Annotated in this window: 206 protein-coding genes, 3 tRNA genes, 11 pseudogenes and 1 riboswitch (1 of these 221 running past the window's edge); of the genes and pseudogenes, 91 read left to right on the forward strand and 129 right to left on the reverse strand. The window is 55.9% G+C overall.

Annotation, left to right across the window (positions count from 1 at the left end):
- From EL257_RS12025 to EL257_RS12045, 5 genes are all read right to left on the reverse strand, one after another.
- Nucleotides 1-217, reverse strand: partial view of an ABC transporter permease gene (locus EL257_RS12025; RefSeq protein WP_126362815.1) — the 5' end (the start) only. Its footprint begins 806 nt before the window's first position; only the first 217 of its 1,023 coding nucleotides appear in the window; its start codon is at nucleotides 215-217; the stop codon falls past the left edge of the window.
- Nucleotides 217-1,278 (reverse strand): microcin C ABC transporter permease YejB, encoded by a 1,062-nt coding sequence (locus tag EL257_RS12030; RefSeq protein ID WP_126362817.1) that lies wholly within the window; start codon nucleotides 1,276-1,278, stop codon nucleotides 217-219. Before EL257_RS12030 ends, EL257_RS12025 begins: the two co-directional genes overlap by 1 nt.
- A complete protein-coding gene (locus tag EL257_RS12035; protein ID WP_126362819.1) occupies nucleotides 1,278-3,146 on the reverse strand; it encodes an extracellular solute-binding protein in 1,869 nt (622 codons plus the stop codon). Before EL257_RS12035 ends, EL257_RS12030 begins: the two co-directional genes overlap by 1 nt.
- 133 nt (nucleotides 3,147-3,279) lie before the next feature.
- A complete protein-coding gene (locus EL257_RS12040) occupies nucleotides 3,280-3,561 on the reverse strand; it encodes a peptidylprolyl isomerase (protein ID WP_007912303.1) in 282 nt (93 codons plus the stop codon).
- Nucleotides 3,562-3,657: 96 nt separating this feature from the next.
- Nucleotides 3,658-4,527: an esterase/lipase family protein gene (locus tag EL257_RS12045; RefSeq protein ID WP_126362821.1), complete on the reverse strand. Its 870-nt coding sequence runs from the start codon at nucleotides 4,525-4,527 to the stop codon at nucleotides 3,658-3,660.
- Between the two features lie 334 nt (nucleotides 4,528-4,861).
- On the opposite strand from EL257_RS12045, the gene EL257_RS12050 reads away from it, so the two are divergent.
- Nucleotides 4,862-5,941, forward strand: a complete 1,080-nt coding sequence (locus EL257_RS12050) for a hypothetical protein (RefSeq protein WP_126362823.1) — start codon at nucleotides 4,862-4,864, stop codon at nucleotides 5,939-5,941.
- Nucleotides 5,942-5,999: 58 nt separating this feature from the next.
- Here the strand turns inward: EL257_RS12050 and EL257_RS12055 are convergent, their stop codons facing one another.
- Nucleotides 6,000-7,076 (reverse strand): 3-deoxy-7-phosphoheptulonate synthase, encoded by a 1,077-nt coding sequence (locus EL257_RS12055; RefSeq protein ID WP_126362825.1) that lies wholly within the window; start codon nucleotides 7,074-7,076, stop codon nucleotides 6,000-6,002.
- A gap of 633 nt (nucleotides 7,077-7,709) precedes the next feature.
- Between EL257_RS12055 and EL257_RS12060 the strand changes: the two genes are divergently transcribed.
- From EL257_RS12060 to EL257_RS12085, 6 genes are all read left to right on the forward strand, one after another.
- Nucleotides 7,710-8,153: a GNAT family N-acetyltransferase gene (locus tag EL257_RS12060; protein ID WP_126362827.1), complete on the forward strand. Its 444-nt coding sequence runs from the start codon at nucleotides 7,710-7,712 to the stop codon at nucleotides 8,151-8,153.
- A 127-nt stretch (nucleotides 8,154-8,280) separates the two neighbouring features.
- The gene (uvrY, locus tag EL257_RS12065; protein ID WP_024012761.1) at nucleotides 8,281-8,922 is read left to right on the forward strand and encodes a UvrY/SirA/GacA family response regulator transcription factor; all 642 of its coding nucleotides are present in this window, start codon (nucleotides 8,281-8,283) and stop codon (nucleotides 8,920-8,922) included.
- A 2-nt stretch (nucleotides 8,923-8,924) separates the two neighbouring features.
- Entirely contained in the window at nucleotides 8,925-10,748 is a 1,824-nt protein-coding gene (uvrC, locus tag EL257_RS12070) for an excinuclease ABC subunit UvrC (protein WP_126362829.1), read from the forward strand.
- A 32-nt stretch (nucleotides 10,749-10,780) separates the two neighbouring features.
- Nucleotides 10,781-11,341 (forward strand): CDP-diacylglycerol--glycerol-3-phosphate 3-phosphatidyltransferase, encoded by a 561-nt coding sequence (gene pgsA, locus EL257_RS12075; protein ID WP_126362831.1) that lies wholly within the window; start codon nucleotides 10,781-10,783, stop codon nucleotides 11,339-11,341.
- Between the two features lie 60 nt (nucleotides 11,342-11,401).
- Nucleotides 11,402-11,477, forward strand: a tRNA-Gly gene (locus EL257_RS12080).
- Nucleotides 11,478-11,521: 44 nt separating this feature from the next.
- Nucleotides 11,522-11,595: transfer RNA gene (locus tag EL257_RS12085), tRNA-Cys, on the forward strand.
- 619 nt (nucleotides 11,596-12,214) lie between these two features.
- On the opposite strand, the gene EL257_RS12090 is transcribed toward EL257_RS12085, so the two are convergent.
- Nucleotides 12,215-12,418: a helix-turn-helix domain-containing protein gene (locus EL257_RS12090; RefSeq protein WP_126362833.1), complete on the reverse strand. Its 204-nt coding sequence runs from the start codon at nucleotides 12,416-12,418 to the stop codon at nucleotides 12,215-12,217.
- Nucleotides 12,419-14,399: 1,981 nt separating this feature from the next.
- Between EL257_RS12090 and EL257_RS27950 the strand changes: the two genes are divergently transcribed.
- A complete protein-coding gene (locus EL257_RS27950; RefSeq protein ID WP_232013102.1) occupies nucleotides 14,400-14,513 on the forward strand; it encodes a hypothetical protein in 114 nt (37 codons plus the stop codon).
- A gap of 74 nt (nucleotides 14,514-14,587) precedes the next feature.
- Here EL257_RS27950 and EL257_RS12100 read toward each other — a convergent pair whose 3' ends face one another.
- Nucleotides 14,588-15,058, reverse strand: coding sequence for a helix-turn-helix domain-containing protein (locus tag EL257_RS12100; RefSeq protein WP_126362835.1), 471 nt, complete (start codon nucleotides 15,056-15,058; stop codon nucleotides 14,588-14,590).
- A 235-nt stretch (nucleotides 15,059-15,293) separates the two neighbouring features.
- Between EL257_RS12100 and EL257_RS12105 the strand changes: the two genes are divergently transcribed.
- The 5 genes from EL257_RS12105 (at nucleotide 15,294) to EL257_RS12120 (ending at nucleotide 17,571) form a co-directional block, all read left to right on the forward strand.
- Nucleotides 15,294-15,674 (forward strand): hypothetical protein, encoded by a 381-nt coding sequence (locus EL257_RS12105; RefSeq protein ID WP_126362837.1) that lies wholly within the window; start codon nucleotides 15,294-15,296, stop codon nucleotides 15,672-15,674.
- A gap of 22 nt (nucleotides 15,675-15,696) precedes the next feature.
- On the forward strand, nucleotides 15,697-16,101 hold the full coding sequence (locus EL257_RS12110; protein ID WP_126362839.1) for a DUF6957 family protein: 405 nt from the start codon (nucleotides 15,697-15,699) through the stop codon (nucleotides 16,099-16,101).
- Nucleotides 16,102-16,254: 153 nt separating this feature from the next.
- On the forward strand, nucleotides 16,255-16,743 hold the full coding sequence (locus EL257_RS12115; protein WP_232013076.1) for a hypothetical protein: 489 nt from the start codon (nucleotides 16,255-16,257) through the stop codon (nucleotides 16,741-16,743).
- Nucleotides 16,744-16,880: 137 nt separating this feature from the next.
- Nucleotides 16,881-17,003, forward strand: coding sequence for a hypothetical protein (locus EL257_RS28380; protein ID WP_419866620.1), 123 nt, complete (start codon nucleotides 16,881-16,883; stop codon nucleotides 17,001-17,003).
- Nucleotides 17,004-17,037: 34 nt separating this feature from the next.
- Nucleotides 17,038-17,571 (forward strand): HAD domain-containing protein, encoded by a 534-nt coding sequence (locus EL257_RS12120; RefSeq protein ID WP_126362843.1) that lies wholly within the window; start codon nucleotides 17,038-17,040, stop codon nucleotides 17,569-17,571.
- A gap of 51 nt (nucleotides 17,572-17,622) precedes the next feature.
- Here EL257_RS12120 and EL257_RS12125 read toward each other — a convergent pair whose 3' ends face one another.
- Nucleotides 17,623-17,922, reverse strand: a complete 300-nt coding sequence (locus tag EL257_RS12125) for a hypothetical protein (protein ID WP_126362845.1) — start codon at nucleotides 17,920-17,922, stop codon at nucleotides 17,623-17,625.
- 153 nt (nucleotides 17,923-18,075) lie between these two features.
- Here EL257_RS12125 and EL257_RS12130 point away from each other — a divergent pair, with 153 nt between their 5' ends.
- Complete coding sequence (locus EL257_RS12130; protein ID WP_126362847.1) at nucleotides 18,076-18,375, forward strand: hypothetical protein; 300 nt, start codon at nucleotides 18,076-18,078, stop codon at nucleotides 18,373-18,375.
- An 869-nt stretch (nucleotides 18,376-19,244) separates the two neighbouring features.
- Here EL257_RS12130 and EL257_RS12135 read toward each other — a convergent pair.
- From EL257_RS12135 to EL257_RS12140, 3 genes and pseudogenes are all read right to left on the reverse strand, one after another.
- Nucleotides 19,245-19,412: pseudogene (locus EL257_RS12135) on the reverse strand (DUF4113 domain-containing protein); the annotation flags it as partial.
- A 125-nt stretch (nucleotides 19,413-19,537) separates the two neighbouring features.
- Nucleotides 19,538-19,753, reverse strand: a complete 216-nt coding sequence (locus tag EL257_RS27840) for a hypothetical protein (RefSeq protein WP_197722579.1) — start codon at nucleotides 19,751-19,753, stop codon at nucleotides 19,538-19,540.
- A 37-nt stretch (nucleotides 19,754-19,790) separates the two neighbouring features.
- Complete coding sequence (locus EL257_RS12140) at nucleotides 19,791-20,612, reverse strand: flavodoxin family protein (RefSeq protein ID WP_197722580.1); 822 nt, start codon at nucleotides 20,610-20,612, stop codon at nucleotides 19,791-19,793.
- 508 nt (nucleotides 20,613-21,120) lie between these two features.
- On the opposite strand from EL257_RS12140, the gene ligD reads away from it, so the two are divergent.
- Together ligD and EL257_RS12150 are read left to right on the forward strand one after the other, a co-directional pair.
- Complete coding sequence (gene ligD, locus EL257_RS12145; protein WP_232013103.1) at nucleotides 21,121-23,658, forward strand: DNA ligase D; 2,538 nt, start codon at nucleotides 21,121-21,123, stop codon at nucleotides 23,656-23,658.
- A 10-nt stretch (nucleotides 23,659-23,668) separates the two neighbouring features.
- Nucleotides 23,669-23,836, forward strand: a pseudogene (locus EL257_RS12150) (DUF2188 domain-containing protein); the annotation flags it as partial.
- Nucleotides 23,837-24,333: 497 nt separating this feature from the next.
- Here EL257_RS12150 and EL257_RS12160 read toward each other — a convergent pair.
- Complete coding sequence (locus EL257_RS12160; RefSeq protein WP_126362853.1) at nucleotides 24,334-25,233, reverse strand: SDR family oxidoreductase; 900 nt, start codon at nucleotides 25,231-25,233, stop codon at nucleotides 24,334-24,336.
- 258 nt (nucleotides 25,234-25,491) lie between these two features.
- Between EL257_RS12160 and EL257_RS27750 the strand changes: the two genes are divergently transcribed.
- Nucleotides 25,492-25,668: a hypothetical protein gene (locus EL257_RS27750; protein WP_172604475.1), complete on the forward strand. Its 177-nt coding sequence runs from the start codon at nucleotides 25,492-25,494 to the stop codon at nucleotides 25,666-25,668.
- 20 nt (nucleotides 25,669-25,688) lie between these two features.
- Nucleotides 25,689-25,811: a hypothetical protein gene (locus tag EL257_RS28385; protein WP_419866597.1), complete on the forward strand. Its 123-nt coding sequence runs from the start codon at nucleotides 25,689-25,691 to the stop codon at nucleotides 25,809-25,811.
- A 302-nt stretch (nucleotides 25,812-26,113) separates the two neighbouring features.
- On the opposite strand, the pseudogene EL257_RS28390 reads toward EL257_RS28385, so the two are convergent.
- Nucleotides 26,114-26,689 (reverse strand): annotated as a pseudogene (locus tag EL257_RS28390) (SDR family NAD(P)-dependent oxidoreductase); the annotation flags it as partial.
- A 209-nt stretch (nucleotides 26,690-26,898) separates the two neighbouring features.
- On the opposite strand from EL257_RS28390, the gene EL257_RS12175 reads away from it, so the two are divergent.
- The 6 genes from EL257_RS12175 (at nucleotide 26,899) to EL257_RS12205 (ending at nucleotide 33,928) form a co-directional block, all read left to right on the forward strand.
- Complete coding sequence (locus EL257_RS12175; RefSeq protein ID WP_232013077.1) at nucleotides 26,899-27,336, forward strand: termination factor Rho; 438 nt, start codon at nucleotides 26,899-26,901, stop codon at nucleotides 27,334-27,336.
- 25 nt (nucleotides 27,337-27,361) lie between these two features.
- Nucleotides 27,362-29,764 carry a membrane-bound PQQ-dependent dehydrogenase, glucose/quinate/shikimate family gene (locus tag EL257_RS12180; RefSeq protein ID WP_126362855.1) on the forward strand — a complete coding sequence of 801 codons (2,403 nt, stop codon included), beginning with the start codon at nucleotides 27,362-27,364 and terminating at the stop codon, nucleotides 29,762-29,764.
- A 96-nt stretch (nucleotides 29,765-29,860) separates the two neighbouring features.
- Nucleotides 29,861-30,769 carry an alpha/beta fold hydrolase gene (locus EL257_RS12185; RefSeq protein WP_126362857.1) on the forward strand — a complete coding sequence of 303 codons (909 nt, stop codon included), beginning with the start codon at nucleotides 29,861-29,863 and terminating at the stop codon, nucleotides 30,767-30,769.
- On the forward strand, nucleotides 30,766-32,169 hold the full coding sequence (locus EL257_RS12190) for a hypothetical protein (protein ID WP_126362859.1): 1,404 nt from the start codon (nucleotides 30,766-30,768) through the stop codon (nucleotides 32,167-32,169). The genes EL257_RS12185 and EL257_RS12190 overlap by 4 nt, the downstream gene beginning before the upstream one ends.
- Before the next feature lie 8 nt (nucleotides 32,170-32,177).
- Nucleotides 32,178-32,984, forward strand: a complete 807-nt coding sequence (locus EL257_RS12195) for an alpha/beta hydrolase (protein WP_197722581.1) — start codon at nucleotides 32,178-32,180, stop codon at nucleotides 32,982-32,984.
- A gap of 320 nt (nucleotides 32,985-33,304) precedes the next feature.
- On the forward strand, nucleotides 33,305-33,928 hold the full coding sequence (locus EL257_RS12205) for a cyclodeaminase/cyclohydrolase family protein (protein WP_126362861.1): 624 nt from the start codon (nucleotides 33,305-33,307) through the stop codon (nucleotides 33,926-33,928).
- Between the two features lie 35 nt (nucleotides 33,929-33,963).
- Here the strand turns inward: EL257_RS12205 and EL257_RS12210 are convergent, their stop codons facing one another.
- Nucleotides 33,964-34,338: an NUDIX domain-containing protein gene (locus EL257_RS12210; protein ID WP_126362863.1), complete on the reverse strand. Its 375-nt coding sequence runs from the start codon at nucleotides 34,336-34,338 to the stop codon at nucleotides 33,964-33,966.
- A 228-nt stretch (nucleotides 34,339-34,566) separates the two neighbouring features.
- A complete protein-coding gene (locus tag EL257_RS12215; RefSeq protein ID WP_419866598.1) occupies nucleotides 34,567-34,848 on the reverse strand; it encodes a hypothetical protein in 282 nt (93 codons plus the stop codon).
- A gap of 503 nt (nucleotides 34,849-35,351) precedes the next feature.
- Between EL257_RS12215 and EL257_RS12220 the strand changes: the two genes are divergently transcribed.
- Nucleotides 35,352-35,648 carry a hypothetical protein gene (locus EL257_RS12220; protein ID WP_126362865.1) on the forward strand — a complete coding sequence of 99 codons (297 nt, stop codon included), beginning with the start codon at nucleotides 35,352-35,354 and terminating at the stop codon, nucleotides 35,646-35,648.
- Between the two features lie 167 nt (nucleotides 35,649-35,815).
- Nucleotides 35,816-36,181 carry a histone-like nucleoid-structuring protein, MvaT/MvaU family gene (locus EL257_RS12225; RefSeq protein ID WP_126362867.1) on the forward strand — a complete coding sequence of 122 codons (366 nt, stop codon included), beginning with the start codon at nucleotides 35,816-35,818 and terminating at the stop codon, nucleotides 36,179-36,181.
- A 950-nt stretch (nucleotides 36,182-37,131) separates the two neighbouring features.
- Here EL257_RS12225 and EL257_RS12230 read toward each other — a convergent pair.
- Nucleotides 37,132-37,800, reverse strand: coding sequence for an isochorismatase family protein (locus EL257_RS12230; protein WP_126362869.1), 669 nt, complete (start codon nucleotides 37,798-37,800; stop codon nucleotides 37,132-37,134).
- A 1,003-nt stretch (nucleotides 37,801-38,803) separates the two neighbouring features.
- Here EL257_RS12230 and EL257_RS12235 point away from each other — a divergent pair.
- A complete protein-coding gene (locus tag EL257_RS12235) occupies nucleotides 38,804-39,229 on the forward strand; it encodes a VOC family protein (protein WP_232013078.1) in 426 nt (141 codons plus the stop codon).
- A gap of 214 nt (nucleotides 39,230-39,443) precedes the next feature.
- Nucleotides 39,444-39,848: a DUF3597 domain-containing protein gene (locus EL257_RS12240; protein ID WP_126362871.1), complete on the forward strand. Its 405-nt coding sequence runs from the start codon at nucleotides 39,444-39,446 to the stop codon at nucleotides 39,846-39,848.
- Nucleotides 39,849-39,996: 148 nt separating this feature from the next.
- Here EL257_RS12240 and EL257_RS12245 read toward each other — a convergent pair whose 3' ends face one another.
- From EL257_RS12245 to EL257_RS12255, 3 genes are all read right to left on the reverse strand, one after another.
- On the reverse strand, nucleotides 39,997-40,254 hold the full coding sequence (locus EL257_RS12245) for a hypothetical protein (protein ID WP_126362873.1): 258 nt from the start codon (nucleotides 40,252-40,254) through the stop codon (nucleotides 39,997-39,999).
- 619 nt (nucleotides 40,255-40,873) lie between these two features.
- A complete protein-coding gene (locus tag EL257_RS28395) occupies nucleotides 40,874-41,056 on the reverse strand; it encodes an SDR family NAD(P)-dependent oxidoreductase (protein WP_126362875.1) in 183 nt (60 codons plus the stop codon).
- Between the two features lie 70 nt (nucleotides 41,057-41,126).
- Nucleotides 41,127-41,363, reverse strand: coding sequence for a hypothetical protein (locus EL257_RS12255; protein WP_197722582.1), 237 nt, complete (start codon nucleotides 41,361-41,363; stop codon nucleotides 41,127-41,129).
- A gap of 107 nt (nucleotides 41,364-41,470) precedes the next feature.
- Here EL257_RS12255 and EL257_RS12260 point away from each other — a divergent pair, with 107 nt between their 5' ends.
- The gene (locus tag EL257_RS12260) at nucleotides 41,471-41,707 is read left to right on the forward strand and encodes a hypothetical protein (RefSeq protein ID WP_126362877.1); all 237 of its coding nucleotides are present in this window, start codon (nucleotides 41,471-41,473) and stop codon (nucleotides 41,705-41,707) included.
- A gap of 127 nt (nucleotides 41,708-41,834) precedes the next feature.
- On the opposite strand, the gene EL257_RS12265 is transcribed toward EL257_RS12260, so the two are convergent.
- The 4 genes from EL257_RS12265 to EL257_RS12280 all read right to left on the reverse strand — a co-directional run bounded on the left by EL257_RS12265 (nucleotide 41,835) and on the right by EL257_RS12280 (nucleotide 48,121).
- The gene (locus EL257_RS12265; RefSeq protein ID WP_126362879.1) at nucleotides 41,835-42,107 is read right to left on the reverse strand and encodes a hypothetical protein; all 273 of its coding nucleotides are present in this window, start codon (nucleotides 42,105-42,107) and stop codon (nucleotides 41,835-41,837) included.
- A gap of 101 nt (nucleotides 42,108-42,208) precedes the next feature.
- Complete coding sequence (locus EL257_RS27965; RefSeq protein ID WP_126362882.1) at nucleotides 42,209-42,430, reverse strand: hypothetical protein; 222 nt, start codon at nucleotides 42,428-42,430, stop codon at nucleotides 42,209-42,211.
- A gap of 86 nt (nucleotides 42,431-42,516) precedes the next feature.
- Nucleotides 42,517-46,653 carry a CheR family methyltransferase gene (locus EL257_RS12275; RefSeq protein WP_419866621.1) on the reverse strand — a complete coding sequence of 1,379 codons (4,137 nt, stop codon included), beginning with the start codon at nucleotides 46,651-46,653 and terminating at the stop codon, nucleotides 42,517-42,519.
- 1,018 nt (nucleotides 46,654-47,671) lie between these two features.
- On the reverse strand, nucleotides 47,672-48,121 hold the full coding sequence (locus tag EL257_RS12280) for a low affinity iron permease family protein (RefSeq protein ID WP_232013079.1): 450 nt from the start codon (nucleotides 48,119-48,121) through the stop codon (nucleotides 47,672-47,674).
- A 242-nt stretch (nucleotides 48,122-48,363) separates the two neighbouring features.
- Between EL257_RS12280 and EL257_RS12285 the strand changes: the two genes are divergently transcribed.
- The 5 genes and pseudogenes from EL257_RS12285 (at nucleotide 48,364) to EL257_RS27970 (ending at nucleotide 51,616) form a co-directional block, all read left to right on the forward strand.
- Complete coding sequence (locus EL257_RS12285; RefSeq protein ID WP_126362886.1) at nucleotides 48,364-49,014, forward strand: hypothetical protein; 651 nt, start codon at nucleotides 48,364-48,366, stop codon at nucleotides 49,012-49,014.
- A complete protein-coding gene (locus EL257_RS12290; protein WP_126362888.1) occupies nucleotides 49,014-49,442 on the forward strand; it encodes a phage holin family protein in 429 nt (142 codons plus the stop codon). The genes EL257_RS12285 and EL257_RS12290 overlap by 1 nt, the downstream gene beginning before the upstream one ends.
- Nucleotides 49,439-50,194, forward strand: coding sequence for a DUF3618 domain-containing protein (locus EL257_RS12295; RefSeq protein WP_232013080.1), 756 nt, complete (start codon nucleotides 49,439-49,441; stop codon nucleotides 50,192-50,194). The genes EL257_RS12290 and EL257_RS12295 overlap by 4 nt, the downstream gene beginning before the upstream one ends.
- Nucleotides 50,195-50,486: 292 nt before the next feature.
- Nucleotides 50,487-50,983, forward strand: a pseudogene (locus EL257_RS12300) (ferritin-like domain-containing protein).
- 93 nt (nucleotides 50,984-51,076) lie between these two features.
- Nucleotides 51,077-51,616, forward strand: coding sequence for a hypothetical protein (locus EL257_RS27970; protein ID WP_126362890.1), 540 nt, complete (start codon nucleotides 51,077-51,079; stop codon nucleotides 51,614-51,616).
- 35 nt (nucleotides 51,617-51,651) lie between these two features.
- Here EL257_RS27970 and EL257_RS12310 read toward each other — a convergent pair whose 3' ends face one another.
- The 6 genes and pseudogenes from EL257_RS12310 to EL257_RS12340 form a co-directional block, all read right to left on the reverse strand.
- Nucleotides 51,652-51,900 (reverse strand): hypothetical protein, encoded by a 249-nt coding sequence (locus tag EL257_RS12310; RefSeq protein WP_232013082.1) that lies wholly within the window; start codon nucleotides 51,898-51,900, stop codon nucleotides 51,652-51,654.
- 977 nt (nucleotides 51,901-52,877) lie between these two features.
- Nucleotides 52,878-53,114 (reverse strand): hypothetical protein, encoded by a 237-nt coding sequence (locus EL257_RS12320; RefSeq protein WP_126362893.1) that lies wholly within the window; start codon nucleotides 53,112-53,114, stop codon nucleotides 52,878-52,880.
- Between the two features lie 272 nt (nucleotides 53,115-53,386).
- Nucleotides 53,387-53,512, reverse strand: a complete 126-nt coding sequence (locus tag EL257_RS28400) for a low affinity iron permease family protein (protein WP_419866599.1) — start codon at nucleotides 53,510-53,512, stop codon at nucleotides 53,387-53,389.
- 376 nt (nucleotides 53,513-53,888) lie between these two features.
- Nucleotides 53,889-54,292, reverse strand: a pseudogene (locus EL257_RS12330) (anti-sigma regulatory factor).
- On the reverse strand, nucleotides 54,289-54,651 hold the full coding sequence (locus EL257_RS12335) for an STAS domain-containing protein (protein ID WP_126362895.1): 363 nt from the start codon (nucleotides 54,649-54,651) through the stop codon (nucleotides 54,289-54,291). Before EL257_RS12335 ends, EL257_RS12330 begins: the two are co-directional and overlap by 4 nt.
- A 3-nt stretch (nucleotides 54,652-54,654) precedes the next feature.
- Nucleotides 54,655-55,509, reverse strand: a complete 855-nt coding sequence (locus EL257_RS12340; RefSeq protein WP_126362897.1) for an STAS domain-containing protein — start codon at nucleotides 55,507-55,509, stop codon at nucleotides 54,655-54,657.
- Between the two features lie 1,052 nt (nucleotides 55,510-56,561).
- Here EL257_RS12340 and EL257_RS12345 point away from each other — a divergent pair.
- Entirely contained in the window at nucleotides 56,562-57,590 is a 1,029-nt protein-coding gene (locus EL257_RS12345; protein ID WP_232013083.1) for a chemotaxis protein CheB, read from the forward strand.
- A 122-nt stretch (nucleotides 57,591-57,712) separates the two neighbouring features.
- On the opposite strand, the gene EL257_RS12350 is transcribed toward EL257_RS12345, so the two are convergent.
- Nucleotides 57,713-58,003, reverse strand: coding sequence for a hypothetical protein (locus tag EL257_RS12350; protein ID WP_126362901.1), 291 nt, complete (start codon nucleotides 58,001-58,003; stop codon nucleotides 57,713-57,715).
- Nucleotides 58,004-58,738: 735 nt separating this feature from the next.
- Here EL257_RS12350 and EL257_RS12355 point away from each other — a divergent pair.
- The gene (locus EL257_RS12355) at nucleotides 58,739-59,605 is read left to right on the forward strand and encodes an alpha/beta fold hydrolase (RefSeq protein ID WP_126362903.1); all 867 of its coding nucleotides are present in this window, start codon (nucleotides 58,739-58,741) and stop codon (nucleotides 59,603-59,605) included.
- A 777-nt stretch (nucleotides 59,606-60,382) separates the two neighbouring features.
- Here the strand turns inward: EL257_RS12355 and EL257_RS27980 are convergent.
- From EL257_RS27980 to EL257_RS12375, 4 genes and pseudogenes are all read right to left on the reverse strand, one after another.
- A pseudogene (locus EL257_RS27980) lies at nucleotides 60,383-60,658 on the reverse strand (TonB-dependent receptor); the annotation flags it as partial.
- Between the two features lie 102 nt (nucleotides 60,659-60,760).
- Nucleotides 60,761-60,965: riboswitch (cobalamin riboswitch) on the reverse strand.
- 74 nt (nucleotides 60,966-61,039) lie between these two features.
- Nucleotides 61,040-61,732 carry a DUF421 domain-containing protein gene (locus EL257_RS12365; RefSeq protein ID WP_126368076.1) on the reverse strand — a complete coding sequence of 231 codons (693 nt, stop codon included), beginning with the start codon at nucleotides 61,730-61,732 and terminating at the stop codon, nucleotides 61,040-61,042.
- 167 nt (nucleotides 61,733-61,899) lie between these two features.
- On the reverse strand, nucleotides 61,900-62,121 hold the full coding sequence (locus tag EL257_RS12370) for a DUF6555 family protein (RefSeq protein ID WP_126362905.1): 222 nt from the start codon (nucleotides 62,119-62,121) through the stop codon (nucleotides 61,900-61,902).
- 375 nt (nucleotides 62,122-62,496) lie between these two features.
- A complete protein-coding gene (locus tag EL257_RS12375; RefSeq protein ID WP_126362907.1) occupies nucleotides 62,497-62,907 on the reverse strand; it encodes a response regulator in 411 nt (136 codons plus the stop codon).
- A gap of 414 nt (nucleotides 62,908-63,321) precedes the next feature.
- Between EL257_RS12375 and EL257_RS12380 the strand changes: the two genes are divergently transcribed.
- On the forward strand, nucleotides 63,322-64,335 hold the full coding sequence (locus tag EL257_RS12380; RefSeq protein WP_126362909.1) for a chemotaxis protein CheB: 1,014 nt from the start codon (nucleotides 63,322-63,324) through the stop codon (nucleotides 64,333-64,335).
- 103 nt (nucleotides 64,336-64,438) lie between these two features.
- On the opposite strand, the gene EL257_RS28405 is transcribed toward EL257_RS12380, so the two are convergent.
- From EL257_RS28405 to EL257_RS27990, 3 genes are all read right to left on the reverse strand, one after another.
- Nucleotides 64,439-65,011, reverse strand: coding sequence for a DUF7673 family protein (locus EL257_RS28405; protein ID WP_419866600.1), 573 nt, complete (start codon nucleotides 65,009-65,011; stop codon nucleotides 64,439-64,441).
- Between the two features lie 117 nt (nucleotides 65,012-65,128).
- Entirely contained in the window at nucleotides 65,129-65,371 is a 243-nt protein-coding gene (locus EL257_RS27755; protein ID WP_172604476.1) for a hypothetical protein, read from the reverse strand.
- Nucleotides 65,372-65,535: 164 nt separating this feature from the next.
- Entirely contained in the window at nucleotides 65,536-65,766 is a 231-nt protein-coding gene (locus EL257_RS27990; RefSeq protein ID WP_126368078.1) for a hypothetical protein, read from the reverse strand.
- Nucleotides 65,767-66,828: 1,062 nt separating this feature from the next.
- Here EL257_RS27990 and EL257_RS12400 point away from each other — a divergent pair.
- The 3 genes from EL257_RS12400 to EL257_RS12410 all read left to right on the forward strand — a co-directional run bounded on the left by EL257_RS12400 (nucleotide 66,829) and on the right by EL257_RS12410 (nucleotide 70,332).
- Nucleotides 66,829-67,968 (forward strand): glutathione-independent formaldehyde dehydrogenase, encoded by a 1,140-nt coding sequence (locus EL257_RS12400; protein ID WP_126362911.1) that lies wholly within the window; start codon nucleotides 66,829-66,831, stop codon nucleotides 67,966-67,968.
- A 95-nt stretch (nucleotides 67,969-68,063) separates the two neighbouring features.
- A complete protein-coding gene (locus EL257_RS12405) occupies nucleotides 68,064-69,158 on the forward strand; it encodes an alpha/beta hydrolase (RefSeq protein ID WP_126362913.1) in 1,095 nt (364 codons plus the stop codon).
- A gap of 76 nt (nucleotides 69,159-69,234) precedes the next feature.
- On the forward strand, nucleotides 69,235-70,332 hold the full coding sequence (locus EL257_RS12410; RefSeq protein ID WP_126362915.1) for a catalase family protein: 1,098 nt from the start codon (nucleotides 69,235-69,237) through the stop codon (nucleotides 70,330-70,332).
- 443 nt (nucleotides 70,333-70,775) lie between these two features.
- Here EL257_RS12410 and EL257_RS12420 read toward each other — a convergent pair whose 3' ends face one another.
- Nucleotides 70,776-71,015 carry a hypothetical protein gene (locus EL257_RS12420; protein ID WP_126362917.1) on the reverse strand — a complete coding sequence of 80 codons (240 nt, stop codon included), beginning with the start codon at nucleotides 71,013-71,015 and terminating at the stop codon, nucleotides 70,776-70,778.
- 386 nt (nucleotides 71,016-71,401) lie between these two features.
- Here EL257_RS12420 and EL257_RS12425 point away from each other — a divergent pair, with 386 nt between their 5' ends.
- Nucleotides 71,402-71,728 carry a hypothetical protein gene (locus EL257_RS12425; protein ID WP_126362919.1) on the forward strand — a complete coding sequence of 109 codons (327 nt, stop codon included), beginning with the start codon at nucleotides 71,402-71,404 and terminating at the stop codon, nucleotides 71,726-71,728.
- 495 nt (nucleotides 71,729-72,223) lie between these two features.
- Here the strand turns inward: EL257_RS12425 and EL257_RS28410 are convergent.
- A pseudogene (locus EL257_RS28410) lies at nucleotides 72,224-72,622 on the reverse strand (DUF7693 family protein).
- 79 nt (nucleotides 72,623-72,701) lie between these two features.
- Here EL257_RS28410 and EL257_RS12435 point away from each other — a divergent pair.
- A complete protein-coding gene (locus EL257_RS12435) occupies nucleotides 72,702-73,187 on the forward strand; it encodes a 3'-5' exoribonuclease (protein ID WP_126362921.1) in 486 nt (161 codons plus the stop codon).
- Between the two features lie 523 nt (nucleotides 73,188-73,710).
- On the opposite strand, the gene EL257_RS12440 is transcribed toward EL257_RS12435, so the two are convergent.
- The 12 genes from EL257_RS12440 to EL257_RS12495 all read right to left on the reverse strand — a co-directional run bounded on the left by EL257_RS12440 (nucleotide 73,711) and on the right by EL257_RS12495 (nucleotide 88,301).
- Nucleotides 73,711-74,340, reverse strand: a complete 630-nt coding sequence (locus EL257_RS12440; RefSeq protein WP_126368080.1) for a histidine phosphatase family protein — start codon at nucleotides 74,338-74,340, stop codon at nucleotides 73,711-73,713.
- Nucleotides 74,341-74,809: 469 nt separating this feature from the next.
- Entirely contained in the window at nucleotides 74,810-75,427 is a 618-nt protein-coding gene (locus EL257_RS12445; RefSeq protein ID WP_126362923.1) for a 3'-5' exonuclease, read from the reverse strand.
- 230 nt (nucleotides 75,428-75,657) lie between these two features.
- Entirely contained in the window at nucleotides 75,658-76,569 is a 912-nt protein-coding gene (locus tag EL257_RS12450) for a viroplasmin family protein (protein ID WP_232013085.1), read from the reverse strand.
- A gap of 251 nt (nucleotides 76,570-76,820) precedes the next feature.
- Nucleotides 76,821-79,064, reverse strand: coding sequence for a DEAD/DEAH box helicase (locus tag EL257_RS12455; protein WP_126362925.1), 2,244 nt, complete (start codon nucleotides 79,062-79,064; stop codon nucleotides 76,821-76,823).
- Nucleotides 79,039-80,334, reverse strand: coding sequence for an ATP-binding protein (locus tag EL257_RS12460; protein WP_126362927.1), 1,296 nt, complete (start codon nucleotides 80,332-80,334; stop codon nucleotides 79,039-79,041). The genes EL257_RS12455 and EL257_RS12460 overlap by 26 nt, the downstream gene beginning before the upstream one ends.
- Nucleotides 80,331-82,748: a TerB N-terminal domain-containing protein gene (locus tag EL257_RS12465; protein WP_126362929.1), complete on the reverse strand. Its 2,418-nt coding sequence runs from the start codon at nucleotides 82,746-82,748 to the stop codon at nucleotides 80,331-80,333. The genes EL257_RS12460 and EL257_RS12465 overlap by 4 nt, the downstream gene beginning before the upstream one ends.
- A gap of 590 nt (nucleotides 82,749-83,338) precedes the next feature.
- Nucleotides 83,339-83,572 carry a hypothetical protein gene (locus EL257_RS28000; RefSeq protein ID WP_232013086.1) on the reverse strand — a complete coding sequence of 78 codons (234 nt, stop codon included), beginning with the start codon at nucleotides 83,570-83,572 and terminating at the stop codon, nucleotides 83,339-83,341.
- A gap of 302 nt (nucleotides 83,573-83,874) precedes the next feature.
- The gene (locus EL257_RS12475; RefSeq protein ID WP_126362931.1) at nucleotides 83,875-84,156 is read right to left on the reverse strand and encodes a hypothetical protein; all 282 of its coding nucleotides are present in this window, start codon (nucleotides 84,154-84,156) and stop codon (nucleotides 83,875-83,877) included.
- A gap of 116 nt (nucleotides 84,157-84,272) precedes the next feature.
- Nucleotides 84,273-85,139: a hypothetical protein gene (locus EL257_RS12480; RefSeq protein ID WP_126362933.1), complete on the reverse strand. Its 867-nt coding sequence runs from the start codon at nucleotides 85,137-85,139 to the stop codon at nucleotides 84,273-84,275.
- Between the two features lie 394 nt (nucleotides 85,140-85,533).
- A complete protein-coding gene (locus EL257_RS12485) occupies nucleotides 85,534-86,394 on the reverse strand; it encodes a viroplasmin family protein (RefSeq protein WP_232013087.1) in 861 nt (286 codons plus the stop codon).
- 266 nt (nucleotides 86,395-86,660) lie between these two features.
- Entirely contained in the window at nucleotides 86,661-87,290 is a 630-nt protein-coding gene (locus tag EL257_RS12490; RefSeq protein ID WP_126362935.1) for a DUF4760 domain-containing protein, read from the reverse strand.
- Nucleotides 87,291-87,686: 396 nt separating this feature from the next.
- Nucleotides 87,687-88,301, reverse strand: a complete 615-nt coding sequence (locus EL257_RS12495) for a 3'-5' exonuclease (RefSeq protein ID WP_126362937.1) — start codon at nucleotides 88,299-88,301, stop codon at nucleotides 87,687-87,689.
- A 545-nt stretch (nucleotides 88,302-88,846) separates the two neighbouring features.
- Here EL257_RS12495 and EL257_RS12500 point away from each other — a divergent pair.
- Nucleotides 88,847-89,359, forward strand: coding sequence for a hypothetical protein (locus tag EL257_RS12500; RefSeq protein WP_126362939.1), 513 nt, complete (start codon nucleotides 88,847-88,849; stop codon nucleotides 89,357-89,359).
- A gap of 423 nt (nucleotides 89,360-89,782) precedes the next feature.
- On the opposite strand, the gene EL257_RS12505 is transcribed toward EL257_RS12500, so the two are convergent.
- The 5 genes and pseudogenes from EL257_RS12505 to EL257_RS12525 form a co-directional block, all read right to left on the reverse strand.
- A complete protein-coding gene (locus EL257_RS12505; protein WP_126362941.1) occupies nucleotides 89,783-90,064 on the reverse strand; it encodes a hypothetical protein in 282 nt (93 codons plus the stop codon).
- Nucleotides 90,065-90,323: 259 nt separating this feature from the next.
- Nucleotides 90,324-90,599 carry a DUF7693 family protein gene (locus tag EL257_RS12510; RefSeq protein WP_419866601.1) on the reverse strand — a complete coding sequence of 92 codons (276 nt, stop codon included), beginning with the start codon at nucleotides 90,597-90,599 and terminating at the stop codon, nucleotides 90,324-90,326.
- Nucleotides 90,600-90,741: 142 nt separating this feature from the next.
- Nucleotides 90,742-91,359: a 3'-5' exonuclease gene (locus EL257_RS12515; protein WP_126362943.1), complete on the reverse strand. Its 618-nt coding sequence runs from the start codon at nucleotides 91,357-91,359 to the stop codon at nucleotides 90,742-90,744.
- Nucleotides 91,356-92,033, reverse strand: a pseudogene (locus EL257_RS12520) (histidine phosphatase family protein). The gene EL257_RS12515 and the pseudogene EL257_RS12520 overlap by 4 nt, the downstream one beginning before the upstream one ends.
- 933 nt (nucleotides 92,034-92,966) lie before the next feature.
- A complete protein-coding gene (locus EL257_RS12525) occupies nucleotides 92,967-94,364 on the reverse strand; it encodes a hypothetical protein (protein ID WP_126362945.1) in 1,398 nt (465 codons plus the stop codon).
- Between the two features lie 262 nt (nucleotides 94,365-94,626).
- Here EL257_RS12525 and EL257_RS12530 point away from each other — a divergent pair, with 262 nt between their 5' ends.
- Nucleotides 94,627-97,245, forward strand: coding sequence for a UvrD-helicase domain-containing protein (locus tag EL257_RS12530; protein WP_126362947.1), 2,619 nt, complete (start codon nucleotides 94,627-94,629; stop codon nucleotides 97,243-97,245).
- Between the two features lie 75 nt (nucleotides 97,246-97,320).
- On the opposite strand, the gene EL257_RS12535 is transcribed toward EL257_RS12530, so the two are convergent.
- From EL257_RS12535 to EL257_RS12560, 6 genes are all read right to left on the reverse strand, one after another.
- Entirely contained in the window at nucleotides 97,321-98,685 is a 1,365-nt protein-coding gene (locus EL257_RS12535; RefSeq protein WP_126362949.1) for a reverse transcriptase domain-containing protein, read from the reverse strand.
- Entirely contained in the window at nucleotides 98,682-99,248 is a 567-nt protein-coding gene (locus EL257_RS12540; protein ID WP_126362951.1) for an SLATT domain-containing protein, read from the reverse strand. Before EL257_RS12540 ends, EL257_RS12535 begins: the two co-directional genes overlap by 4 nt.
- A gap of 412 nt (nucleotides 99,249-99,660) precedes the next feature.
- Nucleotides 99,661-101,883: a hypothetical protein gene (locus EL257_RS12545; RefSeq protein WP_126362953.1), complete on the reverse strand. Its 2,223-nt coding sequence runs from the start codon at nucleotides 101,881-101,883 to the stop codon at nucleotides 99,661-99,663.
- Nucleotide 101,884: 1 nt separating this feature from the next.
- A complete protein-coding gene (locus EL257_RS12550; protein ID WP_126362955.1) occupies nucleotides 101,885-103,042 on the reverse strand; it encodes an ATP-binding protein in 1,158 nt (385 codons plus the stop codon).
- A 493-nt stretch (nucleotides 103,043-103,535) separates the two neighbouring features.
- The gene (locus EL257_RS12555; protein WP_126362957.1) at nucleotides 103,536-104,738 is read right to left on the reverse strand and encodes an XRE family transcriptional regulator; all 1,203 of its coding nucleotides are present in this window, start codon (nucleotides 104,736-104,738) and stop codon (nucleotides 103,536-103,538) included.
- A complete protein-coding gene (locus EL257_RS12560; RefSeq protein ID WP_126362959.1) occupies nucleotides 104,735-105,373 on the reverse strand; it encodes a hypothetical protein in 639 nt (212 codons plus the stop codon). Before EL257_RS12560 ends, EL257_RS12555 begins: the two co-directional genes overlap by 4 nt.
- Before the next feature lie 204 nt (nucleotides 105,374-105,577).
- On the opposite strand from EL257_RS12560, the gene EL257_RS12565 reads away from it, so the two are divergent.
- Entirely contained in the window at nucleotides 105,578-106,615 is a 1,038-nt protein-coding gene (locus tag EL257_RS12565) for a hypothetical protein (RefSeq protein ID WP_126362961.1), read from the forward strand.
- Nucleotides 106,616-107,004: 389 nt separating this feature from the next.
- Here the strand turns inward: EL257_RS12565 and EL257_RS12570 are convergent, their stop codons facing one another.
- The 5 genes and pseudogenes from EL257_RS12570 to EL257_RS12585 all read right to left on the reverse strand — a co-directional run bounded on the left by EL257_RS12570 (nucleotide 107,005) and on the right by EL257_RS12585 (nucleotide 112,054).
- Nucleotides 107,005-108,063, reverse strand: a complete 1,059-nt coding sequence (locus EL257_RS12570; RefSeq protein WP_126362963.1) for an RNA-directed DNA polymerase — start codon at nucleotides 108,061-108,063, stop codon at nucleotides 107,005-107,007.
- 570 nt (nucleotides 108,064-108,633) lie between these two features.
- Entirely contained in the window at nucleotides 108,634-111,288 is a 2,655-nt protein-coding gene (locus EL257_RS12575) for a TrlF family AAA-like ATPase (protein WP_126362965.1), read from the reverse strand.
- Between the two features lie 26 nt (nucleotides 111,289-111,314).
- Nucleotides 111,315-111,418 (reverse strand): annotated as a pseudogene (locus tag EL257_RS28005) (AbrB/MazE/SpoVT family DNA-binding domain-containing protein); the annotation flags it as partial.
- A 108-nt stretch (nucleotides 111,419-111,526) separates the two neighbouring features.
- Nucleotides 111,527-111,598: pseudogene (locus EL257_RS28415) on the reverse strand (hypothetical protein); the annotation flags it as partial.
- Nucleotides 111,599-111,763: 165 nt separating this feature from the next.
- The gene (locus tag EL257_RS12585; RefSeq protein WP_126362967.1) at nucleotides 111,764-112,054 is read right to left on the reverse strand and encodes a hypothetical protein; all 291 of its coding nucleotides are present in this window, start codon (nucleotides 112,052-112,054) and stop codon (nucleotides 111,764-111,766) included.
- Between the two features lie 528 nt (nucleotides 112,055-112,582).
- Here EL257_RS12585 and EL257_RS12590 point away from each other — a divergent pair.
- Nucleotides 112,583-112,951 (forward strand): hypothetical protein, encoded by a 369-nt coding sequence (locus tag EL257_RS12590; protein WP_126362969.1) that lies wholly within the window; start codon nucleotides 112,583-112,585, stop codon nucleotides 112,949-112,951.
- A complete protein-coding gene (locus EL257_RS12595) occupies nucleotides 112,941-114,206 on the forward strand; it encodes a relaxase/mobilization nuclease domain-containing protein (protein WP_172604478.1) in 1,266 nt (421 codons plus the stop codon). The genes EL257_RS12590 and EL257_RS12595 overlap by 11 nt, the downstream gene beginning before the upstream one ends.
- 416 nt (nucleotides 114,207-114,622) lie before the next feature.
- On the opposite strand, the gene EL257_RS12600 is transcribed toward EL257_RS12595, so the two are convergent.
- A complete protein-coding gene (locus tag EL257_RS12600) occupies nucleotides 114,623-115,996 on the reverse strand; it encodes a tyrosine-type recombinase/integrase (protein ID WP_126362972.1) in 1,374 nt (457 codons plus the stop codon).
- Between the two features lie 78 nt (nucleotides 115,997-116,074).
- Between EL257_RS12600 and EL257_RS12605 the strand changes: the two genes are divergently transcribed.
- Nucleotides 116,075-116,159, forward strand: a tRNA-Leu gene (locus EL257_RS12605).
- A gap of 946 nt (nucleotides 116,160-117,105) precedes the next feature.
- Here EL257_RS12605 and EL257_RS12615 read toward each other — a convergent pair.
- Nucleotides 117,106-117,636, reverse strand: a complete 531-nt coding sequence (locus EL257_RS12615; protein WP_172604479.1) for an SOS response-associated peptidase family protein — start codon at nucleotides 117,634-117,636, stop codon at nucleotides 117,106-117,108.
- Between the two features lie 412 nt (nucleotides 117,637-118,048).
- Between EL257_RS12615 and EL257_RS12620 the strand changes: the two genes are divergently transcribed.
- On the forward strand, nucleotides 118,049-119,062 hold the full coding sequence (locus EL257_RS12620; RefSeq protein ID WP_126362976.1) for an NAD(P)/FAD-dependent oxidoreductase: 1,014 nt from the start codon (nucleotides 118,049-118,051) through the stop codon (nucleotides 119,060-119,062).
- Between the two features lie 77 nt (nucleotides 119,063-119,139).
- Here EL257_RS12620 and galE read toward each other — a convergent pair whose 3' ends face one another.
- Nucleotides 119,140-120,165: a UDP-glucose 4-epimerase GalE gene (gene galE / locus EL257_RS12625; protein WP_126362977.1), complete on the reverse strand. Its 1,026-nt coding sequence runs from the start codon at nucleotides 120,163-120,165 to the stop codon at nucleotides 119,140-119,142.
- Between the two features lie 297 nt (nucleotides 120,166-120,462).
- Here galE and EL257_RS12630 point away from each other — a divergent pair, with 297 nt between their 5' ends.
- The 9 genes from EL257_RS12630 (at nucleotide 120,463) to EL257_RS12665 (ending at nucleotide 127,713) form a co-directional block, all read left to right on the forward strand.
- Nucleotides 120,463-121,632 (forward strand): glycosyltransferase family 1 protein, encoded by a 1,170-nt coding sequence (locus tag EL257_RS12630; protein ID WP_126362979.1) that lies wholly within the window; start codon nucleotides 120,463-120,465, stop codon nucleotides 121,630-121,632.
- Complete coding sequence (gene glf, locus EL257_RS12635) at nucleotides 121,620-122,813, forward strand: UDP-galactopyranose mutase (RefSeq protein WP_126362981.1); 1,194 nt, start codon at nucleotides 121,620-121,622, stop codon at nucleotides 122,811-122,813. Before EL257_RS12630 ends, glf begins: the two co-directional genes overlap by 13 nt.
- Nucleotides 122,810-124,012 (forward strand): beta-glucosidase, encoded by a 1,203-nt coding sequence (locus tag EL257_RS12640; RefSeq protein WP_126362983.1) that lies wholly within the window; start codon nucleotides 122,810-122,812, stop codon nucleotides 124,010-124,012. Before glf ends, EL257_RS12640 begins: the two co-directional genes overlap by 4 nt.
- Nucleotides 124,009-125,769 (forward strand): ABC transporter ATP-binding protein, encoded by a 1,761-nt coding sequence (locus tag EL257_RS12645; protein ID WP_126362985.1) that lies wholly within the window; start codon nucleotides 124,009-124,011, stop codon nucleotides 125,767-125,769. Before EL257_RS12640 ends, EL257_RS12645 begins: the two co-directional genes overlap by 4 nt.
- A 141-nt stretch (nucleotides 125,770-125,910) precedes the next feature.
- Nucleotides 125,911-126,093, forward strand: coding sequence for a hypothetical protein (locus EL257_RS12650; RefSeq protein ID WP_419866602.1), 183 nt, complete (start codon nucleotides 125,911-125,913; stop codon nucleotides 126,091-126,093).
- Entirely contained in the window at nucleotides 126,047-126,439 is a 393-nt protein-coding gene (locus tag EL257_RS12655; protein WP_126362987.1) for a hypothetical protein, read from the forward strand. Before EL257_RS12650 ends, EL257_RS12655 begins: the two co-directional genes overlap by 47 nt.
- Nucleotides 126,387-126,680: a hypothetical protein gene (locus EL257_RS12660; RefSeq protein ID WP_126362989.1), complete on the forward strand. Its 294-nt coding sequence runs from the start codon at nucleotides 126,387-126,389 to the stop codon at nucleotides 126,678-126,680. The genes EL257_RS12655 and EL257_RS12660 overlap by 53 nt, the downstream gene beginning before the upstream one ends.
- Nucleotides 126,681-126,706: 26 nt before the next feature.
- On the forward strand, nucleotides 126,707-126,865 hold the full coding sequence (locus tag EL257_RS27760) for a hypothetical protein (protein WP_172604435.1): 159 nt from the start codon (nucleotides 126,707-126,709) through the stop codon (nucleotides 126,863-126,865).
- A gap of 8 nt (nucleotides 126,866-126,873) precedes the next feature.
- On the forward strand, nucleotides 126,874-127,713 hold the full coding sequence (locus EL257_RS12665) for an MBL fold metallo-hydrolase (protein WP_126368084.1): 840 nt from the start codon (nucleotides 126,874-126,876) through the stop codon (nucleotides 127,711-127,713).
- 190 nt (nucleotides 127,714-127,903) lie between these two features.
- On the opposite strand, the gene EL257_RS12670 is transcribed toward EL257_RS12665, so the two are convergent.
- From EL257_RS12670 to EL257_RS12680, 3 genes are all read right to left on the reverse strand, one after another.
- Entirely contained in the window at nucleotides 127,904-129,037 is a 1,134-nt protein-coding gene (locus EL257_RS12670; protein WP_126362991.1) for a P1 family peptidase, read from the reverse strand.
- A 65-nt stretch (nucleotides 129,038-129,102) separates the two neighbouring features.
- On the reverse strand, nucleotides 129,103-130,212 hold the full coding sequence (locus EL257_RS12675; RefSeq protein WP_126368086.1) for a polyamine ABC transporter substrate-binding protein: 1,110 nt from the start codon (nucleotides 130,210-130,212) through the stop codon (nucleotides 129,103-129,105).
- 119 nt (nucleotides 130,213-130,331) lie between these two features.
- Complete coding sequence (locus EL257_RS12680; RefSeq protein WP_126362993.1) at nucleotides 130,332-131,165, reverse strand: carbon-nitrogen hydrolase family protein; 834 nt, start codon at nucleotides 131,163-131,165, stop codon at nucleotides 130,332-130,334.
- Nucleotides 131,166-131,298: 133 nt separating this feature from the next.
- Between EL257_RS12680 and EL257_RS12685 the strand changes: the two genes are divergently transcribed.
- On the forward strand, nucleotides 131,299-132,084 hold the full coding sequence (locus tag EL257_RS12685) for a helix-turn-helix transcriptional regulator (protein WP_126362995.1): 786 nt from the start codon (nucleotides 131,299-131,301) through the stop codon (nucleotides 132,082-132,084).
- A gap of 179 nt (nucleotides 132,085-132,263) precedes the next feature.
- On the opposite strand, the gene EL257_RS12690 is transcribed toward EL257_RS12685, so the two are convergent.
- The 5 genes from EL257_RS12690 to EL257_RS12710 form a co-directional block, all read right to left on the reverse strand.
- The gene (locus tag EL257_RS12690; RefSeq protein WP_126362997.1) at nucleotides 132,264-133,211 is read right to left on the reverse strand and encodes an EamA family transporter; all 948 of its coding nucleotides are present in this window, start codon (nucleotides 133,209-133,211) and stop codon (nucleotides 132,264-132,266) included.
- 245 nt (nucleotides 133,212-133,456) lie between these two features.
- Nucleotides 133,457-134,569 (reverse strand): alkene reductase, encoded by a 1,113-nt coding sequence (locus EL257_RS12695; protein ID WP_126362999.1) that lies wholly within the window; start codon nucleotides 134,567-134,569, stop codon nucleotides 133,457-133,459.
- A gap of 170 nt (nucleotides 134,570-134,739) precedes the next feature.
- A complete protein-coding gene (locus EL257_RS12700) occupies nucleotides 134,740-136,974 on the reverse strand; it encodes a xanthine dehydrogenase family protein molybdopterin-binding subunit (RefSeq protein ID WP_126363000.1) in 2,235 nt (744 codons plus the stop codon).
- On the reverse strand, nucleotides 136,971-137,444 hold the full coding sequence (locus EL257_RS12705) for a (2Fe-2S)-binding protein (protein ID WP_126363002.1): 474 nt from the start codon (nucleotides 137,442-137,444) through the stop codon (nucleotides 136,971-136,973). Before EL257_RS12705 ends, EL257_RS12700 begins: the two co-directional genes overlap by 4 nt.
- Nucleotides 137,441-138,919, reverse strand: coding sequence for a c-type cytochrome (locus tag EL257_RS12710; RefSeq protein ID WP_419866603.1), 1,479 nt, complete (start codon nucleotides 138,917-138,919; stop codon nucleotides 137,441-137,443). The genes EL257_RS12705 and EL257_RS12710 overlap by 4 nt, the downstream gene beginning before the upstream one ends.
- Nucleotides 138,920-139,006: 87 nt before the next feature.
- Between EL257_RS12710 and EL257_RS12715 the strand changes: the two genes are divergently transcribed.
- Together EL257_RS12715 and EL257_RS12720 are read left to right on the forward strand one after the other, a co-directional pair.
- Nucleotides 139,007-140,209: an MFS transporter gene (locus EL257_RS12715; RefSeq protein WP_126363004.1), complete on the forward strand. Its 1,203-nt coding sequence runs from the start codon at nucleotides 139,007-139,009 to the stop codon at nucleotides 140,207-140,209.
- Nucleotides 140,210-140,448: 239 nt separating this feature from the next.
- Entirely contained in the window at nucleotides 140,449-141,396 is a 948-nt protein-coding gene (locus EL257_RS12720) for a LysR family transcriptional regulator (RefSeq protein WP_126368090.1), read from the forward strand.
- 36 nt (nucleotides 141,397-141,432) lie between these two features.
- Here the strand turns inward: EL257_RS12720 and EL257_RS12725 are convergent, their stop codons facing one another.
- From EL257_RS12725 to EL257_RS12755, 7 genes are all read right to left on the reverse strand, one after another.
- Nucleotides 141,433-141,663, reverse strand: coding sequence for a hypothetical protein (locus EL257_RS12725; RefSeq protein WP_126363007.1), 231 nt, complete (start codon nucleotides 141,661-141,663; stop codon nucleotides 141,433-141,435).
- A 120-nt stretch (nucleotides 141,664-141,783) separates the two neighbouring features.
- On the reverse strand, nucleotides 141,784-142,014 hold the full coding sequence (locus EL257_RS12730) for a hypothetical protein (protein WP_126363009.1): 231 nt from the start codon (nucleotides 142,012-142,014) through the stop codon (nucleotides 141,784-141,786).
- Nucleotides 142,015-142,134: 120 nt separating this feature from the next.
- Nucleotides 142,135-143,193, reverse strand: a complete 1,059-nt coding sequence (locus EL257_RS12735; RefSeq protein WP_126363011.1) for a DNA topoisomerase IB — start codon at nucleotides 143,191-143,193, stop codon at nucleotides 142,135-142,137.
- A 72-nt stretch (nucleotides 143,194-143,265) separates the two neighbouring features.
- Nucleotides 143,266-144,345: a molybdenum ABC transporter ATP-binding protein gene (modC, locus tag EL257_RS12740; protein WP_126363012.1), complete on the reverse strand. Its 1,080-nt coding sequence runs from the start codon at nucleotides 144,343-144,345 to the stop codon at nucleotides 143,266-143,268.
- Between the two features lie 3 nt (nucleotides 144,346-144,348).
- Nucleotides 144,349-145,029, reverse strand: coding sequence for a molybdate ABC transporter permease subunit (modB, locus tag EL257_RS12745; RefSeq protein ID WP_126363014.1), 681 nt, complete (start codon nucleotides 145,027-145,029; stop codon nucleotides 144,349-144,351).
- Nucleotides 145,030-145,797, reverse strand: a complete 768-nt coding sequence (modA, locus tag EL257_RS12750) for a molybdate ABC transporter substrate-binding protein (protein ID WP_126363016.1) — start codon at nucleotides 145,795-145,797, stop codon at nucleotides 145,030-145,032.
- Between the two features lie 156 nt (nucleotides 145,798-145,953).
- Nucleotides 145,954-147,018 carry an NAD(P)H-dependent flavin oxidoreductase gene (locus EL257_RS12755; RefSeq protein ID WP_126363018.1) on the reverse strand — a complete coding sequence of 355 codons (1,065 nt, stop codon included), beginning with the start codon at nucleotides 147,016-147,018 and terminating at the stop codon, nucleotides 145,954-145,956.
- Nucleotides 147,019-147,239: 221 nt separating this feature from the next.
- On the opposite strand from EL257_RS12755, the gene EL257_RS12760 reads away from it, so the two are divergent.
- Nucleotides 147,240-148,223: an MDR family oxidoreductase gene (locus EL257_RS12760; RefSeq protein ID WP_126363020.1), complete on the forward strand. Its 984-nt coding sequence runs from the start codon at nucleotides 147,240-147,242 to the stop codon at nucleotides 148,221-148,223.
- On the opposite strand, the gene ada is transcribed toward EL257_RS12760, so the two are convergent.
- The 4 genes from ada to EL257_RS12775 form a co-directional block, all read right to left on the reverse strand.
- Nucleotides 148,213-149,274: a bifunctional DNA-binding transcriptional regulator/O6-methylguanine-DNA methyltransferase Ada gene (ada, locus tag EL257_RS12765; RefSeq protein ID WP_126363022.1), complete on the reverse strand. Its 1,062-nt coding sequence runs from the start codon at nucleotides 149,272-149,274 to the stop codon at nucleotides 148,213-148,215. The two genes, EL257_RS12760 and ada, sit on opposite strands and share 11 nt — an antisense overlap.
- Before the next feature lie 72 nt (nucleotides 149,275-149,346).
- Nucleotides 149,347-150,027, reverse strand: coding sequence for a DNA oxidative demethylase AlkB (gene alkB, locus EL257_RS12770; protein WP_126363024.1), 681 nt, complete (start codon nucleotides 150,025-150,027; stop codon nucleotides 149,347-149,349).
- 8 nt (nucleotides 150,028-150,035) lie between these two features.
- Entirely contained in the window at nucleotides 150,036-150,206 is a 171-nt protein-coding gene (locus EL257_RS27765; RefSeq protein WP_172604480.1) for a hypothetical protein, read from the reverse strand.
- A 27-nt stretch (nucleotides 150,207-150,233) separates the two neighbouring features.
- Nucleotides 150,234-150,536 (reverse strand): DUF1883 domain-containing protein, encoded by a 303-nt coding sequence (locus tag EL257_RS12775; protein ID WP_007912251.1) that lies wholly within the window; start codon nucleotides 150,534-150,536, stop codon nucleotides 150,234-150,236.
- A gap of 212 nt (nucleotides 150,537-150,748) precedes the next feature.
- Between EL257_RS12775 and EL257_RS12785 the strand changes: the two genes are divergently transcribed.
- Together EL257_RS12785 and EL257_RS12790 are read left to right on the forward strand one after the other, a co-directional pair.
- Nucleotides 150,749-151,105 (forward strand): hypothetical protein, encoded by a 357-nt coding sequence (locus EL257_RS12785; RefSeq protein WP_126363028.1) that lies wholly within the window; start codon nucleotides 150,749-150,751, stop codon nucleotides 151,103-151,105.
- Nucleotides 151,106-151,176: 71 nt separating this feature from the next.
- Nucleotides 151,177-151,407 carry a hypothetical protein gene (locus EL257_RS12790; protein WP_008082673.1) on the forward strand — a complete coding sequence of 77 codons (231 nt, stop codon included), beginning with the start codon at nucleotides 151,177-151,179 and terminating at the stop codon, nucleotides 151,405-151,407.
- A 3-nt stretch (nucleotides 151,408-151,410) separates the two neighbouring features.
- On the opposite strand, the gene EL257_RS12795 is transcribed toward EL257_RS12790, so the two are convergent.
- Both EL257_RS12795 and EL257_RS12800 read right to left on the reverse strand, forming a co-directional pair.
- On the reverse strand, nucleotides 151,411-151,692 hold the full coding sequence (locus EL257_RS12795) for a hypothetical protein (protein ID WP_172604552.1): 282 nt from the start codon (nucleotides 151,690-151,692) through the stop codon (nucleotides 151,411-151,413).
- 146 nt (nucleotides 151,693-151,838) lie between these two features.
- Nucleotides 151,839-152,024 carry a hypothetical protein gene (locus tag EL257_RS12800; protein ID WP_007912238.1) on the reverse strand — a complete coding sequence of 62 codons (186 nt, stop codon included), beginning with the start codon at nucleotides 152,022-152,024 and terminating at the stop codon, nucleotides 151,839-151,841.
- A gap of 258 nt (nucleotides 152,025-152,282) precedes the next feature.
- Here EL257_RS12800 and galU point away from each other — a divergent pair, with 258 nt between their 5' ends.
- Complete coding sequence (galU, locus tag EL257_RS12805) at nucleotides 152,283-153,122, forward strand: UTP--glucose-1-phosphate uridylyltransferase GalU (protein WP_003182953.1); 840 nt, start codon at nucleotides 152,283-152,285, stop codon at nucleotides 153,120-153,122.
- A 129-nt stretch (nucleotides 153,123-153,251) separates the two neighbouring features.
- Nucleotides 153,252-154,610, forward strand: a complete 1,359-nt coding sequence (gene gorA, locus EL257_RS12810; protein ID WP_126363032.1) for a glutathione-disulfide reductase — start codon at nucleotides 153,252-153,254, stop codon at nucleotides 154,608-154,610.
- Here the strand turns inward: gorA and EL257_RS12815 are convergent.
- Entirely contained in the window at nucleotides 154,607-155,623 is a 1,017-nt protein-coding gene (locus EL257_RS12815) for a DNA-binding protein (RefSeq protein ID WP_126363034.1), read from the reverse strand. The genes gorA and EL257_RS12815 overlap by 4 nt on opposite strands.
- A 176-nt stretch (nucleotides 155,624-155,799) precedes the next feature.
- On the opposite strand from EL257_RS12815, the gene EL257_RS12820 reads away from it, so the two are divergent.
- From EL257_RS12820 to ahpF, 3 genes are all read left to right on the forward strand, one after another.
- Nucleotides 155,800-156,738, forward strand: coding sequence for a site-specific integrase (locus EL257_RS12820; protein ID WP_126363036.1), 939 nt, complete (start codon nucleotides 155,800-155,802; stop codon nucleotides 156,736-156,738).
- Between the two features lie 137 nt (nucleotides 156,739-156,875).
- Nucleotides 156,876-157,439, forward strand: a complete 564-nt coding sequence (gene ahpC, locus EL257_RS12825; protein ID WP_126363038.1) for an alkyl hydroperoxide reductase subunit C — start codon at nucleotides 156,876-156,878, stop codon at nucleotides 157,437-157,439.
- A gap of 124 nt (nucleotides 157,440-157,563) precedes the next feature.
- The gene (gene ahpF / locus EL257_RS12830; RefSeq protein ID WP_126363040.1) at nucleotides 157,564-159,126 is read left to right on the forward strand and encodes an alkyl hydroperoxide reductase subunit F; all 1,563 of its coding nucleotides are present in this window, start codon (nucleotides 157,564-157,566) and stop codon (nucleotides 159,124-159,126) included.
- 115 nt (nucleotides 159,127-159,241) lie between these two features.
- Here ahpF and gloA read toward each other — a convergent pair whose 3' ends face one another.
- The gene (gene gloA / locus EL257_RS12835; RefSeq protein WP_126363042.1) at nucleotides 159,242-159,763 is read right to left on the reverse strand and encodes a lactoylglutathione lyase; all 522 of its coding nucleotides are present in this window, start codon (nucleotides 159,761-159,763) and stop codon (nucleotides 159,242-159,244) included.
- Nucleotides 159,764-159,900: 137 nt separating this feature from the next.
- Between gloA and EL257_RS12840 the strand changes: the two genes are divergently transcribed.
- On the forward strand, nucleotides 159,901-160,419 hold the full coding sequence (locus EL257_RS12840) for a DUF4946 domain-containing protein (protein ID WP_126368092.1): 519 nt from the start codon (nucleotides 159,901-159,903) through the stop codon (nucleotides 160,417-160,419).
- Between the two features lie 218 nt (nucleotides 160,420-160,637).
- On the opposite strand, the gene EL257_RS12845 is transcribed toward EL257_RS12840, so the two are convergent.
- Both EL257_RS12845 and EL257_RS12850 read right to left on the reverse strand, forming a co-directional pair.
- Nucleotides 160,638-161,003, reverse strand: coding sequence for a histone-like nucleoid-structuring protein, MvaT/MvaU family (locus EL257_RS12845; RefSeq protein ID WP_126368094.1), 366 nt, complete (start codon nucleotides 161,001-161,003; stop codon nucleotides 160,638-160,640).
- Nucleotides 161,004-161,237: 234 nt separating this feature from the next.
- Complete coding sequence (locus EL257_RS12850) at nucleotides 161,238-162,773, reverse strand: EAL domain-containing protein (protein WP_126363044.1); 1,536 nt, start codon at nucleotides 162,771-162,773, stop codon at nucleotides 161,238-161,240.
- Nucleotides 162,774-163,192: 419 nt separating this feature from the next.
- Here EL257_RS12850 and hppD point away from each other — a divergent pair, with 419 nt between their 5' ends.
- The gene (gene hppD / locus EL257_RS12855; RefSeq protein WP_126363046.1) at nucleotides 163,193-164,269 is read left to right on the forward strand and encodes a 4-hydroxyphenylpyruvate dioxygenase; all 1,077 of its coding nucleotides are present in this window, start codon (nucleotides 163,193-163,195) and stop codon (nucleotides 164,267-164,269) included.
- 146 nt (nucleotides 164,270-164,415) lie between these two features.
- Here the strand turns inward: hppD and rarD are convergent, their stop codons facing one another.
- From rarD to EL257_RS12875, 4 genes are all read right to left on the reverse strand, one after another.
- On the reverse strand, nucleotides 164,416-165,297 hold the full coding sequence (gene rarD / locus EL257_RS12860) for an EamA family transporter RarD (protein WP_126363047.1): 882 nt from the start codon (nucleotides 165,295-165,297) through the stop codon (nucleotides 164,416-164,418).
- Between the two features lie 154 nt (nucleotides 165,298-165,451).
- Nucleotides 165,452-167,572 (reverse strand): acyltransferase family protein, encoded by a 2,121-nt coding sequence (locus tag EL257_RS12865; protein WP_126363049.1) that lies wholly within the window; start codon nucleotides 167,570-167,572, stop codon nucleotides 165,452-165,454.
- Nucleotides 167,573-167,680: 108 nt separating this feature from the next.
- On the reverse strand, nucleotides 167,681-168,694 hold the full coding sequence (locus EL257_RS12870) for an aldo/keto reductase (protein ID WP_126363051.1): 1,014 nt from the start codon (nucleotides 168,692-168,694) through the stop codon (nucleotides 167,681-167,683).
- Nucleotides 168,695-168,872: 178 nt separating this feature from the next.
- Nucleotides 168,873-170,183 (reverse strand): MFS transporter, encoded by a 1,311-nt coding sequence (locus EL257_RS12875; protein ID WP_126363053.1) that lies wholly within the window; start codon nucleotides 170,181-170,183, stop codon nucleotides 168,873-168,875.
- 171 nt (nucleotides 170,184-170,354) lie between these two features.
- On the opposite strand from EL257_RS12875, the gene EL257_RS12880 reads away from it, so the two are divergent.
- The 4 genes from EL257_RS12880 to EL257_RS12895 all read left to right on the forward strand — a co-directional run bounded on the left by EL257_RS12880 (nucleotide 170,355) and on the right by EL257_RS12895 (nucleotide 175,970).
- Nucleotides 170,355-171,473: a sugar diacid recognition domain-containing protein gene (locus EL257_RS12880; RefSeq protein WP_126363055.1), complete on the forward strand. Its 1,119-nt coding sequence runs from the start codon at nucleotides 170,355-170,357 to the stop codon at nucleotides 171,471-171,473.
- Nucleotides 171,474-171,689: 216 nt separating this feature from the next.
- Nucleotides 171,690-172,823 (forward strand): glycerate kinase, encoded by a 1,134-nt coding sequence (locus EL257_RS12885; RefSeq protein WP_126363057.1) that lies wholly within the window; start codon nucleotides 171,690-171,692, stop codon nucleotides 172,821-172,823.
- Between the two features lie 292 nt (nucleotides 172,824-173,115).
- Nucleotides 173,116-174,741 (forward strand): methyl-accepting chemotaxis protein, encoded by a 1,626-nt coding sequence (locus EL257_RS12890; protein ID WP_126363059.1) that lies wholly within the window; start codon nucleotides 173,116-173,118, stop codon nucleotides 174,739-174,741.
- Nucleotides 174,742-174,782: 41 nt separating this feature from the next.
- A complete protein-coding gene (locus tag EL257_RS12895) occupies nucleotides 174,783-175,970 on the forward strand; it encodes a pyridoxal phosphate-dependent aminotransferase (RefSeq protein ID WP_126363061.1) in 1,188 nt (395 codons plus the stop codon).
- A gap of 111 nt (nucleotides 175,971-176,081) precedes the next feature.
- Here the strand turns inward: EL257_RS12895 and EL257_RS12900 are convergent, their stop codons facing one another.
- From EL257_RS12900 to EL257_RS12920, 5 genes are all read right to left on the reverse strand, one after another.
- Nucleotides 176,082-177,047 (reverse strand): 2-hydroxyacid dehydrogenase, encoded by a 966-nt coding sequence (locus tag EL257_RS12900; protein WP_126363063.1) that lies wholly within the window; start codon nucleotides 177,045-177,047, stop codon nucleotides 176,082-176,084.
- Nucleotides 177,048-177,061: 14 nt separating this feature from the next.
- Nucleotides 177,062-178,360 carry an MFS transporter gene (locus EL257_RS12905; RefSeq protein ID WP_126363065.1) on the reverse strand — a complete coding sequence of 433 codons (1,299 nt, stop codon included), beginning with the start codon at nucleotides 178,358-178,360 and terminating at the stop codon, nucleotides 177,062-177,064.
- 60 nt (nucleotides 178,361-178,420) lie between these two features.
- Nucleotides 178,421-179,464, reverse strand: coding sequence for a sugar kinase (locus EL257_RS12910; RefSeq protein ID WP_126363067.1), 1,044 nt, complete (start codon nucleotides 179,462-179,464; stop codon nucleotides 178,421-178,423).
- Nucleotides 179,457-180,239, reverse strand: a complete 783-nt coding sequence (locus EL257_RS12915; RefSeq protein WP_126363070.1) for a sugar phosphate isomerase/epimerase family protein — start codon at nucleotides 180,237-180,239, stop codon at nucleotides 179,457-179,459. Before EL257_RS12915 ends, EL257_RS12910 begins: the two co-directional genes overlap by 8 nt.
- 175 nt (nucleotides 180,240-180,414) lie before the next feature.
- On the reverse strand, nucleotides 180,415-181,443 hold the full coding sequence (locus tag EL257_RS12920; RefSeq protein WP_126363072.1) for a LacI family DNA-binding transcriptional regulator: 1,029 nt from the start codon (nucleotides 181,441-181,443) through the stop codon (nucleotides 180,415-180,417).
- Between the two features lie 234 nt (nucleotides 181,444-181,677).
- Between EL257_RS12920 and EL257_RS12925 the strand changes: the two genes are divergently transcribed.
- Both EL257_RS12925 and EL257_RS12930 read left to right on the forward strand, forming a co-directional pair.
- A complete protein-coding gene (locus tag EL257_RS12925) occupies nucleotides 181,678-184,767 on the forward strand; it encodes a hypothetical protein (protein WP_126363073.1) in 3,090 nt (1,029 codons plus the stop codon).
- A gap of 250 nt (nucleotides 184,768-185,017) precedes the next feature.
- Entirely contained in the window at nucleotides 185,018-187,465 is a 2,448-nt protein-coding gene (locus EL257_RS12930; protein WP_126363075.1) for an autotransporter outer membrane beta-barrel domain-containing protein, read from the forward strand.
- A 46-nt stretch (nucleotides 187,466-187,511) separates the two neighbouring features.
- Here EL257_RS12930 and EL257_RS12935 read toward each other — a convergent pair whose 3' ends face one another.
- The 4 genes from EL257_RS12935 to EL257_RS12950 form a co-directional block, all read right to left on the reverse strand.
- On the reverse strand, nucleotides 187,512-187,970 hold the full coding sequence (locus EL257_RS12935) for a hypothetical protein (RefSeq protein ID WP_126363077.1): 459 nt from the start codon (nucleotides 187,968-187,970) through the stop codon (nucleotides 187,512-187,514).
- Nucleotides 187,971-188,164: 194 nt separating this feature from the next.
- Nucleotides 188,165-188,806 carry a DUF1345 domain-containing protein gene (locus tag EL257_RS12940; RefSeq protein WP_126363079.1) on the reverse strand — a complete coding sequence of 214 codons (642 nt, stop codon included), beginning with the start codon at nucleotides 188,804-188,806 and terminating at the stop codon, nucleotides 188,165-188,167.
- Nucleotides 188,807-188,962: 156 nt separating this feature from the next.
- Nucleotides 188,963-192,061, reverse strand: a complete 3,099-nt coding sequence (locus EL257_RS12945) for an efflux RND transporter permease subunit (protein WP_126363081.1) — start codon at nucleotides 192,059-192,061, stop codon at nucleotides 188,963-188,965.
- A gap of 15 nt (nucleotides 192,062-192,076) precedes the next feature.
- Nucleotides 192,077-193,234 carry an efflux RND transporter periplasmic adaptor subunit gene (locus tag EL257_RS12950; RefSeq protein WP_126363083.1) on the reverse strand — a complete coding sequence of 386 codons (1,158 nt, stop codon included), beginning with the start codon at nucleotides 193,232-193,234 and terminating at the stop codon, nucleotides 192,077-192,079.
- A gap of 257 nt (nucleotides 193,235-193,491) precedes the next feature.
- Here EL257_RS12950 and EL257_RS12955 point away from each other — a divergent pair, with 257 nt between their 5' ends.
- Together EL257_RS12955 and EL257_RS12960 are read left to right on the forward strand one after the other, a co-directional pair.
- Nucleotides 193,492-194,193, forward strand: coding sequence for a response regulator transcription factor (locus EL257_RS12955; RefSeq protein WP_126363085.1), 702 nt, complete (start codon nucleotides 193,492-193,494; stop codon nucleotides 194,191-194,193).
- Between the two features lie 4 nt (nucleotides 194,194-194,197).
- Entirely contained in the window at nucleotides 194,198-195,499 is a 1,302-nt protein-coding gene (locus EL257_RS12960; protein WP_126363087.1) for an ATP-binding protein, read from the forward strand.
- A gap of 114 nt (nucleotides 195,500-195,613) precedes the next feature.
- Here EL257_RS12960 and pncA read toward each other — a convergent pair whose 3' ends face one another.
- The 4 genes from pncA to EL257_RS12985 all read right to left on the reverse strand — a co-directional run bounded on the left by pncA (nucleotide 195,614) and on the right by EL257_RS12985 (nucleotide 198,133).
- On the reverse strand, nucleotides 195,614-196,240 hold the full coding sequence (gene pncA / locus EL257_RS12970; protein WP_126363089.1) for a bifunctional nicotinamidase/pyrazinamidase: 627 nt from the start codon (nucleotides 196,238-196,240) through the stop codon (nucleotides 195,614-195,616).
- A 52-nt stretch (nucleotides 196,241-196,292) separates the two neighbouring features.
- The gene (locus EL257_RS12975; protein ID WP_126363091.1) at nucleotides 196,293-197,051 is read right to left on the reverse strand and encodes an anti-sigma factor family protein; all 759 of its coding nucleotides are present in this window, start codon (nucleotides 197,049-197,051) and stop codon (nucleotides 196,293-196,295) included.
- Nucleotides 197,048-197,533, reverse strand: coding sequence for an RNA polymerase sigma factor (locus EL257_RS12980; RefSeq protein WP_419866622.1), 486 nt, complete (start codon nucleotides 197,531-197,533; stop codon nucleotides 197,048-197,050). Before EL257_RS12980 ends, EL257_RS12975 begins: the two co-directional genes overlap by 4 nt.
- A gap of 66 nt (nucleotides 197,534-197,599) precedes the next feature.
- On the reverse strand, nucleotides 197,600-198,133 hold the full coding sequence (locus EL257_RS12985; RefSeq protein ID WP_126363095.1) for a tetratricopeptide repeat protein: 534 nt from the start codon (nucleotides 198,131-198,133) through the stop codon (nucleotides 197,600-197,602).
- 133 nt (nucleotides 198,134-198,266) lie between these two features.
- Between EL257_RS12985 and EL257_RS12990 the strand changes: the two are divergent.
- The 3 genes and pseudogenes from EL257_RS12990 to nudC all read left to right on the forward strand — a co-directional run.
- Nucleotides 198,267-198,464 (forward strand): annotated as a pseudogene (locus EL257_RS12990) (SAM-dependent methyltransferase); the annotation flags it as partial.
- A gap of 194 nt (nucleotides 198,465-198,658) precedes the next feature.
- A complete protein-coding gene (locus EL257_RS12995) occupies nucleotides 198,659-199,471 on the forward strand; it encodes a crotonase/enoyl-CoA hydratase family protein (protein ID WP_126363097.1) in 813 nt (270 codons plus the stop codon).
- Nucleotides 199,472-199,477: 6 nt separating this feature from the next.
- Nucleotides 199,478-200,308: an NAD(+) diphosphatase gene (gene nudC / locus EL257_RS13000; protein ID WP_126363099.1), complete on the forward strand. Its 831-nt coding sequence runs from the start codon at nucleotides 199,478-199,480 to the stop codon at nucleotides 200,306-200,308.
- On the opposite strand, the gene EL257_RS13005 is transcribed toward nudC, so the two are convergent.
- The 3 genes from EL257_RS13005 to EL257_RS13015 form a co-directional block, all read right to left on the reverse strand.
- Entirely contained in the window at nucleotides 200,276-201,055 is a 780-nt protein-coding gene (locus tag EL257_RS13005) for a TSUP family transporter (protein ID WP_053120291.1), read from the reverse strand. The two genes, nudC and EL257_RS13005, sit on opposite strands and share 33 nt — an antisense overlap.
- A 220-nt stretch (nucleotides 201,056-201,275) precedes the next feature.
- On the reverse strand, nucleotides 201,276-201,755 hold the full coding sequence (locus EL257_RS13010; RefSeq protein WP_126363101.1) for a DUF1348 family protein: 480 nt from the start codon (nucleotides 201,753-201,755) through the stop codon (nucleotides 201,276-201,278).
- A 54-nt stretch (nucleotides 201,756-201,809) separates the two neighbouring features.
- Nucleotides 201,810-202,373, reverse strand: coding sequence for a TetR/AcrR family transcriptional regulator (locus EL257_RS13015; RefSeq protein ID WP_126363103.1), 564 nt, complete (start codon nucleotides 202,371-202,373; stop codon nucleotides 201,810-201,812).
- 215 nt (nucleotides 202,374-202,588) lie between these two features.
- Between EL257_RS13015 and pssA the strand changes: the two genes are divergently transcribed.
- Nucleotides 202,589-203,932 (forward strand): CDP-diacylglycerol--serine O-phosphatidyltransferase, encoded by a 1,344-nt coding sequence (gene pssA, locus EL257_RS13020; protein WP_126363105.1) that lies wholly within the window; start codon nucleotides 202,589-202,591, stop codon nucleotides 203,930-203,932.
- Between the two features lie 92 nt (nucleotides 203,933-204,024).
- On the opposite strand, the gene efeO (EL257_RS13025) is transcribed toward pssA, so the two are convergent.
- Genes efeO (EL257_RS13025) through efeU form a run of 4 tightly spaced genes read right to left on the reverse strand, consistent with a single transcriptional unit; the run spans nucleotide 204,025 to nucleotide 208,238 of the window.
- The gene (gene efeO / locus EL257_RS13025) at nucleotides 204,025-204,849 is read right to left on the reverse strand and encodes an iron uptake system protein EfeO (protein WP_126363107.1); all 825 of its coding nucleotides are present in this window, start codon (nucleotides 204,847-204,849) and stop codon (nucleotides 204,025-204,027) included.
- 26 nt (nucleotides 204,850-204,875) lie between these two features.
- Nucleotides 204,876-206,174: an iron uptake transporter deferrochelatase/peroxidase subunit gene (gene efeB / locus EL257_RS13030; RefSeq protein ID WP_126363109.1), complete on the reverse strand. Its 1,299-nt coding sequence runs from the start codon at nucleotides 206,172-206,174 to the stop codon at nucleotides 204,876-204,878.
- Between the two features lie 16 nt (nucleotides 206,175-206,190).
- On the reverse strand, nucleotides 206,191-207,390 hold the full coding sequence (gene efeO / locus EL257_RS13035) for an iron uptake system protein EfeO (protein ID WP_126363111.1): 1,200 nt from the start codon (nucleotides 207,388-207,390) through the stop codon (nucleotides 206,191-206,193).
- 8 nt (nucleotides 207,391-207,398) lie between these two features.
- Entirely contained in the window at nucleotides 207,399-208,238 is an 840-nt protein-coding gene (efeU, locus tag EL257_RS13040) for an iron uptake transporter permease EfeU (protein WP_126363113.1), read from the reverse strand.
- 266 nt (nucleotides 208,239-208,504) lie between these two features.
- Between efeU and EL257_RS13045 the strand changes: the two genes are divergently transcribed.
- The 6 genes from EL257_RS13045 to EL257_RS13070 all read left to right on the forward strand — a co-directional run bounded on the left by EL257_RS13045 (nucleotide 208,505) and on the right by EL257_RS13070 (nucleotide 215,678).
- Entirely contained in the window at nucleotides 208,505-209,521 is a 1,017-nt protein-coding gene (locus EL257_RS13045; protein ID WP_126363115.1) for an AraC family transcriptional regulator, read from the forward strand.
- Nucleotides 209,522-209,777: 256 nt separating this feature from the next.
- Nucleotides 209,778-211,442: an AMP-binding protein gene (locus EL257_RS13050; RefSeq protein WP_126363117.1), complete on the forward strand. Its 1,665-nt coding sequence runs from the start codon at nucleotides 209,778-209,780 to the stop codon at nucleotides 211,440-211,442.
- Between the two features lie 16 nt (nucleotides 211,443-211,458).
- Nucleotides 211,459-212,220: an SDR family NAD(P)-dependent oxidoreductase gene (locus tag EL257_RS13055; RefSeq protein WP_126363119.1), complete on the forward strand. Its 762-nt coding sequence runs from the start codon at nucleotides 211,459-211,461 to the stop codon at nucleotides 212,218-212,220.
- Nucleotides 212,221-212,232: 12 nt separating this feature from the next.
- Nucleotides 212,233-213,426: an acetyl-CoA C-acyltransferase gene (locus EL257_RS13060; protein WP_126363121.1), complete on the forward strand. Its 1,194-nt coding sequence runs from the start codon at nucleotides 212,233-212,235 to the stop codon at nucleotides 213,424-213,426.
- A 215-nt stretch (nucleotides 213,427-213,641) separates the two neighbouring features.
- On the forward strand, nucleotides 213,642-214,769 hold the full coding sequence (locus EL257_RS13065) for an acyl-CoA dehydrogenase (RefSeq protein ID WP_126363123.1): 1,128 nt from the start codon (nucleotides 213,642-213,644) through the stop codon (nucleotides 214,767-214,769).
- A gap of 135 nt (nucleotides 214,770-214,904) precedes the next feature.
- Nucleotides 214,905-215,678, forward strand: coding sequence for an enoyl-CoA hydratase (locus EL257_RS13070; RefSeq protein ID WP_126363125.1), 774 nt, complete (start codon nucleotides 214,905-214,907; stop codon nucleotides 215,676-215,678).
- A 236-nt stretch (nucleotides 215,679-215,914) separates the two neighbouring features.
- Here the strand turns inward: EL257_RS13070 and EL257_RS13075 are convergent, their stop codons facing one another.
- The 4 genes from EL257_RS13075 to EL257_RS13090 all read right to left on the reverse strand — a co-directional run bounded on the left by EL257_RS13075 (nucleotide 215,915) and on the right by EL257_RS13090 (nucleotide 220,967).
- Nucleotides 215,915-217,066 (reverse strand): acyl-CoA dehydrogenase family protein, encoded by a 1,152-nt coding sequence (locus EL257_RS13075; protein WP_126363128.1) that lies wholly within the window; start codon nucleotides 217,064-217,066, stop codon nucleotides 215,915-215,917.
- A 3-nt stretch (nucleotides 217,067-217,069) separates the two neighbouring features.
- Nucleotides 217,070-218,176: an enoyl-CoA hydratase/isomerase family protein gene (locus EL257_RS13080; RefSeq protein WP_126363130.1), complete on the reverse strand. Its 1,107-nt coding sequence runs from the start codon at nucleotides 218,174-218,176 to the stop codon at nucleotides 217,070-217,072.
- Nucleotides 218,177-218,942: 766 nt separating this feature from the next.
- Nucleotides 218,943-219,632, reverse strand: coding sequence for an HPP family protein (locus EL257_RS13085; RefSeq protein WP_126363132.1), 690 nt, complete (start codon nucleotides 219,630-219,632; stop codon nucleotides 218,943-218,945).
- 156 nt (nucleotides 219,633-219,788) lie between these two features.
- Nucleotides 219,789-220,967, reverse strand: coding sequence for an MFS transporter (locus EL257_RS13090; RefSeq protein WP_126363134.1), 1,179 nt, complete (start codon nucleotides 220,965-220,967; stop codon nucleotides 219,789-219,791).
- Between the two features lie 471 nt (nucleotides 220,968-221,438).
- Between EL257_RS13090 and EL257_RS13095 the strand changes: the two genes are divergently transcribed.
- Nucleotides 221,439-222,284 carry a site-specific integrase gene (locus tag EL257_RS13095; protein ID WP_232013108.1) on the forward strand — a complete coding sequence of 282 codons (846 nt, stop codon included), beginning with the start codon at nucleotides 221,439-221,441 and terminating at the stop codon, nucleotides 222,282-222,284.
- A gap of 6 nt (nucleotides 222,285-222,290) precedes the next feature.
- On the opposite strand, the gene EL257_RS13100 is transcribed toward EL257_RS13095, so the two are convergent.
- From EL257_RS13100 to EL257_RS13125, 5 genes are all read right to left on the reverse strand, one after another.
- Nucleotides 222,291-222,845, reverse strand: a complete 555-nt coding sequence (locus EL257_RS13100; protein ID WP_126363136.1) for a PqiC family protein — start codon at nucleotides 222,843-222,845, stop codon at nucleotides 222,291-222,293.
- Between the two features lie 17 nt (nucleotides 222,846-222,862).
- A complete protein-coding gene (locus EL257_RS13105) occupies nucleotides 222,863-224,518 on the reverse strand; it encodes an intermembrane transport protein PqiB (protein WP_126363138.1) in 1,656 nt (551 codons plus the stop codon).
- A 209-nt stretch (nucleotides 224,519-224,727) separates the two neighbouring features.
- Nucleotides 224,728-226,029 carry an NAD(P)/FAD-dependent oxidoreductase gene (locus tag EL257_RS13110; RefSeq protein WP_126363140.1) on the reverse strand — a complete coding sequence of 434 codons (1,302 nt, stop codon included), beginning with the start codon at nucleotides 226,027-226,029 and terminating at the stop codon, nucleotides 224,728-224,730.
- Nucleotides 226,026-227,114, reverse strand: a complete 1,089-nt coding sequence (locus EL257_RS13115) for a polyamine ABC transporter substrate-binding protein (protein WP_126363142.1) — start codon at nucleotides 227,112-227,114, stop codon at nucleotides 226,026-226,028. The genes EL257_RS13110 and EL257_RS13115 overlap by 4 nt, the downstream gene beginning before the upstream one ends.
- 155 nt (nucleotides 227,115-227,269) lie before the next feature.
- Nucleotides 227,270-228,628 (reverse strand): glutamine synthetase family protein, encoded by a 1,359-nt coding sequence (locus EL257_RS13125; RefSeq protein WP_126363144.1) that lies wholly within the window; start codon nucleotides 228,626-228,628, stop codon nucleotides 227,270-227,272.
- 162 nt (nucleotides 228,629-228,790) lie between these two features.
- Between EL257_RS13125 and EL257_RS13130 the strand changes: the two genes are divergently transcribed.
- Nucleotides 228,791-229,687 carry a helix-turn-helix domain-containing protein gene (locus tag EL257_RS13130; RefSeq protein WP_126363146.1) on the forward strand — a complete coding sequence of 299 codons (897 nt, stop codon included), beginning with the start codon at nucleotides 228,791-228,793 and terminating at the stop codon, nucleotides 229,685-229,687.
- Nucleotides 229,688-230,686: the final 999 nt, after the last annotated feature.

Here is a 230,686-nt window from a genome sequence, read left to right on the forward strand (position 1 = left end):
GCAGTTGCCCGCCAAATTCCTGCTCGGTGTGGCGCTTGAATACGGGGAAGTACCATTGGCCCTGGTAACTGACCATCAGCGGCTTGTCATTGGCAATCAACTCGCCGCCCAGCGTCAGCATGAACAGACCGATGAACAGCCACAGCGACCACCAGCCCCGACGGTTTTTCCTGAAACGTTCAAAGCGGCGACGGCCCAAAGGCGAGAGCTTGAACATCAGGCATTCCTCGCGGCGAAGTCGATGCGCGGATCGACCAGCGTGTAGCACAGGTCACCGATGAGTTTTATCAGGAGTCCGAACAAGGTGAAGATGAACAGCGAACCGAAAACCACCGGGTAATCTCTGGAAACAGCCGCTTCGTAACTCATGCGTCCGAGACCGTCGAGGGAGAAAATCACCTCGATCAGTAATGAACCGGCAAAAAATACGCTGATAAACGCTTGGGGAATGCCCGATACCACCAGCAGCATCGCGTTGCGGAACACGTGGCCGTACAACACGCGACGTTCGCTCAGACCTTTCGCCCGAGCGGTGACCACATACTGTCGGGTGATTTCATTGAGAAACGAGTTTTTCGTCAGAATCGTCAGCGTCGCGAAGCCGCCAATCACCAGTGCGGTAACAGGCAATACCAAGTGCCAGAAATAATCGGCGATCTTGCCCAGCGTCGACAGCGATTCGAAGTTGTCCGACACCAGGCCCCGCACCGGGAACCAGTTCAATGAGGTGCCGCCGGCAAACACGACGATCAGGAACATCGCAAAGAGGAAGGCCGGCATGGCATAACCGATGATGATTGCAGTGCTGCTCCAAATATCGAAATGACTCCCATGGTGAACGGCTTTGCGGATGCCCAGCGGAATCGATACCAGATACGTGATCAGCGTCGCCCACAAGCCGAGGGAAATCGTCACCGGCATTTTGTCCAGGATCAGATTGGTGACCGTGGCGCCGCGAAAGAAACTCTTGCCGAAATCCAGCTGCGCGTAGTTCTTGAGCATCAGCCATAGGCGCTCATGGGCGGGCTTGTCGAAACCGTATTGTTTTTCGATGTCCTTGATCAATTGCGGATCTAGGCCACGGCTGGCGCGCGAGGCGTTGCCGGATGTCTCGCTGGCGCCGCCGCCGACACCGGCCCCGCCGATACCTTGCAGGTGAGCAATGGCCTGCTCGACCGGGCCGCCGGGCGCGGCCTGAATGATCACGAAATTGACCAGCAGAATGATCACCAGCGTCGGGATGATCAGTAACAGACGCCGCAATATGTAAGCCCACATCAGTGCGGCCCTCCGGGTCTGCCACGGCTTATTTTTTCGGCCGTCATCTGCTGGTTGGTCAGCGCTGTGCTGCTGATTTCCCACCAGCTTTCGATGGCTTCGTCATTGCTCGCTTGAACCGACGGTATGCCGAACCGATTCCACCACACAGTGGAGGTGCCCGGCGGGTAGTAGTTGGGAATCCAGTAATAATTCCATTGCAGCACCCGATCAAGTGCATGGGCGTAGCGCAGCATGTCCGATTGCGTGGAAGCGCGAATCAGGCCGTTGATCAAGGTGTCGACGGCCGGATTTTTCAGCACCATATAGTTGTTGGCGCCAGGGTCGTTGGCGGACGCGGAGCCGAAGTAATTCAACAATTCGCCACCCGGAGACGTGGTGACCGGGTAGCCAGTGACGATCATGTCGTAGTCGCGGCTCATCAGGCGATTGACGTATTGCGAGGAATCGATGCGGCGGATATTAAGCTCAATACCGATCTGCTTCAGCGTGCGTTTATATGGCAACAGCAGGCGATCCATGCCGTTCTGGCTGACCAGGAAAGTGAAGCTCAGCGGCTCACCGTCAGCATTCACCAATTGATCGCCATCAGGTTTCCAGCCGGCCTGCTCGAGCAATTCGAGGGCTTGCAGCTGCTTGTCACGGATGATCCCGCTGCCATCGGTTTTGGGCGCTTCGAAGACTTTGCTGAAGACTTCCTCAGGTATTTGCCCGCGCAGCGGTTCGAGGATCTTCAGCTCTTGCGCATCAGGCAACTGACGGGCGGCGAGCTCAGTGTTGGAGAAGTAGCTCTGCTGGCGGATGTACAAGTTGCGCATCATCTGCCGGTTGCTCCATTCGAAATCCCAGAGCATGGCCAGGGCCTGCCGTACGCGACGGTCATGGAACATCGGCTTTTGCAGGTTGAACACAAAACCCTGCGCCGACTGCGGGGCTTCGGTTGCCAGATGAGCCTTTTGCAGGCGGCCGTCAGCGAGGGCAGGGCTGTCGTAGCCAATGGAATAACCGGTGGCGGAAAACTCGCGGTTGTAGTCATAGGCACCGCCGCGCAGCACCTGACGCGCCACATCGGTATCGCCGAAGTATTCGATGCTGAAATGATCGAAATTGTACAGCCCGCGACTCACCGGCAAGTCTTTGCCCCACCAATCAGCGTTGCGTTCGAACGTGATGCTGCGCCCCGAGTCGACTTTGCCGACGCGGTACGGGCCGCTTCCGAGTGGCGGTTCGTAACCGCCGCCGCCAGCGAAGTCACGGCTCTTCCACCAGTGCTCGGGAAACACCGGAAGGGTCGCGATGTCCAGCGGCAGCGTGCGGTTCTCGTTGCTCTTGAAGTCGAAACGTACGGTCAGCGGCGCTTCAACCTCAACGCCTTTGACGTCGGCAAACTGGCTGCGATAACGCAGACTGCCTTGGGTCATCAGCAAATCGTAGGTGTAACGAACGTCTTCGGCGGTGATGGGCTTGCCGTCGGCGAAGCGTGCCTTGGGATTGATAAAAAAGCGCAGGGACAAACCGTCAGCGGAGCGCTCCATTTTTTCAGCTACCAGGCCGTAGACGGTGTAGGGCTCATCGAGCGAGCGCTGGGCCAGCGGCGAATACAGCAGACCGTCGATCTGCGTGACCCCGATGCCTTTGTCTATATAAGGAAGAATGTGGTCGAAGTGGCCGATTTCGATGGCCGAGCGGCGCATCGTTCCGCCCTTCGGTGCCTGCGCATTGGTGTAGTCGAAGTGGCTGAAGCCGGCCGCATATTTCGCGGGCTCGCCGTAGACGGTCAACGCATGTTGCGGTGCAGCGCTCACGCTGGCGGCGCCCGAAAGCAACGCAAGGGCGGTGATTAGCAATGTGGGGAAAGCCAGTCGCATTGTCAGCCTTGGAACCGGAAAATCGATAAGCGCAATTTGTACGCGAGAGGCGCGTCAGCCGCCAGCCGTATATGTAACTGAAACACAACGGCCCACCATAAGGCGGGCCGTTGATGAGCGATCAGGCGACGAATCAGTCCTGACGGCTGGTGACTTCCAGCAGGTGATAACCGAACTGAGTCTTCACCGGGCCTTGCACGACATTGATCGGCGCGCTGAACACTACGGTGTCGAATTCCTTGACCATCTGGCCAGGACCAAACGAGCCCAGATCGCCGCCCTGACGGCTGGATGGGCAAGTGGAGTTGGCCTTGGCGACTTCGGCGAAATCAGCGCCGCCTTCAATTTGGGCCTTGAGTTCGTTGCACTTGTCTTCGCTCGAAACCAGGATGTGGCGGGCAGTGGCTTTAGCCATGGGGAAAATCTCCGATCTATTTCAATAAAGTGTGGAGCGTACCGGAATCAGTGGGCGAATTCTCGGCAAAGTTCCATCGGGGGATGTCCGCGTCTGTTAGAGACCGGCCGCCTGCAACCGCAGCGCATGTTCAACGTAGAGTTGAATCGGATCATTTTCCGAAGGCTTGCCGATTGGGCTGCGACGCAGACTGCCGAGGTGGTCCAAGGGGTAATCGGAGCGAATCACCTGGCCAAGATGCGAGCTGAAGCGGCCAACAAAACCGTCGCTCTGTTGCGCTTCCGTCGTGAAGTAACTGGCCATTTCCTGACAAATCCTATGAGCAGGATCGAGTCCCAGAGGGTTGCTTGGCGAAACGATGCCGCTCCAGGAGTAATAATGAACATCGTTTTCTTGCGCCGGACCTTGACCGCCCCAGGTCTGAGGCAGCCCTTGCGGATACTTGTCGTTGAAATCCCCAACACTTTCGGTTGTCAGCGCGTTGAGCGCCGCGACTGCATGTTGCGGCAGCGAAGGGCTGCCGCTGAGCAAGGACAGCCAATCGGCAAACAAGGTCGCTACGCGCTGCGCGACGTGTTCTGGAAGACGACCGGGAATCAGCGCCTTGCGCAGATGATCCGCCAGTTCCGATCCATGGTTCGGACCGCTGACGGAAGTGACCGACGCAATGGTGTGTGGCGCTGATGCGGCAGCATAACGTGCCGCCAATGCGCCTTGGCTGTGACCAATCAGGTTGACCTTGCGCGCACCGGTCCCTTGCAGAACGCGGTCAATCTGAGCCAGCAATTGTTCACCTCGAGCCTCGTTGTCATGGATAGCGCTGAGATGCGGGACAAACACTCGGTTGTCAGCCGCTTTCAAAGCCTCTCTAACCTCGTGAAATAGCTCGACCTGGCCAATACGCTCAAATCCAAACAAGCCGTGTACCAACAGGATGGGATAACGAGTTGTAGCATTCCGTTGCATGTTCAGACCTTTTCGCAGAAGTTCAGTGGGTGATTCCAGGGCTCACTCTAAAACACTCATTCTGTTGAAGAAGTACGAATAGGCATCAATTGGCCGCCGAATCTGGACCAAGGCGCGTACGAAATTTCAGATTTAACTGAGCTATATATCGGAAGTTCTGGCCGTCTCCCGCCCACAAAGGAGCGATCCAGCGATGCTCTCCTACTCGCTTGGTGGTCTTTGCTCCATGCTCGTGGCGGATTGAGCTGACATCCAAATACAGGCGAATCGCTTTCAATATCGGTTGTCGACGTCGTCAATGAAGACGGCGCTTAATCCACGGAAGGGGCCGAGCATGACCACTCAAGAAGTCGAGTTTTATTACCGGGTTCGCCAGCCGATCAATGCTTGCGCGAAAGCAGCAGTGTTGCCGGCAGTGACGATTAATACGTTAACGGATGATGTGCTGGATCCGTCGCTTGCCAAGGTTGTCGTGAAGGTTGCGGCTTACGCCGACATGACATGTGGCGATCAAGTGGTGTTGCGCTGGGACGGCCTGGATGTCGAAGGCTTTGTCTATCAGCACGAGATGGTCCGATTTGTCAGCGACGCTCAGGTTGGCAAAGAGCTCATCTTTGTCGTCAAAGGCATGCACTTGGCGGCGCTGGATGGCGGTTCGCTGCAAGTTTATTGGACGCTATTGAAGGGCAACCAGCCTCATCCGGTCGAGTCCGAGCGCCTGCAATTGTCGGTCGGCGATGTGCGAACGAACTTGCTCGCGCCGCAAGTCGAAAGCGCGGTCGGAGGTGCGCTTGATCCTGAGCGGGTACCGGAAGGCGTTCTTGTCTCGCTGCAACCTTACGCGAGGATGTGCGCTGGTGATCGGGTTGTCTTGTCGTGGGCGGGCGATCCGCCGGTGCAGGCTTTCAACGATTCGTTAAAAGTTGAAGGCTTTGCTGTCGCCGAGCCATTGTCATTCTGGATTCCACCAGAACACGTTGCTGCTTATCTTGGCGCTGAAGTCACCGTGACCTACCGGGTCGAACGCACGGGCGGGGGCAGTGAAGCATCGGATCCGACCGTAATCCACATTGGTCCGCTGATTCGCGGTGAGCTGGCGGCACCGGATGTGCTGGAGGCGCTTGGCGGAGTGCTGTCGGCGGCTGATTCGACTGCGGGCGTTACCGTCGTGATAGCTGATGCAAAAATGCAGGATGCAGAGGTGGTTTATCTCAAATGCGACGGCGAGTATTTCAGCCATCGTGATGAGCGTGAAATCACTCCGGAGACGGCGGGGCGGCCGCTGATGTTCATCGTGCCTCATTCTTTCTGGCGTGAGCACGAGGGCGCAATCGTTAGCGTCGCATATTCGGTGGAGCGTCTGGACGATGTCAGTCAGCAATCCCCAGTGACGCGCATTCGAATCGAGGCCTGACCCGCTTATCTTCCAGCCCTCCGGCTCGCGTGAAACAGAGGGCTGGATTCGTGGACGGTTAGCCGCGGTGTGGCACAGACAGGCGCCGCGCTGCCTCAAGCAGCAACTGCTCCGTCGCACTGAAGCCAAGGCAACCGTCAGTCACAGAAACACCGTAGCGCAGCGATGCGCTCAGCGGCTGGCAACCTTCGAACAAATGGGATTCAAGCATCATGCCGATCAGCGAAAGATCACCTTGCAGCCGTTGCTCAAGCACATCATTGAATACAAATGGCTGACGCAACGGGTCTTTGCCACTGTTGGCATGACTGCAATCAACCATTATCCGGCTTGGAATGTTCAAGCGGTTGAGCTCCGACTTGATCTGGCTCACGCTTTCGCGGTCATGGTTTGGCCCAGGATGGCCGCCGCGTAAAACCACGTGAGTGTCGGGGTTGCCGGCGGTCTGGATTATGGCCGGATGGCCTTGGCTATCCACGCCGAAATGCCGGTGCGGATGAGCTGCCGAACGCATGGCATCGACCGCGACAGTCACGCCACCGTCGGTGCCGTTTTTGAATCCGACCGGCATGTTCAGCCCGCTGGCCATTTCGCGATGGATCTGGGATTCGGTGGTGCGCGCACCGATCGCCACCCAGCTCAGCAGGTCATCGAAGTAACCGGCAGCCATGGGCTGTAGCAATTCGGTGGCCACGGGCAGGCCGAGGCGGATCATTTCCAGCATCAGTTCGCGGGACAGGGTCAGGCCGCCAGCCATGTCGTCACTACCATCCAGATGTGGATCGTAGGCAAGGCCTTTCCAGCCAACGGTTGTGCGGGGTTTTTCGACGTAGGCACGCATTACCAGCAACATCGTGTCACTGACTTCAGCGGCGAGTCGAGCGAGTTTTTCAGCGTATTCGAGAGCCGATTGCGGGTCGTGGATCGAGCACGGGCCGACAATCACCAACAGGCGAGGGTCTTCAGCGTTGAGAATGGCGCGTATCGCATCGCGATGCGCGGCGACCTGCTGGCTCAACGCCGGGGTCAAAGGCAGTTGCTGTTTGAGTTGCAACGAGCTGGGCAGGCGCACGGTAAGCGCTTCGTTGGCGCAATCGAGGCTGGACAGTGGCAAGGCAGAAATGGACGAGTTCATATTCGGGTTCCTGGGCTGGCGGCGGGATTTCCCGCTCGCTCGGCCCTATTGGGGTGTTCGACAGTTGGCCGTATTGGCGCCATGTGTGTGCTTGCCACCTGTGGGTGACCGATCGGAGGCGGCAGGCTGTCCCGAGCGGAGGCTGGTAAATCGCCAGGCGTAAAAGCTGTCGTAACGGTAATAAGTGGCGTAGTTCATGGGTGATTCCTCAAAGTGTCTGATGTGTCGCATGAAATATTCAGGGGCAGAAAAAACAAAACCCCCGGTCGGGAGGCCGACCGGGGGTTGAGAATTCTCTGGTAGGCGACCCGTTGTTATGGGCGCCGTGTGGGTATCAGGCGCGCCAGTGGCTAAACCAATACCCAAAATACAAGCTGACTGGAGCACAAACGTCATTCACCCGGACAGCCGCAACCGAGCGCGGGGCGCTGACGGTGGTTGGCTTCGAAAGGGTGTTGAGCATGGTCTGTCTCCGATGGATGCGCCGAGCTTACAAGAGGCCGATACGCCTCGGCAATCGGAAAATGCTGTGGCTTGCGTAACGGAAACCTTATCGCTTGAGCGTCCCGGCCGGTATGAGACACTCAGTGCTTCGCTCGAAAACAGAGGTAGCACCATGATCGGGGTGATCTCATGAGTTTCGTGATCCGTGCTGCGACGGTGGCAGATTTGCCGTTTGCGCGCAGGCTGACGTGTCAAAACATGCTGCGCTATTACATCCAGCACGATTTATTGTGGCAGGACGAAGCCTTCGATGTGGCCTGGGCGGAGCGCGAAAGCTGGCTGATAGTGCAAAGCGATACCCCGGTAGGGTTTTTAAGTCTCAGTCGCGACGGGCGCGCACTCTATATTCGTGAGTTGCAGATCGCCGACGCGTTTCAGCGCCGGGGTGCGGGTGCCTGGGCAATTGATCAGATCATCAACATGGCGAAAGCGGAAAAGCGTCCGGCGGTACGTCTCACGGTGTTCGAAAATAATCCGGCAAGAAACTTGTATGAAAGAAAAGGCCTACGTGTTCAGGGCAATGACGAGTGTTTCTTGAGGATGCAGCTCGATATCGGTACGGCTGTGCTCTGAAACCCACGGCCCGCATGCGTTCGATGATGAATTGAAACTTTTTAAATGCGGCTTGCCGCTAGGTCTGTCAGGTACTTTTTGCTAAGGTGTCGGGCATCCCAATAAGACCATATCGCGAGGTGTCTGCTTGATTAGGGTGCTAGTGGTCGACGACCATGATCTCGTTCGTACAGGCATTACCCGGATGCTGGCCGATATCGATGGCTTGCAGGTGGTCGGTCAGGCCGAGTCAGGCGAGGAATCCCTGATCAAGGCCCGAGAGCTGAAACCCGACGTGGTCCTGATGGACGTCAAGATGCCTGGCATCGGCGGCTTGGAGGCCACGCGCAAACTGTTGCGCAGTCACCCGGATATCAAGGTGGTCGCCGTCACCGTGTGTGAAGAAGACCCATTCCCTACGCGCTTGCTGCAAGCAGGGGCCGCGGGTTATCTGACCAAGGGCGCGGGACTGCCGGAAATGGTTCAGGCCATCCGCCTGGTCTTCGCCGGTCAGCGCTATATCAGCCCGCAAATCGCTCAACAATTGGCCATCAAGTCGTTTCAACCGACTAACGACTCTCCGTTTGATGCTCTGTCGGAGCGCGAGATCCAGATTGCGCTGATGATCGTCGGCTGCCAGAAGGTGCAGATCATTTCCGACAAGTTATGCCTCTCGCCAAAAACCGTGAATACCTACCGTTACCGTATCTTCGAAAAGCTTTCGATCAGCAGCGATGTTGAGTTGACACTGCTGGCGGTCCGTCACGGTATGGTTGATGCCAGCGCTTGACCATGACTGAAACTTTCGACTCCAGCGCATTTCTGTCAACCGTCAGCGGACGCCCAGGCGTTTATCGCATGTTCGACAGCGAGGCGCGTCTGCTCTACGTCGGCAAGGCCAAGAACCTCAAAAAACGCTTGGCGAGTTATTTTCGCAAGACCGGTCTGGCGCCAAAGACGGCGGCATTGGTTGGGCGCATCGCGCAGGTCGAGACGACCATCACCGCCAATGAAACCGAAGCCCTGCTGCTGGAACAGACGCTGATCAAGGAATGGCGGCCCCCGTACAACATCCTGTTACGCGACGATAAATCCTACCCCTATGTGTTTTTGTCGGATGGCCAGTTCCCGCGTCTGAGCATCCACCGGGGGGCAAAAAAAGCCAAAGGTAAATACTTTGGTCCTTATCCGAGCGCGGGGGCTATTCGCGAAAGCCTGAGTCTGTTGCAGAAGACTTTTTTCGTCCGTCAATGTGAAGACAGCTATTACAAGAACCGCGCGCGACCATGCCTGCAATATCAGATCAAACGCTGCAAGGCGCCCTGTGTAGGTTTGGTAGAACCCGATGTGTACGCCGAGGATGTACGCCACTCGGTGATGTTCCTGGAAGGTCGCAGTCATGCGCTGACCAACGAATTATCCACGGCGATGGAGGAGGCCGCGATCAATCTCGAGTTCGAGCGCGCCGCCGAGCTGCGTGACCAGATTGCCTTGCTGCGTCGGGTTCAGGATCAGCAAAGCATGGAGGGCGGCACAGGTGATATCGATGTCATCGCCGCGTTCGTCAACCCGGGCGGTGCTTGCGTGCATTTGATCAGCGTGCGCGGCGGGCGAGTGCTGGGCAGCAAGAATTTTTTCCCGCAGGTCGGCATCGAAGAAGACGTTTCGGAAGTCATGGCAGCGTTTCTCGGCCAATACTTCATCAGCAGTCCCGAGCGCGATTTGCCGAGCGAGTTGATCGTCAACGTCGTTCACGAAGATTTTCCAGCACTGATCGAGGCCATTCACTCGTTGCGTGGCCGAGAGTTGGCCATCAGTCATCGGGTCCGTGGCACGCGTGCGCGCTGGCAGCAACTGGCGGTGACCAACGCCGAGCAAGCACTCGGCGCGCGTCTTGCCAACCGTCAACATACCGCAGCGCGCTTCGAAGCATTGGCTGAGGTGTTGAATCTGGAAGAGCCGCCACAGCGTCTTGAGTGCTACGACATCAGCCATTCCAGCGGTGAAGCGACAGTAGCGTCTTGCGTGGTGTTCGGGCCCGAGGGTGCGATCAAGTCGGATTATCGTCGTTACAACATTGAAGGCGTGACGGCGGGGGACGACTACGCAGCGATGCATCAAGCCTTGACCCGGCGTTTCAGCAGACTGAAGGAAGGCGAGGGCAAGTTGCCCGACATTCTCTTGGTCGATGGCGGCAAGGGTCAGTTGTCGATGGCTCGTGACGTGCTCAACGAACTCGCCGTGCCGGATCTGATTTTGCTCGGCGTCGCCAAGGGCGCAACGCGCAAGGCCGGTTTCGAAACTCTGTATCTGAATGATGCAGCGCACGAGTTCACCTTGCGCGGCGACTCGCCAGCCCTGCATCTTATCCAGCAGATTCGCGACGAGGCGCACAGGTTTGCCATTACAGGCCACCGTGCGCGTCGCGGCAAAACCCGTCGGACGTCAACGCTGGAAGGCGTTGCAGGCGTCGGGCCGACCCGCCGTCGCGACTTGTTGAAACATTTTGGTGGATTGCAGGAGCTGTCTCGTGCCAGCATCGAAGAGATCGCCAAAGCCCCGGGGATCAGTAAAAAGCTCGCAGAGTCGATTTATGCGAACCTGCATAGCGAGTAGAATGCCCCCTCACCTCGTAGCCAGTTGTGCCGATGAATATCCCTAATCTGATTACCGTTCTCCGCGTCCTGCTCATCCCGATCTTCATTTTGCTGTTCTATCTGCCTTACGAATGGAGCTACATGGCCTCCGCCTCGGTGTTCGCCTTCGCGGCAGCCACGGACTGGCTGGATGGCTATCTGGCGCGCCGCCTGGAACAGAGCACCCCGTTTGGTGCGTTCCTCGACCCGGTCGCCGACAAACTCATGGTTGCGGTCGCGCTGGTGCTGCTGGTACAAGAACACGGCAATCTTTGGCTCACGTTGCCCGCTGCGGTCATCATCGGCCGCGAGATTGTGGTCTCGGCGTTACGTGAGTGGATGGCCGAACTCGGTGCCCGCGCCCATGTTGCCGTATCCAATCTGGGCAAATGGAAAACCGCTGCACAAATGCTCGCGTTGGTGATCCTGCTGGCCAATCCGAAGGATTTCAGCTTCTGGGTTGTACTCGGTTACGCCTTGCTGATGGTCTCCGCCGGCCTGACTCTTTGGTCGATGGTTCAGTACCTTCGCGCAGCCTGGCCGCATCTGAAGACGGATGTTGAAAAGAAATAAAACTTTTTTGAATCAAGGGGTTGACCTACCTTTTTAATTCTATAGAATGCGCATCACCAAGCGGGAATAGCTCAGTTGGTAGAGCACGACCTTGCCAAGGTCGGGGTCGCGAGTTCGAGTCTCGTTTCCCGCTCCAATTGTACGTGTTTGTTGTTGTGCTACTGACAGCAAATGCTTTGAGGCCGAGTAGCAAAATGGTTATGCAGTGGATTGCAAATCCACCTACGCCGGTTCGATTCCGACCTCGGCCTCCACTATAAACAAGCTCCGTAGATCAATGATTTACGGAGCTTTTTTATTTGCAGTCTGCAGCAAGATTTAGTCTTGAAAACGGTAACTGCGAAACTTGCGTCACCGGGAAGTGATGTATATATTTCCCGCTCGGCTGTTCGGCCCGCACCCTGTCAGGATCGCGAGTTGGAAGTAGCTGAAAGCTACACCGCGCTACCGCCCGAATGGCGAAACTGGTAGACGCATGGGACTTAAAATCCCCCGGGGGTCAACCCCCATCTTCCCTCTGCGTTACCAAAATCAAGAAAAACATCAATGAAATCAGCCTTTTGAAGCGATTTCCTCTCTGTAAAAAAATCTTCCACGTCCATACAGGTCAGCGCTTGGGAGCTATTTGGGAGCTGCAGCGCTCAAAAGTCCAATCTCCAGCAAGCTACGCACCGACCACCTAAGCTCCCGCCAGCCACAGATGCTCCTGACTGATCGCCACTCTCTATTGGCAAGCGAGCAGCTCCCAAGCAGCTTCCAAGTGGATATTTGGTGATGATATGGGAGAGGTGATGGCGCAAAAGAAAAGGCGCACCGTCTCAGCCGAAGACGTGGCGCCTTATTTTCTGCCGCGAGTAAAACACCAAGCTGGTGTCAGGTGGCGGTCATGCTCATTTCGGAAAATCGCTCTACATCAGCTTTTTTGTAAAAGATCTGCCGGCTGATGTGCATAAACGGTGGCAGCATGTCTTTGTACTTGCCGGTGTACCGCCAAAAGCGAAGGGTCTCAGGAGAAAGGCCGAGAATTGCGGCAGCTTCTTTAGACGGGACGTAATCGCTATTTTGTGGCAAACGCATAAAAATACCCTTTAAAATCAATAGGTTTAACCATTCGCACGTCCTGGGGCTGTCTGGTGTCAATACATGCTCATTGTTTTCTGCGGTAAGGTCAACGACCGTTCGTCGTAAAAAATCAAATAATCTATTGACAGATTGTCAATTTATTGAGTGAGTATAGGAAGAGTATACTGTTAAGGTTCGACGGTAACTTGCGGCGGGCGCCTTTAATAGCGGGAATTGCTACGGCGGTTGACATTGCCTACCTTGCTCCGATTGTAAATGCCCAGCGACACACCTTCAGAGCTCCTGAACGACAGGGCGACTCTGTCTTTCAAATTTTTAGCGGACGCGATCACCTATCTCTCTAGGATTTCCATACGCCAATGAAGGTCTGTTCCTACCCTTCCAGGCCTGGCTCGTGTAGGAGCGCCTGCTGCCCGGAGCCACGCTTTCCGATCGGCCTCAACCATGGCATCAGCACCAACTCGATGCGAAAATGCCTTTCAATCAAAAAGGTGTGTTGAGCAGACGCTACGTTTCACGAGCTAGTAGTCATTTAAAAGCTCATCGCAATACTCGGGCAGGCGGAGGGGGTGGGATCGAATGTTGTACCAACTCGTAAACCGAAGACCCTTGAGGGATCCAACCACACTCGACCAGCCGGTGTTTATCAAGAAGACACGCTTAAGCCTAATCTTGAGCGCCCTGGCGAGGAATAAGCGGGAGAGGGGGGTTGTCACCTCGGGAGTTCTGATAGGTCTTCATAGCTGACCTACAAAGTTGCCGATCCGCCTAAAGAGGGAGTCGAATCCGTCCAAACTCTCTCGTAGAAGTTTTTTCAGTCCGGCTACTTTGTGTTTATTTTGCCTGCAGGGCGGCTCCTAAATTTGGACGTAGTTATCCCCAAAATTTAGCCGCCTGGTTTGGGCTCAAAAGACAAGCTAGCCGTCCTGCGGCCGGATAAACGACTTTGCAAGCTGACCGGCCTCCTAATGCTCTCGGAACAATTGAATAGAGTTCCTCTACAGATTATCAATTGGCCAGTAAATTGAAGCTCAGAAGCGTTAGGCAAAGGTCAGTTGAGCGTTGCTTGAAGGGATGAGTATTGATTGAGGCCTTCGGGGAAAGCTTTTTTTGAATTCAATATCTATACACTCCGTCTCAAAAAAAAAATTCAAGGGGGCGCTTAAAGATATATTTTTGTTGACTTTCTGGGATTGCTGTAAATATTGGGGTTTTCGTCGGTTGTGGCTAAATGATGGCTGCCGCGAAATCGAACAGTCGTCCTGCTTTGTGTCATTTTGACACCATCACTTGAGGGGAGGGCGCTGATCAATACCATCCTGATTCCCTCTCAATCACTCGTGAGTTTCTTGCGCAATGTGTAGGCTCTACTGCCCTGGACGTTGTCCGTTACCTAAACCCATACCTGGTCTGGGGCTGCCCATTGCTCACGTTCGAACGTCCAAGTGCCTACGACCGGATCAGATTATTGGGTAGTCATATGCGGTTACACGCCTCCGGGCCACTAAGAATCGTGCATGCGAGTTTCCCGACACGCACGGCTCCGTCAGTGGCGGGCCAGAGAGGATCTGCTGCGCACGCTAAATAAAGAGTTGGGTAGTGAAAACGAGTGGCAGACTTACGTGATGAGGCTTTGCTGCTGTCAGTTTAAGGATGCTGCCCCCTATGTAGGTTAGGAAGCGCGCCTTATGCATTTCGGTTAGCTTGATCTGTCCTCGATCTTGCGCAATCATTTGCCTGGCCTACCGCAACAGCCTCGGACGCATTAGCGCCACAGTTGGTGTCTGTGCCGTCAGGGGCGGATATCCACATCGACCAGAAAGCGTCCCCCCGATCCCGATTGTGAAGTTCAGGAGCTGTCTGGCCAAGCTGATACGGCTCACATCGCAAATGGGCTCTAGGTGCTAAAGCTCCATCTACTATCGAATTTCACCGTTCGGTACACATTACTAAAGACCTAGCCAACTTCTTGAGCTTGACTTATGGCGAGGTGAAGAAGAATAAAAAGGTCAGATTCTCTAAGCATTTTTGGCCGTACGATCCCTTCTTGGCTCAGGCTACTACACGAGCAAAGCCGAAACGGACTTAGAACTAGTTTGAATAATTTTCAAGCATTGTTCAGCGAGGCCGAGCTTGTAGGTGGCCATTCACCAAGTTCATCACTCATCCCTTTGTCCAGTACCGATGAACAGTAGTAGCAGGCAGGCCAAGATCGCGGGCAGCTTCCTTCTGTGTCTTACCTAGTTCCTTGAGCTTCAGCACAGCCTGAACGTTTTCTAGGTTAGCTTTCGTGCCTCGGGCGCGTTTCTTCAGCTCACCATCCTGCTTCTGATGCTCCATCGTTTGAAGCCCGCCAGCATCCCGAAAACGTCGTACATCCTCCAAGGCTTTCTGTAGTTCATGTTCCGGTGTGTCTTGAGTACGCTGTGCGAGTGCAAGAGCGAGCAGTGACAGAATATGCATGTCTAAGCATTCAGCTACTTTTAGCAACGTCGAGAGGGTCGCTAAGGTTTTTCCTTGCTCAATCATACTGAGATTATTCTGGCTGATAGCTCCAGCGAGTGCGTCAGGGCGCACGCCTTTCAACTCTCGAACGGCTCGCAGGGTGATGGCGATCTCTTCCTTCACGATCATGGCTCTCAAAAGGCAGGATAAAGCCACAGCCAGTCAATTCCACCAAACCATGTATGTTGTTAATGCCGGAATTTAGGGATATGATGGGTGAGTCGTGAGGGGAGCCGGCACACTAATCGGTAATGCGATTTCGGCGTGCCAATTGAGCGAGTAGTAGGAGAAAAGGTCGGTTGTCGTAATGCCCGCTGCGTGGGCTGATCTCCGATGCTGTCACGTATGGATCGAGGAATTTGTCGTGTTTGTGACGTACAGCAGCAATCTTCAGGGCCGCTTCAGCGGATTTGATAGCACGCGATTGCTTTGGAGTTCGATAGAGCTCAATCCAGCCGAATACTATTTTCTAGTTGAGGGGTGTGGTTTGGTTGATGGTTGTTTCGGCCCATGGGTACGGCTGTTGTCGACTGTGAAAGAACTGGATTCTCTATGTAACGGTAAGAGTGTTGAAGCACACAGCATCACTCAAGTTCAGTTGCTCGCACCTGGTGTTATGACGAATCGTTCTGGACTATCGGTGGAGCTACTTTCGGAGATTCGAGTTCAGCCTGGGACGGAGGAAAACCCGGTCTACGAGTTCATAACCGGCACGGGCCATATCTACACCAGTTCACGTAAATGATGGTTCCAGCACCGGAGACGCCATGTCAGTAACCCTTGATGAAGTCGCTCAGTTTTTTTATGGAGGTGGTGAGGTCGTTCCTGGTTGGCATTCCACGCAGGAAGAACTAATAGGGCTCGCCGAAAAAACTTTTCCGGGAAAGCCTTTCTGCCTAGTGAAGCAGTGGATCATCGCTGACCTCCAGCTCACACAGGCGGAGCAAGATCGTCTCGCATCAATGAGGCTGCTACCCAAAGCTGTCTACTCCCATGAGGTCGTCCTGGATAGCCGCCGACGTTTTTCTCCCGGCCACTTTGTGCGCACAAATTTTGGAGTTTCGCATGACCACCCGTGCATGTTTGAAACCAAAAGCACCGTCTACCTATTGCTTGGTGATGGTGTGAGAAAGCCCGCAGCACTGAGTACCGTTTTCTCGTTTAGAGCGTAACTGAACTAACAGTTTTACCCACGCTGCCATTCAGGCAGTGCGATCGGCTACGCCTTTAAAAAATTGCAGGAGCACGTTTTGATTCGATTTGATTGCCGGCAGGTCACTGGAGTGATCGAGAAGCCACGAGTAATTGCCGCCCAGGAGGGAACTGTGAACGCGCGCATCGTTATCGATGGGCAGGTGTTGCCGAATGTATTGCTGCCAGGAAAGATATTTGAAGAGATCGAGGCGGGGGAGCGAGTGACCCTGTACGGCATCTTCACGAAGAAAAAAGACAAGACGGAGAACAAAGCCATCATCTACGCCGTGAAGGGCTCCAATGGGAAACTCGTGGCGGCTAGGCAGCTCCAGATCAAAGTCCCAATCCTGATCGTTGCTGCTGCAGTTCCCCTGATGGTTGCTGTGGCTGTTGCGGGCTGCTTTCTTTCTCCCTATCCGATTCATCTAGTTTCTGGAAGCATTGACCCTGATTACCTAGTTCGGACAACTTTCGTTTGGGCGTTCTGGGAAGGGATCTTGGCCGGGTTGGTCATGGTGGGACTTGCGATCAACTGGATCAGGATGAGCATTGATCCGGAGAGCTGGGCGGTGATCGATGCTGCGACGCTGTCTCAACGCTTCAGTAAGGCGTTTAAGTAAGTACTTCATACCACGCTTCCCCTTTGGTGGAGGCTTTCTAAGCGAAGGGGAGGTGGCACGTGCAGACCGATGATCTCGAGCGCGAACGACGTCGCAAAGCAGTGGCTGAGGTTATTGGTTGTCAGGTACTCGAAGGTGTGAGGCCTTCCTCTACGCACCTTGCTGAGATGCAGCGATATGCGGATGGCCTAGTCAGTCTTGACGAGCTACTGGAGGAGTTGATTGAGTGCATGCGGCAGCACTCTCCGGCAAGCAGATAACTTCCAGAAAGGCCGGCTTTGAGAGTTCTTTACCATGTTTGATTCGAATCTCCTGGTACCTAGCCGGCTAAAGCCGAATGACCGAGTTCTATTCCTCGATTTTGATGGGGTGCTGCATCCCGACGACGTCTACCGTATCCGGAGTGGTTTGGTGTTGCGTGCACCCGGGCACCTTATGATGCATGCCGGAATTCTTGTCGAGATATTGAGGGAGTTTCCTCAAGTCAAAATCAGCTTGTCCACAAGTTGGGTGCGCATCCTCGGTTACCGCCGTGCACGCGCTGCCTTGCCGCCCGAGTTGCAGGATCTCACCGTGAGCAGTACATGGCATTCAAGAATGCCCAAGGCGCCTTTTGAGGGCTATGACATGTACAGCCGCTATCAGCAGATCCGTGCTGCAGTAACCAGGGCGGGCCTGATAAATTGGATCGCCCTAGATGATGATCCTTTTGAAAGTTGGCCAGATCACGATCGACGTTTGATTCGGACTGATCCTGACTTGGGCCTTAGCTCAGTACCGACCCAGGAGGAGCTACGGCTCAAGCTGAGAGCCCTGATGGGGACGTAAAAACATTCCCCGAGACGCTTTGAAATTGCTGCTGAGGCATGATTTTTTTCTTCAGTAGCCGTATTCGTTTAGCAATTTGCGCAGAAAATCACGCCGCCTTTGAGCGATGCACAGAATTAGGTAATCACGCTCATAGTCCTTGGTCGAGAGGTGTCCGGCATCTACAAGACCATGGATGTAGCCTTCCGCTTTGCCTCTTGCTTCGAGCAATGCCTCTATCGTGGTGCTTTGGTAAATGTCTTCAGCCAGCAGTCGCCACCGTTTCTTTTGGTGCTGCCCGACTGGGTCGTCCGAAAACTTTGGGGCGTTGATTAGGGTATTGAAATCGGCACATGCGTCAGGTGTGTTCAAAGCGGGTTCTCAGAACATTGATATCTGTACCGAGGTTATCATGCGCACACTTAATGGCATGCTGTGGGCTGGCTTACGTAGGCGCTGTCGCGAAGGAACGATTTTAATGATGGCGCAGGCTTTCGATGGCGGCTGTGAAACCTGGAGTTCGATATGGGGCACCTTAGCCTTGAGGATGTCTACCCCGACGACGTAGAAAAATACGGCCATATGCGGGTAGGAATGACCGATCTCTATGTAAAAGACAATCACGCCACTTATGGTGTGGTTACGCGTGGAGAATACCGCGAACTGACCAGCAGATTAATGCGTGACGAGTCGGTACAAATGATCATCAGCGCCAAGCTCGCCGCGCTACCCCAGGACTACGATCCGTGGATCTGGAGGATCGAACGCAATCGTGCGTTACACGCTAGGTATGGGGACAAATTCGATCCTTGGGGAGACAACTGAAAGCACCCATGTCCCGCTGATGGGATTACCGCATCCCATTTCCCGATTGAACGCATTGCGGAGTAAAGGCTACACATCCGGCAAACTCGCCTATTCGCCTCATCCTTTAGAGACTGCCCTGGAGAAACAAATTCTCCCCAGGCGAGAGCAGCTAATCGGCAAGCTGAGGCGCACCTCTTCCACCGAGGTATTGATCTGAAACGAGCTCCAGCATCTCATACCCAATTACACACCCATTTACACCCATTTAACGAAAGCGTCCGGCAGATGCACCCTATGTCAATGCAGCCACCTCATCCCATCAACGGATCTAACAGTGCGCCAGCCACCAGTCCAGCAGTGCTGCAGTCGCTTCTTCGCGCAAGCGCCTACTCTCGCAGTTGCTGCAACGTCGCATCGCACAAGGTTGAATCATGAATGATCCTCGTATCCCCAACATCAAGTCCGCGCACCACGTTCGGAAGACCTCGCCAGCGAATGAACCGATGGAAGGCCATCTATCCGTATCCCGTACTCTCGGGCTTCTCGCGGCTGACTTGAACACGTATCCAGAGCGAATGCTGCCTGTGGATACGCGTCTGGTCGCTCGAATTTTTGCGTTAGTCGGTCAGGCAGATGTTGACCACAATTCATCGCTCTCGGCGGAAGACGAGTAAATCAGGGCCTTGAACCCAGCGCCAGGTGCGGTACGGCCGAGGTATCATCGAGAGCGGCTCCAGCGAGTCGGAGCATGTTGTTCATCGTCGCCTAGCAAGATTGGGAATTTTCGGATTCTTCCAGCAGCTTGGTTAAGCCATCCGGCTTTTTTGAGTCACGACCGCTAAGCTGAACGACACTACTTGAACGCTTTAAATACGTAGCTGTCGGGTTTACACGGTTGTCGTATAGCTCTGACTCATCATCTCTCGACGCATCGCCCAACCAAGCGCGGCAGGCCCGCTGGCTAAACGCAGCACTCCCTTTCCACCACGGCTATTGATCTCATCCAGCACGCTCATCACCTTGTCCGACATCACAGGCTGCGAATGAGCGAATAACCGTACACGTTTAGCAGTTTCTGCAAATCTCACCTCGAAGTTGGACGATGCACCAGAGAGAGTTAACTAGCCTGAGCCGTCATCCAGACGGCCCGTATGTCGGAGAGCTTCGGGTTCCTAAATCGCTACTTCGGACGCGGATCTTGCAATGGCCTATCGGGTTGTGAAAGCCCTTTGGTGCGTATTTCTAGAACTGCGTTGGCGACTGCGCGGGCAACGTTGCGAACTTCTTCCTGCACGTCCAGATCGGCGTCGAGTTCATCATGGCTAGTTGCGTATGGACGGTAGTAGCCTATGTAGCGGTCAAGGCTTGCAGCTTTTCCTGCGTCAATGAGGCCCATCCAATTCAACCAGTCGGACAGGCCATGGCGAACACCTTCAATCCCAGCCACGTCGCCATGTACTACGAGCCCATAAGCGCGGCCCAGCAAGGTGCTTCGGAAATGACCAGCCATTGAGTTCTATTTCTTTCGCCCGTTCAGCATCCTTCCCCTGAGTGCTAGTCGGGTCAGGATTACCACCGTCGGCACATACTAGTCGGTCGATCATCAGCTTCAAGGGGCTTGGCGCCTGATACCAGTAAACAGGTGTAATCAGAATGATCCCATCTGCCGCTATCCACCGAGGGTAGATATCGTTCATCACATCCCCGATCTGATCCAGCGAGTGATTGGGGTAGCAGCTGCAAGGCCAATGACAGAGCGGCATTGCTGTAGAAACGCAGGCCTTGCAAGGAAAGATCCGACGACCATACTCGGATGTCAGTAAGCTCAGATCCAGCAAATCTGTTTCCACGCCAGCTTTCGACAATTCCTCTTCGGCCATACCAGCCATACGCCAACTTTTTGAAAGCTCTCCAGGGCAACTCCCATCATTTCTTGACGACCCCGTGACCAGTAGCACACGCGATTGCGTCCCTCTTTGGTCGCGCGCCTGTCCCGCAGCCTTGATAGATTGCTGCGCTTGAATCCACTCCACTGCCAGTTCGTATTCAGGATCGGCGAAACCCACGCCAGCGGCTTGCTTTAACGGTGCTTTTCGGCCCTCGCTGTAGGCCTGCCAAGCGATCTCTTCGAGGCGCTGAATGGCGTCTTCTTCCACTCGAAATGCGGGGTCAACGAACTTCTCCCGAAAGCGTTGGGAAAATGCCTGACGGTCTATCTTCTGCGGTGCCTCACCGTGTCGCGGCTTGATGCTCATACGAAACCTCCGGTCGGACGAACGGATTAGAAGGTTGGTGCGCCAATCATGTTTGGCATCAAGCAGGCGAGGCCGCACTCGGCGCGTGCCGTCCAATTTCGGCAATTGCACCAGGAAAATCGTTCCTTAAATCGCAAACGCGCCGTTTCCCTGAATGTCATCTGCTCCGCTCAAAGCTTGGAACTCATCGTCCGTCAGCGCCTCAACTGTTCATGAACCGCATTGGAGCGCGGAGATGAACGACGAGACGTGGGCGATTTGTATCTTCCTGAGCACCCAGCCAGATGTGTTGAAAACGGTCAGGTCTTTGACTGAAAACGATGCGGTAGAAGCCGGAGCATCGTTGGAAGACCTTCGGCATACGCTCTGTATCCAAGCCATGCAGATTCAGGCTGACGAACAAAACCTGCCGCTGGATGACTTGATCCGTTCATTGGCACGACCGACCGAAATAAATGGCGTTGACTCTGAGTCTAAAGGGCAAACGGAGCTCGAAAAATACAATCGCATGCGAGACTTCGATGCGAGCCCTGAACCGACCGGCGTAGCCAAGCCAAAAACGGGCAAAGGCCGGGCAAAACGAGAAGCCCAAGCGCTGCAATATTGTGTGCAAAAACACGATGCAACCCGGCTTCATTACGACTTCAGGCTTGAACTCGAAGGTACGCTGAAGAGCTGGGCGATTCCGAAAGGGCCTTGCCTTGATCCGAAGGTAAAACGGCTGGCAGTTCACGTCGAAGACCATCCACTTGATTACGCAACGTTCGAGGGGACGATTCCGGAAGGGCATTATGGCGCGGGTGAAGTCATCGTCTGGGATCGTGGTATCTGGACGCCTACCGGCGACCCGATTGAGAGCTATCGAAAAGGACGTCTTAAGTTCGAGCTTCAGGGTGAGAAACTCGCCGGGCAATGGAACCTTGTAAGAACTCACATACCCGGCAAGCAGGAACAATGGTTCTTGATCAAACATCAAGACTCGAGTGCCCGGCCGGAGACCGAATACGATATTGTTAAGGAACTACCAAATAGTGTGCTGAGTGATCGAACGATCATTCCGAAGCTGAGAGGAAAGGGGAAAGCGAAAAAGCCTGGCGAGTCGCCTACGCCGGTGTCGCATGCGTCTCGGACGGCACAGCAAGGACATCGTGCTGCGCTGTTCGAGAAGCTTTCTCCGGAGCTTGCAACGCTAGTTGAAACATCTCCTAAAAGCGACGATTGGCGTTACGAAATCAAGTTTGACGGGTATCGCATGCTCGCCAGGATCGATCATGGCACGGTAAAGCTCTTGACCCGCAACGGGCATGACTGGACAGCCAAGCTTCCTCATCAAGCAAAAGCACTTTCAAAGTTGGGATTGGAGACGGCTTGGCTGGATGGCGAGATCGTCATACCTGACGATAACGGAGTGCCTGACTTCCAGCTTCTGCAGAACGCATTCGATGCAGGGAAAAGCGCTGGCATCGTTTATTACCTTTTTGACCTGCCGTACCTTAACGGCTTCGATTTGCGCGAGGTTCCGGTTGAAACCCGCCGCGATGCGCTTCGTCAGTTGCTGGCGGAGAACACTGACTCCATGCTGCGTTTCTCGGACGACTTTGAAGAGTCTCCCGACGCCTTATTGAATAGCGCATGCTCAATGCAGATGGAGGGATTGATTGGCAAGAGGTCGGGCAGCCCCTACGTCTCGCGCCGCAGCGATGACTGGATCAAACTCAAGTGTTCGAAGCGACATGAGTTTGTGGTTGTGGGGTACAGCGACCCTAAAGGCAGCCGGAATGGGTTTGGGGCCTTGCTCCTTGGTCTGAATAAGGAAGACGGCAACGAGCTGAGATTCGCAGGAAAGGTCGGCACTGGTTTCACCGAATCCACTCTGAAGACCATCCTTGCCCAACTGCGCCCTTTGGTGACCGATGCGTGTCCTGTTGAAAATCCACCGACCGGCTCCGATGCGCGGGGCATTCACTGGCTTGAGCCGAACCTGCTTGCCGAAGTTTCATACGCAGAGATGACGAAGGATGGGGTAGTGCGGCACGCGGTTTTTCGGGGGCTACGCGCAGATAAGCCACCCAAGGAAATCACTGAAGAAAAAGCCCAACCGGCGCCCGAAACGCATACTGGAAAGTCATCCTCAAGCAATAGGGCGCCAAAGAAGGCGGCTGATCAGAGTCGCATCCGCATTACTCATCCTGATCGAATCATTGATACATCGAGCGGTACCACGAAGATGCAACTCGCGCAGTACTACGCGGAAGTATCCCCTTGGTTACTCCCTCATCTCGTAGATCGTCCAGTAGCGCTGGTTCGTGCACCCGAAGGTATTGGTGGCGAACTTTTCTTTCAGAAGAACGCCGAGAAGCTTTCTATTCCGGGGATCACAGCGATACCGAAAGCAGAAGCGGGCAAAGCGGCAATGGTGATCAACAATGCCGAAGCGTTGGTCGGTGCTGTGCAGATGAGCACGATTGAGCTCCACTCCTGGAACGCCACAACGGCCGACCTGAATCTCCCAGACAGGTTTGTCCTCGACCTTGACCCGGATCCTGCGCTGCCTTGGAAAAGCATGGTCGAAGCAACTCAACTAACGCTAACCGTACTCGATGAGTTAGGGCTTAGGGCATTTCTGAAAACCAGCGGAGGCAAGGGAATACATCTGGTCGTCCCGCTGACGCCTGGCGATTCCTGGCACGACGTTAAAGATTTCAGCCAAGGAATTGTCAAATACATGGCCAAGCTTATCCCAGAAAAGTTCGTAGCGATTCTAGGGCCCAAGAACCGGGTAGGCAGGATCTTCATTGATTATTTACGAAACAGTAAGGGTGCCACGACCGTCAATGCTTATGCAGCCAGAGCGCGGCCAGGCTTGGCGGTTTCGGTGCCGATTTATCGAGATGAAATCTTGGAGCTTAAGGGCGCCAATGTTTGGAACATCCATAACCTGCACGAGCGACTTACCGAGTTAGGAACTGACGATCCGTGGGCCGACTTCCCGGTGACTGCACAGCGGATAACCCAAGAAATGCGCGAAATGCTTGGAATACGTTAGGAGACAGATCTTGGAAAACTTTCACATCACACCTACAGACAGCGGATGGGAACTGAAAAAAGAAGGCGCGACTCGAGCGTAAAAAACTGCTTCTACCAAGGATGCAATCATGGATCTGGCCAAGGCCTTTCTCGAAGGTGAAACCGCGTCGCTGAAGTTCCACAAAACCGACGTGACAGCTAGGCTCGATGGGTTGTCTTTCCGCGGGGCGCGAATATCTGCACCGGGCCTCATAGGGGCGGATGACACATTCGGCCAATGTTGCATCGCGCAACAACTGCTAGCGCGTGAAGTGCCTTGCAGCGTGCCAACCTATACCGCCAATATTACCTTGGTCTAATCTTCGCGCTGTAATCCAGGCGGCCATGCTGCCATGCACGAGAACTTTCATCCGGTTGGCGGGACGTCTGACAAGGAAATAAGCGCAGTGCGGCCTCGCGGAACCGAATACGGCGATCACCTCCGCCGAGGAAGTTTTAAAACCGAGCGCATTCCGTCGGTACCGTGGCCAGCCAAGTCCATCGATACGGGTCGTCTTGCGACGCGCTCGTATGTATTTGCGTACAATCGATGGAACCATCGCCCGCTGAGAGGGCGACGTAGCGCCCCTCAAGGCGATGTATAGAGCCAGCGTGACAAAGCCGTCGGTGCGCACGGATGCAGCGCTTTGGCTACTTACGGCAGCGGATTTCCCCCAGTAACGCCGAAAACTTCGCCGGTGATGTAGCTCGACTCTTGATTAGCCAGCAGTACGTAGATCGGCGCGCATTCCGCTGGCTGACCAGGACGGCCCATTGGAGTCTCCGAACCAAACTCCGGGATCTTCTCCTGGGGCTGGCCGCCGCTCGGCTGGAGCGGCGTCCAGAAAGGGCCAGGCGCCACGGCATTGACCCGAATGCCTTTGCTGATCACCTGCTTGGCCAAGGCCTTCGTGAAAGCAACGATGGCGGATTTGGTAGGGGCGTAATCAAGCAACGTTTCAGAAGGCTGGTACGCCTGGATCGAAGCTGTGTTGATGATCGTAGCACCTGGACTTAAGTGCGGCAGAGCGGCCTTACATACCCAGAAAAGCGCGTAGACATTGGTTTTAAATGTCGCGTCGAACTGCTCGGTCGTGAGATCGGCGATGTCCTTTTGGGCGGTCTGCTTACCAGCAACATTCACCAACACATCAAGCCCACCCAAATTTTCTACTGCCTGGCTGACCAATTGTTTGCAGAACGATTCGCTTGTCAAATCGCCGGGAATGCAGACTGCCTTGCGACCCTCGGCTTCGATCAGCGCAACCACTTCCTTGGCGTCGGCTTCCTCTTCTGGTAGGTAATTCAGCGCGATGTCTGCGCCTTCTCTTGCGTAAGCAATGGCGGCAGCGCGACCAATCCCGGAATCAGCACCGGTAATCAGGGCCTTGCGCCCCGCCAGTCTGCCGAAACCTTTATAGCTGGTCTCGCCATGGTCTGCAGCGGGCTGAAGTTTATGCACGGTGCCCGGCGGCGTTTGCGGCTGCTTTGGAAATTCCGGCTGCGGGTACTGAGTCAGTGGGTTCTGCATCGAGTATTGGTTTTCAGTCGCCATGGTGAACTCTCCTGCGAGACGTCTTAACCAGTTGACGGCATTTGCGCCAACAGGATTCCTAACGTCGGAGGGTGTTTGAAAACAAAACGTTCAGTCTTTTGAAGCCAGCGGAGCGTCCAGCTATCGCTTACTCCCATCCTCCAGTCTGTGAGCGCAACCACGTAAACTTTGAGGATTATCCCGGTCAATAAAGGGGCTGCTAAAGGGGCGCGCGGCGCACTGACGAGAGTACTAAGTGAATCAAGCAGGAGAATCCTGATGATCGGTAAGAAAGCGCTATGTCATCTGAGCTTTGCCACGTTGTGCGGGTTGACCAGCTTCAGCCAGGCCAGTGAACAGCCGAGCGTGACAATGGAAAGGCCTGGTGCCGGCGTCGAGGAAATCAAGGAAGGTGACAACGCTCCGATCAATACCAGCGCGAATCGCTGGCTATAAAGAACTGGGAAAAACACCACTTGAGTGCGCCTGGGAAGAACCAGCAATGGGTAGAAATCAAGGACAAATATGCGCTGATCGGTATCCCTACAGAGACGATCAAAAAAATGGTCGGTAGAAATAACCCCATTCTCGACGGCTGACTCGCCTGTAAAAAGCGCATACCGGGTAAGAGGCAGTTAAGTCCGGTTTAAACCCATACGGAGGGAGCAATGACTCTGGAGTAACTGGATTTGCTTGAGCGTTTGCTTATGGTACATGGGCCCGGCGGTCAGGAGGATGAGGTTAGAAGCATCTGTCGCGTTGAACTTGAGCCTCATTGCGACAAGGTCGATGTCGACAGGGCAGGGAATGTGATCGGGGTTATACGGTCGCAGCACCCCAGTGATCTACATGGCCACGCACACTAACGAAATGCACCACAACACAATCCACCGAGCACCATGAAATAGGGCAGGGCCACATAGGCGCCACGCAGATTGCCCACAAAGTCTGGCTGGAACTTGCTCGTGAGCTTCAAGGGGCGTGTTCTCAAAGCTTCCGACGGCGCCGAAACCTGCGTTGTTGATCCAGATATCGATGCGACCGTTCCAGAACTCTGCGGCGCGCTCTGCGAGATTTTTCATTTGCTGGCTGATAGTTACATCGGTGGTCACTGCGACAGCGGCCGTGCCGCAATCTGTGCACTCACCCTAAACCTCGTACAGCGCTTCCTCGTCCCTGGCTGTAATACTCGTCGCGCGCCTTCATGCGAAAGCTTTGGCCGTAGCCCGGCCAAACCGCTAGATGCCTCAGCAATGACTACCCACTTTCCACTCAACTTCCCGCTGTCCTGTTGCTTCGGCTCATTTGAAGCTGCAAAGGCTCCGGCGGAGCCGGTGAATCCATTTGCAGCAGCGAGCTGAAGAGTTTTCCCGCGTACCAGCGTCAGGGTGAGGTCGGAGATCGTCCCCGCAAGACGGTCTGGACTAGGCTTTCCGGTCGAGTCCAAATCATCGTAGAAAAATTCTCGACCTTCCAGGCAGGGGATCATTAATCAGTTCCACTGAGCACTGAATGGGCGGAACATTTCGCGTTTGTCCTTCATTTCAAAATTAGATGTGACGGATCATTTTTGACGCGAGTGTGTGCCTCCTCAAATGAAATCAAGTGAACTTTCCCTAATAAACTCGCTTCCTTATCGAATAGGATGAGGGCAGGTTCGCGCCTTCCTACACAGAGGGACTCGCCATGGCACGTGGAAGCAAAGACGGGTACACCGACGAGCAAAAGCGCAAAGCTGAGCACATTGAAGAGAGCTACGAGCGGAAGGGTACGCCGAAAGACGAAGCGGAAGCGCGCGCTTGGGCAACCGTAAACAAACAGTCAGGAGGGGGTGAAAAGGCTGGTGGCTCGGGTAGAAAAACGTCGCACGCTACGAAAGAACAGACCAAATCTGATACGGGCAAAAGAGCGGCGCAAACACGCAGGGGCCGTGGCGGTGATTCTAAAGCTTCACTTGAGATGCAGAGCAAGGAAAGCCTGATGAGTGATGCCCGTAGTCAAAATATTTCTGAACGTTCGAAGATGGCCGAAGCTGAGTTGATCGAGCGCTCAAAAGAAGTGATTCAAACCAACCTGACTGTGGAGCGGAGTGATGCATACAGACTCCCCTTGGTCATGATCTGAGTTTTCTAGAGCCGGTGGAGGTCAGATGAATCTGTTCCAGCGCAATACCCCTGTGTTTACCGGCGCACTGGTGGCGCTCGTTGGACTATTGCTGTTTGGCGGCGGTATCTGGCTGGTAATGCTGCACGGGTCACCCTATTACTTGCTGGCAGGGTTAGCTCTGCTGATAACCGGTGTCGGTTTGATCAGGGGCCGATGGTGGTCGCTCTGGGTTTACGGTCTGGCCTGGTTGGGGACGGTTGCGTGGGCCTTATGGGAAAGCGGCTTGGATGCTTGGGCCCTGGAGCCAAGGCTTCTCGTTCCGACCTTGCTGGGTCTCTACTTGCTGCTTCCTCGCATTCGTCGGCGGCTGCATCCAGGTAAGAGCATCTCATCTGCAGGCAACGTGATTTTCCCTCTGGTTGGAGTGCTGCTCGTTGGTCTGCTTTTCTTCGCTCATCCCTATCCCAAAGATCCGCCAGAACAGGCACAAGCACAGCTGACGCAGGCTTCATCTTCGCCTCAAGATGTCGACAATGACTGGCGTTACTACGGTCGCACGCCTCGCGGTGAGCGTTGGTCTCCGCTCACGCAGATTGATCAGCAAAACGTCGACCAACTTCAGCCTGCCTGGGAATACAGAACGGGCGATGTTGCGAGATCCGGAGAAAACAAGGATGGCTACGAATTCAATTTCGAAGTCACTCCCATCAAGGTGGGCGACACACTTTACATCTGCACGCCGCACAGCCAGGTCATCGCACTGGATGCCGTATCCGGTGCTGAACGCTGGCGTTTCGATCCCAAACCAGAAACAGGGAACAATGCTTATCTGGCCTGTCGTGGCGTAGCTTATTACGAGGCCCCGGCAGGTACTGACTGCCCGCAACGGATTATTTCTCCAGTCGCCGATGCCCGCTTGGTTGCGCTGGACGCAAACACGGGTAAGCCATGCGCGAGCTTTGGAGATCATGGCTTCGTTTCTTTGAAACAGCATCTGGGTGATGTGCCCAAAGGTTTTCATTTCGTGACGTCGCCGCCATTGGTCGTCCGTGATCGAGTGGTACTTGGTGGGTGGATATATGATGGCCAGAAAACCAACGAGCCCTCGGGTGCGGTGCGTGCGTTTGACCCAATCACAGGTCAAATTGCCTGGGCATGGGACGTGGGTCGTCCCGAAAGCGTCATCAGCCACCCCGGGCCCGATGAGAATTTCACTGTAGGCACCCCCAATGCTTGGGGTGTATACACCGCCGACGTCAAGCGCGGCTTGGTGTATCTGCCAACTGGCAATGCAGTGCCGGACTACTACGGTGCTAAACGCCGGCCATTCGATGAAAAGTACTCTAGCTCCGTGGTTGCGCTCGATATCGAAACAGGTGCGCCTCGGTGGTCTTTCCAAACCTTGCACCATGACCTTTGGGACATGGATGTGCCCATCGGCCCGACGCTGGTAGATCTGCAGGACACCAACGGCAAAACTGTTCCCGCTCTGGTGCAAACCACTAAACGCGGTGAGTTGTTTGTCCTTAATCGCGAAACTGGGGAGCCTGTTGCCCAGATTGCAGAGAAGCCCGCACCTCAAGGTGGCTTGCCTGGTGAACCTGTGTCCGCAACGCAACCTTACTCAGTGGGCATGCCTTCGTTTGCACCACCTCAAATAGAGGAGAAGGATACTTGGGGCGTAACTCCTATCGACCAGATGCTATGCCGAATAGAGTTCCGGCGCCTAGATTACAAAGGCGCGTTTACGCCGTTCGCCCTGGATAAAAAAACGTTGGTGTATCCAGCATTCGATGGCGTCATCGACTGGCATGGAGCATCAGTTGATCCTGAGCGCAAACGCTTGTATGCCAACCTGAGCTACATCCCGTTTGTTGCGCAGACTCTTGAAAGGTCTGAGGCGGAGAAAATAGGTCTGGTAGAGCCATGGGATGGCAAGGGACAGCCTCCAAGGCCTAAGAAGTTCGCCATCAATCCTCAGTACGGCACACCTTATGTGGTCAAGGTCGATCCGTGGCTTGGGTTGTTGGGCGCACCTTGCAAAGCTCCACCGTGGGGGCAATTGGCAGCAGTCGATCTGCGCACTCGTTCCGTCGTCTGGAAACATGATGTAGGCACAACCCGTGACATGGGGCCCATGGGGCTACATATCAACCTGCCTTTCCCAACAGGGATCTTCAATATCGGCGGCAACGTCACTACTCGATCCGGGCTCATATTTATGGGAGCAACTGCGGATGACTATCTGCGCGCATTTGATGCGCAGAACGGCAAAGAACTCTGGAAGGCTCGGCTGCCTGCCGGAGGGCAGGCAACGCCAATGACATACATGGGCAAGGACGGCAGGCAGTACGTAGTAATTGCGGCTGGTGGTCACGGTGGTTTACAGACTCGGTCGGGCGACTACGTCGAGGCATATGCATTGCCGAAAAGAGGGGAGCCATGAGTACAAACATCAGCGCTGCGGGCTTGAATACCCATTTCGGAAACGGCGATGAGCAGTGCGCTCGAGCGCTTCGTTCCACTCCGCGAGTGAAAAGCGATGAAGCGATCTTCCCGTAATAATCTAACCTGGGTTTTGGCAGGCTCCGCAAGCCTGTGTGCAGTGGCCGGCTGTCGCATCTATCGCCGTTTGGTTCGCACGCCAGCGCTGAGCGAAAAAAGCCTGCAACTCGGCATTAAGGGCGAGTACATACAGGCCGGGCCTTGGCATATGTTTACCCGGAGCGTTGGCGAGGTAAATGCGCCAGTGGTGGTGCTGGTTCATGGCTTGGTCATTTCCAGTCGCTATATGGAGCCCTTGGCGTTGGCATTGGCGGCGAACGGGTATCACGTGCTGGCCCCGGATTTGCCCGGCTATGGCGAGAGTGTCATCGGTTCGCCGCGCAGCTCCCTGAGTATCCAAAGCCTAAGCGACGCTCTGTTTTTGTGGCTGGGCGCAATGAATGTTGGGAAGGCTTCATTTATCGGTAATTCCTTCGGTTGCCAAGTGTTGACTATGCTAGCGGTGCGCCATCCTGCAGTCGTCGACCGTCTTGTATTGCAGGGGCTGACTGTCGATCCGGATGCGCGAAATCTCTTCACTCAGATAAGCCGCGCCTTTCTCAACGGACGTCGCGAGCGCCGGAGATCGAGTGCTGACATCGGCCGGGTCGACTATGCCAAAGCCGGCCCTTGGCGCGCTTTGAGCAGCATGTACAGACTGATTCGGGACAGAGTCGAAACCCGTCTGCCCTTAATCCAATCCCCGTGTCTGATCCTGCAAGGTACACGCGATCCGGTAGTTCCGACGCCGTGGGCGCAACGAGCATGCGACTTGTTGCCAAACGGCCAATTTCGGCTGGTTGAGGGTGCCACTCATACCATGAACTACGTGTACCCCTTCAGTTTCGCCTTAGCAGTGGCAGATTTTTTGGACGGAAACAATCATGCCGGAAGAATCGATAAATGAGTCGGGCCCCACGTGGTATCGCCCGTTTTGATTCCGCTGCGGCGATGGTTCAGGCGTTGGCGGCTGCGCTGCATGATAAGGCCTTTACCAGCCCGAGCCAGTCAGCTGTTATGGACAAGTTGATGCTTGTCCTTAATGCCTTGCCAAGCAAATCCCGAGAATTGATTTACGCTTTCGGTGGAATGGCTGAAGGCATAGGTAAAGGACAGGCGCGACGATTGGATCTCGAGGCCATCAGTGAGTGGTTAGCCGGGCAATACCCTGATCGACGGTACCCTGCTGCATTCATTGGTTCTTCGAACGGTGCCATGATTCATCTGGCAGCTGCAATGAAAGTCCCTTGGCTGCCGCAGACCTTCTTATGTCCCGTACGTGCACTCGGGAACGATCCAGACGACGCCCAGCGTGCTTTTCAGGAAGGACTGGGCACCGTCACCAACTTACTTGAGGCCGATGAGCGAATTGCAGTGCATCACATGCATGATCCGAATCAGGATCGTTTGATGCTCCAACAAATGACGTACTTTCGGCTCAAGTTACAGCGTTTACCGCTTGCTTACCGGGAGTTCCTTTTGCGCAACTTACCGCGTGGCGGCACGCTCTATGTGAACCGTTGCGATCGACAATGGCCCGTCACGCGTACTGGCGCACGCTCAATCTTCCAGTTTGGGGCCACAGGCGGCGCGATAGAGGCGGAGTACTTTCATGGCTCACCGCGCGTCGCTGAATATTTGAGGCGGTACGATATTCCTCGCACACATTGGGAACCACCGACAACGACCGAACTTACGCCCGAGGCAGAGTGGGGGTTCGACCCTGCATTGCTCCAAGATCTGAAAGAGTTGGCTGAGCAACGTCAATGGCGTGTTATCGAAATCAGCTATGTAGAACCTGAAGCATTAAGCGTTCCCACCGCCGAAATTTATCGGCAATGGTATGACGATCAAGGCGTTGAGGCCAAGCGTCTATTGGTCGGCAGCTTTTTGCTATGCGACCCTCATACGACCTTGAGTCTCAGAGCCATCCCTCTATGGCTGCTTTTCGGCGTAGAACCTTCCGCTGAGCTTCTGGAGCGGTTCCTTGCGCAGGCAGCAGGCCCGGAGCAGGTCGATCTGATGTTGTTTTCTCATGGCACGGAAGGGGTGGGTTTAGCCACCATGCAACGCTGGTGGCGGGCGCTAAGCCGAGCAAAAGGGCAGACTCAATTTATAGGAGTTGACCCTCAACGCTATCCTCGGGATTTCGCCACCTTCACTCGTTTCGCAAAGGATCTTCAACGGCTAACGCCCCGCTTTGATCCGCTTCCACCGATGAAACTCGATTTCTTCGAACAGGCACTGCAGCGTCACGGGGAGGCCAGGGAGATCAAAGTTCAGACGCTTCGTGAGAATGAACCGTGAACTCGATAGTGTACCTGCTCACCTTTGCAGGCGCCGCGATGCTGCTCCTGTACCTTTCCGGCCTCATGGCAATTTATTGGTTGCAAGGACGTCTGATTTACCCTGGTGAAAGAACCACTCGGGCCCATCCGCTGGATTTTGATCCACGCTTTGTCTGGACGTCTGTGGTGACGGCAGACGGTCTTGGACTTGCGTGCAGGTATTGTCCTCCTGTAGCCGGTTCGCCGCTGTGTATTTTGCTGCTACATGGCAATGGAGAGGATTTGCGTAGGCGGTCAGCAATCGCGGAACGGCTGGTCGACGAAGGCTACGGGGTTCTGCAGGTTGAATACCGTGGATTCGCAGGTAACCCCGGTCGACCGAGTGAGCAGGGCCTTTACTCCGACGGCAGAGCAGCATTGAAGTTACTGGAAAGCACAGGACGGGCAGTGGTGATCCATGGCTATTCCCTCGGTAGCGGAGTGGCGGTGCAGCTGGCCACTGAAACACGATGCGCAGGCCTGATCCTGGAAGCACCGTTTACTTCCGTGGTAGCTGTTGCCAAAGCACGACTTTTCTGGCTGCCCATAGAGCGGCTCACCCGGGATCGCTACGATAACCTGTCGAAGATTGGTCGAGTTTGTGCACCGTTATTGATTTACGGCGGAGATAAAGATCTGGTGATTCCGACCGCTCATTTCGAGCAACTTCATGCGGCGGCAAATAAACCTTCTCAGTTCATACTGATTCGAGGTGCAGGGCACGTCGACGTATGGGAGAGCGGGGGTGAGCGTTACGTACTGGAGTTTCTGCGTACCGTCGCCGACCAGTGCTAACGCGCTGGATCTAAAAAACGTTGAGGATGATCTGCCAGCAGCGTTCTACTGCAGTCATATCTCCCGAACAATTTGTAGCGGTTCAGCGCAATCCGTCGTAACTCAGTCACGGGATACGCCTGGCACGAATCGAGCCACGCTTAGCTTGCCGATCCCAGCCAGATTTTCATCAAACTCTTGAGTGACTTGGAGCGCCGAAGGTCAGTTGGCCAACCCGGCGGTACAATACCAGGAGCCGAGCCAATGTTGCAGCGACTCAAACCGCGATACCTCTGAGAGCACTCGTCTAACTCCGCAGCATAACCGCTGAGGATTACCACATGAGCGTATGGTCATGCACTCTGGATTCGTTTTGCGAACAAGTCGCCTCACCGGCGCCTGTACCAAGCTGCGGTGCCACTGCGTGCGTCACTGCAGGTTTGGCGCTAGCGCTTCTGCAAATGGCGATTCGCAAATCTTGCGATCAGGAACTGGGAAATAATGCGCTAGGTATTGCCGCCGAAGTAGAGCAGTTGCTTGGTGTGATGAAAGCGCATGCTGACAACGACATGCGAACTTTCGGTGCCTTTATTGAGAATGGTGCTACAGGATCTTCTCGTCACAGTCGGCAGCATGCGCTTGACATAACCTTAGGTTCATTAGCCGCTGCCCGGTCGTGCTATGAGGGTATCGCGCTTGCGCAAAGCGCTATAGCAAAAGTAAAAAAAGCGCTGCATTGCGACGTGGTCTCGTCTGCATTGATGATGTACGCAAGCCTATCTGCGCTTCTCATTAACGTTGATACTGATGCCGCCAACCTTACTCCTTCTACCCACACAGAAGAGCTGACTCGAACCCGTGCCGAACTACAATCACAGGCCGATGAATTACTGGCACGTCTACGGAGAATATCGCCTGCGGCCATTGTGTCGGACGCCGTCGAACTCGGCCCTTTGGGTGCATGACGCCCTGTGGAATGAAGGAGCTTATTCCAGGTTCCTTATAAAAATAGCCCGTGCAATTTCAGTAGCTCAACGTTGTGGGGCTTCACCGATACAGATTTCAACTCAGTGTGAGTGAACCACCGGCACTCGACGATTTCTGCGCCTGGACGCGGTTGGTCAGCATCCCGGACAGTTAATCGATAAAGATGGTGTTCTTCTAGATCAAAAACATGATGTCCCAGAAATTCGGCGTCTTCGAACGCTAAGCCCGTCTCCTCCTTCAGTTCTCGACGTGCGCCTTCAACTGGTGGTTCGCTCGCTTCAACTTTTCCACCGGGGAGCGACCATTCAGGTTTCTCCTTACGGACGAACAGGATTTTCTCCGCGAATTGGCAGATGACCGTGCCATGTAATTCTCTTGAACCGCTCATGATTTCCACCTCTCGTTTAAGAGTAGGGGTTGCAGTAACGACAAAGTTCAATGGTTCCATGTCATGCAGGAGACTGGGACGGTGATTAGACGCTTGTCGAAACATGATCTTCCGCTTCGGCCCGAGTAAATCACTGAGCTGCAATTGGGACGTTGCATGCCCATAGGGCTTGGGAGGAAGCGTTACCTAGATACCGTCTCCCTTGGCTTGCGTTCAGGGCAATGAGGATCAATGGATCCGCTGCTGCCCAAACCGCGACATATTGGCAGACTGAGCGTACACCCAGACAGTATTGATTTGGGTCTTGAGTGATTTGCCTTCCTGCCGAGTCGACTTAACTTGGCAATCCTGTCCCTCGGTGTATACCGCGCCCCAGCCTCCTAGATCCAAGCAGGTGACGTATCTAGGCTGAATGTAGGGGGGCGGATCAATAGCTGAAATCTCCACGGCGATGTGCGGGACGGCTTCGTCATCATCACCGCAAGCGATGAGGGCGTGGTGGATATCCATGACTGAGACCCGCTGGTTGCACCTGATCACGCTCGCAAATGGATCCAGCCTGAAACTTCAGGTAATCGAGCGAGGAAAATCGTGATGGAACACTGTCGACAAGTTATCGACTTTCATTGGTACAGGCGTCGCAAGGATGTAGCCAACGTTCGTAATCAAGGCCCGCATTTATTCCAGACCCTCTCACTGGTCGATGATGTCGATGACTGATTTCAGCCGCAGTATGAGAGCCGGCGTATCGGCAGCTGCACACCAGCGAACTGGAAGTAGTGGGATGAGAAGGGGAGGAAGGTTTTCCCAGCGCGGCCATCTGCATGTAAAACCAGCCGGATTAGTCATGGAATTCCCTTCGTCTATTCGTACTTTCCGGCTTCAACCGGCGATCGTCCGAGCTCAATCCGAAAAGTATTTACACCATCGGGCCGGGTGAGCTGCCGGCGTATGGAACGTCCTACTGTTCCCATAAGTCTACCTGTATCTGCTTATTGGTAAGGTTCAGAAGAATGGATAAGACAATCAGCGTCGATCAACTGGCAACCACCGACCTAAGATCAATCAACGAAATATGGCTTGGCGAGACTCATCGGCTATGCCTATGGCGTGGCGAACAAGTCTTCACACACGAGATGATGAGCGAGGGCACCCACGATCAGAATGTCCGACGCCTGTGCTTGCAATTAGTCAACCCTGACGACCAAGCCGCAGTTGTCAGCGTAGAGTTGATGGTGCGCGAACAGCTAAAAAGGATGGGGAAGGAGGGCGAGTTTTATCCGGCTGAGGAGGCGGATACTCATCAATAAGAAAAGGAGCATCGTCCGTTCATAGGAATCAATCCAAGATCTTTTGTCGCTCGGCAAGAGATATTAATATGCGTTGGCCGGGTGAAAGACCTTAGACGCAACTTCTTGTAAGTGCAGGCCGTGATTTATCGTGTAACCTTCTGATATTACTCATCGAGAATTTTCTTATGTCCAAACTCGCCGAATTCCGTCAACTTGAAAAACACCTCGCCGAGCAGCTCCAGGCTCTTGAAGCCCTCAAGGGCGACGCTGGCCTCAAGAAAGAAATAGAATTCGAAACGAAGCTGCGTGATTTGCTTGCGAAATACGGGTACAGCCTTAAGGACGTGATCAATCTGCTTGATCCGCAAGCAGGCCGTCGCGCTTCGGTCGCCGAGTCCAAGACCAGAAGTCGCAAGCCTCGCGAGTTGAAGGTGTATAAAAATCCGCACACCGGCGAAGTCGTAGAAACCAAGGGTGGTAATCACAAGACATTGAAATATTGGAAAGCTGAACACGGCTCCGCGACGCTCGAGTCCTGGCTTACCAAGTGATTTTGGTTTGACTACAAAAAGGGCCTAATAGGGCCCTTTTTTGTTATCGTGTTTTAGTCAACTTCAGGGTGACTCCATAGCTTTATTCAGACGGTGGCCCTCTTACCCCTTGCGTTTGGCACGATACGTGAGCTTTAGTCATACGCGAATTTCCATTGGATGAGAGTGAGGCCGCTTGGCTTCCAGCCCGGTGATTGGCTCTCGCAACCTCAAGCAGTTGAACGTGAAGACCTTGCGCTTGAGACTTCGCTGCGCCGCGTCGATCCCGGCCCGATGCGTTTTCCTATGAGTTTAATGGGGCTGAACCCGGGCCTATGATTTTCCCGACATTCAGCCGTCAGGGCTTAAGACGGGTTGGGCCGTCGCACTTCCTCTTGCGAGGATGATTGTTATGAATTCGTCACACAAGTTCTTGTTTTGTGTTTTGCCCCTCTGTTCTGCGCTCGGTAGCGTGCCCGCGCATGCCAGTGCGCCGGATTTATTGCTGTCTATTTCCGCGCACCCGATGCAGTAGAAAAGGGGAGCCAAGCTCATGGTTACAGCTCGGCTGTCTCGGCTTACGACTGGTTATGCGTTGTTGCGCATCGAAAGAGTGGTTCATGACTACACCACCGTACCTTCGCGTGAACCGATATCAGTTATCGCGCAGATCTGTACCAGACCGGCTGGGCCACTTCGCTGGCTTCAGCGTCCGCCAAGTACATGCCCGACTACTGCTCATTCGAAATCACGACTGTACGGTAACCTTTGTTTTCGAATACCGGCAAACCGTGGTCTCAGAGAGCTCGAGCCTGTCCGCGATCTGAATAACGGACACCCATTCCTGTCTCAATCGAGCAGCCTCATGTGCTGCTGCATTAGTTTTCACATGCTCAGCAAAGACGCCGAAGCGCCCTTATGATCACCTTGTGAACGTTCAGGGCTAATGCATTCAGCATGACCGATTGCTATTACTGGTATTTATCCAGATGAGTTTCTGGCCCGTCCTTCGCAACTGCTTGGGCTTTGCCAAAGCTCTCCATCAGGCATTTGTATTCTGGGCAGACATGATCAGCAAGTATTTCAGCGAAGCGGGAACCTTCAGGACGGTTCCAGGTTTGCACGAGCTCGGCAACGATAGCGAACGTATCAGTCGGAATAGCTCCAGCTTGGGCTACCCGGGCAATAGTGATGTCCGTCGCGATCTTGCTCCAGTTTCCTGAGGCATCGACAACGCAATACGCCTTGTATCCGGCCTGCACTGCGCTGACTGCGGGAAACGCCATGCATACGCTGGTAAGAGTGCCAGCTATGATTAGGGTTTTTCGGCCAGTTTTCTCGATTTCCTTCACGAATAAAGGATTGTCCCAAGTGTTGATCTGGCCGGTGCGTGGCACAAACACCGCGTGCGGAGCGTGCTGATGGATTTCTGGAATTAACGGGCCGTTTGGCCCATCCGGCACCGACGCCGTAGTGATGACAGGGATGTTCAGCAACGTCGCGGTCTTCGCGATGGCAATTACATAGTTGCGAAGATCGGGGATGGGGACATCCCGAACGGTGTTGAAGAGTCCGCTTTGGTGGTCGATTAGCAAAATGACGGCGTCGTCAGGATCTAGCATCCCATTTGGGACAGTCATGATGGTACCTCTCATGTTCAATGTGGTGTCAAACGTGCCCCATGAACAATGGGACACATTAACCTTAGACCAGAAAGTAGAAGTAGCTGATGCTATTTTTAGCTTCGGTCGCACCGTGCTCCCCGAAATTTTTCGTTCATAAGGTGCAAAGTGCTCAGGCACAGTTGTCACCTACATAACGCATGACTCATTTATTCGCACAACTGGTCGAACATTTCGTGGCTGATCATGCGCTCGACCAGTAGTGCGGTGAAGTAACCGGTCATGGTCATCGAAGATGCATAGCCATTGTATAGCGCATCGATACGTCACAGCATTTTAACGGTCTGGCCGCATGCTCCCTCGATTTACTTCGGGGCAATCGCTCTCTATTTCCGTCATTGGCATATCGCAGCTCCTTTCGATAAACTAATGTCTTCTTGCTCGACGGATACTCCGATTCAGGAACCGCTACCGCATGAAACGCTCGCATTTATCAGTACAGCCGAGCGATATTAAGGCTAATTTTGATCAACTTACAAAACGCTGAAATAGCCTGTGGTACATTCTACTGCATAGGCGCAACTTTAATGCATCGGCCACTAACTCGATCATATCCAGCGAGGCCTTAAAGCAATTTTGCCTTATTGGAAAAGCGGCTTTTAAGGTATCGTAAGTCTCCCCTCATCTTCAACAACGCCTTTTGATTCTTTCACAGGAACATGTGCGCCAATTCACTGTTTCATAGCTACAGCAAGCGGTGAATGAACTCATTGTGTGAACATTTACCCTTGCTGGGATAATTTCAACCGACGCAAGACTGACCATGCTTGAACATACCGCAGAGAGGCCTCGCTATGCCTTAATACGAACTCGGTCAGTTGGTTGATACCCCGGTGACGGTGCGTAGTTCACGAAGATAGGACACTGCAGTATGAGCGTTTAACTGCGCATCACCTACACTGCAGCTTGGTGGTAACAGAAGCCCGGAACCTATCGATAGTCTACGGTTTAAAGAGGTTCCATGATGCGTTGGATCAACGTCAGGGAGAAAATTATGCTCAGTTATCTGTTCATCGGTGCCAACGATGTCCGAGCCTCGCTACGGTTTTATGATGCTGTCCTGGCGCCACTCGGCTACGAAAAAAATCTCTTAGAGGGACATTTCTGCTTTTCATTGTCAGACACTTCGGACAAGTCCAATGGGCCAGGAAGCATCCATATCGCTCAGCCTTTTGACGGGGAGCCCGCAACCGTAGGGAACGGCATCATGCCGGCCCTGCGAGCCCATTCTTGCGAAAAAGTGGATGAGGCATACATAGCGGGCCTCAACAGCGGTGGGACGGGTGAAGGTAAACCAGGCATTCGGGATGCGTACACCGAAAATTTTTACGTCGCATACCTTCGCGATCCGGTGGGTAACAAGCTCGCGGTTTTCTTCAAAGGATGATGGGCATCACCGATTGAACGTCATCGCGGTGAAAGTCAAAAATCGAGGTTCTTGAGGCGAACTGAGCGTTCCGTGTTATGCCCCTACTTCCCTTGTGCAGCTCCAGTAAGCGTTCAGGTAGACATTCCAATAAAACTTTATCCTGACTGGGAGGGTCATCCGTAGGCAGCCATCCTCATCAGAGTGTTGGTCATCAAATACTTGGAGAATCCCAATGAGCTTGTTCACCACGATTTTGGAAAAATTAGGAATAGGTAAGCACGCTGCCTCGCCAGCCCAAGCCGCTCCTGCTGCACCTGTTACCGGCGCCTCAACTGAGAAAACACAGAACTCGCCTTCAACGCCGACGGCTGCAATTAGTGAAGTGGATGTTGCCTCCAAGCTGGAAGCTTTGGCCGGTCAGCAAAGCGAGAACCTCAACTGGCGCACTTCGATTGTTGACTTACTAAAATTATTGAACATCGATAGTAGCCTTGGCGCCCGTAAAGAACTCGCTGCAGAGTTACATTACACGGGTTCAACTGACGATTCGGCAGCCATGAACATCTGGCTCCATTCGGCAGTTATGAAAAAACTGGCGGAAAATGGCGGGAAGGTTCCGGCAGATTTGTTGGACTAAATAGGCCTTCCTCAATCACAACGTGCATTAAAAACTTACCGTCTTCCTAGGTCTGCATCTAGGAACGACGGTAGGCACGGATTACCGCCAACGCCTGACCCGTGTCACACAAGCTACCAGCCCATATAAAATTATCAGGACAACGATCTCACACGTCGATTTGAATTTCCAAATCACCATTATCTAAGGTGCGCTTGTGGGCTACCCTACCGACCAAATGTCCACCTAAGGCGTAAATAGTCAACGAGTGAGCTTTTTCCAAATCCTTTGGAAGTGGCGCTAACACCTGCAATTGAAAAGCACCGGGTGTGATAGGAGTAATTACGACTCTGCATTCCGCGCTGTTCGAAATTGGGCCAAGCAGGGTATCCCGCATATAATTCAAGCGCGCCGTCATAACAGTCATAGCAAATACCTCGAAAATGAGACAAGTAATCTGTGGGTAGCCCTCTCCTATGGCTAGACGGCCTCCGTGTCATCGAGTTCAACCTCCACGGCTGACGGTCGTCCAACCGACATGCGGGAAATTTTTCCGTGTGTTGCACGAAGATGTTCGGTGACTGTAGCGTGAAGTCTGGAACCAGTTTTAGGTGACGAAATCATCAGCGAGCTAGTTCGCTCTGAGCCGTAACTGCGATCAGATATTCGAATTAATCGTCCATACCGAGATTATGAATGCGTGTACATCATCACTGAGATGCACTCAGGTTTTACCTGCTCACTTAGATTTTGCTTCTAAAGCATACGCCAAATTACACTGTCTTTAAGAATTGTCTTGATCTCTACAACTGCAGTAGTCATCGGGTCGGCCCGACCGGGAAGTGAGAAGGCGGATTCGAATGAGCAACGACTTGAATTAGAGCTTTCGCGAGTTTTGCAGGATCGCCAGGCTGATGGCAGTCGTACTGTTCATATTCAGACGTAACGCTGCAGAGTCAGCGGTCTAGTCTGTCATCGCGAAGCTACTGTATCGCACTGAAGAGGCGTCTAAAAAATCATTGCGAAAAAAGTCCGGCAATACCTAGTCACTTGTTGCCAAATGGTGCGAATTCTAACGCAAAAGGTGTAGAGAACTCAGTGACCGCGACTTTGCTCGCGCAATAAATAGAAGTTCCCGCGAAACCTGCTAATCCATCAACAGATGAAATATTTAAAACATGCGTTGCAGGTGGTGCACGCTCGCGTATCGTGCATAAGGCCAAACACATTAGTTGAAAACTGTGCCTGAATTACCCTTCGCAGATTTCTTCGAAGGGCCCCACCTGTCCGTAACTCGCATTAACGAAACTGCTGACCTTCCAGCCAACCTCGGGCCGTCATCAGTTCCGGGCCCAGGTGATATTTCCCATCGAGGACGAAGCCCGTGAAATGCTTTTTACGTTTGAGACCCTCTACGACGTGACGCTGGCCTGCCTCCATACCGGTTGCAGGGTCTATCATGAAGATGCCCTTACATTCGCTAGTGTTGCGATAGAGCGTCGGGCAAAGCTTATGTTTCATCGGAATGACGGACAACGTTGAATATCATGATATCGACGGTCGGTAAGCGAATAAATCGGACACCCAAATTAAAAGCACCTCCAACCTACATGCCCCTACGTTGAGGGCACTGAGAGGTGTGTATGAACAACGATCCGAAGCTTCAAGGCGGTATCGGTGAGAATGACCCGATGCCTACGTCACCTGATCCATTGAGCCCTGGTCGCACTGAAGATGACCCAATGAGGGAGGACGGAATCGACGAATTTCCTGACAATGAAGGCGAGCGCCCGCTTGATGATGACAACACGGGACTAGATCCTGACAGGGCACGTGAAGAAACGGATAACGCTTTGAAGAACCAGCAGGATCCGCGCTGAACATCAAACTAGGCGGCGAGAAGTTGAATTTACAACCGATTTTATTTTTGCCCGAAAATTGGCCCGCGAGGGAGGCGGGCCAACTCACTAAAGGAGTTGTCACAACCGTACAATTGCAAATGTGAAATTATCGTGATGACTGATTCGCCGCTTTTTCAAAAGAAAAAACAGTCAAGGATAATGGAGAGGTTGTTTGTAAGGTGTTCGATAACTGCTCTTGCAGGCTTGGAAGAGCTGCCTCTTTGAGCGGCCCCTCGTTCGCGGAATTCTGATCCCGTGTCGACGGAGAAAGCTTTTGCTGTAGATACTCGATCTGCTGCCCCACGAAATGAGCTGAGTATGCTGCGGTTGAAATCACTACCGCGACTCCGAGAATGGCACTTACCTTGAAGGCTGACATGGCGCTCCCTTATCTACTACATCGGCTCAATCATAATACGTCCAAGAGTCGAGGAACCAGCTCCAAGGGCGTTGGTAGGATTGCTCAAGATGGACGGAACCCTAAGAATGGCGTAGCCGTAAGATCGCGTCAGTGATGCCCTGAGCGTTTCTGTCCAACGTTGCCATGGCGGTAACTGCGTTAACCGCAGCGTCTTCCCCTCCCTTGTTTGAGAGACACGTAGTAATCTCCTCAATAGCTGCACATAGTGCATGCTGATTGTGCAAGAGCAGTGTAAGAGCATCAGCTGCAGCTATGTTAGCTTCAGAACTAGGTGATGACATGAGTAACTTCCTTGAGTGATGTCTCGGTAGACTAGCGCAGTTGCGAGAGAGCATGCCCAATAGTGCATCATGCGCACCCGTTAGCGTTAAAATCGCTGACCAGCCGCAGTAACCAACTGACAGATCAGGCTTGTCAAATCCTCCATAGCTACCGGCTTACCGAGAGATGCATCAAAACGGCCTACGCCTTGATGCCGCATACCCTCGGCAGCGCCATAGCCTGTAAGAGCAATTGCCGGCAGCAGTGCGTAATTCGGCAGTTTACGTAGCGCAGCGAGCAACTCATGGCCATTCATGCTTGGTAAACCAATATCAGAGATAATTACGTCGAAGCGGTGCGCTTGGGCAACTGACAGAGCTTTAGAAGGGTGATCTAATGCCAGGACGTGCGCATCTTCCAACTCGAGCAGTAGCTGTAACGCTTCCAAGACCTCCGGTGAATCATCAACGAGGAGTATTCGAATTCCAGCTAACTGACCTTGGTCATTATCGGGGTCGTGACTGGCGTGCTGATCTGGTGCGTCTGTTAGTGGTAGTTCTACGGTGAAGCGCGAACCCTTGCCCGCGCCCTCAGAATTCGCCTGTATCTTGCCATGGTGGCTTTCAACCAGTTGCTCAACCAACGCCAAGCCAATTCCCAAGCCTCCTCGGTGCTGGCCCGAAGGGCGATGGTCGGCCTGTCCGAACATCTCGAAGATACGTTCCAATTGATCCTTCTCAATACCCGGCCCAGTGTCGATCACTTCGATACGTACCGCTTGCTCCAGCTTCGTCGTGACAATTTGCACTGTACCTTCAGTGGGGGTGAACTTGATGGCATTACTGATCAGGTTCCAAATGATCTGTTCGATCCTGGTCTGATCCGCGTGGATGAACAGGCTTTGTTCGGGTGTTTTGAATTGGATCTTGCATCCGGGCTCTGCTTTCAGCACGACTTGCTGAATTTCATTGAGTACCACCACCAGATCCAGCGGTTGGCATTGCAACTGCAGCTTGCCATTGCGTATCCGGGCGACGTCCATCAGGTCATCGATGATGCGCGCTTGGCTGGCTACCGCGTCAGTGATGGTGGTGATCGCCTTTTGCAGAGTCGGATCCTTCTTCGCAACTGGAAGCCGGCGTGCCACTTGGGCGTTTAGCTGAATGAGGTTCAGCGGGTGTTTGAGCTCATGTGACATCACCGCAAAGAACTGATCTTTTTGCTGGCTAGAGCTCAGCGATGCCTTAAGGCTTTGCTGTTGCTCTTCGTGCAACTTGATATGGTCAGTCAGGTCGCGTGCGATTTTGACAAAGCCTTGAAAGCCTTTGCTCGCCAATGCGGTGACCTCGCCGCTGCAATAAAACTGGCTACCATCCTTGCGTGCGTGCCAGCGTTCATCGTCACTACGACCTTTGGCAAGGGCGGTTTCCAGTTCCATTTCCGGTACACTTGCCCGCTGATCCTCGGCGGAAAAGATGAAACGAAAATGCCGACCTTCCGCCTCATCACGGCTGAAGCCAAAGGTGTTCCTCGCCCCGTCGTTCCAATCAGTGATGAAGCCTTCCTCATTAAGCACGATGATCGCGTAGTCATGGGTGCTTTCTGTGACCAGACGCATTCGTTCTTCGCTCAAACGAAGCTCCTGCTCGGCCTCACGACGTGAGGTAATATCGATAAAAGTCAAAACGATCCCGCCTATCTGATCCGCATTTGATCGATAGGGCAAGATCCGCACGATGTACCAACGGCCATCGGAACTCGCAATTTCGCGTTCAATGCCCTTTAGGGTCTCGAATACTGACATGGCGTCTTCGGCCATTCCGTCGTATTCGAGGCGATGAGTGATATCCATCAAGGGGCGACCGGCGTCTACCGCCAGCATGCTGAAGATACTCGTAGCTCGCGGCGTAAACCATTTGATGCGCAGCTCTCGATCTACGAAAACAGTGGCAATGTCGGTGGAGCTGATCAAGTTGCTGAGGTAGTCGTTGACCTGGTCTGTTTCCTCAACCTTGATCTTCAACTCATGGTTCACAGTGAGGAGCTCCTCGTTAATTGACTGCAGCTCTTCCTTGCTAGTCTCCAGCTCTTCGGAAGCGGAGCGGAGCTCTTCATTGATCGCCTGCATCTCCTCGTTGGAGGCCTTCAGTTCTTCGCTCGAGACCTCCGATTGCTCAATAACGTCCTGAAGTTGTAGCTTGGTACGTTGCAGCTCCCGATCCAAGTTAGAAATTATCTGATTTTCAGACTGTACGGATGCGTTGGAACTGATGTCCTGTGCGTGTACTTCTTGCTCAGTGAACGAGATGTAAAGACAGTTCAACTCTGTTTCAGAATCCGTGAACGGATGTACCTCAATCTGCACCTGATAATGCTGTCCGTCACGTTTATGATTGATTGGGCGGGCCCGAGAGGACTGCCCGGCTTGTTGAGCTTGGTAGATGGTAGTGCGCAGTTCCAGGCGCAGGTCTCCGTTCACCAGTGATAAGAGATTGTCACTGACCTCACCAGTCATATGCTGCAGATATCGACCAGCACCCTGACTTATGTAGAGCACATCGGCTTCGCTGTTAACGATGATGCTAGGTGGGGAAAAGCGTTCTGCGGCCCGCTGATAGAGTTCGACTGTGGACGGCTTTTTCACTGGCCGTGGAACACTAGGCAAAGACGATGAAATGGTACGCGCATAACCGCCCCGGGGCATCGCAGGGAGTCGGTGGGTATTGGGGCCGCCGCGAGCACGAAAAATACGATTCTTTTTGTCAACGGTGGTGAACAGTTCTGGGCAAGCATCCGGTGATTCAGAGGTGCCGAGAAAGAGATATCCACCGGCTCGCAACGCAAAATGAAACATGTGCAAAATTTCGCGCTGAATATCGCGATCGAGATAAATAAGCAGATTGCGACAAACAATCATGTCTATCTGAGAAAAAGGAGGGTCAGCCAATAAGCTGTGCTTGGCAAAGAGCACTCGCTCACGAATATCCTTGCGAACGCGATAGTTGGCATCTTCTTTTACGAAATACTGACGCAGGCGGACGGGTGAGACATCTGTGATGATTGCCTCGGAGTACAGGCCTGTGCGCCCGGTGCTTACGGCACGCTCGTCGATGTCGCTGGCGAACACCTGGATCTTGAAGTCAGATGACGTTTCCGCTTTGTAATCGTTAAGCAGAATAGCGAGTGAATAGGCCTCTTCCCCGGTGGAGGCACCCGCCGACCAGACTCGGATTTCACGGTTGCTATCCGTATCGTTTTGACGAGCGAACAACTGGGGAATCACTTCGCGCTCCAGTGATTCAAAAGATTCACGATCGCGAAAGAAATTGGTTACGCCGATGAGCATGTCATCGAGCAGAGCCTTGGTCTCATCGGCATGTTCACAGATGTAGCGATAGTAGGCGGGTAGATCAGGCTGAGTGGCCACCTGCATACGGCGTTCAATACGGCGCAAAACTGTGGCACGCTTGTAATGCTTGAAGTCATGACCAGTAGCCGCGCGTAGCTTGGTAAGGATATCAATCAAGGCTTGCTCTGCCAGTTCGATAGCCCGCTCGTCTAGCTTAGGCGGAGTGCCTGGCTGGATATCCGCAGCATTTGGAAGTTGGATACGCTGGGCGTTGTGCCATAGATCCAGAATCTTCTGAGGCATTTCGACAACCGGTAGAACGAAATCGACTTTGTGAGTATTGATCGCCGCCTGCGGCATCCCGTCAAATTCGGCATCCTCGGGATGCTGAGCTAGGGTGACACCGCCTTGCTCCTTAATACGCGACAACCCAACGGCACCATCAGATCCAGTACCTGATAAAACCACGCAGAATGCGTGTTCTTTATGAGCGTCCGCGAGATCACGAAAGAAAAGATCGATTGTTACGTGTCGACCATTTCTTGGCTCCGAGGGCAAGCCACGAAGGTAGCCGTCGTTCATCGAAAGACGCTGTGCCGGAGAGATCACATAAACATGATTGCGTTCGATGGGCACTGCGGTGGTCAACTGGGTAACCGGGATTTTGGTTCGGTTGGCTATCAGCTTTCCTGCATTACTTTGGTGATCCGGAGAAAGGTGCAGCACCACCACGAAGGCCATTCCGCTGTCAGTAGGCATATGCTCAAAGAAGTGCTGAACGGCTTGTAATCCGCCTGCAGAAGCTCCGATACCTACTACCGGAAAGCCCAGATGGCTGGGTTGAATATCCTGTCGCTGAGGACGATCTGCGCCCGTATTATCAGTGTTCATCAGGCAAGTCCTTTCGTGGTCGCGCGTTGGAAGATCATTTCAAGAGCTAGCCTGTCAGCTACGGTCGTCCACGACAAACCAACATTCTGCAGCGAGCGAACACCTCGAAAGGAGATACTCAATAATAGCCCATAGGGTGGGTGCCAAAGACCTTTTACATCATCTGCACGCGCGAATGTTTGAAAGCAGCAATTAGGCCAGAGCAGGTCATCGAGCGAAATTGATCCGCTGAAGAACCTAAATCGCATGACATCTGCCCTGCGAACCGAATTATCGCGTCGCGTCCATTCGGCGCTCAGTGTTACTGGTTGTTTTTTAAATATGGAGCTTCGTATCGAAGCGATTGGCCAGCGGATTATCAGTCCTCCAGTTGCCGTTCATGATCGGCAGGGCCAAGCGTGACCCGGTCTTCGGCCTGCCATCTGGTTTTTAAAGGCTTAGCCGCTGGTCGTTCGTGAGGCCGACGCCCTTCCTTCATCTCGAAGCTCCTCACCGCCTGGCTGCCTGGAGTGCTGCACAGGAGGATTACGATTAACTTCAGAGATTGGTCTCAGCTTTTTTGAATATTTCTGAGAATGATTAAAAATTTGGCATCTGAGAAGCGACGATGCTGATGAAACGTTTTTTTGGATATGATGATCGGTTACGCACAATGCAACCGGTGATGAGCCGTGTCTTGGGCCCTTGTCCGCAATGAACTGGTAAGAAGAGCTCATAGATACACTTGCGCGGATAGGTCTGCCCGCCGTACATAATGTTAAGCAAGAGGATGTCGCCCGCCGAAGTGCGAATTGGGACGAATGAAGGGTTCGACTTTCGATCCGATGTATGAACAATTGTTCAATATTATCCTGTTTCTGAATCACCAATTCTCAGAAAAGATTTTCGACTAGTTTTCTGATTGGGCCGCTAGACAGGCGAAGGAATTCCGCTTGCTCAATTACTTTTTATGCTATCTACCTTACAGATGTTGCTAGCGGTACAAAGCATGTTTGATGTCAATAATGTTTGGAGGCTATTTTCACCTTTGCAGGCTTCCTAAGTCAGAATCGGAGGGTTTAACTTTAGAAGATGCTTTGTCCGAAAACGCCTCCTCCATACCGGCTGCATCGATCTTTACCTGATCATTTTCACCGAGAGAACGGTACTGATCCCTTAGTTTGCGAAGTTCTCCCGACCCCATCTTTTCAAGGCACAGCGTCGCGTTTTGTGCATCTTTTGTAGCGCGAATCAATTCGTCGATTTTGAGGTGCAAGATGTCATTGTCGCGGTTTTGCGTGTTCTGAATAAGAAATACCATTAGGAATGTAATGATGGTCGTCGACGTATTGATGATCAGCTGCCAAGTATCATTGTAGTGAAAGTAGGGCCCGGTGCTTCCCCATACTCCGATCAAAGCGATAGCCAGAAGGAAGGTCTTGGAGCTGCCAGCCCAGTTGGAAAGGGCTTGGCAGAAAAGTGCAAATTTCATGACTGCGAACTCTGGCTGTAGGTATTATCTAGACAACGCGTATCCTTGAAATACTTTATTACAAATCGACCTTTCGTCGGGCAATTTCCCCTCGGCCATTTTTTGAAATCCGTAACGATATTTGTCGCCCATCACTAACTTTGAACTCTTCCCAAGCTGACCCGTCCTCTTTTATGAGGGGGCTCAGGGCATTTTGCTGCGTAGTCTCACTAGAATTTTTCACTCGGAAACCGAGGGGCCACATGGATACTTCAGACAGCAAAGTAGGGTCTCAAGCAGATGATCCGGCAGACGCTCCAAGCGAACAGGACTTTCAGCACCTGAAAGATGATGTCACCGAAGCAATAGGCGGCGCCAGACAGCAGGCCGATGCACAGTTTGGCCAATATCGCGACACCGCTGCTGATCAAATTGAGGCGCTCGCCCAAGGCGCAAAAAGCTTCGTTTCCCAGTTAGAAGACACAGACACACTGGGTATGTCCGACTATCTCGCTGACATGGCGGAGTCGATGACGGGCCTTGCCGGCAGTCTGCGCGGTAAAAGTGCTGAACAGCTTTTACACGATGCCGCCGATCTGGCCCGCAACAATCCGACGCTATTTATCGCAGGGAGTGTCGCCATCGGGTTCGGCTTGTCACGGTTTTTAAAGGCAGGCACCTCTGCGGCAGCTACTGTCAATGCGAACGAGAATCCAGCGTCGGGCAGCTCAACACCTCCACCAGAAGGAAATGGCGCGCATCGACCCTACGAAACCTCCACCGCCTCACTCAACCAGCCGAGCCCGGGAAGCGCGACCGGCGTTATGCCTGCATCGAGCAATGAACACAATCATCCCACCGACGTTACTGATGCTTCAGCAGCCGTTTCACCGAACCCTAAAGGAGAATTGTGATGAATAGAGACGATCCGGCTCTTCCGGAAACAAGACCGCTCGCGCCCACCGACGATGCTTCAGTGATCGGCCTCCTACGGCAGCTGTCCCGCGAAGTCCCTGCCTTGTTTACCAAGGAACTGGCGCTGGCCAAAGCCGAGTTGCAGACCAGCTTCAACACACTCAAGGCTGGCATTGCTGCCGTGGCGGGTGGTGCGATTGTATTCCTGGCGGGCTTTATCATTCTGCTGATGTCGGTGGTTTATGGCTTGAGCCTGTTTATAGCGCCGTGGCTGGCGGCCCTGATGGTCGGTGTGGTGGTGATGATCATCGGCTTCGCCATGTTGCACACGGGCAAAAAACAATTTGAGCCATCTCACTTCAAACCTGACCGAACACTTGATGCTTTGAACAAGGATCAGGAAGCGCTGCGGAGGAAAGTCTCATGAACACTGAACTGGATAACGAATCGCAAAAAGAACCTGAACAGATCGAGCGAGAAATAGACGCGCAACGCGCGAGTATTGGCAACATCGTCGACAAACTGGAAAGCAAATTCACTCCCGGTCAGATGTTTGACCAGGCGTGGGGCCTGATGCAAAACAGTGGCTCAACTTTTATCAGCAATCTCGGCACCAGCGTACGCAACAACCCGGTGCCCGCCGTGCTGACCTCGGTTGGATTGTTATGGCTGATGATCAGCCAGAATCGGCCACCGATGCCGCAACCCACCTATCGTACAGGGCTCGAACAGGATAAAGCGGGGGAGGGTGCAGCCAGGTTAGCTGAGGGCTTAGGCAGCGCACGCGAGCATATGCATCAGACGGCTGACACGCTGAAAGAGGGATACCAGTCGCTCAAGGGTAAAGCCGCCCACTTGAGCGAAAACGTAGGCGCGGCGAGCGAGAACCTCACCCACGCCATGCATGACGCCGGTGATCGGCTTACACGCAACTCGCAGGTGTTGGGGCAGCAATTCATTCAGTTGCTGAGGGAACAGCCTTTGGTAGTTGGTGCTGCAGGCGTCGCCCTTGGAGCCCTGCTTGGTGCAGCATTGCCCACCACTCAGACCGAAAAACGGTATATGGGACGCACCAGCGCAGGCTTGGTCGATAAAGTGAAAAATCAGGCGCAAGAAAGTTACGAAGCGGTACGCGATATCGTGACGAAAACTACCCAGCAAAAGGAGGTGGAATCGTAGGCCGCCGGATCACTCGACACAATGACTGATAGTTCAGACCTTTCTCGCGGCATGGGCACCTCCTGACAGTGCAGCACGGGGAGGCCCACAAAAGCCTCCCTGCTTTTGCTCCCCTCAGGCACTGAGGTCACTCAGCTCATGCCGTCCGTTTATCCATCCTTCCAAAAAATATTCGGAACACGGCTCAAACGTGGTTTGTCAGTCCTTCATGCACGGCAAGTTTTGCATGCACGTTGATCTCACGCTGACGCCCCCCGGCGATGCAAATACTGACCAAAAAGGCAGTTTTGAAATGGTTAAAAACACTGTCGAAGACTTGTTTATCCATGAACTTTCTGACGCTTGCAGTGCGGAAAAACAAATCACCAAAGCATTGCCGTGCTTGGCGAAAGCGGCAACCAATCCTCTGTTCGCTGATGCATTTACGTCCCACTTGGAAGAGACACACGGACAGATTGAGAGAATTGATCAGTTGGTGGAATTGTCCGGCATTAAACTGAAGCGCATAAAGTGCATTGCCATGGAGGGACTTGTCGAAGAGCCGAAAGAGCTGCTGGAAGAGATCGAGAAGGGGGCTGTCCACGACGCGGCATTGATCGGTGCGGCGCAAAAGGTGGAGCATTACGAAATCGCGAGTTATGGGACTTTGATTGCTATTGCCAAACACCTCAAACTAGACGAAGCGGTTGCGTTATTAGCTGCCACTCTTGCTGAAGAAAAGAGGGCTGATGACAACTAACAAAAATCGCGGAACAAGGCGGCAATCAAGCGGCAACGCTGGAAAAATGAGGCAGAAATAATGAGTGGATAAGCCCACAAGGGCGGTTAGTACCACCATTGTGTAAGCTATCCGAAAACTATAATAAATCGAGACCCGCTGGTGTGCCGAGAATTATTACATCCGCCGTGCACGACCCTAAACTTGCTGAGCGCGACCCGCCAATCTTTGGTGCGCCAGTAGAAAAAATATGTTTCTACCGCCGCGAGATTCACTACGAAACTAGCGTACTCGCCAGCCGGACAAGTTCCTACTTAACGGCCCAGTCCTTTCTTGTGATTGCATTCGCCATATGTATGTGTAATCAAAATGCAGAGTGGGGTAGGCTTGTCACGCTTATCATTCCTCTATCGCTGGCTTTCCTCGGAATACTTATTTCTATTAACGCTTGGCCAGGTCTACGGGCGGCATATGACATTATTGACCACTGGTATTATAAGCAGAGCGAGCTAATGCGAAGTGAGGTGGTAATGAGAATGACATGTGATGAACTCCCTCTATTTTGTGAGCGTGAGTCGACGCACAAAGGCTACCGAAAAGCATTGCTATTTTCGATACGCTTACCATGGATTTTTTCGAGTTTTTGGATGCTGGTAGCGGTATGGTCGCTAAGCATACAGATGGGATTTCATACTATTCAATAGTGAAGTTATGGATTTTTATTTTAATTGATAGCGCCTTAATTTAAATACTTGCGCCTAGATTTCTCTTTGGCATGACGCCGCATTTCCATCCATGCTTGGTAAGCCTCTGTACGCTGCGCATCCGCCAATGCCTGGGCTTCGAGGCAAATGTCCCACGCGGCTTTGTCATGAAAGAGGCGATAAGCTAGATTATCCAACCTCTCAGCTTCAATGAAAAGTTTATCAATTCGCACGGATTCTTCCCGCTCGAACATCCAGACAGTCATTTTACTACGGCTGATCATCCTCCCTCCGTTCGCCTAATCTGGCGGTAACAAATATTAAACTCCAGTGACAAAATTTTCGAGCCTTAGGCGCGGCTGACATGTGCTTTGCCAAAAAATAAAAAGAAGGGCAATGCCAGGGTAACCTCTACCGAATGCCTGCCTTAATTATTTTTCATAAATTGGCGCGTACCATTAGTAACTTCCGCCCGCCATTAGTGGTTTCGTACGTTTAACCCGCGCCTCATTTTATTCATATGAGACTGGGCTGTGGGCGAAAAAGTTCAATGCTAGTAATTTCATTTCGCGCGTTTTCATGCACCGGCCTTGATGTTGGACTTTCCAGTTGTCGTAGTGGACGTTTATTCTGAAACGTCCAATCGAAAATTGCTCTACCGAATTTCTTCGTATCCGATGGGCGGTCGTGATTATGATCTTATTAAAAGATTTGGATGTTGAACCGCTTCTATAACTTTAAGCTTTCACAAGGTCTGGCGAGGTTGTGAAGTAAGAGAGCTTTAACTTCGCTTTGCTTGATCGGACGAAGAATTGAATTAGCGTAGAGATCGCAGTCAAAACAGGGGCAACCGTTATCTACAATGGCGACAAGGGGTCATGGATTTTCGCGTGGTAGCTTGGTATGGTATGTACAGAATTTCCTTCAATAAGCAGTTTTGCCATCATCGCTAAAATGACTAACGATGTCTCAAGCGCGGCGCTTGGCAGTCACCGTTTATCATCGGTGGAGGTGGCATCTCTTGGCTGCACAAAACCCCGAAGGCGAGACGCCAGCAAATGAATACGATTGATGATTTTCGGATTCGATCTCACGAATTACTTGTAGAGCTGGACGCAGCAACCTGTCGCATGATGATGTTGGTATCTGCACACAAAATAACCGGCCCTGAATGGCTTGAAGCGGTCAACCAGCAGCATGTATGTTTCGAAAGGTGGATCGCGTTTGTGAACGAGGTCGATGCCAAGGGCCCCACGAAGGATCATTGATCCGTTTCGTTCGAGCTTTCGGGGCGATACCAATCAGCACGCGCATCAAAAGTTTGATAGATAAGGAATTCAATTTCAGCCTCGTCAAACAACCCAGTTTCTCTGAGTGCGTAGCAATATCCTACGGCACCGTTGAAAAGCTGCGTTAAGGCTTGCTCGTCTTTGGCTTCCGTCAGAAATTTAAGATGACTCTTAGCTTTTTCCCAAGCAGCAGTTTTATCGAGCGCCATCGTTGAATCCTTGTGAATGGGTGGGTATCAGTTGAGGCGCTTCGTATGCTAGCGCTCGCTTTCCCAACAGACGCCTAGAACTCGGGTATCACTTCGGTTCGTCGCTGTCCGTCGAAGCGGCGGAAAGACTGCGCTGCGTTCCGCTATTTACATGGTGACATCCGCTTCTGGCACGCTACGTTAATTTCAGCTGCGGCACCTGTACTGTTTCCGCAGTTCTCTTAGCTCTCGGGCATCTATATTATCCCCAGCGACAACGTTGCAGTATGAGCTTATTTCATGGCTCGAATCAGCTTTCCTATTTTCAGATCCACAATGTCCTTGTCTTGATTCTGCGTATTTTGAAGCAAGAAAACCATTAGAACGGTGATGATTGTGGTAGAGGCGTTGATAATCAATTGCCATGTGTCATTGTAATGAACATACGGCCCAATTTAGGGCGCAGGCAGCGATCAACGCCAGAGCGGTAAGAGACGTTTTCGAGCTGCCCGCGCAGTTTGGAAGTGACTGACTGAACTGTGCGCATTTGATGATTAGGATTTCTTAGTGGCCGTAACCACTAGGCACCTACCGTGATCTGAAATTCTTCCTTAAAGTCCTTTGCATGCGACATGGCTAAATCCACTTCGGCTCAGCATGCTAGACGATTTCAGCAGACGGCCTTGAGGGACATTGTGCGAAAGCGGATTGGAAATCTCATTTCGTTAAGCGCGGCCGCTCGAAATCGGATTAATTTCATCCTTTCGGCATTGTCCATGAACCCCAATTGTGACTTTAGACCCATTTGCAAATCATTACACATGTACCAGCGCCTGGCGCCGTGTTTATCTCGAAATTATCGACGAGACGCTTAGGCCCGGTAACACCCAGACCGGGCCCACCGGCAGATGTCCAGCCGTCCGTCATCGCGAGATTCAGATCTGAAATGCCTGGGCCGTGATCTCGGAATGTGAGCCTTAATCCACTCTGTTTCGCGCTGTCAACGATCTGCCATTCCATGGCACCTCCACCGCCATATACGACGATGTTTCGAGCAAGCTCGCTAACAGCGGTATCAACTTTGTCAAATCGATTGAGCGCATTCCACATTCTTGAACCAATTTGCGAGAGAGTTGCCTTGTAAGCACGACGTCCCGCTCGCGGTGTACGCCCCGGCTGCCGTTGCTGCGTACATTTATCCGGTATATGCGCCGCTCCGCAATAGCGCCATGCCTCTCTCGACGTTCAGCGCTGTGCTCACTCCCGGCAGTGTCATGCCTAGTTCCACCAAAGTAATTGCTACCGCCGGCTGCATTCCTACAAGTACGGTTTCGGCGTCCATTATTCGTGAAAGTCCGGAGATCATCCCAATCATTCGACCGATGAAAGAGTCCACTATGTCGAGGGCCGATATATCGATTAATACCCCGCGCGCTGATGTTCGGCTGATGCGCTCTGAAAGATCATCTTGCAATGTCAATGCAAGTTGGTCATGCATGTCTACTTGTATGGTGACGAGAAGGAATTCGCCCATTTGTAAAATCGGAATGCGATCCATTGCTTATACCGACGCTTTGCTAACTGTGCAGCCGAGTCGACTCAGAGCCAGAGCTAGGGCATCTGCTAAGTTAGCTTTGGTGACAACGCCTTGAAGGTCTAGCCCTAAATGCACGATTGTTTGAGCAATTTGTGGTCGTACACCGCTGATGATGCAATCTGCGCCCATTAGGCGGATCGCGGTAACGGTTTTCAACAAGTGCTGAGCGACCAAAGTGTCGACTGTTGGCACGCCGGTAATATCGATAATAGCAATTTCGGCACCCGCGTCTACGATCCGTTGCAGCAAGGATTCCATCACGATTTGCGTGCGTTGGGAATCGAGGGTACCGATCATCGGTAGCGCTAAGACTCCATCCCATAACTTTACCACGGGGGTTGATAATTCCAACAACTCATCTTGTTGTCGTTTAATGACGGATTCGCGGGATTTTTGAAACGTACCTATCGTGTGCATGCCGAGCGTATCAAGCAATTGCGATATTTCCCAAAGTTGCTCAGTCAGAGCGCGCGGCTGCTCTACGTACTCGCTTTGTAATAAAGCAAATAGGGGCGCTTTTAAAGAAAAAATGAAATTTGCGGTTTGCTGAGAGTCTTGGCCGGCGAGCGCCCGAGTCTGAGAAAGCTTTTCCAAAAAATGGCGTATTTCGTTCCAGTCTGCAGTGGCGATGCTTTTCGTTCCGCTCTGATGTAAGGCAGCGAGGAACAGGGCGAGAAACTCCGCAGTCTGTGCCTCCACATCTTTCGCGTTCAAACTTCTTGTGGAACCACTCATATCGAGATCTGCCTTCCACTGTGCGATCAATCCAGCTTGCGATTTCCTGAGTAGATCGATGGTTCGCTGTTGCAGTGCAGCCATTTGTGGTGCTCCTGAGTATTCACGCACGACCCCAGTGTTTGAATAGGGGCCTGCAGAGAACTTAGTGAGTATGCGTAGAGTGCAGCCGGTAAGGCTGCCAAGTCTTTTCGCGCAAAGGGTATCAGTAGATTTAACCGCAGCCTAGCGAGGCGTCACTTCGCCCCGCTTGAGTGAGGAAGAGAGGAAAACGCAGCTTTGTTTCATACCGCCCCGGCCGGAGCGCTCGATGGCGCCCGTGACGGAAAGACGTAACGATGGGCTTCGGTGGATGCGTTATGTTCACGGCTGAAACAGTATCTATCAAGCCTGTCGCGAACGGGTTTTCCTTTAGGACGATGCGCCTGGCTACTTTAGCCGGAGCCGTCATGACTGCGCAGAGACCCATCGCTCTTTCTGACTCAGCAAAACACCTCGCCGTGTCCCGGAGTCATGAAATCCTAGGTATCCCTGGAGAACCAGATTTTGATGAGCTCTTAACCTCGCCGTCGCAATCTGCGAAACTCTAGCACTGTCGTGATTTAGGGGCACCACCAGTAAATAATGAACTTCGAGGATCCACCTTTTGTGATGTGGCGTTAGACTTGGACAACATTCTTCTCAGCCTGGACAAAGTAGTTCCAGCTGCTCTGATATTGAATGAACTTGTCACGAATTTTTCAGGTGCGCTTACCCGAAAACAAGCCAGGTGATTTAAGCATTGGTCTCGAGAATCTCGACGGGAGAGTGCAGCTCTCTGTATTAGGCAGTAGGTAGCGATGCCGGCTGAGTTTATATAAACCTTCGCTAAGTTGGCATGAAAAACGCTTAAATTTTTACGGCGCCAGCTTCATGGTGAGAGTTTAACGGTTGGCAATAATCCGGGCTGAGCTGCCATTCAAGCTTTGCGTGTTAGATCAATTGTTGGATCAAAAGCGTACCCTAGCAGGCTACGGTGATTGCCGCCATGCTACGCAATTGCAGGTTATGAGTGCGCCTACAATTTTCACAGCTAATAAAGTGGCATCCCTTTTCACTGAGCGTCTATAGTAGTCCAGATGATTCCGGAGGTATTTGTGTCCGATAAGCTGAGTGTGAATGCAAGAAATGTTGTTGTCATTGGCACTTCCGCGGGTGGTGTTCAAGCCCTGACGGCTTTCTTCCAAAGCCTACCCGACGATTTGCCCGCTGCGTTTCTCGTAGTGCTGCACATCCCTGCCCATGAACCTAGTTCGCTTCATCAGATTCTTTCGAGAACGACTAACATGCAGGTCACCGCCGCTCAAGATGGTGAGTTAATAAAAAATGGCAGTGTTTATGTGGCGATTGCAGACCGCCACCTTATGGTCACGGAGCAGGGGATACGGCTTACGCGGGGGCCAAAGGAGAGCCGGGTCAGACCAGCCGTCGATGTTCTTTTTAGGTCTGCCGCCGTGAATTATGGTGCGCGGGTCATCGGAGTCATCCTTTCAGGCGCATTAGATGACGGTACGGCCGGTCTCTGGGCAATCAAAGATGGTGGGGGGTTAGCGTTCGTCCAAGATCCTTCCGAGGCGATGCTAGGGTCAATGCCAGAGAGCGCGATTCGACATGTCGAAGTCGATTTGGTAGGGACTGTGGCGGCAATTGCTGAGGAAATCACGCGAGTGATCGGGCGCTGTGTCGAACAACCGTCTCGAAGTATATATAAATCGCGGCATCAGATTGAAAATACTATTGCTGTGAGCGGTAATGGTTTGGGAGCTGGTGTGATGGAGCTCGGAAGCATTTCGAAGTACACGTGTCCAGATTGTCACGGTGTACTCATCGAAATAAGAGAAGGCAGCATTCTTAGATTCCGTTGCCATACCGGCCATGCTTTTTCTGTAAAATCGCTTATTTGCGAAGTTAATGCCGCAATCGATACCGGTTTGTGGGATACACTACGAGCTGTTGAGGAACGGATACTTTTGCTTCGTCAAATGGCTGAACAGGCGAAGCTCCTAGGTGCGTTTGCTGATGCGGAGTTATGTTTTGCTCAGGCGGCAGCCGCTGAAAAACGATTGAAACCCTTGCGCCGGCTCGTGCTCGATCCGGTGTTCTTCGGCCATGATGCGGCAGAATGAAGTGTTTTCAGTTCGTGAGCAGCTTGAGCGCATTTTTTCGAATGCGCTCCTTCCCAAAAGTCGAGAATTTGACTTATAGGCTCAGTGTGATCGCCCGTTCCGCTGATTCTCGTAATAGGCTGTTAATGCAGAATCTGCTCAGGGTCGTTTTTCGTGATGGGCTTTTCTTCTGGATTCACCATTGAGGCATCGACGCTCCCTTCTTCTTCCTTCGTCAAAGGTACTAACGTTAGTCCTGTAACGGCTACTGCCATACCTGGTAGTTTTGCCTTGGGCTCTTTAGCGCTCGCAATGTTGGAGCCGTAGACATCGAAGTGCATTCTTACGCCCCAAAAACCTGTACTGATTTTTCTTTCAATTAATAGTGCGACGATTAATTCGTGCATTGAAAAATCAAGTGCTTTTTCTGCCATGACTTACCCCTAAACAAACAATATGAAGAAAGCTATGCATCAGCGAAACGTTAGAATGCTCAAAATTGGTAGCTTGGATCTAGACATCATAGCGTCGATTTCCCTCTGAAGTAATAACCTGCGGAGGAATATCATCATGGATACAGCGCAGGCAGATCCTTCGGCTCCTTTTCGCTACTGTTAACGTTCGCGACCACTTGAACGCCAGCCAGTCTTGTAAATTCAGTCTATCAGTATTGCCGAATTGAATGACGTAGTGGGGCGGTAACGCCGAGAGGCAGCGTACCCAGTCGGGCTGATGAAGAAGTGAAAAGCATCTTATTTGTTAATAATGATCATATTCTTGTCTGCACGCCAGAGAAGCGATTCAACAATCAGTAGCGGTAAATCGGGGTGGCTCTGCTCACGTCCATGACCTAACTCCAAGTATGGCTAGGGTTCGCTTTCTCTAACATTGGGTGCGTAGGAAGTCGAACTCAGCATCCCAAAGAGCGAGCCGCATTGAAGTACCGTACGCCATCGGAAATCTGGACTATCCTTCTCAGACTGGCCGAAAGCGGTTCACAGATGTACGTAACGAACTCCATATCACCTCACTATCGCGACTCGTAAAGGATCCGAGGTTATAGGTGTCGACGCAGTTTTTTGGCGGCACGGTAGAACGTATCATGAGCGATGAAAGCACCGCGGCGCTTTGTACATCGTTAGTAACATTAAAATGAGCGAGCGAAAAGGATGTTTGAAAATTTTCATCTTGAAAACATTTCCCTCCCTGATGCAACGTTGCGGGTGAGGCACGGCGGTCACGGCACTCCAGTTTTACTTCTTCATGGTCACCCGCGGACTCACGTTACATGGCACCGTCTGGCTCCTCTCCTAGCCTTGGATCATACAGTGGTATGCCCCGACCTCAGGGGTTTTGGTCTGTCTTCTAAACCTGCAGACACTTCTGACCATGTTGGATCATCAAAGCGCGCGAAAGCTGACGACTGCATCGCCCTTATGCGTCAGCTTGGTCATGAACGATTTGCAGTGGTGGGCCACGACCGAGGAAGTTACACCGCGTTCCGCCTTGCAATGGATCACCCTGAGGCGGTAACTAGGCTTGGCATTTTGGACGCAGTCCCTATAGTCGAGGCCCTTGAACGATGTGACGCGCGATTTGCAGAAAAATGGTGGCACTGGTTTTTTTTCGCGGAACCTGAAAAACCAGAGCGCGCGATATTGGCTGATCCAGACGCATGGTATGGAGGCCGCCCTGAATTAATGGGCACCGAGGCCTATCTAGACTATCGGAGAGCTATACACGATCCTGCGACCGTCCATGGAATGATTGAAGACTATCGGGCTGGCTTGGGAATCGACCGGCTGCATGATGAAAATGACCGTCGAGCCGGGCGGCGAATTGCTTGTCCAACCCTTGTACTTTGGTCACTGCGTGATGACCTTGAGCTGCTTTATGGTGATGTTTTGGCCGTTTGGGAGCCATGGACTACAAAAATGTGGGGGCGCGGCTTGGATTGTGGCCACCATATGCCTGAGGAGGCTCCGCAAGAACTCGCGAATGAGATTCTTGCTTTTTTGAGCAGCGCCATTGACTAAAACGGCTTGAGGTTAACGTAGCTTTTGGATAGAAATGCGTATATCTCACAACAGACATTGGATAAAATGTTAGATGTGCTGGTGGGCTACGCCGCAAATGTTAAATGAAATCAAGCTGTTTTTTTCGGCCTACAGCCTGAGCTATTGCGCAAGGGCGTCACGTTGAAACAGTTTTTCCGACATAAGCAGTGAACCCTGTTCGCGCGGGAATTTATGATCACTTTGACCGCATGCTTTTTAACTGTCGCGCCAGATGTAGCGCAATCTTTTCGCTCTCAAAGCCGGGCAACAAATCGGTAAATGGGATATCGTTCAAATGGCCGCCTCGGACGGCTCTGAGTTTTGATAAGACTGGATTCGCTTCCAATAATCCACGTTTACGGCTCGTCGGCGACCACTTGGAATCTGCCAAAGATCACGTCCGGCCGATTCATTAGCAGAGTCTCTCGATATAGGTCATTCGATATTGGGCGATGTTGCTAAACAAATTTCGCGCACCGGCGATGGCCAACAGATGGGCGAATAAACCACGCTCGCCCTCACTGTGAAGTCCTTTGATTTATTATCCAGATAAAAACCGAGAGTGGCTCACCATCACCAATTATCGCCTGTACCTTCGTGAGGTCAGGGTTCAAGCTGCCGCTCAGTTGCGAGGCTTTGTCCTTTTAGCCAACAACACGCCAAGGTTTCGCAGATCATGGGCACATGTTCCGAATAGGAGAGTGCATGCCCTGAGTACGAAGATTCTCGCAGGTAAGAGCCAACATCGTTTTACAACGGGTCGTTTTGGGGTGCGACGTACAAGCCTTGGATATACATTTGCATGACGCGACTTACGTCGGCGCTAGGGCCGGCCCGTTCAATCTGGTCTCGAGAAACGATTGCGACTTTGTTGCCATAGTGCGCCATGTCGCCAACGGTGTCGGATTTCACAGATGGTGCGGAAACGATTTGTTGATTGAGTTCCAGCGGCGCGCCGTCGGCCAGAAGCCAGGGGCTGAACACGCAACCAATGAGAGGGAATGGATTTGAAGTGTTAAAAGGTCGAATCAATGTCTTCTCGAAAGTATCTTCGCAGAAGAACACGCAGAAGAGCACGCAGGAGGAAGCATCGCGTGCGCGCCGATACCGGCCCGCGCCTGCCCACCGCAGGATTTGCCAAGCAGAAACTCAGACCGGTCTCAAGGCTCGCGTGCATCGAAGCGTTCGCCTTCCCATGGCGTAAGCCACAGTGGTTTAACGAAAGCATCACACGCATACCGTTGCTGGAGCAGCACCGGACTTTTTCGGATAGAACGTATCGGTTTTCCGTTTCATCCCATGCTCGGAGGCACGGGGCAGCTGAAACTGGGCGGTATCTGAAAAACTACCATCTCGGTCGTTAGCATTCAGTGATTCGATTAAATGCTGTTATCACAACCCCGTCCTAATCCTTTATCGACAGCGGTGGGTACATAGGGCCGTCGACCAGATTTCACCTTCGCAACGTATACAAGTTGCGCCTTGGTCTTGTCGCATATATTGTGCGAGCCCGCAATTTACGCAGCAATAGTGCGTTGAAGCGGGTACTACTGTAAATTCGGCACGATGCTCCAGTGGTAAAACAGATAAGCCGGGGCGAAGGTCTTCCTCGTCGTAAAAGTACAGACTGATATCGCCGTCAGTTTCTATAAGCCCCAATCGAACTTGGCCTAAATGTTCAACGCCCTGCTGTCGCAGTTCCATAAGTAGTTCGGTTGAAGAAATGTTGAGTTTTTCTAAAGATTTATGCTCATAAAGGCCATCCTTGATAACGGTTACGGGTAGACCATCGATCCAGGCTTCAAATTTTTTGCTTTTGGTCATGATTAGAACTGTGATTCGATAAAGCAATAGTAAAGTCAGAAACACTACGGCGACTGGTAAAAGAGGCACGTCGTGGTAAAAAGATACGTCTCCCGCGGCGGAGCCCAACGTCAAGATGACGACCAATTCAAAAAGTGATAGCTGTCTAATTCCGCGTCGACCGCTGGATTTCAAAAAAAGAAAAACCGCAAGGAACGCTAAAGTGGCTCGGAAACCAACTTCCAATAAAAACTCTAAAGGAAATTCGTCCATCATCATTCGCTGAATGTCGAAGGGCGACATCATGTCCTCGCTCTTAGTTGGATAAATAGCCAATCGCACGGCAACCTTTCAAGAAGAAGCTGCGTTTTAACATTTTGCAGTATTCCTCCATGAACAAAAGGGAGTGAGCGGGTTGTGGCATGAATAAAAAGCTCCTAGGTTAAGTAGCGTAGCGTCGTTTGAATAATTCAACTGGCTCGCCAAGTGACGTCAGTAATGCCGTATTTTTCAGCCTCAGGTTTGGAGACCTTCTTCAGCGGCGGACGACCTGGCCGGGGGATAGGGGCAACGCCGGCATCGCAACTAGCCCAATGCCATGCATCAGCGTTTTGCATTGTTTTGCTGCGGATGATGAAGGATTTAGGCACGCCGTGGAGCTTGTAGTTTATAACGAAAAGATTGTTGTCCATGAGTTACTCCATTGATCATTGATAACGGAGTCTTGGAGCGCGAGAAAATTCCAAATTTAGTCGGTCTGACTCAGAAGAAAGGGGTTTCGCCAAACATCGAGTTGTCGGCGCGCTTTTGAAACATCCACGCGCCTGCCTGAGCGACCTCACGTTTCAAAAGGATGCGAACGTTTCGCACGCCTTATGTCGTTATGCTGATCCCCCCGCAGTGGAAATGTACCGGTAATCGTTCACCGATTCAGGAAGCTCATGCTTTGCGGATTCGAGCTACAAGCTGCAATTGAACTAGGTTTTCTTCCGCCATCTCAGGTGAAACCCATAAAGCAAATTTGCGGCTTTCGTCAGCCTCAGAATTCAAATCTGGCGAGCTACGATTTAGCGCTTGCTAATAGGATTTCCAGGCTGAAGAAGCTCCGCCACTGCAACAAGCATTGCATCCAAAGACCATGGCTTGTGTAGGTAAATGGTTTGGGCTGGTACTGCAGAGGTTTCGATCAGATAACCTGAGGTCAGTATCGCAGCGATATGTGGCCACCTACCTTTAACCATCGCTATGAATTCGATACCTTGGACTTGTCCAGGTACTCCATGATCGGCAATCACTAAAGCGCATTTTTCATGGGCTTGGAGCAGGTATCTCAACGCCTCATCTGCAGTGGTGAAAGTGACAGTCTTTGCGCCAATCTCAGCCATGATATCGGTCATGAGTGATTGCAAGGTTGGATCGTCCTCGATGACGATGACCTCTCCGAGAATCGGCAAAATCCCTTCCCAATTGACGTTCAAATAATCCCCCTTAGCAAGAAACCTGACCCTAACAAACGGGCGGTCGTATGAGTGTAAGCGCAAATATCGTGTGTACCGTGCAGGTGCTAGGAGCACACGCGGTATCCTTTTTTTCAGGGCATGTGTCTGTAGATGGCCATACAGCGCATTAAAGGACGGTTTAGGCCCATCGCATCACCCACCAACACTCTCCACATCGGCTCATCATGCGCTTAGTACCTGAATACGACCTAGCAATCCTTGATCTAGATCCAATGTTGAGTATTTTCCGAACCTTCCTCTCGACATAGCCATCGAAACTAGGGAGAAGACCATCGTTTGGTGGTGAGGATAGGCACGAATTCATCCATAAAGTTGGATGAGGGTGCTGAATTAAACTGAAACATGCAGTGGCTCGCAACCTAGGATTAAATCATGCAGCAAAGACGCCTGGACAACCAAGTCATCGTCATAGGTACTTCCACTGGCGGACTTGCTGCATTGCGGGAGTTTCTTGCGGAGCTACCGTCCGATTTGGACGGGGCGGTTTTTATCACGATGCACATCGGTGACCAACCCAGCGTGCTCGGCAACCTTCTGGCCCATGTGAGTCCGTTGCCCTGCGGCTTCGCTTTGAATGAAGAGCGGATAGAGAAGGGCCGTGTCTACGTTGCGCCTCCAAATAGGCATCTCTTGGTCAAAAAAGGAAAAATTCAGCTCTCTCAAAGCGCCAAGGAAAATCATTCTCGGCCTGCGATTGATCCGATGTTTCGATCGGCTGCCATCAGCTACGGTAGCCATGTTATAGGAGTGTTGATGACCGGCGAGCTCGACGACGGCGTCGTTGGACTCCAAGCGATTAAGGCTTATGGAGGGTTGGCGTTCGTACAAGATCCTGAGACTGCAGAAGCGCCTTCGATGCCGATGTGTGCTCTCCGTCATGTGAGTGTTGACGGGTGCCTGTCCCCCAGTCAACTGAGTCAGAAGCTGGCAGCGATCATTAATCAGCAAGAACCTGTTACGACAGAGCTTTCGGAGGCGAAGCGCGTCGAGCCATTCGTTACTGAGAATGTTCTGCAGGATTTCAGCAATGGCGGTTCCCATTCTCTAAACGAGATAGGTCACGTCGCAGGCATGTCCTGTCCTGAATGCGGAGGCGCTTTGTGGGAGACAAAGGTTCCCTCACTACGCTTTCGTTGTCATACCGGTCGTGCCCATACCGCCGCCGCGTTACTTCAAGCCCAGAGTGAAACGATTGAGGAAGCCCTCTGGGCGGCCATTAGAGCCTTGCATGAGAAGGAGTTACGCCTAGGGCGACTAATGCAAAACAGTACAGACGGCGGGCGCAACGGAGCGTTACGAGAATATAAACTTGCTAGGGAGGGACTCGAGAGTCATAAGGCGACTCTAAAAGCGTTGCTGAAATCGTTACGTCCTATTGAAAAATGAGTCAAATCTCAATGTGGGGTTAGCTTATAACCTAGAAGAATAGCATCTCCTTTGACGGAAAGATGCTGGGAATGGGTCGCCCATCATGGGGGGCTGAAAACAACTACCTCACTGCATGCCACTTCAAAGCTAGCGCTCTGAAACGTGGTGCATATCCAATTGCTTCTGGAGTCGCCGCGTTCTGACCTATCCAGCTAAAAACCGCGCTACACGAGGAGACCGTGTGTGCATTTAGACCGTGTAGGTCAGCGAAATCAAACCCGCCGTTTTCGGTCGCGTTCCACCATGCCAAGAGAAAGTTTGCCACCTTCCTTGACTGCATCGTGTCCCGCTCAGCCAATGCCAGCAGATGTTCCAACGCAGACTGCGTGGCCATATCCAAAACTGGCTCCAAAGTCGCATTTTTTGCGAAGGGATGGATGGGCGCCGGAGAGCCCAGCTCTGGCAAGGCATATAGACGTTTGTCCGCCGAGTCGCCCCACAAGCGTCCGGCTTCCACTGTATCCTCTGGACTAATAAGACCTCGAGCGCTCAGCTCACGAAGGAAGTTGAGGCCTAAGTCCAACGCCTCAAACAACCTGTGTCTACTCGGAGCATTTTGAATCGCGTTCAAATATGAGAATGATTGCGAGAAATATGGCTCTGGCAGGTCTCGTAGGAAGGGTGCACCGGACATAGGCAAACATCTCGGATGATCATCAATGAATTTTTAGATACGGCCTATCTCGGCTCTGGGCTGAAAAATGTGAAGGCCCTATCGATCAAATGTGTAACGCGCTTGAGAACATTAGCTTCAAGGGATTGACTGGTGATTATTGTAGAACTTGCTGATGAAAGTATGCTCCTTCAGCAGCCTTTCCGTGTGCTTCATTGCTACAAAATCACCGTTCACTAAATCCAGTTCCCCAAGCCTATGGGTGCGGCGCCCCTGCCCGCTGTGCGTTTCATCGCAGACGAGTCTTGTGAGGAGGCAATTTGGATTCGATTTGATGCAGTGGCCAGCGATGGCTGTGACAGTCATTTCTGCCTGCTTCATCGGCTCGCACCGAGTGTACAGACGGATGATCGCTTTTTGGGGTTTCATCCTCAGCAACGCGCTTTGGGTGGCATGGGGACTCCACGCTGAGGTCGATGCGCAGATTGTTCTAGAATGCTTACTGTTGGTAACGAATGCTCGAGGCTTCAAAAAAGCTTCGATGGTCACCGTGACCCCTGAGCCTGCTCATTTTTTTTGCCTCTCGAATTTTTTCTTAGTCCACGAAGATTCATGAGAAAAAGACAAACCTGCAAGACGATCAATGCATACGCAGCTGCATGCGTCCCCCAAATGACCCACAACACGTTACTCATACTGAAGCATACGAAACCGGTCATTCGCCGTCCCGGTCGCTGCGACCCTATTAACCATGCGGCGACGACAGTCACAGCCATCGCTGGCCATTGAACCCAATCCAGATAAGCCAAAGTATCCTCCGAGCGAAGTCCTGTGAATTCAGTGGCTGCGTGTATGCCACGGTAGTCAATTGGGTTTCTAATGGTTGGCCGATACTTTGGATTTTCCGAGAATGTAGCAAGGGTTGAGCTGACCATACGGCAGGGTTGTGTCTACCTCTGATATCAATGATCAGCCCTGATGAAGCTTAAGGTTTGCTTCGTTAGCAGACAGAGCTTCCATGACCTGGATTGTGTCGGATAATTGCATTTCGTCCATCTCAAATTCTGTTGATCAACCTTTAGGCGCCACGTATGAATGAGGGTTCCGTTATCCCTGCATCGCTGCCTTGTATCGTTCGCAACAGAGCTGGGCCTGGATTAAGACTAAAGCTGAAGGAATGACCTCTGGGCACAATCATCACCGCACCTGACTGACGAATTGACGTTCAAGGTGCTAACGAAGCGGGCTTTCAGATGGCTGCCAGCCAGTCTTGATGGGCGAAAATCTAGGGGGAATAGCCGCCAGGGCGTATCAGATGATTGTTCAGCAACACCAAAGAGATACTCCGCAGAAACTCGCGCACTGCACCCACCGCCATCTTGTGGTGATGCTTGGTTAGGGTTATTACATACGGTACGACGAGAGTCCGGCATCGCAGCTTTGGACATTGACGAACAAGCTAAATGTTGATTAGGACAGTAAATTTAGCAACATCGCGACGGAAATCGCTGACCGCCAGGGTTTGAAAAACGCCTCTCTGGATTGTTAGAGATAGGCCCGAAAGCTGTCGACATTTTTTTGCGTGAAGCAGCAGCTGTTTTGTATTGAGAATACATCAATTTGACACCGCCTTCGAAGTTCGTCGGCTTTTTCACCATTACAGCGCTCGGAAATAGAAAGCTGCGACTTTCTTTAATTCATTCTTTTCTACATGCAGGGCATCGTTTAACCGTCCGTCCGACATGCGATTCAACGAATGGAACGTACGTTCTTACCTCCGTGACACATAAGTCTGAGCAGACGATATTTCTCCTTCGTCTGGCTAACGGGAGGACAACATGAAAGCAATCGTTTACAACGGCCCGCGTGATGTCAGCGTGCAGAGTGTCGCGGATGCCAAAATCGAAAAGCCCACCGATGTGCTGGTTCGAATCACCACGACAAACATATGCGGCTCGGACTTGCACATGTACGAAGGGCGCACCTCGATGGAGACCGGCCGAGTATTTGGTCACGAGAATCTCGGGGACGTAATCGAGGTCGGCGCGGGCGTTGATCGCGTCAAAGTCGGCGATCGGGTTTGCCTTCCGTTCAACATCGGTTGTGGGTTCTGCGAGAACTGCGAAAAAGGCCTCACCGGTTTCTGCCTAACTGCCAATCCCGGAAGCGCGGGCGCCGCTTACGGTTTCGCCGACATGGGGCGTTATCAAGGTGGCCAGGCGGAACTACTGCGCGTGCCTTATGCCGACTTCAATTGTCTGGTGTTGCCCGAAGATGCCGAGGAGCGCGAGGAAGATTACGTCATGCTTTCCGACATCTTCCCAACAGGCTGGCATGCGACTGAACTGGCGGGTCTTCTGCCGGGCGAGAGCATCGCGACTTACGGCGCAGGCCCGGTCGGATTGATGGCGGCGCACTCGGCAATGATCAAGGGTGCGTCCCAAGTCTTCGTCGTCGACAATCATCCCGACCGTTTGAAACTGGCTGCGCAGTTGGGTGCGACCCCGATCAATGCGGTGGATAAAGAAGCGGTGGATCAGATTCTCAATCTGACCCATGGCAAAGGCACCGATCGTGGTTGCGAGTGCGTGGGTTACCAGTGCTGCGATCGCCGCGGCCATGAAGCCAATCACCTGACCATGAACAACTTGGTTGCCTCTACCAAAGCTACGGGCGGCATTGGCGTCCTCGGCGTTTTTGTCCCACAGGATCCGGGGGCCGAAAACGAACTGGCCAAACAGGGCAAGATGGCCTTCGACTTCGGTTCGTTCTGGTTTAAGGGCCAACAGATCCGTACTGGTCAGGCCAACGTCAAACACTACAACCGTCGCCTCGCCGAGCTGATTCATCACGGCCGCGCTAACCCTGCACAAATCATCTCGCATCGCCTGAAACTTGCCGAAGGCCCAGACGCCTACAAACACTTCGATGCGCGTGATAACGGCTGGACAAAGGTGGTGCTCAAACCTGCGACTTAAGCGGTTCTGTTCTCAGCCTGTTGCGAGGCAGCCGGCATGTATTCTCACCTACAAAACCGAATCACCGACTTACCTGTTGGTGCGAGGGGAAAATAATGAATAAAAATAAACGCAAACTTGCCTTCGCCTTATCCGCGATCGCGGCCATTACCTTGATCAACGGTTGTGCCAGAGACCCGGAAAAACCGTCAGTCACGCAGCTCGCCGTAAGTGGCACCAAGAGCATGCTTCGCACTGACTCAGACATGCAGACAGTCCTGAACAAGTTCGCCAGCTTCGATGGCAAGGCCATTGAAAAAATCACCCCCGTTGAAGCACGACAGCAACCGACCATTACGGACGCCGTCAACGGTGTGCTCGCCGATCAAAAACGCGACGCTTCGCCTACCGCGCTTGTCTCCGGCGTAACTACCCACGAAATCCAAGTTCCCGGGGCCGCTGGCTCCATGCCGGCGACGGTGTATACGCCGGAGGGCAGCGGGCCGTTTCCAGTGGTGCTGTATTTTCACGGAGGAGGGTGGGTTTTTGCTGATCGAAAAGTCTATGACGGGGGAGCACGTGGACTGGCAAAACAGGCTGGTACGGTGGTGGTTTCTGTTGACTATCGACTCGCTCCAGAACACAAATTCCCCGCCGCCCACGATGACGCCTTGGCCGCTTATCGCTGGCTGACCACGAAGGCACCGACCGTGAATGGGGATTCGAAACGTCTCGCGCTAGCCGGTGAAAGCGCTGGCGGTAATCTTGCCGTCGCAACGGCGATTGCGGCTCACAAAGCCGGGCTGACTGCTCCGAAGCATGTGTTATCGGTCTATCCCGTTGCGCAATCAAGCACCGCCACTGAATCGTACTTGAAATACGCCGATGCGATTCCGCTCAATCGGCCGATGATGCTTTGGTTCATTTCCCAAGCCACCAGCAGTGCAGCAGACACCAAGGATCCGCGCATCGATCTGGTACACGCTAACTTGGAAGGTTTGCCGCCGGTGACGTTGATCAACGCTGAAATCGACCCGCTTCGGGATGACGGTGCCCAACTGGAACAAGCACTGCGCAACGCCGGTGTGAGCGTGGAACGCAAGCTTTATTCTGGCGTAACGCACGAGTTTTTCGGCACGGCTGCGGTCGTTGAAAAAGCTCAGGAAGCACAAACGTACGCAGGTGCGCGTTTGAAAGCAGATCTGAATTAGATCTGCCCTAGCTCGAGCATTACACATAATAAAATACGCTAACCCATGATCCAATTTCCGAGCGGAGATAATTTTCATGAATGACCTGCCCATAACTAGCGTTCAACTCAGACCATTACCCTTCGAGTCCTCCTTTGAGCAGATACCTGATGATGAGGCTCAGACCAGTGAGGAGCTGTCGCACGCGCTACATTCCATTATGCAAACCACGTTCGAGGACAACGGTCATGCTACGCGGAGCGTGCATGCAAAAGCTCATGGACTGCTGCGCGGGCGCATCACGGTTCTCGACAATCTGCCAGCTGAGCTCTCTCAAGGAGCCTTCGCTACACCCGGAACACTGCCAGTAGTCATGCGTTTCTCGACCAACCCCGGAGACATGCTTGATGACAAGGTGTCGACCCCGCGCGGGTTGGCGTTCAAGATCATTGGCGTTGACGGCCAACGGCTGCCGGGCAGCCATGGGGCGGTGACGCAGGACTTTGTGATGATCAACGCGAAAGCCTTTACGTCAGCCACGCCTAAGGCATTTCTTAAATCGCTGAAGTTGCTTGCGAAGACGACTGATAAAGCGCCCGGGCTGAAAAAAGCGTTTTCTGCATTGCTGCGCGGTATGGAGGCGGCGATTGAATCAGCTGGCGGTGAAAGTGGCACGCTGAAGAGTCTCGGTGGTCACCCGCAGACGCACATTCTTGGCGAAAGTTTCAGCACGGTCGTACCGATCCTGTATGGCGCTTATTACGGGAAAATTGCAGTCGTGCCCATTTCTCCCTCACTGACGGCATTGACTAATCGGCACGTCGATTTTGCCGACAACCCCGATGGTCTGCGGGCAGCGGTCAAAGCGTATTTTGCGCAGAACTCGGGGTTGTGGGAGGTGCGGGTGCAACTGGCCACAGACCTTGAGAAAATGCCGATTGAAGACGCCTCGGTTGAGTGGTCGGAAAAACTCAGCCCTTACCTCATCGTCGCGCGAATCGAAGTCGACGCGCAGGATGCCTGGGACAGCGAAAATGTTGAAGAAATTGACGACGGAATGTCATTCAGTCCGTGGCATGGGCTCGCGGCGCATCGTCCTCTGGGTGGGGTGATGCGAGTACGAAAGTCTACCTATGAAATGTCTGCGCGTTTTCGCGGGGAACATAACGGATGCCCGATCCATGAGCCCCAATAATGTCGAGAAGACGCCTCCAACCCCAGGTCGAAGAAGACATTCAGGCTAACCATCAAAGATTTTCAGGTAAATAACTCGATCTGTGAGTACGGCCCGCCGATTCTTTTGCTTAACGGCATTGGAGGGTTGGTTCGTACGTTCGATACCCTGTGCGCGCTGGCGGACTACACGACGATTACGTTGGACGTCCCAGGGTCGGAGGATCGCAAATGCCTCGCTGGCCGACGCGCCTGCCAGACGTGCCGACAACTGAGTAGTAGCTCGCTTAGAGGTGGAATCCTTGCCCACTAGACGTCGTTAATCGAGCGTTTGCTGGCATGGGCGGACGGCGTAACACGCGTGCAGGATGGAAGCCTACAGTGCCGACCCATTGCTATGGAGAAACTAAACTGACACGCGCGCCAGAACACGCTCAGGTTGTTCTTTCTCCCCAAGGCATGGGTTCATCTTTCCAGCGGGATGAGTTGCAGAATGGTCATCGGTTCCGGATGAGTTCGCAGCAGCGTCAAGCCATCTACGGTGCCCGCCGCTTTGCCGTTGTAAAAAAAAAAACCGTCTCGAATCTCACCGCACTGCTGCTGCTTAGCCCCCTCGAAATACAAACCTTTTTGCACATAGCCTATACGATCACCATCAAAATGAAGTTCGTATGTATTGGATGGATCGAACTGCTCTTCAATCATTGTGATGACTCCATTTTGGAGATGTCACCGATCCGGAATGGAGTGGTGAGGTCTTTCCCTTTTACAGCTCCCCACTGGGTTGAGGCATTTCGGAGTACGGACGTCCATACACGGCCCTTTGCTGAAAAAAGACAGCGAACCTTTCTAGCATAGCTATTCTCAACTGGCGTGTTTCGAATTTAATTGGGTGATTCCAGGCTGTTCCCGCGCGCGTAGGGTTAGTTTTTGACGCCTGCTGCAAGCGTAATGTTCAGGGCACCCACGATTGATCAGAATGGGAGAATCTCGATCAATGCTCTCATTCTCCGCTCACCCTAGACTGGATAAACGCCGCGCTCAAACCAACCTTTTGCATCGACCGCCACTCAACTGAAAGGATGCTCTTTATGCCGTATGTCTATAAAGGTTTGGCCACCGTCACTGTGATGGCCAGGTATTTTGGACAAGCGCCACTCGAACTGACCACGCTGGAATGCCCGGTGCGCTTACACAACGCCGGCCCGGGCCGAGTTCACGTCGAACTGCAGCATTATTTGCAAGGCCCCAAGGATGCAAACACGCTACGTGTGATGTTGCCGCACGGTATGATGGTGCAGGGCCCCATCCTAGACGGCTGTAATCAACCAAATGGCGGCTGGCTGCTTGTTGACGTCGCGCATTACGACTTGGAACTCGCGAAGCCGGGAAGCTTGGTGGGCTGGAAATGGCAATGAAACTTCCTGCCGCATTGACCCAGACAATCTAGCGGTAGCTATCTGCAACCGATATCGCCGGCCTGTTGCAGCCACTCAATTTCGCAGAATTTAGTCTCGCGACTTTGGATACATGCAGCGGAGGCGAGGAAGTGTCCTCGGCATCGAAAATTTCGGATCCGCGACCCGATGATCGCAAATCATTACTTGGCGATGGTCATTACCGCCCAAGCACAGTCGGTGGGGCTGGGGCAACGATTGCGAAGCTACCGATGAGGAGGTCGCGCGCCTTGGTGCGCGAATGCAGCTTCGGCTGTCCGCCCTCGGACTATCGTTTAAAGAGCCAGATCCGCTTCATGTTGAGGGAAACTTAACAGCACCGCTAATCCTAAATCAAATACCGGTGTGCAAAATCAGATACCGCTTGCAATCTAATAATAAGGAAATCTGCCATGCCGATAATTGAAATTGACTTTGACCCAGCCGACGTATTGGAGCTAGTACGAAGCCCACCGGTCACGAGTTGCTTGGTTCAACAGTCGCCGGTTCGAATGCGCCCGCCAGTGTATTTGATCCTGAGGGCTCCTTCAGCTGGTTCTCAAGCGCTTGGTGCTCCCGCACAGACAGCAGCGCAATGGGATCCGTGCCGAACCGGTCTCCCGAATCGAACGACCAACGCCGTCTCTCTGGGCTTACACATCCTTAGGAGTAGTCAAGCTCATCGCAGTCGTTGAAGATCGTAATGCTCCATCCTTCGATGTCGACCAAGAACATCCCGGCATAGAGCTCCTCCCATGTCTGAGCGCTTAGCCTAACCATCACGCGTCGCTCGAAGATTGCATCGCGCAGTACCTGGCAAACCTCCCTTGCTGTGAGTACAGGCATAGATTCGTCAGTGCAGTCGTTTGAAACCATAAAAGAAACCAGCCGGTTTTGGTCGTTTCCTCAAAGGTACACTGGGAGCCAGGACGCAGGTACATCCAAGGTGGAAGAGATGAAGCTGTTTTTGGATTGTGAGTTCACTCAGCTCAACCGTGAAACGAAGCTGATATCGCTGGCGTTAGTGCCTGAGGTTGGAGAGGAGTTTTACGTTGAGCTGATGGATACCTACCGAGTGGAAGACTGCAGCGACTTCGTGATTCAGAACGTCTTGCCGCAGTTGGACTTAAACCGTTATGGCAAGTCACTCGCCTCCGCCCAAGCTGCTGTGAAGTCTTACCTCGACAGTTTTGAGACACAACTCGAGGTTTGCTCAGACGCGCCAAATTGGGACTGGGTTTTTTTCTGCCTGCTTGCCGGTTCGGCTCATGAATGGCCAAGTCATGTGATCAACGAGCCCACGAACCTGATTCATCTGTACCGAGACCTAGAAGGCAATGACCTCGGTGACGTCGATCTCCCGGAGCTTCCGCACCATGCACTACTCGATGCCAAGCTTCTTGCTGACCTATATCAGCAACTGAGAGATAACCAGTCATGAGTTGGGAGATCCCGACCCATTGTTGTGGCTCGGCGCGCTTAGCTAGTCGGCGCAGGTACAGGAAAGCCGCGAACAACTCGAAGCCGTAATCCAGACCTGGGCAAAAGTACAATATTCGCGCGTTTTTCACCGATATCGAAAAAACAGCGCAACGATTGGATGATGTGACGAGAGAGGCTGTCATGGAGCGGTTGGCCAACGCGAAGGAATTGATCGGCGACCTTGATGCGGGAAGGATGCAATTGGGCTCAAATCGTGACGCTGATATTTACCAACAGAGCTTTTCCTCCCCAAGTCATTCAGCTCCCAATGGTTTTCTAGCGGGAATGTTTAAGGGCGTCAGACAAGCAGCCCGTTTGGCCTTTTGCAGCCGTTGTTCGGCGTGCATAGCCGAATCGTCATCTGGCAGCGGAAAGCCTGCGGCTGAGAGAACTGCGGCGCGCTCTTCAATGAGCAGACGCTCGGAATCGCGAACAGCTTGGTAGGCTCTGCCAGGTACGCACCAAGTGGCATCCGTTCGAGATTATTCAGGTGCGAAGCGGCTTACTCTCCAACCGGCTTCGACCGTATCTCTCGATAGCTGGTAACCACCACAATTGGGCACGTGGTTAGCGATCTCATATTCACGCCAGTCCACAATAGCTCTGTCATCAATGCCGAACGGCTTGCGCTCAATCAGCCAGGCTACGGCATTGATAACCTGACCATGCGAAAACGCTACGATGTCTTGGGCAGGATGTTCAGCAAGACGCTCGAGGAATGACTGAGCTCTAGCTATGAAATCTAGAAATGACCCAGCGCCTTCACCAGCCGTGAAACCGGGATCTGCTTTGACCCAATATGCCTCCACCCATTCTCGTCTCTGAGCGACGGTCGTATTAGTACACCGCGCAGGTTCAAGGTACGTGAATTCCTGTATAGGCCAAGTTTCAAGCGGGGTAAATGGGAAAGCAGCTACTGTCGCTTTTGCAGTTGCCAGCGCTCTGGAGAACGGCGATGCGATTATTAGAGTTGGGGGCTGGATGAATGATCGAGCTACATGATTCGCCTGCTCGATACCCCTTGGCGTGAGAGGAATGCTTGCGTGATCCTCACTAGGCTGGCCGGCATTCGCGGAGCTTTCTCCGTGGCGTATAAGCCTCACATGCTTCATTGCCAAGATACTCGAATAGCCTTCTTCACTGCTGCCCTCGATCGTCAGATTTACATATGCCCTTGACTAAGCATACACCGCCGTCAGGGAAGGATTTCCACGCATGATTTACCGACCAGTTTTGCGGATTTGATTGAGACCTGTATCCCGCGTCGTACTTGGGTTATACGGAAAGTAACGTCGCAAAAATTCAGATATTTTTGCGTATTTAAAACCGGTTAAGGCCGAACCGCACAGCCTTTCGCGGTTCTGTGAGCGATACTCGATGAAGAGCGTATGCGTGAGTTGGTGTAAATACTCACTGATGAGCCAGTGAACCATTCACACGTTCGGAGTCGTGCATTCGCTCGGGAGTCAGACCTTGTCAACCGCTTAGGTAGTTACGATGCAGGGTATGTAGTTACGTTGTTAAGCAGCGTCTCATTGGCTGGTTAGCATCGCTCCTTCGGGCAAGGCCCGGCTCGATGAATCAGCCGAGCATCTCCTTAATGATGGACGCGACGTTCCTAGCATCGTCTATCCCTCGATGATAGGTACCCTGCCAAACCAAGCCCAACGACTCTACTGTTTGCTTCAGACTTTTCGGCTGATCCACGTATAGGCCTTTATTCCACTTCTTGACGTTGAAGTGCTGCAGACCGGAGAGCAGGGAAGGGCACGCAGCTAATGCAGCATCGCGCTCTAGCTGCCTTGCATCGTAGTCACCCCAAGACGCCCAAGCAGCATCTGGATATCGCGCAATGAAAGCAGCTAGCTCCTGGCCAACCTCCATAAAGGTTCCTGAAGTGTCCACGTCCGCTTGTTGAATGGATGTCAGCTGCTTGCAGAAGTGGGTGAGTACAGGATTGATCTGCGGTCGAACGAATCGCTGGAATTCATCGACGACTTCAAGCGTTTCCAGATCGATCACCACCAAGCCGATTTCGATCGTTTCCATCTGCTCAGGGACGACTGCGAGCGACCTTGGTGATTCCGACTCGCCAACGTCATCACATGTTGCCTCAAGATCTACGCAATACAGATAGTGGTATGGCGCGAGGAGGGTTTGTATGGACTGGAGGAGATGTAGCTTCGCTTCAACGCTCATGGCGAGGATGTCCTAATATTCGTTACCAGCCTGTTGAGAAGCTAGCACGCGAAGCTGAGCGTACTGAGCTTTATAAAGATTCAACCCCGTCAACTTGATCGCGTAGGAGCGGCAACGACATCAGCTTGCAGGCTGATCAATATCTTTCTTGAGAGTTTTCGCGCCACCGGGATTGGCATGACCCTCCCATCAATCCGTTGCGAGGGCCTCGGGTTGTCAGAACGTACTCATCACGTTGGGACGGAATTTTGAATTTCAGAATATCTGATCGATAGCGGCTGCATAATCAAAATCGACCGCAGTCTCATCTGCCCGTACCACTTGAAGTCGATGGAAGGGTTCCCCTGTACGACCCAGAATTCCAGTGCTGGAAAATCCGGATTTGTCGTTTCCCAAATCAAGCTGAGCTTCTCAACTGCCTGCGGGTGGATCACCCGACCATAAGGAACTCGCGAAAGGTAACTCCGCAACTTGGTTTTGAGGTCAAATCTAGAGCGATAATGGTGAGGGCCGAGGAAAAAAGGGCCGTCTCCGATGATCATGTCCATATGCATCTTGGGGGCACGATGGAGTTCTTTGATTTCCCGATGCTCTCGGAGGCGATTCCAAACAGTACATCCCCTCTCGACATAGTGCTTGATCCACTTGGTCTCAGCAGCTAACGCCGCCTCTTTGGATGCGCAAAACTCTATAGCTTTGAATATCGGCACCTGCCCTTTGGCAAGGATCTGCGCGATCTTGGCTGCGGCTCGTTTCGTTCTCTCGTGCGCTGTTCTAAGGTGGGCTCGCTGACGACGAGGGAAATGCATGGTCTCACCGACATAGAACGGCTCTTCCGATTCGATGATGGCATAGACAACGATTCGTTTTGAGCTACTACTGTCCAGGGCCGTATGGCGGGGGACTTCTAATGACGCTTCAGCAATCGCTCCGGTATCAAAGTGATAGATCGGAGAATGGAGGGAATGCGGATTACGCGTGTTCTGCCGGTACCATTCTTCGGCGAGTTCAAGTGACCTAAATGCACGGTGATCGGCGCCGGGGTAATGGTCGATAGCAAGGCGGGCTCCGTCATCCCATTTATTGAAAATACCGGTCTGACGTCCATATACAACTGCGTAAAAGCGAGGTTTCTTTGCCATCTGACCGGCCTTTAAGTATCCGTTTCGATTATCGGTTTCCCATTCATGCCTACTTCAGCACTCCTATCTAGTGCGCAAAACCCCTGTAAGCGCAACTACGGGTAGGTCAAATCGATGTGGACGTTATCTGATCGGCGAAGCGTGCGATTTCGACCGTCACTCACGAGAGCTTGCGAAATCATCGACGTTCGTAACGAAGCCCAGCCGGCATGTTAGTGAGCATGAAGTTCGTACATTCAAGGATTATCAATTTATTCATCCCAATTTAGATTCTGCGCAAAGCCGATTGCGGTTGAGATATCCAGTGATATTGAAGCAAACGACTTCATCAATAACGCATCCGGTAATGCCCAATCCCATTTTTCCCGCAGCATATTCTCTACATCTGCGAGAATCGAATCGAGATTGTTTGCATCCAGGTCACCTACATCCTTGAGTGCAGCCAGTGTCTGATGGATGTTGGCGTCAACCTCAATCGCCAAGCCCGCACACTCACACGAAAGACCCACATGATTGAGTAACAGGCGCAGCGCATCGTTGGCGAAATCACCCAGCCAGCTGATCAGATAGCATTTACCGCCAGCCTCAATGACGTAACGTTTACCAAGGCCCAGTGCGTTAAAAGACTTACGAGCCTCGTCGAGCAAAGCTTGGGCATCGCGATCAATGAACGGGCAGGGGGCAGGATCTGCCAGGACGGTTCGCATTTCTAGGCGCACGTTGTCATGCACCATCGCACCCAGACCATCGAACTGAGGAGGGGCGCCACCGCGTGCGGCAGAAACAGTGATGACCTTGGATTGGAGATCAACATTACGAACCTGCCACCTCCGGCCTCCGAAGATGATGCGTTGATCCTTGGTCAGCGGTCGGCTAACCGGTACTGAGCCAAGAGCTTTTCCATCACACACCAGGCGGAATTCCTCATCACTGGTAAATGCGCTGTAGAACTCATAGTGGTTGATCAGGCGCTCTCCAACTGTCCCTGGAAGCAACAATCCTGAGCTGTCCTGAACGATGAGTTCATGCTCCCCTAGAGACTTGAGCAGCTTGATGAAGTCTGACCTCTCGACGTTTTGGAATGCTCCTTCAGCGATGAGGCAATTCCAGAGATCAGCAGCGGAAGCGCCACCGCACTGAGCAATTATGGAGAGGCATTGCTGAACGAGAGTGGAGGCATGAATGCCCTGAGCCCGGGGAGGTTCAAACCACCCTCCAATTAAAAGACGAACCATGGCAATGGTCTGAACTAATCCCTGGCGCAGCTGATCTGAAATGCTCGATCCATCTTTGAGTGGAGACTCCTTGCAGTAAACGCGCAAGATTGCGTTTTCCCCCGGGCGTCTGCCCGAACGGCCCAGTCTTTGGCGCAAGCTTGCCACCGATGGTGGGGCGCCAATTTGCACCACTGTCTTGATGCTGCCGATGTCTATTCCGAGTTCAAGCGTCGTGGTGCATATGGCAGATGCCGCCACATTACCCTCCTTGAGGGCATGCTCAGCTTGCTCCCGCAGGTCTTTCGAAAGGCTGCCGTGATGAGGCCAGAATTCGTTGGGCACACCATCTTTCTCACAGCGTCGACGCAGTTGGTCTGCGTACCATTCAACCTGCTGCCGGCTGTTCGGAAAAATCAGATTATTGCTGCCGCGTAATACCTTGTAGAGATGATCAGCGATCGCAAAGTCAGGGCTTGCTTTGTTTTCCGTCTCGTCTTCATCGCCTTCCAGGTCAGAAGGTTGGACGAGAGTTTTTTTGAGCTCGCTCATCGGCGGCTGGATGTAGCCGCGGATTTGCATCTGGAGCGTCTGGTTTGAGTTTTTGGACTCAATGACAGTCACCCCGTCGACGCCTCCTGAACGCAGAAACTCTGACGCCAACGTCATATCGCCGAGTGTGGCCGAAAGCCCAACCCTGGGGAGTCGACGCCCGGCAACTAGCTCTACACGGCGCATCAGAGACTGAAGCTGTTTGCCTCGCTCACTTCCAATGAACGCATGCATTTCGTCCACGACGATATAGCGCAGATTTTGGAATACCCCCGTAAGGCTGGAGCCTCGATTGACGAAGAGTGCCTCAAGGGATTCAGGCGTGATCAGTAGAACCCCTTCAGGTGACTTCAGGAAGCGATGTTTCTTGCTCGATGAAATGTCCCCATGCCAAGCCACTACGGGAATTCCAAGCTGCTCACAGAGGCGGCCTAACCTGTCCCATTGGTCATTAATCAAGGCCTTGAGCGGGCTGATGTACAACACCGAACCGGGCGTGTCGTTGCTGTTGAGTAAATTGGTAAGTATGGGGAGGAAGGCGGCCTCGGTTTTCCCCGCCGCGGTTGCTGCGGCGATAATGACATCCTGATCGGCATCGATCAGCACAGGCACAGCCCTTTCTTGGGCGTCGCGCAAGGACGTCCAGCCTTCAGCCCAAATCCATCGCTGGATTCGGGATTCTAGCTGGTCGAAGCCCGATGATTCAGAGTGTGAAGGTGGCAAGTTCATCGTCCGCGTCGACTTTTGTATCTTCGTCACCACCCAAGTCCTTCGCCACTTCGACAGCCCCAAGCAGGGTGCGCCAATCTGCTCCAGGGTTTTGCTCCAGGATAGCCAGCAGGTTGATGAAGGCAGTGATCGTCGTGCGCGGCGTACGGAAGTAAGCTTCACCTAGGCGCTGATTGCAGTGCGCCATGAATAACGGAAGCGCTTCGTCAGGCAGTAAATACTTTTCAGCATCGCCGCCGGCATAGACGTGACGGAGCTTCTGAAGCAACACGTAGAAGTCTTCTGGTGTGAGGCTGGTGAGGCGTATGACCGGCCCCGAAAGATCCACCAGTCCTGATTTGGCAAACGAGTTTTCGGCTAGTCGCGATTGCAAGGCAGGGTAGCTAAACAGTCCTCGGCGAGTATCCATCAAAAATTCGGGGGTGCCACCCAGGACAAATCCAAGCCCCTCAGCGGATCCCTGCAATGAGTCATTAAGGATGCGCAGGATCTGCTCATAGTTTGCATTGCGTGCCTGTGTGTTGGCCAGTTTGTAGAGATTGACCAGTTCGTCGAGGCAGATCATCAGACCGCCAAAACCTGCGAGCCTGACAAATCTCGATAGCAGCTTGAGCTGATCGTAGACGGAGGCATCATCAATGATGGTTCGTACACCCAGGGCCGCTCGGGCATCGGTCTTGGTAGTGAATTCGCCACGCAACCAACGAATCGCATCAGCCTTGAGTTGCTCGTTGCCTTCCTCGAAACCTCGGCAATAAGCTGCGATCACTTCAGCGAAATCATAGCCGTTGACCATCTCGGTCAGCTCGACCAAGTGAGCACGGATGACGGTCTCGCTGTCAGTGCCTGCCGCCTTGGCTTCGGTTTTGGCTTGGGAAATGAATTTCTCAACAATGCCTTGCATGGCCCCACCGTCGGGCTTTGTACGCGTCGACATGTTCTTGGCCAACTCGGAGTAAAGAGAACGTGCTTGTCCTCCAGTGGCATGTAGTCTGCGATCGGGGTTCAGGTCGGCATGCATGGTCACGAGCTTGCGCTCCATGGCAATGGCTCGCACCAAGTTCAGAAAGAATGTTTTGCCTGCACCGTACTCACCAATCACGACACGAAATGCCGATCCGCTTTCGACGAGGCTATTGACGTCCTTGATCAGTGCATCAAGTTCGCCTACCCGGCCCACCTGAATAAGATGTTGGCCAATACGAGGAACGACGCCGGCACGCAACGACTGAATGACCGCATCGCGATCCTTTGCTCTGATAGTGCTCATAGGGCTAACTCTTCCAGAATGTCTGTATTGATCTCGATGGGGTCATCACCTTCGGTGACGGGCATGTCGAATCGTTCAAAAGCCATGTCGTTGATTTGCTCCAGAGCTCCATCAAGCATCAGTTCCATGTCGCTGGCGGCGGCTTCAAGTTCGGAGCGGCTCCACTCGGGGCGTGAGATCAGCAAACGAAGGAATGCAGAGTGCTCCAAATCGAGACCGTCGACGTCCGCACTCGATTCTGGGGACGATTCTGCCCCTTCAACCAGCTGTTCCGGCTCCTCACCCTGGTTATCAGTGAAGATTTGGGCAAGGAGGGCGGAGACGTCAGCTGTTTCTCGTTGCAGCTCTGCAATCCGGTCGTGATCGAGCACGAAGCCTTGATTCGCAGTGGCGGTGATAGGGGCGCCAGGCTCTGAGCGAGCAGTGCTGGCTGCTGGTTTAACGGACGCAATACTCGCTCCAGATGCCGCCCCGTGAAGATCGCTGTACAGCAACTGACTATCCAGCTGAAGCGCCTTGTAAACGCGCTCAAGAAGTTTCACTTCCGCTGGGCTGACGATGCCATCGGCTTGCGCCAAATGGGCCAGGAAACTGGCAATCGTGCGTTTGGCTTCGACCGTTAATGGATCAAGTTTTTTCTTCAGACTGGCGAGCGTTGGGGGTTGCTGGATTTGAATTTGCAGGTGCGCTCTGAGTCGTTTGCGATGGGCCACACTTAGGTGGCTCCAGGAGTCGATGTGCTGAGCAAGCAGCGTGATTTCCTCGGTGGAGGTATCACCGTCTGCAGATGCCACCGCACTGGCAAGGTCAAGGGTCACCGAGGCCGCGTTGTAGGCTGCAGAAGCTCGCAGTGACCCGTCTTCAGGTTGAGTCACGAACAGCGCGATTTGATCTTCTGCCTTCGGGGTCTTGCTGCCGGCCAGTACGTCGGGTTCCATACCGATCTGAAGCGATTCAAGCGCGCGGGCCAGCGCGAGTACCTTATCCCGGGATAAGGCACCGGCGCTCCTGAACCGGCCTGCGAGTTCACCAAAACTTATGACAATCAGGTCGTCACCTATCCTGAACTGAAGCTCTTCCAATTCAGTACGGGCTGCCGCCGGCCAGAGCGTGACTGGGAGCTGCAAAAGGCCTTCAAGGGCTTCTGCGCTGTCAGGGTTTCGGCCCAAATAGCGGCTGTAAGGTTCGAGATCGCTGGTGCATAGCTCAACTAGCAACTGCAGGCTTTTACGTGTCCCCGAGCTCGCCATGACATCTGGAAGATCACCCAAGCTAAGCGTGGGTGCGATCAGGACGGAAGAGGCCGGCCGGTAGCTGGTCTTAAGCTTGGTCTTATTCTGCGCCAAGGTAAGACCCGAAGCATGGGCATTTGCGTATTTGAGTTTGAACAGTCTCGAAAAGACCTCCTTACAGCGCGTCACTGGCGTGCGTTTACTAATGTTGGGGTCAGCCAGTGCCCAGGCTAATGCCCAGTCTGCATTAAGGGGGTGCTTTTTGGAGGCGTGTTGGCCTAGGCCTACGCGTAGCGGCAGTGGCATCTCGTAGCTGTAAGCGGCAACGCTGGGAGGCGGGCCGAGGTAGAGGTCTGGATCCACCGTGGTGTTACTTAAATATTCCAGAAAGCCTTCTGCATACCCCCTGAATGACCTGTTGTCCCCATAGATACTCAGCAATCGTTGGACTTCTTTGACGATCAGAGGAATCTCAATCTTCAACTGCGGATCGCTTACGGCATCAACGAGAGCCCGCCGCTCAAGGCCATAGAAAAACAAAAAGACATACCCGGTGTCTGCCAGTGGATCACGACGTCCGCTCTCAAGCCACTGCAGGTATCCGCGCCGAGCCTCTGGCGAGATGGAATGAAAACTCGGCCAATAGGACATCAACCGCTCTTCGATGTCGACGTACGACTTGGCTATCGGCAGTTTTGGATTGATCAGTGACGGCTCTTGTGCATCGTATCGACCCAACGCACTTCCTACATAGAGCATTCCGCCGGGGAGTGAAAAACCAGACACAGTGACCGATTCGCCCGCCGGCACCCAGCGAGTATCGGATTTTTGTTTGCTTGCATCTGGAATCTTAAAGGAAGGAGAAGGTGGGGAGTCGAGTTGGACGGTATAAAATTCGGAGGTTTCTTCAGACGTATTGCTCAACGAAACCTCATGCATGGAGAAGGTTACGTCTTTGCTTCGCGCCTCGCGCAGGTGCGTTGTCACTGAAGCAGACTTTTGCAGCTGTTCAAGCTGTCGTTTAGAGCGAGTGGCTAAAAACCACATAATGGCACCGATGCACGCGACGACGCCAACAGCGATCCAGGCGTTCTTCGGGATCGAAGCGAGTGCACCAAAAGTCAGTGCCATAATAATCAGAATGCCGGTGCCGCTGGAGTTTTTTGCCTTCTTCCTTGCCATGAGTCATTTCAACCTTGAAAGATGGGGGCTGGCGCAATGGCAGTATCCGACAATTAAATGGCTTGAGCTATGGCGCCCGCAGAGCTATTGATCGGAAAAATGCCTTCTAGATGTACACCAAAGAAGCACCGTCGATGATGCTGGTTGCATATACGAACTGATCGAGCTATAGCTCATAACCACTGAGAGCGCCCACGTCCGGAGTTCTGAGCTCTCGAAAAAATAGTCCGAATTGCGAGACATCAACACTATTCATCACTCCCCATCAATTCCTTAAGCGCGGGCTGAAAGACACTATGGATCAGCGAGCTTCAAAGTCGCTCACCTTGATCGTCCACTGGATATTATGAGGAGGAGGGTGGAATCGAAGGCCGTTTTCGATCTTATCGGCCAACTGGAGCGGGGGGCTTGTGTGAGATTCGATAGGCGACTTGTTGGGTTGCGGAGCTAAAGCTAGCTTGGCTATCGCTCCTTCGGGCTTAAGCCCGGCTCGACCCAAAGTCTTCTCATGCCCAAGGCGAATTACTCCACTGCCTGCCATGATGCGCCCTCAAACAGGGAGGGGCACACGGTGAATCCAGCATCGCACTCTAGCTGCCCAGTATCATAATCAACCCAGGACGCCCAAGCAGCGTTTGGATATCGCCCAATAAACGCTCCCAGCTCCTGGCCAACCTCCGCATAGGTTCCTGCACTGTCCAGATCTGCTTGTTGAAGGATGTCAGCCCTTTGCAGAAGTCGGTGAGGACAGGATTGATCTGCGGTCGAACGAAACGCTGGAGCTCATCGACGACTTCGAGCGTTTCCAGATCGATCACCACCATGCCAATTTTCGATGGTTTCCATCTGATCGGGAACGACAACGAGCGGCCTTGGTGATTCCGAGTCATCAACCTCATCACAGGTTGCCTCAAGGTCAACGCAATAAAGGTAGCGGTATGGCGCGAGGAGGTTTGGGATTGCTTGAAGGTGATGAAGCTTTGCTTGAATGCTCATTGCATGGATGCCTAGTTTTGATCTTTCCATCCTATTCTTCGATCATGATTTTCATAGGTGGGTTTTCACGTGTGATCTCCGCTGCTATGAGCCGGCAAGCGTTCCCGCCTGTAGATTCTCAGTGGCACGTTTACAGAACCGGATAATCATCAAGCTTAAGGCTCGGAGCGCCTCCATCCACCGGCTCGCGCTTAGGCGTGTGTATCACTCCAGCTTCAGCATCTACACGCATCTGCTCGAGCTCTTTGTGAAATGCCTTGTCCTGGACGGTAGGCTTAATGGTGTATGGTTTTCGTTCTGGTTCAGGCTTGGCTGCATAAGTCGTTAACGCGTCTGGGTCGTGCTGTAGCTTTTCTTGGACTTGCGATTCCAGCAACGCACGGAGGGCGTCTTTATCGGGACGGCTAAGCATTTCTGTACTCCTAATTGGCAGCCAGCGATTGGCTCGTCGGATGATGAAAGATGGCGCGTCCAAGCCTTGGCGAAGCTCGGGTAGCGGTCTGGTTGCTGGACTCTCTTTTGTTTTGTCTAGGTCTTTGACGCCTTCACTGTCTTCTCCGGCATCGGTTTCGTGGTCTTGGCGTCCAACAGCAGGCACGCTCGGGTCACCACTGGCCAATCTAGTAATTCGGTGGGCGCAAGCGACTTGGGACAAAGCAGGAGGAGGTCACCGAGGGTAAACAAAGGAAATGCCTCGACGACTGGATAACCTCTAAGCGTTCTGACTTCCCCCCACCGCGAATCGAAATCTTCGGCAGCATAGGTGTCCTTGATGATGTATGACGAAACCTCAAGGCTCTTGATGCCGATGATTTTTGCGGCTTGATCGACCACCTTCGGTATGGTCGCAGGGGCAAAGTAAAGCGCGCTTGCCACCACCAGCATCATTCCACCCAATGTATAGCGTGTACGCGGCCACAGCCCATCTTTACAGATGTAAAAGGCTGCAGCCGGTAGGAGACTGAGTCCCGATACGGTCACGCAGATACCAGCAAATTTGTACAGTTCGTACCTGTCTGCGGGCCACGGGTAGGTTTTGATGAGGAGGAGCATTGGAAACATTGCAGACAGTGCCGTCCCCCACACCGTCCCGATCAGGCCAATGACTGTTGCCATCCATTTATTTTTCGCATTCTGAGCCGGTGAAGCTTGATTAGCGGTGTCCCTTACTGTTGCCCAGAATTTTGGTATCAAAAGCATCACCAGAGAGGCAATGATGACAGTCACCGCTGAGAAGGTAACTACGAAAAAAACACTTGCGCGTTGGCGAATAACTACCGACCACACCATCGCTGCGATGCCTGCTAATGAGGGAAGTATCAGCATCAACGCCATGAACGAGGGGTTATTTTTGAAGGGGGTCAACGCCGCTGCATAGAACGCCGAAGTGACCATTAGGCTCGCTAGATACAGCACCAGCATAAGTGTGGAAATGACAATCCACGGGAGCAGGGCGCTGGTGTTCCCCAATGCAGGCTTAACAGGTTTGGATATCCAATCGCGTGTAGATAGGTGTACAAAACAAAGAACGTAAGGATAAAACCGAGGCCTGTCAGGGCGGCGCCGGCGGTAACCAATTGGCTGGCATTAGCTTTCACGGTCTGTTTGACTAAGTCTGTGAACGGTATTTCTGAATGAGCAGTCATTGGGGATCAGTCCCTTGCGGATATAGTTCATCATGTGAGCGGAAACGGCTGCCCCCCTCTAATCTAAGGCGGCGATACTTGGCTTAGGTAAAACATCGAAGGGCTAAGACAGCCGTCAGATACGATCAATAGCTGCTGCGTAATCAAAATCTGCGGTAACTCCATCCGCCTGCACCACTTGAAGCCGGTGTATGAGTTCTCCAGGCACGACCCAGAACTGCACCGCAGGTGAAGCCGGTTGAGTCGTATCCCATATCAACCTGAGCTTTTCGACCGCTGTAGGATGAGCCAGCAAACCGTAGGGTAACTGTGATAGATAAATGCGCAACCTGGTCTTGATCGAATCGAGAATGGTAGTGATGTGGGCCAAGTAAAAAAGGGCCATCTCCAATAATCATGTCCATTTGAATCTTGGGGGCTCGATGGAGTTCTTTGATTTCTGTATGCTCTCTCAGACGATTCCAGAGGGTATATCCTCTCTCGACATAGTGCTTGATCCACCTTGTCTCGGCAGCTAATGCGGCTTCTTTGGACTCGCAGAATTCTATTGCTTTGAATGCCGGCATCTGATTCTTGGCAAGAATCTGCGGAACTTTAGCTGCGGCCCGTTTCGTTCTCGCGTTTGCCGTTCTCAGGTGGGCTTGCTGACGGCGAGGAAAGTGCCTCGTTTCGCCAACATAGAAGGGTTCTTCCGTTTCTGGGTCAATGATGGCGTAGACGATGATTCGCTTCGAGCGCTCACCGTTCAGCGCTGCTTTAAGTGCGACATCGCCTGGTGCCTTAGCTATCATTTCGGTATCAAAGTGGTAGATCGGCGAATGAAGGGAGTGCGGGTGACGCGTGTTCTGCCGGTACCATTCCTCGGCGAGTGCAAGCGACCTGAAGGCACGATGATCAGCGCCAGGGAAATGGTTGATAGCAAGGCGGGCTCCATCATCCCATTTGTCGAAAATACCGGTCTGACGTCCATGCACAACTGCATAAAAGCGAGGTTTCTTTGCCATCCCGAGCGACCTTCTCCATTCTTTTTTTTCTGGCCTGAAGCAGCTATGTCTCCAAGACTCTCTCATGGTACAGCAGGTGTAACCTCGACGAGGTCGTAACCATGGTAACAATCGGGCCGTGCCAGATCCGTCTTTGAGTTCTTGGGCACAGAAACTGGCTCTTCTGAGGATTGATACGCAGCGAAGACGACCGGCGGGGATTATCAGTTTCGACGCTGCACGCCTGTACGTGGGAACCGGGCAAAAACGATGTTTGCGGCTAATGTTTACATTACCAGCTTACGAAATTCTGCAACGTCATTTCGCCATACCAAATCTTGAGTATTGATCCAGGCGCCAAAGCGATCCAACGTGGCAAGAGCTATTGGTGCAAGCTGCAGTTTTATTAGGTTAACATCGACGCGGTCATGCTTAATGGAAAGCCTGATGAAATCGAAGTAATTGAGCATGAGGCCGACCGAGCTACGCAGTGCCGTGTCATCGTTAACGCGCGCAACCAAGGCCTGAGGAGTAAGGTTGGCCAATTCCTTGCCGAGTTGCCTGCTGAACTTTCTTGCCTCTAGGAAGTGAGGATCATCCCACTTCTCAATCAACCTAAATGTCTCTTCTTGCCGGTCTAAACTCTTCTGCTGATCGCGAATCGCGTCTGCCCTCAAGCGTTCTTCTTCAAGCCTGCGTAGCATTTCTTTGGACTGTTTAACGCTGAGGTAGGTGGAAAGGATCACACCTGATGCAGCCAGCATGGCCGCGCTTACTTCAACCACTTTCGCCAGCCGGTTTGCTTCAGAAGTACCTAACCATACCGCACCAATACCGCATAAAATCGTGACGAGAATGCCAGCTGCAAGCCAAGTAAGCGTCTGATCATTAGCCCGGGAGGGCTGCGTGTGGCTCATCCAAATGCTCCAACAAATTGTAAGAAAGGCCATCATTTTGGCATCTCCAGAGCATTGTTGTCGCGCCATTAACGCTATAGATTTAGATCCGAGTAACTGTCGGGCTCGCTGGATTTTCTAAAGACGCGAGCCCGGTTGGAAGCGCTGGAGTGGCTGCAGTCGCATTTGGAATTCACTTGTTGATGTTCACTTACGAAGGCCGGAAACCCGACCCTATGTATGAAAGGCGCGCCTCGGACTGGACTATTCCTAAGCGTGAAGAGATCGGCCGTTCGACAGAGCAGCAATGATCATGTGCTCACATCATTCTGCGCTCGATTCATCGCGTGCCAATGGTAAAGCCGCACTAGGGATTAAGAATGGGGGATCGTACCTTCGGGCCTAAGGCCCGGCTCATCAATCGCCAAGCATTTCCTTCACGATGGCAGCCACATTTCTCGCATCGTCTATCCCGCGGTGGTAAGTACCCTGCCAAGCCAAACCCATGGCCTCTACAGTTTGCTTAAGTCCTTTCGACTGATTGTCATATAGCCCTTTATGCCATTTCCGCGCATTGAAATGCGGCAGACCGGCGAGCAGGGAAGGGCACGCAGCTAATGCAGCATCGCGCTCTAGCTGCCGTGCATCGTAGTCACCCCAAGACGCCCAGGAAGCATCTGGATATCGGGCAATGAATGCTCCCAGCTCCTGGCCAACCTCAACATAGGTTCGTGCGTTGTCCACGTCCGCTTGTTGAATGGATGTCAGCTTTTTGCAGAAGTCGGTGAGGATGGGATTGACCTGCGGTTGAACGAAACGCTGGAATTCATCGACGACTTCAAGCGTTTCCAGCTCGATCACCACCAAACCGATTTCGATCGTTTCCATCTGATCAGGAACGACTGCAAGCGGTCTTGGTGACTCACCAACGTCATCACAGGTTGCCTCAAGGTCTACGCAATAGAGGTAGCGGTATGGCGCGAGGAGGTTTTGAATGGCTTGGAGATGAAGGAGTTTTGCTTCAATGCTCATGGCATGGATGTCCTAGCTTTGATCTGTCCAAGGTACATCCACTTGTGCACACAGCCGCATTCTAACGGGGATGAAAGGGGGGCTTCTGTTCCGTCTCGAGGCTATAACGTTGGCGTGTAGAGTGAAAGCAGGACGTTACCACCCCATAGAAAGCAACCGTCTCGCCGCATTGATAGCTGTCTTTGAAAGCGGCCCTTTCCCTGTTTGAAAACGATGTCGCCACTGCAGCGGAATGGATAAGTATTGCCGTTGGTGAGCTTGTTTCGAGGCGTCCTCTGGATATGGTTAGGACACGTCGGTGGAAACGAAGGCCGTCTATGATTGATTGGCAGACTGGAGCGGGGCGGTATTATGTGGAGTCCACAGTCTGTAGTAGTCAACTGATCTAGAACAGGACGCTACGTTTTCCTCGGGCTGAACTGGCGCCGAGCGAGGGTCTGCGGGGAAATATGTGTATCGCTTGAAAATTAATTCGTGTTTGTCGCTAAAGGTTTAAGCAAATCGATCCGATCATATATGCAGTAACGCTATTTGGTAGGTGCAATATGAATACTGAGCTGTTGGCTGCAAACAAAGTTGTTTTTAAGGCCGAGCGCTCGATTAGCTTGCACGGATATTCTGATAGTGCACCGTACTTGGCCTCTGTTGAAATTCCGGATGGCAATGTGTCGCTCGTCCTTGATCATTCGGAGTATCGTTTCACCGCTCAGCAATGCGCTGAGGTGACTAAAAATCTTGTGAAGATGTTGTTGAAATACGCGGATCTTGGAATGTTTCAAGTCGGCGCGGAATGTGTTGCGCGATTAGAGGCTCTAGCCGCCTGGATCCGATTGTTTCAAGCGCAATCGCTCTCTGCTGAGCGTGATTCATTGCAGACCTTTGAGTCAGACAGCAGAGGTTCTGAGTTTTGCGCTTCCGGTTCATTTAGGCAACCAGAACTGCACCATGGGGAAGCGGTTTATTACAAGCTTGTGATTTGCTTAGATGATGACCTTAATCTTCCATGCTTAGGTATTGACGATAGAGCTTTTGCGTTCAATTTTGAGCAAGCGTTCTGAATAGCGGAGCATCTTTGGATCGCAGGGTATTTGGTGGCTCAGACCGTGCAACCGATTTACACCGCGACTCCAGAGCCGTGGATAAATGACCTAGGTCAACTTATGAGGGTGTAGCTACGAGCGCTATGTTTTGAGTGCGTGAATTGAACTGCCCTGATGATTTTGGAGCTCTCGAGCTGGCCCATAGAACTAAGAGAGTAGGTGTGATCAAGGAGAGTCGCACGTGCCAAGGCCGTCGTTATTTCGGGCCTCGAGGCCCGGCTCGACTTGAAGTACTGCCCGATGTCTGACCGCGCAGCTCAGCAACCTTGCTGATGCCTAATCGCGCATGTATTCCTCTTGGCTACTGCCACTGTGAAGCTAAAGTCTCCGTTGTGATGAGCCGGCAAACCGTCCCTGCGTACAAATTCTCCGTGGCACGTTTTACAGATTCGGATAATCATCAAGCTTAAGGCTAGGAGCGCCTCCGTCATCCGCCTCGCGCTTAGGCGTATTTATCACTCCAGCTTCGGCGTCTGCACGCATCTGCTCGAGCTCTTTGTGAAAAGCCTTGTCCTGAACCGTGGGTTTGCTGGTGTACGGTTTGCGCTCTGGTTCAGGCTTGGCTGCATAAGTCGTTAACGCGTCAGGGTCGTGCTGCAGCCTTTCTTGGACTTGCGATTCCAGCATCGCACGGAGGGCGTCTTTATCGGGACGGTTAAGCAATTTGTTAATCCTATTCGGAAGCCAAGCACTAACTATTCGATTGGTACATTGAGCAGTCGGTGAGGGCAGGCTTTTCTATTTGAGGGTTGCATCGCAGATTGGCAGTTACCCGAATTGCAGGTTAAAAATCCTGGTAAGCCTACCAAGCCTTAGCGGCCACCGCCTGTGATGAAAATGATGCCATAGCTACAGTCTTGAATGCAGTTTTCGAGATAACTGAAGTGACCAAACCCGTACCTGCCTTTTTTTGCATGGAGGCTCAGAGGGCAGCGAGCAATCGTTCGAGCTGTTCTCGCTCCCAGGTGCTCAACAGCTCGACAGGGTCAACTCCATCGCGCTCCCAGAGCTCAAGCGCCCCGATTCGGCCATCAGGCGACTTGCAGTACTCGCAGTAATCCAGGGTGTCACAATCATTGAAGAGTATGAGCTGCCAGCCATCAATTTCCACGGGCATGAGGCCGTGATAAATCTCGCTCCAGGACTGTGTGGAGCTTCGCATCATGATGCGCTTGCTGAGCGCGACGTCCGACAGCACTTGGCTAACCTCGCTTGCGGGGAGAGAGGAGGCTGTGTTCAAAATGATCTGAGCTCGAGTCATCGCTTGCCCATAACTATGCTGCGGTAAGTAACGTCAATGGAGAGATCGCACCTTCGGGCCTTAAGGCCCGGCTCATCAATTAGCCAAGCATTTCCTTCACGATGGAAGCCACATTTCTCGCATCGTCTATCCCTCGATGATAGGTACCCTGCCAAACCAAACCCAACGACTCTACTGTTTGCTTTAATGATTTTGGTCGATTGTCATATAAGCCAGCATGCCATTTCCTGGCATTGAAATGGGGCAAGCCTTCGAGCAGAGAAGGGCACGCAGCAAATTCTGCGTCCCGTTCAAGCTGCCTTGCATCATAGTCACCCCACGACGCCCAAGCAGCGTTTGGATATTGCGCAATTAACGCTCCTAGCTCCTGGCCAACCTCCGCATAGGTACCAGCACTGTCCACGTCCGCTTGTTGAATGGATGTCAGCGTTCTGCAGAAGTCGGTGAGTACCGGATTGATCTGCGGTCGAACGAAACGCTGGAACTCATCGACGATCTCAAGCGTTTCAAGGTCGATCACCACCAGACCAATCTCAATCGTTTCCATATGATCAGGAGCGACAGCGACTGGCCTCGGTGATTCCGACTCGCCAACCTCATCACAGGTTGCCTCAAGGTCTACGCAATAGAGGTAGCGATATGGCGCAATGAGGTTTTGGATTGCTTGGAGGTGAAGAAGCTTTGCTTCGATACTCATGGCATAGAAGACCTTGCTTGGAGCCTGTTGAGATTAATCGCTCCATCTATGTCGACTGAATCACTCACTGACCACGACGAATCGCCTAGAGCACGGGTCACGACATACCCCCAACCATTAGGGACGTGATTATTGATCTCGTACCTGCGCCACTCGATCATCGCTTGGGCATCAACCTGGAGTGGCTGGCGCTGGATGAGCCAAGCTACCGCATTGAGAAATTGTCCGTGCGAAAAGACTAGGATGTCTTGCGCCGGGTGCGTGGCGAGGTGATCTAGGAACGATCGTGCGCGGCCAACAAACTCCAGAAACGACTCAGCACCTTCTCCATCAAAGTAGGACGGATCCGCGTCCGTCCAATACTGTTCGACCCATGCCTTCCGTTGCCCTACGGTGGTATTCACGCACCTAGTCGGATCTAGGTAGGTGAATTACTCGATGGGCCATGTCTCAAATGGAGCATCAGGGAATACGGAGACAGTCGCATCCGCGGTCGCTCGAGCCCGAGAGAAAGGGGACACAACTATTAACTCAGGTGCACGGCCAACGGATCTCGCCACTCGTTTAGCTTGTTCGATGCCTTTTTGGGTAAGCGGGATACTTGCGTGATCAAGGGTAGGTGCACCAGCATTGGCCGCGCTTTCTCCATGACGCACTAGCCTGACATTCTTCATTGACTTACCTGTCGTTTCCCCGGCGCAAGACACCAGTAGCGTTGCTAGGGGCATGGCTGGATTAGGGTAGGGGTGATGGGGGGGCATGTAGACTTCTAGAACCTCGACTCAGTGAACTCCATTATCGCTCGCATCCAAAGCGAACTGGGAACAGAGCAGGTAAGGGAGCTGCTCGAAGTACGATATCGCGCCCTTTTCCGTGGAGGAGAGACGCGTCGCAGTCGCTGGGCGGTGAGTGGAGCGTCGTTCCTTCGGGCCTTGTGCCCGCCTATGACTATTGAACCAACTGGCCTGCTAAGTTCCGATCTTGATACACGCAAATTATTAAGAATTATGGCCGGGCAATAATTATGGCTTGCCAATAATTTAAATAATTCACAGACGTTTGCCCAGCGTGTCTCACCTCGCGCCGCTATCCGAGGGGCTGCGTGTGTAGTCAGGCGCTTACCTTTTCCTGCTTGTTCAGAATCCCTAGCTTCGGCATCACAGCATTGAGGAGAGTGAGCAGTCGTCGTCTGTCCATCCCATCAAGACACTCGGCGATCTCGACGTTTCAGTGGCTGGACTCACTCAAGGCCAACCTTACGACCATGTCCGCAGCGGCCCTGTAGTGATCAGCCATATAGATGTGCTTACCACCTAATGTCCAGCCTCGCTTAGCGATTTGTTCGGTCACATCTAGGACTCCTGCATCGCTAAAAAAGGCAGTGGTATTCGGGTATCCGAATGATCGTCATGAACGGTTATGTGGAATGTAAGCCCCGTCGTGATCTGCTAAAGGATCTCGACATCGCTACCGCAATCGTCAAAGGGCAGGCTCAGTAGCCACCTACCTGTAAGCGTCCAACCAGTCGTCTGCCATGGGGTGATACACCCGCAACAGGTTGACGACTGGATCGGCGATTGCAGCGGGTCACGGCAAATGATCGAACGTCATTGGCCGGGGCGCGACAGTAAGATCGGCTGGATGACTTCGCGTGTAATCAGCTCAAGACCCGGGCCACCAAAGAACAGCCCCGAAACCTTCTGAGAGTCCAATACACCATCGACGTGTGCCTTATGCAATTGCAGGGCAACCAGATTCATAGTGAGCTGGAGAACCTGCCACGCGATGGGCGTCAATCCATTGTGCTGACTCTCGTCCTTCTCAATCAGAGAGCGCAGAACCTGTGGCGCTGGTTCAAAATCTGCAAACTTTGGTGCCAAGTCTTCGACCCCCTCTCGAAGCAAGTTGAGCAGCGACTGCCCGTTCTCCTGCGTGATGGCCATAAACCGCTCAAACTCTTCAAAAGGCGGTAAGGGTTGGGATGGTACTTGGGAAAGAATGTCGGCGACGATGCTGTCAGTGTGGCGAGCATGCAGTTTTTGCTGAAACCGCCCAACAGCCTTCGACGCAGCACCAGAGTGAATCATGTCATAGAAGGAAACCCCAGTTTTGCCGATTTCAGTGTTGAAGGTGTTGAGCGGCACCTCGGTGACTGAGTCCCCAGCCCGATCAGCGAGGGGGTTGATGAACGTGCACACTGTCTTCTTTTCGCCTGCATACTCAACTGGCCCCAAGTCCACGCCGAAGCCCAGGCACGAGAAAAAGGAGACATAGGCATAAGCCCGAGACGTCACGTCACACACACCCACCGCCAACGTGTGGCCGAAGTCATAGGGGTTGTCACCCACGACTGCGTTGGTCTCCCGACCATCCCACCAGACCAGTTCCTGCTCCCAGTTCGCCTTGTCATCTTGGAGGTCACGTTGGAGCATATCCTTGAAGGTCTTAAGCCCATCCTGTCGAGCAGCGTCAGGGAATGAGTGCGCAAAGAACGTCAGCGCAAGGTAACCAACTGCTTGTAAGAAGTCACACCCGCCAAATCTCAGCTGGATACGTTTGCCTTCAGTTCGATAGTGCGTTTGCGGTGCCCCCGTTTGCCTCAGATCAATCTTGATCTGATCTGTCTGATTGGCTTCAACCCATCGCTGGGCTACTTCAAGGCTGGGCACCGCAAGCTTCACCTCGGTGCTCGCCCCGACGTTTGCAATATCGAGCGGCGGAGGCATATCAATATCGATATTCGAACCCTCCATGCGATAGCGCGTTTCCCCGTCCATAAAGAAGTAGGGCTTGGCCTTATCCTTGCGATCTGGCCTGACCTCTAGTGCACCGTTCATCATCGCCAGCTGAGGTTCCAAACGTGCTACCAGTTTACCGAAGCCGGTGTTGTGATCATGGCAATAGATGCCGCGATTCGTTCGACGTCCACCCAGAGCGGCGGGAAAGATGTCCTCATTGGACTTCGCAGGTTCACCGCAGATGATGCATGCCCGATTCGTAGCCATTGTCTCTCCTTACCGGCCCTAGCCGGGGCGCTTACGCCCGCTGCGTACTGCCATAATGATCATGAAGCCAGCCAGTATAGGGGGTAGCCGTGGCAGAAGTATGACGCTGAGGAGCAAAGCAGCATGTGTCGCCGGTTATGATGGCTATCTGCCCTTCGTTAGAAGTTTTGCGTCACAAATATGATGGTAATCTCTGGGTTTCACCGCAGAAGCGTGATCAGCATTTCTGGCACGCACACGGACAGCAGGGAGCCATCAGCTAGTGGATTCACGACCAACCGACCCTCATTCTGAAACGCCACAGATTGACATCTCACCTCGCGGCGATACTTCCACACTCCCGAATGCTAAACAGCCCACCAAGGGTGGAATTTTCAATCTTATTGCCAATACCGTCCTGGATGCCGTCAAGTTTCAACAATTCTCTGCCTGGAAAGCAGGCCGTGCAGTTGGTGCTGAAGACGGTTTCAAACTGGGTCAAACGCGGGGGCTGGAACTAGGACGCGCGGAGGGTCGAAAGGTCGGGCATCTGGAGGGCAAAAGTGAAGGCTTTGAGGAGGGGTTCTCTCAGGGGCACGTATTGGGGTTGGACGAAGGGAAGTTGATCGTTGAACTGCGGCCCGGCGCTGTTCCATGTCCCGCTCCACCAGGCATCAAGGAGCCTGCACTATTCAAGGACTGGACGTTCGCAATCACTCCGGAGATGGCTGCTGAAATCCGAGAGGATGTGAAAAACTATCTTCCTGACCAACCTCCGTCAGAAGATCAGTGGAAGATGATCCTGTCGACGACTCCAACCACTTGCGTTGTCGCCGGCGCTGGCAGTGGCAAGTCGACCACCATGGTGCTGCGTCTGATCGTTCTCTATCACTATCTCAAGATCGATCTGTCGGGGCTGACGGTTGTCACCTTTACAAAAGAGTCGAAGCTGGATTTTGCGAAGAAAGTCCGCGAGGTGTTTGACCTCTGGGGTTACGACGTCAGTGAGAAGAAATCCCTTGAGATAGTCCGCACCTTTCACTCACGGATTCTGTCGTTTGCAAAAAGCATCGATGGGCTGAGCGACGTCAAGGCGTTCGAGTTCCTGGACAACAAGCCGGAGGAGGAAGAGCGTGGCGGGTCGATGCTGCAGGTCAAACTGGGGGAGACGCAGCTCGATCTAATGAACGCGGTTTACCAAGATCTCTTTGAAAACAACCAACCCTTTCGCGCACTGATTGGGGAGCTGTATCAGCGCTCACTGCTGCTCGATAAAATGGAGAAAGACCATCCGGATGTACTGCATCGTCAGGATAAGGCTTGGCAAATGGCGAATATCGACGGTGCCTTGTGCTCTCAGCTCGAAGGGCTTTGGGAGGCCGCTGGCCATTGGCCGATTGACGGGATAGAGCCGACTCAGAAGACCCTGCGGATACTTGGGAAAAACTTTCAAGTCAACGGCTACATTCCCGAGTTCGATACCTTCGTCATGCTAGGAATCGATGACACCGAACCAGATGACCTTAAGCTCGATCACCAATATGGTTGGTTCATGCGCAAGCATGTGCGGGACAAGCGGACGCTTTTTCAGGCCTTTTGCAGTCCACGAGTCGTGTACTTGAGCAGCTACGTCGATGCCACGCAGTCGATTGAGGCCCTCAAGGGGCGTATCAACGGATGTCCGAAATTTCGGTACAAGGTCAGGGGTGAGATCAGCTCCAGCTATATCTTAGAGGCCTTTTTCTCTACCGCTTCCTTCATCGAAAACCTGGGGTTAGACGCCATCGAGGCGGTAAAAAATATGACCCTTTACAAGGGTGATCCCGACACCCTATTTTTCTATGCCATGAGTATTTACTGGGCTGCTTTCAACGAACGGCTGCTAGGGATGAGCCCACCGGTCATGACCTTTAACAGCATGTTCGCGATGTTCAGCGAGCGTGGTCAGCAGAATTTTCGGGCAGTGCCAGACAGCGTACTTCGTCCGATGACAACACTGCTCATTGACGAATTCCAGGACGTTGGAGCGAACACGATCTCCTGGGTACGGGCGACATTTAGCGAGATCGAACGACGGGGGCTGGCGGCTCAGACGCTCGGCGCGCGGGCCTATGCTTCAGTGATGGCCGTGGGTGACGATTGGCAAAGCATCTATGGATGGCGCGGCAGCTCTCCGCGTTTTCTTATGGAGTTCGGCAAGGAATTCAAATCGCCGAAGCTGACGCAGGTGTTCATGCAAGAGAATCACCGATCACATCAGATGGTGGTCGACGCAGCTGAAGCAATCGTCAACCAGACACCTGGCTTCGAGAACAAGCATGGTGTCGCGGTCAATAAGCGTGTGATTGGCAATCAGGTACCAGTAGAGGTTCGAGAGCTTGACTGGGAACACCTAGTCCAGATGGTTGAGCACCATTACGACGCCGGACGTTCAATCCTTGTGCTTTACCGTAAACGCGACACCAAGAAAGATGCAAGGGCGAAGTTGGGCGAGGTCATTGAGCGAGCCCGGCAAGACAAGCGCAGCAAGGCAATAAAGTTTTTGACCTACCACTCCTCCAAAGGCCTGCAAGCTGATGCGGTCTTTTTGTTGGGTGATTGTGAGGTCACGACCTCTTCGCCTTCGAGAAATGATTTTTATGCACAGGCGGGCATGGCGAATCCGGGCGAGCCGTGCGGTTATGACCTAGCACAGCAGCAGGAGGCGCTGCGAACGGCCTACGTGGCGATCACCCGGGCCGTAACCTACTGCTATTGGTATGTTTCCTGGGACGAAAAGGTGCCTGCGTCGGAGAAGGCAAGCCGTTACATCAAGAGAGATCAAAGCCATTGGAACGTCGTGACCCCGCGACCTGCGCCGGCCTCGGATGGCATCAAACGTAAAGCCAGGAAAGGGCGATAATCAGGGCTCACCTGTCTCTGATCTGAGCATCTCAGGGTGGCATTGAGGAATGTCAAAAAGCGCAGCGGCCAGTGTTTAGGACGTCTGCGCGATATCCTCTTCCAGTTCACGCACAGCCTTGCTGGCTTTGATTTCAAATCGACGCTCCACCTCTGTGTCGCTCAGCTTAAGCGCATCATCGCCGAGCCACATGGCAAGTTTCTCGCGCTTCTGGCTGATCGTGAGAGCATCGAGGTTCGGTATGTAGCCGTTATTGGCTTTCATGCCCCGCTGCAGCTCGTAGAATGTCTTGATCAAAGACTTCGGATGGATCTCACCGCTTGGGCAAAAGCGACCTGTGAGCTTCCTGACCGTGTGATTAATGGCACGCAACTGGGAAGTCGTGGTGATCTGGCAGAAATAGGCAGCCCAGCCGAGGCGCTTACCTTTGAATATGCAGCCAGTAATCCTCAGGTTTAGCTTCCACTGGCAGTATGCCAGGGCGCGCTCCTTATCAGCAGGACGTCGGGCTGTCGCGAGTTTGTGCCGGTATGCCGTGAAGATTTTGGCGATCGATGACTCGAATCTAAGAATGCTCTCGTGCCGAATGAGCACTTGGCCGCCCTCGATCTGGTACCCCAGAAAACTGAAGGGGTCGGTTAAGCTCTCCACTTTGGACTTCGATCCCGGTTCGAAGTCATGCGGGTTGAGCTTCAAGGCCTTCAATTCCGCGATGAGCTCATTAGCCGTAGAGCGCGCCACTCCCGCCGGCCCCAAGATCAGAATGTCGTCAACGTAACGCTTGTACCAAATCCCCGTCCGAGACTCGAAAAGGGTATCAATGCCTTGAAGCGCAATCTCCGCGAGCACATTTGAAATTGCGAGGCCTTGCGGAACGCCGACTGTGGGGCGATCGGCTCCTTTACTTCCCCTGGATTCAGGCACCGTGGGCGTTGTGAGCGCGTCGGTAATCAGCTGTCTGAACTCGGGTTTCTGAATTTTTTTTCGCGTTGCAGCGGCGACTAATTCGTGAGGAATGGATGGGTAAAAGCTTTTAAGATCAATTTTGGCGTATTCGGCATATACGCCGGAATTGAGCGCTGTTTTCAAGGAATCGATGACGGTCTGGGGCAGGGTGAGTTTCGCCATGGGGAAAACGTCAGATAAGCAATTGCACAACGCACGTAGGACGATTCTGTCTCTGGCGGTTGGAATGGATATTTGCCGAGGCGGCGACGAGGCCCCCTTGAGAATCAATTTTTCCTTGTAGGCAGTGAAGCGATATTCACCCTGGTGAACCTTCTCAATGATGTGATCAAGCTCCGCGCTTAACTGTTTATCGAGGTTAGCCGGACGCATGCGGTCGAGGCCGATGGCCCCGGAATTTTTGATTTTATCGGTGTAGATTTCCTGGAGACGCTTTCGGGTAAATACCTTTTTAAAGCTTTTCGCCGCGCTCATGGCTTGTTCCAGAAAGAGTAGAGGCCTGCCAGTACCGGAAGTGCATAGAGCAAAGCAGTAATTAGTAATCGCATCGTCAGCCAAAATACGGCTGAAAAGTATTCAAAGCCTGTGGGCATTCGAGTGGTGAGGCCGCTGGCAAAAACGCGTGCGATCCGATCATCGATTTCCCGATGATTTTCCGATTCAGCTAGCAGTTCGTCATATCTGGTGACCTGTGCCGGCGTTGGCGCAGGGGATGTGGTGGTCGCTGAGCCATCAGGCAGTCCCCGATGTAGCTTCTGCAGCTCTAGATAGTTGGTGCGCATTAGCATTGCTCGGCCACGAAAGTCGCGGTTCGCAACCGCAAGCGAAATGCCGAGCAGAGCAACCGAAAGGATCGTCGCCATGACATCTGTGTCTGGGCCAAGGATCGTGCTGTGTCTGATTGTCAGCACACCCAGCGCAGTGCTGAGGATCGCGTACCATACCAGCAAGAGTTGCGAGTGAAAGTCCAGCCACTCCAGACGCTTATGGGCCTGAATGCGTGCCTTGTAAGTGAACCAGACGCTGTCCTTATTCACGCATATCTCTCCATAGAAAAGGGTGAAGAGGTGGGGGGATTTGAGTACCGTTGAACATCCCGTAGGGATCAGTGGGCCGAAACCCAACAGCCGAAGCTGTTAATTATCAGAACCGCCCTCGCTCGCACGAGAGGAAATACCCACCCCTTCGTGAATAATTCTACAGTGCCACCATGGAGTGTGGAAGCCATTCAATTGCTCGATCGTATGGCGCCAAAAAGGCTTGCGTGATGAAACATGCCTGCATAAAGCCGATGTCCCAAAATGCGCGGCAGTGACGGTGGTTAGCCGAACCGACCGCACATATCAGCACCCAAGGGGCTACCAGGGGCATTGGGAGTACTCTTTATGCTGGTCAGCCTGGCATCCCCAGCGGCAACAGCCGGCAGTTCTCCCAGGCCTTCCGTGCAGGTTAGAAAGGCGAGGGGGCTCCGTCGAGCAGCAGCGAGAGATCAGCTATTTTTGCCCCCAACGTCGCTTTAAGCGTTGCTCTCAGCTTCTTGTCCACCTCTTTATGGAGTCGGATTTTTTCTATGGCCAATGCGATTATAAATTCCATTGCCGCCTCGCCACGCTCATACGAGTAGCCCTTCGCCACGCGCAGAATGATGTCCGCCATCGCCGCGCTGTAGATCTCGTGAGCGCTGTAATCCAACTCCGTGGGAAGTGCCGCCCTGAGAAACGCCGACTGGATGATTCCGTCGTCATACCTGGAGAACACATCCGGCGACAGCAGCACCTGCTGTAACTCACCAGATTCCAGTCGTTTCGCGTCCTTGATTTTTGCCCCTTCCCGGGCGTTCTGCAAAATCCAAAGGATGGTCAAGAAGATGTCTACAGTCGAAGCCTTTTTGACATCCTCCTTCCCGTTCACGAACGCGAAGCCATCAGTAAGCTTCATCTCTTTGTTCGTGAAACTGCTTGGCCAGAATGCCTGGGACGACAGGCCCGATGCTTCCTCGGCAGCCAACTGATCAGCGCGGTTTTTGATCAGCAGCAAGCCCTCATCACCAAAGGCGACCAGCTTGTTGAGTATGTCTTTTTCTTTGGCCCAGTGATTACTGCACACAGCGCTGCCGGCGGGAATCTCCATGAAGGCCTTGAACACGTACCGGCGCTCACCTTTCGGTGGTTGCGTCAGATTGGAGCTCAGGTCTTTCATCAGCTCGTAGGTTCGACCGAAGAGGGCTCCGACGATGTAGAGGCGAGTTCCTGATTTCTGGGCGCTCCGCAGCCGCCTACTGACTCTCTGCAGAATGGTTCCACGCTCTGCTGCAGCTGCAACCACAATAACTGAGCCATGAAGCTCTTCGTCTTGGTTGAAGTCTTCTTCGCTGACCTTGGTGCAGGTCAGGCCTCTTTCAGTCAGATATTCCAAGGCTTCCGTCGCAAGTTTTTCACTAGCTGGGTCTTTGTCATGGATGATCAGCTTGGTTGACGCGGGCGACTCCTGGTCGAGGCACTTTTTGAACCAGGTTTTAAAGCCGTCAGTCTCGACCAATTTTTCCTTGTCTACGTGTACTGTGCGCCGTCTTTCTCCTCCTTGGATGGGCGTTACACATCTGAAAAGCCCCTTGCCTATGAAGGAGTCAAACTTCACCTGAAGGTCATCCGGTAGATGATCCATGCTGATGTTTAACAGCCTTGTCTCAGTGTGTTCTGCGATAAAGCGCTCACCGTGAATCCGGATGGTCTGTCGTGCTTCCGAGGTTTCGGACTCAGCGAGCATTTCGAAATCCTGAGGACGTTCCAGAGTATGGACAATAGTGCAGTTTTCAGACTTCTTGGAGAACGACAAAACCGTAGCGACTCGGGATGGGGGAGCGCTGTTGACTCGAATCCACTGGTCGGCCAACCCACACGTAGATGAGGCTGAGATCAGGCAAAGGGCAGCACTGGCGCCAGGCAAACGCCCATCCTTCAGCCCCTCGTGGGAATGGAAGGATCTGATGGTCTGGATAGTAGGTTTTCCAAACCGGGCCTGATACAGCTGCATTGAAAGGGCTATGGGCAAGAAAGCCATTGTGTCGAGGTAGATCGTGTCGGGCTCACCCAACGTGCTTGTAGCAGCTTGTTTGAGCATCTTCAGCGAAGCAAATGCAAGAAAGTGGGCGTGCAGGGTCTCGGAGAGAAGATTTTCAGCCCGAATGAAATAATTTGCGGAGCGGGACGAGGGCTTTGAAAACAGAAAGCCAGCCGGGGCTTTGGTCAACACTGAGGTGCACTTAACCAGTTTCTCCATGCCGGCCTTGACGATTTTCGCGGTGCCGTTCTGCAGCAGTTTGGAAATGTTCTTGGGGGCACCAGAAATATTCTGGTACTTGATGATGCTGCCATGGCCATCGTGATAGGCAAATCCATAGCTCAGTGAAGATTTCGCATCGCGACGCTGCAGGGCGCTGGATAATGGAGATGCTTTATCTTGGCACTGTTTCTGAATCTGCTCCTCAAAGCACTGCGGTATGAGGAAGACTAGGTGATCTGGCAGGATGTAGCCGGGTAGGCGCTTTTGCAGTGCATCCGTCACCTGGATATCCGTGATGGCTTCAGGGCCGGTGAAGAACACCACAGCCTGTGCGGGCTCTGCATCAGGTGAAATTGCGAGAGATACTTCGAAATCGTAAAGATCAGGCATGTCAGTTCACCGGGATGCAGATGGTGAAGACAGTCCCTTCAGCGGCTTCGAGCTCACCACCGCCACTCCATTTTTTGGGGTGGTAGGCCACCTCGCCTTCGTGCCCTTGAAACGCCTGTGAGAGGCTAAGTCTGCCTGTGCGTAAGCGAACGTAGGCTTGAAGCTTGTTAAAAGCCTGAACGGCGTTGTGCAGGCCCATACCGGATTCCTTCGACGGCTTGGTCGTGACGTGTTTTTTAAAGCAGTCGAGGGTGGCCTGAAGTTCCTCATCAAGTGTTAGCTTGTCCAACGACTCAAGCGGTGCCCCTTCTCTCATTGAAAGCCAGCGTCGTGCGAGGCCAGGGCCGCTGTCGATGATTGATAGTTCAAGGAAGTCGAGCGCTTCGACGTCTTTGATCATGTGCTTGATGACGAAGCGCGCAAATTCGGGTTCAGTGTGGGAGTAGTTCTTGATCTCCGTTTTGCTGATGCGACTTGCTTTGACAGTCATGCCACGCAAGCCCTTTTTGTATTTGTCTCCCATCAAATCGCATGACGCATGTTCGTCAGCGTTCGATATCAGCTCTTCAAGGACAGTGCCCAAGGCGCTAAGGCCGCTGCGCATCAACGCATTGCGCTCATGCCTGGTGTGCATGACTGATGACAGGTCTTCGATCAAGGTGGAGAAGGTTGGCCACTTATGGACTTCAGGTTCTCGTTCCCCGTAGTAGAAGGGCTTGATGTACTCCATCTGCGCGTGGTTGATGCTGAAGAGATTGATCACCCTGGGGCGAGCCCCTTTGCCTCCTGATGTGTGTTTCAGATCACTTTCGAACATTGCTTCAATCATTGGTCGAATCACAGTCAATGCTGCGCGCCGGTCAATCGGATCGTGATTTTCCGATTCAATGTCTGAACTCATGACCAGCGCGGCTAAACCTGCCGCCGTTTTGGCAAGTTGCGAAACGTGTTCGAGAGCGTTTTCAGTGTCTGCGTACAGGTGCAACGTGCTTTTGTTCTGGGCTTTTGCCCAGGTGATCACGAGCTGCGCGAGAGATGCGTCGACCCCCAGAAGTCCTCCATGGCTCATGGACACGGGCAACCGCATCTCCGAATGGGTGTAACACAGAGGGTAGAGCTCCTCTATGTCATACGTATTCATGCTTCGAGTGATTTTCATCACCACCTCTGACATTCCATCGATTGGGTGCTGAGCCACGCTAGAAGCAAGGAGCACGGGGAGCTGTCACCAGCCGAAATTTCCATGCACATACACGAGCAGGGAATAAACGTATCGGGAGGGCAGGGACAGCAACTTTACGTAACCATGCCGCTGCTTGGAAGGTGGCAGGTGCAGAAATGCCGGTATTCGTGCGGTGCTCCAAAGCAGTCACGATGAATGACGATCCTTGGCACTTAAATGACCAGACGATCAGGCCGGTGCTGGCGAGCTTGCGCATCGAGTGACATTGCCACCTGGTATACGGAGGCAGGGAGTACAGGAGGAGCTATGCCTTAGAACAGAAGGCCATAGTGCTTCGGTTATGATTGCAGTGTTTCAATCGAGGCCAGGGGCATTGCGGCTAAGGTATGACTACAAGAGAGCACAAAGGGAACACAGGCGAGCTGCATGCAGCAGCTCCTTGTGGCCCACCTTATCGTGAGCAAGCAGGTCAGCTACCCCGATTGAAGGGGAGCACCACACCACTGTCACCCGATTTGATGGCTGAATCGCCGCTGACCATGGACTTCAGCTTCGCCAGATGGAAGACCGAAGCTTTACCGGACAAATACCGCTCCGGTAAGCCCGCCAGCTTTTCCACATCGTTTGCAGCCAAACCGATATAGTTAGATACCGACTCAATCGGCATAACTCCGGTAGACGACAACAACTCGATCGTACGCTTGAGAAGCCGAGGTTGCTCTGGAGTGCGCGCATCATCTCCTGGCTCGGATTTAGCTCCCCACCTGGCCGACCTGCGCTTGAACAAAACAAGCTTTTCATCAGCATCGATGATCTTGAGCGCTTCGAGGCGCATGATCATTGCCGCAACGGAGACGCCCCAGCGCTGCTTGAGCAACAGTAGGCTGTCCAGTGTGACCGGAGTCCTCACATCGGCTGCAAACGTTTCTGCGGGCAGTAGGAAAGCGCCGGCGAACCGATGAGCCTGTGACTCCATCAGCTTGTAGCGCTCGGGATCGGTTGAACGGTCAATGCCTTTGTGAAGAATGAGGTGGCCGAGCTCGTGCGCCAGGTCAAATCGACTGCGAAAGCCATTACCTTTGTCGGCTGACAGAAGTATCAGTGGCCGCTGAAGTTCGTAGCTCCATGCAGAAAGGCCTTCGATCGGCGCGATACCCGTTTCCTCCCGTACTACGATAACGCCGGCACCCTCCACAGCCATTGCTAAATCAGGAATTGCACGACGGCCAAGACTCCAGAAGTCTCTGCATTCACTGGCAGCTTCCTCGATGTCGGAATTGGCAATTTGCTGAGGATCGGTGAACGACCTGACTGGAAGATTTACGTCCGGAAAGTCCACGAATTCGTTCATCGCCAAGACAATGTCCTGCGTCCATTCTAGCCGGGCTTCCAGCATAGCCCTCGCGGAGACGTGTGCAGACGCATTGCTTCGAAAAAGAGGCAACGACCCCTTCTTAGGAAGAGGGCGGGTAAACCATTCAGGGCAAACATTGATGACCTTGGAGAGGCTGGCTAGCGCCTCCGCTTCGGGTGCCTGCTGCCCAGACTTCCACTTGCTGATCGTGGCCGGTGATACGCCGACCATGGCAGCGAGCTGTACTTGCGAAAGCGCGCGGGCAGCCAATGCTTGAATCAATCGACCTGGCTGGAAATCTGTAATGCCCCGGCTCATGTTTCTTCCTGTCCTCCGAGCTCGATGAAGCCCGCTTTGAGTTTTACTGTTGCGTTGTCGGCCTGTTTCGGAGCCGCTTCATAGCGATCCAAGAACTGGCTCAAAGGTTCCCGAAACAGCCACCCATCCATTTTTGGATTGGGCACCGCAATATAGATCTGCAGCGGCTTTTCAGGATGGTGATGCAGTGAACCGCTAAAACGTGCGACGAAGAAGAACGCCCCCGAGGTCACATCTTGAGGCCCAAAAAGAGATGGCTGCACCAGTTGGCTCATAGCCTCATTTGCTTCCGCCAGCTCACGTCGGATGGTGCTACGCGTTGGGCGATTCCAGTTTGTCGTGCTCATGTTCAAGCGCGCAAATTTAAACATTCCTGCCACACCGACGATCACGCGGTTGCCTTGGGAGGAAATCAGCTCAGCGTCTGATGCCTCCAGCAGATCGCTGAACCGCTCGTTCATCTGGATGTGCCGCATGTACCCCAGTGCAGTTTTTCGCTGTTTCTTACTGACCTCCTTCGTCAACCCGAAGGCTTGTAGCGCACCGGCGGCGAAGGCGTCTTCGACACCCATGACGAGGTCACGCGAGACGTTGACGATTAGCAAGTCGGCAATAGCTTCAGGGGATAGGGTCATTTAGTCGTGCTCTGGTTTCGGTTGTCGAGATTATATACCTGAAAAATTTCGTGTGGATAGGTTTTCGTGATGTTCTAATGCTGTTCGGCGCCTTATTATTGTTTTTGTGCCTACCGCTTGCATAAGGTCGTAGATGAGTCGTGCTTATTATTTAGCCTTGGCCGTCTGGGCATCACGAACCACACATTTCAGGACACGCGACTCATGCAAAAAAATCCAGAGGTTCGGGAGCCTCTATCGGTGACGGTTTGCAATCCCTACATCCCGGCGAACGAATATCGTCAGGGCGTGGTGGAAGCCTTGGAGTGCATCGGGCCATTTCTCACCCAGTCAGATTTTGAAGCCCTGGTGCTTAAAAAGCTCCGGCTTGAAGACCCTGAGCCTAGCGAAAAGCAGTACTTACAGGCGGCAGTTGAGCTGACGGTATGCACCCACTACGCGCGCTTTTTCCCAGAGGGATTTGTGTACGAAGACAGAGTGATGCCGCCGCGGGACGTGGATTGCTCCTTCACGAGTGAAGGTTACAAATTCAACGTTGAGGTGAAGTGCGCTGACTACAGCATGAAGCAACAGATTGATGAGAGCGGTGCATTCATCATGAGGGCCGTGGGGCGGATGGACGACTATGGCGACACGGCCGCCATGCTGCAGGAAGTCTTTGCGAGCGGTGGTAATCAGCTCCTGAAGGGCCTGCACATGGACAATAAGCTAAAAGACTATCTGATGGACGCCCATGGCAAGTTCCCGGATGCATCACGCGAGAGTGAATACAACGTGTTAGTCGTTGGCTGTGATGATCCGGTTGACATCATGCAGTGGGAAGGGTACCTCACCGGCGCTCAGGGGTTGTTTACAGATCGATCCTATGCACCAACTGATGAGTACTCCAATGTCGACATGGTCGTCCTGACAAACCTTTACCACCGTCATAAGGCAGCGGATAAAAAGGACAAACTGACTTCTCATTGGTGGTTCGGTGAGTCATTTTCACTGTTGTACGCAAATCCAAGCTCTACCAAACCTGAATCAATGGCGCTGGCATTCGCCAAAACCCTGCATTTCTACAACAACGACCTCGTGCAGTACCAGATGGAGGGTGATGCCCCCGAGCGCGCTTTGCAGAGTCTAGCGATCCCGCATTTCGTGGGTAAGGTGTTGTTGGCTAACGGGCGTTACCTGTTTCAACCGGGTAAGCCAAGAAAGCTAGAGCCAGATGAGGGAACGGTGCAAACTGAAACCTAACGGCCTAGCGATCTGGAATGGGGCTTGGTTGATGGCAAGCTCGCTTGCTTGCCATTAAGCGTCCCTTGGCTTGAGATTTTGTTGATGTCGGGCTGATCACCCCATCAAGGCCGAGGCGATTGCTGGATCTCAGAGGCCCGGAGCGCCATCTTGCACCCATTTGCAGACCCAGCTATACAGCTTGGTCAAAGACACACTGTTCTTCAGCAGTTGCAGACTCACTTTTCGTTCATCTTCAGACAGTCCGCTGAGCGCCAAGATGAAGGCTCTTCGATCCCAGGAAGCCGTACCGGATACCCTCTGCTTTGCTTCCTTCGACCACGCACGATTTCCTCTGGAGAGCTCAGCCGCAGTCGTGATGGCGATACCGCACCGCTGGACGTACTGCTTCAACGCTGGGGTATGTGCAGCAACATGCCGGGCAAGATACCAGCCGATCCAAACCCTTGCGCTTTGGCTTTCAAGATGGCCCTGAACGCATGCGTGGGATAGAGCGGGCGCCAACACCAGGTGATCATCGAGGGCAGGGAATCAAAATAGAGTGCTACGTCATTGATCACCGGAAGGTAGAACTCGAGGTCTTCAGAGAGCAGGGGAGCGATCGTACAGTCTTGGGCATTCTTCGCCCGTCTGATGATGGCTCGCATCACACCGAGGTCGATCACGCCTGAGTCTTTTGCGCGCGTCAAGGCTTCAGAGAGGCGCTCCCCAAGGCTGGTGTCATCGCTATCATCGCTGTCGTCATCGTCTTCGTGTTCTTCCTCTACTTCCTGATACTCTCCGTACTGATTGCCGGCCTCGATGCTGCGCATAAGATCGAGTTTCTCCAGTTGGTAGGCGTTCTGCAACTCCACATGGAGGAAAGTTGCTGAGTCCTGAATCTTGGTTTTCTCTGAGACCAAACCAAGCCGGTGCTGTTGGTGCAGGTACACCACCAGGTCTTCCAGGATGGTCTTCAGGTCTGCTTCGTCGTCACTGAAGATTCGGTAATCATCTACGTAACGAACATGCTCAAGTCCCCTTTGTGCGATGAACTGATCGACGTCTATCAGCGCTGCTTCCGCTAGGAAGATTGAGGCCGCAGGGCCCACAGGCAAACCTTGGGATGACTTGACATTTAGCCGCATCAGGAACGATTCGATTTCCTTGGCGAGGGCGGCGCCGGTGCCGATTTCCTCCAGGCCATTACGGATGCGGTGCAGGTAAACCTGATTGTAGAAATCGCTGATGTCTGTGGACAGCACGTAGCTGTGTTGGCTTGCCAGCCGCTCACAGTTTTCGCGATACGTGTCAAAGCCTGATCCTCGTGAGAAGAAGCTGTTGTGACTGACCTCGATCCGGTAGGCACAGGACACTTCTGGCCCCATACGCGCCTGCTCGACCTTCTCGGCCACCAGGTAGACGAGTCCGGTATAGATCAGCGCATCGAGTGGTTCGAGCTGATGCACAACCCGACATCCGCCTCGTGCTTTGTGCCAGGGCAGTACGCGCGGCTGCTCAGAACGTCTTTGAGTGGCGTTGCCAGTAGGTAAGCTTTGATCTCGTCCCAACAATGCCAAACTGCAAGAAATTCAAATGGCTTAGGGAAGAAGTCGGTATCGTAGTATGCCCCGATGTGCCGGCGGGCAAATTCAAGTGCGTCTTGCGTGAGCAGCATTCTATTAACCTTGAGCTTCGTTAGGTGGAGGTCATCTGCTGCTGAGCATATTCGGGATGCTCAGTGGTCACCAGCCTTTTGCTGCGCATAGCGCCGAAAACGGACATCGTGCGATGCCCGCGAGGGTAGCCACGCTATCCGCTCCACAGGCAGCACCAGAAAACGAAAAAAGCCTAACAATGAGTGGCCTCAGTGTGTCCGCAGGAATTGGCCTGCCGACAGAGCCAAGAAAACCTTCATTGAGCCTTATCAAGGTCTGTGGTCAACCAATCGATGCCCAATCAGATCCCTCACGACATCCTCATCGGCGTATTCACTGGCAAGCTCCGACGTACAGATTCTCCTAGTTTCTATACCTTACCTAGAACTCGTATTTTTCTTTGCGCTGAATGAAGGCGGCCCGGCCACCTTCCAAGATCTTCGCCACCTGGTCTCGGATCGCTGGCACATCAATTGACCCTTGCGCCTCCAAGGTCAGCGATCCGCGCTTATCCTCTGCAGTGAAGACCCCAATCCATTCGGCGTCACCGAAAACCGGGATGTTTGCGTTATGGGTGGCGAATAAGAACTGCCTAGAGGTCTTCGCATCCCTCAGTTCGGCCACGATCCTTTCAGCAATGAACGCGTTATCCAGGTTGTCTTCAGGTTGATCCATAAGAAGTGGGTCGGGGTTGTCGAGCAGCAGCATGTGAAGGATCGCAGTGCATTGCTGGCCCGTTGAGAGCTTGCTCAACGGTCTGAAAACCGGCTCGGCATCACCATGAGCGACGTTCAAAGAAATGTCGACTCTGTGTGCCAGCTCCAGTGCCTCAAGCTCCATGATTTGAGAAGGCTGCAGTTTGGAAAGCGCATCGGCCACCATCTGGGGTGTGGCCCAGTCGAGGTAGATAACGGCAGAGCCTTGTCTTATGGATTTGACCAATGCCATGGGCGTGATTGATTCAGCGGAGCCAATCCAGCCCAGGCGCTTTTCACCGATATTGTCGAGCTTGCACGCCAGAAGGAATTGGACGATAGGGGATCTGTCTGCATCCGGAATGATCTCAATCTTGAGCTTGCCTTGGAGCCGCTTGCTCATTTTCTTCGCAGCTCTAACCAGTGCGCCAATACGCTCGGCCCGCAGATCCGATAGCTCAGCTAAGACGTTTCGGCGCTCCTGTTCTAGCTCTTCAAGTTTCGCGTGGTGGGTAGGAAGCTTGTTATTCAGTGGCTTGATGCGCTCAATCTCTTCCTGAACTCGCTGGTACGCCGCACCGATCGCCTGGCCTGTTTTGCCAGCGGCGTCGGGGAGGGCACGAAGATCTTTCTCAAGTTCGGCGTCGTGCTGTTTTACCTGTTGCTCCCAGGCGTCATGCTGGGCATTGAACGTCTGCACTGCCGCGTCCACGAGCGTCTGCACCGCCTGGAGATGGACGGCACAATCAGCTGTGAGTTTTTCCAACGTACCCCGCATGGCGACAAGAGCATTAATGTTGGGAACGCCCTTAAGCGCTTCGTCACTGATGAATGAGAGGTCTGAAAAGTGCTCGCCGAAAGTCGGTACTGCGGTCTCGATGTTGCTTATCGCTTCTTTGGAGCTCCTGGCTATCTCACGCTCGCGGGCAAGCAAAGAGGTCTTGGCCAGCTTTTCTTTTACGCCCAAATCGTCGAATCCACGCAACTGTTCTTCCAGGTTGGGGAGGCGATTGACCTGTGTCGCTAGATCATCGATGTCTCCCAACGATTCAGAAATGCTTTGCTGGTTTGCTTTCAGTCGTCGTTGCGCGTCAGCTCGCTTGTGGTTGTAATCACTTTCTTCGGGCAGAAATCGTTTGAGTAGTTGTATGCGACTGGATTCGTCCTGAGCGAGCTCATAAATCTCGTTTTGACCATAGATATCGATCCCAGGCATTACGTCGCCAGGCGTCATGGTGGAAACCGCGCCGTTTTCGTCTCGAACCATTGGCGGTTCACCAAAGCGGCGACTGATGGTGTACCGCCGACCGTTTTGTGACGACGAAACTAAGGTCAACTCTACACGCCCGCCTTCGAGCCCAATGTTTTCCTTGATGATCTCGGTGTGTAGCTTTTGCGCCTGTTTTCCCTTTGGCTTGCAATCGAGAGCAAAGCGCACACATTCGAGGAGAGTCGACTTGCCAGTGCCCCGGCCTCCAATGACGGTGTTCAGATGATCAGAAAAATTGACATGCACTCCGTCAAGGTAACCACCTGCCACACTCATGTTGATCAGTCGACCAATTGGGCTTTTGGTCTCCGTTGAGTTAAGGCGTATGCGTGACTCGGGATCGAGAAATGCTACTTTGAAAGCCGCAAAGGTCGGGCGGGTCATCTTGATCAGGGACGTTGCATTGGGCTTCTCAAGGTCTTCAGGCTTCGCGACATCCTTTGCGTTGATGACCGCGATGGGTTTTTCCCGCCGATACGCTTCGTCCCTGCCCAAGAGCGCGCGACGGTAGAAATCGCTTTCTTCACCAGCTAGATCCTCGATGGAGTAGGGGATCTGGGCTGCCCTGAGCTTAGCGTGCTTCCATACGTGGCTCAGGCGATTTTTCAGCAGCCCGCTGTCGTGCGTGCAGTGGGCGGCATAGATAAAACCACCCAGTTGCTCGATCTTGTCTATCAGCTTGATGGAGCTCAGCTGAGAGGGAAGAATGCGCTCTTGAGGATCCAGCAGCTCAAGGTTTCCCAGGTAACGCTCAAGGGACTGCACCGAGGTGTCTTCGGGGAACAGACAGACGAAATGGGTCTTGTCACTCGCCGCAATCTCAAATCCCGGAAACACCACTATCCCATGAGGGGTCAGGGCCTGGCGCAAAGCATCTACCGCCGCGACGCTTCCATGGTCGGCGACCCCGAGTACCCTAATATCGAGTTCCAAGCATTTCTGAAGCAGCGCTTGGTTGTAGGCGGCTTCGTCCAACTGGTGATCGGCACCTCGGTATGCACCATGGTATGAAAACGGGTTGACCTGCAGGGCGCAGCGCCAGAACCGGGCGTAGGTAAAGTGTTCGTCCATGATGGTTCCTTCATTAGAGAGCATGGTGATAGGACAAGGCATCGCGTGTTGCCGAAAAATTCCTCTATCAAATACAGCGAGTCGCCGACATCAAGTTCCAGCTCCTGCAATGCCTCACCGGGATTCGAATCGCACCGTCACCCTCCTATTCTTCGATGATGATTTTCATCGGTGGCTTTCTCACGTGTGGTCTCCGTTGCTTTAAGTCAGCAATGGTAACGTGCTTTTGCGTGCAGGCTCAGAGCGCAGCGAGTAAACGCTCGACCTGCTCACGCTCCGTGGCACTCAATAACTCGACGGGATCAGCTCCTTGGCGCTGCCAGAGTTCAAGTGTTCCGACTCGACCGTCGGGCGACCTGCAGTAAAATCCAGGGTGTCACATTTATTGAAAAGCGTTAGCTGCCAGCTATCAGTCTCTGCGGGCATGAGGCCGTGAGAAGAGCAGCCGTCTAGGCCTTAGAGCCTTTTGCGACACTTAAACGGGTTCCAAAGTGTTTGTTGTGTGTAGCTGAATCGAAACCATACGACGACGCTCCAAGCTATCGAGAATCGTCGGTGAGTTGAGATGAGTGGCCAATGCAATTTTCTTGAGCAGAGTCCTGAAAATTTCTAGCTGCTGGTATTCACTAGAGTCGACTTCGATAAAACCGTGATCGTCGTGTCTGGACTCTAAGGTTTGCAGGCGTGCTTGGATCCAGTTGTCCACTTTGTGGACGGTAACGTTCGCAGGGTCAAAGCTTCGTCCCTTTATTGAATCTTGCGGCATTGCGTCAGCTCCATGAGTAAGTGGTCTTGTTGCTTATAGTTTGCCTGTGGAGAAAGAGGTGAATCTACTCCATCCTATGACACTGGAAGCTGCATAGCTCACAAGATGGCCCAGATGCTAATGTCATTGACTAGAGATTAACTTTTGGGTGTTGGCCGCGAATAGGCCTGCCATTCATAAACTCTCGCACTCCATAGGAGCGTTTGCTTCTTTGATGGGCCGCATAGCGGCCGATTTTGACCATCAATGAGCCAATGCCGGCCTTTGTTTGGCCTGCGCGGACTTGTGTTGGTACGCTGCGGGCCCGTATTGGGCCAGGTATTTCAATGATATACACGCTACTTTAGGGGGGTTAAAAATAAGCATTGTTCTAAAGCTATACCAGAAACAAGTTATGTCGGTGATATACCCGACGGTCAATTTCGTGCGAAATCATCTGATGCTCACCCCATTTGTGGGGGTTGCGCTGGGTGCTTCTCCAAGAGTCATTATATTGAATAAAAAGTCTCGGGGAAGAGAGAATGCAGTATGAGTGACCAAGTATTTTTTACGAAGCCAGTAAAAGCTCCTAAGAAGGACAAAAGCCTGCTGATACGCATGAGCGTTGATGAGCGTTCTATCTTTGATGAGCGTCTCAGGGAGTCTGGCTACAAAGCAGCTGGAGCTTTCGTCAGAGACTACGTAATCAATTCTAAGCCCAAGCGCAGATACGTGATCATTCCTCAAGCCCAGAAAGCCAGTGAGCATCTCGTTGAACTTGCCCAGATGATTATGGATGACGAAGAAAAAGAAGTGCTAGTGAAAAAAATCGTGTACGTGGCGATGAATGTTTTCGGCGAACTGGAAAAAGTTAGGCTTGGTGGTAAGGGCGAGGAAGGAGAAGACTATGATTGGTAAGCTCCTGAAATCTTCCACTGGCTCCTGCGCTAATCGCATCAAATATGTCTATGGAGGAAAAAAACATGACCATGACATCATCAATATTAAGACAATCGATACCAACTGCCTGGCTTTCTGCCCAGAGATCGGAATACAGAAAGGCTGCGCGGAGAGTCTGGGTTGTATGATCCTCGACATGGATATCGCTACAAAATTGAAAATGGGCGAGCAAGGACAGCCAAAGAGAAGACTGAAGCCGGTTTTTCATGCGATTCTTTCGCTAGATACTGGTGAGTCACTCACCCTCGCACAGTGGAAGATAGCCGTACGACATTACCTGAAATCGATGGGCTTTAAGAGCAGCACAAAGTACACATCTGTCCTCCATGCTGATACAGATAACGAGCACGTTCATATCGTTGCTAATCGAATTAGCTACGAGTCGGGCTTTCCGATGGTTAGTGATCAAAATAATTTTGAAAAAAACTTGCAATCGATCAGCGAGATTGAGGGCATGTTCGGCCTCAAAAGGGCCCCAAGACCAGAGGAGACTTGGAACATCGCTGTCAGCGGTAGAGAGGTCGACGGTGCCGCAAGGGCCCGCGCAATACCTTACAGATCCCGTCTCGCTGCAAAGGTCGGAGCTTGTGTCGAGAGTACTAGGGAGCGTAATGGAGACATTATCAATTTTGTCCGGGCTTTAAGGAGGCAACGCGTCTACGTCCATTTACGATACGACACCGAGGGCCAACCGAAAGGGATTAGCTTTGAATTTGAGGATCGTGTCACCTCAGGTAAGACGCTGAAGAAAGCGCGTTTCACCTTTCAAAAACTGACGACTCAGGAAGGCATTAGATATGAGCCGAGCATGCTTCCGCAGTTACAAGCAGAGCTTTCTAAGCGAAATCCAGCGAATAAAGGCAAGCCTAACCCAACCGAGCAACGCTACTGGGTCAACCGTGGCTGGGTCTATATGTACTTCATCCCGTCCCACACTGCCCATGCCCCCTTCATCAGGCTCAAAGTGAAAAAAACCGGCGCTCAAGTTAGACAGGAGATTGCTCACGAAGAGGCGACGGCACTGGTCAAAGCGATCCTGCAGATCCTAGCCGCGCTTTTTGGTGTTGCCGTGAGGTACACGGCAAAGCCTGGCAACCCCAGAGTTAAGGGCTATATAGAATACGATCAATATGAGGGTCGCCAACTTTCTGCCCTCGTCGAATCTACGGTTATCCAAAAACACCTGCCAAACAATGAATGTAAAAAACTTTGATTTAATTTGGAGCACAGTAAATGTAATAAATGGGCTGGAAGTAACAATCAGTGTTGGACATGGCATGACTGCAGCATCAGGCGCGAGACCGCTGTCTACGTTCCAGTACATGAGCGATATTTTGAAATGATGTCGGAAAAAACTATCTCCATTGATTCTGTCTTAGAAAAGCCGATAGGGTACGTGCCTCATAATTCGTATTCTGAAGAAGGCAGTCGATATGCTGTGCTTTTTCACAAGGCAACTTATGGTGGCAGCAAATTGCAGGGTCTAATTTAAGGCGATTATGTCTGATGCATGCATTCTAGATATTTTAGAAAATCCGTCCAAGCACTAATTGATCCAAGCCGCTTAAGATCTCTGTACTTTGTGATGTGGGATCTTAGCGGTCGAAAGCGGGATGGAAAATTTTTTGATTAGGTACGTGCTACGAGTTCACCCATTGCTTTGCTATCAAGGGGCGCCAAAGTTTTTAGTAGTCCTCTGCAAACGATATCTTTTTCAATTCCTGACATTTTGTAAATATCATGTTCCACAAGTGTAATTGCGTTCCTGACTTCCGAGAGATAGTCAGTTTTATAGCCATCTGTCACATCCACGGATCGTCCTTTGCCATCATGGTTAGAAAGAACCTTAGTATAATATTGACCAATGCGAGCTTTTTGAGCTGTCGAGATAAAGCTGGCTCGCATAATTTTTCGTGGTAGATTTGTTCCAATCTTTTCCTGAACTCTAATTAAAAAATCTCTCACACTGGATTCACTGATTTTTTCTTGCGAAACTCCGGAAAAAACATAGTCGCTGATCGAATGCTTCGTGGCATAAAGGAGTTGGCAGTAAGCACTGTCACTTAGAACTAGGTGAAACTCCTCTCCGTTTTTTAATGAGTCACGTTCATTTAGCTTCGTCCGCGCCGAAAAGATGACTGATCTCGTGGCGTGGTGTATGTCCGTCTTGCGAATTTTGGCAATTTCTCCTGGCCTCACTCCGCTAAAGAGCATAAATAGTACGGCGGCTGACACGGTCTTAAAAGACGTTGGCACATCTCGTAATGGTTGCTGGTCAGCAATAGCCAAGCACTCCGCAATAAACCCACCAAGCTCATTAGGATTTATACGTATTTTTGCTCGCTTATTTTCGTGCCAAAGTTTGAGCGTAGTCATGATTTCTACTGGGTTGTATTCAATCAGCCTTTTAGGGCCGTTATTGTAAAATGCCATGGCAAATGAAAAAATGGAACCGAGGAGGGATAGCGTTTTATTAGCTGTGCGCTTCCGCTGTGTGCCAAGTGTCTCATCCTTTTTCGGCACTGCTTGGGTTACCTTCTCGTGCAGTGCGGTCACATCTTTGGCGGTGATTGTGCGCAATGACCTACCGGGCAAATTAGGAGCGATGTGATTTTTAAAAGTCTTGCGATAGTCGTCGATGGTGCACTTAGTGAGCTTAGCTTTTGCGATCAGCATGTCCTCGAATGCGCTCTCGACGGTTACCTCATCTTGCATGGATTTGACGATTTTTTCCTTCAGCGTCGCCTCCAGATTGGTGTACACCGACAACGCTTTTTCCCTTATCAGAGGAATTTTTGTGGTGCGTTTGTCGTAAGCGTCGAGCTTGATTCGATGGTCTCTGCCCTTAAATTTCCTCATCACAAAAAAGGTTTTACCGCCTGCTTTGGTGACCCGGATGGCCAGGCCTTTGATTTCCGTGTCGTACACCAGGATGTCGGCTTTGCCGTCCGGGCACGTAAGGTCGTCCAGTGCGGACTTGGTAAAATTGATTTTCTTTGCCATAAGGGGGTCTTATTTCCTAAGTGATTGATTCTGGATTTGTTTTAGGGTTAAATCAGCGCCTGCTTTTGCATTTCCCATGCCCCGATGGTGAAATTGGTAGACACATCAGACTTAAAATCTGCCGCCGCAGGGCGTGCCGGTTCGATTCCGGCTCGGGGCACCATCTCGCTTCATCTCGTTCCATCAAAAAACGCCCCTATCTGTCACTAGCGTCTACCGAGACCCTGGTGTTTTTTGTTGTCTGCGATTGGTATCCAGTGCCTTAAATTTGGTAGCCGGCTTGGGTGCTATTTGGGAGCTGACTTGGGAGCTTGGCTGGCAGCTTTCGCCATTCCTGGCCTGCCGAGCTCAGCTCTCACCTGCTCTCCAATGCGACCAAGAATGTCCGTAACCTATTGATCTAACAAGTTTTTAAGCCTGTAAGCACGGGCAAAAGCCGGCCTCAGCGCTCAACTGCTTTTGTATGCTGGCGAGGGGTAAGATGACTTAAAATCCCCCGCTCGTAAGGGCGTGCCGGTTCGATTCCGGCTTCGGGCACCATATATCAAGGGCTTGCATGACATAACTCATGCAGGCCCTTCGTTCTATTTCCGCAATCAAAAAATTCTGCGCAATGGTGACCGTCAGTCACATCGTAGGGGTAACCTTCATCCCATTGCATCGGCTGAGGCGATGGCGGCCGCTGAATGCTGGGTTTCCATTCAGTCGCGCTGACAACCGGTCGTCTGCCCGACCAGTCATACATTTCGACTGGTGTCATAATGATGTCATATGGAAAGCACTGAAGCGCGCTTCCCACCATCCACGCATTGTGACCTCATGCACTCGACCGCTGATTTTAGATTCAACGCCCATCACCTGTTGCTCGACCTCGATGCAACTACCAATCACCTTATGATGCTGGTCGTTTCACACGAAGTGAGTGGCACTCGCTGGGAAGACGCGGTCGCTCGACAGCAACGAGCCTATGCCGCGTGGATCTCTATCCTGCCAGGCGTTCGGATCGACCCGATGCCTATGCTGGATGGGCGAGCTACAGACGGTATAAGCTCTGTTGCCGACTAGGATTCTGCAGCGATCATTTACGCGTGATCCTCTTCCGTCGGTACTCATCGGCCGCGCAAGCTGCGCGGGGAAGACAGGACATGCTCCAGCTGCGGCTCTGCGAGAGCCATGTGCATCGCCAAGTCCTGCGCCTGCTCCCACTGCAAATCGGGGCGTAGCCAAACATGCGCATCCTCGGCAGTGAACGCTAGCAGGCGTTGCTGTCTGGTGGAGCTGTCATCGTGCGTGAGCAGTGCGAGGCCGTCACAGCCATTGAACTGGTCACTGGCCTGTGCCAGTGCTGCGAGGAAAATCGGCCCATTCTGGCGCGACGTGGTGTAGCTGAGGCGGACGCTGTTTGTTGATTGCTCGGGTTCGCAGGCTTCATACCAGCCGTCGACCGCGATGAGCATGCGCCCGTCGCGCTTGAGCCGGTCGAAGACTCGTGATCGCATCACCAGATGTAGAGGCAGATGAGTCATCGGCGGCATGGTTCCCATCGACCAGAACGGTTTCCATCCCCAGCGAACCTTGAGGCATTCCAATGACCCGTTGCGGCTGCGTATGGCATTCACGCACATGTTCGGCTTGATCACGTTTCGGCTGTGCTACGGTTCGCAGGTTCGGTGCAGACTGCCGTCCGCCAGACCAAGTGCACCGCTCATATTCTGGTTCTGCGCTGCGGTAAACAACGCTTCAAAACCCTCGTTTACATCGTGTTGAACAATGTACTCACACATCGCGGTAACTCCTGGCAGTGACACTTCAAAGGACCCGCCGCGTCGCGTCTGATCTGTTTTTAGGAATGAATGTGACGGGTCATGTAAATGTGAGCCAGGGCGGTGCTGCGCGGTTCTAAACTCCTTTGACTGAACAGACGAACGGAAAAAAAGAGGCATTTCATCGACTTGCGTGACCGTTCATCCGCTGCCGCCGTTTGCAAGGTGAGGTGATTGATAAATCTTTTTGTCCTCTGTCAATCGGCAACGTCATTGGGTAGGACAGTGCATGTCACATAAGCCAGAAGCATACCGGGACGTTTCAGAAGGTTCCGAATCCGCCTCAACCGATGATAACCACATCGATTGCCTGATTATCGGCGCCGGCCCTGCAGGGCTCACCACGGCGGTTTATTTAAGCCGTTTCCACCGACGGGTCGTGGTCGCCGACGGCGGGCAGAGTCGCGCAAGTCTGATCCCGCTTTCACACAACTACCCCGGCTTTGCACCAGGCATATCGGGCAACGACTTGCTCGATCGATTACGCGAGCAAGCTCTTTCGTACGGGGCGATGATCGAAGCCGGACGTGTGGAGGGTCTTCTCAAGAATCGCACCGGTTTCGTTGCGCAACTCAATGGACGAGCGCTGAGCGCATCCCGTGTGGTGCTGGCAACCGGAATCGTCGATACCTTGCCGCAGATGGATCGACCATACGATGCCATTGCACAGTCGGTCATTCGGCTGTGCGCGATATGCGATGGTTACGAAGTCAACGGTGACAACGTAGCGGTGTTTGGCGAGGCACACTGTGCGATTAATCACGGGCTGTTTTTGCGCAACTTTACTGACCGCGTCACCGTGCTCGCCGAGGGTGATAGCGATGTGAGCGGGGAGGAGATCACGACAGCGCAGCGTGCGGGCATACGTCTGATCAGTGATCGGGTCGAGTACATCGAAGTGAGCGATGGCAAAGTCTTGGTGAAGGTGGGCAGTGGCGAAGAGTTTTGCTTCGATATCGTCTATCCGTCGCTGGGTTCGCGATATCGCTCGGAGCTCGCGGTGCAACTGGGCGCACAGGTAGACGAGGAGGGCGCTTTGCACGTGGACAACCACCAGCGCACATCGATCAGCGGGCTATACGCGGTTGGGGATGTCGTGGGCTCTCTCAAACAAATCAGCGTTGCTACGGGCCAAGCGGCAGTCTGCGCGACCGCAGTGCATAACAGCCTCGCTCCGCATTTTTGGGATCGGACACGGGACGAAAGACCCGCTCGCGACCGCTTGAGTACACAGGCGGAATAGCGTCTTGAGACATCTCTCCCATTCCAGCACTGACTCCGGTGTGATCTGAATCAATGTTCCCTGCCAATGTGTGCGCTTCACTTTGCCTGCCGAACCGCCTCATGCTCGCGCTGGTTGAGTTGCCAGCGCCACGCATCGGAGAGCATTTGCTCCAGTGAAAAGCGCGCTTGCCAGCCCAGCTCGTCGAGGGACTTTTGGGGGTCGGCCCAGCAGCAGGCTATGTCGCCTGGGCGACGCGCTTCGAAGTTCAGCGGGATCTGGACGCCGCTCACCTTTTCAAAGGCGTTGATCACGTCCAGCACCGAATACCCGCGCCCCGTTCCCAGGTTCCAGATACTGACGCCACAGCGTTCGCGCAACGCTTCCAGCGCGCGGATATGTCCCAGGGCCAGATCGACGACATGGATGTAATCGCGAACGCCGGTGCCGTCCGGGGTGGGGTAGTCCTTGCCGTAGACTGATAACGCTGGGCGCTCGCCACTGGCAACCTGAAGCAGATAGGGCAATAGATTGTTCGGTGTGCTGGTCGGCGCTTCGCCCAGCAGGCCGGAGGCATGGGCACCGATCGGGTTAAAGTAGCGCAGCAGGCCTATCGACCAGCGCGGGTCGGAGCTGGCCACGCTTTTCATGACGTTTTCACACATCAGCTTCGACATCCCGTACGGGTTGGTCGGTTGCCGGGTGGCGCACGATTCATTGATCGGCATGCGGGTGCAATCCCCGTACACCGTTGCGGATGAGCTGAACACCAACCGGAATACGCCGGCCTGTGCCATGGCCTGGCAAAGCATTACGCTGCCGCCGACATTGGTGTCGTAGTAGCGCAACGGCTCGCGCACGCTCTCGCCGACGGCTTTCAACCCCGCGCAATGCACCACGGCGTCGATCGGGTAGTCACGCAGCAGCCTGTCGAGCAAGCGTCGATTCCGCACGTCGCCATTAACGAACGCCGGCCGCTTGCCCGCCAAGGTGCTTATCCGGTCAATCGCTGAGCGATGGCTATTGCACAAGTTGTCCAGTATCAACACGTCTTCGCCTCGGACCATCCATTCCAATGCAACGTGCGCACCGATAAATCCCGCACCGCCCGTAATCAAGATCATGCGCTCGCCCTCGCATCTGCCGATGACTGTTTTTTCTGTCCTGTCAACGCTGTTTGCGCGACTGACTGTTCAAGGTAGGGGGCGCTTTTTACGAGGAGTTCAAACCGGGTGGCTGACCGGTATGTGCAGTTCATCGGCTTTGCTCACTCTTGCGCTGAACGCCCCGCGAAGACCGTGCTTCCAACCTTCAAGAGCCGAATGGTCTTGATAAGGGCTGTCGTGCACTTGCCGTATCGACACGGTATGGCCAAGGGGCTTGATGCATGAGCCTTCATCTTTGCGCTTGAGGACTTTGATATGAACCTTGCAGAACAGCCCGAGCAATTAGCCCAGGTGAGCGGGCTAAGCCCTGTTGAATCCCCCAGCCAGGCCCGTCCTACGCTGGTGTGTCTGTCCCATTTGCGCTGGGGGTTCGTCTACCAGCGTCCGCAGCATGTGATGTCGCACCTGGCGAAAGACTACGACGTGATCTTCTTCGAAGAACCGCTAGTGGGCGGCGGCGAGCCGCCCCGGCTTGAAGTGTCGAGCCCGGCGGCAGGCATTCAGGTGGTTGTCCCGCGCCTGCCTGAAGGCCTGGGTGAGGAGGCGATGATCGAGGCGCAGCGACGGTTGCTGGATGAGCGTCTCGCCGAGGCCCCGCAGGGTGATCTCCTGCTCTGGTATCTCACGCCCATGAGCCTGGCATTTACCGACCATCTGCAGGCGCGGGTCACGGTGTTCGACTGCATGGATGAGCTGTCTGCGTTCAAGGGCGCGCCGGCCCAGCTGGTGAACATGGAGCGGCTGCTCATGGACAGGGCCGACGTGGTGTTCACCGGCGGTTTCAGCCTCTGGGAGGTCAAGCAGCACCAGCACGGCAATGCGCACCCGGTGCCCAGCAGCGTCGACATTGGGCATTTTGCGCAGGCGCGAAACGCATTGGCGGACCCTGCCGACCAGGCGACGATCGCGCGGCCACGCCTGGGCTTTTTCGGTGTGATCGATGAGCGCTTCGACATCGAGCTTGTTGACGACGTGGCGGCGTTGCGTCCCGACTGGCAGATCGTACTGGTTGGGCCAGTGGTCAAGATCGATCCGCAGACCCTGCCGCGACGCCCCAATATTCATTATCTGGGCGGGCGGCAATACGCCGAGCTGCCGGCTTACCTGAGCGGCTGGGATGTGGCCCTGATGCCGTTCGCGCTCAATGCTTCCACCCGTTTCATCAGCCCCACCAAGACCCCCGAGTACCTGGCCGGCGGCTGTCCCGTGGTCTCGACGCCGATACGCGACGTGGTCAATGGTTACGGCCAAAGCGGTGCCGTATTTATCGCCGACACTGCCGACGCGTTTGTCAGCGCCATCGAAGGCGCGCTGCGCCTCAAAGGTACGCCCGATTTCCTGAAACGCGCCGATGCGGCGCTTGAGGGGATGTCCTGGGATAACACGTGCCGCTTTATGAAGGAGCAGATCGAATGCCTCAGATAAATATTGAAACCGCCAGATCCGGACCGTCCTGCGAACCCGGGCGCGGCGTCTATGACTACCTGGTCGTCGGTGCCGGGTTTGCCGGCAGCGTCATCGCCGAACGGCTGGCCCAGGGGCTGGAACGCAACGTGCTGTTGATCGACCGACGCGCACACATCGCCGGCAATGCATACGATCACCCGGATGCGGCAGGCGTGCTGGTGCACCGCTACGGTCCGCACATCTTCCACACCAACGCGCAGCGGATCGTCGACTACCTGTCGCGCTTTACCGAGTGGCGGCCTTACGAGCACCGTGTGCTGGCGCAGGTCGATGGGCAACTGGTGCCGATCCCCATCAATCTCACCACGCTTAACAAATTGTACGGTTTGTCGATGACGTCCGAGCAAGCCGAAGTGTTCCTGGCCGAGCGCGCAGAACCGGTGGCGACGATTCGCACCTCGGAAGACGTGGTGGTCAATCAGATCGGGCGCACGCTCTACGAGAAATTCTTCCGAGGCTACACCCGCAAGCAATGGGGCCTGGACCCTTCCGCGCTGGACAAGTCGGTGACCTCGCGGATCCCGACGCGCACCAATGAAGACGACCGCTATTTCACCGACACCTTCCAGATGATGCCCCGCGATGGCTACACGCGCATGTTCGAGCGGATGCTCGATCATCCCCGGATCGACCTGCTGCTGAACACCGACTTCAAGGCCGTGCGCGACGAGGTGAAATTCAGCCACGTGATCTATTGCGGCCCGATCGACGAGTACTTTGACTTTCAGTTGGGCCGCTTGCCCTACCGTTCGTTGCGGTTCGAGCACCAGACGCTCGAGCAAGAGCGCTATCAGCCGGTGGCGGTGGTCAACTTCCCGGACCCGGAGGTGCCCTACACGCGCATCACCGAGTACAAGCACCTGACCGGTCAGGTCCATCCCTGCACCAGCATCACTCGCGAGTTTCCCTGCGATGAGGGCGACCCTTATTACCCGGTTCCACGCGCCGAAAACGTCGAGCTGTACAAGCGTTACAAGGCCCACGCGGAGCAGACGCCGAATGTGACGTTCCTTGGGCGTCTGGGTACTTACAAGTACTACAACATGGACCAGGTGGTGGGTCAGGCGCTTGCGTTGTACCGCGACATTGAGGCTGCGAACAGCGAAGCCACCGTTGCAGTCGGGCTCGATGCGGTATGAGCGCGCTGCCGGAGCAGGGCCCAACGGAGCCCCGCGAGGGCGGTCATCACGCGCTTTTCAACAGCTTCGTGATGGCGGGCTACGAGTGCTCCAGCCAGCGCCGCCGGGATGGCCGGCGCCTGGACTTGCTGGCCGACACCGGGCACGCGCGCTGGGCGCACAAGGATTACGCGCAACTGGCGGGCCTGAATGTGCGTTGCGCCCGTGACGGCTTGCGTTGGCACTTGATCGAGCGCAGCCCCGGTCGCTACGACTGGAGCAGTTTCCTGCCGATGCTCAGGGCTGCGCGCGATCACCAGGTGCAAGTGATCTGGGACCTTTGCCACTACGGGTATCCGGATGACCTGGACGTCTGGCGCCCGTCGTTTGTCGACCGGTTCGCACGTTTTGCCGGCGCTGTGGCAGGGCTGATGGCGGATGAAGGCATCAGCGTTCCGTTCTATTCGCCGGTCAACGAGATATCGTTCTGGAGCTGGGCGGGGGGCGACGTCGGCTATTTCAACCCCAATGCCCACGGGCGCGGGCAGGAGCTCAAGCATCAGTTGGTGCGCGCCAGCATCGCTGCGATCGAGGCCATTCGCGAACGGACGCCGGCTGCGCGTTTCGTGCAGTGCGACCCGCTGATCAACGTGGTTTCGCAGTCTCAGCGTAGCGAGGACATTGAAAGTGCCGAACAGTACCGGGTCGCCCAATTCGAGGCCTGGGACATGCTGATCGGACGCCAGTGGCCAAGCCTGGGCGGGCAGGAAGATTACCTGGATATCATCGGCGCGAATTTCTACCCGCATAACCAGTGGTATTTCCAAGGCGGGCGCATTGCGCCGGGTGAGCCAAATTATCGCCCGCTCGCCGGTATGCTCAAAGAGTTGCACCAGCGCTACCAGCGGCCGCTGCTGATCTCCGAGACCGGGGCGGAGGACCAGCAACGTTTGCCCTGGTTGAGCTATGTCGTGGACCAGGTGCTGATGACGCTGGAGCGTGGCGTGCCGGTGCAAGGCATTTGTTGGTACCCCTTTCTCGATTACCCCGGCTGGGATGATGGCCGTTACTGCCCAACCGGCGTCTTCGGCTACGCCGACGGGGAGGGCGAACGCGCGGCTTTCCACCCGTTGCACTTGCAGCTCAAAGCCCTGCCCGAGCGTGTCGAGGCATGCTTGCACGAGCTTGATGAAAGGCGCGCGCAGAGGCTTCGAACATGATCTTCCAGCGCTTGCGCGATGAGCCTTTGCCGGCGACAGCCAGCGCGTTTTTATGGCGCTACGTGAGAGTGCGCCCGCTGCATTTCAGCGCGATGTTGTCACTGGTGATCGGCGCGGCTTGCTGCGCGGTGGCGGTGCAGTACGGCATGAAGTTGCTGGTGGACGCCATGGCCGGAGAATCGCAGGCCGACCAGGTGTGGCAGGCGTTCAGTCTGTTCATCGGGCTGATCGTGTTGGAAAACGTGCTATGGCGGTTGGGCGGTTGGGTCGGCTGTCATACCGTGGTGGGCAGTTGCGCCGACCTGCGCGTAGACCTTTTTCATCACCTGACCGGTCATCCGATCCGCTATTTCAACCGGCATTTCGCCGGTGCGCTGGCCAATCGGGTTTCGTCGGCCGGCGCGGCCGCCGACAAGATATACGGCGGCCTGGCCTGGCGCATCGTACCGCCGTGCGTGGATTTTATCGGTGCCGTAGTGGTGTTGTTCGCCGTGCGCGGCTCAATGGCATTGGCTCTGATCGGGTGTGTGGTGCTCGTAGCCGCGTTGATCACCGTGGTCGGCGTGCGTGGCAGGAACCGGCATATCGCCTTCGCCTCACAGTCCGCGCGGGTCGGGGGCGAGATTGTCGACCTGGTGTCCAATGTCTGGACGATCAAGGCGTTCTCCGGGCGCGAGCGCGAGCGCGTCAGGCTGGAGCGGGAGATAGGCGTCGAGGCGGGCGCGCATCGGCGCAGTTGGATCTACCTGGAAAAGGCTCGCGTGCTCCACGATATCTGCCTGTCCATCATGGCCGGATCAATGCTGGGCTGGGCGATCCTGCTGTGGCGCCAAGGCCAGGTTACGGCGGGCGATGTGGTCATGGTCAGCGCGTTGACGTTTCGTATCCTCCATGGCTCGCGCGAATTGGCGCTGGCGCTGGTGGAAGCCAGCCAGCAGATGGGCGTCATCACCGAAACGCTCGCCATAATCGCGCAGCCGCACGAGCTCAGCGATGCGCCGGAAGAACTGGCGCCGACCCGAGGCGGTATCAAATTGGTGGACGTCAGCTATGCCTATCCCGGCGGGCGCCAAGTGTTCAACCATTTATATCTGGACATTCCGGCGGGCCAGAGCGTCGGGATTGCCGGTACCTCAGGGTCCGGCAAATCCACACTGCTCAGCTTGCTGCAACGCCTGGATGACGTGCACAGCGGGGTGATCCTGATCGACGACCGAGACATCCGCTCGGTCAGCCAGGACAGCCTGCGCCGGCAAATCGCTGTGGTACCCCAGGAGCCGGCCCTGTTCAATCGCAGCATCCTGGAAAACATCGGCTACGGCCAGCCGCGCGCGACCGAGCAACAGATTATTGATGCCGCTCGGCGAGCCTACTGCGATGAGTTCGTGCAGGCGCTGCCCGGTGGCTATCACACACTGGTGGGGGAACGTGGCGTGACGCTTTCTGGGGGGCAACGCCAACGCCTCGGACTGGCGCGGGCGTTCCTGAAGAACGCGCCGATCTTGATCCTCGACGAGGCGACCTCTGCTCTGGATTCCGATTCCGAGGCCATCATCCAGTACGCGCTGATGGACCTTATGCGCGGCAGAACCGTGATCGCTGTGGCTCACCGCCTCTCGACCATCGCCAGCTTCGACCGGGTGCTGGTGCTGGAGGAGGGGAAAGTGGTTCAGGACGGCTCACCCGATGAACTGCGTCGCCGCCAGGGACGTTTCCGCACGCTCTGGCGGATGCAGGCGATGACCCGGGACTACTGAGGCCTGAGGGTCGCAGTGCGCCGTTGATCGGCCTGCGCCGTTTGCCGAACGAACGCGTGAGCATAGCCTCGGTTCGAACCTTACATAGCCGTTGACGCCCTTGGGGCGAACCTACTTTTCGAGACAGAAGAGGAGTTGACCATGCTGGTTCAAGTAGACAGTAACCATATCGAAGGCAGTGCCGATCTTCAGGCGTGGGTGGGCAGTACAGTGGTGGATGAACTGGAGCATTACAGCTCGTTGTTGACTCGTGTGGAAATCCATGTGGGCGACGTGAATGCGCAGAAATCCGGTCCGCAAGACAAACGTTGCCAGATCGTTTGATCGATTTGGCGTGGCCGTAGGGCAGCGGCTTTATGCCTCGCGGCTGGTGGACATTGAACACGCAACGCTGGAAGGCCGGGTGGCGTTGTTGCTGGTGGAGGCTGACGGCAGCGAGGCAGGCGCCCAGGTCGCCGAGGAAGACGCTGCGCTGGACGAATTGATCCTTGCCGTTATCCGCCAGGCGGCGAAGTGGTGGTCGTGCCTGCCGAGCGTTCGATGCCCACCGACACCCGCGCGGCGGCTGTATTGCGTTACTGACGCGCAAGGGTTTTTTACTCAGCGGGAGCGCGAGCATGGAAAAAAGCGAAAAAGCGATGGAGATTCGGGCGTGGCACCTGTTGCTTGAGGACGACAGCTACCGCCTGGATCACCCGGACGACTTCTATCGAACGCTCGTCAGCCGCGCCGATGAACTGGTGCAGCGAGAAATCATCAGCCTGGAGGAATGGCAGCGGCTCAAGGACGCCGCAGACGTGGTCTACGGCAAAACGCTGCAAAGCCTTGCAGCCCAGCAACGCGATCGACTCGACACCGTGGCTATCGACCTGTGCATCGATGCGGCGCAGTTGACGTCCCCCACGAAATAAACCGACCGTCGTGTCTTGGAGGCAACATGAACAACCCGACCCTCAAAGGCGCACTGACCGCCCTGGCCCTGGCCCTGTCGCTGGGCATCTCGCACGGGTACGCCGCCGAAACCAAGCCCGCCAAACCCCCTGTCGATCCGATCAAACAGCCGAATGTGGACACCGACCCGGATCTGCAGCCATGACCCAGGGCCTGCGTGTGCATCATCTCAATTGTGGTTGCATGTGCCCGTTGGGCGGCGCCCTGTTCGATGGCTACAGCCGCGGGCTCACTGCCTCGGTGGTGTGCCATTGCCTGCTGATCGAGACCGCCACCAATGGCCTGATCCTGGTAGACACCGGTTTCGGCCAGCGGGACGTCGACCATCCCGAACGCCTCAGCCGTTTCTTCAGGACGTTCAATAATATCCAGCTCGAGCACCGTTTCACCGCCCTCGAGCAACTGCGCCTCATGGGCTTTCACCCCAACGACGTCCGCCACATCCTGCTCACGCATTTGGATTTCGACCACGCCGGTGGCCTGCAAGACTTCCCGAATGCGCGCGTACACGTGATGCACCAGGAACTTAACCACGCCACCCTGGCGAATGGCTGGATCGAACGGCGCCGCTTCCTGCCTGCGCAATGGCGTGACGTCTCGGACTGGCAACTATACGCCCCTGACGGCGACACTTGGTTTGGTTTCGACTCGGTGCGAGCCTTGTTCGGCGCCGAGGAAGAAGACATCCTGCTGGTACCTCTCGGAGGTCACACCGCCGGCCACGCAGGCATCGCTATCCGCACCGCCGAGGGCTGGAAGCTGCATGCTGGCGATGCTTACTTTCATCATGACGAAGTCCACCTCCCCAAACGCCGATGTCCACCTGGCATGCGTTTCTACCAGACCCTGATGGACACTGACCGCCAGGCGCGACTGCATAACCAGCAGAGGTTGCGCCAATTGGCGGCCGATGGTGGCGCGGCGGTGGATATATTTTGCAGTCATGATGCGCGTGAGCTGGAGCAAGCGCTTGATGCTGAATCGAGAATGTAGACCAGAGGAAATGAGGGGAGGGCTTCAGGCGTCTAAAAAACTGCAATATGTGCCTGGGCTCACTCCCGAGTCGAAACCAGCCAGACGCTCCACTGCGCCCAGCCGCCTTAAGATGCAGCGTCTCAAGGCGGCTGGGCGTATAGCCGCCCAAATTGAACAAAGCACACCTACCTCAACACCGCTAAATCAGTCAGCCATTTGCCGCTCCCGGCCAGCCGGCTTGGTGCAAGGCTTTGAGCAGCGTATGAGAATCCAGGCCCGGCACGGCATGTCCGTTTCCTTCAGCCGTCTCGCCGGCCATCAAGGCGTTGATGATCGCTTCCTCGACCGCTTCAGTCGCGGCCAGAAACAGTTCGCTGATGTGATCGTTATTCACCATGCTCAGGTTGTCGCAGATCGGCGCTTTCTTGCTTTCATAAGCGGCAGGCGGTATGTCATTGCCGGTAGCGAAAGCGATGAAGATGTCGCCGCTGTGATCTTCGTTGCCACCGCCCGTGCGCGCCAAGCCGAGGCTAGCGCGCTGGGCCAGGCGTGTGCACTGGTGCGGCAGCAACGGCGCGTCGGTGGCGAGACAGACCACGATCGAACCCATGCCCGGATGCGGCAGCGAGGCTTTGAGAAACGGTGAATCCGCCTTTTCCATATAACGTCCGACGGGGTAACCATCGACACGCAACTCATTGCGTATGCCATGGTTGGCTTGGACGATAGCGCCGACGGTCCAACCGCCCTGGACACCGCTCAGCCGCCGAGAAGCTGTGCCGATTCCACCCTTGAATTCATGACAGATCATGCCGCTGCCGCCACCGACGCTGCCCTCGGTGACCGGCCCATCAACCGCAGCGTGCAGGGCTGCGGCAACATGTTCGTGCTGCACATGAAAGCCGTTGATGTCGTTCAGCAAACCGTCGAAGGTTTCCAGTACGACTGGCATGTTCCAGTAAAGCCGTCCGTCATCCGGCTGCTGTTCACGATCCAGCACAATCAATGCATCGCGCACCACGCCCAGGCTGTGCGTGTTGGTGAACGCGATCGGGCTGGTCAACAATCCCGCTTCACGAATCCACTCCAGTCCCGTGGCGTCACCATTGCCATTGAGCACATGGACACCCGCAAAGCACGGCTGGTGGCTGGTGGAACCGGCTCGAGGTTCAATAATGGTTACGCCGGTGAGAATGTCGCGGCCGTTGGCGGACTTTCCGCGCACATTGCTGTGGCCAACCCGTACGCCTGGCACATCGGTGATGGCATTGAGTGGCCCGGGCGGCAATTGACCGAATTGAATGTTTAGATCGCGGGCACGTGGTTTCGTCATGTCTTTCATGATTTTCACTTTTGATAGGCTTTATAAAATGGCTTTGAGTGGCGTGGGAACAGCGATCCTGCGAATCAAGTGCCGGTCTTGACGGTGTTCCAGGTGCGGGTACGAACGCGCTCCATCTTCAGCGGGAGAGGTTCTAGAGGAAATAACGTGTCCAACACTTTCCTGGACGGATACACCCCGGGGTTGTCGCGGATTTTCTGCTCGACAAGCGGCGTAGCATCCTTGTTGGCGTTCGGATAGCTCAAATAGTTGGATGCCTGCGCAATGACTTCGGGGCGCAGCATGTAGTTAATGAAGGCCAACCCTTGCTCCGGGTGGGGGGCGTCGTTGAGTTGCACCAGATTCTCCACCCACACCGGTGCACCTTCGCGGGGAATGCTGTACACGAGGTTGCGATGGTTGCCAGCCAGTCTGGAAGCCTTTTGCGCATCGGCGACACCTCCGCCCCAGCCAAGCACGACGCAGACATTGCCATTGGCCAGATCAGAGATGAACCTGGAAGAATCGAAGTAGACGATATGTGGGCGTAGCGAGAGCAGCAGCGCCTGGGCTTTTTTGTAGTCCTCCGGGTTCAGGCTGTTGTAAGGCAGTCCGAGGTAGTGCAAGGCAATGGGAATGACCTCGTTAGGCGCGTCCAGCATGGCCACACCGCACTGACTCAGTTTGGCCAGATTTTCCGGTTTGAAAATCAGGTCCCAGGAATCAACTGGCGCATCAGTGCCAAGTATCGATTTGACCTTGTCCGCGTCATAGCCGATGCCAGTGGTGCCCCACAGATAAGGGGCTGCATAGCTGTTTGCGGGATCATTGCTCTGCAACTTCGCAAGGATGTCAGGGTCGAGGTGGGACCAATTCGGTAACTTTGAGCGATCCAGCTTTTTAAGCACACCTGCTTTAATCAGGTTCGGCAGTAGGTCAGCGCTGGCAACCACTACGTCATAGCCGCTGCGGCCAGCCATCAGTTTGCTTTGCATGACGTCGCTGTTGTCGAACACATCGTACACAGCGCTGATGCCCGCTTCTTGTTGAAAGTCCTTTACGATGTTCGGGGCAATGTAGTCATACCAGTTGTAGATGTGCACGCTTGATTTTTCAGGCTCTTCGGCCTTGGCGCAGACCAGGCCGAAACCGAAAACCGCGGCCAGGACGCACTGCATGTAGAAAGTGGATTTCATCGGGTTGCTCCAGAGCACAAGCGCCGGGTCAAGAGACACGAGCACCGCTCCTGCTGGTTTGTGATTGTTGTAGTGGCAGGGTGGAAAGGTGAAGCAAAACGCAACGACGTCTGACGTGGTTACAACGCTCGCGCGCGGTCAGGTATGAGCAGTTCGCGTCGACCATCAGCGCATTCCACCTGCTCGCCGATCAGGTGCAGGCGTCGGTCTTTGAGGTAGTCGTAGTCATGGCGGGCAGTGCGAAGCAAATCGAGATTCAGTTCTACCACCTGACGACACTCTGCGCGCCCCGCCTCACACAGCGTGCGCCCAAAGGGATCTATCGCCGCGCTGCCACCGGCAAAAACGAGGCCTCCATCGCCCGGTCCGACTCGATTCACCATCACCGCGAATGCCTGGTTTTCCTGGGCACGAGCCATGATCGCGGTGCGGTGGACAGCGTCGTAGGGATCCATATTGCCGTTAGTCACCAAGATCAGCTCAGCGCCGAGTTGGCCGAGGGCGCGAGCGCTTTCCGGCAACTCGATGTCGTAGCAGATCAGGATGCCGACGCGCACTCCATTCCAGATCGCGGTCGCATAACGATCTCCCGGCTGGAACAGGCCGCGTTCCGATGGCCAGAGATGTGTCTTGCGATAGGTAAGGGCGATTCCCTGTGGAGTAACCAACAAAGACGTGTTGTAGAAGTTGCCTGCGTCACTCTCCACCATTCCCACAACCACGCAGACATCACGTTCGCGGCAGGCGCGCTGGACAGCTTGGACACTTGGCCCGCTCACTGGCTCGGCGACTTGGGCAATCTGCTGCGCGTTGGCGAACCCCATCAATTGGGCTTCTGGAAAGATCAGCAGGTCGGTATCCGCTGCGCAGGTAGCGATAGCCTGCAAGGTACGCTCCAGGTTATAAGCGGTGTCACCATCGCGGCCGGTAAGTTGTACGAGTTCAATCTTCATCGGTGATCCTTTCACGTCTATGTGGGCTCACAATTGCCAAACCAAACAGCACCCGCCAGGGCTGGATAAAGTATGGAGAGCCGTCATGCGGAAAGTAATTACATCGATGGGGTAACCCCGAATGGGTAGAAACGTGAGCATTACACTGCAGGACATCGCTTGGCACCAGGCGGTAGGAAAGCTGATCGAGGGCCTGGATCGTCCCAATTTCTGGCTAGCGCTCGTGCGCCTGCTGGACCGCTACATCTCGGTGGACAGTTGGGTCGTGCTGATTTTCAGCAATGGCCGCCCGCAGGTGCTCGCAGAATGCCCAGGCAAGGATGGCGGCCCGGATCCGCTCTTTGAGGATTACCTCAAAGGCCTATACCTGCTCGACCCGTTCTACCTGGCCAATCGAGAAGCACCGCAGAACGGTTTGTTTTGGCTAGCCGACGTGGCGCCGGAGTGCTTCGAACAGACCGACTACTACCAACGCTACTTCCGCCTCAATATCGTTGCTGACGAAGTGCATATCAACGTGCAGCTAGACGCGGAACGCACCCTCAGTCTTTCGCTGGGAAGCGAAGGTCGCTTCAATCCAGAGCAGATTGCTCTGCTCACGCTCATCCAGTCTTGGGTCGCCGCGCTGATGCGCCAGCGCATGGTGTTCGAGCGGGAGGTGTTGGAGCAAACTGCTTCGCCAGCACCAAGCTGGCAGAGCTGGCTGGATGCCACCGACCAGCAGCTGGACACGCCACTCTCCGCCCGCGAACTGGAAGTCGGCCGGCTGATGCTCAGCGGCTGCTCGAACAAGGAGATCGCCCGCAAGCTGGGAATTTCCACCGAGACTGTGAAGGTCCACCGCAAGCACATGTATAGCAAACTTGGCATTAAGTCTCAGTCTGAGCTGTTCTCCCTTTTCCTTAGTGCGCAAAGCTGAAGCCATGGGTTAATGAGAACGCCGGCTGATGTTCAATCGGCCCCCACATCTCGCGCCGGTGTGTGATACTTTTCGAAAGCGCGTGCCGGTTCGATTCCGGCTTCGGGCACCATGAATATGAAGGGCTTGCATGACATAACTCATGCAAGCCCTTTTTTGTTTCCGGTGTTTTTATTCGCTCAGGCTTCAGCCTTGACCGTTGATTTGCGATACGTCAGCAAAACAATCCCCGTCACTACAATGACCCCGCCCAGAATCTGCCCTCTGCTGAGCATTTGATCCAGCACGATCCAGCCCATCAGCAACGTGGCCAACGGTTCGATGTTCATGACCGGCGCGTTGCTTGGCATGTTCAATCGCGGTACCGAAATGAACAATACGATGAACCCCGTTCCGTACAGCACGACCAGCGTGGCCAAGGCCAACCATCCGGTTGATGTCGCTGGCAGATTCAATCCGCCGGGCAGGGCGCCCGTCAGCCCTGCGAGATTGACGCTGCTGAATACGATGAAAATGGTCAGCAGGCTGCGCACCGAGCCACGGACTTTGGACAACTTGTGATCGGTGATCCACAGCGCGCAGGCGAACACGCTGGCCGCGCAGAATGCGAGCGCGACGCCCACTAGCCAGTGCGAGCTGACGGCTGTCGTGGTTGAGAGCCGCGCGGGCACATCCAGCACAAATACCAAGCCAAGCAGGATCAGACCCATCAGAGTCGCGGTGCGTGCGGTCGGTCGCTGACCACCCAGCGCCCACGTAAGCAATGCCAGCAAAATGGGGAACACGTTGGCCACGAGCAGGGCCAGTGCTACCGGAATCCGCGCGACGGCAGAATACAGACACAAGCTCTGCGCGGTGATCAAAAGGCCCAGCAACAATTGCCAACGCCAGGCACCCGCCGGCAAGCGCAGACTCTGTCGTTGCCACAACACCAGGATCGCCAGCACCAGCAGAGTCGCGCCGGAGCGCATCAAAATCGCCAGCAGCACACCGGCACCATCATCAAAAGCCACTCGCGCTGCAACATGATTGCCGGCGAACGCACAGCCCATGCACAACAGAATGATCACGGCGAGGTAGCGGGGGAAAGGTGGCGGGACGGTTGGCGCAACGGTAGAGCGAGGCATGGCGAATCTCAATAGTGATAGCCGAGCGTGCGGCATGGTTTTTATTATGTCGTCGTACAACTATTGAGTTTGTACCGTATTCGCTAAGGGCGGGCAAGCGACCTTGGTAGGATTGAGCGCGACCATTCGCGGGGTATGGCGATTCGATTAACGCATGCGTTGGATTTCGACATCGTACGACTAATGGAAAAGGGCAATGGGCACTTTCTTGGGAAGCCTCCATTGCCCTGCAGGCATTTCACCCCTCAGGCGTGAAATGGATAGTCAATGTAGCCACGCTGGTCACCGCCGAAAAAGCTGTTCGGCTCGGGTGTGTTGAGGGGCAGACCATCGTGCAGCCGACGCGGCAAATCGGGATTGGCGAGAAACGGTCGGCCGAAAGCAATGATGTCCGCGCGGCCTGAAGCAAGCGCTGCTTCGGCGGATTCCGCGTCGTAACCGCCCGCCAGGATCAACACGCCGTTCCAGAGATGGCGCAGCTGGGCAATGATTGCGTCCCAGCGCGGGTCGAAGTTTTCATCCTTGACCGTGCCGACCATGGCCGGCTCTACCAGGTGCAGATAGGCCAGATTCCACTGATTGAGCGCTTCAACGAGGTGGCCGAACGTCGCTTCGGGGGTGTCATCGCCCATGCCCATGAACCGGCCCATCGGCGTCAGGCGCACGCCGACCCGCTCGGCACCGACTTCGTCTGCGACTGCCGCCACCACCTCCAGCAGAAACCGCGTGCGATTTTCCACGCTGCCGCCATAGGCGTCGTCACGCTGATTGCTGTTGCTGTTCAGGAACTGGTCGAGCAGGTAGCCGTTGCCAGCGTGAATTTCGACGCCGTCCATTCCCGCGTTCAGCGCGTTGCGCGCCGCACGGCGATAGTCTTCGACGATGTCGACGATTTCCGCTGTTGCCAGTGCGCGCGGCACCGGTACATCGCCCCAGACGCCGCTGCCGTTTTCATCGACGATAAACGTTTTGCCCGGCACTGGAAGCGCACTCGGCGCAACGGGCAAACCGCCTTCGGGCTGGAAGCTGGGATGAGACACCCGGCCAACATGCCACAGTTGCATGAAGATCAAGCCGCGAGCCTCATGCACCGCCGTGCTGACTTCGCGCCACGCCTTAACCTGAGCGTTGGTGTAGATGCCAGGCGTCCACGCGTAGCCTTGGCCTTGCTGGGAAATCTGCGTGGCCTCGGTGATGATCAGCGCGGCGCTGGCACGTTGGCGGTAATACTCGGCGTTCATTGTTGTTGGCACGTCGCCGGGCTGGCCGGCGCGTGAGCGAGTCAGCGGCGCCATCGCCACGCGATGAGCAAGGGTGTAGGGGCCGAGGGCGATGGGTTGGAACAGGCGACGAGTCATGGGTAGCTCCGGATTTCGATGAGTGAAATGCAAGCGCGGCTGCCAGGTGCCACACGCGTTGGAGCTAAGTTAACCGGGCGTAGCGAGGGTGATAATCCGTGGCGGGCGCCACGCTGTATTGCGCGCAACGCAACACGCCCGCGTTCATTGAGGATGAACGCGGGCGCGGTTCAGGCCGGTTGCGTAGAGCGGGTCAGCGGCAGGTTCAGCCAGCGGCGGCCGGTCGCGTTGGCCAGCGCGTTGCCGAGGGCGGCGGCCATCGGGCCCTGGACGATTTCCGCAGCGCCGAGGAACGGCTTCCCCGGTTGATCAAGCAAATGCACATCGACTTTTTTCGGCAGTTGCGTGAAACGCAAAATGGGGTAGCCGCTCCAGTCGTAACTGCGGATGCCCCCGGCGTCATAGGCAACTTTTTCGTAGAGCGTCCAGCTCGCCGACTGGACGATGCCGCCCTCGACCTGATTGCGCAGGCCATCCGGGCTGACGATCTGGCCGACGTCCACTGCGGTCACTACATGGTCGACGCGGATTTCTCCGGTCTGCGGATGCACCCGCAGTTTCACCGCGATCGCACAGTAACCCATGATGTTTTTGTAGCGGGCGAAAGCGAAACCGATGCCCGCGCCCGGCTCGTTGCTTTTGTGCGGCCAGCCGATCGAATCGCGAACACGCTCGATCACTGCACGGGCGCGCGGGTCGTCCAAATGTGCCATGCGCAATGCTACCGGATCGATACCGGCCTGGATCGCCAACTCATCGATGCTCGCTTCGATGGCGAAGATGTTGATGTGCGCGCCCAGCGAACGCATGGCCGAAGTGCGAAAGGGCATTTCGGTGACGAAGTTCATGTTGATCCGCGTCGCACCGACGTCGTACAGCGGCACCGCGTTGCGATCGCCGTCACCCTCGGGCTGGGCGATCGGCACCGATGGCGCCGAGGTAAAGGGCCGCGCCAGCAAGCGCGCCGGCAACAGCCGCCCGGCATTGACGATGCGTTCGTTGTGCGGTGTCGTCCATAGCTCGTAGCTCCAGTCTTGCAGGCGATGTTGCGAAAGACCCGCGTCGACTTCGACCACCATCGCCGAACTGTAGGGTTCCCAAAAATTTTCCTGTTCGCGCATCCATTGCACACGAACCGGCGTGCCGGGCAGGCGCATGGCGATCAATGCCGCATCGGCGGCGGCATCGTCCGCGCCGTTGTGGCCGTAACAGCCGGAGCCTTCAGTATGAATGCAGCGTACCCTTTCCGGTGGCAGACGGAGCATTTCGGCGATGCCGGCGCGCAACGGATACACGCCCTGAGTGTGCGTCCAGACTGTGAGGACGCCGTCATTGAACCAGGCCACCGCACATGACGGGCCGATCGAGCCGTGCATCAGATATTGCTTGGTCACCCGCGCCTTGAACCGCGTGTCGGTTGAGCCACTCGCCGCGCCGGCGTTGCTGATGGGATAACGCTTGGAGGGCAAGCGCTTGAGCAAGTCGTGAATCCCGGCAGCGTCGGGAATCGCCTCGCCGCCAGCCCATTGCGCACTTTCCATTCCACTGCGCATGGCTTTGATCGCTTGCCATTCATCCCGGGCAACCACGGCCAGATAGTTGCCGTCGCGGATCACTTTGACCACGCCGCTCAGCGCTTCCACGGACGCTGCGTCAAACGCTTGCAGCGTGCAACCCGGACGCGGCGGGCGAATCACTCGCGCATGCAACATGCCCGGCAGACGCATGTCCTGGACGAATGCCGCACCGCCGCTGACTTTTGCCGGGATGTCCAGACGCGGCAAGTCATGCCCGATCAGTTTGAAGTCGGCCGCGGCCATCGCCGGGGATTCAGCCTTGGCGTATTGGTGCACATCGACATGCTTGACCGCCTCGGCGTACGCCATGCGCTGACCGGCCGGGCCTTCGATCACGCCGTCACGGGTGCTCAGCAACGCCGCGTCTGATTGCCAATGGCGTGCGGCGGCTTCGACGAGCATCTCGCGAACCTGCGCGGCGGCGTTATACAGCGCGGTGCCACTGTCGAAAATACTGTGACTGCCAGCGGTGTAGCCTTCGTTGGGCGTCAGCGCGGTGTCGGCGGTGAGCAGGTTGATCGCACTGGCCGGCACCTGCAAACGTTCGGCGGCGATTTGCAGTAACGCGGTTTTCACCCCCGTGCCCAACTCCACTTTGCCGGTGTACACGGTGATGCCGTCGGCGCCAATGCGGATCCAGGCATCCAGATAAGGGTTGGTGCGCAGACTGCCGGGCAGATCGGGCGCGAGCACCACGGTGCCGAGGGTATCGACTTCGGTGTCGGCCAAAGCACGCCGCGCCACTGGTAGCAGGGTGAACGCCATCAACAGCGCGCCGCCGCGCAGAAAGGCCCGGCGGCTGGGGTTCAAGCCGTTTGCTTCACTCATGTCAGGCTCCCGTTGTGCCCGGCGACTTGTTTGATTGCCTCGATGATGCGCAAGTGCGTACCGCAGCGGCACAGATTGCCGGCCATGTGTTCGCGGATGGTTTGCTCGTCGGGATGCGGATCCTGTTCGAGCAATGACTGCGCGCGCATCAGCATGCCGGCGATGCAGTACCCGCATTGCGCAGCCTGCTTTTCGATGAAAGCGGCTTGCAACGGCCCCGGTTTTTCAGCGCTGCCCAGGCTTTCGACGGTGCGGATTTTTTTGCCTTCGAGACCGGCGCAGGGCGTCAGGCAGGCGAACACCGGTTGATCATTGACGATCACCGTGCAGGCGCCGCATTGGCCCAGGCCGCAGCCGTATTTGGCGCCGTTGAGGTTCAAGTGGTTGCGCAGCGCGTACAGCAGCGGCATGTCCGGTTCCAGCTCGAGCGCTTGCGCGGCTCCATTGACGTTGAGAGTGATCTGGCTCATTTCGTCTCCTGACGTAACGCTTCGATAGTGGAAGAGAGGTCGGCCCAAGGCTGGTCGGGTCTGGCTTGCTGACGCAGGTAGGCGGCGAGCGCGCCGAGCTGGGCGTTGTCGAGGCTGGCGGCGAACGGCGGCATCACCGGGCCGGGCGATCCGGGAATGGCGGGCACGCCTTCGAGTACGGTCTTGAGGAAATTGCGCGAGCTGGCCGCTTGCAGCGCTGAAGTGTTCTGCAGTCCGGGCCGCCCGTCGATTTCACGCATCGGTGCGGCCGGGGCGTGGCATCCGGCGCAGGCGCTGCTGAAGAGCAGGGCGCCGGAGGTATGGTCCGCCGGGTTGGCGGGTTGCGTGGTGGCCGTTGTTTCTGTTACCGAGTGTTGGTTTTCCAGGCTCAGCAAGTATTCGGCAATCGCCTCGGCTTCACCGGCCGGCAAGCGTGCCAGGCTCAGACTGACCGGGCGCATCGGCCCGGCGGGTGTGCCGTGGCCGTCGACGACTTCGGCGCGCAGATAGCCGACCAATTGCTCGCGGCTCCACGGATTGGCGCGTTGGCCCATTCCGATCAATGCCGGTGCGTTCCAGCCGTCGACGCTGCCGCCCTGCAAATATTCCGAGGATTTTTCCGCGCCGATCAGGTTCAGCGGCGAATGACAGCCGGCGCAGTGGCCTGGGCCGTCGACCAGATAGCGCCCGCGATTCCACGCTTCACTGCGTTCGGCCATCGGCGTCAACGGCTCGCCATGCAGGAACAGCAGATTCCAGAACGACACCAGTGGACGAATGTTCATCGGAAAGTTCATCTGGTTCTGCTCGGCCGGTGCGTGCACGGCGGGCCCGCTCATCAGATAGGCGTAGGCGTCGGCGATGTCCGCTGCACTCATGCGCCGGTAGTGCACGTAGGGAAACGCTGGATAGAGAAAGTGACCATCGCGGGCAATGCCTTGGCGCATCGCCCGGTCGAAGGCCGGCAGCGACCACTCGCCGATACCGGTCTGTGGATCCGGAGTGATGTTGGTGCTGTACAGCGTGCCGAACGGCGTCACCAGCGGTAACCCGCCAGCCAGGTATTCGCCACCGGGACGGGTGTGGCACACCGCGCAATCGCCGGCCTCGACTACCCGCGCGCCGCGTTGCAATTGCCCGGCATCAAACACCGTGGGGCGTTCGATCGGTGCGATCGACGGGCGCCACATCAGCACAAAGGCGCCGACCAGGCCGACTGCCGCAAGCACGGCCACGCAGCTCCAAAATGTTTTCGATTTGAGGAATTGACTGTTCATGGTCGGCAGAAAAACGCGTCGGTAAACGGCGGGACAAATCGGGTCGGGGTCATGGAAACGCTCCTTGTAGCAGCCGGGGAAGGGCGCCGATGCGGAGGTCTGCGCCAAGGCCAAAGCGTAGAGAAGACGCCAGCGACGGAGAATCACCGGCCCGCGCAACAGCGCGTTGCGCCAACAGCAACGTTGCGCTCGACGCATCACTGCGTTGCCCGCTGTACGGATTCTCGCTTCCCACGGGTGACCGTAGCCTTGGCACAACTTTCCCGAACTCAATGAGGTGTCACCATGCTTACGGGCAATCCCGCCGTTGCGGCCAAGGCCGAACAGCCTGCTTCACTCTCCGGACCGATGGTCGCGTTCCTGGCCTTCTGCTGCGGCGCAGTTGTCGCAAACCTTTATTACGCGCAGCCCATCGTCGAGCTGATCGCGCCGCAGATCGGCCTGTCCAGCGCCAATGCCAGTTTGATCGTGTCGCTGACGCAGTTCGGTTACGCGCTGGGTTTGTTGCTGCTGGTGCCGCTGGCCGACCTCATGGAAAACCGCCGTCTGGTGGTCGGTTTCACCCTCGCGGCGAGTGCCACGCTGTTGTGCGCCGGCCTGACCCATTCGCCGTCGCTGTTTCTGCTGTTGTCGTTACTGATCGGCCTGACCTCGGTGGCGGTGCAGATTCTCGTGCCGCTGGCCGCGCATCTGGCGCCGGAAGCCAGCCGTGGCCGCGTCGTCGGCAACATCATGAGCGGCTTGCTGCTCGGGATTCTGCTGTCGCGGCCGCTGTCGAGCGTGTTGGTCGAGGTGTTCGGCTGGCGCGGAGTGTTTTACAGCGCGGCGGCGCTGATGGCGGTCATCGCGCTGATCACCGCCGTGGCGCTGCCACGCCGGATGCCGACGCACAAAGCCACTTATGTCGCGTTGATCGGTTCGGTGTTTGCTCTGGCCCGGCGCTATCCGGTGCTGCGTCAGCGTTCGCTGTATCAAGGTTTGCTGTTCGCCAGTTTCAGTCTGTTCTGGACGCTGGCGCCGATTGAGCTGATGCGGCGTCACGGCTTCACTCAGGCGCAAGTGGCGATTTTCGCGCTGGTCGGTGCGGTGGGTGCGATTGCGGCGCCGATCGCCGGGCGTCTGGCGGATGCGGGGCATGGCCGTCGCGGCACGCTGATCGCGTTGTTGCTGGCCCCAGCGTCGCTGTTGATCGCTGCGCTGCCGGGTAGCGGTTATGTCTGGCTGGTGGTGTGTGCGGTGCTGCTGGATTTCGCCGTGCAGTTGAACATGGTGCTCGGCCAGCGTGAGGTTTACGCCCTCGATCAACACAGCCGTGCGCGACTTAATGCGGTGTACATGACCAGCATTTTTGTGGGCGGTGCTCTGGGTTCACTGATCGCCAGCCCGCTGTACGAGCATTTTGGCTGGAACCTGTCGGCGGTAGCAGTGGCGGTGCTCCCGGCGCTGGCTCTGGCGTTGTTCCTTGGTCGCAAGGCCGAGCGGAGCTGAATCTGCGAAATATCCCTTTGGGAGTGTGCCCGCGCACGATGGCGGTGGACCAGCCGGGCCAAATACTGACGGATGGATCGGCTTCGCGAGCAGGCTCGCTCCCACAGGGTTTCGCGGAATTTTACAAGACGCTGTTTCGACAGGAGGACAACATGCATCGCCCCGAGCACGGCGGTACAAGACGTATGGCGAACAGTGATGCACAATCGTCCGCGTTCCCTTTCGACCGGACCCCGCTTATGGACAAGTTGCTGGCACTGAAGATGTTCGTTGAAACCGTGCGTTGCGGGGGCTATTCCTCGGCGGCGCGCAAATTGGGGATTTCGACGTCATCAGTGACGCGGCAGGTGGCGGGGCTCGAACACGAACTGGGCGCAAGCCTGCTCAATCGCACCACGCGCAACACCAGCGTGACCGTCGCCGGTCAGACCTATTTCGAAAAAGCCGTAGCGATTCTCGACGCCGTCGATGAAGCCGACGCCGTCGTTGCTGACCGTGGCATCGACGCACAGGGCCGGTTGCGCATCAGCGTGCCGGTGGAGTTCGGCCGACGGCTGATCGCGCCGCACCTGAGCCGCTTGCTCGAGCGGCATCCGGGGCTTGAGATCAGTTTGTCGCTGAGCGACCAGGTCAGTGACTTGCTGAGCGAGCAGATCGATGTGTCGGTGCGCTTGGGCTCGACCGTGGTCAGTGATGACATCGTCAGCAAACGCGTAGGACATTTCGAGCGCTGGGTGGTGGCGAGTCCGGCCTATCTGGCTCGCAGCGCGGCGCTTTGTCATCCTCGGGATTTGCTCGAGCATCAATGCCTGCGTTTCGACTATGGCGGCACGCACGCGCACTGGACCTTTCAGAATGAACAAGAGCCGATTCAGCTCAACGTCCAGGGGCGACTCCAAAGCAACAACGCCGACATCTTGCGCGAAGCCGCCATCGCTGATGGCGGGGTGACGCTGCTGGCCGATTGGCTGGTGCGCGACGACGTGGCGGCTGGACGGCTGACTCGGTTGCTCGAGCATTACGAGGTCAATCCCGGCAGTGCCAGCACCTGCATCAACGCGCTGTATCTGCCCAATCATCGCGGCTCGAGTCGGATCAACGTGTTTATAGATTTCTTGACGGAAATTCTTCAGCCCGCCGCGGCGAGTACCCACGCGTATGCCGGCGTTCGTGGAAGCAAACGCTAAAGCGACAGCTGTAATCCGCGAGCGCGGCGCAAGCGTTTATCTGAATCGCGGCAGTGGCCGATCCAGAGGCTTGAGCGACGACAGCGTATTGCGGATCAGCGGCGTGTCTTTTTCAATGTCGTTCAGACGATCACGGATGCGCAGGGCGGTCGGGTGTCCGCCTTGGTGATCAACCCAGTCGGCGATTTCTTTGCAAGCGGCAGCCAGGCGCGCCTGACGGGCGTCGAGCAGGGTGAGAAGGGTGGTGATGGACTCTTTTTCGGACATGGAACACCTCCGTTCTATGAAACCTTGAGCTGCAGCAAAAAGCCCGCAACTCGCGAGCCTTATGCCATGGGAATGCTGCTCCCTCAGCTGGTTTCAGTATAGACCCGCTTTAGCGCGGCATCAGCCGGAAGACTGGCGGGCCGGTGATAATGAGCTGGCTGCGTTGAGCCGCTGACATTCGACGTGTGCGTCCAGCTCCACGTCGTAGCCATCGCCGATGAACCCGTGGGTGCGTGTGTCGCAGATGCGAAACCAGGCTGTCGCTTCGGCCGGTTCGGACTGGGCGTCCCCGGCGCGTCGACCGTGGATGATGATCTTGTTGCACTGCTTCACGACGAACAGGTCTTCCATGGGATCACCGTAGCTGATTCGTGTCAGATCAACTATAGAAGCCCTCGGCAATCGTGCCAAAAATACCCAGCTCAGCTCGTCGGTTGCCGGTGCCAATCGTGCGGGGGAAAGGTGCTCGGCCTAGGACGCGGCGCTGGGAGGTTCAAGCACGTCGGTCACTTCACTCATGCGCTCAAGAAACATCGCCAGCGCCACCTCTTCGGGGCGCAGGCCTTTGCGCGCGCGTGGTCGTGGCAATTCGGCGAGGGCGCCGAGCATGAATTTTTCCACCACCGCGGGATGGATATAGCACTTGCGGCACACGGCCGGCGTGTTGCCCAACTGCTTGGCAACGCCTTTGACCATCTCCACCACGTGCCGTTTTGCTTCGGTCTCCGTTTCGTGGGTCAGCTCGCGTAGCGTCGCCAAGGCCAAAGCGCTGCCGGCCCAGGTGCGGTAATCCTTGGCGGTGAATTCTGCGCCCGTCAGGGTTCGCAGGTAGGCATTGACGTCGGACGAAGTGACGGTGTGGCGCTCGCCATTTTCATCCAGATACTGGAACAGATTCTGACCGGGAATTTCCAGGCAACGCTTGATGATCCGCGCCAGGCGTCGGTCTTTGACGGTGATCTGGTGCTCGATACCGCTCTTGCCGCGAAACTGGAAGAGGATGGCGCTGCCGTTCACTTCAACGTGGCGGCTGCGCAGGGTGGTCAGCCCATAGGATTTATTGTCCCGCGCATATTGCGTATTGCCGACCCGGATCAGCGTGGCGTCCAGCAAGGTAATCACCGTGGCCATGACTTTGTCGCGGCTGAACCCCGGTGCGTCGAGCAAGGTTTCGAGTTGTTTACGCAATTTCGGCAGCGTCTGACCAAATTCGCGCAGACGTGAATACTTGTCCGCATCGCGTACTTCGCGCCAGCGCGGGTGATAGCGATACTGCTTGCGGCCACGGGCGTCGATGCCGGTGGCTTGCAGGTGGCCGCACCGATCAGTGCAGATCCAGACGTCGGTGTAAGCCGGCGGCACGGCAAGCGAGTTGATGCGCTTGATCTCGTCCGGGTCGGTGATGCGTTGGCCAGACGGGTCGAAGTAACAGAACTTGCCACGCAGTTTTTTGCGGGTAATACCGGGCTGGGTGTCATCGACGTAATGCAGGTCGGGTGGCAGCGCATCAGTTAACACGGTATCAGGCATGGCATCTTCCAGGGTTTGCGTAACGGTCTGTAAAACGATTGACCGCGCGCCGCTGCCGTCGTGCCGAATGATTTACGCGAGCACTGCCACCGCCTTGATCTGCGCCCAGAGCCGCTGGCCAGGGCGCACAGCCAATTGATCGCGGGAAAACCGGGTAATCCGCGCCAGCAGCGGCGTGCCCCCGGCGTCGAGACGGATCAACACATGGGCAGAGTTATCTGCCGCCTGTTCGCTGACGACGGTCACCGGCAGGCGATTGAGGATGCTGCTCGATTCGCTGTTGTGCAGCGCCAGACTGATGTCCCGCGCGTGGACTTTGCAGCGCAGCGCCTGGCCCAGCGCCATCGGCGCGTGGGTCACGCGAATGTTCATCTCGGTCGCCGGAAGTTGCAGGCTCAGCAATTGATAGTCCGCATCGTAAGCGCTGACCTGGCCTTCAATGATTACGCCCGCGTCATCGCCCATCGCCAAGGGCAGATCCAGCCGCGCGAGGGTTTCCGCGATGGGGCCGCTGGCCAGCGTTTTGCCGTCGCGCAGCAGCACCAGATGATCGGCCAGCCGGGCAACTTCATCCTGCGCGTGGCTGACGTAGAGCACCGGAATATCCAGTTCATCGTGCAGGCGTTGCAGGTACGGCAGGATTTCGCTTTTGCGCCGACTGTCCAGCGCCGCCAGCGGCTCATCCATCAACAACAGTTTCGGGCTGGTCAACAATGCGCGGGCAATGCCGATGCGCTGGCGTTCCCCGCCGGACAAATGTTGCGGATGACGCTCAAGCAAATGACCGATGCCGAGCAATTCGGTGGCTTGGTTCAGGTCGACTCGCCGCTGCGATCGGGCGATGCGCTTGAGGCCAAATTGCAGATTGGCCAGCACCGACAGGTGCGGGAACAGGCTGGCCTCTTGAAACACGTAACCCAGTGCACGTTTGTGCGGCGGCAGGAAAATGCCTTTTTCGCTGTCTTGCCAGACTTCATCATTGATCTGTACGAAGCCGTATTCGGCACGCTCCAGACCGGCAATGCAGCGCAAGCAAGTGGTTTTGCCCGAGCCGGAGTCGCCGAACAGCGCAGAAACGCCACGCCCCGGTAAACACAGATCAACGTCCAGCGTGAAGTCGGGATACGTCAGGTTCAGGCGTGCATCAATCATCGATCAGCTCCAGCCAGCGCGAGTCTTGCGGCTGGAATACAACGCCAGCAACACCAAAAACGAGAACACCAGCATCGCCCCGGCCAGCCAATGCGCTTGAGCGTATTCCATGGCTTCGACGTGATCGTAAATCTGTACCGAAACCACGCGGGTCTTGTCGGGAATATTGCCGCCGATCATCAGCACCACACCGAATTCGCCGACGGTGTGGGCGAATCCAAGGATCGCGGCGGTGATAAATCCCGGGCGGGCCAGCGGCAGGATCACGCTGAAAAACGTGTCCCACGGGTTGGCGCGCAAGGTCGCGGCCACCTCCAGCGGGCGCGTGCCAATCGCCGAGAATGCGTTTTGCAGCGGTTGCACCACGAACGGCATCGAGTAGATCACCGAGCCAATCACCAGACCGGTGAAGCTGAACGTCAGCGTACCGAGGCCCAGCCACTGCGTGAACTGACCGAGAAAACCGTGCGGCCCCATCATCAGCAGCAGATAAAAGCCAATGACGGTGGGCGGCAGCACAAGGGGCAGGGCGACGATGGCGCCGATCGGACCGCGCAGCCACGAACGGCTGCGCGACAACCACAGGGCAATTGGCGTGCCGATGACCAGCAGGATCACAGTCGTCAGTGACGCCAGTTTCAGCGTCAGCCAGATCGCCGCGAAATCGGCACTCGTCAGCGACATTTAGAGTTGATAGCCGTAGGACTTGATCACCGCCGCGGCTTTCGGACCTTTGAGGTATTCAACCAGAGCTTTGGCGGCGGCGTTGTCCTTGCCCTTGTTCAGAATCACCGCGTCCTGTTTGATCGGATCGTGCAGATTGGCCGGGACGATCCACGCCGAACCGCTGCTGACTTTGCCATCCTTGAAAATCTGCGAAAGGGCGACGAAACCCAATTCGGCGTTGCCGGTGGAAACGAATTGATAGGCCTGGGTAATGTTCTGACCTTCAACGATCCTGGTTTTGGTCGCTTCGCTAAGTTTGAGTTTTTCCAGCACTTGCGTGGCAGCCAGCCCATAAGGCGCGGCTTTTGGGTTGGCGATTGCCAAGTGTTGGAATTGGTTGTTCTTCAATACGTCGCCGTTGGCGTCGATGTAACCTTCTTTTGCCGACCACAGCGCCAGCGTGCCAATGGCGTAGGTAAAGCGCGAACCCTTGACGGTCTCGCCTTCCTTTTCGAGTTTTTCAGGCGTCGTATCATCCGCCGCGAGAAACACTTCGAACGGCGCGCCATTCTTGATCTGGGTGTAGAACTGGCCCGTGGCACCGTAGGCGGCGACCAGTTTGTGCCCGGTGTCTTTTTCGAAATCAGCGGCGATGGCTTGGATCGGAGCGGTGAAATTCGCCGCAACAGCCACCTGCACTTCATCAGCCTGAGCCGCGCCAACGGCGAAGACGGCGAGTAATGTGGTCATGCCGGTAGACGCAAAACGTGGAAAACCGATCTTCATGTAACAGCTCCGTTGGTGGCGGGGGCGCAAGCAAAGTTCTCTGCCATGGAATGCGCCGATGCCGGGGGTGAATTCGCTATATAGGCAAATATATAGCGAAACCCCGGCAAACGGGAAGGCTTGGCTGGGATGCGCCTGAATATGCGCTGCGGAGGGTCAGCGGCGAGCCAGTTTTTCCAGGGCGCCTTCGGCCAACAGTCGAGTCAGTTCGGCGCTGCCAATGTCCTTGCCCAGCGTCAGCGCCTGACCGGCCCAGAGGTTGGCGAACTGCGCATCATCTTTCGCCCGCAGCGGCATCAAGGCACCGCCGGCAAGAGGGAAAGCCGGGGCGTGCGCCGACATCGGCCCCAGTTCGCGCATGACCCGATTGAGAATGCCCCGCGCAGGTCGCCCGGTGAAAATGTTGGTGATCGCAGTCTCACTTTCCTTCGCCGATCGCAGCGCCTGGTGATGCGCAGCGCTGACTTTTGCTTGCGGGGTGAACAGGTACGCGGTGCCGACCTGGACCGCCGATGCCCCAAGCATGAACGCCGCCGCCACACCCCGTGCGTCGGCGATTGCCCCCGCAGCAATCACCGGAACGCTCACCGCATCGACCACCTGCGGCACCAGCGCAAATGTCCCGACCTGGCTGCTCAGATCATCACTGAGAAACATCCCGCGATGGCCGCCCGCTTCATAGCCCATGGCAATAATCGCATCACAGCCGTTCTGTTCGAGCCAGCGGGCCTCATCGACCGTGGTCGCCGAAGAAATGATTTTCGCCCCCGTTGCCTTGACCCGATCCAGCAAGGTCTTTTCCGGCAGGCCGAAATGGAAACTCACCACTTCAGGACGAAATTCCTCGAGCACGGCACAAGCCGCCGCATCAAACGGGGCACGGTTGGAGACCGGTGTCGGCGCATCGAAATCGGCACCCAGTTCGCGGTAGTAAGGCTCCAGCAGGCTTTTCCATTCGATGGCGCGTTGCTCATCGGCGGCGGGCGGTTGATGGCAGAAGAAATTCACATTGAACGGCTTGTCGGTGTGCTGCCGAATCGTCGTCAGTTCTGCGCGCAATTGCTCGATGCTGAGCATTGCCGCCGGCATCGAACCGAGGCCGCCGGCATTGCACACCGCAATCACCATCGACGAATTGGTGGCACCGGCCATCGGGCCTTGGATGATCGGCAACTCAATGCCAAACAGATCGAGAATGCGGGTATCTGGCCATTGGCTCATGAAAACGGTTCTCCGAACGACGAAGCGGGCAGGGACGGCAAAGCGGGTTTTTTACAGGTAAACAGGATCCGCAGCCAGTTTGAAATTGAGAAGATCTTTTGCAGTTTTTGCAGCGCCGAAGGCAGCCGCCGCCAGCGATTGGCGCAAAGTCGAGTGTGGCAATGTGTTGCGATGTGCTATTTCAATGCATGCTTTCATTTCAACATTTACGAGAGGCCGTCATGTTCAACGCCATTTTGATCGACAAAGACGACAGCGGTTATCGCGCCAATCTCCAGCAAGTCGCGGAGGAGCAATTGCCCGAAGGCAACGTCACCGTGAACGTGGCGTACAGCACTTTGAATTTCAAGGACGGTCTGGCGATTACCGGCAGCAGCCCGGTCGTGCGCAAGTTCCCGATGGTGCCGGGGATTGATCTGGCGGGGACCGTCGAATCCAGTTCGCATCCGGACTATCAGGCGGGCGATCAGGTCGTGCTCAACGGCTGGGGTGTCGGCGAAAACCACTGGGGTGGATTGGCACAAAAGGCCCGGCTGAATGGCGATTGGCTGATCCCGCTGCCCAAGGCTTTCACAGCGGCGCAGGCCATGGCCATCGGCACGGCGGGTTATACGGCGATGTTGTGCATTCTGGCGCTGGAGCGTCACGGCGTGACCCCGGATCAGGGCGAAGTGCTGGTCACCGGCGCGAATGGCGGCGTCGGCGGTTTTGCCATTGCGCTGCTCAGCAAGCTTGGCTATCAGGTGGTCGCGTCCACTGGCCGGGTGTCCGAGCATGAATACCTCAAGCGCTTGGGCGCCGTTGAAATCATCGACCGATCGACCCTCTCGGAGCCGGGCAAACCGTTGGCCAAAGAACGTTGGGCGGCGGTTGTTGACTCGGTCGGCAGCCACACGTTGGCCAACGCCTGCGCCAGCACCCGTTCCGAAGGCGTGGTCGCCGCGTGCGGACTGGCGCAGGGCATGGACTTTCCGGCATCGGTGGCGCCGTTCATTTTGCGCGGGGTGACGCTGGCCGGGATCAACAGTGTGACCCAGCCCAAGGCGCGTCGAATTGAAGCCTGGGATCGACTGGCGACGGATTTGGACGTTGCGCTGCTGGCGCTGATCAGTCACGAAATCAGTCTGAGCGAAGCGATTGAAGCCGCGCCGAAGCTGCTCGCCGGGCAACTGCGGGGGCGGGTGGTGGTCGACGTCAATCGTTGAGTTCACGCTCGAGCAATTGGCGTTTGCGCTCGACACCCCAGCGGTAGCCGGAAAGATTGCCGTCGCTGCGCACCACGCGGTGGCAGGGGATCGCGACCGCCAGGCGGTTGGCGCCGCACGCCTGGGCCACCGCGCGCATCGAGGTCGGTGCGCCGATGCGCTGCGCAATCTCGGCGTAACTGGCGGTGCTGCCCACCGGAATTTCGCGCAGTGCCTGCCAGACACGCTCTTGGAAGGCTGTGCCGCGAATGTCCAGCGGCAGGTCAAGGCCGATTGCCGGTGACTCGATGAAGCCAACCACGCTGGCGACCAGTTGTTCAAACGGGTGATCAGCGCCGATCAGGTTGGCGTTGCGAAACTGATCCTGCAGATCGCAGACCAGTTGGTGCGGATCGTCACCCAGCAGAATTGCGCAGATACCGCGCGCGCTTTGCGCCACCAGAATCGCCCCGAGCGAGCATTGCCCGACGGCAAAGCGGATGTCGTTGTGCTGCCCGGCGGCGCGGTAGTCGGTCGGCTTCATGCCCAGCAGTTGATCGGCGCAATGGTAAAAACGCCCGTTGGAACCGAAGCCTGCGTCGTACAGCGCCTCGGTCACGGAACCGCCTTCAGCGAGGCGGGCGCGCACTTTGCGCGAGCGATGCGCGCTGGCGTAGGCCTTGGGTGTAAGGCCCGTCGCGGCTTTGAATACGCGGTGGAAATGAAACGGACTGAGGCCGGCGCTCGCCGCGAGGCTGTTCAGTGTCGGTGAGGTTTGCGCAGCTTCTATATGGCGGCACGCTGCAGCGATAATCGCCGCCTGATGCGCATCGTTCTGATCCTTGCTGGCGCGTTTGCTCGGCCGGTATCCCGCCGCTTCGGCCAATTCGGCGCTGGCGAAAAATTCGACATTTTCTGGTTTGGGCAGGCGCGCAAGGCTGCTGGGCCGGCAGTAGATTCCGGTGGTTTTTACCGCATAGACAAAGTGCCCGTCTGCCCGCGGGTCGCGCGCGACCACAGCCGCCCAGCGCGGATCGTCTTCAATGCTGATCGAGTTCGAAAGCGTGTCCATGGGGAATAATCCGTTGACCTGTTTGATTCAGGTTAACCAGCATCGTAGCTGACGACACTCCGCACCTTGCGGTCAAACTTTTGCCAGCGCTCCGGCGACACGAAAGGTCAGGTTGATACGTCGTTCGCCCAGGCGCGGATGATGGCCGGGTTTGATCGGCAGCACGCCGTGAAAGCGCAAGCGGTCGACGCCGCCCCAGACCACCATATCGCCATGCAGCAGCGGGATTCGTTGGCTTTTGTCGCTGCGTTCGAAACCGCCAAACAGAAACATTGCTGGCAGCCCCAGCGACAGCGAAACGATCGGCGCCGCGTAGCCCTTTTCGTCCTTATCCTGATGCAACGACATCTTGGCGCCGGGGACATATTGATTGATCAGGCAGGAATCGGCCTGGAAAGCGCTGAATCCTGCACGCTCCGCGGCCGACTGAGCCAGATCGGCAAACACCGCCGGCATCGTCGGCCACGGCAAACCGCTGCGTGGATCGACGCTTGAATAGCGATAACCGCTGCGATCGGTAATCCAGCCCAGATTCCCGCAACTGCTGGTGCCGACCGACATGCTGAAGCCGCCGGGCGTGACCATGTGACGAAGCGGGGCGGCGACGAGAATGGCCTCAAGCTCCGTCAGCAATTGATCGACGCACGGCAAAGCGAAGCCCCGCAGCACCCACGATTGCTCGCCAATCTGCTCGGCCCGGGCTTGCTGTACGGGTTCGTTATCGGCGAACAAGTCGAATGTGGTCGGTTGCATGGTGTCGGTTACAGCGCTTTGCTGACCTTGATGTCAGTGACTTCTTCCTCGGTGTGCAGCTTTTGCAGCGCCGCTTTCGCTTCCTCGGCAGTACCGGTCTCGAGCTCGGCGAAGTCGAAACGCTGCTCACCGTCCAGCTTGTATTTGATGACGTATTTGGTCTTTTGGTCCACGGTCATGTTTTCCTTTCAGATAGTCGGCGCGCTTCAGCTGAGCTTGGTACTGGAGCGACGGATGATCTTGATCGAGTGGGTCAGCGTCGGCTTGCGCGTCACGCTGATCGCACGGCGGTTCACGGTATCGATGGTGATATTCCAGAAACCGGTGCTCGGCGCGGTAATGCGCGCCGGGAAGGTGTCGAATGCGCCGCCGTGATAGGTGTGACGGCCGCCATTTTTGAAGCTGCGGAAGTTGGCGTCGTTCATCAGACGAATGTTGCACATTTGCGAGCATTGGATGACGACGATGTCGTCTTCGTTGAGGTGCTCGCGCTGGTGAATAAATTTCATGGGCGCCTCCAGAAGGGCTTTTTCTACAAAAATCAGAACGATAGCTTGTCGATTGGCGCAGTTTATCAGCCCGCACGGGTTATTATCTGGCCGTCGGGCGATGGTTTGACACTTTTCGAACAGATATTCGCGATTGGATGCGGGTTAAATACAGGCGGCCCCGGAGAAAAACAGCATTTGTGCTGTCGGACGGTCTTTAACGGAGGTTTTGTATGAAGTGGGGCGTGGTTTGTCTGCCGTTGGTTCTGATGTTGGGTGGTTGTGCGAACGTTTCGGAAATCAACGAGACACTGCCGACCATGAGTGTGATCTCCGGCAAGAAGCCCCATGAATATGCGCAGTGCCTGACCGATCAGCTCGCCAGTAGCCGCGGTGCGCTGCAAGTGCAGCCGCAGAAGGACGGGGTTCGCGTAATCGTCCCGGGCAAATTGTCCTCAGGCCCGGCCGCCGTATTTGATATCGAAGATCGTTCCGGCGGTAGCAGCATCAAGCTGCACGAGCGTATGTCCAATGTGCCGGTTCGCCCCCGCGATGTGCAGAAGGCCGCCACCGCGTGTATTTCCGGCTGATAGACTGTTCGCTATCAGCACCGATGCCGTCACAGTGATGCTGTGGCGGCATTTTCATTTCTGGAGTCGCGATGAAGCGAGAGCAAGTACGGGAGCGCCACGTCGAGGGCCTGATTTCAGCCACCCATGTGATTCAGAACCCGGCCAATCCGGGCGAATGGATCGTGTTTTTCAAGAAGAGCGCCGGGCGCAGCTATTTTCTGGTGGACGATAACGACGAGGTCGAGTCGTTCAATCGCCTCGACGATCTGATCGAAGTGGTGCGCGGTCTGGGCATCAAGTTTGCCGAAATCCACATGTAGCGGCTATTTGCAGACCACCACGACGCTGCGGTTTTTGAAGTTGCCGACGTCGACGCCCAAGGTTTTGTCGTCTTCCTTGGGATGCGGCGTGCCGTCGGTGCCAACGATGCGATAACCGGTGCCGGCGCAGGATGCATCGGCTTTTTCGTAGCAGGTGGCCCAGGAATTGGCTTCACCGGAGCAATCGATGCTCAGGCCCTGCTCGCCGTTGTTCAGGTAGGTGGGCTGGGAAGTGGCGCAGCCGCTCAGTGCCAGTATCGCGATCAGGGGCAGCAATTTGTTCATGTTCATGGTCTGTGTCGTCTTCAGCTAGGGGGACTAGACGCTCTGACAGCGCCACGATGAAAAGGTTATAGCGATTGGCCACTTGTTTGCACGCAAGCATAAAAAAGCCCTGCACAACGGCAGGGCTCCGGGCGAATCAACGCGGGTCAGTCCTGATCTTTGCCACGACGCTTGGCCGATGCAGGCGTGTCAGTGAACACCGATGCCACATCAGTCGCCATCTGCTCGCTGTCGAAAGGCCCGGCGATGTGTTCGCCGTTAGTGGTGGTCAGCGTCCACTTGCCGTCTTTCTTGTCGATAACATACCCATTGATGATTTTTACCGCGGCCATCTCTCTGTCTCGTTCGCTGGTTCAAAGTCGCCATGATACCGGCAAATGCACGCATCGGGGGGCGATGAGCGTATGGTGATCGAGTTTGCCGGCAGCTTTGAGCTACGCTGATCTGGCCGCACGAAAAGTCGGATGGAACTATCGACGAGAATATTTCTCTATGATGGCATCGGTTAGCCAGTGCGGGGCATTGTAAGGTGCACGCCGCCTGATTAGACTGCGCCGAAACTCGTACACACAGCCTTTTCAAGGACTTATATGATCAAGAAATGCTTGTTCCCAGCAGCCGGTTACGGTACTCGCTTCCTGCCAGCGACTAAAGCCATGCCTAAAGAAATGCTGCCGGTGGTAAACAAGCCACTGATCCAGTACGGCGTTGAAGAAGCTCTGGATGCTGGTCTGACGGAAATCTCCATCGTTACCGGTCGTGGCAAGCGCGCTTTGGAAGACCACTTCGACATCAGCTACGAGCTGGAAAACCAGATCAAGGGCACCGACAAGGAAAAATACCTGGTCGGCATCCGTAAATTGCTCGACGAGTGCTCGTTCTCGTACACCCGTCAGACTGAAATGAAAGGCCTGGGTCACGCGATCCTCACCGGCCGTCCGCTGATCGGTGACGAGCCGTTCGCCGTGGTACTGGCGGACGACCTGTGCGTCAACCTCGAAGGCGACGGCGTACTGACCCAGATGGTCAAGCTGTACAAGCAGTTCCGCTGCTCGATCGTCGCCATCCAGGAAGTCGATCCGCAGGAAACCAACAAGTACGGCGTTATCGCTGGCGAGATGATCCGTGACGACATCTATCGCGTGCACAGCATGGTCGAGAAACCAAAACCGGAAGATGCGCCGTCGAACCTGGCGATTATCGGCCGTTACATCCTCACCCCGGACATCTTCGATCTGATCGAGCAGACCGAGCCAGGCAAGGGCGGCGAAATCCAGATTACCGATGCCCTGATGAAACAAGCCCAGAACGGCTGCGTCATGGCCTACAAGTTCAAAGGCAAGCGTTTCGACTGCGGTGGCGCTGAAGGCTACATCGACGCGACCAACTTCTGCTTCGAAAACTTCTACAAGACTGGCAAAGCTTACTGATAGCGTCTGCCCGCTCTGCAAGAAAAAGCCACCTTCGGGTGGCTTTTTCATTTTCCGCCCTTATATGGATTGCAGTGCTTGCCCAATGGACGGCGGCAGGTATGCTGATCGCCTGCCGAGGAGATAGAAATGGCCTACGATTTTGACCTTTATGTGATTGGTGCCGGTTCCGGCGGTGTGCGCGCTGCGCGGTTTGCCGCGGGTTTCGGCGCAAAAGTGGCAGTAGCGGAAAGCCGTTATCTCGGCGGGACCTGCGTCAACGTCGGTTGTGTGCCAAAGAAGCTGTTGGTATACGGCGCGCATTTCCCCGAAGAATTCGAGCAGTCTTCCGGTTTTGGCTGGAGCCTGGGTGAGGCGACTTTCGATTGGGCGACGCTGATTGCCAACAAGGATCGCGAGATCAATCGCCTCAACAGCATCTATCGCAATCTGCTGGTCAACAGCGGCGTGACGCTGCACGAAGCCCACGCGAAAATCGTCGGCTCGAACGAAGTTGAAGTGAACGGCCAGCGCTACAGCGCGAAGCACATTCTGATCGCCACCGGTGGCTGGCCGCAGATTCCGGACATTCCGGGGCACGAACATGCGATCGGCTCCAACGAGGCCTTTTTCCTCAAAGAACTGCCCAAGCGCGTATTGGTGGTGGGCGGCGGCTATATCGCCGTGGAGTTTGCCGGAATTTTTCACGGTCTTGGTGCCGAGACTACGCTGCTGTATCGCGGCGATCTGTTCTTGCGTGGCTTCGATGGCGCCGTGCGCAGGCATCTGCAGGAAGAGCTCACCAAGCACGGTCTGGATCTGCAATTCAACGCCGACATCGCGCGCATCGATAAGCAGGCCGATGGCAGCCTGAAAGCCACACTCAAAGATGGACGCGTGCTCGAAGCAGACTGCGTGTTTTACGCCACTGGCCGTCGTCCGATGCTGGACAATCTCGGCCTGGAAAACACCGGTGTGCAGTTCACTGACAAAGGCTTCATCAAAGTCGATGATCTGTACCAAACCACCGAGCCGTCCATTCTTGCCCTCGGCGACGTCATTGGCCGGGTGCAACTCACGCCGGTCGCATTGGCTGAAGGCATGGCCGTGGCGCGGCGCTTGTTCAAGCCGGAGCAATACCGCCCGGTGGATTACAAGATGATCCCGACGGCCGTATTCAGTCTGCCGAATATCGGCACAGTGGGCCTGAGCGAAGAAGAGGCCCGCGAGGCGGGTCACGATGTGGTGATTTATGAAAGTCGTTTCCGGCCGATGAAGCTGACCCTGACACAGTCTCAGGAAAAAACCCTGATGAAACTGGTGGTCGACGGCAAGACCGACAAGGTCCTCGGCTGCCACATGGTCGGTCCGGATGCTGGTGAAATCGTGCAAGGTCTGGCCATCGCGCTGAAGGCTGGCGCAACCAAGCGTGACTTCGACGACACGATCGGGGTTCACCCGACGGCCGCCGAAGAGTTTGTCACCATGCGTACACCGGTCGGCGCTTAAGCGTCGTTCGGTTTGCCTGTGTCTGGCGTTGCCGCGACGGTGGCCGCCAGGCGCTTGCTGTCTTCCAGAGTTGCTTGAGCTTTGAGCAACTCTTTTTCCAGAGTCTGATTGACCATCGTCTGCTCGTCGACGCTCTGTTTGAGCGCCTGGCTTTCCAGCGTGGCCACGCGCAAGCGTTCCTGGAGGAGGGTGCGCTCGCTATCCATTCGCGTGCTTTGTTCCAGTAACTGATCCTGGCGCTGGTTGCTCTGCTTGAGCTGATCCTGCAGCAAGTTCAGCTCGCGCTGAGTGCCGCGGTTTTCTGTGAGCAGGCGTTCGTTGTCGCGGTGCAGTTGCGTGATCTCGTCCTGACGCACCAACGCACTTTGCTGGGCTTGACGCAGTTCGGCCTGAATCTGCTGCACCTGGCTTTCGTGACGGCTCTGATCCTGCTCGCGCTGCTCTCGGCTGGCGTTGCGGTAATGCTCCAGCGCATCGCGGGCGTGCAGATGCTTTTCTTCCAGCGAGCGAATCTGCTCGTCCTTGTCCTGCAAGCGCAACTCGAAGTCGGCCAGTGCCTGATTCAGCCCGGCATTGCGCGTCTGCTCGGTCTGCAACATCGAGCGCGTGTTGTTCAGCGCTTCGGATTCGCGCGCCAGTGCGGCGCCTTGAATGTCGTGCTCGTGCTCGAGTTTTTCCAGAGCCTGGCGGGTTTCTTTCAACTCGCTTTCCAGCGCTTCACGTTGCGCCTCGAACTGCTCGCGCGCTTGTTCGATGGGCTCTTGCGCCTGCTCTTTAAGGCGTTGGGCGAGGCGCGAGACGAGGGCGGCGAGTTCGTCGTCGATCGGTTCTGCCGACGCTTCGACCGGTTGAGCGCCATCGTCCAGCTCTTTCAGATAACGATGGATCGTGGTTTTCGAGCCGGTGTTACCCATTTCAATGCGTACCGCATCGATGCTTGGGTGTTCGCCGCGCGCCAGAATCGCGGTGCGCGCGATTTGCACGAGGGCTTTGGTTATGCCGCCACGGGCCATATCAACTCCTACGGTTTCATACTGTGGTACATGCCACTATGAAGGCTAGTGTACCACGTCAAAAACAAAGTTGAATAATTGAGGTTTAAGACGCGGGATATACTGGTATTACCCATTGTCAGACGGCAAAATGTGCTTTTGCACCCTTGCATCAGTACGCCAGCGAGAAAACAGGCATGAGCGACATCGATCGCTATTTGCAAGCCGCCACCCGTGACAACACGCGCCGCAGCTATCGCGCGGCCATCGAACATTTCGAAGTGAAGTGGGGAGGGTTCCTGCCAGCCACCGCTGACAGCGTTGCGCGCTATCTGGTCGCGCACGCTGGCGAGCTGTCGATCAATACGCTGAAGCTGCGTCTGTCGGCGCTGGCGCAGTGGCACAACAGTCAGGGCTTTGCCGATCCGACCAAGTCGCCTGTGGTGCGCAAGGTATTCAAAGGCATTCGTGCTTTGCATCCAGCACAAGAGAAACAGGCCGAGCCGTTGCAGTTGCAGGATCTGCAACGCGTCGTTGGCTGGCTCGAGCAAGAGGCGCAGACAGCGAGAGCGCAACAGGATCGTCCCGCGCTGCTCAAGGCTTATCGCGATCGCGCATTGATTCTTCTGGGATTCTGGCGCGGTTTCCGTAGCGATGAACTGTGCCGTTTGCAGATCGAGCATGTGCAAGCGCACGCCGGTAAAGGCATCACCCTTTATCTGCCGCGCAGCAAGGGCGACCGGGAAAACCTGGGGCAGACTTATCAAGCGCCGGCACTGCTGAAGCTCTGCCCGGTGCAGGCCTACATCGACTGGATAACGGAAGCGGCGCTGGTGCGCGGTCCGGTTTTTCGCAGCATCGACCGCTGGGGCAATCTGAACGAAGAGGGCTTGCACGCCAACAGCATCATTCCGTTACTGCGCCAGGCCTTGCAGCGTGCCGGGATTGCCGCCGAGAACTACACAAGCCATTCCCTGCGGCGCGGCTTCGCCACATGGGCGCATCAAAGCGGCTGGGATCTGAAATCACTGATGAGTTACGTGGGCTGGAAGGACATGAAATCCGCCATGCGCTATGTTGAGGTCAGCCCATTCCAGGGAATGGCTCGGATTATGGATAAACCGGATCAACCGTAGAGATCGTTTTCTTCTATTAATACAGCCAGCTAATAGCGAAAACAAATCAGCAGTATCAGGTTTGCCAATGAGCCTTCCGTCGAGTGAGTGGGTAGGATTCACCCATCAACTTCATAACCCCTGACGGAGAGTCATCGATGCCTATCATCAACAGCCAAGTAAAACCGTTCAAAGCTACCGCATTCAAAAACGGCGACTTCGTTCAAGTCTCGGACGCTGACTTGAAAGGCAAGTGGTCCGTGGTGTTCTTCTACCCAGCCGACTTCACCTTCGTTTGCCCAACCGAGCTGGAAGACCTGGCCGACAACTACGCTGAGTTCAAGAAGCTGGGCGTGGAAATCTACAGCGTTTCGACCGACACCCACTTTGCTCACGCTGCCTGGCACAACACTTCGCCAGCCATCGGCAAAATCCAATACACCATGATCGGCGACCCGACCCACGTCATCTCCCGCAACTTCGACGTGCTGATCGAAGAAGCTGGTCTGGCTGACCGTGGCACCTTCGTGATCAACCCTGAAGGCCAGATCAAAATCGTTGAACTGAACGATGGCGGCGTTGGCCGTGACGCTTCCGAGCTGCTGCGCAAAATCAAGGCTGCTCAGTACGTCGCTGCACACCCAGGCGAAGTTTGCCCGGCCAAGTGGAAAGAAGGCGAGGCCACTCTGGCTCCGTCGCTGGACCTGGTCGGCAAGATCTAAGTCTGTGACATGCAACGCAGGGCGGCACGCCGCACCTTCTTAAGTTAGCTGCACCGCCCAATAAAAATGCCCGGGCGAGATTCGCTCGGGCTTTTTTTCGCCTCAAATAAAGGAAATCGCCCGTATGTTGGACGCCAATCTTAAAGCCCAGTTGAAATCGTACCTGGAACGGGTCACCCAGCCGATCGAGATCGTTGCATCCCTCGACGACGGTGCGAAATCCCGTGAAATGCTTGACCTGCTGAAAGACGTTGCCAGTCTTTCGAGCCAAATTACCTTGATCGACAGCGGTGACGATGCCCGCAAGCCATCGTTCTCGATCAACCGCCCCGGCGCCGACATCAGCCTGCGCTTCGCCGGCATTCCGATGGGCCACGAGTTCACCTCGCTGGTACTGGCGTTGCTGCAAGTCGGTGGCCACCCATCGAAGGCCAGCGCTGAAGTGATCGAGCAGATTCGCTCGCTCAAAGGTGAGTTTGTCTTTGAAACCTACTTCTCGCTGTCTTGCCAAAACTGCCCGGACGTTGTGCAGGCGCTGAACCTGATGGCGGTGCTCAATCCGAACATCCGCCACGTTGCCATCGACGGCGCGTTGTTCCAGGACGAAGTCAACGATCGCAAGATCATGGCCGTGCCGAGCATCTACTTGAACGGCGAAAACTTCGGCCAGGGCCGAATGGGCCTGGAAGAAATCCTCGCCAAGCTCGACACCGGCGCCATCGTGCGTCAGGCCGAGAAGATCAGCGCCAAAGAAGCCTTTGACGTATTGGTCGTCGGCGGTGGCCCGGCCGGCGCGTCGGCGGCCATTTATGCAGCGCGTAAGGGTATCCGCACCGGTGTTGCCGCTGAGCGTTTCGGCGGTCAGGTGCTGGACACTATGGCCATCGAAAACTTCATTTCCGTGCAGGAAACCGAAGGGCCGAAACTGGCTACGGCGCTGGAAGAACACGTCAAGCAATACGACGTCGACATCATGAACCTGCAACGCGCCGACAAGCTGATCCCCGGCAAAAATGGCGAGCTGCATGAAGTCCATTTCGCCAGCGGCGCAACGCTGAAAGCCAAAAGCGTGATTTTGGCGACTGGTGCGCGGTGGCGTGAAATGAACGTGCCGGGCGAGCAGGAATACCGTAACAAGGGCGTGGCGTACTGCCCGCACTGCGACGGTCCGCTGTTCAAAGGCAAGCGAGTGGCAGTGATTGGCGGCGGTAACTCAGGCGTCGAAGCGGCCATCGACCTGGCCGGTATCGTCTCGCACGTCACGCTGCTGGAATTCGACGTACAACTGCGTGCCGACGCCGTCCTGCAGCGCAAGCTGCACAGCCTGCCGAATGTCACCGTGATCACCAGTGCGCAAACCACTGAAGTGACCGGTAATGGCGAGAAGGTCAACGGTCTGCGTTACAAGGATCGCACCAGCGATGAGTTGCGTACGGTCGAGCTGGAAGGGATCTTCGTGCAGATCGGACTGCTGCCGAACACCGACTGGCTCAAAGGCACCATCGAGTTGTCGCCGCGCGGTGAGATCATCGTTGATAACCGTGGCGAGACTTCGATCCCGGGGATCTTCGCAGCGGGTGACGTGACCACTGTGCCGTACAAGCAGATCGTGATTGCAGTGGGCGAGGGTGCCAAGGCTTCGCTCAGTGCTTTCGATCACTTGATTCGCACTTCCGCTCCGGCTTAACCGCCCTGGCAGAATGAAAAAACCCGTGAGCGATCACGGGTTTTTTTATGCCTGAAGCAAAAGATCGCAGCCTGCGGCAGCTCCTACAGAGACTGTGTAGGAGCCTGCGATCTTTTTACAGCGGGGCTGGCTGGATGATTTCGACCCAGTAACCGTCCGGATCCTTGATGAACGCCAGGCTTTTCATGCGGCCATCGCTCAGGCGCTTCTGGAAGTCGCAACCCAATTCTTCAAAACGTGCACACGCGGCGACGATGTCCGGCACCGAGATGCAAATGTGGCCGAAACCACGTGGATCGGTGTTGCCGTTGTGATAGGCGAAATCAGCATCGTTTTCGGTGCCGTGGTTGTGGGTCAGTTCCAGAATGCCCGGGATCGACTTCATCCATTCGGTGCGCGCTGCGGCGTCGGCTGGAATCTGTGCTTTGTCGACCAGCGCGAGAAAGTACAGGCTGAACTCGGCTTCCGGGAAGTCACGCTTCTCGACCAGCGAGAAACCCAGCACGCGGGTGTAGAAATCCAGCGACTTGGTGATGTCTTTGACGCGCAGCATGGTGTGGTTGAAAACGAAGTTACGGGTTGCGCTGTCTGGCGTGGCAGTGACGCCGGGGAAAGTGTTCAGTTCGTTGAGGCTCATGGGCCCTCCAATAACTATGGTCGAGTGAATGGGCGCAATCATACGCATGCCGGCCGGCATCGCCAAATGCAGGGCGGGCTTGCCGTGCGGCTGGCCGGGGCTCAGACTTTGCTTTCTACCTTCGAGTGCGTCCGGCAATGATCCGACTGTTCAAATCGCTGTTTGTTTTTTTTGGCTTGTCTTTGACTGCGGTTCCCGTAATCGCGGGTGAACCCAGCGTCACTTGGCCTGCCGGTTGGCAGGTGGAATCGCTTCCCGAAGCGTCGCTGCAGGTTTCCCGTCAGCGCGCAGCGAAGACTGACGCCGATGGCAATCAGGTGATGGTCATGGAATTGACCATGACGCAGGTTGAAACCGGGCATCAGGTCAACTTGCAGGGCGTTTTGCTGGAAATGCGCAAATCAATCCAGAAGGACTTTTTCCAGAGCGGTTACCAAAGCGTCTGCAACAAAGTTCACCCGGCGACGCTGGGTGATTTGCCAGCACTGGAATCCACTTGCACGATCACTGAAAACGGCCGGCATGTGTTATCGCAAACCTTGGTCGCAGCGGTCGAGGCAGATAAGGCTTATGTTCTTTCCTACGCTGGGCAGGCAGAGGCTTATAAGGCGAGTGCAGACGAGATAGTCGCAGTCAGAAACAGCCTGAAACTTTAGTCGATCGATCTGGCCAAGGCGCAGAGAATACCCGAAGGGATTAAGTACAAAGTTTAAAACCCGCCGTCATCTGCAACATTGAGCAGCAAATTATTTGAATATGATTCAAGAACGTTACAGGGATCTCGAAACTTGCGAGATGAAATTCATTTCATTTGTTAGATAATGTCAAGAAAAAAGCCCTGCATCATGCAGGGCTTTGTTTGTTGGCGTGACCTTTAATCGCGCAACCAGGAATCGACAGTGGCAGCACCGTATTGTTCTTTCCAGGCTTTCAGCCCTCGGTGGTTGCCGCCCTTGGTCTCGATCAGCTCGCCGGTGTGCGGGTTGTGATAAACCTTGACCACGCGAGCGCGGCGGGTTTTCGGCGCGGCGGACGCTTGCAGAGCCGACTTTGACGGGTTCGGATCGAGAATGGCGATGATTTCCTTCAGGCCCTTGCCATAGTTTTTCATCAGCCCCAGAAGCTTTTCTTCAAATTCAATTTCTTTCTTGAGGCCGGCATCGTTCTTCAGCGACTCCAGCTGCTTGAGCTGCTCCTGAAGGGCTTTTTCAGCTGCACGAAATTCAGCGAGTCTGGACAATATCTTTACTCCAATAGTGTATTTGGCTGATACCAACCGCCAACAAAGCTGTAAGCCAAGAGCCTTGAAGCGACTCGGTGATAATGGCTCACCTGCCAATCTTGCTCAGGTTGAAAAAATTGTAGTAGTTAATGCCTCAAGAGTAAATCCTGATGTTGCCTGCATGTAACGGCAGTTGTTTTTTGAATCAATTTGGTGCGTTTCGTCGGTGTGTTCAGCTAAAACCTGGCTTAGTTAATCGTGACTTAATGCGCGAAGAAATTCCCCTGCCGGCATGGGTTTTCCGAACAGATAGCCCTGCAGAAAGTTGACGTGATGAGCGGTCAGATATTCCGCCTGCTCTTGAGTTTCGACACCTTCGGCAACAATACCTAGATCAAGCTTCGCCGAAAGTTCGATGATCGTGTCGAGAATATGTCGAGAAAGCGCGTCGATGCCGATCATCGCAACGAAGCTCTGATCGATCTTGAGAAAGTCGACATTGAATTTGCGCAGGTAGCCCAGGCTTGAATGACCGGTGCCGAAGTCGTCGAGGGCAATCTTCACGCCCAGGCCATGCAACTGCTCGAACAGCTGGTGGGTGATGTCAGTTGGCTCAATCAATTGCCGTTCGGTCAGCTCCAAAATCAGCCTGATGCTGTCCGGCGCGAAAGCTGCGAGGAATTCGCGGCAGTCTTCCACCAGCTCCAGATCCCGACAATGGCTTGCCGTGATGTTGATGCTGATATGAAAAGGCTGCGGCAGCATCGCCGATTGCGGGCCGAGCAGGGCGGCGGTCTGCTGCATCAGCGCGCGGGTCATAGGCACGATCAGACCCGAATGTTCGGCAAACGGGATGAACAGATCGGGGCGCACCAGTCCTTCCTTGGGATGGTTCCAGCGCATCAACACCTCGGCGCCCGACCATTGTCTGCTGTCACCATGCACCACTGGCTGAAAATACGGAATGAACTCGCCGGCATCCAGCGCACGCTGCATTTCATGGCTCGGCGAGGTCGAGCGTTTTTGCAACACATGGCCAATGGCAGCCGAGACCGCGCCAAAAAATATCAGCAGGCTGAACAGCGGTGGGTATTCCTCCGCCATGTAGCGCCAGACTTCGCCTTGCGGGAAGCCCGCCGACACGCTGAACGCGTGACGCTGGGACACTGACTGGCTGAGTGCAACGGGGATCACGGGCAGAGCGCCATCGTGCACTTGGCCATCGACCGAGAGCCAATTGTCGCCGACTTGCAGCACCAGCAAGGTCTGCCGGCCGATCAAGCGCAAGATGTTGGTCAGATGGTAACCGTCCAACGTCGTCAGAGCACCGCCGCGACCATCGCTGAGACGATACACCAGCAATGCCGTGTTGGGCGTCACCGGGTTGCCGTTCATGAGCCACAATTTGCCCTGATGATAATCTCCGGTATTCACTGCCTCGTTAAAGTCGCCGAACAGCGAACTGCAATAGAGGTTGTTGTCCCACACCAGATTGGTCGAGCGCACGAAAGGGCGGCGTGTGACCTGCTCGCGCAAGGCCAGTTTGACCTCTTCGCAGGTCTGACCGGCCAGCGGCAACAAATCCCGCGCCGCTTGCTCGGTGTTGTCGAGCATCAGGTCGAACTGACGCCGTGCCTCTTCGGCTGTGTGTCGGGCGCTCTGCTCGAGTGTGCGTTCGGCCTGCACGTAGAGAATCACGCTGCCCAGCACCACTGGCAGCAAGCCGCTCAACAGCGTGACGGCGATACGGGTGCTGCGTTTGCTGCGAGGTCTGACGGTCAACGGCATGGGCGCATCCTGTCGCGATGAGTGAGGCTTTTGAGCACTGGCCGGGCAACGGCGCGCCGCTGAAAATATCGAGCCAGAGGAAGGATAGATGGCGGATGCCGCTTGCGCCGCGCATGGGCTGATCTTCGTACGCACAAACCCCTTGCGCCGGTCAGGAAAAAGCGGATTTTATAGAGAGGGCAGACAAGCCTATTTACGCTGTGTAGAATCGGTTTACGCATACAATAATAATCGTCTTCTGGCAGCAGAAGCCTCGCCCGCAAGAGCCTTGGGTCGACAATGAAGATATTCGGGTTTCAACTGATCTATGGTGACTTCCTTGCCCGCAGTGTGCGCGGCATTTCCTGCGCGCCACCCCGCAACCTCGCATGACTGACAAATAACTCTGGTTAATTGATAAGAAATGATGAGGCGCCACCATGGCAGATTTATACGAAAACCCAATGGGCCTGATGGGCTTTGAGTTCATCGAGTTCGCGTCGCCGACGCCGGGCACTCTGGAGCCGATCTTCGAGATCATGGGCTTCACCAAAGTCGCCAGCCACCGTTCCAAGAACGTGCACCTGTACCGTCAGGGCGCGATCAACCTGATCCTCAATAACGAACCCAACAGCGTTGCTTCGTACTTCGCCGCCGAACACGGCCCGTCCGTCTGCGGCATGGCGTTCCGCGTCAAGGATTCGCAAAAGGCTTACAACCGCGCGCTGGAACTCGGCGCTCAGCCGATTCACATCGAAACCGGCCCGATGGAGCTGAACCTGCCGGCGATCAAAGGCATTGGCGGCGCGCCGCTGTACCTGATCGACCGTTTCGGCGAAGGCAGCTCGATCTACGACATCGACTTCGTCTTTATCGAAGGCGTTGACCGCAACCCGGTCGGTGCAGGCCTGAAGATCATCGATCACCTGACGCATAACGTGTATCGCGGTCGCATGGCCTACTGGGCGAACTTCTACGAGAAGCTGTTCAACTTCCGCGAGATCCGCTACTTCGACATCAAGGGCGAATACACCGGCCTGACCTCGAAGGCGATGACAGCGCCGGATGGCATGATCCGCATCCCGTTGAACGAAGAGTCGTCGAAGGGCGCCGGGCAGATCGAAGAATTCCTGATGCAGTTCAACGGTGAAGGCATTCAGCACGTCGCGTTTCTCACTGATGACCTGATCAAGACCTGGGACCAGTTGAAGAAAATCGGCATGCGCTTCATGACGGCGCCGCCGGACACTTACTACGAAATGCTTGAGGGGCGCCTGCCGAACCACGGCGAGCCGGTCGATCAGCTGCAATCGCGTGGCATCCTGCTTGATGGTGCATCGGAGCAGGGCGACAAGCGTCTGCTGCTGCAGATCTTCTCGGAAACCCTGATGGGCCCGGTGTTCTTCGAATTCATTCAGCGCAAGGGCGATGACGGATTCGGTGAGGGCAACTTCAAGGCTTTGTTCGAATCAATCGAGCGTGACCAGGTGCGTCGTGGTGTGCTGACCACGGAATAATCCGTAGCTGAAATGAAAAAATCCCGGCCTGCAGAGATGCAGTGCCGGGATTTTTTTCAACATCAAAAGATCGCAGCCTTCGGCAGCTCCTACATTTGGAATGCGTTTTTCCTGTAGGAGCTGCCGAAGGCTGCGATCTTTTGTTTTTAGAGCCGACGCTGCCGCATCAAGTGTTTGAAGCCTTCGAATATCAGCACCACCACCGCGGCCCAGATCGGAATGTAGGTCAGCCACTCACCTGCCTCGATGCTCTCGCCCAGCAACAGCGCCACCGCGAGCAACAGCACCGGCTCAACGTAACTCAACAAACCAAACAGACTGAACGGCAACAAGCGGCTGGCGATGATGTAAACCACCAGCGCCGAGGCACTGATCAGCCCGAGCAGTGGAATCAGCCACATCAGCCCCGGATATTGATCAAACACAGCCAAGCCCTGGTCGCCGCCCTGAACGAACCAATACGCCACCGGCAGCATCAGCGTCATGTCGACCCACAGGCCGCCGAGGTGGTCGGTTTTCAGGTATTTGCGCAGCACGAAATACAGCGGGTAGCCAACGACCACGACCAGCGTTGCCCAGGAAAATCCGCCGACCTGATACAGCTCGTTCAACACACCGAGACTGGCAAAGAACACCGCGATTTTCTGTAGATACGACAGGCTCTCGCCATAGGCAATACGCCCGGTCAGCACCATCGCCAAAGGCAGCAGGAAATAGCCCAGCGACACATCCAGGCTGTAGCCGTTGAGCGGTGCCCACATGAACAGCCACAACTGCACGCCAAGCAAGGCGGAAGAGACCATCAGCCCGGCGATCAGTTTCGGCTTCGCCGTCATCAGTCGGACCAGCTCCAGCACCCGTCGCCATTCGCTGGAAACCAGCATGAATACGGTCATGCAGGGCACGGTCAGCAGCATTCGCCAACCGAAAATTTCCACGCCGCTCAGTGGGGTGAGCAGCGAGGTGTAGTAATACATGACGGCAAACAGCACCGAGGCTGAAACCGATAGAGCGATACCTTTAGACAAGCTGTCCTCGCGGGCGGGTGGGTCAAACGGGGGCGAAGGATACGTGGTTTTTGTGCTGAATATTGGCCGGTTGCTCAATATTTACAACAACCCGTTCTCACCAATGAAGGCGCTGCAGTGAACCGAGGTTTCGGCAGCGCCTGGAGGAGTGTAGTCAGTGAGGTTTGATCAGTGGGTTGCCAAAGCGCTGAATGTACATCTCGCCGAACTGGTACGACGCATCATCGGTGATATGGCCGATGTCGCGATAAACCGGCAAATCATCGACGGTGGTCATGCAAGTTTGCCCTTCGCATTGCACGCTTTTCGGGTCGACGATGATCAGGCTTGGATACTCCGCCTGCAGTTCAATGAAAAGCTTTTCCAGTCCCGGGTCTTGCGCGCCTGACCACGGCGTCAAGGCGCATTGACGACTTTGCTCCGCGCTGCCGAACAGCCCGCGCAATTTGATCTGTTTAAACAGGCATTCATTGATGCCCGCTGGCATGGGCAGGGTGCTCTTCAGAAGAATGGGGGTTGCGCCGGTAGTCACGATGGTGTCCAACGCTTGGCGAATCGCCACGGCCATGCGTTGGCGTGACAGTTCGATGCTGCGCGGGTCATCCAGGCGGGTGACGATGGCATCGGACATGTAACCCTCCCAGAAATGTCCGATGATCACGTACTGGAAGGCGTTATTCCTGATGATCTCATAGTAGCGCTGAGCAGCATCGTGGCACTTTTGATACAGCGCCTTTTTGTATTTATACCAGTCGTATAAATAGAGGTCAGGCAACGCCAGACACGCCGGGTACGCCTGCGCGAGGACGGAAAGGTCGGCATCTTTGGCCAGCGTATCGACGAACCCCCAGTACTGATTCGAATAGGAGTCACCCATAAGAAACACCTGCGGCGCGGCTTTTACGGCGCCGAACAGACAGTCCGGATCGGCGCCGTCGCTGACCCCCAGGCACTTTTCCCTGGCGGCTGGAACCGCCGCGTTCAAGCGGTCGAACAGCTGACGGGTTTCAGTGCCAAAGCGACCCGGCCAGCCCTCGTGCTTTTGGCCTGCCGCGTGGAGGAACGACAGGGCGATAGCGGGCACGATCACCAACACTACAAGCGTTTTGGCAAAGCTGGCCCGAGCTTTTCGGAATCTGTTTTCGATCAGGACAAAGGACAAGTAACCAGTCACGAAGCTGGCAACGAAATAAAAGACCGTCACTGGCGGAGTCAACTCGATGCCCAGGTCGTTCATTACCGCGAGGATCGGCCAGTGCCACAAGTAAATGGAATACGAGAGCGTGCCTATGAAGACCAGAGGTTTGAACGCCAGTAATTTCGCCGTGAAGCTGACATCGCCGATCCCGCGAAACAGCAAGGCGGCAGTCGCAAGGCACACCGCGATGGCGTGATAGCTGGGAAAGCCCGAGAGGATGTCGTCGCGGGTCGCGCAGTAGGCGATCGTGGCCAGCGACAGTGCGCCGATCAGCGAAGCGCTGAGGCGATTGAGGCGCAATGTCTCGGTGCTGAAGATCACGGCGCAGGAGCCGATCATCAATTCAAAAATGCGTGCAGTGAAAAAATAGTAGTTTTGCTCGGGGTGCGTGTACGACAAATACAGCGCCAAGGCCATCGCCGCGATAGTCAGAGCGAGGACGGTCGCCTTGAAGATTTTTTTCGCAACATAGCGGTGGAGCAGCCAGAGCCCCAGGGGCAAGAGCAGATACCACTGCCACTCGATCGCCAGCGACCAGGTGTGCAGCAGTGGCAGATTTGCCGCATCCGGCGTGGCGTAACCTGTGGTCGCTTTGGCGAAGTACTGGTTGGAGATGAGCAGCGAGGTGTACTTCTCGCTTTTGAGAAAATCGACGTAATCGTTCGGCAAGTACAGCAGCGTGGTGACCACCAGGGTGACGACTAGCAAGGCGATGATCGCTGGTTGCAAGCGCCAGATCCGCCGCGTGTAAAAGCCGGAGAAACTGAAGCTACCGTTATCCAGTGACTTGAGAATGATCGAGGTGGTCAGGTATCCGGAGATGACGAAAAATATATCGACCCCGATGAACCCGGCAGGAAGCAGCGTCAGCCCCCCGTGAAAAATCAACACCAGCAGCACCGCGACGGCACGAAGACCGTCGATATCAGCGCGGTATTCAATTGAGGCTTTGCCCACACCAGGCGTTACGGTCGACCCTGGCACCGCCTGTATGCCCAGGCTGTTTTTGGTGCTGAACAGGTTGAACAGCGACGCGCGCAGAGGTTTCCACGCTAATTCGATGGGGCGGTTGAACATTGATATATTCCGGGCCGTGTCAGTACGATCAAGCAGATTCCGTTTGATCGCGATCAATTCCATGAAAAACAGCCGATTGTATCGGCTGTTGATGAGGGAGGGGAAACCTTAAACCTGACGCGGTTTACGGCCTGACACGAAATGACTCACATCGTTGAACCCCGGCGTCGAAGAATGTCCGGGCGTGACCAGTGAGTCGATAAATGCCTCATCCTGCGCCGTGATGTTCACCGTTTGCGCCTTGGTGTAAGCATCCCATTGTCCTTCCGTCCGCGGCCCGACAATCGCCGACGTCACCGCGCTGTTGTTCAACACCCAGGCAATCGCGAACTCAACCATGCCGACGCCGCGTTGTTCGGTGTACTGATGGATCGGCTGGGCGATGCGCAACGATTCAACGCGCCACTCGGTTTCCAGAATGCGCTTGTCCTGACGCCCCGCGCGGCTGTTGGCGTCCGGTGTGACGTCCGGCGCGTACTTGCCGCTGAGCACGCCACGGGCGAGCGGGCTGTAGGGCACCACGCCGAGGCCGTAGGTTTGTGCGGCGGTGATTTGTTCGGTTTCGGCCTGACGGTTGACGATGTTGTACAGCGGCTGGCTGATCACCGGCCGGTCGACCCCGAGTTGGTCGGCGATGCGAATCACCTCGGCAATCCGCCAACCGCGGTAGTTCGACAGGCCCCAATAGCGGATCTTGCCCTGACGAATCAGATCGCCAATTGCCGAAACGCTGACTTCCAACGGCGTGTTGTGGTCTTCGCGATGCAGGTAATAGATGTCGAGATAGTCAGTGCCCAGGCGGGTCAGGCTGGCTTCCAGACCATTGAAAATATGTTTGCGGCTCAGACCGCTGCGATTCGGCAAACCGTCTACCGGACCGAAGCCGACCTTGGTTGCCAGTACCCACTCATGCCGATGACGGGCAATCGCCTCGCCAACGATTTCCTCGGAGCGGCCATTGGTGTAGACGTCGGCCGTATCGATGAAATTGATCCCTTGATCCCAAGCCTTGTCGATGATGCGCAGCGAATCCTCTGCGCTGGTCTGCTCGCCAAACATCATCGTGCCGAGGGTGAGGGTGGACACCTGCAGCCCTGAGTGACCCAGTGTGCGATAGCTCATGCCGAAATCCTTTTGTCGGTGGGAAGTCCCAGACAAATATCAGATGGCTTACCAAGCGCAAAGTGAATTGTTTATCCCGGTAAACGCAAAAAGACCGCAGCCTGCGGCGATTCCTACAAGGGATTGCGTTTCCTGTAGGAGCTGCCGCAGGCTGCGATCTTTTAATTCCCGCGTCTGTTTAAGCCCGCAACGTTCGCGTCATCCGCAACGCCAACAGACTACCGCCAACAATCACCGCCGCCAGCACATACAACGCGGCATCCGTCGAGCCCGTGCTGTCCTTGACCCAGCCCACCAGATACGGACTGAGAAAACCCGCCATCTGCCCCATCGAGTTGATCAACGCCAGGCCACTGGCCGCAGCGCCCGCACTCAACATGGCGGTCGGCACCGGCCAGAACATCGGCAAACCGGTCAGCGCGCCCATGGTCGCGATGGTCAGACCGAGAATGGCGATCGCCGGGTTGGCGGCGAAATTCACCGCGATGACCAGACCGATCGCGCCCATCAGCATCGGCACTACCAGGTGCCAGCGACGTTCCTTGCGCAGATCCGCCGAACGCCCGACCAGCAACATGAATACCGCCGCCAACAGATAAGGAATCGCACTCAACCAGCCGATCACCAGGTTATCGCTGAAACCGAGGTTCTTGATGATCGACGGCAGCCAGAAGTTGATCGCGTACACGCCGCTCTGGATGCAGAAGTAGATCAAACCGAACGCCCAGATCGCCGGGTTCTTGAACACCGCCAGCAACGAGTCGGTGGCGGTTTTCGGTTTGTTGGCCAGGTCTTCGGCGTGATCCGCTTCAAGCACTGCGCGCTCGTGTGGGGTGAGCCACTTGGCGTTGGCGAAGCTGTCACTCAAGAGAAAATAGGCGAGGGCGCCAAGGATCACCGTGGGAATCCCTTGCAGCAGGAACATCCACTGCCAACCGGCCAAGCCACCCTGACCTGCGGCAAAATGATTGAGAATCCAGCCGGAAAACGGACTGCCGAGCAAACCGGAAACCGGGATGGCCGACATGAACAACGCCATGATCCGCCCACGGCGGAAGGTCGGGAACCACTGCGAGAGATACAGTACGACGCCTGGGAAGAACCCGGCTTCGGCCGCACCGGTAAACAAACGCAGCGTGTAAAAACCGCTGGGCGTAGTGACGAACAACAGGCAGGTCGACAGCGTGCCCCAAGTGATCATCATCAGCGCGATCCAGCGTCGCGGACCGAATCTGGTCAAGGCCAGGTTGCTCGGCACGCCGCACAGTACGTAGCCGATGAAGAAGATACCGGCACCGAGGCCGTACACGGTTTCGCTGAATTTCAGTGCATCGAGCATCTGCAGTTTGGCGAATCCAACGTTGACCCGGTCGAGATAGTTGAACAGGTAGCAGATGAAAATGAAGGGGATTAAACGCAGGGTGATGCGTTTATAAACGGCGTTTTTATCGTCGTCGATGGTCTGGGTAGCTGCGGCGCTCTGCGACATAGCGGCTCTCTCTTTATTATGATTTTTTGCGATGCAAAGGTTAACGTTGATCGCCCCGAGAGTCTCGGCCACCTTTGGCCGGATTGTCTTTGTGCCTGAGCACAGGGTTTGCCGCCAGACCCTGTGCGGGTGAACAACCGTCCGCGCGTGTTTTCAAGGATTTTGCCGCCTATGTTCGAACTCGATCACGACCTCGCCCAGGACATCGTCGACCGGGCCATGGCCATTTTGCCGTACAACGTCAACGTCATGGACAGCCAGGGCCTGATCCTCGGCAGCGGCGAGCCGGAGCGCATCAACACCCGTCACGAAGGCGCGCAACTGGTGCTCGCCAACGGTCGCGTGGTGGAAATCGACGCGCAAACCGCGGTGCATCTCAAAGGCGTGCAACCGGGGATCAACCTGCCGCTGTTGCTCGATCAACGTTTGATCGGGGTGCTGGGCATCACTGGCGAGCCGGAACAACTGCGCACTTACGCCGAGCTGGTACGCATGACGGCCGAGATGCTCGTCGGTCAACGTAATCAGCAGGCCGAGCAGCAATGGCGACGCCAGCGTTGCGATGACCTGCTGGCGTTGCTGTTGAGCGAGGCGGGTGATTCGCCGCGCCTGGTTGATGAGGCGCAGCAACTCGGCCTCAAGCCGCAATTGACGCGGGTGCCGTATCTGTTCGAGCTGGGTGTCGAGCATGGCCCGGGGCAAACGGTCGATGCGTTGAGTGCATGGCTGAACTCGCGGTATCCCGACAGCTGGTGCGTGAGTTCAGCGAAATCCTCGCTGCTGTGGTGCCGTCCGGCGGGCCATAACGTGGAGCACGATCGCCTGCTGGAAAAACTGGATGGACTGGGTTGGAACATTCTGCGCATTGCCGTGGGTGGGCAGGCGGAAGGCTTGGCCGGGTTGCGTCGCTGTTATCGGCGGGTCGGTGATTTGCTTGCTTATGGCCGGGATGTGTTGCCGCATTCACGCGTGCTGACGCTGAATCGCTACCGCTTGCCGGTGATGCTGTGGCGTCACCGCAATGATGACGCGCTGGACGAATTGCTTAAGCCGTTGCGCAAGGTCATCGCCAAGGACAGCAACGGCCAGTTGCTGGCGACGCTGCGCAGTTGGTGCGAACACGACGGGCAAAGTCAGGCCTGCGCCGATGCCTTGGGCATTCACCGCAACAGCCTGCGCTATCGCATGGAGCGCATTGCCGAGTTGAGTGGCGTTGATCCGTTGAAGCTGGACGGGATGTTGGCGCTGTATCTTGGAGTGCAGTTGCTGCCGCAGACTGATCCGAATTGATTGGGCGCCTTTAAGGAAGCCTTCGCGAGCAGGCTCGCTCCCACAGGGGAATGCATTTCAAATGTGGGAGCGAGCCTGCTCGCGAATAGGCCGGAACATCCAACACCGGTCATTTGTGAAAATGAACAACAATCATCTCCAGCCCTTGTGCAGCCGACCGGCGTCAACGCCCATGCCGACTGGCAGCATGAGGGCCAATGCCACCGGAGAATTCGCATGAAGATCGTCATCGCCCCCGATTCGTTCAAGGACAGCCTGAGTGCGCAAGGCGTTGCCGAAGCCATCGCCCTCGGTCTGGCGCAGGTCTGGCCCGACGCCACGCTGGTGAAATGCCCAATGGCCGACGGCGGTGAAGGCACGGTCGAGTCGATTCTTGCCGCCTGCGAAGGCGAACTGCGCCGTACCCGCGTTCGTGGTCCGATGGGTGCGCCGGTCGATGCCGCGTGGGGCTGGTTGCCACACAATTACACCGCGATCATCGAAATGGCCGAGGCCAGTGGTTTGCAGTTGGTCCCGCCGGGGCAGCGCGATGCATGTATCAGCAGCACTTTCGGCACCGGCGAACTGATCCGTGCCGCTCTTGATGCGGGGGCGCAGCGGGTGATCCTGGCGATTGGCGGCAGTGCGACCAACGACGGCGGCGCCGGGGCCATGCAGGCGCTTGGCGTCAAACTGCTGGATGCGCAAGATCAGCCGCTGGTGCCGGGTGGTTTGGCCTTGGCCCACTTGGCGCGGCTTGATCTCAGTCAGCTCGACCCAAGGCTGGCGCAGGTGCGTTTCGATATCGCTGCCGACGTCAATAATCCACTCTGCGGCCCCCACGGCGCCTCAGCGATTTTCGGCCCGCAAAAAGGCGCTTCGCCGACGCAGGTGCAGCAACTCGATCAAGCCTTGGGGCATTTCGCTGACCTGTGCGCCCAGGCGCTGGGCAAGGATGTGCGCGATGAACCGGGCAGTGGTGCGGCGGGTGGTCTGGGGTTCGCGGCCAAGGCATTTCTCGGTGCGCAGTTTCAGGCGGGAGTCGAAGTGGTCGCCGAACTCGTTGGTCTCGCTCAAGCCGTCGAGGGCGCGGATCTGCTGATAACCGGGGAAGGGCGGTTCGATGCGCAGACCTTGCGCGGCAAAACCCCTTTCGGCGTGGCGCGAATTGCCAAGCAACATCGCGTCCCGGTCATTGTCATTGCGGGGACTCTGGGCGACGGGTATCAGGAACTCTACGAGCACGGTATCGATGCAGCATTTGCGCTGACCAGCGGCCCGATGACCCTCGAGCAAGCGTGCGCCGAAGCGCCGCGCCTGTTACGCGAGCGCGCCACGGATATCGCTCGCCTTTGGCAACTGGCTCGCTAAACGAACCCGTGTAGGAGCTGCCGTAGGCTCGGGCCGCGATTGGACGATCTTTTGAGGTTGGTCTCTGCAAACAAGATCAAAAGATCGCAGCCTGCGGCAGCTCCTACACAATCCGCTCATCGCGCGGGCAGGAAATATTTACCGCATCCCCCAAATCTTTCTCAAGCCTGGCCGATACAACGTTCAGGCGCGCACAAAACATTCCAACCAGTGACGCCGGACTGAAGCCCGCCCGATGGGCCAGTGATCACGGCATGGACGCTCGTAGTTTCTTTCTTTCGAGAGTCCGACCATGTCTCTGCGTAACCTGAATATCGCGCCCCGTGCTTTCCTCGGTTTTGCCTTTATCGCCTTGCTGGTGATCATCCTCGGCGTGTTCGCCGTCAGCCGCATGACCGTCATCCGTCAGGCTTCCATCGACATGGACTCGACGCAACTGCCCAGCGTGACCCACCTCAGCGTGGTCACGGAAAACGTCTTGCGCATGCGCATCCTCTCGTTCCGTGTGCTGGTCAACCGTGACCCGGCCAGTCTGCAAGAAGCGCAAACGCGCATCGCCACGCTGGTCGAAAAAGTCCGCAAAGCCCAGGCCAGCTATGCCGCGCTGCCAGCGGGACCGGAGGAGCGTGAGACTTACCAGACCTTTTCGACCACGCTGGACAACTACCTGCAAGCGCAGAACCAGATGATCGAGCTGTCGTGTCAGGACAACATCGAAGGGCTGCGCACGCTGATCAACACGCGCATCAAGGAAGGCACCGATCAGATGGGCGAGCAGCTCAACAAGCTGATCGCGTTCAACGCCGCCGATGCCAAGACGGCGGCCAGGCAAGCGGGCGAACATTACGACAGCGCCATCATCGGGATCATCATCGTCGCCGTGATCGCCGCGCTGGCCACGGTGTTGCTCGCCTTGTTGCTGACCCGCAGCATCGTCACGCCGCTCAATCGTGCGGTACTCGCAGCGCAAACCATTGCCGGCGGCGACCTGAGCAAAGCCATCGAAATCGACGGCAAGGACGAACCGGCGCGCCTGCTCGAAGCCTTGGCCGCGATGCAGACCAATCTGCGCAAGACTATCGAACAGATCGCCGGCTCCGCCACGCAACTGGGCGCCGCTGCCGAGGAACTCAGTGCCGTGACCGAAGAAGCGTCCCGCGGTTTGCAGCAGCAAAACAACGAGATCGAACAAGCCGCCACGGCGGTCAACGAAATGACCGCCGCCGTCGAAGAAGTGGCGCGTAACGCCGTGTCGACTTCCGAAGCCTCGAACCAGTCGACCCACGCCGCGCGCGAAGGCCGCGATCAAGTGGTGAAAACCGTCGATGCGATCCAGACCATGACCCACGACGTACAGAACACCGCGCACATGATCGAAGGCCTCGCCGCGCAAGGACGCGATATCGGCAAAGTGCTCGACGTCATCCGCGCCATCGCCGAGCAGACCAACTTGCTCGCCCTCAACGCCGCCATCGAAGCCGCGCGTGCCGGTGAGGCCGGGCGCGGTTTTGCCGTGGTCGCCGACGAGGTTCGGGCGTTGGCGCATCGCACCGCGCAATCGACCCAGGAAATCGAAAAAATGGTCGCCGGCATTCAAAATGGCACCGGCGAAGCGGTTTCTTCGATGCAGCAGAGCAACCAGCGCACCCAGTCGACGCTGGAAATGGCGCGCGCCGCTGGCGTTGCACTGGAGCAGATCACTCAGTCGATCCACCAGATCAACGAGCGCAATCTGGTGATCGCCAGCGCTTCGGAAGAACAGGCGCAAGTGTCGCGGGAAGTCGATCGCAATCTGGTGAATATTCGTGATCTGGCCACGCAATCGGCCGCAGGGGCCAATCAGACCAGCGCCGCGACCCATGAGCTGTCACGGCTGGCGGTAGATTTGAATGCGATGGTGGCGCGTTTCGTGATTTGAGATACGGTGAAGGCTGGAAACCGCGCTAACAGGAGACGTACATGCGCTATTCAGCCTTGACCCAACGAATTGCCGGGGAAGGAGCCGCTGCCTGGCAGATTCACGATCGAGCGCTGGAGTTGCGCGCCGAGGGTGTCGATGTGTTGTTGTTGAGTGTCGGCGACCCGGATTTCGATACGCCGTTGCCGATCATTCACGGCGCCATCGACAGCCTGTTGGCGGGCGACACGCATTATTCCGAAGTCCGTGGGCGCACCACGCTGCGCGAGTTGATCGCCGAGCGCCATCGGCGGCGCAGCGGTCAGATTGTCGATGCCGACCATGTGATTGTCATGCCCGGCGCGCAATGCGCGGTGTATTCGGTGGTGCAATGCCTGCTCGATCCAGGCGATGAAGTGATCGTCGCCGAGCCGATGTATGTCACCTACGAAGGCGTATTTGGCGCGTGCGGCGCGACGGTGGTGCCCGTGCCGGTGCGTCCGGAAAACGGGTTCCGCGTCGATCCGGCGGATGTCGCCGCACGCATCACCCCCAAGACCCGCGCCATGCTGTTCAACAGTCCCAACAATCCCTCAGGCGCGAGCCTTTCGCTATTGATCTGGCAAGAGCTTGCGGCGTTGTGCATCCGCCATGACTTGTGGCTGATCAGCGACGAGGTTTACAGCGACCTGCTCTATGAAGGCCAGCACATCAGCCCGGCGAGTCTGCCGGGAATGGCGGAGCGTACGGCGACGATCAACAGCCTGTCGAAATCTCATGCCATGACCGGATGGCGCATCGGCTGGATGATCGGTCCAAAATCGCTGGCCGAGCATTTGGTCAATCTGTCGTTGAGCATGCTGTTCGGACTGCCGGATTTCGTGCAAAAAGCCGCGGAGGTTGCGCTGGCTTCGCAACTGCCGGAAGTGACGCAGATGCGCGAGGAATATCGCCTGCGTCGCGATCTGGTATGCGAGCGCTTGAGCGGTTGTCCGGGTTTGTATCCGATTCGCCCCGATGGCGGCATGTTCGTCATGGTCGATGTGCGCGAAACCGGCCTCGGCGCTCAGGCGTTTGCCGAGCGTTTGCTGGAGGGTTACGGGGTGTCCGTGCTGGCTGGCGAAGCGTTCGGGCCGAGTGCGGCGGGGCACATTCGGATTGGCCTGGTGGTGGATCGGGTGAAACTGGCGGATGCCTGTTCGCGGATCGCCTTGTGCGCGGCGCAGCTGCTGCAAGCGCGCAGGGCCTGATGATTTTGCGGAATCTGTAAATGCCTTTTTGCGAGCAGGCTCGCTCCCACAGTGGAATGCATTTCAAATGTGGGAGCGAGCCTGCTCGCGAAGCGGTATCACAGCCAGCGCTTAATGCGGATTCACCAGATTCGCCGGCTTCTCACCATTCAACGCCGCCAGCAAATTCTCCACCGCACACCGCGCCATCGCCTCGCGCGTTTCATGTGTTGCCGAACCCATGTGCGGCGTCGCCACCACATTATTGAGCTGCAACAACGGCGAGTCATGACCCAGCGGCTCACGCTCAAACACATCGAGACCTGCCGCGCGAATGCGGTTATTGCGCAATGCCTCGATCATCGCCGCCTCATCCACGACTTTGCCCCGTGAAATGTTGATGAAGATGCTCTCCGGTCGCATCAGCGCGAATTGCTCGGCGCCGATCAACCGTTCGGTCTGCGGTGTGAGGGGCAAGGTCAGGCAGATGAAATCCGATTGTCCGAGCAAATCCTCGAGGCTGCGGTATTGCGCATCGAATCGCGCCTCGACTGCCGGTTTGCGCGAGGTGCTGTGATAAAGCACCGGCATGCCAAAGCCGAAATGGCCACGCTGGGCCAGCGCTTCGCCGATGCGGCCCATGCCGATGATGCCTAGCGTCTTGCCATGCACATCGGTACCGAAGTGGGCCGGGCCAAGGTTGCGGCTCCATTGGCCGCTGCGCACCATGGTCGCCAGTTCCACCACGCGGCGAGCAGCGGCGAGGATCAAGGCAAAACCAGTGTCGGCGGTGGTTTCGGTGAGTACGTCTGGCGTATTTGTCAGGAGAATATTGCGCCGGGTCAGGTAGTCGATGTCGTAGTTGTCGACGCCCACCGAAACACTGGCGACGGCCTCAAGCTGCGGCGCCAGATCGAGCAACGTCGCGTCGAGTTTTAGGCTGGCACCGAGCAGCCCGTGAGCCCGGGGCAGGGCGTCACGCAATTGCATGAGGCCGTCGGCGTCGAGGTTTTCGATCAGCGTCACCTCAAACTGTTGTTGCAGCCGGGCCATCAGCGCGGGCGAAAGTTTCTTGTACAGCACGACCTGTTTTTTCATGGCAAAAAGTCCCTTCAGGAATGCGCCGGCACACGGGGTGTGGCGACGGCTTTGGCGACGACGCGATCACTGGCGCCGGGCTTGAGGAAAATCGTCAGCACCACCGACAGCAGCAACGCGCCACTCATCAACAGGTAGGACGCGCCGGGCGAACCGGTGGAGCTGTTCAGATAACCAACCAGATACGAACCGCCAAACGAACCGAGCGCGCCCATGCTGTTGATTAACGCCATGGCGCCGCCCGCGACGTTGGCTGGCAGAATCTCTGGAACGATGGCGAAAAACGGGCCATAAGGCGCATACATGCAGGCGCCGGCAATCACCAACAGCGTGTACGACCACCAGAAGTGTTCGGCGCCCAGCGCGTACGAACCGTAAAACGCGATCGAGGCGATCAACAGCGGTGGCCAGACGAAACGTTTGCGTTTCTGCAGTTTGTCCGAACCCCACGACACCGCGAGCATGCCGATTACCGCCGCCAGATATGGCAACGCCGACAGCCAACCCGCCTCGATCATGTCCATTTGCGCGCCAGCCTTGAGGATCGACGGCAGCCACAAGACGAAACCGTAAACGCCGATGCTCCAGCAGAAAAACTGCAACGCGAGGATGATCACCTTCGGCGACCGGAACGCTTCGGCGTAATTCTTCACGGCTTTGATGCCGACCTGTTCGGCGGCAAGAGCGCTTTCCAGATCCTGCTTTTCCTGATCGTTGAGCCACTTGGCCTGGGACGGACGATCATCGGCCAGACGCCACCAGATAAACGCCCAAAGCACCGCCGGCAATCCTTCGATGATGAACATCCAGCGCCAGCTGAAATGCTGCACCAGGTATCCCGACACCACCGACATCCAGAGCATGGTCACCGGGTTGCCAAGGATCAGAAAGGTGTTGGCCCGCGAACGTTCGGCGCGGGTGAACCAATGGCACAGATACACCAGCATCGCCGGCATCACGGCCGCTTCAACCACGCCGAGCATGAAGCGGATGACGATCAGCCAATAAGCGTTCGAGACCACGCCGGTCAACGTGGCGAGCCCGCCCCAGAGGATCAGGCTGACGAAAATCAGCTTTTTCACGCTGTGTTTCTGCGCGTAGATCGCCCCCGGCACCTGGAAGAAAAAGTAGCCGAGGAAGAACAGCGCGCCGAGCAGCGAGGACAGGCCAGGTGTGATCATCAGGTCTTCGGCCATGCCCGATGCCGCGGCAAATCCGTAGTTGGCGCGATCCAGATACGCCAGGCTGTAGGTGATGAACACGATTGGCATGATGTACCACCAGCGGCGGGCGGCGAGGGTTGCAGTTTTCATCGGTGTGACTCCTGAGCTTGTTGTTTTTGTCGCAGCAGGTTCAAATTCTTGTAGCGCTTGTCAGGGCCTCATCGCTGGCAAGCCAGCTCCCACAGGTGTCGTGGGTGTGTCAAAGGTTGTGTGCGCACCACCAAACCCTGTGGGAGCTGGCTTGCCAGCGAAGGCGGTTTCAAATTCAACCGATAATTCTAGGCGGGTGGGTAGGCCTTCCATATCCCCGCGACTCTGCACCGCACGACTGCCAATCCAGTTCGCCCGCTGCACCGCCTCGGCGAAACTCTGGTGTTCGAGCAATGCGCTGATCATCCCGACCGCGAAGCCGTCACCGGCACCCACCGTGTCGACAACCTTGGCCACCGGTACTCCGGCGACAAATCCCTGGGCCAGATGAGTTCGGTAATACGCACCCTCCGGACCCAGTTTGATTGCTACCGCCTCGGCGCCCTGATCGAGATAGAACGCGGCGATGTCCGCCGGATCCTCAAACCCGGTAAGCAATCGACCTTCGCTCAACCCCGGCAAAACCCAGTGGGCGAGGGCGGCGAGGCGATTGATCTCGGTGATCATCTCGCGCTCGCTGGCCCACAGGCTCGGGCGCAGATTCGGGTCGAACGACACACTGCGCCCGGCATTGCGCATGCGGCTCATCAGTTCAAAAGACATTTCTCGTGCGGTCGCGGACAGCGCGGGCGGAATGCCCGTGGCATGCAGATGCCGAGCGTTGAGCAATGATTCGCTGATCGATTGCGGCGCCAGATGACTGGCCGCCGAGCCGCGCCGGAAGTACTCAACCTGAGGATCGCTGCCGTCGTCGCTTCGGGACTTGAACTGGAAACCGGTCGGATGATGTTGATCGACGGCGACGTGGCTGCAATCCAGACCTTCGTTGGCTAACGTCTGCACCACGAAGCGCCCGAGCGAATCATCGCCGACGCGACTGAGCCAGGCGACATTGAAACCCAGACGCGAAAGGCCAATCGCGACGTTGCTGTCGGCACCGGCAATGCGCTTGTGAAATTGCTCGACCGTGGCCAGATCGCCGGTCTGCTCGGCGACCAGCATGGCCATGGTTTCGCCGAACGAAAGAATATCGATCTCAGACATGAGCAGGCTCCAGGCGCGATTGACCGAGGCGGGCGAGGGCGGCGACGTGCTCGGTGGTCAGCTGCACCAGGTCATCGCCTTGCAACGGATATTCGGCGGCGCGCATAACGCCTTGGTCCATGTGCCGCAGCAGTTGTTCCCACACGTGAAGGTCGCTGACGGCGGGGGGCACCGCGACAAGTTTGCCGTCGGGGCGACGCGCCACGGCTTTGCAGTGCACATAGCCGACGTGGCGACCGAGCAGCCGCGCGGCGCTGGCGGCGGACTGGTCCTGCCAATGCCAGTTGCCGATGTCGAAGGTCATTCTGACCGGCAGATTGTGCTGTTCGACGGCGGCGAAGAAGCGCTGGAACGGTTCAATGCGACCGCCGTGCAAGGTCTGATCGTTTTCCACCAGCAATTGCACCGGGCTGTGCTTCAGGCGCTCGCCTAGCGCTTGCAAATCATTAGTGTCGGTAAAATAGCCGAGCGAGACTTTCAGCCATTTCGAGCCAAAAGCTTCAGCCTGTTGCAGGGCGGTAATCAATTCGGGATTAGGTTGCGACTGACCTGCGAGCCACAGTTCTACCGGCGACGAGTAGATGCTTTGCAAGCCTTGTGATTGCGTTGCTTGCGCGAGTTCAGTGGGGTCTTCACAAGTCAGCAGTTCTTCACGCCACTCGATGCGACTGGCCCCGGCGGCGGCTAGCACATCGATAAAAGAACCTTGCCCACGCAGGCGCACAAGCTCGGCACCGTAACTGGAAAGGCTTATGGAAACGGCGGGTATGTTCATTGTTATTGACCTCTGAAACCGGTTTCATTTTTGTTCAAAAAAATATCAGATGGTTCTGAGTTGTTTTTTCGGGCCTCATCGCTGGCAAGCCAGCTCCCACAGTTATTGGGGGTGTACAACAATCTTGTGAACGACCCGGATCCGTGGGAGCTGGCTTGCCAGCGATAGCGTCAGCTCAAACACCACGAATCCCCAGGGTAGAGCCGCGCTCAATCAGCACCGGCGCAAAATCCAGCCTGCGCGCCGCCTCATCATCCCCACGCAAGCGCCTGAGCAGACACTCAAACGCCCGCGCGCCAATCTCTTGTGTCGGCTGGGCCAGCGCGGTAATTCCGCTGCCCACCAACGGATACCAATCCAGATCATCCAGGGCGATCAGGCCCACATCTTCGAACAACCGGCAGCCGATTTCGCGCAACGCCGTGGTCGCTGCCAGCGCCGCGACACCGTTGGCGCAAAACAGCGCTTTGGGACTGTCGGTGGATTGATTCAAAAAAGTTTGAAGATGGGCGCCGAGACCTGCGCCCGTTTCCACGACTGAGCCGCTCAACGCCGTGCGCTGCGCAACCTTCGCCTGAAAACTGCTCACCCGTTCGATCCGTGAACTGGTGCCATCGTAGGGTTCGGTGATCAACAACACATCGCGATAGCCACGCTGCTCAAGATGCGCGACGGCCATTTCCACTGCTTGCGGGTTGTTCAGACCGACCATGTCACTGTCGAGTCCATCGACTTTGCGATCCACCAACACCAGCGGCATCTCCCGGCGCAGCTCATGCAATTCGTCACGGTGGTGGCCGAGAGTATTCACGATCAGCCCTTCGATGTTGTACGAGCGCAACAACGCCAAGTGCTGGCGTTCCTGCTCATCATCGCGGTCGGTGTTGCACACCACCAGGCTGTAGCCGTGCGCGCGGCAGGCAGTTTCCACCCCGTGCATCACGGCAATCGAATAAGGGTTACGGATATCGGCGACCAACATGCCGATCAGGCGCGTGCGGCCGCGCTTCAGGCCACGAGCCATCTGGTTGGGTCGGTAGCCGAGTTCATCGATCGCCTGTTCGATGCGCAGGGCGATGGCATCGGAGAGCAGGGCGCGGTCGTCACCGATGAAACGCGAGACGCTGGCCTTGGATACGCCGGCGCGTTCGGCGACGTCGAGCATGGTGACGCGGCTGCGCTGGGCGGTGGAAAAGTCGTTCATCGAGGCAGCAACTTTCTTGTTGTTGGAATGTTTGAAATGTCATTGAAACCGGTTTCAGGAAACACCAATCAGCGTGCGTACGTCAAGGTGTCTTAATCATAAACCAACCTGTGTGAGATCCCTGTTTCCGACGAGCGGTCGCTTTACCTGTCAGATCTGACAGTAGGCAAGGCCGATCGCTGAGCGCTTAATTCCATCAGCGTTACGAACGGATTTTCACAGGGCCGTCAGCCAATGAATTCTTTTTCCACTGAAACAAATAACATCGGCCTGTTCGCGGTCCCTCTGACTATCGATGGTGTCGGCACCGGCGGTGCACTTCCACCTAACGCACCGGTTATCGGCGTAATCATCCGTATACCCATGTGGCCGAATCCCTCGATCATTCCCGGAAACGGCGATTTGCTTGAAATAATGGTTCTGGAACCTGGAGCCCCAGAGGCAGACGAGCAGATTTTTCACCGTGAACGTCTACCAGTACCCGTGACCGTTCCAGACCTGTTTACCCTTCCACCTCGATACTTGCAGCGGGATGGCGATATCCGGCTCAGATATCGCATTACTCCGGAAGACACTGGCAACCTTGATACGTCCCTACCGCAATGGTACGTCGTCAGTCGAGTAACTCCCATCAACTTGTTGGAGCCAGAATTTCCAAGTGCAACTATCTGGGGATATCTCAATTGCATGTCAGTACCCAAAGTATGGGAAACAGTACTGATAAAAGTACCCGCGCAGCCTGGACGGTTTGCCGAAAATGACGTTGCTTCTCTGGATTGGGAAGGTTTTCAAAGTCTCAATGGGGTTAACCCAATTGAAGGAACAGCGGGACGCTTTTCCAAAACACTTACGCTGGCAGAAGCTAATTCAGTTGACGGATTCGTGTTTGAGCTGAATTCCCAATATTACGCTCAATATATCGAACCGATGGCAAGGAAAGCTTCTGCTCTTGCCACCTACACCTTGTATCGAAATAACATCGCTTTGGGAAAGTCAGAAACAGGCTTGGTCAAATTCGACCGAGTAATTTCTGGTGAAACTAATTTTTGTGGGCCGGTAACAAGTGCGTTGAGTGTTTCTGAAAGCAACAAGACGTTAGCCCAAGGAGTGAGCAGTCTGCCGTCGCGTAGTTTTCTATCGGGCGATAACGTTAATCATCCAATAAATGGCATTACGATGGAGTGTATGAACATGAATATGCAAGCGAAAGTCGGAACGGGTGTACTGGCACTGCCTCCGAAGGTTGTAGACGCTTTGCCGGATGGTCGGCTGACTCATGAGCAACTGGTTGTTAATAAAAAAATAACCGTTCAGCTGGCAGATATTAAGGACAAAGGCCCAGAAGGGGGATTGATCGTTGAACTTCATCTTTTTCCTAGAGGGATTGTACCTGTCGAGTACGACCCCACATATGTTGTTGCTACAAAGTTGAGATCCGAGCAACCGAAAGGGGATTGGGATTTTCCTGTCAATTTTGAAATCGTCATTCCTGATCGCGTCAGGGAGGTCTTTAGTGCGACCGGTGAGTACACGCCCTATGAGTTGAGCTTCATCATTTACGATGGGACAGAAAACACCGATACTTCCGCTCCCTATGCCGAAATTCTGCTTGATCAGACCGCGCCTTACCAACGTCAACCCGGTGGTCCCAACGGTACTGGTGGTCGCCCGGCATTATTGACTTTGGGTACGGGCTTTCCCGCTGTTATTGATGACGCCTGGCTCGCGGATCCTGCCAACAGCGGTGGCCTGGATCTGGTCATTCCTACGAGTTATCAGAAGTTCGAAGCGAACAACGATAAGATTAATTTCTACATTTCTTCGCAAACCACGTTTTCTCTCATGCAAGGCGAAGGTGCAGTGGTTGAAGATTTTCCATTGCCGACAAGTGGCGTCATCAACGTGCCGCTTGACTACTTGTCGAAAATGGATGAAGGGTCGTATTTTTATTCTTACAACCTTACCGATTTACCTGGCAACATCAGCAATAACGCAGCGATTACCACACTGTTCAGGCGCGTCAAGACACCTGCACCGGTCTTGGCGGCACCCAGAATTCCTGTAACAGGAGCTATTGGCACTATCCCGATTACCTTGTCGACTGCCGCCGACCCCACCAAGGTCGTCATCGAAATCGACTTCCCGTTGAATTCGCTTCCGGGTGATCGAATCATTCCTTACTTGACTTCTGATCAGGCCGGGGCACCGATTGGATTGCCTGAACAGTCGATTCCGGCAGCTGGCACTGCCGGTCCTCTGCGATTCGAAGTAGATTTCGACGTCATGGCCGACCTTTTTGGTGACCCCAACGGGACTGATGAGGTGGAATTTGAGTGCTGGTACGAATTAGAGCGTTCAACAATTAACCCCAATCCAACATCGTTGTCTATTTTTGCAGTCGTCGACTTTTCCTATGCCGGGCCTGAGCAACCCAACTTGCCTGATCTGCCGAACATCAACATCGTGCCAGTCGTGGTGCAAGGGGCCGGTACTCCGGCACCGGCACCAAACACACTGGGCCCGGCACAGGCCGGCATTGCGGCGACGATGAACTGGCCAATCTGGAGTGATCCGAATCGTCCGGTTACCGGGCGTGAAATCGTCAAATTCTATTACCAGGATAAACAGGTCGGCGAGCCGATTCCGGTTCGGGTTGGCGACACATCGGTGCAGACCCCATTACCTTGGGAAACCATTCGGCTGGAAGGCAACGGCACAGGGGCAAACGCTCGCAAGGCCTACATCACAATCGAGTTCCCGGGCAGTGCCAATGTGATGAAGCAGCAAACGCCTACAAGTGTCGACGTGACAGCTATCGTGATCAACGTGCCCGCGCCGCAAATCATTGTGTCGGCGTTCCGAGCGGCAAGTGGCGCAATTGTGCCTGAGCGGATTGTTACCAGCATCAACTGCCCGAGCCTGAATCATCCTGCTGTAGCCAACGGTCCTATCCCGCCGTATCAACCGCGCAATTTGCGCATCCGCGTTCGCCGCGATGCCAATATCCCGAGCGGGGCAACCGTCGAGTTGGCGTTCGTTGGACGCACGACCAACACGGCTGCTGGTACGGATATTCCCGGCACCAGTATCACCGATTCAGCCCCGATGCCGGCAACGGGGGATCTAGAGTTCCGTCTTACAGATTATGAGAAGATCAAAACGATCCAATTACCGAGCAGCACGCCGGGAACTCGTCCGGCCACCCGTTACGCACGCATTGCCTACACGGTCAATGGAATCACCTCCGAAACAATTGTCCCTGTAGCGCTGCTGAACTCAAGCCTGGTGTACTGCGAAGTTGAACGGCCTGAGCCAACCCCATAAATCGGAGTGTGAATTCGCCGGCGCTGGTGGAACCAAGTGGAGTTTTTCCATCAGCGCTGGCGATTATTTACCTAATCCGAATACAGAACGTCGTACGTGAGAAGCAGACAAGTCCTACCTCAGTGAGGACTTTTCCTACATATATGTGGCTTGGTAAACCGTAGTCTGGCGGCCGTCTCGGATTAGTCTCGACTAGAAGTTGCAGGCAAAACGCGTTCGTCAGGAAATGTTATCGAGTTAGGGCTTAAATATGTCTTCAAAATCAGATTCAGCTGTTTCGAGAGTTTCTCTCCCTTTTTTCTTAATGTCATGTGTTCCTGGTTTATTAGGTTCGGGTTTGTCTTACGCTGCGACCGTACCGGCAGGCGCAACAACATCAATCGACGCCACCACTCCCCTTGAAACCTGGCAACTTCAACCCGATGCCTCGCTGATAGGCGTTGGCGCCAATACGCTCGCCATTGCTGCCACGGTGGGCAGCACAGTCAACCTGACAGATTCCACTGTTACGTCAGCAACTTCGCAAGCTATGTTCTTGACCAACGCTACTGCCGTATTGAGTGGCTCTACCGTTACCAGTGCGGGCGGTACTGCTATATCTGCGGTGCGTGGAGTCGCCAGCGTCGGTGGTTCGGCGGTAACCTTGCGGAACCGGTCGGTTGTTCAAGGTTTGCTAGGCGGAATCGCCGGCAACCGGTTCAGCAAAATCGACATTCAGGATTCCACGGTGCAAGGCACGGGTGCCACCAGTTTTGGCATTCGACTGCTTGAAGGCACGCTATCGGCCAGCTCAAGTACTATCACAGGTGGGGATAACGGTCTGGCCGTCGGGACCGATACCCAGGTAGCAACCGTCATTCCGTCAACTATTACGCTTGACGGTACACGAGTTGAAGGAGTTAGCGGCTCGGCCATCCTGGTGGGCATCAATGCACCGAATTTTCCTACCGTGGCTAATATCACAGTGCTGAATCGCTCCACCTTGATCGGGGGAAACAACACATTGCTCGAGGTCGGCCCTGGTGCTTCTGCGAATCTTGTCGTGGACAATAGCGATTTGGTGGGGAACGTTGAAGTCGTTTCGGGCAGTTCGGCAAACGTCACACTGCAAAACAACGCGACTTTGGCCGGCAACTTGCAAAACGTTGCCAGCGCCACGCTCAATAATCGAGCGCGTCTGACGGGCAACATAATTGGAGCATCTGCTGTCGTGATCGACAATGCCTCCACCCTTGCCGGCGAGTTGCAAGGTGTCGCCAATACCACGATCGACAATCAAAGCGTCTTGACTGGCAACATCTCCGGCGCGGCAAACAGTGTTTCGACACTGCGGTTGGATAACGCGTCGATACTAACGGGGCAAGTCAGCGATGTCTCCAACTTTGCTATCAGCAACCAGGCATTGTGGCAAATGACCGCGAGCCAGTCTGTTAATAACCTGGCGCTCGCCAATGGCGGCAGGGTTAAGATGGGCGAAGGACAACAATACTTTCAGCTCAATGTCGCGAACCTCTCGGGCAGCGGCACGTTTGAGATCGGAACCGATTTCAATAAGGGAATCAGTGATCTTTTGAATGTGACGGGGAGTGCCGCGGGTAATCATCAGTTATTGGTTTCCAGTACCGGCCTTGATCCTGTCAGCGATGCGTCAATAAAAGTGGTGCAGAGCGTCGCCGGTACTGCCGCATATGGTCTGGTCAACGATAAAGTGGATGCCGGTGCATTCACCTACAAATTGATCAAGGAAGGAAACGACTGGTATTTGCAGCCCGACAGGGACGTTGTCAGCACCCCCACACGCTCGGTACTCGCTATTTTTGGCACGGCACCCACGGTCATCTACGGTGAGATGGCATCGTTGAACAACCGTATGGGCGATCTTCGCAATAACAGCGGGCTGACCGGTGGTTGGGTTCGCTCTTATGGCAATCGATATTCCATCAGCAATAATGCTTATGGCGATGGTTACAGCCAAAATCAGTACGGATTGTCCATGGGTGTGGACACACCAATCCAGCTTGCGGGTGAAACAGTTTTGCTCGGCGTCTTCGCAGGGTACAGCAAGTCCGATCTTGACTTGAAGCGCGGAAGTTCAGGCGAAATCGACAGTACTTCGATCGGGGTTTATGGTACGTGGCTGGGTGAGAGTGGCTATTACCTGGATACGGTGGCCAAACTCAATCATTTTCGCAACGATGCCAAAGTGACCATGAGTGATGGCACTCGTACCAAAGGCGATTACAACAACCTTGGCGCGAGTGCGTCGGCGGAGTTTGGTAAACACATCGAGATCAGCGGGGGCTACTACGCTGAAGTGTTCACTCAATGGCAGGGTGCGTCGGTGCAAGGCAAGGAATATACGCTGGACAACGGGTTGCGCGCCGACGCCGACACTACGCGCTCTTTGCTTGGCAAGGTGGGTGTAACGCTAGGCAGGGGTATGACTTTGGCGGATGGCAGTATCGTTCAGCCTCATGTGCGCGCCGCCCTCGCCAACGAGTTTGTAAAAAACAACGAAGTGCGGGTCAACGATAATAAGTTCAATAACGATCTGTCGGGTGGCCAGTTCGAAGTGGGTGCCGGAGTATCGTGGACATTGACTGACCGTTGGCAGATGCACGCAGAGGTGGATACCAGCAAAGGTGAAAATGTCAGCAAAGACTTTGGTATGAACGTTGGTGTCCATTATCAATTTTGAGTCATAAAAAAGGGAGGCTTAGCCTCCCTTTTTTTAATGCTTTTTTTCATCCGGCCTTCAAAACCTGAAAATTGCCTTTCAGGGTGAACGTCTCGCCCTCTGTACCTGGATATTCCAGAGCTGCCTGGAAACTGCCTTTGACGTTGTCTCCAAGCGCTGGCTCCAGTTTGATATTTCCAGAGATGCTTTCATAGACAGTCCCATCAGCATCTTTCAAACTGAAGTCCACATCAGGGCGTGATTTCAACTCATAATCGCCGACGGCGAAGTTGGCGGGTACTGAAATGTACAGTGTCCTGGAAGCCAGGCTCTTTGCTTTTGTCTTTGCGGTGGGTCGATCTATTGCTGTAATAAGAACGGCATCGGTTTTTTGTGGCCCGGATTTCACGTTGTCTATCAGTCGAGAAGTGGCGATGAACTCTGGAAATTCCGTTTTTGTAGGAAATGCTGCTGCATTGACATAGTTACCGTCTGCGAAGCTGGTGCGCTTGATTACCGCTTTCATGGAATCGTTCTCCGTTACGAAAGAAGAGGTATCCAAAGGCCTCGGCCCTAATCCTGGATGAGCCATATAATCCCCTTCGTATACGGCTTGTAAACTGTCATTGTTGACAGTTTACAAAGTCTGCGATCCGTGAACCTAATGCTTCCTTTGAAAACTAGCCGGTCATTTAGCCATTTTGGGCTGCCGGGTTTCTTTCAACCAAACAACCCTGCTGCAATATTGATCGAAAAACCCAATATCGCCGTGTTGAATACAAACCCGATCAACGATTGCGCCAGCACAATCTTACGGAGATCGCGTGTCGCGACACCTACATCGGAAGTTTGCACCGCAACACCGATGGTGAACGAGAAATAAAGGAAGTCCCAGTAATTGGGCGTTTTCAGCCCCTCGGCAAAACGCAACGCCGGTTCTTTGCCGTCCCAGGTGTAAAACATCCTCGCGTAGTGCACGCAGAAAATTACCCCGATCAACAGCCAAGAGCCAATCACCGTCAGCGCGGTGAAGCCGTAGTGCATCAGCTTGCGAGTGGTTTCCAGATCCTTGCTGCCGGCCAGTTCGAAGGTGATGGTCGCGAGGCTCGCCAGTGCGGCGATGCACACCACGAACAACACCAGTCCAGCGTTTTCGTCCTCGACTTCGGCGATGCGTTTGACGTCCGGGGCCTTGGCGCGGACGGTCAGCCAGAACATCAGGATCAGGTAAGTCCATACGCCGGCGTTCCAGCCAATGAGGATTTTGCTGACGATGGAGTCGGCGGGAGCCAGGAGACCGGTGGCGAGGCCGAACAGGGCGGCGGCGGACAGGCGAGGGTGGGTGCGGGCGAGGAAGCGCATGGCGACTCACATTGGTGGACTGTTGCGCACCATAGCGCACGCCATCGGGCTTTTGTAGGAGCTGTCGAGTGCAACGAGGCTGCGATCTTTTGACTTTAGCTTTTCAAGATCAAAAGATCGCAGCCTCGTTGCACTCGACAGCTCCTACATTTGGAATCAGTGTTGCTTGTTGAATCGTTGTACGAGCTTCATGACCACGACGAAGAAGACGGGTACGAAGATTACCGCCAACGTCGCGGTGATCATCCCGCCAATCACTCCGGTGCCAATCGCTTGCTGACTCGCCGAGCTTGCGCCAGTGGCAATCGCGAGCGGCACCACACCGAGAATGAACGCCAGCGACGTCATTACGATCGGCCGCAGACGCAGGCGCGCCGCCTGCAATGTCGCGTCGATCAGGTCGTGACCTTCGTCGTACAGACTCTTGGCGAACTCGATGATCAGGATCGCGTTTTTCGCCGACAGACCAATGATGGTGATCAGGCCCACTTTGAAGAACACATCGTTAGGCATCCCGCGCATCGTCACCGCCAGTACCGCACCGAGAACTCCCAGCGGCACCACCAACAATACCGAAGTCGGAATCGACCAGCTCTCGTACAGCGCTGCCAGACACAGGAACACTACCAGCAGCGACAACCCGAGCAGGATCGGCGCTTGATTGCCGGACAAACGTTCCTGCAACGACAGCCCGGTCCATTCCTGGCCCAAACCTGTCGGCCCTTGCGCGACCAGGCGCTCGATTTCCGCCATGGCTTCACCGGTGCTGTGCCCCGGCTTCGGTTCACCGGAAATCGCAATCGCCGGATAACCGTTGTACCGGGTCAACTGCGCCGGCCCCTGAATCCAGTTGGCTTGCACGAATGCCGACAACGGCACCATATGCCCAGTGTTGTTACGCACGTTCATCTTCAACAGGTCGGCGACCTGGCTGCGTTGATCGCCTTCAGCCTGCACCACGACACGCTGCATGCGCCCCTGATTGGGGAAGTCATTGATGTAGCTCGATCCCACGGCGGTGGACAACGCATTGCCGATGTCGGCAAACGACACGCCCAAGGCATTGGCCTGTTTGCGATCCACGATCAATTGCACCTGCGGTGCTTCGGCCAAGGCACTTTCCCGGACATTCATCAGCACCGGACTTTTCTCGGCGGCGGCGAGCAGTTCGGTGCGTGCTTGCATCAATGTCGCGTGGCCGAGGCCGCCGCGATCCTGCAAGCGGAACTCGAAACCGCTCGACGTACCGAGGCCATCAATGGGGGGCGGCAACACCGAGAACGCCATGGCGTCCTTGATTTCACTCAGCGCCGCGTTGGCGCGGTCGGCAATTGAACTGGCCGAATCATCGCTGCCGCGTTGCGACCAATCCTTCAGGGTGGAAAATGCCAACGCGGCGTTCTGCCCGCTGCCGGAAAAGCTGAAACCCAGAATCACCACACTGTCGCTGATCCCCGGCTCGCTGGCGTTATGGGCTTCCAGCTGTTCGGCCACTTGCACGGTGCGGTTTTTGGTTGCGCCGGGCGGCAGCTGAATATCGGTGATGGTGTAGCCCTGATCCTCTGTCGGCAAAAACGAGGAGGGCAGGCGCGCGAAGCAAATCCCCAGGCCCACCAACAGCACGACGTAGATCAACAGATAACGTCCGGCCCGTTTCAGCGCATAGCCGACCCAGTCCTCGTAACGATCCGTCAGGTTTTCAAAGCGACGGTTGAACCAGCCGAAGAAGCCGCTTTTTTCGTGATGCTCGCCTTTGCCGATTGGCTTGAGCAATGTCGTGCACAACGCTGGGGTCAGGGTCAGGGCGAGGAACGCCGAGAACAGAATCGAGGTGGCCATCGACAGCGAGAACTGTTGGTAGATCACCCCGACCGAACCTTGCATGAAGGCCATCGGAATAAACACCGCGACCAACACCAAAGTAATGCCAATGATCGCCCCGGTGATTTGGGTCATGGCCTTGCGCGTGGCGTCCTTGGGCGACAAACCCTCGGTGGCCATGATGCGCTCGACGTTTTCGACGACGACAATCGCGTCATCCACCAGTATGCCGATGGCCAGCACCATACCGAACATGGTCAGCACGTTGATCGAGAAACCCAGCGCGAGCATGGTGGCGAACGTGCCCATCAGCGCGACCGGCACCACCAGTGTCGGGATCAACGTATAGCGCACGTTCTGCAAAAACAGATACATCACCGCAAATACCAGCAGCATCGCTTCGCCAAGGGTGTAAATCACTTTGGTGATCGAGACTTTGACGAACGGCGAGGTGTCGTACGGGATCTTGTATTCCACACCCGCCGGGAAGTAGCGCGACAGATCATCCATCTTCGCCCGCACCAGCGTCGCGGTGTTCAGCGCATTGGCGCCCGGTGACAGCTGCACGCCAACGGCGGTGGACGGCTTGCCGTTGAGGCGCGTGCCGAACTGGTATTCCTGACTGCCGATTTCCACGCGCGCGACATCGCCGATGCGCACGGTCGAGCCGTCGCGATTGGCCTTAAGCACGATGTCGGCGAACTCTTGCGGCGTCGACAATTGGCCTTTGACCAGAATCGTCGCGGTGATTTCCTGGGACGACGGCGACGGCAAATCACCGATGCTGCCCGCCGAAACCTGCGCGTTCTGCGCGACGATGGCTTCGTTGACATCAGATGGGGTCAGGTTGAAGGCGATCAGCTTCTGCGGGTCGATCCAGATACGCATGGCACGCTCGGCGCCGTACAGCTGGGCTTTGCCGACACCGTCCAGACGCTTGATCTCGTTCATCACGTTGCGCGCCAGATAATCACTGAGCGCTACGTCATCGAGTTTGCCGTCGCTGGAGGTCAGGGTGATCAGCAGTAGAAATCCGGAAGAAACTTTCTCGACCTGCAAACCTTGCTGATTGACCGCTTGTGGCAGGCGCGACTCGACCACTTTCAAGCGGTTTTGCACGTCAACCTGTGCCAGCTCCGGATTGGTGCCGGGCTGAAACGTGGCCTTGATCGTGGCGCTGCCGAGGCTGCTCTGCGATTCGAAGTAGAGCAGGTGATCGGCGCCGTTGAGTTCTTCCTCGATCAGGCTGACCACGCTTTCATCGACGGTTTGCGCCGAGGCACCGGGGTACACGGCGTAGATTTCGATCTGCGGCGGCGCGACGTCGGGGTACTGCGCCACCGGTAACTGCGGGATGGCCAGCGCACCGGCCAAGAGGATGAACAGGGCGACTACCCAGGCAAACACCGGGCGGTCGATAAAGAACTGCGGCATATAAAAGCGTCCTGCTTACTGACCAGGGGCCTGGGCAAGTGGAAGAGGGGTTTCGTCGATCTGCACTTTTTCGCCGGGACGGGCGTGTTGCAGGCCTTCGATGACGATACGGTCACCCGGCTTGAGGCCGCCGGTGACGATCCAGCGATTGTTCTGCACCGCACCGAGTTGCACCGGTTGCTGCGCCACACGCATTTGCTCGTCGACGGTCAGCACCTGAGCAACCCCGGCGCTGTCACGCTGCACGGCGCGTTGCGGCACGGTGATGCCGTTCTGGATCGTCGCTTGTTCCAGACGCACGCGAATGAAACTGCCGGGTAGCAAGTCCAGATCCGGGTTGGGAAATTCGCTGCGCAGAATGATCTGACCGGTGCCGGGATCAACAGTGATGTCGCTGAACAACAGTTTGCCGGGCAGTGGATAAAGGCTGCCGTCATCCTGAATCAGGGTGGCTTTGACCTGATCCTGACCGACTTCCTGCAACTGTCCGGAGCGGAACGCGCGGCGCAGTTCGTTGAGTTCACGGGTCGACTGGGTGAGGTCGGCGTGGATCGGATTCAGTTGCTGAATCAACGCCAACGGCGTGGTTTCGTTCTGTCCGACCAGTGCGCCTTCAGTCACCAGCGCACGCCCGACGCGCCCGGAAATCGGCGCGGTGACGGTGGCGTAACCGAGGTTCAGCTTCGCGCGCTCGACCGCTGCCTTGTTGGCGGCGACGTCGGCGGCGGTTTGCCGGGCACTGGCGCGGGCGTTGTCGTAGTCCTGACCGCTAATGGCTTTGTCGTCGATCAACTGCGCGTAACGTTGCTCCTGCAGTTTTGCCTGGAACGCATTGGCTTCGGCTTTGCGCAGCGCGGCTTCGGCGCTGTCGAGGTCAGCCTTGAATGGGGCTGGATCGATACGGAACAGCACGTCACCCTTTTTCACGTCGCTGCCTTCATGGAAAGTGCGCTGCAGTACCACGCCGGCCACCCGTGCGCGTACCTCGGCAATGCGCGGCGCAACAATCCGGCCACTGAGTTCGCTGCTGATGGTCAGAGGGTGGGTCTCGATGGTCTCGATGCGCACCGTGGCCGGCGGCGCCTGCTCTTCGGCGTTCGAGGATGAGTCGCAGGCGCTCAGCGTCAGCGCCATTGCGATCAGGCCGAGCCCGGCCAGCCATTTGTTCGACATGTACAACCCCCAATATTGATGGCCGCATCCTACGGCCAGATGCGGAGGTTAGCGGTGAAGCTTTGTAGGTGCTCTGTGAAATTGTGTAAGGGTTTTACTCAGGGACGGGTGAGGGCGTATATCCTTCAGCCCTTGAAATTTTTTGCGACTGTATAGATAGCTTTCGCGAGCAGGCTCGCAAGCGCGATCTCCTGTGGGAACGAGCTTGCTCGCGAAATTGCCTCATCGTTCGCCACAGCACTTTCTGGAAACACCCCATGCCCAACATCCTCCTGGTCGAAGACGACACCGCCCTCGCCGAACTGATTTCCAGCTACCTCGAACGCAACGGTTATTCGGTCAGCGTCATCGGCCGGGGTGACCACGTGCGTGAGCGGGCGCGGCTCAATCCGCCGGACCTGGTGATTCTCGACCTGATGCTGCCGGGGCTCGATGGCCTGCAAGTCTGTCGCTTGCTCAGGGCAGATTCGGCGACGCTGCCGATTCTGATGCTGACCGCCCGCGACGACAGCCACGATCAAGTGCTGGGCCTGGAAATGGGCGCTGACGATTACGTCACCAAGCCCTGCGAGCCCCGTGTTTTGCTGGCGCGTGTGCGCACGTTGTTGCGTCGCAGCAGCCTCGGCGAGCCGCTGACGGTCAACGACCGCATCGTCATGGGTAATCTGTGCATCGACCTGTCCGAGCGCACGGTGAGCTGGCGCGATCAGCCGGTCGAACTGTCCAGTGGGGAATACAATTTGCTGGTGGTGCTGGCCCGGCACGCCGGCGAAGTGCTCAGTCGTGACCAGATTCTGCAACGTCTGCGCGGTATCGAATTCAACGGCACCGACCGCTCGGTGGACGTGGCGATTTCCAAGCTTCGGCGCAAATTCGACGACCATGCCGGCGAAGCGCGCAAGATCAAAACCGTGTGGGGCAAGGGTTACTTGTTCAGCCGGTCCGAGTGGGAATGCTGAGCCGATGTTTCGCCTGCTTTTTCGCCTGTATCTGGTGACGATCGTTTCCTACAGCGCGGCCATCTACCTGGTGCCGGATCTGGTGGTCATGGCCTTCCGCGAGCGCTTCGTCACCTACAACCTGGACTATTCGCGTGGCCTGCAAACGCTGATCGCCAGACAGTTCCACACCGCGCCGCGGGAACAGTGGCCGGCGCTTGCCGTGTCGTTGAACAAGGATTTTCAGCCGCTGGGCATAATCCTGGCACGCATCGACAGCGCCGATTTCACGGCCATTGAGCGGCAACGCCTTCGCCGAGGCGAAAACATAGTGCGCATTGGTGACTGGGGTTGGCGAACGCTGGCGGCGGCACCGCTGGACAACGACACCGCCGTGAAAATGATCGTCCCGCCGGATCCGATGGACGTCAATCTGTTGTACTGGAGCATCAACGTGCTGATTGGCGCGAGCCTGTTGGCGTGTCTGCTGTTGTGGTTGCGCCCGCACTGGCGCGATCTGGAACGCCTCAAAGCCACGGCCGAACGCTTCGGTAAAGGCCATCTCGGCGAGCGCACCAACATCACCGCAAGTTCGAACATTGGTAGCCTGGCGAACGTCTTCGATACCATGGCCGGCGATATCGAGAAACTGCTGAACCAGCAACGCGATCTGCTCAACGCGGTTTCCCACGAATTGCGCACGCCGCTGACGCGCCTGGATTTCGGCCTGGCGCTGGCCCTGTCCGACGATTTGCCGACCGCCAGCCGCGAGCGTCTTCAGGGTCTGGTCGCGCATATCCGCGAACTGGACGAGTTGGTGCTTGAGCTGCTGTCGTACAGCCGCTTGCAAAATCCCGCGCAAATACCCGAGCAGGTCCAGGTGTCGCTGGATGAATTCATCGACAGCATTCTTGGCAGTGTCGACGAGGAGCTCGAATCGCCGGAGATCGTCATCGACGTTCTGCTGCACGGCCAGCTCGAGCGCTTCGCTCTGGACCCGCGCCTGACCGCCCGGGCGATCCAGAATCTGCTGCGCAATGCCATGCGCTATTGCGAAAAACGCATCCAGATTGGCGTGCAGGTCAACGGTGCCGGTTGCGAAATCTGGGTGGACGACGACGGCATCGGCATCCCCGAGGACGAGCGTGAGCGGATCTTCGAACCGTTCTACCGCTTGGACCGCAGCCGCGACCGCGCTACCGGTGGCTTTGGCCTGGGCCTGGCAATCAGCCGCCGGGCCTTGGAAGCACAGGGCGGCACATTGACCGCAGAAAGCTCGCCGCTGGGTGGGGCACGGTTCAGGTTGTGGCTACCGATTACTGATTAAGCAGACAAATACCTGTAGGAGCTGCCGCAGGCTGCGATCTTTTGATTTGGTTTTTCAAGATCAAGGTCAAAAGATCGCAGCCTGCGACAGCTCCTACAGGGGGATGTGTATTGATCAGATCAGCTTGGTGGATTGGATCAACTCAACGCCTGCCGCTTGCATCCGCTCAATCGCAGTCGCGAGCGAGCCATCCATATCAATCGCTCGACACGCATCCAGCACCACGAACGTATTGAATCCTGCCGCTCGTGCATCCAGCGCCGAGTACATCACGCAGAAATCCAGTGCCAAGCCGACCATGTAAACCGTGTCGATCCCGCGTTCTTTCAAGTAGCCGGCCAAGCCCGTGGTGGTTACACGGTCGGCTTCGAGAAACGCCGAGTAACTATCGATGTCCGGATTGCAGCCTTTGCGGATAACCAGTTGGGCGTGGGGCAGGTCCAGCTCCGGGTGAAACTCGGCGCCGGCTGTAGCTTGCACACAATGCTCGGGCCACAGCGTCTGTTCACCGTAAGGCAATTCAATGACATCGTAAGGCTGGTGGCCGGGATGGCTGGAGGCGAAAGAGGTGTGGCCGCGAGGGTGCCAGTCCTGAGCGATGACCACTTGCTGGAACTGACGCGCCAGGTGGTTGATCAGCGGCACGATCTGCTCACCGCCGGGCACCGGCAGGCTGCCTCCCGGAATGAAGTCGTTCTGAACATCGATAACCAATAATGCAGTGCGAGACGAAATCGGCATAGGTGCAATCCTCCTTGGACAAATCACTTGCCCAGAATAGTGACAACGTTGGCTAGGCGGTTAAACGTCTTCTCAACAACTGTGCCCGCTGTTGCAGATCCGCTGTTGGCACGTGGCCGATCAGCATCCATGCATGTTCGCGCTCGGTCCAATACACGACGTTCATCTCGTGCCGACGCTCGTTGGCAAATGGCTGGCTGCCGCTGTTCGAGCGGGTGATGCACAAGGCCAACGGCCCGTGCCGCTGATCCAGATAAACGATCTGCGCAATCGGCACGCCGTCGTACTCAAGCAACTGTGCACGTTTGAACTCGGCACCGGGCAGTTTCAATGCTGCCGGTGACAGAGTCAGGCCCAGACGTGCATCGACGCTGCGCAGTTGCGCTCGTTGCGTAGCTTCGTCGCTGGGCAAGTGATCGAGGGTTTGCGGCACGTAGAGAGCCATGTAGTCGCCGACCATTCCACGCCAGTGATGCGTTTGCTGCGCCTGCCAGCCGAGGATCAACCGGTCGGCCAATCCGCCGCCGACCACCAGAGCGGCCGCCGCGCCGCCGATAAACCAGCGGCGACTCAGCCCGGGAGGTGGTGGCGAAGGAATAGCATCCAGCCGCGCCTGCAAACGATCCAGCGGCGCCTGTTGCGCCAGTTCGTCATAGGCGCTTTTGAACGGCAGATTGCTGCGCTCCAGCCATTGCACGCGCAGGCTGAGCAGCGGGTCGTCGGCGATGGCCGTGTCCAATTGGCTGCGATATCCTGGGTCCAGTTCGTCATCCAGATAGGCGACCAGTTGCTCGTCCGAAGGTGTATTCATGGCCGGGTTCCTTCGGTGGTTTTCGGCACCGCTTGCAAGGGCGGGTATTCGGCGAGTTTCAGGCGCGCGGTGGCCAGTCGGCTCATCACTGTGCCGATCGGTACTTGCAGGATTTCGGCGACTTCGCGGTAGGACAAACCCTCGACATAGGCCAGATACACCGTTTCACGCTGGGTTTCCGGCAGTGCATCAACGCGGCGAATCACTTGGGTGGCCATCACATGAGTTTGCGCGGCGTATTCCCCGTCGAACGTCAGTTGCGTGTCGGCATCGACCTGCCCCGAGCCATGGCGCACTCGGCGCGCGCGCACTTCGTTCAGCCAGATCGAATGCAGAATGCTCAGCAACCAGCGATCCATGCGCGTGCCGGCCACGTACTGGCCGCAGCGCTCCAGCGCCCGCACGCAGGTGGCCTGCACCAGATCCTCGGCGACATGCCGATTGCGCGACAGCAGCAAACCGTAGCGCCACAAGCGCGCCAGATGCTGTCCGAGTTCGGCTCTGAAAGCCTGATCGCTGACGATGATCGTCTCCACTTATTATAAAGGTCAGATTTTCGTTGAATCGTTGATGGCTTCAGCCAGATCCTGATATTCCTCACAAGACGTGCCGCAAATCGACTGGATCTGCTGCAACTGTTCTTGCGCCAGGTCGACGCGTCCTTTGATCACATAGGCTTCGCCGAGGTATTCGCGCACCTGCGCATACTGCGGATCGAGTTTCACTGATTGCAGGTAATAGCCGATGCCCTCGTCGGTGCGCCCCAGTTTGCGCGTCGCATATCCGCGATAATTGAAAGCCTTGGCGGTATTCGGTTGCTTGAGGGTGTCGAGTAACGCCAGCGCCTCATCGTAGCGGCCGGCCTTGGCCAGACGATAGGCGTAATCGGTGCGGTCCGCGTCCGGTAACAGGCTGCTGGTCTGCAAGACGCATTTTTGCGTTTTGCTGTCCCAGACCTGACCTTTCGGGCATTCGGGCTTCTGCACCGGATCTTCTTCGTCACCGTTGGCGAAGGCCAGATGACTCGACATCGCAGCGGCCAGTAACAACGGGGCGGCGAACATAACGGAACGGATAGTCATGGGCAAGGCTCCACAGGGGGTTATGTTTCACTTTGAACACCACAGGGTGAAATTTTATTCATTGCATTTGTCAGTGACTGTTCAAGTCAGGCACAAATTCCGGCGCTATGCTCGTCAGCGTCTGCCGTTGATCCACACTGGACCGCCGGAAGACGTGACTTTCAATCGGGTGAGATCCACCAGTTTCATCGCAGCGTTGTGTGCGGCGCAGCGGGCGAAACTCGATGAGCAGATTGGTGCATTGATCGCGGCCGAGCCTGAGTTGCGGGGCAGGGATGTGGTGACGGTTCCCTACGAAACCGTGGCCTTCGTGACACGAAAATTCCTGTAGGAGCTGCCGCAGGCTGCGATTTTTTGATCTTGTCTTTTTAAAAACAACATCAAAAGATCGCAGCCTGCGGCAGCTCCTACGGGGTGGAGTGTTGCAGTAACCTCTTCAAGTCAGTCCCGCATTTGGCTGAACCGCCACTGTGATGCCTTGTTATAGTTCGGGCCTCATTTTCTGCCCGGTAAAGGATCACTGCCATGAATCAATACTCCGCCTTCAGCGTCGAACTGGCCGATAACATCGCTCATGTGCAGATCAATCGACCGGAAAAGATCAACTCGATGAACGCGGCGTTCTGGAGCGAGATCATCGAGATCTTTCAGTGGATCGACGACACCGATGAAGTTCGTGTGGTGGTGCTCAGTGGCAACGGCAAGCATTTTTCTTCCGGGATTGATCTGATGATGCTCGCCGGGGTTGCCAATGAACTGGGCAAAGACGTCGGTCGCAATGCGCGCCTGTTGCGGCGCAAAATCCTCACCCTGCAAGCCTCGTTCAACGCCGTCGACAACTGCCGCAAACCGGTGCTCGCCGCTATTCAGGGTTACTGCCTGGGTGGCGCCATCGATCTGATCGCCGCGTGCGACATGCGTTACGCTGCCGAAGATGCACAATTCTCGATCAAGGAAATTGATATCGGCATGGCCGCCGATGTTGGCACTTTGCAACGGTTGCCACGGATCATCGGTGACGGCATGCTGCGTGAACTGGCTTACACCGGTCGCACTTTCGGCGCTGAAGAAGCGCGCAGCATCGGCCTGGTCAACCGCGTTTATGGCGACAAGGAGGCACTGCTGGAGGGTGTCATCGAGATCGCCCGGGACATCGCCTCCAAAACGCCAATAGCGGTGACTGGCACCAAGGAAATGATCAGCTACATGCGCGACCATCGCATTGACGACGGTCTCGAATACGTTGCCACCTGGAACGCCGCCATGTTGCAATCCACCGATTTGCGCGTGGCCATGGCCGCCCACATGAGCAAACAGAAACCCGAATTTCTGGACTGAGAAACCATGACAGCTCGCTGGACCACTGCAGTACTCGACACCGATCAACCGGGCGGCTGGGCCGTGGCGCGCAGCCCGGAAGGCTTTCTGTTCGATGACAACGGCGCACTGTTCCCGCGCGAATGGCTCAAGCGTCAGGATCTGTCGATTCTCGCCGAGCACGGCATCGGTCATCTCGATGGCGAACCGGTTTTTCTCTTGGAATTGAGCAGTGTCAGCGAGGTGCCGGGTTGCTCCTGGAAAGGTCTGCGAGCATTCATGCTCGAAGGCGATCACACCCTTTATAAAGTGCTCGGTTATGCCGCGCAGATCGGCACGTGGGCGCGGGAACATCGTTTTTGTGGCAATTGCGGGCAGTCGATGACGCAGGTGCCGCGCGAACGAGCAATGTACTGCGAGCCCTGCGGGTTGCGCAATTATCCGCGGATTTCGCCGAGCATGATCGTGCTGATCACCCGTGGCGACGAGATTTTGCTGGCGCGCTCGCCGCGTTTTGTTACCGGGGTTTACAGCACGCTTGCGGGTTTTGCCGAACCGGGGGAATCGGCCGAAGAGTGCCTGATCCGCGAAGTGCGCGAGGAAGTGCAGATCGAGGTGAAGAACATTCAGTATCTGGGCAGTCAGTGCTGGCCGTTCCCGCATTCCATGATGCTCGGCTTCCATGCCGAATACGCGGGTGGCGAGATTGTCTGCCAGGAAGACGAGATCGAAGACGCCCAGTGGTTCAACGTGCACGACTTGCCGCCGTTGCCGGCCTCGAAGTCGATTGCCCGTTACCTGATCGACGTCTACGTGGCGCGGCGCTTAGGCCACGCTGAACCAGTGCTGCCAGGCTAGACGAACGGTCAAACCCAGCACTACGGTGATGAACACCGGACGGATGAATTTGGCGCCACCGCTGATTGCGGTGCGCGCGCCGAAGAATGCGCCGACCATCACCGACAGGCCCATGCTCAGGCCGATGATCCAGTCCACTTGCCCGGAAAATACGAACACCGACAGCGCCGCAATGTTGCTGACGAAGTTCATGCTGCGCGCGACGCCGCTGGCCTTGACCAGATCGATCGGGTAGAGCAACAGACTGCTGACCGTCCAGAACGCGCCGGTACCGGGCCCGGCGACGCCGTCGTAGAAACCGAGGCTGAAGCCTTGGGTCGACTGCCATTTCTTTTTGATCGGAGCATCGCTGTCCAGCGGTGCTTTTGGCGTGCCACCGAATAACAAATAAAGGCCACAGGCGAAGACGATCACCGGGAGCATCTTGTTCAGCCATTCTGCCGGTAAATAATGCGCGACGACGGCGCCGGTCAACGCGCCGACCAGCGTACCGACGATGGCGTGCACCCACTGACGCGGGTGAAACAGCTTGCGTCGATAGAAGGTGAAGCTCGCGGTGGCCGAGCCAAACGTCGAGCTGAGCTTGTTGGTGCCGAGCACCAGATGCGGCGGCAGGCCAGCCGTCAACAGCGCCGGGGTGGTCAACAGACCGCCGCCGCCGGCGATGGCGTCTATGAATCCGGCAACGAAAGCGACGAGCGCCAGGATGGCGAGGGTGGTGAGGTCAACGCTGAGTTCGAAAGGCATGGAATCGGCTTATTCGGCAAGGCGCAGAACATGAGCTGCGGGGAGGGCGGTCATGTTACTCATTTCCAGGTGTTGCGGCGACCCACAGCACGCTTTCACAGAATCACTTGAAATGCATTGCGTGTAGGAGCTGCCGCAGGCTGCGATCTTTTGACCTTGTTTTTAAAAAATCCAAGTCAAAAGATCGCAGCCTGCGGCAGCTCCTACACGAGGAACGGCGTTATAGGTCGAGGTCAGACAGGCCCGGGTGATCATCCGGGCGTCGCCCCAGTGGCCAATGGAATTTGCGCTCGCTTTCCTTGATCGGCATGTCATTGATACAGGCATAGCGCTGGAACATCAGGCCCTGTTCGTCAAACTCCCAGTTTTCATTGCCGTAGGAGCGGAACCAGTTGCCGGAATCGTCATGCCATTCATAGGCGTAACGCACCGCGATACGCGCATCGGAGAACGCCCACAATTCCTTGATCAAGCGATAATCCAGCTCTTTCGCCCATTTGCGAGTCAGGAAAGCCTTGGCTTCTTCGCGGTTGTTGGCGAACTCGGCGCGGTTGCGCCATTTTGTGTCGAGCGTGTAAGCGAGGGAGACTTTTTCCGGATCGCGAGAATTCCAGCCATCTTCGGCCAGGCGAACTTTCTCGATCGCCGACTCACGATTGAAGGGCGGTAATGGCGGACGTACCTGAGCTGCGGTAGACATATCAGTTTCTCGAGTTAATGTGCGGTTTAACAACAAGTTCCGCTTATCAAGGCATTACAGGTCCAATAACTTGCGCGCCATGCATCGCGCATTATCGGCGGCACTGTGATCACCCATCACAAGCGCTACGGTAATGGCTCCGTCGATCAGGATCAGCAGCTGTCTGGCCAGCAGTTGCGGATCTTCGGCGCCATGTTCGCTACACAGCTCGCACACGTAGTCGAGCAGCTTCTGTTTGTGTTCTTTGGCGACCTGCCGCACGGGGTCCTGCGGGTCACCGGTCTCGCCGCTGGTGTTAATGAAAGCACAGCCGCGAAAGCCTTCCGAGGCGAACCAGCCCTTGAGCACAGTAAACAGATTGAGCAGGCGGTCAGCCGGGGTCTCGGCCTGATCGACGGCGCTTCTGTACCAATGCATCCAGCGAATGTCGCGGCGTTGCAGCGCTTCGACGGTTAGCGCGTCCTTGTCGGCAAAATAGCGGTAAATGCTTTTCCTGGAGACACCTGCGGTTTTCACCAGGAGATCCATGCTGGTGGCGGCAATGCCACTTTTGTAGATCAGTTTTTCAGTGACATCCAGAATGATGTCGCGGGTTTCGGTATTGGCGATTGCGTTCATGTCGCAAACAGAAGAACGGTTGTTCTCCTTGGTCAAGCGTGTATTTTTGTCGACTGTGCATTTGCCTTTGCAAGGAAGCTCTCGCCCACAGAGGGAAACATTTCTTATGTGGGAGCGAGCCTGCTCGCGAAGAGGTTATTACCGCCACTAACAAGACCCGAAGGATGTGATGGTGTAAGCTCTCAAGCTCTTCGGATTCGACCATTGCGAGCCCTATGCCGTTGCTTTTCAAACGTTCCCTGCTGCCCAAACTGCGCAGCTTCCCGCTGACCGCCGAGGCCGTGACGATTCTGTCCGGTGCCGCCGAGTTTCGTCGCTGCCTGCTTGAGCAAATCGCCGCAGCGACCCAGCGCATCTACATCGTCGCGCTGTATTTGCAGCAAGACGAAGCCGGTCAGGAAATCCTTGATGCCCTGCACGCCGCCAAGCTCAAGCGTCCCGAGTTGGAAATCGCTGTAGTCGTCGATTGGTTGCGCGCGCAACGCGGCTTGATCGGTGCCGGCAAGCAGCCGGGTAATTCGGCGTGGTATCAGGAAATGACCCGTACGCATCAGAGCGAAGTGCCGATCTACGGCGTGCCGGTGCAGACCCGAGAACTCTTCGGCGTTTTGCATTTGAAGGGCTTTGTGATCGACGATTGCGTGGTCTACAGCGGTGCCAGCCTGAACAATGTGTACCTGCACAAATTCGACAAGTACCGGTTCGACCGTTATCACGTCCTGCGCAGCCATGAGCTGGCGGACTCGATGCATCACCTGGTCAAGCACGGTCTGATCGAGTCGAAAGCGGTGCATCGCCTCGACCTGCCGAACCTGCCGACCACGCGCAGCCTGCGCAACGACATCGGCGACCTGCGCAGCCGCTTGAAATATGCGACCTACGACACAGCTACCGGCACAACGGCCAAAGACGGTTTGTCGGTCACGCCGCTGTTGGGCGTGGGCAAAAACAATCCGCTGAACCGCGCCATTCTTGAACTGATCGCCAGCGCGCAACAGCAGCTGACCATCTGCACGCCGTACTTCAACCTGCCGCTGGGCGTGATCCGCGAGATCAATCGCGCGTTGGCCCGTGGCGTGAAGATCGATATCGTGGTCGGCGACAAAACCGCCAACGACTTCTATATTCCGCCGAGCGAGCCGTTCAGGGTGATCGCAGCGCTGCCGTATCTGTACGAGATCAGTCTGCGCCGGTTTGCCAAACGGCATCAGCGCAATATCGACAGCGGCCAATTGAATCTGCACTTGTGGCGCGACGGCGACAACACCTACCACCTCAAGGGCATGTGGATCGATCAGCGTTATACGTTGCTGACCGGCAACAACCTCAATCCACGGGCGTTCCGTCTGGACCTGGAAAACGCGCTGCTGATTGATGACCCGAAAGGCCAGTGGCTGGCGCCGCGGTCGCAGGAGCTGGAGGAGATTTTCCGTCATACCACGCGCATCGACAGCTTCCAAAGCCTGGAAACGCTGCCGGAGTACCCGGCGGGGGTGGCGAAGTTTCTCAAGCGTGTGAGTCGGGTGCGGATCGAGCGGTTGCTGTACAGAATCCTTTAACAGCAAAAGATCGCAGCCTGCGGCAGCTCCTACATCGGACCGTGTAGGAGCTGCCGCAGGCTGCGATCTTTTAGACTGACGTATCCGATAACTCAGTTCAGACCCAGCTTCCCACGCATCGTCGACAGGTCTTCCGCCAAAGTATTCACCGGCCCGACCAGCGCCTTGCGGTCGTTATCCTTGACCTTGTCATATGTCTCAAACCCGCCATCGGCAGTCTTGTACCTGGCCAGAATCTTGTCGACCGTGGCGAAGTTCTTGTCGACTTTGGCGACGAAAGCCTTGTCCTGCTGTTCGATTTGCGTGCGGAACAAATCAACGATTTTCTTCGCACCGTCGATGTTGCCCTGGAAGTCATACAGGTCAGTGTGGCTGTAGCGGTCTTCTTCGCCGGAGATCTTGGTTGCGGCGACTTCTTCAAGCAGCGCCGCAGCGCCGCCCACGACCTTTTCCGGCGGGAAGGTCAGACCGGCCACGCGGGTCTGCAAGTCTTTGACATCGCTGTTCAGCTTGTCCGCCAGCGCACCCAGGCCCTGCGTGCTTTTTTCCGCAAACAGCGAGTATTCGATCCGGTGAAACCCGGTGAAATCCTCCGCTTTCACGCCTTTCTCATGGTCGTCGACCCGCGAGTCAATGGATGCATCCAGGTCACTGAACAGCTCGGCAATCGGCTCGATTGATTCGTAGTAAACACGCGTGGGCGCATACAGCTTTTGCGCGGTGGCCAGATCACCTTTTTTGACTGCGTCGGTGAATTGCTGTGTGTGGCTGCCCAGCTCATCGAGTTTTTCGCTGACGTAGATCTTGTAATCCGACACCGGCCCGACCAGATCCAGCGGTGCCGGTGCGGCAAACGCTGACAGCGGGGTGTTGAGCAAACCAAGGGTCAGCAATAACGCGAGTGGCGTTTTTTTCATGGGGGCGGCTCCAGTGTCGACAGGTGTCATGCGTTGGTATGGGGTTGTGTGGCCGCGAGCAGCGAACGCCCAAGGAAATCCTGGTCGCCCGTCACGCCCGGCAGTGTGAAGAAGTAACCGCCGCCGACCGGTTTGAGGTATTCCTCAAGCGGTTCGCCGTTGAGGCGGGTCTGCACGGCGATAAAGCCTTTTTCCAGGTCGGCCTGGTAACAAATGAACAGCAGGCCCATGTCAAGCTGACCGTTCTTGTTCACGCCGTTGGAATAGTTGAATGGCCGGCGCAGGATCAGGTTCGCCTGGCTCTCGGCGGTGCGCGGGTTGGCCAGGCGAATGTGCGCGTCGAGTCTGGTCAGCTTGCCCGCCGGATCTTTGCGGTAATCGGGGACTTCACTTTCCCGCTGAGCGCCCATTGGCGCGCCAGTGGTTTTCACCCGACCGATGATGCTTTCCTGCTCCTGCAACGGCGTACGATCCCAGCGCTCGACGAAATTACGGATGATCCGCACCGCCTGATAACTGCCGTGCGCCGCCCAGGCCGGTTCATCGCTGCCGGGCTGCACCCAGACAATGCTGTCCATCGCTTGAGCATCGTTGGAATTCGGGTTGGCCGAACCGTCGCGAAAGCCGAGGAAGTTGCGCGCCGACTGTGCTGTCTCGCCCGGTTTCGTCGGCGCTTGCGGCGGCACGCTGCCTTCCTGCTTCCAGCGCACCAGCAGCAGATCAGGCAGGTTTTTGACGATGTCGCGCAGGGCGTGAATGTTGGTGTCAGCGGTGTTCGCAAAGAACTGCAGACTCAGGTCGCCGTGGCAACAATCGGCGTCCAGCGCATCGTTGGGAAAACCGACCATGCGTTGCAGGCGCTTGGGTTTGGCCGTGGCCAGACCGAAGCGCTCGTCGAACAGCGACTCACCCACCGCAACGGTAATGGTCAGGTTGTCGGGCGTCACGTTCGGGCCAAGGATGCCTGAGTCTAGCGGCGGCAGCTTGGGATCGATCTGCTCAACCGGGCCGCCTTGCATGACGAAGGCGATGCGCTTGTTAAGGGTGCGGAACAATCGTTCGAGGTCCTCGCGATCGCTGGCCAGCACATCGAACGCCACCAGCATTCCCGAGGCCGGGCGCGGCGTGACGATGCCGGTCTGATGTACGCCGTGAAAATCGTGGCGATCATCGGTCTTGTCGCTGCTCGGGGCTTCAGTGACTTGCGCCGGCGCTGCGGCCATCGCCGGGCAGCTCAGCGCGGAGCCGGCGAGGGCGACACCGGCAGCGCCCATGCCCATCAACACACGGCGGCGTTGCAGGTTGAGTGGTTCTGAATCATTCATCGGTGAGGTCTTCTGCTTACAGGCCGGAGAGGCCGAGGACGGGATCGATGCCATGGAGTGCATGCGCAAGCGCTTGAGCCTTGTCGGCGATCTGCTGGCGTTGTGTATTGCTGACACTGTCGTAACGGGCGTAGCCGTCCTCAACCTTGTAGCGGTTGAGTTCGGCGTCGAAGCCAGCAAGCGCTTGATCGATCTGCCCCAGCAGGTCGGCGGCGGATTTGGTCAATAGCGGGCGCAGCAAATCGACGACCTTGTGCGCGGTTTGCGCATTGGCGGCGAAACCATTGAGGTCGCTGTGGCTGTAGCGTTCTTCTTCCCCGCTGGCGGCGCGCACCTCGGCGAGGCTGTTGAGGTTGCGCACGATAATGTTGACCAGTTGCTCCGGTGGCAGGGTCTGAGCCAGCAATTGCTGTTTCAGCGTGGTGACGTCGGCCAGAAGATGCTGGGCAACGGGCTTCAGGTCGTCGAGTTTGCGTTGCTCGAACAGGCCATATTCGAGGCGGTGAAAACCGACGAATGCCGGATCCTGTTCGCGTTTTTCATAATAATCAGCGCGGGCGTTGATGCGGTTGTCCAGTTCGGCAAGGCGCTGCGCGGCGGGCGCCAGACGCTGATAGGCCGCACGGGCCGGCAGGTACAGCGCCTGAGCCTGGCTCAAGTCGCCGCTTTCGATGGCCTGATCGAGAGCACCTACGGCCTTGATCAAAGCGCTGCTCTGGCTGGCCAGATACACGCGAAACTCTGACAACGGCCCAATGAAAGCGACCATCGACGGCTTGGCTTTCGCGGCGGCGTCGGAGGCCGCGGTTGGCGTGACGTGCAAAGTGCCGCGCGGGTTGCTCAGCAAGCCACAGGTGATGGCGTAGTCACCCGGTTGCAGATTGGCGTTGATGACCTGGCTCAGACCGGGGGCAATGTTTTCGCGTTCTTCGACCACCAGCACGCCGTCGAGAATTTCCCATTCAACTGCCCGGTCGGAACGGTTGACGATGCGGAAACTGGCGCGCCCGGCGGGCACGCTCAAAGCGTTCGGCTCGCAACGGCCCGGATGAATGTTCACCACCACTTCATCGTGATTGTGCTGACGCTTGGCGGCAGCCATTTTCGAGGCGTACCAGAACAGGCCGCCGGCGGCGATCATCACGATCACCGAACCGGCCAATGCCCAGCGCAAGGCACGGGGCGGCGAAGCCTGAGGAGTATTAGGCGTTGACATGGGGGCCCTTATTGGCTGGAAACGGAAGTCGACTGCGCGCGGGGCTGGGCGGCCGGGAGAAAAAACATCACCAGCGCCAGCAGCAGATAAATCACATACGCACCGAGGGTGCTGACGGTCGGTGCATCCTGATAACCGAACATGCCGGCCAGCACCGAGCCCAACGGGCCGTCCATCGGCAACGTCGCACTGAAGTCGAACAGCACGCCTTGCAGGTGATTCCACAGCCCGGCTTCGTGCAGCGCCTGCACGGAATTGGCGAGAATCCCGGCGGCGACCAGCAGAATGAACAGGCCGGTCCACTTGAAGAACATCGAAAGGTTGAGGCGCATGCTGCCGCTGTAGATCAGCAAGCCAACGATGATCGCCAGGATCAGGCCGAGCAGGGCGCCGATCGGCGCGCCGGGGCCTTCGCTCTGCTGGAACACGGCGAGCAGGAAAAACACCGTTTCCAGACCCTCGCGAGCGACGGCGAAAAACACCATGGCGATCAGGGCGATGACTTGATGTTTTGAGGTCGTCAGCGCTTGGTCAAGCGAGGCTTGCAGCGAATGCTTGATCGACCGGGCGACCTTGCGCATCCAGAACACCATCGAGCTGAGAATGCCCACGGCCACCAGCCCGACGACGCCTTCAAACAATTCCTGCTGTTTCTGCGGAAATTCGGCGCTGACCAGTTCCAGGCCGCCACCAACCAGCAGCGCGAGCGCGGCGGCGAGGAAAACCCCGATCCACACCGCCGGCATCCATTGGCCACGGCCGGTTTGCTGAAGGTAACTGGCGATGATGCCGACGATCAGCGCGGCTTCGATGCCTTCGCGCAGCATGATGAGAAAGGGAACGAGCATGGGTCAGCCACAGCGATTTAGATAGGAGGCTAAGTTGTAACATAATGACACTCATTCCCAAATGACAATGATTGACATAAGCCTGAACGTAAGCTGAACAGACTGAAAAATAACCATCCCCTGTAGGAGCTGCCGCAGGCTGCGATCTTTTGATCCTGATTCTAAAAATCAAAAGATCGTCCGATCGCGGCCCGAGCCTGCGGCAGCTCCTACAGGGGATCGGTTAAGATGCGTGCCACTGAGAAAAACAGGAATGACCGCGTTCCATGTCAGAAAAAGACACCATTGCCATTCAGCTGGTGCGTGAAGCGCTGTTGCAAAGCTGTGCGCCCGGCGCGGCCACGGAACACGTTTTGCGCAAGGTCGGCATTGACCCGCTGCTGTTGCAATCCGCCAGCGGTAGGGTGCCCGCGTCGCAATACGCCAGACTCTGGCGCTTGTTGGCGCGGCGCGGTGACGATGAGTTTTTCGGCATGGATCCACGCAAGCTCAAATCTGGCAGCCTCGCGTTTCTGTGTCGCAGCGCCATGGCACAGCCGACGCTGGCGGCGGCACTCGAGAGCGGTCTGTCGTTTCTCTCGCTGATGCTCGACCGCTTACCGGCGCAGTTGCTGCGCCAGCAGAGTCTCGCCGAAATCGTGCTGCTCGAAGACGACGTCGAACCCCGCCGCGCTTTCACCTATTTCACCTATTGGATGATCGTTCACGGTGTGGCGTGTTGGCTGGCGGGGAGGCGGATTCCGATTCTGGCCATCGAACTGCGCTGCCCGGCGCCAGACTTCACCGATGACTATCGTGTGATGTTTTCGGAAAACCTGCGGTTTGATCGGCCCCGGACGCGGATGATTGTTGCCGCCGATTGCCTCGATCTGCCGATCAAGCGCAGCCCCGAAGAGCTGAAGCGTTTTCTCGCCCATGCACCGGCCAATATTCTGGTGAAGTACCGCGACCCGCAAAGCCTGGCCAGTCGGATCAAGCAGGATCTGCGGCAACTGCCCGCCGAGCAATGGCCGGAAACCGAAGCCCTGGCGCAGCAACTGTGTATGTCGGCCTCGACCTTGCGCCGTCGTCTGGCGGAGGAAGGGCAGACCTGGCAGGGGCTCAAGGACGGTGTGCGCAAAGAACTGGCGATTACCTGGCTGGCGGAGCCGTCGATCAGTTTTGCCGAGATCGCTTCACGCCTGGGCTTTGCCGATGCAAGTTCGTTTTACAAGGCGTTTCGCAAATGGTCGGGATCGAATCCGGGCCACTATCGCACCCTGATCCTGAATGAGATCGTCTGAGCGAACACCATCGCCAGCACGGTAAACGCATTCCCCCTGTAGGAGCTGCCGAAGGCTGCGATCTTTTGATCGTGGAAAAAAAGCAAAGATCGCAGCCTTCGGCAGCTCCTACAAGGGATGCGTTTTTTTCAATGGCATGGCCAAACCGGTCAGCCACTTTGATGGCTTTGACCATTGCCCCGGCCCCCGCGCAGCGCGACTATTCCTCTGTTGTTTACGGTTCCCCGCCTAATAAAAACACAGAGGGATTCTGGCAATGCGCGATTACTTGTCTGCCACCGCACAATTCAACTACCAGTACACCGTAGAGGCCGCGCTCAGCGGTTCGCTTGAAGCGCTCAACGCCTGCGTCGAATGCTGCGACCGCCATGCCTTGCCCGGGCGCATCGCGCTGTTCTGGGAAGGCCGCGACGGTGCCAGTGCGACCTATACGTTCAGCGATCTGCAGGATCAAGCCGCGCGATTCGCCAATTTTCTCCTCGCCCAAGGCGTGCAGAAGGGCGACAAGGTCGCCGGGCTGCTGCCGCGCAATATCGAATTGCTCATTACCGTATTCGCCACGTGGCGCATCGGTGCGGTGTATCAGCCACTGTTTACCGCGTTCGGCCCCAAAGCCCTTGAACACCGCTTGCACAGCTCCGGCGCGAAAGTCGTGGTCACCGACGCCGTCAATCGGCCGAAGCTCGCTGAAGTCGCCGATTGCCCGACGCTCGTTACCGTCGGCGGGCCCAAGGGCCAAGGCATCGTCCGTGGCGATTTCAGTTTCTGGGCTGAGCTGGCAAATTTCTCCAACGTCTGCGAACCGCTGCTGCTGACCGGCGAAGATCCCTTCTTGTTGATGTTCACCTCTGGCACCACCGGCCCGTCGAAAGCGCTGTCGGTGCCACTCAAAGCCATTGTCGCCTTCCAGAGTTACACCCGTGATGCGGTGGATCTGCGCCCGGAAGACGCGTTCTGGAACGTGGCCGATCCGGGCTGGGCCTATGGCATTTACTTCGGCGTTACGGGCCCGTTGTCAATGGGCCACCCGATCACGTTCTACGATGGCCCGTTCACCCTTGAAAGCACCTGCCGGGTGATCAACAAATACGGGATCACCAACCTCACCGGCTCGCCGACGGCTTATCGTTTGCTGATTGCTGGCGGTGATGAATTCGCCAGGTCGATCAAGGGCAAATTGCGCATTGTCAGCAGCGCCGGCGAGCCGCTGAATCCAGAGGTGATCCGCTGGTTCGCCGACAATCTCGATGTGGTCATTCATGACCATTACGGCCAGACGGAGCTGGGCATGGTGCTGTGCAATCACCATGGCTTCGAGCATCCGGTGCATGTCGGCGCCGCCGGGTTCGCTTCGCCGGGGCATCGCATCGTCGTGCTCGATGACCAATACCACGAACTCGGCGTCGGCCAGCCGGGGATTCTTGCCATCGACCGCGCGCAATCGCCGATGTGCTGGTTCGGCGGCTATGAAGGCGCGCCGACCAAGGCCTTCGTCGGCAACTATTATTTGAGCGGCGACACCGTCGAGTTGAACCCGGACGGCAGCATCAGCTTCGTCGGGCGCAGTGATGACGTGATCACCACTTCGGGCTATCGCGTTGGCCCGTTTGATGTCGAGAGCGCGTTGATCGAACACCCGGCGGTGATTGAAGCGGCGGTCATCGGCAAACCCGATCCGGAGCGCACCGAACGGGTCAAAGCCTTCGTCGTGCTCAGCGCGCAATACCGCGCCGCACCCGAGTTGGCCGAAGAGCTGCGCCTGCATGTGCGCAAGCGTCTGGCGGCGCATGCGTACCCCCGTGAAATCGAATTTGTCAGTGAATTGCCCAAGACCCCCAGCGGCAAATTGCAGCGCTTTATCTTGCGCAACCAGGAAATCGCCAAGGCTCAAGAGGCCGCGGCGCATAACGTTTCAGCTTGAATCAGGAAGTACCGTCATGCAGATCGAGAACAAGGTTTTTATCGTCACCGGCGGCGCGTCCGGCCTCGGTGCAGCCACCGCTGAATTGCTGGTCAGTGCCGGCGCCAAAGTGATGCTGGTGGATATGAACGCCGAAGCCGTCGCTGCCCAGGCCCAGCGCCTCGGTGCGCAAAGCGTGGTCGCCGACATCAGCAACGAAGCCGCAGCCGAAGCCGCCGTGCAAGCGACCGTCGCCGCGTTCGGTGGCCTCAATGGCCTAGTCAACTGCGCGGGTATTGTTCGTGGCGAGAAGATCCTCGGCAAGAACGGCCCACACGCATTGAGCAGTTTCGCCCAGGTGATCAACGTCAATCTGATCGGCAGCTTCAACATGCTGCGCCTGGCTGCAGCGGCCATCGCCGAGAGCGAAGCCAATGCCGACGGCGAGCGCGGCGTGATCATCAATACCGCGTCGGTGGCGGCGTTCGACGGCCAGATCGGTCAGGCGGCGTACTCCGCCTCCAAAGGCGCAATCGCCAGCCTGACGCTGCCGGCCGCGCGTGAACTGGCGCGTTTCGGCATTCGCGTGATGACAATTGCTCCGGGCATTTTCGAAACGCCGATGATGGCTGGCATGACCCCGGAAGTCCGCGACTCGCTGGCGGCCGGCGTACCGTTCCCGCCGCGTCTGGGCAAGCCTGCCGAGTACGCCGCGCTGGTTCGGCATATCATCGAAAACAGCATGCTCAACGGCGAGGTGATCCGTCTCGACGGCGCCTTGCGCATGGCCGCCAAGTAAGGAGGATTTGTCATGACTATTTCCAATGATCCGATTGTGATTGTCAGCGCCGTGCGCACCCCGATGGGTGGCTTTCAGGGTGAGCTGAAAAGCCTTACTGCGCCGCAACTTGGCGCTGCCGCGATCAAAGCTGCCGTGGAACGCGCGGGCGTTGCCGCCGATTCCGTCGATGAAGTGTTGTTCGGTTGCGTACTGCCCGCCGGTCTCGGTCAGGCGCCTGCGCGTCAGGCGGCGCTGGGCGCCGGTCTGGATAAATCGACCCGTTGCACCACCGTCAACAAAATGTGCGGCTCGGGCATGCAGACCACCATCATGGCCCACGACATGTTGCTCGCCGGCAGCGCCGATGTGGTGATTGCTGGCGGCATGGAGAGCATGTCCAACTCGCCATACTTGCTTGATCGTGCTCGCGCCGGTTACCGCATGGGCCACGGGCGCGTGCTGGATTCGATGTTCCTCGATGGCCTCGAAGACGCCTATGACAAGGGCCGCCTGATGGGCACATTTGCCGAGGATTGCGCTGAAACCAATGGTTTCAGCCGCGAAGCGCAGGACGCGTTTGCCATTGCCTCGACCACCCGCGCGCAGCAGGCGATCAAGGATGGCAGCTTTCAGGACGAGATCGTCCCGCTGACCGTGACCGTCGGCAAAGAGAAGGTAGTCATCAGCAACGACGAGCAGCCACCAAAAGCCAAACTCGACAAAGTTGCCTCGCTGAAACCGGCGTTCCGTGATGGTGGGACAGTGACGGCGGCGAACTCCAGTTCAATCTCCGACGGCGCGGCGGCGCTGGTGCTGATGCGTCAATCGCAAGCGCACAAGCTCGGGCTCAAGCCGTTGGCAGTCATCCATGGGCATTCCGCGTTCGCCGATACGCCAGGGCTGTTTCCAACCGCGCCGATTGGTGCGATCAAAACGCTGATCAAAAAGACCGGCTGGTCCCTGGCTGAGGTCGATCTGTTCGAAGTCAACGAAGCGTTTGCCGTGGTCGGGATGGCGGCGATGACGCACCTGGAAATCCCGCACGACAAGCTCAACGTGCATGGCGGTGCCTGTGCCTTGGGCCATCCGATCGGCGCTTCCGGAGCACGGATTCTGGTGACGCTGTTGTCCGCGCTGCGGCAGAAGAACCTCAAGCGCGGGATTGCAGCGATCTGCATTGGCGGCGGCGAAGCCACGGCAATGGCCGTGGAATGCGTCTACTGATCCACCCAGAGCCCTTGTAGGAGCTGACGAGTGCAACGAGGCTGCGATCTTTTGATTTTGTTTTCCAGATCCAGATCACGATCAAGATCACGATCAAGATCAAGATCAAGATCAAGATCAAGATCAAGATCAAGATCAAGATCAAGATCAAAAGATCGCAGCCTTCGGCAGCTCCTACAGGAGGTTGCGGGGCGACTGACATTTAAGGATTCACCATGATTCCCAACGAAGACCAAACCCAGATCCGCGACATGGCCCGGCAATTTGCCGAGGAACGGTTGAAACCGTTCGCCGCCGCCTGGGACCGCGAGCACCGTTTCCCCAAGGAGGCCATCGGCGAAATGGCCGAACTGGGCTTTTTCGGCATGCTGGTGCCGGAGCAGTGGGGCGGTTGCGACACCGGCTATCTGGCCTACGCGATGGCGCTGGAAGAAATCGCCGCCGGCGACGGTGCGTGCTCGACGATCATGAGCGTGCACAACTCGGTGGGGTGCGTGCCGATTCTAAAGTTCGGCAACGACGACCAGCGTGAGCGTTTCCTCAAACCGCTGGCCAGCGGCGCGATGCTCGGTGCTTTCGCCTTGACCGAACCCCAGGCCGGCTCCGACGCCAGCAGCCTGAAAACCCGCGCGCGCCTCGACGGTGATCACTACGTCTTGAACGGCTGCAAACAATTCATCACCTCCGGGCAGAACGCCGGGGCGGTGATCGTGTTCGCCGTGACCGATCCGAGTGCCGGCAAACGCGGGATCAGTGCGTTTATCGTGCCGACCGACTCGCCCGGCTATAAGGTCGCGCGGGTTGAAGACAAGCTCGGCCAGCACGCATCCGACACTTGCCAGATTCTGTTCGAAGACGTGAAAGTGCCGGTGGCCAACCGGTTAGGCGAGGAGGGTGAAGGTTACAAGATTGCCCTGGCCAACCTTGAGGGCGGACGCGTCGGCATCGCGGCGCAATCGGTGGGCATGGCCCGGGCAGCGTTCGAAGCGGCGCGCGATTACGCCCGAGAGCGCGACACCTTCGGCAAGCCGATCATTGAACATCAGGCCGTGGCGTTCCGTCTGGCTGACATGGCCACGCAGATCGCCGTCGCCCGGCAAATGGTGCATTACGCGGCGGCCCTGCGAGACAGCGGTCAGCCCGCCCTGGTCGAAGCGTCGATGGCAAAACTGTTCGCCTCGGAGATGGCCGAGAAAGTCTGCTCGATGGCATTGCAGACGCTGGGCGGTTACGGTTACCTCAACGATTTCCCGCTGGAACGCATTTATCGCGACGTGCGCGTGTGCCAGATCTACGAAGGCACCAGCGACATTCAGCGCATGGTCATCTCCCGCAACCTATAAACCCCCCGCCCGTGTAGGAGCTGCCGCAGGCTGCGATCTTTTGATTTTGCTTATGAAACAAGCTCAAAAGATCGTCCGATACGCGCCCCAGCCCCCGGCATCTCCTAGAGGGGCGAATAAATTCAGGAGTCATGTATGAGCTACGAAACGATTCTGCTGGAAATCCGCGACCGCGTTGGCCTGATCACCCTCAATCGGCCGCAGGCGCTGAATGCGCTGAATGCGCAACTGGTCAGCGAAGTGAATCAGGCCCTCGACACACTGGAGGCGGATGCGAACATCGGTTGCATCGTCCTCACCGGCTCGAAAAAAGCCTTCGCCGCTGGCGCCGACATCAAGGAAATGGCCGAGCTGACTTATCCGCAGATCTATATGGACGACCTGTTCAGCGACAGCGATCGCGTCGCCAACCGCCGCAAGCCGATCATCGCCGCGGTCAACGGCTTCGCTCTTGGGGGCGGTTGTGAATTGGCGCTGATGTGCGACTTCATTCTCGCTGGCGACAATGCGAAATTCGGCCAGCCGGAAATCAACCTCGGCGTGCTGCCTGGCATGGGCGGTACTCAGCGTCTGACTCGCGCGGTCGGCAAGGCCAAAGCCATGGAAATGTGCCTGAGCGGGCGCATGATCGACGCGGTGGAAGCCGAGCGTTGCGGCATCGTCGCGCGAATTGTGCCGAGCGATGAATTGCTCGATGAGGCTCTGAAAGTTGCAGGGGTGATTGCCGGCAAGTCGCTGCCGATCGCGATGATGATCAAGGAAAGCGTGAACCGTGCGTTTGAGGTCAACCTGACTGAAGGCGTGCGTTTTGAACGGCGAGTATTTCATGCCGCTTTTGCCACGCAGGATCAGAAGGAAGGGATGGCGGCGTTTGTGGGCAAGCGTGAGGCGGCATTCCAAGGCAAGTAACGCGTCTAGAGCGAAAAGCTCCTCACCCTAACCCTCTCCCAGAGGGAGAGGGGACTGATTGGAGGATATTGATGATCTGCGCGGACCTGAAAGAACTGTACTGAATCCCTGATCGACCTGGTTTATCCACTCCATAAGCGACCCGTTCTTTCAGGTGGATGGATAACGCCAGACACCTCGGTCGGCCCCCTCTCCCTCTGGGAGAGGGCTGGGGTGAGGGAAAGGGGGCAACACCATTACATCTGGTAGTTCTTCAAATCCCGCGCGATGACCATCCGCTGGATCTCGCTCGACCCTTCGTAAATCTGCGTAATCCGCGCATCCCGGTAATATTTCTCCACCGGGTAATCTTCCAGATATCCATACCCGCCGTGTATCTGAATCGCCGAGGAACAAACTTTCTCGGCCATCTCGGACGCAAACAGCTTTGCCTGTGAAGCCTCGGACAAACACGGTTTGCCCGCCGTGCGCAGGCGCGCGGCGTGGAGAATCAGCAGGCGTGCGGCGTTGATCTGCATGTGCATGTCTGCCAGCAGGTTGGCGATGCTCTGGTGTTCGATGATCGGCTTGTCGAACTGCACCCGATCCTTCGAATAAGCCAGCGCCGCTTGAAACGCCGCACGGGCGATGCCCAACGCTTGAGCAGCGATGCCGATGCGTCCGCCTTCAAGGTTGGACAAGGCAATCGCCAGGCCTTTACCGCGTTCGCCGAGCAGATTGACCTCGGGAACGCGGCAGTCGCTCAGCGTTACCGCGCAGGTGTCAGACGCGCGAATGCCCATTTTGTGTTCGGTGCGATCGACGATGAACCCCGACGTTTCGGTCGGGACCAGAAACGCCGAAATGCCTTTCTTGCCCAGTTCCGGATCGGTCACGGCAAACACGATGGCCAGTTTCGCCCGTTTGCCGTTGCTGACGAACTGCTTGGCGCCGTTGATCACCCATTGGCCGTCACGCAGTTCGGCGCGGGTGCGCAGGTTATGCGCTTCGGAGCCGGCCTGCGGTTCGGTCAGGCAAAAGCAACCGATGGTCTGCCCGCTGGCGAGGTCCGCCAGCCACGTTTGTTTCTGCGCTTCGCTGCCGTAGTTGAGCACTGGGCCGCAGCCGACCGAGTTGTGAATGCTCATGAACGCGCCGGTCGCGCCGTCGCCGGCCGAAATCTCCTCAACGGCCAACGCATACGCAACGTAGTCGACATAAGTGCCGCCCCATTCTTCGGGCACGACCATGCCCAGCAGACCGAGCTCGCCCATCTTCGCGACCAGCGCGTCGTCGATCCAGCCAGCCTTTTCCCAAGCCTGCGCATGGGGCGCGATTTCGCCGCGGGCAAAGTCCCGGGCCATGTCGCGGATCATCACTTGTTCTTCAGTCAGTTCGAGATCGTGCATGGCTCAGCTCCCGCTCTCATCAAAACCGTGAAAGAAACTTGCCACGTGCGTCGCGTCGAGCCCGGCAAGGGTCGGCGGGTTCCAGCGTGGTGATTTGTCTTTGTCGATCAACAGGGCGCGCACGCCTTCGATCAGATCGCCACGGGGGAACCACTGACGATCAAGGTGCAGTTCCAGCGCAAAGCACTGTTCCAGATTCAGGTGGCGGCCACGACGGAGCATTTCCAGGGTGACGGCCATGGCCAGCGGTGAGCGGGTTTCCAGCAGATCCGCCGTGGTAGTCGCCCATTCATGACTATCGGCGACGGTAACCGCGCGCATTTGCTCGACCATGCTCGGCACGTCGGGCAGGGCGAAGAAGTGGTCGATGGCTGGGCGCAAGGCTTCAAACGGCGCGTCGGGCAGGGTTTGCACGGCGTGTTTGGCCAGCAGGTTCTGCAAAGACTTGAGCGGTGTGTCCTGCCACTCCATTTGATCAAGTTTGTCGTCGAGCAGCGCCAGGGTGCTGCTGTCCAGATACCAGTCGGCCAGCCCGCAGTACAGCGCATCGGCGGCACGGATCTGCACACCACTGACGCCCAGATAAATCCCCAGTTCACCGGGAATACGCGGCAGAAAATAACTGCCCCCGACATCCGGAAAATAACCAATCGCCACTTCCGGCATCGCCAGACGGCTTTTCTCGGTGACCACCCGCAGATCTGCACCTTGCACCAGGCCCATGCCGCCGCCGAGGACAAAACCGTCCATCAGCGCCAGCACCGGTTTGCGGTAGTGATGGATCGTCAGGTCGAGGGCATATTCCTCGACGAAGAAATCCTCGTGCAGCGTGTCACCGTTCTTGAAACTGTCGTACAGGGATCGAATATCGCCGCCGGCGCAGAAGGCCTTCTCACCGGCACCGCGCAGGACAACCGCGTGGACATCGGCATCGGACGCCCAGGCATCGAGCTGCTGTTGCAGCAGGCGCACCATGTCGAGGGTGATGGCGTTGAGACCGGCGGGGCGATTGAGTGTGAGATGACCGATGTGGTTGCGAACCTCGGCCAGCACGTCGTTCTGCGTGGCATCCATGGACTGTGTCCGCGGGGATGAAGCCTGAGCTGTCATCAGTAACTCCCTGCTTTTATTGTCTTTATTCGAGAAGCTCGCGCGCGAGCGTTACCGGATCGTAACAGTGCAAATTTGTCGTGTACAACGGGGATATGTGCAGGGGCTGTCTGCGTTTTTACCGCACCACGCCAGTCTTGTAGGAGCTGCCGCAGGCTGCGATCTTTTGATGTTGGTTTTAAAGATCAAAAGATCGCAGCCTCGTTTCACTCGTCAGCTCCTACAGGGGGGCTGAGGGTATCGAGTGTAGGAGCTGCCGAAGGCTGCGATCTTTTGATGTTGGTTTCAAAGATCAAAAGATCGCAGCCTCGTTTCACTCGTCAGCTCCTACAGGGGGCCTGAGGGTATCGAGTGTAGGAGCTGCCGAAGGCTGCGATCTTTTGATGTTGGTTTTAAAGATCAAAAGATCGCAGCCTCGTTTCACTCGTCAGCTCCTACAGGGGGCCTGAGGGTGTCGAGTGTAGGAGCTGCCGAAGGCTGCGATCTTTTGATGTTGGTTTTGAAGATCAAAAGATCGCAGCCTCGTTTCACTCGTCAGCTCCTACAGGGGGGCTGAGGGTATCGAGTGTAGGAGCTGCCGAAGGCTGCGATCTTTTGATGTTGGTTTCAAAGATCAAAAGATCGCAGCCTCGTTTCACTCGTCAGCTCCTACAGGGGGCCTGAGGGTATCGAGTGTAGGAGCTGCCGCAGGCTGCGATCTTTTGATGTTGGTTTTGAAGATCAAAAGATCGCAGCCTCGTTTCACTCGTCAGCTCCTACAGGGTGCTCAGCGGGTAAAGACTTCGCCGATGCTGCGGCGTTTGGCGTGCAGTTCGCTGGCGTGGATCAGGCGTTCGAGGTCTTCGGGGGTGACGTCGATGAAGGCTTCCATGTCGGCCAAGGCGAGTTTCAGATCTTCGGCGGTGATCGCTTGACTGTCCACGGGCGCAACCGGTGGGGCCGGTTCAGCGGGGCGTTTGGGGTAGCGAATCCGCGTCAGGTTGTTGTAAGTCAAGGCACTGGCGAGCATGCACGCGGCGCCAAGCATCACCGGTTCCATGGCTTTCCAGTCCATGGCGATGGTCGCCGGATCGGCCAATACCAATGTCAACGCGAGCGCCCCGGCCGGTGGGTGCAGGCAACGCAGCCAGCACATCAGAATCAGCGCCATGCCCGCCGCCAGACAAGCGCTGCCGAGCGTTCGCCCAAGCACATGCGCCACCAGCAACGCGACGACGCCTGCACACAGATAACCGCCCAGAATCGACCACGGCTGAGCCAGAGCGCCGGACGATACGGCGAAGAGCAGAACCGCCGAAGCGCCCAGCGGGCCGATCAGATGATAAGCGACATCATGGCCGAACACCTGCGCGCACATCCACACGCTGAACAACGTACCCAGCGCCATGCCGATGGCGGCGCGGCTCCATTCGGTGGGACGAGTGTTGATAGCGGCGGGCATCCAACGAGCGAGCATTTGAAACTGATCCTTTTGCAAATTCCGGACAAAAAAAAGGACTTGTCCGGCATATCCGGAAAGCCCTCGAAGTGTTCCAACATTGGGGGAGGAACGCGCACAGTGTGCCGTTCAAAATCGATGCTGACAAATTCATATAAATGCAGTTTGAATGCATTATTTTTGCACTGAAGTCGCGTGTCGCCCGCTGACGACACACAGATAACCGCCGACTGTTGCCAATGCACTCAATGCATAGAACATAACCGGCGCCGGTGTGTGCATTAACAGAAAACCGCACAGCACCGGGCTGATCCCGCCGCCAAGTGCCGCGAGATTCTGCGCGCCATAGTAACTGCCGCGCAGATGCTCCGGAGCCAGCGTGTCGACGAAGAGAAAATCCGCCGGGTAAATGATCATCTCGCCGAGGGTGAAGATGAACATCGCCACGCACCAGCCCACGAGGCTGTTGGCCAGACTGAAACCGATCAACCCGAGGACAAACAGCGCGGTGCCAGCGGCAATCCAGTGGCGCAGACGTTCACGGGTGAGCAATCGGCCGACCTGATATTGGAGAAGAATCACCGTGATCGCATTGCAGGCGAGCAGGGCGGCCATGGTGTCGAGCATCTGCTGTTGCGTGTGCGTCGCCAGCAGATATTGCGACAGGTACAGGGTGAAGCGCCCGTGCACCAGCGTACTGAGCAGACAGCCGAGGGTGAACAGAATCATCGTGCGATCGTTTTTCAGAATCACCAGCGTGTTGAGAAAGCTGCGTGGCTGGCCCACCACGGAGCTCGCTTTCGCATCCTTCGCGACGCCCAGCAACAGAACAACGCTGCCGATGGCAATCGCGCCGGCGACGATAAACGGCGCCGACGGCTGAATGCCGGCAATCACCACGCCAATCATCGGGCCGACGGCATAGCCGATATTGGTCAGCGTGTAATTCAGCGAAAACGCCTTGACGCGCTGCTCGACCGGCAGGTTCTCACTGAGGATCGCCTTGGAACAGATCATGAAGAGCGCGGACGCGGTTTCACTGATGATCAAAACCAACGTGACCAGATACAGTTGCTGCGCGAAGGTCAGCAGGATCAGCCCGATACCGCTGGAAAGCATGGTCAGGATCAGCAGCCGACGCTTGTCCAGGCGGTCGATGATGTAGCCACCGTAAAGCGACAGCAGCGTCGCGCTGAACACTGCAATGCCCAGCAACAGCCCGACGTCCTGCGGATTGAGCCCGAGTTTGTTACTCAGGAACAGCGTCAGCAACGGACTGACCAGAGCGCGGCTGATGACCACGGTCAGCGAACTGATCATCAATCGGCGAATGAAGCGCGAATAGGTGGCCACGGAGGGTTAATGTCCTTATTACAGAATGCCTGGCGAGCGACATCCTCACCGTCCGCTCACGGCCGGTCAAGCAACCCCGGCGCAAAATCCTGTGGGTGGGAGCCTGCTCGCGAAGGCGATTTTCCACTGACACCTGCGGCGACTGACGCATCGCTTTCGCGAGCAGGCTCGCTCCCACAGGTTGCCGGCTTACTGCGCCCGGCTATCTGAAAAACGCGGAAATTCAATGGCTTGCTGTACCGGTCAGGGAATGCCCGGTTGACATTCAAGTCCATGAGCGGCAGGTTGTGGGCCTTTTCGGGCAGCCTGTTGCAACCAGGTTCTGTCGCTGTTTTTTGTCATGTTGCAGTGATCGTTTTCCATTCAAGGCCGTTTCGTTTGATTGACTTGTCGAGTACTGAATCCACCCCGTCCAAAACCAATCCGCTGACCCTGTACCTGGCTCGTCTGGCGCCGTCCAGCCAACTGACCATGCGTTACGTGCTGCAGGATGCTGCCGACCGCCTCGGCTTCGAGGATGCCGACATTGAGGAAATCCCCTGGCACGGGCTGCAGCCCGAAGACGTCGTGGCGCTAGTTGCGGCGTTGCGCGCCGATGGCTACGCGCCGAATACCTCTTCGCTGTATGTCAACGCGGTGCGTGGAGTCATGAACGAAGCCTGGCGCATGAGCCTGATCAGCCAGGATCATTTGCTGAAGATGCGCTCGGTCAAAGGCATTGCCGGTACGCGCTTGTCCCAGGGGCGCAATCTCAGGCGCTCGTTGATTCACGAATTGATGGAAGTGTGCGCCGCCGACCCGCGCCCGCAGGGCTTGCGCGACGCCGCGGTGATCGCACTGTTGTACGGCACCGGGATGCGCAAGTCGGAATCGGTCGATCTGGATTTGAACCAGGTGGATTTCACCGAGCGCAGCCTTACGGTCACCGGCAAGGGCAACAAGCAGTTGATCAAGTACGCACCGGCGTGGGCGTTCGCCAAATTGAACGCGTGGCTGGAGCTGCGCCGGTCGCAGCTCAAGGAAGGCGAAAGCGACGATGCCTTTTTGTTCAACCGCATTCGCCGTGGCAGTCACATCACCCGTGAGCGCATCACCAAACACGCGATCTATTACATCGCTCGCCAGCGTGGCACGCAGGTCGGGGTGAAGATCATGCCCCACGATTTTCGCCGCTCGTTCATCACGCGGGTTATCGAAGAGCACGACCTATCGATCGCGCAAAAGCTGGCGCACCACAGCAACATCCAGACCACCGCCAATTACGATGTGCGAGACGACAACGAGCGGCGGCGGGCAGTGGACCGCTTCGACCTGTAGGCCAGATCACGAAGCAGAAGGGCAGGTTCGCGCATTGCTGGCGGCCGCCCGATTGATCACTTCGGCCAGACGCTTGACGTTGGTCTGCTGCGCGCTGACCAGTTCATCGATACTCGGCCCCGACGGCGTTTGCAGGGTCGAGCGGCACGTCAGCAGGCTTTGATCGGCAGCGCCCAGCGGACGCAAGCGCCACTTCGCATCGATCAACGCGTACTGGCCGGGAATCGAGTCGAAGCGCTGCACGTCGATGCGCACCGACACGCCGCCGGTGTTGCCACTGTTCGCCAATTGATCGACCAGCGCGCCGCGCAATTCATCCGCAAGCGTTGCGCCCCACCAGTCGGTTTCCAGAATGGCCAAGCCACTGTTGCCTTCGCGAATGACGATTTGCGCGCGATCGACTTGCGGCGGCACGGTGATGCCTTCGATCGCAATATCCGCTCCGCCCCTGCCGGGGCCCGGTTGTGCCGGCGTCAGGGTGTGAAAGCTGATCGGGTCGCTGCGGCAGGCGCCGAGCATCAGCAACGCCGCGAGCACGGTGATCTTTAGCGGTAAAGCCATGGGTTACGCTCCTGTGCTCAATTGCGTGGCGGTCCTTTCAGATCCAGCGGCGCCGCATTGTCGGGACGACCACGGATCAGCGATTCCGGGTGACGACCCAGGTAATCGGAGAGTTCGCGCAGCGAACGCGACATGCGCCCGAGTTCGTCGAGGGTTTCGGTGAGTTTCTCGCGTTGCGGCGAGTCTTCGGCCAGCGTCGAGTTGGCCGACTGCAAGGTTTTGCTGACATCGTTCAAGGTGTTCTGCACGCCCGGCAGCGTCTTCGCATTGAATTGCGCCAGGCCTTTGCGCAGCTCGACCAGATTGCCGTCGAGGTTGTTGGCGATGCGATCCACCGGCAGTTTGTTGATCTTGTCGACCATCGCTTCGAGTTTTTCCTGCAACTGTTCGAGGCTGCCTGGCACGGTCGGAATGGCCACGGGGCGGGCGCTCGGATCGAAGGCCACTTTTTCCGCTTTGGGGAAGAAATCGAGGGCGATATACAGCTGCCCTGTCAGCAGGTTGCCGCTGCGGGCCTGAGCGCGCAGACCATTGTCGACGAACGTGCCGATCAGGCGGATGCCGGCCGCTTCGTCGTTGGGGTCATGCTTGAACGCTTCGAGCATTTTTCCGTAGGCCATGCCGAGGCGCTGGGGATAAATCACGATGCCAACGTTCAGTGGGAAGCTGCGTTTTTTGGCGTCGAAATCGAGATTGATGGCGACAACCCTGCCGATCTCCATGCCGAGAAATTCTACCGGCGCATCAACCTTCAGCCCGCGCAGAGCCTGGTCAAAACGCAGACTCAGGTATTGCGCCTTGCCGTTGGGTGGGGCAAGGGCGGTTTGCTGATCGGCAAACAGTTCGTAGCTTTTGTTGTCGGCAGCGGGCACATCGTTGGGGCTGTATTCCGGGGCGCGGAAGGCAATGCCCCCCACCAGCAAGGTCGACAGCGATTCGGTCTTCACCGCAAAACCGTTAGCGCCAACGCTGACATCAATGCCGCTGGCGTTCCAGAACCGGGTGTTTTCGGTGACGTACGTGTCGTTGGGCGAATGCACGAACACTTCGATGTTCACGCCTTTGCCGTCAGGGTCCAACGCATATGAAACCACTTGGCCAACGGGAATCTTGCGGAAATACACGGGGGAGCCGATGTCCAGTGAGCCCAGATCCTGAGTGTGCAGCGTGAAGCTCTTGCCGGGTTCGCCGTAGGTGATGGGCGGCGGGTTCTCCAGGCCTTTGAAGTTTTTCGCGCGGTTATTCGCCTCGCCAATGTCGGCGCCGATGTAATCGCCGGAAAGAAGAGTATCGATGCCGGAGACACCGCCCGCGCCGATTCTCGGCCGCACCACCCAGAACTGCGAGTCTTCGCGGGTAAAGCTTTCAGCCTGCTTGGCGAGTTTGATCGTGGCATCGACGCTTTTGTGATCGTCGGCCAACTGCACGTCGGAAACGTGGCCGATCACCACGTTACGGTATTTGACTTCGGTTTTATTGGCGGTGAGGCCGTCACCGGTCTTGAACGTAACGGTGATGGTCGGCCCTTCCTGGAGGATGTTGTGCACCACCAGCGAGAGGCCCACCAGCACCGCCACAAGCGGCACGATCCATACCAGTGAAAAACCGAAACGGCGGGTTTTGATCGGGGCCTGACCGGGTGCTCGCGGCTCGTCGCTGGCTGACGACTTCATCCATATCCTCCTTAATTCAATGGGTACTGAGCGTCAGGAACGCAAATGCACTTCATCAATATAGAAGTGCTTGGCGATAGAGCAAATGTGAATAGCAAGTGCGCACCGCAAACCTCAATGTAGGAGCTGCCGAAGGCTGCGATCTGTTGATCTTGAAGATCGCCCGATCGCGGCCCCAGCCTTCGGCAGCTCCTGCAGGGCGCACGTTATCAGCCGAGCAGTTCGCGCAGGCGATACCAGAACATGCCCAGTGCCAGCAGCGGCGAACGCAGGGCCGGGCCTCCGGGGAAGGTCATGTGCGGCACGGCGCTGAACACGTCCATGCCTTGGCTGTGACCCGCATCAATCGCTTCGCCGAGCAACTTCGCGCACCAATGGGTGACGTTGAGGCCATGGCCGGAATAGCCCTGCGCGTAGAACACGTTCGGGTGTTGCCGCAGTCGCCCGACCTGCGGGAAGCGGTTGGCGGTGATGCCGATTTTGCCGCCCCATTGATATTCAATGCGCACGTCCGCCAGCTGCGGGAAGACCTTGAGCATCTTCGGACGCATGTAGGCGGCGATGTCCGCCGGATCACGCCCGGAATAATGGCAGGCACCGCCGAACAGCAAGCGCCGATCCGCCGAAAGCCGGTAGTAGTCGAGACCGACTTTCTGATCACACACCGCCAGATTCTGCGGGATCAGCTGCGCGGCGCGTTCTGCGGACAGAGGCTCGGTGGCGATGATGTAACTGCCGGCCGGCAGCACTTTGCCACTGAGCTGTTGTTCGAGTTCGTCCAGATGCGCGTTGCAGCCGAGCACCAGACTGCCGGCACGCACGGTGCCGCTTGCGCAACGCACTTGCACGGTCGCGCCATGGGTGATTTCCAGCACCTGGCTTTGTTCGAAGATCCGTACGCCCAGCGAAGCCGCCAGACGCGCTTCGCCTTGCACCAGATCCAGCGGATGCAAGTGTCCAGAGCCCATGTCTACGAGCCCACCGGCATAAATGTCGGAGTTGACCACTTGCTGGCGAATCTGCTCCGGGCCGATCAGTCGGGTTTGGTGGGCGTAACCGAGTTCGGCGAGGTCGGCCAGTTCGTCTTTGAAAGCATCGAATTGCGCCGTGGTGTTGGCCAGATCGCAGAAGCCCCAGCGCAGATCGCAGTCGATGGCGTGGTCAGCGATGCGCTGGCGCACCAGTTCCACCGAGTCGATTCCGGCGCGCTGTAAATAACGCACGCCCTCCTGACCGACATACTTGGCGAAGCCGTCGACGTCATGGCCGATGCCGCGAATCAACTGCCCGCCGTTGCGCCCGCTGGCGCCCCAGCCGATCCGTCGGGCTTCGATCAGAATCACCGACAGCCCGCGCTGCGCCAGTTCGATGGCGGTATTGACCCCGGTAAATCCGCCGCCAATCACGCAGACATCAGCGATCAAGTCGCCTTCCAGCACTGGATAGAGAGTGCTCGCCCGTGCCGAAGCAGCGTAGTAGGAGCGGGCGTGTTCGTGGCTGTGCTGATTCATTTGTTCGACTTCACTTTGCTCCAGGATCGGGTCATCAGACGCATGATGGCCTGGGGCGGGGTGGTGGAGATGTACAGTTTGTCGATGACGTCCTGTGGCGGGTAAACCTCAGGATTGTTGACCAGTTCCTGATCCATGTATTGCTTGGCCGCCGGGTTCGGGTTGGCATAACCAACGGCCGCGCTGACCTTGGCAATCACTTGCGGATCGAGCAGGTAATTGATGAAAGCGTGGGCTTCTTTGCTGTTGCTGGCGTCCGCCGGAATGGCCAGCAGATCGAACCACAGGTTGGCGCCTTCTTTTGGAATGGCGTAAGCGATGTTCACGCCGTTCTTGGCTTCCTTGGCGCGATTGGCGGCCTGGAACACGTCGCCGGAATAACCGAAAGCCACGCAGATATCGCCGTTGGCCAGATCCGATACGTATTTGGAGGAATGGAAGTAGGTGATATACGGACGGATGCTCAGCAGTTTGGCTTCGGCTTTTTTGTAATCCTCGGGATTTTCGCTGCGCGGGTCCATGCCCATGTAGTTGAGCACGGCGGGAAAGATTTCATCGGCGGAGTCCATCATCGACACGCCGCACTGAGTCAGTTTTTTCAGGTTTTCCGGCTCGAACAGCACCGCCCAGGAATCGATGCGATCAATGCCCAGCACTTGCTTGACCTTGTCGACGTTGTAGCCGATGCCATTGGTGCCCCACAGATAAGGCACGGAGTGCGCATTGCCCGGGTCGTTTTTTTCGAGCAGTTCGAGGAGTTTCGGATCGAGGTTCTTGAAGTTGGGCAACTGCGCGCGATCGAGTTTGAGGAATGCTCCGGCTTTCACCTGACGTGCGAGAAAGTGGTTGGACGGCACCACCACGTCATAACCGGTGCGCCCCGCGAGCAGTTTGCCTTCCAGGGTTTCATTGGAATCGAACACGTCGTAGATCACTTTGATCCCGGTGCTGGCCTGGAAGTCGGCGAGGGTGGTCTCGCCGATGTAGTCGGTCCAGTTGTAGACGCTGACTTGTGGCTGCGCGTGGGCTACCGCACTGAACAATACGCTCAGGGCGACCGGGATTACGGATTTCAACAGACGCATATCGACACCTCTAATTTTTTGGATTTTTCAGGTGGTTCTCTAATCCTGTGGGAGCGGGCTTGCCCGCGATGAGGCCGGCAGCTTCGACATCACTGTTGAATGTGCCGCCGCCATCGCGGGCAAGCCCGCTCCCACAGGTTTTGTGCAAATTTGAATTAAACGCTCATCATTAAGAACTCGCGCTCCCACGAGCTGATCACGCGTTTGAAGTTTTCATGCTCGGCGCGTTTCACCGCGACGTAGCCGCGCACGAACTTGTCGCCGAGGTAACGGGCAACGGTCGGGCATTCTTCCATTTGCGTCAGCGCTTCTTCGATGGTGATCGGCAGGCGCAGGTTGCGGCGTTCGTAAGCGCGGCCCTGCACCGCAGCGCTTGGCTCGATGCGGTCGACCATGCCGATGTAACCGCAGAGCAAGCTCGCGGCAATCGCCAGGTACGGATTGGCGTCGGCGCCCGGCAAGCGGTTTTCCACGCGCATCGCTTCGGGGCTGGAGGTCGGCACACGCAGGCCGACGGTCCGGTTTTCTTCGCCCCATTCGACGTTGACCGGCGCCGAGGTGTCCGGCAGGAAGCGGCGGAACGAGTTGACGTTGGGCGCGAACATCGGCAGCACTTTCGGAATGTATTTCTGCAATCCGCCGATGTAATGCCGGAACAGTTCGCTCATCTGTCCGTCTTCACTGGCGAAGACCGGTTTGCCGGTGGCGATGTCGACCACGCTCTGGTGAATGTGCATGGCGCTACCGGGCTCATCGCCAACGGGCTTGGCCATAAACGTCGCGGCGACGTTGTGCTTGAGCGCCGCCTCGCGCATGGTGCGTTTGAACACGGTGATCTGGTCGGCCAGATCCAGAGCGTCGCCGTGGCGGAAGTTGATTTCCATCTGCGCCGGGCCGTCTTCGTGGATCAGCGTGTCCAAATCAAGACCTTGCAGCTCGCACCAGTCGTAAACGTCCTCGAACAACGGATCGAATTCGTTGGCGGCATCGATGGAGAATGACTGCCGGCCGCTTTCCGCACGGCCCGAGCGGCCCAGTGGTGCCTTGAGCGGCAAGTCCGGGTCTTCGCAGCGTTGGGTCAGGTAGAACTCCATTTCTGGCGCGACAATTGGCTTCCAGCCTTTGTCGGTGTACAGCTGCAGGACTTTCTTCAGGACGTTGCGCGGCGACAGTTCGATCGGGTTGCCAAACTTGTCGAAGGTGTCGTGGATAACGATGGCGGTCGGTTCGATCGCCCATGGAATTACGTAAACCGCGTCAGCCACTGGCTTGCAGACCATGTCGATGTCGGCGGGATCGAGCAGGTCGTAGTAGATATCGTCGTCGACAAAATCCCCGGTTACCGTTTGCAGCAGCACACTTTCCGGCAGGCGCATGCCGCGCTCATGCAGGAACTTGTTGGTCGGTGCGATCTTGCCGCGGGCGATGCCGGTCAGGTCGCTGACCACACATTCGACTTCGGTAATCTTGTGATCTTTCAGCCACGTGAGCAGCTGATCGAAAGGGGCATTCATAAAGACCTCGTTATTGGTTTTGTGGACGCCGGGGAGGGCGGGTTTCATCTTCCGCCCCTTCCCCTGTAGCGCGTTGACGACTATCTTGGGCGCGGCTCGAGATTCCATCTATCCACTTTCCGCAGCACCAAAGCGCACCAAAAGAGTGCGCAAGGTCACCCCATGACAACGTGCAATCCGCTTCAGGTTCAAGCGTTCAACACCGCCGATGTGGCCGAACAAGTCCGCGCCACACCGGGTTGGGTGCAGCATTACCAGCAGATGTCGCCGGGGCATTTCGCCGGGCAGATTCGCTATCTCGATCTGCAAGGCGTCGAGGTCTATGAAGAGCAGATGAACACCCGGGTCGAGCAGAATTTCCGTGCGCCGTCTGGGGCTCTGGCGTTCTGTTTCGATCGCAGCGACAACGCGCTGTATTTGCTCAATGAAGAGAGCCGCAACATCTGGATCACGCCGGAGAATTACCAGGAAATTGCCGTGGTATTCGGTCCGGAGTTCGTCAGGCAACACGGTCTGGACGTGGCGAAACTGGAAGGGTTATTCATGGCACCGCTCAACTGCGGACAGAACGCCTTGTTCAGCCGCTGGTTAAGCTCGACTCTCACGAAGTTGTCGCAAACCATTGATCTCATTGATAAAGATGCGTTGACGCAACAGCTGATCGAGGATTGCCTGTTCCTGCTCGACAACGCGCGCACGAGTCTGGATCGTGGGGGATTGCAGCGGCGCACCGAAGAACGGGCGATCATGAAACGTGTCGGCGAGTGGGCCGCAGATTCGCCGGAAGACACCCTCAATCTGCTGGAACTTGCCAATGTCGCGGGTGTGTCGCTGCGGCAGTTGCAACAGGCTTTCAAGGCTTACACCGGGATGACGCCGAGTCACTGGTTGCGCTTGCGCCGGCTGAACAGCGCACACCGCGAATTGCTCAGGCGCAACCCGACACAGACCACCGTCGCCGAGGTGGCGATGCAATGGTCGTTCTGGCATCTGGGACGGTTTTCCAGCAGCTATCGCGCGTTGTTCAAAGAGTTGCCGAGCGAGACGCTCAAGCGCTGAAGGATAGGGTAAAGAGCCACAGACCTTTGTGTCCCTCCCTGACCCACCGCTTTCGCGAGCAGGCTCGCTCCCACAGGTTTTTGTGGTGTGGTCAAAATTGGCAGTGCCCTGCAAAGCCACCTGGCAGCGACACCGCGCAGATATTGACGCCCACACCCCTGTAGGAGCTGCGGCACGCTGCGATCTTTTGATCTTGTTTTAAAGAATCAAAAGATCGCAGCCTCGTTGCACTCGACAGCTCCTACAGGTGGGGGGCTCAGAATTCGGAGTGCCCACAAAATCCAATGTGGGAGCGGTATGGTCAACCTGGCAGCGACACCGCGCAGATACTGACGCCCACACCCCTGTAGGAGCTGCGGCACGCTGCGATCTTTTGATCTTGTTTTAAAGAATCAAAAGATCGCAGCGTGCCGCAGCTCCTACAAGTGGGGGGCTCAGAATTCGGAGTGCGCACAAAATCCAATGTGGGAGCGGTGTGGTCAACCTGGCAGCGACACCGCGCAGATATTGACGCCCACACCCCTGTAGGAGCTGCGGCACGCTGCGATCTTTTGATCTTGTTTTAAAGAATCAAAAGATTAAAGAATCAAAAGATCGCAGCCTCGTTGCACTCGACAGCTCCTACATGTGGTGTGCTCAGAATTCGGAGTGCCCACAAAATCCAATGTGGGAGCGGTGTGGTCAACCTGGCAGCGACACCGCGCAGATACTGACGCCCACACCCCTGTAGGAGCTGCGGCACGCTGCGATCTTTTGATCTGTTTTAAAGAATCAAAAGATCGCAGCCTCGTTGCACTCGACAGCTCCTACAGGAGGGGGGCTCAGAATTCGGAGTGCCCACAAAATCCAATGTGGGAGCGGTATGGTCAACCTGGCGCCGACACCGCGCAGATACTGACGCCCACACCCCTGTAGGAGCTGCGGCACGCTGCGATCTTTTGATCTTGTTCTAAAGAATCAAAAGATCGCAGCCTCGTTGCACTCGACAGCTCCTACAGA

The organism is Pseudomonas fluorescens (assembly GCF_900636825.1).
GTDB classification, from domain to species: Bacteria; Pseudomonadota; Gammaproteobacteria; order Pseudomonadales; family Pseudomonadaceae; genus Aquipseudomonas; species Aquipseudomonas fluorescens_BG.

Coding starts and splice junctions, on each gene's coding strand:
- EL257_RS12030 (WP_126362817.1), bottom strand. CDS start 1,278: ATGTGGGCTTACATATTGCGGCGTCTGTTACTGATCATCCCGACGCTG.
- EL257_RS12035 (WP_126362819.1), bottom strand. CDS start 3,146: ATGCGACTGGCTTTCCCCACATTGCTAATCACCGCCCTTGCGTTGCTT.
- EL257_RS12040 (WP_007912303.1), bottom strand. CDS start 3,561: ATGGCTAAAGCCACTGCCCGCCACATCCTGGTTTCGAGCGAAGACAAG.
- EL257_RS12045 (WP_126362821.1), bottom strand. CDS start 4,527: ATGCAACGGAATGCTACAACTCGTTATCCCATCCTGTTGGTACACGGC.
- EL257_RS12050 (WP_126362823.1), top strand. CDS start 4,862: ATGACCACTCAAGAAGTCGAGTTTTATTACCGGGTTCGCCAGCCGATC.
- EL257_RS12055 (WP_126362825.1), bottom strand. CDS start 7,076: ATGAACTCGTCCATTTCTGCCTTGCCACTGTCCAGCCTCGATTGCGCC.
- EL257_RS12060 (WP_126362827.1), top strand. CDS start 7,710: ATGAGTTTCGTGATCCGTGCTGCGACGGTGGCAGATTTGCCGTTTGCG.
- uvrC (WP_126362829.1), top strand. CDS start 8,925: ATGACTGAAACTTTCGACTCCAGCGCATTTCTGTCAACCGTCAGCGGA.
- pgsA (WP_126362831.1), top strand. CDS start 10,781: ATGAATATCCCTAATCTGATTACCGTTCTCCGCGTCCTGCTCATCCCG.
- EL257_RS12090 (WP_126362833.1), bottom strand. CDS start 12,418: ATGCGTTTGCCACAAAATAGCGATTACGTCCCGTCTAAAGAAGCTGCC.
- EL257_RS12100 (WP_126362835.1), bottom strand. CDS start 15,058: ATGATCGTGAAGGAAGAGATCGCCATCACCCTGCGAGCCGTTCGAGAG.
- EL257_RS12110 (WP_126362839.1), top strand. CDS start 15,697: ATGTCAGTAACCCTTGATGAAGTCGCTCAGTTTTTTTATGGAGGTGGT.
- EL257_RS12120 (WP_126362843.1), top strand. CDS start 17,038: ATGTTTGATTCGAATCTCCTGGTACCTAGCCGGCTAAAGCCGAATGAC.
- EL257_RS12130 (WP_126362847.1), top strand. CDS start 18,076: ATGGGGCACCTTAGCCTTGAGGATGTCTACCCCGACGACGTAGAAAAA.
- EL257_RS27840 (WP_197722579.1), bottom strand. CDS start 19,753: ATGGGCCTCATTGACGCAGGAAAAGCTGCAAGCCTTGACCGCTACATA.
- EL257_RS12140 (WP_197722580.1), bottom strand. CDS start 20,612: ATGAGCATCAAGCCGCGACACGGTGAGGCACCGCAGAAGATAGACCGT.
- ligD (WP_232013103.1), top strand. CDS start 21,121: ATGCGAGACTTCGATGCGAGCCCTGAACCGACCGGCGTAGCCAAGCCA.
- EL257_RS12160 (WP_126362853.1), bottom strand. CDS start 25,233: ATGGCGACTGAAAACCAATACTCGATGCAGAACCCACTGACTCAGTAC.
- EL257_RS27750 (WP_172604475.1), top strand. CDS start 25,492: ATGATCGGTAAGAAAGCGCTATGTCATCTGAGCTTTGCCACGTTGTGC.
- EL257_RS12175 (WP_232013077.1), top strand. CDS start 26,899: ATGGCACGTGGAAGCAAAGACGGGTACACCGACGAGCAAAAGCGCAAA.
- EL257_RS12180 (WP_126362855.1), top strand. CDS start 27,362: ATGAATCTGTTCCAGCGCAATACCCCTGTGTTTACCGGCGCACTGGTG.
- EL257_RS12185 (WP_126362857.1), top strand. CDS start 29,861: ATGAAGCGATCTTCCCGTAATAATCTAACCTGGGTTTTGGCAGGCTCC.
- EL257_RS12190 (WP_126362859.1), top strand. CDS start 30,766: ATGAGTCGGGCCCCACGTGGTATCGCCCGTTTTGATTCCGCTGCGGCG.
- EL257_RS12205 (WP_126362861.1), top strand. CDS start 33,305: ATGAGCGTATGGTCATGCACTCTGGATTCGTTTTGCGAACAAGTCGCC.
- EL257_RS12210 (WP_126362863.1), bottom strand. CDS start 34,338: ATGAGCGGTTCAAGAGAATTACATGGCACGGTCATCTGCCAATTCGCG.
- EL257_RS12215 (WP_419866598.1), bottom strand. CDS start 34,848: ATGGATATCCACCACGCCCTCATCGCTTGCGGTGATGATGACGAAGCC.
- EL257_RS12220 (WP_126362865.1), top strand. CDS start 35,352: ATGGATAAGACAATCAGCGTCGATCAACTGGCAACCACCGACCTAAGA.
- EL257_RS12225 (WP_126362867.1), top strand. CDS start 35,816: ATGTCCAAACTCGCCGAATTCCGTCAACTTGAAAAACACCTCGCCGAG.
- EL257_RS12230 (WP_126362869.1), bottom strand. CDS start 37,800: ATGACTGTCCCAAATGGGATGCTAGATCCTGACGACGCCGTCATTTTG.
- EL257_RS12235 (WP_232013078.1), top strand. CDS start 38,804: ATGATGCGTTGGATCAACGTCAGGGAGAAAATTATGCTCAGTTATCTG.
- EL257_RS12240 (WP_126362871.1), top strand. CDS start 39,444: ATGAGCTTGTTCACCACGATTTTGGAAAAATTAGGAATAGGTAAGCAC.
- EL257_RS12245 (WP_126362873.1), bottom strand. CDS start 40,254: ATGACTGTTATGACGGCGCGCTTGAATTATATGCGGGATACCCTGCTT.
- EL257_RS28395 (WP_126362875.1), bottom strand. CDS start 41,056: ATGTGTTTGGCCTTATGCACGATACGCGAGCGTGCACCACCTGCAACG.
- EL257_RS12260 (WP_126362877.1), top strand. CDS start 41,471: ATGAACAACGATCCGAAGCTTCAAGGCGGTATCGGTGAGAATGACCCG.
- EL257_RS12265 (WP_126362879.1), bottom strand. CDS start 42,107: ATGTCAGCCTTCAAGGTAAGTGCCATTCTCGGAGTCGCGGTAGTGATT.
- EL257_RS27965 (WP_126362882.1), bottom strand. CDS start 42,430: ATGTCATCACCTAGTTCTGAAGCTAACATAGCTGCAGCTGATGCTCTT.
- EL257_RS12280 (WP_232013079.1), bottom strand. CDS start 48,121: ATGAAATTTGCACTTTTCTGCCAAGCCCTTTCCAACTGGGCTGGCAGC.
- EL257_RS12285 (WP_126362886.1), top strand. CDS start 48,364: ATGGATACTTCAGACAGCAAAGTAGGGTCTCAAGCAGATGATCCGGCA.
- EL257_RS12290 (WP_126362888.1), top strand. CDS start 49,014: ATGAATAGAGACGATCCGGCTCTTCCGGAAACAAGACCGCTCGCGCCC.
- EL257_RS12295 (WP_232013080.1), top strand. CDS start 49,439: ATGAACACTGAACTGGATAACGAATCGCAAAAAGAACCTGAACAGATC.
- EL257_RS12310 (WP_232013082.1), bottom strand. CDS start 51,900: ATGATCAGCCGTAGTAAAATGACTGTCTGGATGTTCGAGCGGGAAGAA.
- EL257_RS12320 (WP_126362893.1), bottom strand. CDS start 53,114: ATGGCGCTCGATAAAACTGCTGCTTGGGAAAAAGCTAAGAGTCATCTT.
- EL257_RS12335 (WP_126362895.1), bottom strand. CDS start 54,651: ATGGATCGCATTCCGATTTTACAAATGGGCGAATTCCTTCTCGTCACC.
- EL257_RS12340 (WP_126362897.1), bottom strand. CDS start 55,509: ATGGCTGCACTGCAACAGCGAACCATCGATCTACTCAGGAAATCGCAA.
- EL257_RS12350 (WP_126362901.1), bottom strand. CDS start 58,003: ATGGCAGAAAAAGCACTTGATTTTTCAATGCACGAATTAATCGTCGCA.
- EL257_RS12355 (WP_126362903.1), top strand. CDS start 58,739: ATGTTTGAAAATTTTCATCTTGAAAACATTTCCCTCCCTGATGCAACG.
- EL257_RS12365 (WP_126368076.1), bottom strand. CDS start 61,732: ATGTCGCCCTTCGACATTCAGCGAATGATGATGGACGAATTTCCTTTA.
- EL257_RS12370 (WP_126362905.1), bottom strand. CDS start 62,121: ATGGACAACAATCTTTTCGTTATAAACTACAAGCTCCACGGCGTGCCT.
- EL257_RS12380 (WP_126362909.1), top strand. CDS start 63,322: ATGCAGCAAAGACGCCTGGACAACCAAGTCATCGTCATAGGTACTTCC.
- EL257_RS28405 (WP_419866600.1), bottom strand. CDS start 65,011: ATGTCCGGTGCACCCTTCCTACGAGACCTGCCAGAGCCATATTTCTCG.
- EL257_RS27755 (WP_172604476.1), bottom strand. CDS start 65,371: ATGAAGCAGGCAGAAATGACTGTCACAGCCATCGCTGGCCACTGCATC.
- EL257_RS27990 (WP_126368078.1), bottom strand. CDS start 65,766: ATGGCTGTGACTGTCGTCGCCGCATGGTTAATAGGGTCGCAGCGACCG.
- EL257_RS12400 (WP_126362911.1), top strand. CDS start 66,829: ATGAAAGCAATCGTTTACAACGGCCCGCGTGATGTCAGCGTGCAGAGT.
- EL257_RS12405 (WP_126362913.1), top strand. CDS start 68,064: ATGAATAAAAATAAACGCAAACTTGCCTTCGCCTTATCCGCGATCGCG.
- EL257_RS12410 (WP_126362915.1), top strand. CDS start 69,235: ATGAATGACCTGCCCATAACTAGCGTTCAACTCAGACCATTACCCTTC.
- EL257_RS12420 (WP_126362917.1), bottom strand. CDS start 71,015: ATGATTGAAGAGCAGTTCGATCCATCCAATACATACGAACTTCATTTT.
- EL257_RS12425 (WP_126362919.1), top strand. CDS start 71,402: ATGCCGTATGTCTATAAAGGTTTGGCCACCGTCACTGTGATGGCCAGG.
- EL257_RS12435 (WP_126362921.1), top strand. CDS start 72,702: ATGAAGCTGTTTTTGGATTGTGAGTTCACTCAGCTCAACCGTGAAACG.
- EL257_RS12440 (WP_126368080.1), bottom strand. CDS start 74,340: ATGAAGCATGTGAGGCTTATACGCCACGGAGAAAGCTCCGCGAATGCC.
- EL257_RS12445 (WP_126362923.1), bottom strand. CDS start 75,427: ATGAGCGTTGAAGCGAAGCTACATCTCCTCCAGTCCATACAAACCCTC.
- EL257_RS12450 (WP_232013085.1), bottom strand. CDS start 76,569: ATGGCAAAGAAACCTCGCTTTTACGCAGTTGTATATGGACGTCAGACC.
- EL257_RS12455 (WP_126362925.1), bottom strand. CDS start 79,064: ATGAACTTGCCACCTTCACACTCTGAATCATCGGGCTTCGACCAGCTA.
- EL257_RS12460 (WP_126362927.1), bottom strand. CDS start 80,334: ATGAGCACTATCAGAGCAAAGGATCGCGATGCGGTCATTCAGTCGTTG.
- EL257_RS12465 (WP_126362929.1), bottom strand. CDS start 82,748: ATGGCAAGGAAGAAGGCAAAAAACTCCAGCGGCACCGGCATTCTGATT.
- EL257_RS28000 (WP_232013086.1), bottom strand. CDS start 83,572: ATGGTGGTGATCGATCTGGAAACGCTCGAAGTCGTCGATGAGCTCCAG.
- EL257_RS12475 (WP_126362931.1), bottom strand. CDS start 84,156: ATGCTTAGCCGTCCCGATAAAGACGCCCTCCGTGCGTTGCTGGAATCG.
- EL257_RS12480 (WP_126362933.1), bottom strand. CDS start 85,139: ATGGTCACTTCGGCGTTCTATGCAGCGGCGTTGACCCCCTTCAAAAAT.
- EL257_RS12485 (WP_232013087.1), bottom strand. CDS start 86,394: ATGGCAAAGAAACCTCGCTTTTATGCAGTTGTGCATGGACGTCAGACC.
- EL257_RS12490 (WP_126362935.1), bottom strand. CDS start 87,290: ATGAGCCACACGCAGCCCTCCCGGGCTAATGATCAGACGCTTACTTGG.
- EL257_RS12495 (WP_126362937.1), bottom strand. CDS start 88,301: ATGAGCATTGAAGCAAAACTCCTTCATCTCCAAGCCATTCAAAACCTC.
- EL257_RS12500 (WP_126362939.1), top strand. CDS start 88,847: ATGAATACTGAGCTGTTGGCTGCAAACAAAGTTGTTTTTAAGGCCGAG.
- EL257_RS12515 (WP_126362943.1), bottom strand. CDS start 91,359: ATGAGTATCGAAGCAAAGCTTCTTCACCTCCAAGCAATCCAAAACCTC.
- EL257_RS12525 (WP_126362945.1), bottom strand. CDS start 94,364: ATGGCTACGAATCGGGCATGCATCATCTGCGGTGAACCTGCGAAGTCC.
- EL257_RS12535 (WP_126362949.1), bottom strand. CDS start 98,685: ATGAGCGCGGCGAAAAGCTTTAAAAAGGTATTTACCCGAAAGCGTCTC.
- EL257_RS12545 (WP_126362953.1), bottom strand. CDS start 101,883: ATGCCTGATCTTTACGATTTCGAAGTATCTCTCGCAATTTCACCTGAT.
- EL257_RS12550 (WP_126362955.1), bottom strand. CDS start 103,042: ATGAAAATCACTCGAAGCATGAATACGTATGACATAGAGGAGCTCTAC.
- EL257_RS12555 (WP_126362957.1), bottom strand. CDS start 104,738: ATGAGCCGGGGCATTACAGATTTCCAGCCAGGTCGATTGATTCAAGCA.
- EL257_RS12560 (WP_126362959.1), bottom strand. CDS start 105,373: ATGACCCTATCCCCTGAAGCTATTGCCGACTTGCTAATCGTCAACGTC.
- EL257_RS12565 (WP_126362961.1), top strand. CDS start 105,578: ATGCAAAAAAATCCAGAGGTTCGGGAGCCTCTATCGGTGACGGTTTGC.
- EL257_RS12575 (WP_126362965.1), bottom strand. CDS start 111,288: ATGGACGAACACTTTACCTACGCCCGGTTCTGGCGCTGCGCCCTGCAG.
- EL257_RS12585 (WP_126362967.1), bottom strand. CDS start 112,054: ATGCCGCAAGATTCAATAAAGGGACGAAGCTTTGACCCTGCGAACGTT.
- EL257_RS12590 (WP_126362969.1), top strand. CDS start 112,583: ATGAGTGACCAAGTATTTTTTACGAAGCCAGTAAAAGCTCCTAAGAAG.
- EL257_RS12595 (WP_172604478.1), top strand. CDS start 112,941: ATGATTGGTAAGCTCCTGAAATCTTCCACTGGCTCCTGCGCTAATCGC.
- EL257_RS12600 (WP_126362972.1), bottom strand. CDS start 115,996: ATGGCAAAGAAAATCAATTTTACCAAGTCCGCACTGGACGACCTTACG.
- EL257_RS12620 (WP_126362976.1), top strand. CDS start 118,049: ATGTCACATAAGCCAGAAGCATACCGGGACGTTTCAGAAGGTTCCGAA.
- galE (WP_126362977.1), bottom strand. CDS start 120,165: ATGATCTTGATTACGGGCGGTGCGGGATTTATCGGTGCGCACGTTGCA.
- EL257_RS12630 (WP_126362979.1), top strand. CDS start 120,463: ATGAACCTTGCAGAACAGCCCGAGCAATTAGCCCAGGTGAGCGGGCTA.
- glf (WP_126362981.1), top strand. CDS start 121,620: ATGCCTCAGATAAATATTGAAACCGCCAGATCCGGACCGTCCTGCGAA.
- EL257_RS12640 (WP_126362983.1), top strand. CDS start 122,810: ATGAGCGCGCTGCCGGAGCAGGGCCCAACGGAGCCCCGCGAGGGCGGT.
- EL257_RS12645 (WP_126362985.1), top strand. CDS start 124,009: ATGATCTTCCAGCGCTTGCGCGATGAGCCTTTGCCGGCGACAGCCAGC.
- EL257_RS12650 (WP_419866602.1), top strand. CDS start 125,911: ATGCTGGTTCAAGTAGACAGTAACCATATCGAAGGCAGTGCCGATCTT.
- EL257_RS12655 (WP_126362987.1), top strand. CDS start 126,047: ATGCGCAGAAATCCGGTCCGCAAGACAAACGTTGCCAGATCGTTTGAT.
- EL257_RS12660 (WP_126362989.1), top strand. CDS start 126,387: ATGGAAAAAAGCGAAAAAGCGATGGAGATTCGGGCGTGGCACCTGTTG.
- EL257_RS27760 (WP_172604435.1), top strand. CDS start 126,707: ATGAACAACCCGACCCTCAAAGGCGCACTGACCGCCCTGGCCCTGGCC.
- EL257_RS12670 (WP_126362991.1), bottom strand. CDS start 129,037: ATGAAAGACATGACGAAACCACGTGCCCGCGATCTAAACATTCAATTC.
- EL257_RS12675 (WP_126368086.1), bottom strand. CDS start 130,212: ATGAAATCCACTTTCTACATGCAGTGCGTCCTGGCCGCGGTTTTCGGT.
- EL257_RS12680 (WP_126362993.1), bottom strand. CDS start 131,165: ATGAAGATTGAACTCGTACAACTTACCGGCCGCGATGGTGACACCGCT.
- EL257_RS12690 (WP_126362997.1), bottom strand. CDS start 133,211: ATGCCTCGCTCTACCGTTGCGCCAACCGTCCCGCCACCTTTCCCCCGC.
- EL257_RS12695 (WP_126362999.1), bottom strand. CDS start 134,569: ATGACTCGTCGCCTGTTCCAACCCATCGCCCTCGGCCCCTACACCCTT.
- EL257_RS12700 (WP_126363000.1), bottom strand. CDS start 136,974: ATGAGTGAAGCAAACGGCTTGAACCCCAGCCGCCGGGCCTTTCTGCGC.
- EL257_RS12705 (WP_126363002.1), bottom strand. CDS start 137,444: ATGAGCCAGATCACTCTCAACGTCAATGGAGCCGCGCAAGCGCTCGAG.
- EL257_RS12710 (WP_419866603.1), bottom strand. CDS start 138,919: ATGCGTCGAGCGCAACGTTGCTGTTGGCGCAACGCGCTGTTGCGCGGG.
- EL257_RS12715 (WP_126363004.1), top strand. CDS start 139,007: ATGCTTACGGGCAATCCCGCCGTTGCGGCCAAGGCCGAACAGCCTGCT.
- EL257_RS12720 (WP_126368090.1), top strand. CDS start 140,449: ATGGACAAGTTGCTGGCACTGAAGATGTTCGTTGAAACCGTGCGTTGC.
- EL257_RS12725 (WP_126363007.1), bottom strand. CDS start 141,663: ATGTCCGAAAAAGAGTCCATCACCACCCTTCTCACCCTGCTCGACGCC.
- EL257_RS12730 (WP_126363009.1), bottom strand. CDS start 142,014: ATGGAAGACCTGTTCGTCGTGAAGCAGTGCAACAAGATCATCATCCAC.
- EL257_RS12735 (WP_126363011.1), bottom strand. CDS start 143,193: ATGCCTGATACCGTGTTAACTGATGCGCTGCCACCCGACCTGCATTAC.
- modC (WP_126363012.1), bottom strand. CDS start 144,345: ATGATTGATGCACGCCTGAACCTGACGTATCCCGACTTCACGCTGGAC.
- modB (WP_126363014.1), bottom strand. CDS start 145,029: ATGTCGCTGACGAGTGCCGATTTCGCGGCGATCTGGCTGACGCTGAAA.
- modA (WP_126363016.1), bottom strand. CDS start 145,797: ATGAAGATCGGTTTTCCACGTTTTGCGTCTACCGGCATGACCACATTA.
- EL257_RS12755 (WP_126363018.1), bottom strand. CDS start 147,018: ATGAGCCAATGGCCAGATACCCGCATTCTCGATCTGTTTGGCATTGAG.
- EL257_RS12760 (WP_126363020.1), top strand. CDS start 147,240: ATGTTCAACGCCATTTTGATCGACAAAGACGACAGCGGTTATCGCGCC.
- ada (WP_126363022.1), bottom strand. CDS start 149,274: ATGGACACGCTTTCGAACTCGATCAGCATTGAAGACGATCCGCGCTGG.
- alkB (WP_126363024.1), bottom strand. CDS start 150,027: ATGCAACCGACCACATTCGACTTGTTCGCCGATAACGAACCCGTACAG.
- EL257_RS27765 (WP_172604480.1), bottom strand. CDS start 150,206: ATGACCGTGGACCAAAAGACCAAATACGTCATCAAATACAAGCTGGAC.
- EL257_RS12775 (WP_007912251.1), bottom strand. CDS start 150,536: ATGAAATTTATTCACCAGCGCGAGCACCTCAACGAAGACGACATCGTC.
- EL257_RS12785 (WP_126363028.1), top strand. CDS start 150,749: ATGAAGTGGGGCGTGGTTTGTCTGCCGTTGGTTCTGATGTTGGGTGGT.
- EL257_RS12790 (WP_008082673.1), top strand. CDS start 151,177: ATGAAGCGAGAGCAAGTACGGGAGCGCCACGTCGAGGGCCTGATTTCA.
- EL257_RS12795 (WP_172604552.1), bottom strand. CDS start 151,692: ATGAACAAATTGCTGCCCCTGATCGCGATACTGGCACTGAGCGGCTGC.
- EL257_RS12800 (WP_007912238.1), bottom strand. CDS start 152,024: ATGGCCGCGGTAAAAATCATCAATGGGTATGTTATCGACAAGAAAGAC.
- galU (WP_003182953.1), top strand. CDS start 152,283: ATGATCAAGAAATGCTTGTTCCCAGCAGCCGGTTACGGTACTCGCTTC.
- gorA (WP_126363032.1), top strand. CDS start 153,252: ATGGCCTACGATTTTGACCTTTATGTGATTGGTGCCGGTTCCGGCGGT.
- EL257_RS12815 (WP_126363034.1), bottom strand. CDS start 155,623: ATGGCCCGTGGCGGCATAACCAAAGCCCTCGTGCAAATCGCGCGCACC.
- EL257_RS12820 (WP_126363036.1), top strand. CDS start 155,800: ATGAGCGACATCGATCGCTATTTGCAAGCCGCCACCCGTGACAACACG.
- ahpC (WP_126363038.1), top strand. CDS start 156,876: ATGCCTATCATCAACAGCCAAGTAAAACCGTTCAAAGCTACCGCATTC.
- ahpF (WP_126363040.1), top strand. CDS start 157,564: ATGTTGGACGCCAATCTTAAAGCCCAGTTGAAATCGTACCTGGAACGG.
- gloA (WP_126363042.1), bottom strand. CDS start 159,763: ATGAGCCTCAACGAACTGAACACTTTCCCCGGCGTCACTGCCACGCCA.
- EL257_RS12840 (WP_126368092.1), top strand. CDS start 159,901: ATGATCCGACTGTTCAAATCGCTGTTTGTTTTTTTTGGCTTGTCTTTG.
- EL257_RS12850 (WP_126363044.1), bottom strand. CDS start 162,773: ATGCCGTTGACCGTCAGACCTCGCAGCAAACGCAGCACCCGTATCGCC.
- hppD (WP_126363046.1), top strand. CDS start 163,193: ATGGCAGATTTATACGAAAACCCAATGGGCCTGATGGGCTTTGAGTTC.
- EL257_RS12865 (WP_126363049.1), bottom strand. CDS start 167,572: ATGTTCAACCGCCCCATCGAATTAGCGTGGAAACCTCTGCGCGCGTCG.
- EL257_RS12870 (WP_126363051.1), bottom strand. CDS start 168,694: ATGAGCTATCGCACACTGGGTCACTCAGGGCTGCAGGTGTCCACCCTC.
- EL257_RS12875 (WP_126363053.1), bottom strand. CDS start 170,183: ATGTCGCAGAGCGCCGCAGCTACCCAGACCATCGACGACGATAAAAAC.
- EL257_RS12880 (WP_126363055.1), top strand. CDS start 170,355: ATGTTCGAACTCGATCACGACCTCGCCCAGGACATCGTCGACCGGGCC.
- EL257_RS12885 (WP_126363057.1), top strand. CDS start 171,690: ATGAAGATCGTCATCGCCCCCGATTCGTTCAAGGACAGCCTGAGTGCG.
- EL257_RS12890 (WP_126363059.1), top strand. CDS start 173,116: ATGTCTCTGCGTAACCTGAATATCGCGCCCCGTGCTTTCCTCGGTTTT.
- EL257_RS12895 (WP_126363061.1), top strand. CDS start 174,783: ATGCGCTATTCAGCCTTGACCCAACGAATTGCCGGGGAAGGAGCCGCT.
- EL257_RS12900 (WP_126363063.1), bottom strand. CDS start 177,047: ATGAAAAAACAGGTCGTGCTGTACAAGAAACTTTCGCCCGCGCTGATG.
- EL257_RS12905 (WP_126363065.1), bottom strand. CDS start 178,360: ATGAAAACTGCAACCCTCGCCGCCCGCCGCTGGTGGTACATCATGCCA.
- EL257_RS12910 (WP_126363067.1), bottom strand. CDS start 179,464: ATGTCTGAGATCGATATTCTTTCGTTCGGCGAAACCATGGCCATGCTG.
- EL257_RS12915 (WP_126363070.1), bottom strand. CDS start 180,239: ATGAACATACCCGCCGTTTCCATAAGCCTTTCCAGTTACGGTGCCGAG.
- EL257_RS12920 (WP_126363072.1), bottom strand. CDS start 181,443: ATGAACGACTTTTCCACCGCCCAGCGCAGCCGCGTCACCATGCTCGAC.
- EL257_RS12925 (WP_126363073.1), top strand. CDS start 181,678: ATGAATTCTTTTTCCACTGAAACAAATAACATCGGCCTGTTCGCGGTC.
- EL257_RS12930 (WP_126363075.1), top strand. CDS start 185,018: ATGTCTTCAAAATCAGATTCAGCTGTTTCGAGAGTTTCTCTCCCTTTT.
- EL257_RS12935 (WP_126363077.1), bottom strand. CDS start 187,970: ATGAAAGCGGTAATCAAGCGCACCAGCTTCGCAGACGGTAACTATGTC.
- EL257_RS12940 (WP_126363079.1), bottom strand. CDS start 188,806: ATGCGCTTCCTCGCCCGCACCCACCCTCGCCTGTCCGCCGCCGCCCTG.
- EL257_RS12945 (WP_126363081.1), bottom strand. CDS start 192,061: ATGCCGCAGTTCTTTATCGACCGCCCGGTGTTTGCCTGGGTAGTCGCC.
- EL257_RS12950 (WP_126363083.1), bottom strand. CDS start 193,234: ATGTCGAACAAATGGCTGGCCGGGCTCGGCCTGATCGCAATGGCGCTG.
- EL257_RS12955 (WP_126363085.1), top strand. CDS start 193,492: ATGCCCAACATCCTCCTGGTCGAAGACGACACCGCCCTCGCCGAACTG.
- EL257_RS12960 (WP_126363087.1), top strand. CDS start 194,198: ATGTTTCGCCTGCTTTTTCGCCTGTATCTGGTGACGATCGTTTCCTAC.
- pncA (WP_126363089.1), bottom strand. CDS start 196,240: ATGCCGATTTCGTCTCGCACTGCATTATTGGTTATCGATGTTCAGAAC.
- EL257_RS12975 (WP_126363091.1), bottom strand. CDS start 197,051: ATGAATACACCTTCGGACGAGCAACTGGTCGCCTATCTGGATGACGAA.
- EL257_RS12985 (WP_126363095.1), bottom strand. CDS start 198,133: ATGACTATCCGTTCCGTTATGTTCGCCGCCCCGTTGTTACTGGCCGCT.
- EL257_RS12995 (WP_126363097.1), top strand. CDS start 198,659: ATGAATCAATACTCCGCCTTCAGCGTCGAACTGGCCGATAACATCGCT.
- nudC (WP_126363099.1), top strand. CDS start 199,478: ATGACAGCTCGCTGGACCACTGCAGTACTCGACACCGATCAACCGGGC.
- EL257_RS13005 (WP_053120291.1), bottom strand. CDS start 201,055: ATGCCTTTCGAACTCAGCGTTGACCTCACCACCCTCGCCATCCTGGCG.
- EL257_RS13010 (WP_126363101.1), bottom strand. CDS start 201,755: ATGTCTACCGCAGCTCAGGTACGTCCGCCATTACCGCCCTTCAATCGT.
- EL257_RS13015 (WP_126363103.1), bottom strand. CDS start 202,373: ATGAACGCAATCGCCAATACCGAAACCCGCGACATCATTCTGGATGTC.
- pssA (WP_126363105.1), top strand. CDS start 202,589: ATGCCGTTGCTTTTCAAACGTTCCCTGCTGCCCAAACTGCGCAGCTTC.
- efeO (WP_126363107.1), bottom strand. CDS start 204,849: ATGAAAAAAACGCCACTCGCGTTATTGCTGACCCTTGGTTTGCTCAAC.
- efeB (WP_126363109.1), bottom strand. CDS start 206,174: ATGAATGATTCAGAACCACTCAACCTGCAACGCCGCCGTGTGTTGATG.
- efeO (WP_126363111.1), bottom strand. CDS start 207,390: ATGTCAACGCCTAATACTCCTCAGGCTTCGCCGCCCCGTGCCTTGCGC.
- efeU (WP_126363113.1), bottom strand. CDS start 208,238: ATGCTCGTTCCCTTTCTCATCATGCTGCGCGAAGGCATCGAAGCCGCG.
- EL257_RS13045 (WP_126363115.1), top strand. CDS start 208,505: ATGTCAGAAAAAGACACCATTGCCATTCAGCTGGTGCGTGAAGCGCTG.
- EL257_RS13050 (WP_126363117.1), top strand. CDS start 209,778: ATGCGCGATTACTTGTCTGCCACCGCACAATTCAACTACCAGTACACC.
- EL257_RS13055 (WP_126363119.1), top strand. CDS start 211,459: ATGCAGATCGAGAACAAGGTTTTTATCGTCACCGGCGGCGCGTCCGGC.
- EL257_RS13060 (WP_126363121.1), top strand. CDS start 212,233: ATGACTATTTCCAATGATCCGATTGTGATTGTCAGCGCCGTGCGCACC.
- EL257_RS13065 (WP_126363123.1), top strand. CDS start 213,642: ATGATTCCCAACGAAGACCAAACCCAGATCCGCGACATGGCCCGGCAA.
- EL257_RS13070 (WP_126363125.1), top strand. CDS start 214,905: ATGAGCTACGAAACGATTCTGCTGGAAATCCGCGACCGCGTTGGCCTG.
- EL257_RS13075 (WP_126363128.1), bottom strand. CDS start 217,066: ATGCACGATCTCGAACTGACTGAAGAACAAGTGATGATCCGCGACATG.
- EL257_RS13080 (WP_126363130.1), bottom strand. CDS start 218,176: ATGACAGCTCAGGCTTCATCCCCGCGGACACAGTCCATGGATGCCACG.
- EL257_RS13085 (WP_126363132.1), bottom strand. CDS start 219,632: ATGCTCGCTCGTTGGATGCCCGCCGCTATCAACACTCGTCCCACCGAA.
- EL257_RS13095 (WP_232013108.1), top strand. CDS start 221,439: ATGCGTTACGTGCTGCAGGATGCTGCCGACCGCCTCGGCTTCGAGGAT.
- EL257_RS13100 (WP_126363136.1), bottom strand. CDS start 222,845: ATGGCTTTACCGCTAAAGATCACCGTGCTCGCGGCGTTGCTGATGCTC.
- EL257_RS13105 (WP_126363138.1), bottom strand. CDS start 224,518: ATGAAGTCGTCAGCCAGCGACGAGCCGCGAGCACCCGGTCAGGCCCCG.
- EL257_RS13110 (WP_126363140.1), bottom strand. CDS start 226,029: ATGAATCAGCACAGCCACGAACACGCCCGCTCCTACTACGCTGCTTCG.
- EL257_RS13115 (WP_126363142.1), bottom strand. CDS start 227,114: ATGCGTCTGTTGAAATCCGTAATCCCGGTCGCCCTGAGCGTATTGTTC.
- EL257_RS13125 (WP_126363144.1), bottom strand. CDS start 228,628: ATGAATGCCCCTTTCGATCAGCTGCTCACGTGGCTGAAAGATCACAAG.
- EL257_RS13130 (WP_126363146.1), top strand. CDS start 228,791: ATGACAACGTGCAATCCGCTTCAGGTTCAAGCGTTCAACACCGCCGAT.